The organism is Lacipirellulaceae bacterium, from assembly GCA_040218535.1.
GTDB lineage: Bacteria > Planctomycetota > Planctomycetia > Pirellulales > Lacipirellulaceae > Adhaeretor.
On sequence record JAVJRG010000005.1, the window covers coordinates 1,672,470 to 1,903,155 of the forward strand.

The 230,686-nt window shown below is 55.0% G+C and carries 173 protein-coding genes, 1 tRNA gene and 2 pseudogenes (2 of these 176 only partly in view); 82 read left to right on the forward strand and 94 right to left on the reverse strand.

Annotated elements, in window-relative coordinates; all coding sequences use genetic code 11:
• Nucleotides 1-994, forward strand: the 3' portion of a protein-coding gene (locus tag RIB44_06910) for an alanine/glycine:cation symporter family protein (protein ID MEQ8616308.1). It extends 752 nt beyond the left edge of the window; the window shows 994 of its 1,746 coding nt (coding positions 753-1,746); its start codon lies off the left edge, out of view; its stop codon occupies nt 992-994.
• A 72-nt stretch (nt 995-1,066) separates the two neighbouring features.
• The gene (locus tag RIB44_06915; protein ID MEQ8616309.1) at nt 1,067-2,347 is read left to right on the forward strand and encodes an MFS transporter; all 1,281 of its coding nucleotides are present in this window, start codon (nt 1,067-1,069) and stop codon (nt 2,345-2,347) included.
• A gap of 812 nt (nt 2,348-3,159) precedes the next feature.
• Here RIB44_06915 and dusB read toward each other — a convergent pair.
• From dusB to RIB44_06935, 4 genes are all read right to left on the reverse strand, one after another.
• Nucleotides 3,160-4,269 carry a tRNA dihydrouridine synthase DusB gene (gene dusB, locus RIB44_06920; GenBank protein MEQ8616310.1) on the reverse strand — a complete coding sequence of 370 codons (1,110 nt, stop codon included), beginning with the start codon at nt 4,267-4,269 and terminating at the stop codon, nt 3,160-3,162.
• Nucleotides 4,266-5,618 (reverse strand): hypothetical protein, encoded by a 1,353-nt coding sequence (locus RIB44_06925; protein MEQ8616311.1) that lies wholly within the window; start codon nt 5,616-5,618, stop codon nt 4,266-4,268. The genes dusB and RIB44_06925 overlap by 4 nt, the downstream gene beginning before the upstream one ends.
• 154 nt (nt 5,619-5,772) lie before the next feature.
• The gene (locus RIB44_06930; protein MEQ8616312.1) at nt 5,773-6,879 is read right to left on the reverse strand and encodes a serine/threonine-protein kinase; all 1,107 of its coding nucleotides are present in this window, start codon (nt 6,877-6,879) and stop codon (nt 5,773-5,775) included.
• 268 nt (nt 6,880-7,147) lie between these two features.
• Nucleotides 7,148-8,125 carry a D-2-hydroxyacid dehydrogenase gene (locus RIB44_06935; GenBank protein MEQ8616313.1) on the reverse strand — a complete coding sequence of 326 codons (978 nt, stop codon included), beginning with the start codon at nt 8,123-8,125 and terminating at the stop codon, nt 7,148-7,150.
• A 202-nt stretch (nt 8,126-8,327) separates the two neighbouring features.
• On the opposite strand from RIB44_06935, the gene RIB44_06940 reads away from it, so the two are divergent.
• Both RIB44_06940 and RIB44_06945 read left to right on the forward strand, forming a co-directional pair.
• Nucleotides 8,328-9,455, forward strand: coding sequence for a DoxX family membrane protein (locus tag RIB44_06940; protein MEQ8616314.1), 1,128 nt, complete (start codon nt 8,328-8,330; stop codon nt 9,453-9,455).
• A 137-nt stretch (nt 9,456-9,592) separates the two neighbouring features.
• On the forward strand, nt 9,593-11,413 hold the full coding sequence (locus tag RIB44_06945) for a Gfo/Idh/MocA family oxidoreductase (protein ID MEQ8616315.1): 1,821 nt from the start codon (nt 9,593-9,595) through the stop codon (nt 11,411-11,413).
• 165 nt (nt 11,414-11,578) lie between these two features.
• On the opposite strand, the gene RIB44_06950 is transcribed toward RIB44_06945, so the two are convergent.
• The 14 genes from RIB44_06950 to RIB44_07015 form a co-directional block, all read right to left on the reverse strand.
• Nucleotides 11,579-13,141 carry a cryptochrome/photolyase family protein gene (locus RIB44_06950; protein ID MEQ8616316.1) on the reverse strand — a complete coding sequence of 521 codons (1,563 nt, stop codon included), beginning with the start codon at nt 13,139-13,141 and terminating at the stop codon, nt 11,579-11,581.
• A 164-nt stretch (nt 13,142-13,305) separates the two neighbouring features.
• Nucleotides 13,306-15,354 carry a PDZ domain-containing protein gene (locus RIB44_06955; protein MEQ8616317.1) on the reverse strand — a complete coding sequence of 683 codons (2,049 nt, stop codon included), beginning with the start codon at nt 15,352-15,354 and terminating at the stop codon, nt 13,306-13,308.
• The gene (locus tag RIB44_06960; protein MEQ8616318.1) at nt 15,351-16,481 is read right to left on the reverse strand and encodes a S1C family serine protease; all 1,131 of its coding nucleotides are present in this window, start codon (nt 16,479-16,481) and stop codon (nt 15,351-15,353) included. Before RIB44_06960 ends, RIB44_06955 begins: the two co-directional genes overlap by 4 nt.
• Entirely contained in the window at nt 16,481-18,313 is a 1,833-nt protein-coding gene (locus RIB44_06965) for a trypsin-like peptidase domain-containing protein (GenBank protein MEQ8616319.1), read from the reverse strand. The genes RIB44_06960 and RIB44_06965 overlap by 1 nt, the downstream gene beginning before the upstream one ends.
• The gene (locus tag RIB44_06970) at nt 18,310-19,569 is read right to left on the reverse strand and encodes an NPCBM/NEW2 domain-containing protein (protein ID MEQ8616320.1); all 1,260 of its coding nucleotides are present in this window, start codon (nt 19,567-19,569) and stop codon (nt 18,310-18,312) included. The genes RIB44_06965 and RIB44_06970 overlap by 4 nt, the downstream gene beginning before the upstream one ends.
• Before the next feature lie 31 nt (nt 19,570-19,600).
• Nucleotides 19,601-20,668, reverse strand: coding sequence for a hypothetical protein (locus tag RIB44_06975; GenBank protein MEQ8616321.1), 1,068 nt, complete (start codon nt 20,666-20,668; stop codon nt 19,601-19,603).
• Entirely contained in the window at nt 20,665-22,410 is a 1,746-nt protein-coding gene (locus RIB44_06980) for a hypothetical protein (GenBank protein MEQ8616322.1), read from the reverse strand. The genes RIB44_06975 and RIB44_06980 overlap by 4 nt, the downstream gene beginning before the upstream one ends.
• 93 nt (nt 22,411-22,503) lie before the next feature.
• The gene (locus RIB44_06985) at nt 22,504-24,744 is read right to left on the reverse strand and encodes a hypothetical protein (protein MEQ8616323.1); all 2,241 of its coding nucleotides are present in this window, start codon (nt 24,742-24,744) and stop codon (nt 22,504-22,506) included.
• A 41-nt stretch (nt 24,745-24,785) separates the two neighbouring features.
• Nucleotides 24,786-27,266: a vWA domain-containing protein gene (locus RIB44_06990; GenBank protein ID MEQ8616324.1), complete on the reverse strand. Its 2,481-nt coding sequence runs from the start codon at nt 27,264-27,266 to the stop codon at nt 24,786-24,788.
• Nucleotides 27,263-29,530: a BatA domain-containing protein gene (locus RIB44_06995; GenBank protein MEQ8616325.1), complete on the reverse strand. Its 2,268-nt coding sequence runs from the start codon at nt 29,528-29,530 to the stop codon at nt 27,263-27,265. Before RIB44_06995 ends, RIB44_06990 begins: the two co-directional genes overlap by 4 nt.
• Before the next feature lies 1 nt (nt 29,531).
• Nucleotides 29,532-30,431 (reverse strand): DUF58 domain-containing protein, encoded by a 900-nt coding sequence (locus RIB44_07000; GenBank protein MEQ8616326.1) that lies wholly within the window; start codon nt 30,429-30,431, stop codon nt 29,532-29,534.
• Nucleotides 30,397-31,449, reverse strand: coding sequence for a MoxR family ATPase (locus RIB44_07005; protein ID MEQ8616327.1), 1,053 nt, complete (start codon nt 31,447-31,449; stop codon nt 30,397-30,399). The genes RIB44_07000 and RIB44_07005 overlap by 35 nt, the downstream gene beginning before the upstream one ends.
• A 13-nt stretch (nt 31,450-31,462) precedes the next feature.
• Nucleotides 31,463-32,503, reverse strand: a complete 1,041-nt coding sequence (locus tag RIB44_07010; GenBank protein ID MEQ8616328.1) for a terpene cyclase/mutase family protein — start codon at nt 32,501-32,503, stop codon at nt 31,463-31,465.
• A gap of 85 nt (nt 32,504-32,588) precedes the next feature.
• Entirely contained in the window at nt 32,589-37,172 is a 4,584-nt protein-coding gene (locus RIB44_07015; GenBank protein MEQ8616329.1) for a PQQ-binding-like beta-propeller repeat protein, read from the reverse strand.
• 537 nt (nt 37,173-37,709) lie between these two features.
• Between RIB44_07015 and RIB44_07020 the strand changes: the two genes are divergently transcribed.
• Nucleotides 37,710-38,030: an HU family DNA-binding protein gene (locus RIB44_07020; protein MEQ8616330.1), complete on the forward strand. Its 321-nt coding sequence runs from the start codon at nt 37,710-37,712 to the stop codon at nt 38,028-38,030.
• 98 nt (nt 38,031-38,128) lie between these two features.
• Here RIB44_07020 and RIB44_07025 read toward each other — a convergent pair.
• A tRNA-Phe gene (locus RIB44_07025) sits at nt 38,129-38,201 on the reverse strand.
• 450 nt (nt 38,202-38,651) lie between these two features.
• On the opposite strand from RIB44_07025, the gene RIB44_07030 reads away from it, so the two are divergent.
• From RIB44_07030 to RIB44_07065, 8 genes are all read left to right on the forward strand, one after another.
• A complete protein-coding gene (locus RIB44_07030) occupies nt 38,652-40,304 on the forward strand; it encodes a prenyltransferase/squalene oxidase repeat-containing protein (GenBank protein ID MEQ8616331.1) in 1,653 nt (550 codons plus the stop codon).
• Between the two features lie 118 nt (nt 40,305-40,422).
• Nucleotides 40,423-41,286 carry a hypothetical protein gene (locus tag RIB44_07035; protein MEQ8616332.1) on the forward strand — a complete coding sequence of 288 codons (864 nt, stop codon included), beginning with the start codon at nt 40,423-40,425 and terminating at the stop codon, nt 41,284-41,286.
• Between the two features lie 37 nt (nt 41,287-41,323).
• On the forward strand, nt 41,324-41,956 hold the full coding sequence (locus RIB44_07040; protein MEQ8616333.1) for a MotA/TolQ/ExbB proton channel family protein: 633 nt from the start codon (nt 41,324-41,326) through the stop codon (nt 41,954-41,956).
• Nucleotides 41,957-42,012: 56 nt separating this feature from the next.
• Nucleotides 42,013-42,501 (forward strand): biopolymer transporter ExbD, encoded by a 489-nt coding sequence (locus RIB44_07045; GenBank protein ID MEQ8616334.1) that lies wholly within the window; start codon nt 42,013-42,015, stop codon nt 42,499-42,501.
• Between the two features lie 10 nt (nt 42,502-42,511).
• Nucleotides 42,512-43,006, forward strand: coding sequence for a biopolymer transporter ExbD (locus RIB44_07050; protein MEQ8616335.1), 495 nt, complete (start codon nt 42,512-42,514; stop codon nt 43,004-43,006).
• Nucleotides 43,007-43,074: 68 nt separating this feature from the next.
• On the forward strand, nt 43,075-46,500 hold the full coding sequence (locus RIB44_07055) for a PQQ-binding-like beta-propeller repeat protein (GenBank protein ID MEQ8616336.1): 3,426 nt from the start codon (nt 43,075-43,077) through the stop codon (nt 46,498-46,500).
• A 9-nt stretch (nt 46,501-46,509) separates the two neighbouring features.
• Complete coding sequence (locus tag RIB44_07060) at nt 46,510-48,885, forward strand: ABC transporter substrate-binding protein (GenBank protein MEQ8616337.1); 2,376 nt, start codon at nt 46,510-46,512, stop codon at nt 48,883-48,885.
• Between the two features lie 31 nt (nt 48,886-48,916).
• On the forward strand, nt 48,917-50,389 hold the full coding sequence (locus tag RIB44_07065) for a hypothetical protein (GenBank protein MEQ8616338.1): 1,473 nt from the start codon (nt 48,917-48,919) through the stop codon (nt 50,387-50,389).
• Between the two features lie 8 nt (nt 50,390-50,397).
• Here the strand turns inward: RIB44_07065 and RIB44_07070 are convergent, their stop codons facing one another.
• Both RIB44_07070 and RIB44_07075 read right to left on the reverse strand, forming a co-directional pair.
• Complete coding sequence (locus RIB44_07070; GenBank protein MEQ8616339.1) at nt 50,398-51,765, reverse strand: serine/threonine-protein kinase; 1,368 nt, start codon at nt 51,763-51,765, stop codon at nt 50,398-50,400.
• 108 nt (nt 51,766-51,873) lie between these two features.
• Nucleotides 51,874-52,587: an RluA family pseudouridine synthase gene (locus RIB44_07075; GenBank protein MEQ8616340.1), complete on the reverse strand. Its 714-nt coding sequence runs from the start codon at nt 52,585-52,587 to the stop codon at nt 51,874-51,876.
• 81 nt (nt 52,588-52,668) lie between these two features.
• On the opposite strand from RIB44_07075, the gene RIB44_07080 reads away from it, so the two are divergent.
• The 6 genes from RIB44_07080 to RIB44_07105 all read left to right on the forward strand — a co-directional run bounded on the left by RIB44_07080 (nt 52,669) and on the right by RIB44_07105 (nt 60,754).
• On the forward strand, nt 52,669-53,289 hold the full coding sequence (locus RIB44_07080) for a nucleoside triphosphate pyrophosphatase (protein ID MEQ8616341.1): 621 nt from the start codon (nt 52,669-52,671) through the stop codon (nt 53,287-53,289).
• 210 nt (nt 53,290-53,499) lie between these two features.
• A complete protein-coding gene (locus tag RIB44_07085) occupies nt 53,500-54,531 on the forward strand; it encodes a Gfo/Idh/MocA family oxidoreductase (GenBank protein MEQ8616342.1) in 1,032 nt (343 codons plus the stop codon).
• Between the two features lie 99 nt (nt 54,532-54,630).
• Nucleotides 54,631-55,419 carry a hypothetical protein gene (locus tag RIB44_07090; GenBank protein ID MEQ8616343.1) on the forward strand — a complete coding sequence of 263 codons (789 nt, stop codon included), beginning with the start codon at nt 54,631-54,633 and terminating at the stop codon, nt 55,417-55,419.
• A 528-nt stretch (nt 55,420-55,947) separates the two neighbouring features.
• Nucleotides 55,948-57,999, forward strand: a complete 2,052-nt coding sequence (gene tkt / locus RIB44_07095) for a transketolase (GenBank protein MEQ8616344.1) — start codon at nt 55,948-55,950, stop codon at nt 57,997-57,999.
• Nucleotides 58,000-58,063: 64 nt separating this feature from the next.
• The gene (locus RIB44_07100; protein ID MEQ8616345.1) at nt 58,064-58,777 is read left to right on the forward strand and encodes a hemolysin III family protein; all 714 of its coding nucleotides are present in this window, start codon (nt 58,064-58,066) and stop codon (nt 58,775-58,777) included.
• 210 nt (nt 58,778-58,987) lie between these two features.
• On the forward strand, nt 58,988-60,754 hold the full coding sequence (locus RIB44_07105) for a hypothetical protein (GenBank protein MEQ8616346.1): 1,767 nt from the start codon (nt 58,988-58,990) through the stop codon (nt 60,752-60,754).
• 75 nt (nt 60,755-60,829) lie between these two features.
• Here RIB44_07105 and RIB44_07110 read toward each other — a convergent pair whose 3' ends face one another.
• The 9 genes from RIB44_07110 to RIB44_07150 all read right to left on the reverse strand — a co-directional run bounded on the left by RIB44_07110 (nt 60,830) and on the right by RIB44_07150 (nt 71,763).
• The gene (locus tag RIB44_07110; protein ID MEQ8616347.1) at nt 60,830-62,056 is read right to left on the reverse strand and encodes an amidohydrolase family protein; all 1,227 of its coding nucleotides are present in this window, start codon (nt 62,054-62,056) and stop codon (nt 60,830-60,832) included.
• A gap of 23 nt (nt 62,057-62,079) precedes the next feature.
• A complete protein-coding gene (locus RIB44_07115; protein MEQ8616348.1) occupies nt 62,080-64,380 on the reverse strand; it encodes an ABC transporter permease subunit/CPBP intramembrane protease in 2,301 nt (766 codons plus the stop codon).
• Nucleotides 64,381-64,404: 24 nt separating this feature from the next.
• Nucleotides 64,405-65,157, reverse strand: a complete 753-nt coding sequence (locus RIB44_07120; GenBank protein ID MEQ8616349.1) for an ATP-binding cassette domain-containing protein — start codon at nt 65,155-65,157, stop codon at nt 64,405-64,407.
• Nucleotides 65,158-65,256: 99 nt separating this feature from the next.
• A complete protein-coding gene (mqnC, locus tag RIB44_07125) occupies nt 65,257-66,396 on the reverse strand; it encodes a cyclic dehypoxanthinyl futalosine synthase (GenBank protein MEQ8616350.1) in 1,140 nt (379 codons plus the stop codon).
• A complete protein-coding gene (locus tag RIB44_07130; GenBank protein ID MEQ8616351.1) occupies nt 66,377-67,216 on the reverse strand; it encodes a menaquinone biosynthesis protein in 840 nt (279 codons plus the stop codon). Before RIB44_07130 ends, mqnC begins: the two co-directional genes overlap by 20 nt.
• Before the next feature lie 120 nt (nt 67,217-67,336).
• Nucleotides 67,337-69,160 carry a hypothetical protein gene (locus RIB44_07135; protein ID MEQ8616352.1) on the reverse strand — a complete coding sequence of 608 codons (1,824 nt, stop codon included), beginning with the start codon at nt 69,158-69,160 and terminating at the stop codon, nt 67,337-67,339.
• A 3-nt stretch (nt 69,161-69,163) separates the two neighbouring features.
• Nucleotides 69,164-69,958, reverse strand: coding sequence for an ABC transporter ATP-binding protein (locus tag RIB44_07140; protein MEQ8616353.1), 795 nt, complete (start codon nt 69,956-69,958; stop codon nt 69,164-69,166).
• A gap of 123 nt (nt 69,959-70,081) precedes the next feature.
• A complete protein-coding gene (locus RIB44_07145; protein ID MEQ8616354.1) occupies nt 70,082-71,011 on the reverse strand; it encodes a hypothetical protein in 930 nt (309 codons plus the stop codon).
• 188 nt (nt 71,012-71,199) lie between these two features.
• On the reverse strand, nt 71,200-71,763 hold the full coding sequence (locus tag RIB44_07150) for a hypothetical protein (GenBank protein MEQ8616355.1): 564 nt from the start codon (nt 71,761-71,763) through the stop codon (nt 71,200-71,202).
• Nucleotides 71,764-72,086: 323 nt separating this feature from the next.
• Here RIB44_07150 and RIB44_07155 point away from each other — a divergent pair, with 323 nt between their 5' ends.
• The gene (locus tag RIB44_07155; GenBank protein MEQ8616356.1) at nt 72,087-72,332 is read left to right on the forward strand and encodes a response regulator; all 246 of its coding nucleotides are present in this window, start codon (nt 72,087-72,089) and stop codon (nt 72,330-72,332) included.
• A gap of 21 nt (nt 72,333-72,353) precedes the next feature.
• Here the strand turns inward: RIB44_07155 and aroA are convergent, their stop codons facing one another.
• Genes aroA through RIB44_07170 form a run of 3 tightly spaced genes read right to left on the reverse strand, consistent with a single transcriptional unit; the run spans nt 72,354 to nt 76,216 of the window.
• The gene (gene aroA, locus RIB44_07160; GenBank protein ID MEQ8616357.1) at nt 72,354-73,637 is read right to left on the reverse strand and encodes a 3-phosphoshikimate 1-carboxyvinyltransferase; all 1,284 of its coding nucleotides are present in this window, start codon (nt 73,635-73,637) and stop codon (nt 72,354-72,356) included.
• A 50-nt stretch (nt 73,638-73,687) separates the two neighbouring features.
• Nucleotides 73,688-74,983, reverse strand: a complete 1,296-nt coding sequence (locus RIB44_07165; protein ID MEQ8616358.1) for a PQQ-binding-like beta-propeller repeat protein — start codon at nt 74,981-74,983, stop codon at nt 73,688-73,690.
• 57 nt (nt 74,984-75,040) lie between these two features.
• Nucleotides 75,041-76,216: a hypothetical protein gene (locus RIB44_07170; protein ID MEQ8616359.1), complete on the reverse strand. Its 1,176-nt coding sequence runs from the start codon at nt 76,214-76,216 to the stop codon at nt 75,041-75,043.
• Nucleotides 76,217-76,415: 199 nt separating this feature from the next.
• On the opposite strand from RIB44_07170, the gene RIB44_07175 reads away from it, so the two are divergent.
• From RIB44_07175 to RIB44_07185, 3 genes are all read left to right on the forward strand, one after another.
• Nucleotides 76,416-78,620, forward strand: coding sequence for an FdhF/YdeP family oxidoreductase (locus RIB44_07175; GenBank protein ID MEQ8616360.1), 2,205 nt, complete (start codon nt 76,416-76,418; stop codon nt 78,618-78,620).
• 104 nt (nt 78,621-78,724) lie between these two features.
• Nucleotides 78,725-78,955 carry a hypothetical protein gene (locus tag RIB44_07180; protein ID MEQ8616361.1) on the forward strand — a complete coding sequence of 77 codons (231 nt, stop codon included), beginning with the start codon at nt 78,725-78,727 and terminating at the stop codon, nt 78,953-78,955.
• Nucleotides 78,952-79,392, forward strand: coding sequence for a PIN domain-containing protein (locus tag RIB44_07185; protein MEQ8616362.1), 441 nt, complete (start codon nt 78,952-78,954; stop codon nt 79,390-79,392). The genes RIB44_07180 and RIB44_07185 overlap by 4 nt, the downstream gene beginning before the upstream one ends.
• Nucleotides 79,393-79,399: 7 nt before the next feature.
• Here the strand turns inward: RIB44_07185 and RIB44_07190 are convergent, their stop codons facing one another.
• The 3 genes from RIB44_07190 to RIB44_07200 form a co-directional block, all read right to left on the reverse strand.
• Complete coding sequence (locus RIB44_07190) at nt 79,400-81,340, reverse strand: preprotein translocase subunit SecA (GenBank protein MEQ8616363.1); 1,941 nt, start codon at nt 81,338-81,340, stop codon at nt 79,400-79,402.
• A 62-nt stretch (nt 81,341-81,402) separates the two neighbouring features.
• Nucleotides 81,403-82,536 (reverse strand): hypothetical protein, encoded by a 1,134-nt coding sequence (locus RIB44_07195; GenBank protein ID MEQ8616364.1) that lies wholly within the window; start codon nt 82,534-82,536, stop codon nt 81,403-81,405.
• Nucleotides 82,537-82,712: 176 nt separating this feature from the next.
• Nucleotides 82,713-83,183, reverse strand: coding sequence for a hypothetical protein (locus tag RIB44_07200; GenBank protein ID MEQ8616365.1), 471 nt, complete (start codon nt 83,181-83,183; stop codon nt 82,713-82,715).
• 158 nt (nt 83,184-83,341) lie between these two features.
• Between RIB44_07200 and queG the strand changes: the two genes are divergently transcribed.
• Together queG and RIB44_07210 are read left to right on the forward strand one after the other, a co-directional pair.
• Nucleotides 83,342-84,415 carry a tRNA epoxyqueuosine(34) reductase QueG gene (gene queG / locus RIB44_07205; protein MEQ8616366.1) on the forward strand — a complete coding sequence of 358 codons (1,074 nt, stop codon included), beginning with the start codon at nt 83,342-83,344 and terminating at the stop codon, nt 84,413-84,415.
• A gap of 153 nt (nt 84,416-84,568) precedes the next feature.
• Nucleotides 84,569-85,636: a tRNA-dihydrouridine synthase gene (locus RIB44_07210; protein ID MEQ8616367.1), complete on the forward strand. Its 1,068-nt coding sequence runs from the start codon at nt 84,569-84,571 to the stop codon at nt 85,634-85,636.
• A 3-nt stretch (nt 85,637-85,639) separates the two neighbouring features.
• Here RIB44_07210 and RIB44_07215 read toward each other — a convergent pair whose 3' ends face one another.
• Together RIB44_07215 and RIB44_07220 are read right to left on the reverse strand one after the other, a co-directional pair.
• The gene (locus RIB44_07215) at nt 85,640-89,392 is read right to left on the reverse strand and encodes a hypothetical protein (GenBank protein MEQ8616368.1); all 3,753 of its coding nucleotides are present in this window, start codon (nt 89,390-89,392) and stop codon (nt 85,640-85,642) included.
• A 373-nt stretch (nt 89,393-89,765) separates the two neighbouring features.
• Nucleotides 89,766-90,983 (reverse strand): sulfatase-like hydrolase/transferase, encoded by a 1,218-nt coding sequence (locus RIB44_07220; protein ID MEQ8616369.1) that lies wholly within the window; start codon nt 90,981-90,983, stop codon nt 89,766-89,768.
• A gap of 245 nt (nt 90,984-91,228) precedes the next feature.
• Here RIB44_07220 and RIB44_07225 point away from each other — a divergent pair, with 245 nt between their 5' ends.
• The 3 genes from RIB44_07225 (at nt 91,229) to RIB44_07235 (ending at nt 93,882) form a co-directional block, all read left to right on the forward strand.
• Complete coding sequence (locus RIB44_07225; protein ID MEQ8616370.1) at nt 91,229-92,002, forward strand: hypothetical protein; 774 nt, start codon at nt 91,229-91,231, stop codon at nt 92,000-92,002.
• A 131-nt stretch (nt 92,003-92,133) separates the two neighbouring features.
• Nucleotides 92,134-93,216, forward strand: a complete 1,083-nt coding sequence (locus RIB44_07230; protein ID MEQ8616371.1) for a DUF1559 domain-containing protein — start codon at nt 92,134-92,136, stop codon at nt 93,214-93,216.
• Nucleotides 93,217-93,270: 54 nt separating this feature from the next.
• Nucleotides 93,271-93,882: a hypothetical protein gene (locus RIB44_07235; protein MEQ8616372.1), complete on the forward strand. Its 612-nt coding sequence runs from the start codon at nt 93,271-93,273 to the stop codon at nt 93,880-93,882.
• Between the two features lie 35 nt (nt 93,883-93,917).
• On the opposite strand, the gene RIB44_07240 is transcribed toward RIB44_07235, so the two are convergent.
• Both RIB44_07240 and RIB44_07245 read right to left on the reverse strand, forming a co-directional pair.
• The gene (locus RIB44_07240) at nt 93,918-96,194 is read right to left on the reverse strand and encodes a WecB/TagA/CpsF family glycosyltransferase (GenBank protein MEQ8616373.1); all 2,277 of its coding nucleotides are present in this window, start codon (nt 96,192-96,194) and stop codon (nt 93,918-93,920) included.
• A gap of 31 nt (nt 96,195-96,225) precedes the next feature.
• Nucleotides 96,226-98,388 (reverse strand): hypothetical protein, encoded by a 2,163-nt coding sequence (locus RIB44_07245; GenBank protein ID MEQ8616374.1) that lies wholly within the window; start codon nt 98,386-98,388, stop codon nt 96,226-96,228.
• Between the two features lie 280 nt (nt 98,389-98,668).
• Between RIB44_07245 and RIB44_07250 the strand changes: the two genes are divergently transcribed.
• The 6 genes from RIB44_07250 (at nt 98,669) to RIB44_07275 (ending at nt 105,169) form a co-directional block, all read left to right on the forward strand.
• A complete protein-coding gene (locus RIB44_07250) occupies nt 98,669-99,814 on the forward strand; it encodes a GNAT family N-acetyltransferase (protein ID MEQ8616375.1) in 1,146 nt (381 codons plus the stop codon).
• Between the two features lie 71 nt (nt 99,815-99,885).
• Nucleotides 99,886-100,704, forward strand: coding sequence for a polysaccharide deacetylase family protein (locus RIB44_07255; GenBank protein MEQ8616376.1), 819 nt, complete (start codon nt 99,886-99,888; stop codon nt 100,702-100,704).
• Between the two features lie 126 nt (nt 100,705-100,830).
• A complete protein-coding gene (locus RIB44_07260; protein MEQ8616377.1) occupies nt 100,831-102,288 on the forward strand; it encodes a lipopolysaccharide biosynthesis protein in 1,458 nt (485 codons plus the stop codon).
• A gap of 4 nt (nt 102,289-102,292) precedes the next feature.
• The gene (locus tag RIB44_07265; protein MEQ8616378.1) at nt 102,293-103,465 is read left to right on the forward strand and encodes a glycosyltransferase; all 1,173 of its coding nucleotides are present in this window, start codon (nt 102,293-102,295) and stop codon (nt 103,463-103,465) included.
• 90 nt (nt 103,466-103,555) lie between these two features.
• Nucleotides 103,556-104,158: a lysophospholipid acyltransferase family protein gene (locus RIB44_07270; GenBank protein ID MEQ8616379.1), complete on the forward strand. Its 603-nt coding sequence runs from the start codon at nt 103,556-103,558 to the stop codon at nt 104,156-104,158.
• Between the two features lie 51 nt (nt 104,159-104,209).
• The gene (locus RIB44_07275; GenBank protein ID MEQ8616380.1) at nt 104,210-105,169 is read left to right on the forward strand and encodes a phosphatidate cytidylyltransferase; all 960 of its coding nucleotides are present in this window, start codon (nt 104,210-104,212) and stop codon (nt 105,167-105,169) included.
• Between the two features lie 11 nt (nt 105,170-105,180).
• Here the strand turns inward: RIB44_07275 and RIB44_07280 are convergent, their stop codons facing one another.
• Together RIB44_07280 and RIB44_07285 are read right to left on the reverse strand one after the other, a co-directional pair.
• Entirely contained in the window at nt 105,181-106,173 is a 993-nt protein-coding gene (locus RIB44_07280; protein MEQ8616381.1) for a hypothetical protein, read from the reverse strand.
• Nucleotides 106,174-106,481: 308 nt separating this feature from the next.
• A complete protein-coding gene (locus tag RIB44_07285; protein ID MEQ8616382.1) occupies nt 106,482-107,312 on the reverse strand; it encodes an enoyl-ACP reductase in 831 nt (276 codons plus the stop codon).
• A gap of 289 nt (nt 107,313-107,601) precedes the next feature.
• On the opposite strand from RIB44_07285, the gene RIB44_07290 reads away from it, so the two are divergent.
• The gene (locus RIB44_07290; protein ID MEQ8616383.1) at nt 107,602-109,482 is read left to right on the forward strand and encodes a sigma-54-dependent Fis family transcriptional regulator; all 1,881 of its coding nucleotides are present in this window, start codon (nt 107,602-107,604) and stop codon (nt 109,480-109,482) included.
• 421 nt (nt 109,483-109,903) lie between these two features.
• On the opposite strand, the gene RIB44_07295 is transcribed toward RIB44_07290, so the two are convergent.
• Nucleotides 109,904-110,551 (reverse strand): hypothetical protein, encoded by a 648-nt coding sequence (locus RIB44_07295; GenBank protein ID MEQ8616384.1) that lies wholly within the window; start codon nt 110,549-110,551, stop codon nt 109,904-109,906.
• A gap of 860 nt (nt 110,552-111,411) precedes the next feature.
• On the opposite strand from RIB44_07295, the gene RIB44_07300 reads away from it, so the two are divergent.
• The 4 genes from RIB44_07300 (at nt 111,412) to RIB44_07315 (ending at nt 115,409) form a co-directional block, all read left to right on the forward strand.
• Nucleotides 111,412-112,989, forward strand: coding sequence for a PEP-CTERM sorting domain-containing protein (locus tag RIB44_07300; protein MEQ8616385.1), 1,578 nt, complete (start codon nt 111,412-111,414; stop codon nt 112,987-112,989).
• A 137-nt stretch (nt 112,990-113,126) separates the two neighbouring features.
• Complete coding sequence (locus tag RIB44_07305; protein ID MEQ8616386.1) at nt 113,127-114,269, forward strand: terpene cyclase/mutase family protein; 1,143 nt, start codon at nt 113,127-113,129, stop codon at nt 114,267-114,269.
• A 166-nt stretch (nt 114,270-114,435) separates the two neighbouring features.
• Nucleotides 114,436-114,606: a hypothetical protein gene (locus tag RIB44_07310; GenBank protein ID MEQ8616387.1), complete on the forward strand. Its 171-nt coding sequence runs from the start codon at nt 114,436-114,438 to the stop codon at nt 114,604-114,606.
• Between the two features lie 44 nt (nt 114,607-114,650).
• Nucleotides 114,651-115,409, forward strand: a complete 759-nt coding sequence (locus tag RIB44_07315) for a hypothetical protein (GenBank protein ID MEQ8616388.1) — start codon at nt 114,651-114,653, stop codon at nt 115,407-115,409.
• A gap of 24 nt (nt 115,410-115,433) precedes the next feature.
• On the opposite strand, the gene RIB44_07320 is transcribed toward RIB44_07315, so the two are convergent.
• The 3 genes from RIB44_07320 to RIB44_07330 all read right to left on the reverse strand — a co-directional run bounded on the left by RIB44_07320 (nt 115,434) and on the right by RIB44_07330 (nt 119,240).
• Nucleotides 115,434-116,816, reverse strand: coding sequence for a DnaA/Hda family protein (locus RIB44_07320; GenBank protein ID MEQ8616389.1), 1,383 nt, complete (start codon nt 116,814-116,816; stop codon nt 115,434-115,436).
• 508 nt (nt 116,817-117,324) lie between these two features.
• Nucleotides 117,325-118,260 (reverse strand): GNAT family N-acetyltransferase, encoded by a 936-nt coding sequence (locus RIB44_07325; protein ID MEQ8616390.1) that lies wholly within the window; start codon nt 118,258-118,260, stop codon nt 117,325-117,327.
• 59 nt (nt 118,261-118,319) lie between these two features.
• On the reverse strand, nt 118,320-119,240 hold the full coding sequence (locus RIB44_07330; protein MEQ8616391.1) for a hypothetical protein: 921 nt from the start codon (nt 119,238-119,240) through the stop codon (nt 118,320-118,322).
• A 140-nt stretch (nt 119,241-119,380) separates the two neighbouring features.
• Here RIB44_07330 and RIB44_07335 point away from each other — a divergent pair, with 140 nt between their 5' ends.
• The 5 genes from RIB44_07335 (at nt 119,381) to RIB44_07355 (ending at nt 124,897) form a co-directional block, all read left to right on the forward strand.
• Nucleotides 119,381-120,649, forward strand: a complete 1,269-nt coding sequence (locus RIB44_07335; GenBank protein MEQ8616392.1) for a hypothetical protein — start codon at nt 119,381-119,383, stop codon at nt 120,647-120,649.
• A gap of 125 nt (nt 120,650-120,774) precedes the next feature.
• Nucleotides 120,775-121,644, forward strand: coding sequence for a sugar phosphate isomerase/epimerase family protein (locus RIB44_07340; GenBank protein ID MEQ8616393.1), 870 nt, complete (start codon nt 120,775-120,777; stop codon nt 121,642-121,644).
• Nucleotides 121,641-122,579, forward strand: a complete 939-nt coding sequence (locus RIB44_07345; protein MEQ8616394.1) for a UbiA family prenyltransferase — start codon at nt 121,641-121,643, stop codon at nt 122,577-122,579. Before RIB44_07340 ends, RIB44_07345 begins: the two co-directional genes overlap by 4 nt.
• Before the next feature lie 48 nt (nt 122,580-122,627).
• Nucleotides 122,628-123,473 (forward strand): sugar phosphate isomerase/epimerase family protein, encoded by an 846-nt coding sequence (locus tag RIB44_07350; protein MEQ8616395.1) that lies wholly within the window; start codon nt 122,628-122,630, stop codon nt 123,471-123,473.
• 104 nt (nt 123,474-123,577) lie between these two features.
• The gene (locus RIB44_07355; GenBank protein MEQ8616396.1) at nt 123,578-124,897 is read left to right on the forward strand and encodes an alkaline phosphatase family protein; all 1,320 of its coding nucleotides are present in this window, start codon (nt 123,578-123,580) and stop codon (nt 124,895-124,897) included.
• Between the two features lie 7 nt (nt 124,898-124,904).
• On the opposite strand, the gene RIB44_07360 is transcribed toward RIB44_07355, so the two are convergent.
• The 3 genes from RIB44_07360 to RIB44_07370 all read right to left on the reverse strand — a co-directional run bounded on the left by RIB44_07360 (nt 124,905) and on the right by RIB44_07370 (nt 126,726).
• Complete coding sequence (locus RIB44_07360; protein ID MEQ8616397.1) at nt 124,905-125,504, reverse strand: hypothetical protein; 600 nt, start codon at nt 125,502-125,504, stop codon at nt 124,905-124,907.
• Between the two features lie 129 nt (nt 125,505-125,633).
• Complete coding sequence (locus RIB44_07365; GenBank protein ID MEQ8616398.1) at nt 125,634-126,446, reverse strand: TatD family hydrolase; 813 nt, start codon at nt 126,444-126,446, stop codon at nt 125,634-125,636.
• A gap of 37 nt (nt 126,447-126,483) precedes the next feature.
• Complete coding sequence (locus tag RIB44_07370) at nt 126,484-126,726, reverse strand: hypothetical protein (protein MEQ8616399.1); 243 nt, start codon at nt 126,724-126,726, stop codon at nt 126,484-126,486.
• 307 nt (nt 126,727-127,033) lie between these two features.
• Here RIB44_07370 and RIB44_07375 point away from each other — a divergent pair, with 307 nt between their 5' ends.
• Together RIB44_07375 and RIB44_07380 are read left to right on the forward strand one after the other, a co-directional pair.
• A complete protein-coding gene (locus RIB44_07375; GenBank protein ID MEQ8616400.1) occupies nt 127,034-128,629 on the forward strand; it encodes a HEAT repeat domain-containing protein in 1,596 nt (531 codons plus the stop codon).
• Nucleotides 128,626-129,033 (forward strand): hypothetical protein, encoded by a 408-nt coding sequence (locus RIB44_07380; protein MEQ8616401.1) that lies wholly within the window; start codon nt 128,626-128,628, stop codon nt 129,031-129,033. The genes RIB44_07375 and RIB44_07380 overlap by 4 nt, the downstream gene beginning before the upstream one ends.
• Nucleotides 129,034-129,115: 82 nt before the next feature.
• Here RIB44_07380 and ccsA read toward each other — a convergent pair whose 3' ends face one another.
• From ccsA to RIB44_07400, 4 genes are all read right to left on the reverse strand, one after another.
• The gene (gene ccsA, locus RIB44_07385) at nt 129,116-132,829 is read right to left on the reverse strand and encodes a cytochrome c biogenesis protein CcsA (GenBank protein MEQ8616402.1); all 3,714 of its coding nucleotides are present in this window, start codon (nt 132,827-132,829) and stop codon (nt 129,116-129,118) included.
• Nucleotides 132,830-132,922: 93 nt separating this feature from the next.
• The gene (locus tag RIB44_07390; protein ID MEQ8616403.1) at nt 132,923-133,873 is read right to left on the reverse strand and encodes a hypothetical protein; all 951 of its coding nucleotides are present in this window, start codon (nt 133,871-133,873) and stop codon (nt 132,923-132,925) included.
• A gap of 440 nt (nt 133,874-134,313) precedes the next feature.
• Nucleotides 134,314-136,080 carry a helix-turn-helix domain-containing protein gene (locus RIB44_07395; GenBank protein ID MEQ8616404.1) on the reverse strand — a complete coding sequence of 589 codons (1,767 nt, stop codon included), beginning with the start codon at nt 136,078-136,080 and terminating at the stop codon, nt 134,314-134,316.
• Between the two features lie 115 nt (nt 136,081-136,195).
• On the reverse strand, nt 136,196-136,546 hold the full coding sequence (locus tag RIB44_07400) for a hypothetical protein (GenBank protein ID MEQ8616405.1): 351 nt from the start codon (nt 136,544-136,546) through the stop codon (nt 136,196-136,198).
• Nucleotides 136,547-136,935: 389 nt separating this feature from the next.
• Here RIB44_07400 and hisN point away from each other — a divergent pair, with 389 nt between their 5' ends.
• The 7 genes from hisN to bioA all read left to right on the forward strand — a co-directional run bounded on the left by hisN (nt 136,936) and on the right by bioA (nt 143,288).
• On the forward strand, nt 136,936-137,739 hold the full coding sequence (gene hisN, locus RIB44_07405; protein MEQ8616406.1) for a histidinol-phosphatase: 804 nt from the start codon (nt 136,936-136,938) through the stop codon (nt 137,737-137,739).
• A 117-nt stretch (nt 137,740-137,856) separates the two neighbouring features.
• Nucleotides 137,857-138,132 (forward strand): 50S ribosomal protein L28, encoded by a 276-nt coding sequence (rpmB, locus tag RIB44_07410; GenBank protein MEQ8616407.1) that lies wholly within the window; start codon nt 137,857-137,859, stop codon nt 138,130-138,132.
• 36 nt (nt 138,133-138,168) lie between these two features.
• Nucleotides 138,169-138,459: an Asp-tRNA(Asn)/Glu-tRNA(Gln) amidotransferase subunit GatC gene (gatC, locus tag RIB44_07415; GenBank protein ID MEQ8616408.1), complete on the forward strand. Its 291-nt coding sequence runs from the start codon at nt 138,169-138,171 to the stop codon at nt 138,457-138,459.
• Nucleotides 138,460-138,514: 55 nt separating this feature from the next.
• Entirely contained in the window at nt 138,515-140,056 is a 1,542-nt protein-coding gene (locus RIB44_07420; protein MEQ8616409.1) for an Asp-tRNA(Asn)/Glu-tRNA(Gln) amidotransferase subunit GatA, read from the forward strand.
• Between the two features lie 6 nt (nt 140,057-140,062).
• The gene (gatB, locus tag RIB44_07425) at nt 140,063-141,535 is read left to right on the forward strand and encodes an Asp-tRNA(Asn)/Glu-tRNA(Gln) amidotransferase subunit GatB (protein ID MEQ8616410.1); all 1,473 of its coding nucleotides are present in this window, start codon (nt 140,063-140,065) and stop codon (nt 141,533-141,535) included.
• Nucleotides 141,536-141,614: 79 nt separating this feature from the next.
• The gene (locus RIB44_07430) at nt 141,615-141,902 is read left to right on the forward strand and encodes an adenosylmethionine-8-amino-7-oxononanoate aminotransferase (protein ID MEQ8616411.1); all 288 of its coding nucleotides are present in this window, start codon (nt 141,615-141,617) and stop codon (nt 141,900-141,902) included.
• Between the two features lie 6 nt (nt 141,903-141,908).
• Nucleotides 141,909-143,288, forward strand: a complete 1,380-nt coding sequence (gene bioA / locus RIB44_07435; GenBank protein MEQ8616412.1) for an adenosylmethionine--8-amino-7-oxononanoate transaminase — start codon at nt 141,909-141,911, stop codon at nt 143,286-143,288.
• Here bioA and RIB44_07440 read toward each other — a convergent pair.
• Nucleotides 143,285-144,718, reverse strand: coding sequence for a hypothetical protein (locus tag RIB44_07440; protein ID MEQ8616413.1), 1,434 nt, complete (start codon nt 144,716-144,718; stop codon nt 143,285-143,287). The two genes, bioA and RIB44_07440, sit on opposite strands and share 4 nt — an antisense overlap.
• Before the next feature lie 380 nt (nt 144,719-145,098).
• Between RIB44_07440 and polA the strand changes: the two genes are divergently transcribed.
• The 10 genes from polA to RIB44_07490 all read left to right on the forward strand — a co-directional run bounded on the left by polA (nt 145,099) and on the right by RIB44_07490 (nt 158,121).
• Nucleotides 145,099-148,017 carry a DNA polymerase I gene (gene polA / locus RIB44_07445; protein MEQ8616414.1) on the forward strand — a complete coding sequence of 973 codons (2,919 nt, stop codon included), beginning with the start codon at nt 145,099-145,101 and terminating at the stop codon, nt 148,015-148,017.
• A 4-nt stretch (nt 148,018-148,021) separates the two neighbouring features.
• Nucleotides 148,022-148,633, forward strand: coding sequence for a dephospho-CoA kinase (gene coaE / locus RIB44_07450; GenBank protein MEQ8616415.1), 612 nt, complete (start codon nt 148,022-148,024; stop codon nt 148,631-148,633).
• A 588-nt stretch (nt 148,634-149,221) separates the two neighbouring features.
• Nucleotides 149,222-150,481, forward strand: coding sequence for a transcription termination factor Rho (gene rho / locus RIB44_07455; protein ID MEQ8616416.1), 1,260 nt, complete (start codon nt 149,222-149,224; stop codon nt 150,479-150,481).
• 142 nt (nt 150,482-150,623) lie between these two features.
• Nucleotides 150,624-151,097 carry a 6,7-dimethyl-8-ribityllumazine synthase gene (gene ribH, locus RIB44_07460; GenBank protein MEQ8616417.1) on the forward strand — a complete coding sequence of 158 codons (474 nt, stop codon included), beginning with the start codon at nt 150,624-150,626 and terminating at the stop codon, nt 151,095-151,097.
• A 157-nt stretch (nt 151,098-151,254) separates the two neighbouring features.
• Complete coding sequence (nusB, locus tag RIB44_07465; protein ID MEQ8616418.1) at nt 151,255-151,674, forward strand: transcription antitermination factor NusB; 420 nt, start codon at nt 151,255-151,257, stop codon at nt 151,672-151,674.
• Nucleotides 151,675-151,738: 64 nt separating this feature from the next.
• A complete protein-coding gene (gene ftsY, locus RIB44_07470; protein MEQ8616419.1) occupies nt 151,739-152,677 on the forward strand; it encodes a signal recognition particle-docking protein FtsY in 939 nt (312 codons plus the stop codon).
• Nucleotides 152,678-153,200: 523 nt separating this feature from the next.
• Nucleotides 153,201-154,685, forward strand: a complete 1,485-nt coding sequence (gene amt / locus RIB44_07475) for an ammonium transporter (GenBank protein MEQ8616420.1) — start codon at nt 153,201-153,203, stop codon at nt 154,683-154,685.
• Nucleotides 154,686-155,278: 593 nt separating this feature from the next.
• Entirely contained in the window at nt 155,279-155,626 is a 348-nt protein-coding gene (locus RIB44_07480) for a P-II family nitrogen regulator (GenBank protein ID MEQ8616421.1), read from the forward strand.
• 94 nt (nt 155,627-155,720) lie between these two features.
• Entirely contained in the window at nt 155,721-156,422 is a 702-nt protein-coding gene (locus RIB44_07485; protein MEQ8616422.1) for a hypothetical protein, read from the forward strand.
• Nucleotides 156,423-156,498: 76 nt separating this feature from the next.
• Entirely contained in the window at nt 156,499-158,121 is a 1,623-nt protein-coding gene (locus RIB44_07490) for a trypsin-like peptidase domain-containing protein (GenBank protein MEQ8616423.1), read from the forward strand.
• Between the two features lie 23 nt (nt 158,122-158,144).
• Here RIB44_07490 and atpC read toward each other — a convergent pair whose 3' ends face one another.
• The 10 genes from atpC to RIB44_07540 form a co-directional block, all read right to left on the reverse strand.
• The gene (gene atpC, locus RIB44_07495) at nt 158,145-158,543 is read right to left on the reverse strand and encodes an ATP synthase F1 subunit epsilon (protein ID MEQ8616424.1); all 399 of its coding nucleotides are present in this window, start codon (nt 158,541-158,543) and stop codon (nt 158,145-158,147) included.
• 118 nt (nt 158,544-158,661) lie between these two features.
• Entirely contained in the window at nt 158,662-160,104 is a 1,443-nt protein-coding gene (atpD, locus tag RIB44_07500; GenBank protein MEQ8616425.1) for a F0F1 ATP synthase subunit beta, read from the reverse strand.
• 55 nt (nt 160,105-160,159) lie between these two features.
• Nucleotides 160,160-161,041: an ATP synthase F1 subunit gamma gene (gene atpG, locus RIB44_07505; GenBank protein ID MEQ8616426.1), complete on the reverse strand. Its 882-nt coding sequence runs from the start codon at nt 161,039-161,041 to the stop codon at nt 160,160-160,162.
• A 159-nt stretch (nt 161,042-161,200) separates the two neighbouring features.
• Nucleotides 161,201-162,742 (reverse strand): F0F1 ATP synthase subunit alpha, encoded by a 1,542-nt coding sequence (gene atpA / locus RIB44_07510; protein ID MEQ8616427.1) that lies wholly within the window; start codon nt 162,740-162,742, stop codon nt 161,201-161,203.
• Between the two features lie 58 nt (nt 162,743-162,800).
• The gene (gene atpH, locus RIB44_07515) at nt 162,801-163,457 is read right to left on the reverse strand and encodes an ATP synthase F1 subunit delta (protein ID MEQ8616428.1); all 657 of its coding nucleotides are present in this window, start codon (nt 163,455-163,457) and stop codon (nt 162,801-162,803) included.
• Nucleotides 163,458-163,513: 56 nt separating this feature from the next.
• Nucleotides 163,514-164,206, reverse strand: coding sequence for a F0F1 ATP synthase subunit B (atpF, locus tag RIB44_07520; GenBank protein ID MEQ8616429.1), 693 nt, complete (start codon nt 164,204-164,206; stop codon nt 163,514-163,516).
• A 54-nt stretch (nt 164,207-164,260) separates the two neighbouring features.
• Complete coding sequence (gene atpE / locus RIB44_07525; protein ID MEQ8616430.1) at nt 164,261-164,566, reverse strand: ATP synthase F0 subunit C; 306 nt, start codon at nt 164,564-164,566, stop codon at nt 164,261-164,263.
• 55 nt (nt 164,567-164,621) lie between these two features.
• On the reverse strand, nt 164,622-165,905 hold the full coding sequence (atpB, locus tag RIB44_07530; protein ID MEQ8616431.1) for a F0F1 ATP synthase subunit A: 1,284 nt from the start codon (nt 165,903-165,905) through the stop codon (nt 164,622-164,624).
• A 2-nt stretch (nt 165,906-165,907) separates the two neighbouring features.
• The gene (locus tag RIB44_07535; GenBank protein ID MEQ8616432.1) at nt 165,908-166,345 is read right to left on the reverse strand and encodes a hypothetical protein; all 438 of its coding nucleotides are present in this window, start codon (nt 166,343-166,345) and stop codon (nt 165,908-165,910) included.
• A gap of 87 nt (nt 166,346-166,432) precedes the next feature.
• Nucleotides 166,433-166,702: an AtpZ/AtpI family protein gene (locus RIB44_07540; GenBank protein MEQ8616433.1), complete on the reverse strand. Its 270-nt coding sequence runs from the start codon at nt 166,700-166,702 to the stop codon at nt 166,433-166,435.
• A gap of 663 nt (nt 166,703-167,365) precedes the next feature.
• Between RIB44_07540 and RIB44_07545 the strand changes: the two genes are divergently transcribed.
• Together RIB44_07545 and larE are read left to right on the forward strand one after the other, a co-directional pair.
• Entirely contained in the window at nt 167,366-168,421 is a 1,056-nt protein-coding gene (locus tag RIB44_07545; GenBank protein ID MEQ8616434.1) for a DUF4912 domain-containing protein, read from the forward strand.
• A 49-nt stretch (nt 168,422-168,470) separates the two neighbouring features.
• Nucleotides 168,471-169,322, forward strand: coding sequence for an ATP-dependent sacrificial sulfur transferase LarE (larE, locus tag RIB44_07550; GenBank protein MEQ8616435.1), 852 nt, complete (start codon nt 168,471-168,473; stop codon nt 169,320-169,322).
• A 41-nt stretch (nt 169,323-169,363) separates the two neighbouring features.
• Here larE and RIB44_07555 read toward each other — a convergent pair whose 3' ends face one another.
• The 4 genes and pseudogenes from RIB44_07555 to RIB44_07570 form a co-directional block, all read right to left on the reverse strand.
• Nucleotides 169,364-169,951: a hypothetical protein gene (locus RIB44_07555; GenBank protein ID MEQ8616436.1), complete on the reverse strand. Its 588-nt coding sequence runs from the start codon at nt 169,949-169,951 to the stop codon at nt 169,364-169,366.
• Nucleotides 169,952-170,519: 568 nt separating this feature from the next.
• Nucleotides 170,520-170,693, reverse strand: a pseudogene (locus RIB44_07560) (DUF1559 domain-containing protein).
• Nucleotides 170,694-171,167: 474 nt separating this feature from the next.
• On the reverse strand, nt 171,168-173,087 hold the full coding sequence (locus RIB44_07565) for a sodium/solute symporter (GenBank protein MEQ8616437.1): 1,920 nt from the start codon (nt 173,085-173,087) through the stop codon (nt 171,168-171,170).
• Between the two features lie 268 nt (nt 173,088-173,355).
• A complete protein-coding gene (locus RIB44_07570) occupies nt 173,356-174,072 on the reverse strand; it encodes a hypothetical protein (GenBank protein ID MEQ8616438.1) in 717 nt (238 codons plus the stop codon).
• A 290-nt stretch (nt 174,073-174,362) separates the two neighbouring features.
• Between RIB44_07570 and RIB44_07575 the strand changes: the two genes are divergently transcribed.
• Genes RIB44_07575 through thiO form a run of 3 tightly spaced genes read left to right on the forward strand, consistent with a single transcriptional unit; the run spans nt 174,363 to nt 176,439 of the window.
• Nucleotides 174,363-174,596, forward strand: a complete 234-nt coding sequence (locus RIB44_07575) for a glutaredoxin family protein (protein ID MEQ8616439.1) — start codon at nt 174,363-174,365, stop codon at nt 174,594-174,596.
• Nucleotides 174,593-175,249, forward strand: coding sequence for a TIGR04282 family arsenosugar biosynthesis glycosyltransferase (locus RIB44_07580; GenBank protein MEQ8616440.1), 657 nt, complete (start codon nt 174,593-174,595; stop codon nt 175,247-175,249). The genes RIB44_07575 and RIB44_07580 overlap by 4 nt, the downstream gene beginning before the upstream one ends.
• Nucleotides 175,250-175,305: 56 nt before the next feature.
• Nucleotides 175,306-176,439: a glycine oxidase ThiO gene (gene thiO / locus RIB44_07585; protein ID MEQ8616441.1), complete on the forward strand. Its 1,134-nt coding sequence runs from the start codon at nt 175,306-175,308 to the stop codon at nt 176,437-176,439.
• Here the strand turns inward: thiO and RIB44_07590 are convergent.
• Nucleotides 176,412-176,978 (reverse strand): hypothetical protein, encoded by a 567-nt coding sequence (locus RIB44_07590; protein MEQ8616442.1) that lies wholly within the window; start codon nt 176,976-176,978, stop codon nt 176,412-176,414. The genes thiO and RIB44_07590 overlap by 28 nt on opposite strands.
• A 172-nt stretch (nt 176,979-177,150) precedes the next feature.
• On the opposite strand from RIB44_07590, the gene RIB44_07595 reads away from it, so the two are divergent.
• Nucleotides 177,151-178,425 carry a lactate racemase domain-containing protein gene (locus RIB44_07595; GenBank protein ID MEQ8616443.1) on the forward strand — a complete coding sequence of 425 codons (1,275 nt, stop codon included), beginning with the start codon at nt 177,151-177,153 and terminating at the stop codon, nt 178,423-178,425.
• Between the two features lie 2 nt (nt 178,426-178,427).
• Here RIB44_07595 and RIB44_07600 read toward each other — a convergent pair whose 3' ends face one another.
• The 3 genes from RIB44_07600 to RIB44_07610 form a co-directional block, all read right to left on the reverse strand.
• Nucleotides 178,428-178,949, reverse strand: a complete 522-nt coding sequence (locus RIB44_07600) for a PEP-CTERM sorting domain-containing protein (GenBank protein ID MEQ8616444.1) — start codon at nt 178,947-178,949, stop codon at nt 178,428-178,430.
• 117 nt (nt 178,950-179,066) lie between these two features.
• Nucleotides 179,067-180,047 carry a phosphatidylglycerol lysyltransferase domain-containing protein gene (locus RIB44_07605; protein ID MEQ8616445.1) on the reverse strand — a complete coding sequence of 327 codons (981 nt, stop codon included), beginning with the start codon at nt 180,045-180,047 and terminating at the stop codon, nt 179,067-179,069.
• A 41-nt stretch (nt 180,048-180,088) separates the two neighbouring features.
• Nucleotides 180,089-180,997, reverse strand: a complete 909-nt coding sequence (locus RIB44_07610; GenBank protein ID MEQ8616446.1) for a DoxX family membrane protein — start codon at nt 180,995-180,997, stop codon at nt 180,089-180,091.
• Between the two features lie 189 nt (nt 180,998-181,186).
• Here RIB44_07610 and RIB44_07615 point away from each other — a divergent pair, with 189 nt between their 5' ends.
• The 4 genes from RIB44_07615 (at nt 181,187) to RIB44_07630 (ending at nt 186,936) form a co-directional block, all read left to right on the forward strand.
• The gene (locus tag RIB44_07615) at nt 181,187-181,570 is read left to right on the forward strand and encodes a hypothetical protein (protein ID MEQ8616447.1); all 384 of its coding nucleotides are present in this window, start codon (nt 181,187-181,189) and stop codon (nt 181,568-181,570) included.
• Nucleotides 181,571-181,591: 21 nt separating this feature from the next.
• Nucleotides 181,592-181,897 carry a hypothetical protein gene (locus RIB44_07620; GenBank protein MEQ8616448.1) on the forward strand — a complete coding sequence of 102 codons (306 nt, stop codon included), beginning with the start codon at nt 181,592-181,594 and terminating at the stop codon, nt 181,895-181,897.
• 440 nt (nt 181,898-182,337) lie between these two features.
• Nucleotides 182,338-185,451, forward strand: coding sequence for a PSD1 and planctomycete cytochrome C domain-containing protein (locus RIB44_07625; protein ID MEQ8616449.1), 3,114 nt, complete (start codon nt 182,338-182,340; stop codon nt 185,449-185,451).
• A 9-nt stretch (nt 185,452-185,460) separates the two neighbouring features.
• Nucleotides 185,461-186,936 (forward strand): DUF1501 domain-containing protein, encoded by a 1,476-nt coding sequence (locus tag RIB44_07630; protein MEQ8616450.1) that lies wholly within the window; start codon nt 185,461-185,463, stop codon nt 186,934-186,936.
• Here the strand turns inward: RIB44_07630 and RIB44_07635 are convergent.
• From RIB44_07635 to RIB44_07685, 11 genes are all read right to left on the reverse strand, one after another.
• Nucleotides 186,933-187,727 carry a hypothetical protein gene (locus RIB44_07635; GenBank protein ID MEQ8616451.1) on the reverse strand — a complete coding sequence of 265 codons (795 nt, stop codon included), beginning with the start codon at nt 187,725-187,727 and terminating at the stop codon, nt 186,933-186,935. The genes RIB44_07630 and RIB44_07635 overlap by 4 nt on opposite strands.
• 315 nt (nt 187,728-188,042) lie before the next feature.
• A complete protein-coding gene (locus RIB44_07640) occupies nt 188,043-188,681 on the reverse strand; it encodes a hypothetical protein (GenBank protein MEQ8616452.1) in 639 nt (212 codons plus the stop codon).
• Between the two features lie 570 nt (nt 188,682-189,251).
• Nucleotides 189,252-190,154, reverse strand: a complete 903-nt coding sequence (locus RIB44_07645) for an aminotransferase class IV (GenBank protein ID MEQ8616453.1) — start codon at nt 190,152-190,154, stop codon at nt 189,252-189,254.
• Nucleotides 190,155-190,234: 80 nt separating this feature from the next.
• The gene (locus tag RIB44_07650) at nt 190,235-190,975 is read right to left on the reverse strand and encodes a hypothetical protein (protein MEQ8616454.1); all 741 of its coding nucleotides are present in this window, start codon (nt 190,973-190,975) and stop codon (nt 190,235-190,237) included.
• 142 nt (nt 190,976-191,117) lie between these two features.
• On the reverse strand, nt 191,118-192,557 hold the full coding sequence (locus RIB44_07655) for a DUF1501 domain-containing protein (GenBank protein MEQ8616455.1): 1,440 nt from the start codon (nt 192,555-192,557) through the stop codon (nt 191,118-191,120).
• 37 nt (nt 192,558-192,594) lie between these two features.
• Nucleotides 192,595-195,000, reverse strand: a complete 2,406-nt coding sequence (locus RIB44_07660; GenBank protein ID MEQ8616456.1) for a PSD1 and planctomycete cytochrome C domain-containing protein — start codon at nt 194,998-195,000, stop codon at nt 192,595-192,597.
• A gap of 21 nt (nt 195,001-195,021) precedes the next feature.
• Complete coding sequence (locus tag RIB44_07665; protein MEQ8616457.1) at nt 195,022-195,858, reverse strand: GDSL-type esterase/lipase family protein; 837 nt, start codon at nt 195,856-195,858, stop codon at nt 195,022-195,024.
• On the reverse strand, nt 195,855-199,139 hold the full coding sequence (locus tag RIB44_07670; GenBank protein MEQ8616458.1) for a glycoside hydrolase: 3,285 nt from the start codon (nt 199,137-199,139) through the stop codon (nt 195,855-195,857). Before RIB44_07670 ends, RIB44_07665 begins: the two co-directional genes overlap by 4 nt.
• Nucleotides 199,140-199,197: 58 nt before the next feature.
• The gene (locus RIB44_07675; protein ID MEQ8616459.1) at nt 199,198-201,663 is read right to left on the reverse strand and encodes a sulfatase-like hydrolase/transferase; all 2,466 of its coding nucleotides are present in this window, start codon (nt 201,661-201,663) and stop codon (nt 199,198-199,200) included.
• Nucleotides 201,664-201,691: 28 nt separating this feature from the next.
• Nucleotides 201,692-203,380, reverse strand: a complete 1,689-nt coding sequence (locus RIB44_07680) for a FecR domain-containing protein (protein ID MEQ8616460.1) — start codon at nt 203,378-203,380, stop codon at nt 201,692-201,694.
• 51 nt (nt 203,381-203,431) lie between these two features.
• A complete protein-coding gene (locus RIB44_07685) occupies nt 203,432-203,965 on the reverse strand; it encodes a sigma-70 family RNA polymerase sigma factor (GenBank protein MEQ8616461.1) in 534 nt (177 codons plus the stop codon).
• Between the two features lie 368 nt (nt 203,966-204,333).
• Between RIB44_07685 and RIB44_07690 the strand changes: the two genes are divergently transcribed.
• The 7 genes from RIB44_07690 (at nt 204,334) to RIB44_07720 (ending at nt 214,471) form a co-directional block, all read left to right on the forward strand.
• On the forward strand, nt 204,334-205,026 hold the full coding sequence (locus tag RIB44_07690; protein ID MEQ8616462.1) for a PEP-CTERM sorting domain-containing protein: 693 nt from the start codon (nt 204,334-204,336) through the stop codon (nt 205,024-205,026).
• Between the two features lie 227 nt (nt 205,027-205,253).
• Nucleotides 205,254-206,180, forward strand: coding sequence for a PEP-CTERM sorting domain-containing protein (locus RIB44_07695; protein MEQ8616463.1), 927 nt, complete (start codon nt 205,254-205,256; stop codon nt 206,178-206,180).
• A 146-nt stretch (nt 206,181-206,326) separates the two neighbouring features.
• Nucleotides 206,327-208,174 (forward strand): hypothetical protein, encoded by a 1,848-nt coding sequence (locus RIB44_07700; GenBank protein MEQ8616464.1) that lies wholly within the window; start codon nt 206,327-206,329, stop codon nt 208,172-208,174.
• A gap of 322 nt (nt 208,175-208,496) precedes the next feature.
• On the forward strand, nt 208,497-210,611 hold the full coding sequence (locus tag RIB44_07705) for a pre-peptidase C-terminal domain-containing protein (GenBank protein ID MEQ8616465.1): 2,115 nt from the start codon (nt 208,497-208,499) through the stop codon (nt 210,609-210,611).
• 24 nt (nt 210,612-210,635) lie between these two features.
• Nucleotides 210,636-211,694, forward strand: coding sequence for a DUF1559 domain-containing protein (locus RIB44_07710; protein ID MEQ8616466.1), 1,059 nt, complete (start codon nt 210,636-210,638; stop codon nt 211,692-211,694).
• On the forward strand, nt 211,695-212,192 hold the full coding sequence (locus RIB44_07715; GenBank protein ID MEQ8616467.1) for a hypothetical protein: 498 nt from the start codon (nt 211,695-211,697) through the stop codon (nt 212,190-212,192).
• 23 nt (nt 212,193-212,215) lie between these two features.
• The gene (locus tag RIB44_07720; protein ID MEQ8616468.1) at nt 212,216-214,471 is read left to right on the forward strand and encodes a glycosyl hydrolase; all 2,256 of its coding nucleotides are present in this window, start codon (nt 212,216-212,218) and stop codon (nt 214,469-214,471) included.
• Nucleotides 214,472-214,527: 56 nt separating this feature from the next.
• Here the strand turns inward: RIB44_07720 and RIB44_07725 are convergent, their stop codons facing one another.
• The 5 genes and pseudogenes from RIB44_07725 to RIB44_07745 form a co-directional block, all read right to left on the reverse strand.
• Nucleotides 214,528-215,514 (reverse strand): sugar phosphate isomerase/epimerase family protein, encoded by a 987-nt coding sequence (locus tag RIB44_07725; protein MEQ8616469.1) that lies wholly within the window; start codon nt 215,512-215,514, stop codon nt 214,528-214,530.
• A 53-nt stretch (nt 215,515-215,567) separates the two neighbouring features.
• Nucleotides 215,568-216,608, reverse strand: coding sequence for a Gfo/Idh/MocA family oxidoreductase (locus tag RIB44_07730; GenBank protein ID MEQ8616470.1), 1,041 nt, complete (start codon nt 216,606-216,608; stop codon nt 215,568-215,570).
• Nucleotides 216,609-216,711: 103 nt separating this feature from the next.
• Nucleotides 216,712-217,824, reverse strand: coding sequence for a formylglycine-generating enzyme family protein (locus tag RIB44_07735; protein ID MEQ8616471.1), 1,113 nt, complete (start codon nt 217,822-217,824; stop codon nt 216,712-216,714).
• Between the two features lie 65 nt (nt 217,825-217,889).
• Nucleotides 217,890-219,179: a Gfo/Idh/MocA family oxidoreductase gene (locus tag RIB44_07740; protein ID MEQ8616472.1), complete on the reverse strand. Its 1,290-nt coding sequence runs from the start codon at nt 219,177-219,179 to the stop codon at nt 217,890-217,892.
• A gap of 294 nt (nt 219,180-219,473) precedes the next feature.
• Nucleotides 219,474-219,695: pseudogene (locus tag RIB44_07745) on the reverse strand (transposase).
• Between the two features lie 306 nt (nt 219,696-220,001).
• Here RIB44_07745 and RIB44_07750 point away from each other — a divergent pair.
• Nucleotides 220,002-221,414 (forward strand): sodium:solute symporter family protein, encoded by a 1,413-nt coding sequence (locus RIB44_07750; GenBank protein MEQ8616473.1) that lies wholly within the window; start codon nt 220,002-220,004, stop codon nt 221,412-221,414.
• Nucleotides 221,415-221,471: 57 nt separating this feature from the next.
• Here the strand turns inward: RIB44_07750 and RIB44_07755 are convergent, their stop codons facing one another.
• The 3 genes from RIB44_07755 to RIB44_07765 are packed head-to-tail and all read right to left on the reverse strand — an operon-like array spanning nt 221,472 to nt 225,106.
• Nucleotides 221,472-222,872 (reverse strand): aminotransferase, encoded by a 1,401-nt coding sequence (locus RIB44_07755; protein MEQ8616474.1) that lies wholly within the window; start codon nt 222,870-222,872, stop codon nt 221,472-221,474.
• 47 nt (nt 222,873-222,919) lie between these two features.
• Nucleotides 222,920-223,852, reverse strand: a complete 933-nt coding sequence (locus RIB44_07760) for an arginine deiminase family protein (GenBank protein ID MEQ8616475.1) — start codon at nt 223,850-223,852, stop codon at nt 222,920-222,922.
• A gap of 15 nt (nt 223,853-223,867) precedes the next feature.
• Complete coding sequence (locus RIB44_07765) at nt 223,868-225,106, reverse strand: Zn-dependent hydrolase (GenBank protein MEQ8616476.1); 1,239 nt, start codon at nt 225,104-225,106, stop codon at nt 223,868-223,870.
• Between the two features lie 280 nt (nt 225,107-225,386).
• Between RIB44_07765 and RIB44_07770 the strand changes: the two genes are divergently transcribed.
• The gene (locus RIB44_07770; GenBank protein ID MEQ8616477.1) at nt 225,387-226,847 is read left to right on the forward strand and encodes an aldehyde dehydrogenase family protein; all 1,461 of its coding nucleotides are present in this window, start codon (nt 225,387-225,389) and stop codon (nt 226,845-226,847) included.
• A 546-nt stretch (nt 226,848-227,393) separates the two neighbouring features.
• Here RIB44_07770 and RIB44_07775 read toward each other — a convergent pair.
• The 3 genes in view from RIB44_07775 to RIB44_07785 are tightly spaced (each overlapping or abutting the next) and all read right to left on the reverse strand, a layout consistent with a single transcriptional unit that may run on beyond the window.
• Nucleotides 227,394-228,821 (reverse strand): sulfatase, encoded by a 1,428-nt coding sequence (locus RIB44_07775; protein ID MEQ8616478.1) that lies wholly within the window; start codon nt 228,819-228,821, stop codon nt 227,394-227,396.
• Nucleotides 228,811-230,304 carry a hypothetical protein gene (locus RIB44_07780; protein MEQ8616479.1) on the reverse strand — a complete coding sequence of 498 codons (1,494 nt, stop codon included), beginning with the start codon at nt 230,302-230,304 and terminating at the stop codon, nt 228,811-228,813. The genes RIB44_07775 and RIB44_07780 overlap by 11 nt, the downstream gene beginning before the upstream one ends.
• On the reverse strand, nt 230,301-230,686 hold the 3' portion of the coding sequence (locus RIB44_07785) for a sigma-70 family RNA polymerase sigma factor (GenBank protein MEQ8616480.1). Its footprint extends 178 nt past the window's final position; only the last 386 of its 564 coding nucleotides appear in the window; the start codon falls outside the window, past its right edge; it ends in the stop codon at nt 230,301-230,303. The genes RIB44_07780 and RIB44_07785 overlap by 4 nt, the downstream gene beginning before the upstream one ends.

A 230,686-nucleotide genomic window follows, 5' to 3' on the forward strand; every position in this document is an offset into this window, starting at 1 on the left:
CGAGGATGGCTTTCGTGATCGCCTGCCGGCGCTTGCCCCGCTGGGGCGCCTTCTGGCAATTGTCTACGCGGCACTGACTGTGATGGCTGCCTTTGGCGGTGGCAATATGTTCCAGGGCAATCAGACCTACAATCTGATGGAGGAGCAATTCCCGAACGTGGCGACCGAGGAGCGTGCTTGGGTCTTTGGTGTACTCCTGGCCATTCTCGTCGGCGTCGTCATCATCGGCGGCATCCGCCGCATCGGAGAGGTCACCAGCAAACTCATCCCACTCATGTGTGTTGGATACTGTCTGGCTTGCCTAGCAATCATCCTTAAGAATTATCAAGAAGTTCCAGCGATGTTCTCGAGCATCTTCTCGGGAGCCTTTGCAAAAGAATCCATCTATGGTGGCTTCTTCGGAGTCCTGTTGCAGGGTGCCAAGCGAGCTGCCTTTTCGAACGAAGCCGGACTCGGCTCTGCGGCCATTGCCCACTCAGCGGCAAAGACTGACGAACCGATTCGCGAGGGGATTGTCGCGATGATCGGCCCCTTTATTGATACGATTGTCGTTTGCACGATGACCGCGTTGGCGATCTTAATCTCCGCGGCACACCTGACTCCAGACGGTGTAGTACGTCAAGAAACTGAGGGTGTTCTGGTGACTGCACGAGCACTGGCCAGCCTGGGCCCTGCGGTCCCGTACGTGCTTTGTATCGCGGTGTTCTTTTTCGCCTACTCTACACTTATTTCCTGGAGCTACTACGGCGAAAGAGCGGTTGAGTACCTGTTTGGTCCACGCGGCATCACACCCTACCGTGTCGTTTATTTACTGTTCGTGGTTTTCGGACCGATTCTTTCCTTGGATGCCGTGATCAATTTCTCCGACATGATGCTCTTTAGCATGTCGTTCCCGAACATAATCGGCATGGTTTTGCTCTCGGGATTGATCAGCAAGAAGGGCAGTGACTACATCCGCCGCTTGAAGTCCGGCGAGATGAAGCCCGTGAATTAGCGAACCTTGCTCAAGTTCTGGCCGTCTATTCGCAGTTAGACTTTCTTACTCCTCACTGCCTGCGGATGCACGATGCTGCCAGCCATTTATCGCCGCTACCGAGAAGCCTACTCCGGCTTGCCGCGGGAGGTTTGGTGGATGGCGCTGGCGTTGTTCATCAATCGCTGCGGCACAATGGTGATGCCGTTTTTGACACTCTATCTGCGGCAAGAACGGGGGATGAGTGAATCGTCGGCAGGGATGATGCTCTCCGCGTTTGGACTGGGAGCAATCGTTGGTGCTTACTCTGGTGGACGGCTGGTGCCGCTCGTTGGAGCAGTACGGGTGCAGATTAGCGCTTTGCTGTTAGTGTCGCCTTGCTTTCTATTGATCCCGTTTGCAGAGAGCTGGTTAGAAATCGCCGCTGCCATGTTCGCGCTCGGCGTCACCGGCGAAGCAGTTTTCCCGGCGAATAACTCAGCCATTGCATTGTTAACGACTCGCGAGAATCGCGTGCGCGCCTATGCGTTGCAACGGTTGGCGGCAAACCTTGGGTTCTCGTTTGGCCCAGCCATCGGTGGTGTCCTTGCGGAGATTGATTTCCACTTGCTGTTCGGCGTGGATGCCGCGACGACTGCGATTGGTGGGTTGCTACTCTTGTACTTCTTTGGCTTCAAACGACTGGCGAACACGAATGAGACTGCGGAAGAGAAGCCGAAGGTCACTGCTTCGCCGTTGAAGGATCGCACCTTCGTTGCGTTTCTCTTGCTGATCTTTGTCGCTGCGCTGCCATTCTTTCAGTTTTGGTCGACCTACCCGCTATTTCTGAAAGACAACTACGGTTTCAGCAAGCCGATGATCGGTGCGATGTTCGCCTTCAATACGACGATCATTGTGTTGACGGAAATGATCCTCGTCGACGCTGCCAAGAAGTGGTCACAACTACGGACCATCGGCTGGGGCTGCTTCCTGGCGTGCTTCGGCTTTGGCATTTTGCCCTACGGCGCGTCGATCGGCTTTGCTGTGCTATCGATGTTTATCATCACGGTGGGCGAAATGCTCTCCCACCCGTTGGCATCAGGCTTCGTGGCGGATCGCAGTCCCGAAGGCGGCGAGGGTCCCTACATGGGTTGGTTCTCGATGGTATTTTCCGTTTGCTTCGTCATCGGGCCAGCATCGGGGGCGACACTCTACGAGCAAGATCCGCGGCTGGTGTGGGCTTGTAGTTTAGTGATTGCGTTCGTGGTGCTACTGGGGTTTCTTGTCCTGGCACGTGTGGCGAAGCCGGAGGTGGCCACGGATGGCGCGGATTTCACGGATGGGGAGGCCCTTATTGGTGGAGGCCTAGCCAGTACGGGTGCTTCTCGCAACTAGGAAGGAGCATACGCGATGGAGGAGAGAAGGATTGGGAGCTGCGAACTGTACTCTATACAATATCCATGGGTTGCAGAACGCTTCACGGTGCACAGTCTGGATAGCTAGACGGATACTTAATGTGATGAATCACCCAGACGAATGGCTAGAAGACCGAATTAGATTCAAAGCTAAGCAATACAATTTGCCGACCCGCCAAACTCGTTTTTTCCACGATTGGCCTGTAAAGGTTCAAGGCTTTATAACTGAGACGATTGCGTCACGCAAAATCGGAACACCTGTATTGTTGGCTTACCAATCCAGGGAACTTTGGTCGCTAGTAGGTACACGGATGTTAATTGGTGCTGATCAGGGGCAACTCCAGTGCGTTGGCTACCCCTCGATTGAATCAATTGCTTCGCGAGACTACCCGCCTAAGAACTGGATGGAGTTGGGGTTGGCCGAGGCGGGCCGATTAAAAACTTCTTGGAAACACTTACTTGTCACTGCAAAGTCAGGGAATGAGTTAGTCTTTTGGGTGCCCCCTGGCCCAGAGGCTTTTTCGCTTTGGAACATCTTACTCATGTTGGCCCGAATGGCTGACTAGACGACTTCGCTTCGCGGCTAGCGAAGGGGACCGACAGTCTACCGATAGAAACTTGGGTACGCTGCAAAATACTGTTCGGTCGATCGCCGGTGTACGCTACGCATGGATAGACCGCCCTGATCTCTTGGCTTCGCTCACCGACAATCAGCCGAATGGGACGATAGAGAAAGCAGAGTCAACTGCGGCTGACTGTCGGTGCTTCCCATTCTTGAATTACAACAGCAGCCTAACGAGAATCCAAACCAGATTTCTCGGTTGCTGTCGCTCGGTCGAAATGACATGTTTGTGGAAAATACCGCTCCACAACCTCATGAAATTCCTCCACCGAATCAATCACCGCCACGTGCTTGCGGAACTCTCGCGCTCCAGGCCGTCCCTGTGCGTAGCAACAGGCGTATTTGCGCATGAGGACGGCGGCTTTCTCGGTGCCGAAGCGGTCACACACGAGCCGGAAGTGGTAGAGGAGTAGCTCTTTCTCTTCTTCGAGTGTCGGGTCGAGAGGGACGGGTAAGCCGCGGACGGCGGCGGCGGCTTGGGCGAAGAGCCACGGTTTGTTTAGCGAAGCACGGGCGATCATCACCCCGTCGACCGGGTAACGGCGGAAGGCGTCGAGCACCTTCTCCGCGGAGTCGAGATCGCCGTTGCCGATCAGCGGGATACTCTTGAGGTACGGCTTGATCTCAGCAATGCGGTCCCAATCCGCGCTGCCACGGAACATGTCAGCAGCGGTTCGGCCATGCACGGTCAACGCGGCAGCTCCGGCACCTTCGACGACTTGGGCGATGTCGTTCGCGTTGATCCTGTCGCGCGTGCAGCCGAGGCGTATTTTGGCGGTCACCGGAGTCGGGGCACACGCAGCGACCACTTGCTCGATGATCGCACCCATACGCTCGGGCTGGCTCAGCAGATAACTGCCGCTGTGCGCTTTTTGAGTCACTTGCCGTACCGGGCAGCCGAAGTTGATGTCGACGACACTCACGCCGTACTCTTCGACCAGCCGGCGTCCGACTTTGGCGAGTGTTGGCGGGTCGTTATCCCAGATTTGCACGGCGAGCGGACGGGGTTCGTCGGCCACGCCCCACAACCGGTCGGGATGCTCAGCTTGTTGTTCATCAAGCCACACAAAGCCGCGGGCGTTGACCATCTCCGTGGCGAGAAGCCCTGCGCCGCCGAACTCGCGAACGATTTGGCGGAACGCATAGTTGGTGAAGCCCGCCATCGGCGCTTGCAGGATCGGCGGATCGACCTTCAGCGAGCCGATGTAGATCGGATCGACAAGCGGCTGCGGTTGGCTCTCCGATTCGCGTTCTGGTTTGGCAAGCGTGGCGGGGGTCATTCTGGACCAAATAGCTCTTCGGCGGTGATCTTCTTGTCTTGCTCCTCCGAGTCGTTAGCGTCAGCTTCCTCGGTCGGGGAATCTTCGACTTCAGCCTCGTCTGCTTCAGTACTCTTTGCCACGTCGTTTGCGTCTTCGATATCGGACGCACTTTCTGACTCGGCTGGAGTTGCTTCCTCCGCGGTCGCTTCAGTTGAAGCCTCTTCTTGCTCTGGTAATTCTTCCTCAGCGGTCTCTTCGGCTTCTTCGACATCCTCTTGTTCTGGTGCCTCTTCTGCCTCTTCGACAATCGGACGACGTGATTCACGACGACCTGGCTGGATGGGTTCGATTGCGGTGGCGGGGAGCACGTTAGAGTCCGCTCCAGAGAAGACTTCTTCGGCAGTGCCGATGTGCATCGCGACTAATCGGCTCGCGGTGAGTCGCTGAGGGCGAGCGAGTTGCGAGTACTCAGCGATGTCGTGGTTGTAATCGTAAACGGTCTTCAGGAAAGCCCTGCGAGCGAGCGAGAAAGTTCTGTGAGCGGATAACGGGGCGTCAACACTAACGGCTTGGTTTCCAGCGGCGGCAAGTTCTTGATAGCCACGTTCGACCGTCGCCGCGTCAGAGAGGACTTGCTGGTAGCGTAGCGGGATTAGTTGATCGAGTGACCTGGCCGTATCGAAAGAAGGCGCAGCTTCAGAGACTGACTCGGCGAAAATCCGATCGTAGTTCGTTTCGTACGAATCGCATAACGGTAGGTCGGCGGGGATGGGACTTTCGTAGGAACCCAGCAGCCGCTTCAATCGAGCCTGGGCGAGAACGACGGCTTGCTGAGTCGCAGCGAGGCGGGTCTTCAGGGCCAGCTCTTCGGCCTCGAACGACGCCATCGTTATTCCGGCTTGGCGAACGATACTGTCGATCTCGGTCGCTTCACGGGCCGCTAAGTAAAAATCGGCGACGGCGTAGGAGAGATCCCAGTAGGCAGAGATTCGATCCGTCTGGGCTCGCCGTGTTGAAGCGTCACGAACGACGTCGGCCAAACTGACCGGCTCGCCCGGCAAGGTTACCCCATCAGGAACGGAACTGAGTTGCTTAAGGAGTATCTCCGCCATCTCTGGCGTTGTGGTCCGGGATCGCGTGGAAGATCGCGGCGGCAGTGGGGCCGGCTGGCTGGCCTTCGGAGGTTGCTCGAACGCGCGGCGTGCCTGTTCGTCCTGGTCAAGCGTTGGAGGTGGCGTCTGGGGCTCTAAGGAGAGTTGCGTCCCAAGGTCGGTTTCGGCTCCGGTGCCACCGTACCGATCAGCTTTCGCCATCTGGGAGGATGCGACGAGCAGAAAAACGCACAGCGAGAAGAAAACAGATCGCATGACTGTTGCACTCGAATCGGGATGCAGGTTGGGTTCAACACGTTGCTGAACTGATCCCTTATCATAGCCATAGAAGCAGGCACTTGCGAAGCGAGCCAGCCAAAGGGATGAAAGATACGAGTGTTTTGATAGGCTGGGCGAGCTAGACCGACCTTTAGTCGAGTTCTTCCAGCCAGACACGCAGTTCGTTGTCGTACTCGCTGGCCAAGTCGCCGATGACGAGCGTGCGCTGGAATTCCGCGAGCCCATCTGGGCCGGTGTTGGCCTCCTCAGCACTTTGGTACCGCAGCAAAGGATCGGGCGCGGTAAGACGTCGGCAGATAGACATCAGCAAATCGCTGTCAGCAACTTCGTCTGGCAAGATGTCATCGAGCCTTTGAGGCAGCGTCCATTTCGCTTCAAGCAGTTCGCCCAAACTCTTCAGCCCAGCAAACAACGGTTGCCCGGCGAGCGCCTCTATCAGTACGTACCCAAGGCTAGCCAAGTCAGACTGCTTGGTGAACTCATTCCGCTCCAGCATCTCCGGTGCTGCGTACTGCGGTGTGCAGGTGCGGTGCTCGGGCATGTTATCGAGGTGCAACGCAGAACCGATATCGACGATCTTGGCCGCACCGGTTCGTTTGACCATCACGTTGGCAGGTTTCACGTCGCCGTGGATGATGTTCTCGCGATGCAAGGCAGCGAGCGCTCCAAGGCATTGGCGGATGATCGCCACCGCGATGCCTGGCTTCAAGCGAGGGCGGATGGTTCCTGACGTGACAACGACGTTGTTGATGTATTTCCAGCGACGTTTGCTTACCCGTTGCTCAACACGGGAGAGCATTGCTGGGGTGAGCAACCGTTCGAGGTCGTACCCATCGACCCACTCCATTTCCATCATGCGGATGCCGGAGCGTTCGATAAAGTTTTGAACGTCGAGAAGGTTGTCGTGCTGGATTTGGGCAACGCGACACGAAACTTCGCCGATGCGGCCCATGGCATCGTCGTAGTTCTGCTGGCTTACGAAGCGTTCAGGGGAGAACAGTTTCAGAGCAACGGGCAAAGTAAACCCATCGCAGCCGCGACGGTCGCTCAAGTAAACAACGCCTTGCCCACCAGTACCGAGCAAGCGGCGGAAGCGCAGGTGCTCCGTCCAGCTCATATTCTGGTGGTCGAGCAGTTTCTCATACCGCTCAAGCAGATCAGACGGGCAACGGTTGGACTCGTCGCCGTCGAAGGTGATGGTCCGCGTTCCTTGCAGAATTGTCGTCGAGGGGTTCATCAGGGTTCCGTTGGGTGGTCTCGCCTCAGCTATCCCATAATCATTCAATTGACTTTTGTGGCATTCAATTGGCTTGTGGGAAAACCGCCGGCTTTCGGTCCGTCTAACCATCCTGTCTGGCACCGTGGCACCCCAAACGTGTGGGAACTCACCGGAACTGTGCGATAAACAGGTTGATTACCACTACTTCCATAGTAGGCACAAAGTTGCGAAAAGGTCTAGCTTGACTTTCCGCAATCAAGTTCCGATTCCCGCCTTTAGAGACAAGTTAACGCGGATCGAAGCTCGCACCGGGTGCTGGAAAGCCGAGCTTTTTATCGACCAAGTTGATGAGTGGCTCACCGCTACGGAATCTGGCGATATTCTCACAAAAAAGCCGTGTCATGTCGTCAATCCGACTCGCCCGCTGGCCGCCCACATGGGGGGTGATAATCAGATTGTCGACAGTCCAGAGCGAACTGTCCTCTGGCAACGGTTCGACTTCGGTCACATCGATACCGGCTCCCCAAAGGTGACCGGACACTAGGGCTTCGACAAGGTCGTCCTCGACGACTAAAGGCCCGCGAGCCACGTTGATGAGCGTCGACTGCTCAGGCATCAGGCTGAGACGTCTCGCATCGATCATCCCGCGTGTTACCTCCGTCAAAGGCGCGGCCAGAATGAGGATGTCGGATCGCGAGATCATCTCGTCGACCTGATCAGCAGGCAAGATCTCGTCGGCGAACCGGCAGGGTGTCTCCGGGAACCAATCGGTTGCGAGAATCGTCGTGTCGAAGGCCTTTAACACCTGGGCGAGCAACCGACCGTTCCCCCCCAGCCCAACGATTCCCACGGTGGCACCGAACAGGTCGCGAGTCGGGCGACGGATGAATTCCTTCTTCTGTTTCGCACGGAAAAACGTCGGCAAATCACGTAACATGCCCGTTAGCAGAGCCATCGTGTGGTCGGCAACCTGCTTCGCAAGTACGCCCGAAGCACTGGTAACGGGAATTTCCGTCGGCACAACTTCAGGAACCAAGCAATGGTCGAGCCCCGCTGCAGAGGACTGAATCCACTGCAATCGCCCAGCAGCAATCGTCTCCTCCCAAGGAACCGGAACTTTGGCATGACCACAATAAATGTCGGCAGTCGGCAATTCCTCCGCGATTCGCTCCTGACCGGCATCGACAAGTTCTGCTTCAGGCCAAGCTTTTTGGATTTGCTCGAGATGGTGAGATTCGACGGGGTAACAGAGAACGATTCGCATGAAGTTGGAGTTTTGTTACGGAGAATCAGAATTTTTGGTGAAAAATGATGCCTGCGTCGGTGGATAGCTAGAGCAGGACGGCACTGGAGTCTCTAAAGACAACAGCTTAGAATAACTAAATTACAGGCGGCGTGTCAGTCTGAGTTGTTGGCTTCCGTAATGCCTGTTCCGGTTGATCCCCTCTACGCTGCGGAGCGAATTCTTGAGCAAACCGACCGATACGAATCCCGAAACGAAAAGCTCGGCACTCTGCGGACCTGCTGGCTGGTCGACCTGCGCCATCATTTCGTTGGTGCTGCTGCGACTAGCCATTGGCTGGCACTTCTTTTGCGAGGGGAAAAAGAAGATCAGTTACAACGCCGTCACCGGCGAGCGCGAGATTAATATCCCCTCGGAGATGCTCTTCGGTCGAGCTGTCGGACCATTTGCCGATTTTTTCAAGAGTCGCCTCCCGGATTTTCATCAATGGGAAGAGCTTTTAGCACAGCCAAGGCAGATTATACCGCAGTCAGAAGAAGATGTCGCCAAGGCAGTGCGCTGGCAGGCCGTGTACGAACGCGATCGCAAGAAAGCAAACGAGGAAAGGAAGATTTATGAAGCACAGTTCCCGCCGACAGCTCCCTACAAAGAGTGGGCAGAACAGATTGTCGAGGACTGGCGTGAGATTCAAGCTGAGGTGGTCGCCATCAAAGGTCTGTCCGACGAACAGAAGGCTGCTGCCGCAGACGCTCTTCAAAGGCGCCATTTGCAGCTCGCCGACTTCCTTCAGACCGAGTCGCAAGACATCACCGAATGGCAACATGAACTCTGGCGGCTTGACCAATGGGAAGAAAAACCCGGGGCGGAAGACATCCCCTTTCGCGAAGAACGAATTGCCCAGAAGCGTGCTGAGACAACTTCCGCCGGCCGCCGTTGGGTTAATGAAGTCGAGGGAATCCAGCGAGGTCTGTTCCAGGACTGGCGTGTCTTAGTCCCCGCGGCTGAAGACGGGTCTGAGCCCGCTTTGGTCACGAAGATCAACGCGGAGCTTGAGGATAGCAAGTCACGCAACCTTCGCCGCATGAACTTGCTGGTGACGTGTGTCATCCTGGGAGCCGGCATCCTGTTGTTGCTCGGGCTGTTTACGCGATTTGCAGCGGCAGCGCTGATCGTGTTCTTGCTGATGGTGATGGCGACGCAACCTCCGTGGGTGGAAGGTGCCAGCCTGCAATTCTTCTATTACCAACTAGTCGAAGTGGCTGCTTTGGGCGTGCTGATTGCAACTGCCGCGGGACGTTTCGCGGGACTGGATTTCTTCATCAGCAAATGTTGCGGCGGGAAGAAAAAATAGCTGTCAGCTCTCAGCCGTCAGCTTTCAGCATCGACAGTTCAAGCTGATAGCTGACCGCTGAGAGCTATGAGAAGAAATGAAATGATCGATAAGGCTCACACGGCCATTAACCTAACTAAATCATAGCGGATACGAAAATGCATCTCACTCCCGAACAACGCGAAACGGGCAAGCAGAACTTCAACGAGGCGACCGGAGCAACCCGGCGCGAATTCCTCCAAGGAACTATTGCCGCGGGGGCGGTCACGAGCGGTGCACTTGGGGCGATGTACTTTGGCTATGGCGAGTCCGTTGACAAGCCGCTGCGAGTTGGGGTGATTGGCACCGGGGACGAAGGGAGCGTGCTGATTGGGGCACTCAATCCTGACTACGTCCAGGTGACCGCGATTGCGGACATTCGCCCTTACAACATTCACCGAGCGTTTCACGGGGATCAGGGCAATCTCAACGCTCGTCCCGGTTTGATGAGCGTTTACGATTGGAAGACCGAAGACGCAGCCAAGAAAATCGTTGATATCTACGATGGCACCAACGAGAGCAAAGGCACCTATAACGAGATGCTCGAAGATGACGACATTGAGGCGGTCATCATCGCCTTGCCTCTGTGGCTGCATCACCCCGTGGCGATTGAAGCAATGCGTGCCGGCAAGCACGTACTGACCGAGAAGCTCATGGGCCAAACCATCGCCCAGTGCAAGGAAATGGCTCGCGTGTCCGAGGCTGAGAAGAAGATCCTCGCCACCGGACATCAGCGTCACTACAGCATTCTGTATGCGAACGCTGTCGATCAGATCAAGCAAGGCTTGCTGGGCGACTTGCACCATATTCGCGCCCAGTGGCACCGCAGCAATCTGCCCGGCGGTGATAGTTGGACACCGCCGATGCCGACGAAGGTCTTAAGCGTTGATGAATATGTCGCTCTCCGCCGCAAAACGCGTGTTGATGGCGATCCTGGCCCTGAGGCAAATCTTCGTCAGGAGTACAAGATCCTTGAGAAGTTGCATTCCTTAGAAAAGGACTTGGCAAGAAAGAAAGCCGCCCCAAGGCCAGACACGAAGGCGATCGAGAAGCGTGAAGCTCAGATTGCGGAGACGAAAGCAAGGCTAGCCGACTTCACCGTTGATGCGGCTAAATATGGCTACGAGTCAAAAACTTTGCCGGGCGGTTATACCTACTCGCCACTTGAAGAACTCATTCGCTGGCGGCTATGGAATCGCACCGGAGCGGGCCTGATGGCAGAGTTGGGAAGCCACCAGCTTGATGCGGCAAGCATTTTTGTCAGCTCGCAGCGTGACGATGGCGAGAAGGTGTACCCGCTGAGCGTGCAAGGCTACGGCATGCGTTCGCTGTTCCCTGCGAATCGCGAAGTGGACGACCATGTTCACTGCAACTTCGAGTTTCCAATGGCAGGCTACTTCGAAGATATCACAGCGGATGATAAGAAGGTTGCCGATGAGACCCGTCGCTTGGCAGTGACTTACTCTTCGATCAACGGCAACGGCTTTGGCGACTACGGCGAAGTCGTCTTCGGTACGAAGGGGACGCTTATTCTTGATAAGGAGAAGGAAGCGCTGCTGTTCAAGCGTGGCGACGCCAACAGTAAGATCGAAGTGAAAGACGGCAAGGACGGCCCGGCGCTCGACAGCTACGAAACGGGTGGCGGAGCCGCGATCGCCGAAGTCGCCACCCCCAAAGACATCAGCCGTGGCTACCGCGAGGAGATCGAGCACTTCGCCTGGTGCATCCGCAATCCTGATTCGGGCGACAAACCCAAGTGCCATCCGAAGGTCGCGATGGCCGATGCGATTATCGCGCTGACTTCCAACATTGCGATGAGCAAAGGGCAGCGAATCGAATTCAAAGACGACTGGTTCAAAATCGAATCCGATGAAACACCTGAGGCGGATTTCATTGATGGACCCAAGCCTAAGCAGGCGAAGGATGTGAAGACGAGCTAGCTCAGTGCAAGGCGCACTATCGTGTCATTCCGACGGGAGGCTCGCCGACCGAGGAATCCGGATTGGACTCTCATTCTTTGTGGCAACTCGAATAGAGTACAAGCCGGATTCCTCCGCCGCTGAGACGGCTGTCGGAATGACACGTTGGTGGGCGTCTGACTGCACTCAAATACGTTCTCCATTCCTGACTGCCTCTTTCAGCTTCTTGGCCTTGGTGCGGATTGCGGCGAGCGTTTCATCTGATTTCTTCTCCAGATTCTTCACCTGAAACGTCATTCGGCGATTGTCTTTGAACGCTTCGTGATGCCGGTCGAGGAAATCCCAGTAGAGCGCGGTGACGGGACACGCATCGTCTCCGGTCGCTTCCTTGTAGTTGTACTGGCAGCCTTTACAGTAGTTGCTCATCTTGTTGATGTAGTTTCCGCTGGCACAGTAAGGCTTGGTGCCGACAATGCCACCGTCGCCGTATTGGCTCATGCCGAGGGTATTGGGGAGGCTCACCCAATCAATCGCATCGACGTACATGGCCATGTGCCAATCGTGGAACTTTCGCGGGTGAACTCCGGCAAGTAGTGAGAAAAGCCCAAGCACCATCAGCCGCTGAATGTGATGAGCATAGCCGTGCTTGAGGACGCTTTTCATGCACTCGCGAACGCAATTCATGCTGGTGTCACCATCCCAGAAGAATTGCGGAACATCGACTTCACCGGTGCGAAGAGCGTTTCGCTCGATGTACTTCGGCATTTCTCGCCAGTAGATGCCGCGGATGAACTCTCGCCAACCGACAATCTGACGGACAAAACCTTCGACGCTGTTGATCGGAGCATCGCCTGACTGGTAAGCGTCGATGGCTGCCTTCACGCAATCTCGCGGGTCGAGCAAGTGGATATTGAGGATCGCCGAGAGTCGGGAGTGGTAGAGGAACGCTCGCTCTGTCCACATCGCGTCTTCAAACTCGCCGAAATCGTGTAATCGGTATTTCACAAAGTCACGCAGTGCTGCGAGAGCTTGCTTACGAGTCACCGGATAATCGAAGTGCTCCGTTGTGCCTGGGTGATCGGCATAACGGTGTTCAACCAGATCGATCACCTCTTCGGTAATCTTGTCAGGTCGAAAGGAACGAGGCGACTTGATGTCCCCTGGGCCCTCTTTGCCGAAGGTTTCGCGATTGTCCTTGTCATAGTTCCAGTCGCCGCCGACCGGTTTCCCGTCGTCCATGAGTAAGTCATGAGACTTGCGAATCTGGCGATAGAAGTCTTCCATCACCAATCGCTTGCGACCTGCAGCCCAATCGTTGAACTCCTCGATGCCGCAGTAGAAATGACGGTCTTCGCGGATTTCGAGCTCAACACCAAGTGACTCGGCTGTTTCTTGGAGAGCCTCCTGCACCCGATAATCACCTGGCTGAACGACGATCAACTTCTCAGGATGAAAACGGTTGACGCTGTTAGTGAGCAGCTCGGAAAAACTGTTGCCGCGGTCCTTGCTAGGCTGCTTGCTCAGTTCGTGATACTCAACCTGATAACCTGCGTCGGTCAGTTCGTTGCGGAAGTGTCGCATTGCCGAGAAGAAGAAAACCAACCGCAGCTTGTGACACCAAACATGCGTGGCCTCTTCCTCGTTCTCGGCCATCCAGACCCGGTCTTGCGAGGTATCGAAATCATCAAATGCGGCAGAGTTCGTATCGAGCTGATCGCCGAGGACAAGGATGAGATTGCGAGTTGGCATAACAGCTTGCGAAGAAAGAATGGGACGCGGATGAAGGCGGATTCGGCGGATGTCGTGGATTTTTGACTGGAGCGTTTACCCAAATCGTATCGCGAAGCGTAAGCGAGGGAGAATCCGTGTTGGCTTAGCCCCCTCGCTTACGCTTCGGGTTACGATTGCTCGGCTCAGAAGCGATCGAGCGTATCAATCCAGCGGGCTAGCTTCTCGCGTCCTTCGGCGTCGAGCGTTTGCTTCTGACCGCCAGTGGCCTCGAAGATTAACTCCGAGGCAGGGTAACCGGCTTCTGTGAGTTGTTCGAGGTTTTGACGCGTGAGAGCTGCCAAAGGAGAGTTCTGTTGTTGAACAACAAGAATAGCGAGACGCTCGGAGGGCTGGTTTGCGGGAATTTTGATCGTGCGGGGTAGGGGAGCGGTAACTGGTGCAACACCTGCTACCATTCCGCGGTTGGCTAAGGCGACCCGGTAGGCTAGCTGGCCCGACTTACCGGCGCCCGCGACGACCACCCGCCTCATGTCTGGGCGAATGACACGCCGCAGTTCCCCCAGCAAGCGTTTCAGATAGGCGAGATCGCTTCGGCTCCAACCTTTGGAGTCGGCAGGACGGGCTATTACAAGAGTGAGATTGTCTCGCAGGCAGATTGCCTTCCAACGCTGGGCGAGTGATTCGTTGGACGCCTCCGAACTCTCAAGCCACAGCAATAAGCTCCCTCGCGGCAGTGCGTTCTCAGCGCGATAGTAGGTTGCTTCCTGCGGAAACTCGGCGACTTTGATCGCCTTCTCGACGAGCTTCTGTTGCTCCACGGCCTTCACGCGAGTCGGCAAATCGACACTGCCGTGCAAATCGTTAGGAAGCTTGGAGAGCGTTGTCTCCTGCTGCTCTAGCTTCTCGTCGCGGCGGAATTCGACAACCAACTTATCGCCCGGATGGTGCGAGTCGAGCTCCCTTACGGCATCAGCAATTGAGCGAATCTTCCTCTCGCCTAGCTTCACGATCCGATCTTCAGCTACAATCCCAGCGGCTTGAGCTGGGCTGTCAGGCCATACGGCCCGCACCTTCACTCCCTCGAGGCTCGCTTTTGATTGTTCTTTCTCATCCTGAACTGGAGGAGTCGTTTGACGCTCTGGCAAGACTCCTAGGAAAGCGTGCCGGAGCGGCTCAAGTTCGTCGGTGAGCGTCACCTCGGTGTCGAGCTTCTCTGCCCCACGTTGGATTTTCACGCTCAGAATGTCACCTGCGTAACGTGGAGTGACTTGAAAGCGAAGCTGGGTCTGCGTTTGCACAGACTTGCCGTTTACTTCGACGATCGTATCCCCGACTTGCCAGCCAGCTTTTTTCGCTGGCGAGTTTGGCCACACATTGGTGATCGCGGGGGCTTGCGCATGGGGGCTGCCGCTTCTCATGCCAATGCCTAGCAAGCCGCGTTTTAAGTCGCCCTCGGCGATCCAGCGAGGCAAGTTCGTGAGTACGTCACTCAGCGGTATCGCGAAACCAATTCCCGAATCGTAGAACTCAACCCCTGCTAGCTCATCGACTTCGCTACTAGCGGGTTGAGGGGCCATGGGGACGAGGATCCCATACACGCGTCCTCGGATGTCGAGGAGCGGACCACCATAATTCGCCGAAGAAACGTTTGCGTCGGTTTGGATGGCCCGCCCATGCATGCGACCAACAGCGCTAATAACCCCGACCGCAAGGTTTGGCTTTTCCGCGTCGTAGACTCTCCCCAATGCGATCGCCCACTGCCCCGGCAGGACTTCCTCGACAGGCACCGTCTCAAGTTTCTGCGGACCATGCTTCAGGTCCACCTTGAGTAGGACCAGCATGCGGTTTTCGTCGCGCCCGATCAGTTCTGCTGGCAGTTGGTCGCCAGTAGCTGTTCGCACGATAATTGAAGTCGGCTTGCCGGCAAGATTTGCCGCACTGGATACGATGTATCCCTCATCAGAGACGATCAGCCCAGTGGTTGGCCCTTGGTTAAGCAGCTTTCCAGCGATCTCACTCGATCCGCCAATCGTGCGAATCTGCACCACCGCTTCGCTAACGCGATCAGCCGCTTGGCGAATCGCTTTTTGCTCAAGATCGGCCAATTCGGCTGGTGCCTGTGCTTGAGTCTCGTTAAGAGGAATTGCTACACAGAAACAGCAAAGCAAAGCGAGAGCTTGAACTCTACTCAATGGGAACACACGGTATGGAAAGCGGATTATTCGCTTCATTGCTCTCCGCCTTCAGTTGGTGCCTCTGCTGAGTCGTTCTCCTCCGAATCGCTGTCTATTGGCGGCTCAGCGTCGAGGATTTTGAGTGTCGAACGCTGCGACTCGGCTTCGGATGTGTCGTCTTCAACTGACAGTTCAAAGTCTAAGAGTTCTCCTTCACGAAGGACCGACAACCTCACAGGCTCGATTGCTTCAAGCCGCTTGAAGGATTCATAGATCGCATTGCAGGAAACGGCTGGTTCCGCGTTCAAGAACACAATTAGGTCATCCATCTTCAGACCTGCCCTTGCTGCGGGAGAATCACGCAGAACGGCGTCAATGTAGGGCGGCGTTCTGGGCAAGACTTCGGGAACCAAGATGACGCCCAATTGCGAGAGAGCAATCGGTTCTTCGGGTTCTGCAAGTTCCAGACGAGCGCTGCTTCTCTTCCGTCCGGCACGCATGTCAGCGACCGCGGGAGCGAAGTCTTTAACGGGGATTGCGTAGTGCAGCCAACCGCCGGTGACTTCGCTGCGAAGTTCCTTGCCGAGGATCCCCAACAATCTTCCTCGCCAATCGACGAGCGCTCCGCCAGCCGCTCCAGGATTGTTTGAGTTTGCGTCCACAAGATAGACGTTGCCCGAATAATTGGTTTGGAATCTTCCCCGACGGGCATTGAGCGGCGCGATGGCGGTCACTACGCCATGCAAAATACTCACGGGTTCGTCCCCCGAAGCGATTCCATAGAGGTTGCTGACGGCAAGAACGCGTGTCCCAACATCTCTCACCTTGGTTGAAGTCAAGTCGAACGCCGGCAATGGTTCTTCCGCCGGCAGTTTCAGCAAGGCCAGTTCTAGCACCGGGTCACTGGCAACGAACTCGGCCTGAAATTTCTGACCACTGTCCAGAACCACTGCCAGGTCGTCGGTATCGAGAACATAACTAAGCGTCGTCAGTACGTGACCTTCCGGCGAGATAACGATTCCCGTCTGATAAGCCTCAAGTTGCCGCAGCCCGCCTGCACCGTAGATCTTCACAACCTTCTGCTGCGTCGCACGAATTGCCGATCGCAAGGGACGAGAGGCTGAAGCGTCTGATCCGAGCGTGAGGAAAAGAGCAAGGCAAGCAAATAGAAAGCGGCGAGGCATCAAGGCTCCTCGTCTGTGTTGGAAGGCTTGCTGTCGGTCTCGGTACTCCAACTCGTGATGCTGAGTTCTGCGAAGGTCTGATCGCCATGGACGACTTTCCAACGTGCGGGAAGACGGCGATCTGAGAACGTCGCGTAGTCGTAGAATTCAACCACACAAGGGTCCGTATCCTCGGTAGGCCAAAACTCCACAGCAACAAGGTCGCCTGAATCAACGTCAAAGAAGAAGCGAGTTTCGGCTCCTTTAGCGAGCCCGACCAGACAATCCGCAGGTTTGAGTTCGACGCCGACCGGTAGCCTACCGAGGTAGTAAACCTCACCAAACTGACGAAGGCCTTTGTCAGCGAAACGTTGAAGAAGATGAATTGTCGCTAGTAGGCCGCCGCTCTTCGGGGGACTGAGCAAACTTGCTCCTTCGCTCGCAAAGTCCGAAGTGTTGAAGTCAGCCCGGAAATCACCCCACGGTAACGTCAATCGAGCTTGTCGCTGAGTCGTTTCCAATTCAAATTGGTCGCCGGAGGGCAGTTCTCCGGAAAGCTTCCAGCGATAACCCATTCCTGAAAATTGGGCCTGCTCTCGAAATAGGTTCCAGAGCCGTTGCTGCTCGTTAAGGTTATACCAGTAGTTTGCGTAGCCATGACGCTGTTGGTAGCGTTTCGCAACGGCTGGTGGGAGCTTGGGTTCCTTGCCTATGACTTGCCCGAAGTCTGGCAGCTTTGGCAAGGGACCCTCTTTGTCTGGACTTGGCCCATCAGGCTCCGGCTTGCGATCAGGCAATGGCTGCCTACTCTCGGGCTGTTGAAGCATATCGACCAGTTCCGACTCGCCATGCACGCCCATCAAGCGGATCGGCTTGGTGATGGTTGCTCCTTCATGCCGGAAGGTAATCGGTACGGTCCAGCCACGCGGAAAAGTTCCTAGAACATTTTGCAATGCATTGGCTGAGGTGATCTCGCGTTCCGCGAAACGAACGATCGTATCGTCGTAGCGTAACCCACGGCGATAAGCATCCGACGACTCGAGAATGTCATCCACCCGCACTTCCCCTCCAACACCAGTATTATCGCCGCTGGTCATGACTGTGGCTCCAAGGGAAGCATGATCAAGAATGCGACCGCTCTTGAGATGCCCAAGGAAACGCATCGTTTGATTCACCGAGATTGCATAGCCGACGCCGACGTTCACGCGGCCACGTTTCTCGAAGGACCCCCGACCGTTAATGCCAATCAGTTCGCCACGAGCGTTAAACAACGGTCCCCCCGAGTTGCCCGGGTTGATGGCCGCATCGGTTTGGATGCAATCGGTGTACTCCAGTAAAGTGCCAGCTGGGTATTGGTAGCGGCGAACGCCGGAGATCATGCCGTAGGTGATCGTTGGCGTGAAGTCGTCGGCCAGCAGGAACGGATTACCCGCGGCGAATGCCCAATCGCCTACCTCGACCTGGTCGCTGTCGGCAATCTCCGCGACGGGGAAGTCGTCGCGGCCGAGCAATTGGATCAGCGCTACGTCGCCAACTGGATCGATGCTCACTAGAACCGCATCGTACAGTACCCCATCGGAGAGGCCGCATTTCATGGCCACGCCGCAAGGCTGGACGACATGGAAGTTCGTTAGGGCAAAACCGTCTGGCGAAATGATTACGCCTGAACCACCACCTTTCCCGGAACCATCAAACACCGCGACCGTGGTCTTCGATGCCTTTGCGATTGCCGCGATTCGTTGGGACTCGGCTTGGAGTACTCGTTCGTCAGGCGCAGCATTCGATGGTATCGCGACGGCCAGGACGGCAAGTGAATAAAGACAAAACATTTGTGTGAGTTTGCGGTTGCTCATTGACTTACCCGTGGGTTGACTAGGTGGAGTTGGTCGCCGAAATCCAGATTCTCACCGTAATCAACGAAAATGCGAAGCCGCTTCGCGTTCTTCAAACTAAACTCGATTAACTCCGGTGCGTCCTCACCACGGATTTGTCCTCGCCACAACGGCTCGCCCTTTGAAGTGAATTCCAACTCAACATTCCCTTGGTTAGCGGTTGCCGGGTTGATGCCTGCCAGAGTTTGGAATCTTTGCATCCCAGTGGGGATCTCGAAGACGATCTCCGTACGACTTCGCATAGCGATTCCTCTTGCATAACTGACGGGCTCTTGCGAAGGATCCACGTTTTTGAGCTGCAAAGTCGATCCTGTAAAAGACTGATTGAAACGAGGCTGGCCGGCTCGTCGAAGGAATTGGTTGTCCTCTGCGATGCCGACGAGCGGCGTCCACTTTTCAGCAAGCGGCTGAAAGTCACTCAAGAAGAGCAACTTGCCGTTGGAGAAGTCGAGTTTTTCGATCTGCGATTCGGCAAACCTTAGAACCAGTCCGCTCAGGGACTCAGCTTCGATCGAAGATGACGTGGAGAAGGATTCCAGCCGCCGACAGGGAATGAAAGAACCATCACGTGTGTGCAGGATGCAGAAAGTTTTGGGTGAAGCCGTCTGTTTTCCGCGGTAGTAAACGATCGCGGCCACTTTAGTACGTTTCACGGGGAAAGGCTCTCCATCCCAGATGAAGTCGATCGTTTCTTCGCCTACACGCTCAACGATGCCGCTCAATGAGTCGAAAGTATACTCACCGGTCTCCTTGCTTTTCCTTGCTAGGATCAGCAGATCGCCTGCATCTTGCTGATCGAACAAGGTTCTCCAATCCGCATCTGACTGTGCTCCCACATTGAAAAGACGAATCTGATCGACTTGATTCCTTGATAGAGCATAGGGCTCTTGCGAAAAAGCAGTCCTGAAACGGACCTCCGCCTTCGAAGCGGTAAACTCGCGAAGAGAGAATTCTTCACCATTAGTTGTGGTAATGCGAAGCCCTTGCTCTTCGTTTTCCACGCTTGGTCGTTTCGCATTTTCGCCGAAATCGACTTCAAGTAACTCTGCAGCAGGAATCTCCAGCGTTTTCCCGTCGAGCGTCGCGGACAAACCGCGAGCGTCGATTTGAAAGCTGTCGAGCTCGAGACTTCTACCATCGAGCGTCTCGACGGTGACGCCCCATGCGGTGCCAGACGCAACAAGAAGCAGCAAAGAAAGGTATATGCTATATCTCATTGAGGCAAGTCAATCGGAGGGAAAGTTCTTACTATCGAGAGGTCGGGTTGCTTTCACTGGATTCGGTCGCCAATTCGCGGAAGTACTCTTCGATCACTTCGCGATAGTGGGCTGGGAAATCTCGGCCAATCTGCTGAAGGGCTTGCTCGCGCTCTTTTGGCGGGAGATCACCCCAACCTGCTTTCTTGCCAATGTCCTTGGCGTCGACTCGCCCTGGAGCCTTGAGCTCAGTCGGGCGGCTGTCTTCCATCGGCTTATCACTCTGGCTGGGAGGGCTAGCCGATGATTGTTGCTGCTTCTGCTGTTCTTCCGCTTGCTTGATGAGCTTGTCGAGCGCATCAAGGACATCGTCCTCGATCACTTGAACCTGCCTGCCAGCACGCCCCAAGCTCAGCCGACGACCCACGTCGTCCATCTGCTTCGCGACTTTGCCAAGCGATTCATCATCCAGGTTTGCCAAATCCCTTTCGAGCAGTCGCGCAACCTGTTGAAACCGACGCGGGATTTCCTCTTCACGTTCGAGTAGCCGAACGATTTCGGCCCGGGCGAGGTCTGGCTTCACTACCTGTTGATAGGCGACAGCGCGGTAAAAGAACAAGGCTGCCGGGTCGATCACCTCTGCTGGCTTTATGGATTCCAGCAACACAATCGTCTCATCGTAGAGCCGATGTTGGGCCAGCCAGCGTGCGTAATAGAGGCTCACGTTCGCACGAAGAAATTTGCTGAGACCCTGCTCATCAAGAGGCTCGTCATTGAGCCAGGCCGTGTCGGGAAGCGGTGGCTCAGTGTAGGGCTCGCGGCAGAGCTTGAGTAGTTCAGCAACCCGCGGCTCGGTGAGGGCGAAGCTCTCGACTACTTTCTCTAGCAAGATTGACGGGGTGTTTTCTGACTGGCTCCAATTCGACAGAAGCTGGTCGAGTTGCTGCTTTTCGAGATCAGCCATCGCAGCCCAGCGAGTAACCTCTTGCTTGACTTTATCTGCAGTCGGAATATCCCAAGTCGGATCGAACGAAAGCTCAGCCTGGGCGATCTGCGGACAGGCCATCGCGACGAACACGAGACCTACTGCGATCGTTTCTGCGATACGGTGACTCTTCATCGATTACGTCCCGTGTGCAAGTCGTGGGTGGCTTCGAAGATTCGCTCTTGCCGCTCGGCCAAGACTTGTAAGGCATCTAATAATTCTGCTTCGAGCGCTTGCTCTCCTGCGATCATTTCATCATATCGCTTTGTGCGTTTATTGACGCGATTTTGTAAGGCACGGATCATTCGCAATTCTGCGAGTTGGTCAACCAAAGGCTGTTCACCTGGCCCTCCACCACCTTGTTGCTGTTGCTGGCCGGACTGCTGCTCGCGTAGCTCTTCAAGTGCTCGTTGCAACGCTGCGAGAGTTTCCTCGAGAGCCGCGATCACATCTTCCTCAAGAGCTTGCGTAATGATGCTGGTCTTGAACTCCGAGAGACGCAGCGAGGCGGCACGCATGTCGTCGCGGGCCTGCTGAAGTGCTTCGGGGAAGGCTACTGAAGTTCCGTCCTCACGGAGCAACGTCAAAGCTCGGTCCGCCTCACGAATGACCTGATCTTGCTTGCGACTCAAGCGACCGGCAGCAATTTCCACTTCGTGCCGTGGTGCCTTGGCGGAGGACTTATCGAGGCGAACCGTTTCGTCGTAAATTTCTACTTCGGCTTCGAGCATCTTGCGGAACCGTGCTTCCAACATGACGAGCATGCGCTGCATCTCTTCTTCCCGAAGCTGACGAAGGATTTTCTCGAGCTCGGCCTTAGCAGTCTCCAGATCACGAAGCGCTTGCTCCTGCTGTTTTAGCGCACCTTCTCGCTTTGACTTCTCGAGATCCTCTTGGGCTTTCTGCATGCGGCGTTGTGCTTGCCTGAGCCGCTCCGTTGCTCGCTCGGCAGGGGACTGATTCGGCTGCTGCTTGGATTCGGACTGGCTTTGCGATGAGCCCTGCTGCGGCTGGCCTTGTTGAGATTGGCCATTACTTTGCTGGCCCTCGCTGGGCTGTGCCTTTGACTGAGCGTCCTGAGACTCTTTCGAACCCTGAGCCTCACCCGAAGACTTCTCAGCTTCCGACGGCGATTGCTCAGAGGGTTCGCCACTTTGCTCACCATTCTTACCATCGGAATTTTGCTTGCTTTCTGTGGGCTTTCCGCCCTCTGACGGTTTCGCCTCTGAACTTTCTGACTGCTCGCTACCTTCTTCAGACTTTTGACTTGGTGCGTCACCAATTTCAGCCTGCTGGATTTGCTCGCCAAGCTCTCCGGTTTGCTCACTTAGCTTGCCTTGCTCCTCGGAAAGTTCTTTCGTGGAATCCTTTCCTTCGTTGCGAGCTTTGATCCCGCGCTGCTGTCGGATGAGCTTGTTGAGATTCTTCAGATAACGGGCAACACGTTTTCTCTCGGACTCGATCTCTCGATCTCGGTCCTCCTGTAGCATTAATTCCAGAAGCTGCTTCAGGTCCGCATGGAGCGTTTTCTGATCGGAAAGAGCGCCCGAGAACCGCTCCTTCTCTAATGATTGGACAACCTTCTCGAAACGTCCTGGTAAATCCTGCTGGCGACTGCGGGCGATGACTTCCCGTAGCAACTTTGCCCGTTGTGGCTGAGTACCTCGCGACAATTCCGCCAAACGGCCTGCGAGGAGCTCTAATCGCTGATAGCGTTCTGCGAGGTTTGCTTGTTTCTTTGGAAGATCGACATTTGAGTCTGGTGAGCTCTGAGCCGAAGCATGAGAAGCTGTCGCGCACCACAATACCGTGCAGATGATCGCCAACGGCACGTATGCAGTTGCTTTGCTCGGGTTTTCGATCACCTTTGGTTTCATGGCGTTTTACTTGGGGACCGAGCGAGGCGTAGCTCGCTGGCTAGGGGAAGGTTCGAATCGGTTTCTTGAGGGCGTTTCTCGTCGGTTACAGTCTCAATCCTCTAAGAGTCGTCGCAGTTTATTCTTTCTCTGTTCTTGTGTCTCTTTACGTAAGTCGTCTTGCTCTTTCACGATCGCCCTGAGCAAATCGACTAATTCATTATAACTTTCCAGTTCCAGCATGCGGTCCAGCACGGCTTTCATCGCTTCAACCACCTCGTTGGCACGAGCTTGGGCAGTGGCCAATTGCGGCTTAACTCTGCTGCTTTCTTCTTTGTATGCTTTGCGTAGGGATTCAAGTGCTACCTCAAGCTCCGGCATCTGGCGGCTGGCGATTTCCTCCAAGGGCTGTGAAATGCCATTTTCAAGTCTTTCTTTGAGATCCTCAGTATCGATTCGATTGTTAATTAACTCGATGACGATTCCCTGGAAACCTTCGGCAACGCCCAAAGTCTCGTAGGCAAGCTGCGTCGTGTTTTGACGAGCACCGATAATCCGCAAACGGCTACGCTCGCGAGTTCGCTCAGTTGATGTTCCGTTTTCGACGTCCTCCTCGGATGATGTTGATTCTTCGGCAGCAAGATCTTCCTCAACTCGCTTTAGTAAATCACGAGTCCCCATCATCTTCTCATAAATCGACTCGAACCGTTGCCTCAGTCCCAGTTCACGGCGCTCCAAGAGCCCGCGGAGTTCGGAAGCACTAACCACGTCAAGCCGGAACCTTGGGCAAACGGCAACTCGAGGCTGGTCGTCTAAATTGTACGCATCTTTCGCATAGACGGTCACCGTGAGTTTCTCCCCAGGCTTAGCAATGAGTAACCGCTCACTCGTCTCTGGATCAGAGGCTGCAAGGTCCAGGGGTTCAAGGCTTGTGAGTTTCCTTGCTCCTTCGCGGAGATCCGCAATCTGCCTTCGCTGCGGAGTCTGCTCCTCTAGGGCTACTTCAGCCCAAACACGACTCAAGCCGTAATCGTCGCTAATGACGCCTGCAAGCGGAATCCTTGCTTGCGGCGTGACTGCCGTGCTCACGCCTTGAAGCTGCACAGAAACCTCCGGCAGCTCATCAGCAATAGCGGCGAGATCAAGACGATACGGCTCCCGATTCTCAACGCCGTCAGTATCGGTAAGTGTGAGCTTGATCTGCTGATCTTCGCTGAGTTTCGCTAGATCAAAGGCAAACTCCTGGGCGTTCTCTGAGCTTATTGTCGCGGGAATTTCCTGCTGTTCGTTTACATCGAAAGCACGAACCGAGAGCAGAGGCTTTGTTGCCGACACTTTGCAAAGCAGCTTAGTTCCCACGGGAATCTCTTGCCGGCTACTGACGCGAATCGACTGCGAGGAACGTCCCAGATATTCCGGATACGTGCACTCCAAAGACAGTTTGTCCACCGCAGGTCGAGCAACGGCACGCAACTTGAGATCTTCCAATCTGGCGTCGCCGCCGATGACATCAAACTCCATGTCATCAGCAACTTCTGGGAACTCATAACGGAAAGTTTGAAATTTATCGCGCCCCGGCAACGCGCGACCGACTTGCACCATGCGATCGCGTTGAATCCGACCATCCGGACGCCGGTAGCGAATTTCCACATACGACGGCGCTTCATGAGGCGCTTTGATTGAGGCGTGGACCTGGAACTCAAACGAATCACTCCTAGCCACGTTTCTGGTTTTCTCATCGGCGAACTCTGGTGACGAGAGCATGACTTTCCGCGGCCAAGGTGTTGAGGAAAGCTGCATGCGTTCGATCCAGAAATCGAAGCTCTCCCCCGCAAGCAGGGCGAACGCCGCGATGGACGCGACCAACAGAATTGAAGCCACTCCTTTGGAAACAAGTGGTCGCAGCCGGAAGATACTCCCTAAGGAGGCCTGCTTCACGGTCTCGCTGGCTCGGTTACCGGTTTCTTCCAGGAATTGCTTCTCTAAGGCATCAACATGACGCTGGTTCTTGGCTTGGACCGTGGTGACCAGGCTATCAGCGAGATGAGGATGCTTTCGTTCGATCAGTAGAGCGAGACTCTCCGCGGGCAGGCTCCGCGAAAGACGCTCGAACAGATACTTGCGAACAACCCAGAGACCAACACCGACCACGATCACCCACATCCCAATCCGTACTGCGGGACTAGGTTCAAATGTCCAATCAATGGCGAATCCAAGCCAGAAGGCGCCCCCAGCAACGAGGATCATAGCGGCCAGGCTCTCCAGCAAAACGTAAAGCCGTACCATGAGCCGCAAGCGATTCACTTTGCGAGCAACTGGCCGCGGTACACGATATTGGCTTGTGGCAACTGACATTGTTGTTCTGGGTAAGTTTCGTCTTCAAATCGATACGCCAACTACGCGAGCCGCATTAACCGGCGTAATAACCACTCAAGGCTCAATGCGCTACATATCACGCCCAATAGGGTCATGTGAATCTTCTCAGCAAACTCTTCATTTTCTCGACCTCGCTGGATTTTCGTCACAGCCCGGCTCTCAATCGCCTGCCCCAGGGGACGAACTTCGTCGACACCTTCAACAACCGATTGAAGTGTGCGGTAATATCTGCCGCTAGTGGTTTCAGCGAGCCCCGCCAGCAGCGCCTCATTGCGTCTCGTCTGTTTGAACTCCAGATCCGGCAGTGAAACCTGTAGTCGGCGTTCAATAACCTCGTCAACAGCGTCAGGAGCCGAAAGCTCTAGCCGGTAGTCCCCTTCCGCTTTGACGATGAATTGACCGAGAAAAGTTCCCGGGCGGTTCTCGTCCGCCTTCAGGACGACCTCCGACGATTCTCCCTTTGGGTCGTTGATTCGAATTGAAACTTGATTCGCGACATAAGGTTCTTGGGAAGCAGTACGAAGTTGCGCCCGAAGCGGAACTTCTTCGCCAACTGTGTAGCTATCACGGGCCAGTAGGAGCGTACCGCGGGAGGAACCGCGCTCAAGCCGGCCTTGGGTTACGTGACGGACGAGCTGGGTATAGAACTTCTCCATCAACCCAGGATCCACGGCTCGCAATCGCCACATCTCCCCGCTACCCATGTAGAACACACGCCCCGAACCGAAAAACTGTTCAGCCATGTAGACGGGTCGCTTCGTGCTAATGCCGGCATCGGGGTCGCTATATCTTGCGTAAACCTGTGCACCCGGCTTCGCACCCTTGACTGCATAGCAGCCGTAAACGCCTGGAAAACTGTTCCACACGGCTAGGCTTTCACTGGCAGTATCGGCCAGCGAAAGAAAATCCGCCTCTTGACCAGCGCGTTCGAAGGCAATCGGCCAGGGGACTGCTGAGCCGTAAATTCCATCATCAAGCAAAGAGAGACGCCGCTGGAATTCCACAGGATAGAGTGCACGAACCTTCGCATGCTCGGGGCTCTGAACGAGCGCCGCAGTATGAACCGGACCGGCGACAACAATGAGTCCCCCTGCTTGCTCAGAGACCCACTTCGCGAGTAGTTCTACTTCCGTCGCATCGAGCTGTGTCCAGTCTGGGTCAAAGGCAACAAGGCAATCATATTCGTAGAGAGTCGACTTCTCAGCAGGAAATGCGGTCAGCACTTGGTCGGCATCTTGAGAAATCCCCGGAGGTGATAACTGCAACAGCACATCAACCGACGTATGTTTATCCCGGCGGAGTTGGTTACGGAGGAAACGATACTCGCGCGTCGCACCGCTGGCGAGCAGGAGAACCTTGGTTGAGGTCTCGATGACTTCCATCTCCGCCGTACGCGTGTTATCCGCATCGTACTGATCGTCGGTTGGCGCGTTGATTCGAGCCTCTAACTGAATCCTACCGATTTCGCTGGGTGTTAATTCAAACTCGACGGATTCTGATTGCTCATCGGAGACGATATTGACCTGTTGCGAACCGATCCGCGTCTCGGGCGCGTCCTTGCCAAACCTCGCGTAGAGTTCGACTGCGAAACTGCGATTCCGAAACCCCTCTGCACGAAGCGCGACACGTACTTTCGTCTTGTCTTCAGGATAGACCCTCGAAGGTGCGGAGAGTTCTTGCACGCGTAGATTGGTGCGCGGCTTTGTCGTTCCTAGTCCAACCGTATAGACGGGTATCTCAGCCTCTGCGGCAAGTTGGCCGATCGTCGTTGGTTCGACGCCCGAATTGTTATTTCCATCGGTAACGACAACGACCCCCGCCAAGGGCGACTTGCTCGACTCATTTTGACTTTGCAGCACTTTCGCCAAAGCATCTCCCAGGGCTGTGCGGGATTCCTGTGGATCGAGCTCTTCGAGCCAATCGATTCGCTTAGCGGACGCTTCATCGGGTTGTGCTGTTGGATTTTCTCCAGCCTCGGGGCGATCTATTGAATCGAGTTCAAACTCTCCGCGATCCCATTGCCCAAGTCGTTTCGGTACTCCCCCAAAAGTACGAACGGTCAGGTGATGTTGATCCGCCAAGTCGGCGAGTAGGGAGGATTGCGTCAGCAGATTGGTAACCGCCTGATGCCGGGTTAGCAAAGCCTTCCCAGCGAAGGACTCATCGGTCACGGCCATACTTTGGCTGACGTCCAAAAGGACTGTTACTTGAGAATCTTCTACCGTCTGCTGATCCGTACGCTTGGTAGGTTTCAGGAAAAATACTAACGCCCCCGCCAACGCTATTAGTCGAAGCGTTCCCAGCAAAACGGCTGCCCCGCGGGGCAGGTTGGCGGCCTCGCGACCGTATTGCCAGATGACATACAACAGGGCGACCACACTGCCGGCAATGATCAGTCCCAAAAGCACCCGCGGATCATCGGCGTCCGCCAGTCGCTCGAACTGATAGATCGTCAGGTCACTTGCTGTGGCAAGTAGGTATTGAGTTGGGAGGCAAGTCATGCGAGCGACCTCCGCACTGTCGATGCGTTTCCTGCTCGATGATAGCTCGCGGCAACAGCAGTTAGTTGCTCGATGGCTAGAACGACCAGAAGACTCCAGAAGAGGACCTCGCGCAACGGGTAACCGGCGGCTCCTTCCTCACCTTTCGCGGCTCGCGAAGCCAAAAGAAACTCGTAATCGATGCCCTTGAGAACCTCTGACAACTCAACTCGACCTAACGACTTCAAGTCTCCTTCGCCGATAGGCACATTGACGGCAATCGCTGGAGAAGCGTCGTGACGCAACGATTCCTTTTGCTCGCTTGGCGACAATTGAAAACGCCATACGCCACTGGTGGCAGGCTCGGGCGCAGCGAACTTCAAGCCTCTGTCGTCTGGTACTCCTAATAGAGCAACCGACTCCTTCCCCGCACTGGGTGGGACAAGCCTTGCTTCGGCCTGAAAAGCGTTCTCGTCGACATGGATCGCTAGTTTTTCTCCAGAGGTTGCAAGGCGAAACTGGCGTCTGGCCGCCGTCAGGTAGCCTGCCAGTTCATTCGCATAGACGGGAAACATCGGGTTCACCCCCCAGTTGCTCCACACACCGAGTTGCGTCTCTCTTGGAGAGAGCTTGCAGAGTTGGGCCACAACCCTTCCAGCCCCAAGTTGCTTTTCGACCACGAAGGGGGAGTCGTTGCGGAGTCGGGCTATTACTTTGGTATCCTCATCGGTCCCAGCCTGCGATTGGGGATCCACAGAGAAGTAGAAGTTCGTCCTGACTAACTCAAGGAAACCGTTCCGTTGTCCGGTAAACATGCGGAAGATTGGATGCCTGGTCACGCGGACTTCAGGGAGCTGACTTTCTCGATCCACCAGTAGTTGGGTCGGTCTGTCGATGGGCACAGGCATCAGCCCCTTGCCGTCGCGGTAAAGCTGGGAGTTGTAAAAGGATCGCTCCGTCTGAGGCCCTAAGAAGATCGCCAAACCTCCTCCGCCATCGACATAGTTTTCCAAGGCTTCAATCTCAGGGCGATCAAGCTGGGGAACGTCAAGCAAGAAGATAGCGGCGAATCGCTCTAGCTCAGCGTGTCTGCGCAAGAAATCGATTCGTTCCACCTGTGGATTCCAACCCGCCAGACTCTTACCACCGGGGCTGAGGGCCGTTTTGAGAAAGTAACCGTCATCCCCGAGTTTTGAGCCATCGATGATCAATAGCGGCATGGTTTTGGGGAAGGAAGCTGCGAAGTAGCGGGTGTTGTCAAGCCGAATCGGATCTCGCGATACCGAACTAGGATCGATTCGTGCAGTTAGGGCATGAGTTCCTGCCGTTTGAAAATTGACGCGAATTCGCTGGGTCGCAGACTCTCCGGGGGAAATGCTCTCGTAACGGATTGCCGGAAGGCGGTTCTTGTCCGCTTCGACGAGAACCGTCACTTCACTTGCGTCCTTTTCAGAGTAATTGGTCACTTCAACGGAGTACCAAGTCTCAACATTGGCAGCCCGGAGGCCGTCTTCAGGCTCTAGTTTTGTGATCGCCAGATTCGCTCGTGACTGCGTCACACATTGTACTAATCTCAGATGGTCAACTTGCTCGCGGAATCGTTTAACGAGTTGAGCTAGTTGGGTTTCTTCTCTCCATTGTTCTTGGCGGTAATCGGAAACAACGTACGCGGTACGTGACTCATCAGCCGTGGAATCTGGAAGTCTTAAAGCTGCTTGGAGCGCATCAACGGGTCCGGCCATACTTTCCGAGGGCCGCAGCGAGCCAAACTGCTCCGACAGCTCCTCCAGGAGCTTGCCGTTCAAGTCACGCTCAGAAAACTCAGAGGTCGCTCCTACGCTAAGCGATTCCGCTTCTGAAAACCGAATAATCGTGACGGTCTGTTTGCCTTCAGCATTGTTGGCCTGAGTCAGTAACCTCTGAATCGCTGCTTTCGCTTCAGCAAATGCCGTCGTATCGTCCCATTCGTCGGACATCGAGTAACTATCATCGAGTAGAAAGATATGATGCGTGACTCCTGCCCCGAAAAACTTGGCCCAGGCAGGCTGGATCACAGGCTTCGCAAGCATGCCAAGAATTACGGCAACTGCCAGCGTCCTCAATAACCAAAGTAGCAACTGCCGGAGAACGATCCATTTCCGGTTGCGTTTCTGACTCTCGAGCAAGAAATCCATTGCAGCCCACTCGACCACGCGACGGCGGCGCAGATTGATCAGGTGGATCAAGAGTGGGACCAACACCAATGGCCAGCCGTACTTCAAGATGGTGGGAAGGAGATACGTCAAACTACTTCCTGGCTGCCATTCGTCGAGTTAAGTACTTTGCCAAGGCCGCATCAAGCGGGTCGCTCGTACGGATCAACATGTAATCGATCGCATCACGAGCACAGCCGTGCCTCAGAGCCGCCAGATAGCGATCGAGCGCTTCCAAATAGCCTTCACGCAACGCCCGAGGGTTGCAGTTGAAGTGTCTCGTCAGCTCCAATCCCTCAAAACGAGTCGGCCCTTCAAAGGGAAAATCGACTTCGTCGTCATCGAGAATATGCAGCACAAGCACATCGTGTCCCCTTTGGCGTAGCAGCCGCAATCCGCGTAGAGTCGACTCAACCTCACCTAGGAGGTCGGACACGACAATCATCATCCCTCTCTGGGGACTCTGTTCGGCGATCTCTCTAAGGATGCCGCCGGGATCGGTCTTGTTTTGTGGTTTCGAGGCGTCGAGTGCTTGGATAATGGCGCTCAGATGGACATCGCTGCTTCGCAACGGCGTCCGTGTGCGAATGGTTTCATCGAACGCCAAGCAAGCCACTGCATCGTGTTGCTTGAGCAACAGGTAGGCAAGACTCGTGGCAACGGTCGCCGCGTAGTCATACTTGTTAAGCGGTCCCGATCCGTATTGCATACTTTTCGAGACATCGACCAACAGCGTGGTCCGCATATTGGCATCTTCTTCAAACTGCTTGACGTACAGCTTGTCTTGCTTCGCCCAGACCTTCCAATCGACATGACGAAGATCGTCGCCAGGTGTGTATTGACGGTGCTGAAGGAACTCGATCGATTGGCCGAAGTAGGGACTGCGGTGCATACCGCTCATGAACCCTTCGACAATATGTCGTGCGCGAATCTCGAGACGACCAATCCGACGGATTGCCTCAGGATGCAAAAATCGCTTTGAATCGGGCGTCATTTGCCAATTCATCCTCTCTGGCCGGCGTCGATTCGAGAAGCTGATCGATCACCTGATCGGAATTCACGCCATCGCTTTCCGCTGCAAAGTTGACGACCACTCGGTGACGTAGCACCGGTTTCGCAAGGGCCTGCACGTCTTCAACTGAGACGTGCGTGCGGCGATGCATCAGTGCTCTGGCTTTCGCCCCCAGAATCATGAACTGAACAGCACGCGGCCCGGCCCCCCATGCCAGCTGGTCAGCAGCAAACTCAGGGATATGTTTTTCACCCACTCGTGTTTGACGGACTAGCGAGAGTGCGTAGCGAATTACATGATCGCCTACCGGCACCAGGCGGACCATGTTTTGCAGCGAGAGAATCTCCTCAGGCGAGACCACCGGCTGGACGACATCGGCTGGGGTTCCCGTCGTTCGACGAACGACCTCAAACTCCTCGTCGAAACTGGGATAGGTGACGAGCACCTTGAACATGAAGCGGTCTTGCTGTGCTTCGGGGAGTGGATAGGTACCCTCTTGTTCGATTGGATTCTGCGTCGCCAATACGAAAAAGGGGTCAGCCAGTTGGTGACGCACGCGTCCGACGGTTACTTGACGTTCCTGCATCGCTTCGAGCAGCGCGGCTTGTGTCTTGGGCGGAGTGCGATTGATCTCGTCAGCCAGGATGATATTGGAGAAGAGTGGGCCTTCAAGGAATCGCATCTCCCGGTGACCGGTTGATCGGTTTTCCTCGATGATATCGGTCCCCGTGATATCCGCTGGCATCAAGTCGGGCGTAAATTGAATCCGATTGAATGAGAGGTTGAGCGTTCGTGCGAGCGTGCTAATCAGCAATGTTTTCGCCAGCCCCGGAACGCCCTCCAACATGCAGTGGCCGCGACTGAAAAGACTGATGAGCAATTGATCAATCACTGCGTCTTGACCGACGATCACTTGAGAGAGCTGCTCGCGGATGCGATCAACGGCTGAAGCGAGTTGCTCGACAAGCTGGCTATCTGCTAAATCTTCCGAGTTGTTCATTCCGGTGAGTTTTCTATCTCTGGTAGATGGGCAGTGCAGCCTTCTCCAACTGCAGCATGATTAGATTCAACGAGGTTGTATAAACGGGGCCAATGTAACCCTGCTGCCATGAAGTGGCGGTATTCTCGCCTATCGTGACTTGGGCGGCTTCACGCAGCAGACGTTTCTCAATAGCCGTGCGGTATTGCTCCCATGACTTGTCTCCCTCGCGATACCGTACTTGAGAGTAGTAAAAATGTGCGTAATGCCAATGGCCAAACGAATCGCGTGTATCTGGCCGCAGGTGATCGCGACAATACTTTACCATGCGGGGCACGTAATCGTCATCATACTCTCCCGCGTTATAGAGGCAGGCCACTGCAGCAGCCGTGATGGCAGGGCGTCCGCCACCACCTTTGGAACTATATTGGACGGCACCATCTTTGAGCGTACAACGATGGATGTACTTCACGGCTTTATCGATTATCTCTTTCGGCACTGGGATGCCCGCATTGCGGCACCCGCGAAGTCCTTGCACTTGCGTGATGGTCGTCGAGCCTTCGTCGAACCCGCTGCCATCCTTAGCACTCACGTACCCCCATCCCCCGGCTTTGGTTTGGGCACGACCGGTAAACTCGACGGCTTTAGTGAGTACTTGGATTAGTTCCGCCCGGCGCTCCAAGTCCTCTTCTTCCCCAAGCACTTGCGAGAGGAACAGCATTGCGAACCCGTGACCATAGGTGTAGCGGTCGTCATCCGAGTCGCCGATCAGCCCATTGCGACGTGAACGTCTTACTAAATAGTCGACCGCTCGCCTGAGATTAGGTGCGTACTTACCCTGGGTCGTCGTCGAGCCCTCGCAAAGCAGCGCGAGACCAGCCAAGGCAGTCATCGCGGTGGGATAACGCTGCTGTGCTTTCCATCCCCCCGAGGCCTGTTGTTGGAATGCCAACCAATCTAATCCCTGGGAGATCGTCTTCTTGACCTTGGGATTCTCGATTGCCGCGACGCAATCTCCACAGAGCAGCCAGCAAGACACCATGGCTAGCAACAGCGCTCGGCAACCTCCCTGCATCGTTACGGCTCCTAAAGGATTCTCTAGTTAAAGTCTGATTCCTACAGCCTTAATTATACCCAAAGAGCTCCAGCGAGCAGCAGGGCTAATTACCTCTTCGAAGTTTATCAATGATTCCACTTAGTCCCCGATTGGCTGGAAGATTATCGCTTTCGACTTCTGACATGGCCGGTGGGAGCGGAGGTCGCGGATCGTCTGTGAAGTTCAATTGGACGACTTTGTTTGACATTTCAGCCCTCAACTTCGGCTGGCCTGCTTCTGCGACGCGGGTTCGAAAATGTCCGCCACCGGAGGTTGGCAATCCATCAGAGCGATAAAGAGTTGCTCCTGTACGACGATCTAACGCAAGCATCGAGATCCTCTGTCGACTTGAACTCGAGTTGTCGTGCCGATAGTGGTTCGACACGAATACGAGCGCTGGCAAATCGCGTGGCTGGGTCACAGGCCAACCCTGTTGAGTCAGCTCGGCAGGTCTCGCCCAAAGTGCTTCCCCCGTCCGGCGGTCGAAGGCGGCAACTTTGCCGTTGATGATCGCGTAATCGCTCGGATTGATGGGGCGAACGTGAGTCCTTCCAGGACGATTGTTTGTCGAATTGGTGAGAAGTAGCAAGCTTTCCGTGCCAACGGACAAATGCACTTCCTTCAGACTTTGCGTCTCACCTAATTCGGATGCGACGAGGACATTTCCTTCCTCGGCATCGAACACTTTCGCGTCCCCTTGTTGCGTAACACAGGCCAAGTACCGTCCTCGATCGACGTCGACTCTTGTTCCCTCGGGAAAGCGCTCGCTCCAAAGCACTTCCCCTGTTAGAGCGTCAAGAGAGGACAATTCCCAACGCGCTGACTTTGGCTCGCTTGCGTCTTGTTGCCAGCAGATAACCTTGCGCCCCAGGGTCGTCAGGTGTTCTCGCCAAAGCGGAACCTCGACCTTGGTGATCTCGCGGCCATCAATGACGCTGAACACTCTCGCTTCGCTTGCCCCTTGCGGAGTCGCAAATACGTACTCTTCATCGCCAAACAGATCGCAGCCCAAAGCAATGTCGTTACGTGCCCACTTGAGTGTGCCGTCCAATGGGTCAACACAGACAAGCCGTTGCTGGTCTTGGTAAAGACAGCCTTGCGAGCTCACCGGGCCCAAGACCCCAATCCACTTCCCGTCCCACGTCGCTCGACTAGAGCGATAAGATCCCGGGCGTTGTCCGGGCGGACTCCCTGGCTCCCCGTGGAAGGGGTTGCCGTCAAGTTCACTCGCTAGACTCGTCTGCCACAGAAGCTCAGGTTGGGCGTTGTCGCCCGACGCCATGGTGTTAAAGGCTGCCAACTGGCGACCGAATGAAACAACAAGAATATTCCCAAAGGCAACAGCATGCATGCTTCCTGCTTGTCGATAGTGCACACGCCTACGTTGTTGAGTTTCTACTGAAGCACGAAAGAAATCTCTGCCCAGACTATCGCGAACCGTCAACTCACCAACGCGTGAAAGAAAAACGCGGCAACCGCCCAGTACTTCATCAGCACGTTCCAGGCGAATCCCGTATTTGGGACTCCGACTTGAAGCACGAGACTGTGAACTCTCTGCGGTAGTTGCCTCGACTCTTCCCACAGGCCAGGAAGCCTCTGGTAGTGGATCGAGTAAAAGTGATCCAAACTCCCTACCGGTGCTTTCTTCATAAAAGGGGAATTGAGCAGCGGCTCCAGAGATTTGCTGCTCATACTCGCGAGCCAATCCGCCGAGCCCTTCGCGATGTAACAGTGAGGCAAGCCTGGCACTTGCTTCCATCCGGACTTTGGAATCTTGCGAATGGACGAACGCTTTCCATTTGACTTGAGCCGAAAGCGAATCGGCCTGCTCGTAAGCGAGTTGTGCAATTGAGACGCGTGACGACTCATTAAGCAAGCTACCGAAATAGGCATCTACCCTGTCGGCTAGCGTGAAATCGTCTTGTGGCGTTGACTTGTACCGTTCCGAGATTCGCGCGGAGATCATCGAACGAGTTTCAGGATCGGCTTCAGCGTTAATGGATTGTAGCTGAGCGCTAACCCAATTGGGAATCGCAACTTCCCTACCTTGGTTTAGCTGAAAGGTCTCGGAACTTGGTAATGCGAGGTCATAGATGGCAAGGCAGGCATCGACAGCGGCCAAGTACTCGCCCATCTGTGTGAGTCCATTCGCTTTGATTCTCAGAAGCTTCGCACGCAGCAAGGGGCTGCCATCCTGAAGCTTTTCCAAGAAGGTGAGCCGAGTCTTGTAGGCAGCAAAGTCTTCGTCCAGCGCCGTGAGGAGAGCTTCTGCTAGTATTTCTTGTGTCGATTCCGCATTTTGATCCTCGCGGTAAGCTCTCTCCAACAACGAAACGGCTTCACTCAAGCGGCCCTGTTTGTAGGCGATTTCGCCTAGCGTGCGCAGCGCCTCGACATTTTTGGGCGACTCAGCCAAGAGCCGATCTGCCTGTTTTCGCAGGATCTCGATCTGATCAAATTTTTGAAGCGACTTTCCGTCGTTCGCCAGAATGGCGTCACCGTGGCAAGTCAGATTGCCAAGAACTTGTCCGTCGCGAGCTTTCACACTGGCGACAATCTTCCCCAGAGAAAGATCAATCGCCACAACTTCCGCGGAACTGAGAGGCAAATAATATCGTCCCTCACTAAGGAAACCGCTGCCACTTGGCGAAGTGCCTTTTGCCAACTTAATATCGGACCAGGCCGCCTTGCCGTCATCCAATCTCAAACCTCGAATTCCCTTTGGTCCAATCAACAACACGGCTTGTGATCCAACACAAGCGAGTTTCATCATTTCTTTCTGCGGTTGTTTCCAAAGTAACTCGCCTGTGTGTAGGTCAAGGCAATGCAGCTCGTTCGATTCAGGTGGAGTCAGGAAAACCCGACCATCGACGATAACAGCAGCCGCATCGGTCCATGTGCCTGTGAATTTGTTCTTCGACGGCTGCGGCTGGTTGACATACCTTTGGGGAGAATCGTCGCGGACTTCATACCGATAGGCCCAGGCGAGGGACTGCTTGATAAGATCGACACTGATGACCATGCCATTGCCAATGGGACAAACGAGCATGCCATCACGGTAAGACGGAGAGGCATTTTGTAAGCGGCGCTGCGAATCCAGCAAGACACCTCGATCGAGATTAACGAGCTGCTGCTTCCAAGTGAGCTGCCCGTTGCTTGCGTTTGCCGCGTAGAGCCAAATCGCATTTTTGATCTCAACCAGTCCGTAAATCACGTCTCCGATTGCAAGGGGAGTTCCCACGAAGAAACCGCCGGAGAACTCGCCGCGTGGGCTCGCCCCATCCAGCTCCCAAAGCAATTTGCCTTGTGTCGCCAGATCGTACGCGCAGAGGCGATTCGTGATCACACTCCCCGCAGTTCCCCGAGGTCGTAAGCCGGCCCCGAAAATATCTTCCTCGACCTCTTCGTACGAGTTGAGGTCTCGGATGACAAAGGCGCGACGCCCGTCGCTGCTGAGCGAGGAGTAAAGCTGATCTCGCCATAGTCGCTGACTAAAGAAAACGGCTGATTCAGGGTTAAGAACGCCATCCCCAGAAGTAGGTCCCTCCTTCAATAATGCTTCAATCTGGTCAGCAGGCTGCGGCTCCGCTCGCCAGATTCGCTTTCCCGTCTTGAAATCCACGGCGAGAAGCGAGTGGGCTGTGCGAATCAACACCGTATTGCCAATCGCTAGCGGACTGCTCGCAACCGGCGTAAGCTCTTTTCTGCGAAGTTTCTCGCTCGCAAAGTCCTCGTAAATCCGCTCCAGCCGAGGCTGATCTAGGAGTCGCACATTCCAGCGTACCCGCATGTGAGGGAAGCCCCCCTCGGAGGTCGCATCTCGGGAGGGATTTCCTCGGGCAGTTAGCCAATCGGTTTGTTCTTGTCTTTTCGCAATATTGGGAAGACCAACCTGCTGTTTTATCCAGGAAACCTTTGTCCGCCGGTCAGTTAGCTTCGTGTTGTTACCGCCCAACTCGAAAGAATGCATGGCATGTTGGCTCAGCGGCATAAGCACTTCGCCAGCACGCTGCTCGTCACCTGCAGCCATGAATGTCAGGGCAGCGTTTACGGGAAGCGAAACTCCCAAGTGTTTCATCGCAGCAGGCGCGCGGAGAAGGGTTTCATAGGTCATCGCAGCTAGTCTGACTTGACCCGCGTCGGCATCTCGCTGGGCGAGTAGCATGGACGCTTCGTACCCAGCAGGTGTGTGGAAATACCTTTGAACGACGCGAACTAAGTCCTCCCGCTGCCCCGAATCGAGCGCCTCAGCAAGCCGACGCTGAGCTGCCGGTGCATAAGCGGAAAGATAGGCTGCTCTTCCTTCGGCAGACAGGTCCCTTAGGAGCTGTCGAGCCTTCTCCTTAAGCCCGACGATTCGTTCCGGTTTCTCTCCTAGAGAGGTTTGCCTCGGAACAACAAAGTAGTCTTCCTCTCCAGCGAGCACTTCATCAAGAAAACGCAGCGCTTGGGTGTACTCCCCACGAGCAATTCTTTCCTCTGCCTTGCGAATGCCGCGGGTGAGGTTTCGATCCTGAGGTAGCTCTGCTGCTGAATATCGCAGCTCGTTCCCCGGTATGAAGCGCTGCCCTCTGGTGACCTGCTGCGAAGCGAATAAGACGAGAAAGCCTACGCCGATATGTCCGAGCAGTCTGCAGGAAAGCTTCAAAACTCGTTTAGCTTTGTTCGGGGCGTTTATGGACTTCGCAGCCAGCAGCTTAACAACGGAAGTTTCACCATTCGAGCTTGAGACAGCTTGATGCGGTCGAAAATGGAGGTTTTTACCCAAAAAGTGGATCTCCATGATGATTTCACAGGGCGTTTTCTTGTTGCACAATCATTCTAGGCGATAGAACCGAAAAAGTCGGCGGAAACGGCCCCCAGTTTGGTGCCGATTTGGCTCTCAAAAGGCTGTAAGTCGCTTGTATAGCTAAGTTTATGGCCTAGCGTTGGAGGGTTCAATCACTCTTGTTCAATTGATTTCAACTGGAGATCGTCGAGCTGAGCCGGACACCGGCGAGGGAAAGATAGGTAAAAGTGCCTGTTTTTCCAGCGTTTTTTGTTAGCTCGCGCCTTGTAATTTGGTGCCAGCAGAACTTAAATCAAGCACGTCGCGAAACATTGGAGCTGAGCAGCAAGCATTGCCCCGCCAGCTAAACCGAACCACAAGTTCACCTACCCCGATTCATTTAGGAGGTTTCCCACAATGGCTAAGGCCGCAGCAAAAAAACCGCCCACCAAGACCGAGATTTTCAACAACATTGCCGAATCCACAGGCGTTTCAAAGAAAGAAGTTGCCGCAGTATTCGACGCACTGACCGACGAGATCGCTAAGTCGCTCGGCAAAAAAGGTCCTGAAACCTTTACTCTGCCCGGGCTCTGCAAAATCGTTGTGCAAAAGAAGCCTGCCGTTCCAGCTCGTGAAGGTATTAACCCTTTCACCAAGGAAAAGCAGATGTTCAAGGCCAAGCCTGCCCGCAACGTGATCAAGATTCGTCCGCTCAAGAAGCTCAAAGACATGGTTTGAGTGATTGAGCTCTGAAGACTCGAAATGCTAAAAGCCCGTTGCATCTTCCGATGCAACGGGCTTTTTACTTTCAATGCAAAATAGGGACACTTCAAAAGTGGACAGAGGCGGGCTCGAACCGCCGACACCGGCCTTTTCAGGGCCGTGCTCTACCAACTGAGCTATCTGTCCTTGGTAGCAAATCGCTAAGCCAACCTTGGCGAAACGATTTACGTCCATTGATCAAAGTTAAGTCGGCACAACCGGAGTGTCAATTGGCTCAAACGCCGCTCCCGCTATATCAAAGCCTGCTGGGTCGTTGCAACCGGTCCAATCCTGCCTGCCCTCCAGTTGGGCAGCGAACGCCGAACTAACCCCAGGGGTAAATGCTGTCGTGCATCTGACGCCGGAGCGTGGGCTGGTTGACATTGCCAAATTCTCCAAGTTACTATGTCAACACGGCTTGCAGAGCAAAAGTTTTCGGTAACAGTCCAATTACCGAGCCTTTCAGCAATTTTTGAACCCTATCAACAGACGTCCGCTGCCTGCCCTTGGTTCAGGTTGTCAAAGTTGCCTAGTGGGTTGAAGTCTCTGCTGTGCCCTACGGAACAACTTGAATCCCACCTAAACAGCGAGCCGCACATGCACGGTGTCTCCAAGCGACCGCAGCATCAGGCCTCCCTCTCAAACTCTTGTTCTACGTTCGTACTAGGCTTCGCACTTTTGGGTGTTGGTGGTTCGCTTGCGCACGCAGTGACTCCTGAGAGCCCAGAGGTCATTGAGCTTTACGAGAAGGGACTCAAGTTCCTAGAAAAGGAAGCCGAGGAGCGTCTGGGCGGGAAATGCATCATTGGGCTGGCCTTCTATAAGGCTGGCAGACCCAAGACGCATTCGCGGATTGTCGATGCGATTGAGGCATGCGAGGCGGAAGTAGCTGCTCAACAGAAGTTTAGCTACATCTACAGCAAAGCTCTCGCGGTTATCTTTTTGTCTGAAGTCGACTCCAGCAAGCATCGCGGGCTTATCGGCAAGTATGCCTCGATGATGGCCCAGCATCAAAAGCAACATGGCGGCTATTCATATCTCTCCACGAAAAAGGGAGATACCTCCCAGACCCAGTACGCCGCACTTGCCTATTGGGAGCTGCTGCGTCATGGTACTCGGCCTTCCGTCGGTGCCGTTGAGAAGTGCGCTAATTGGCTTTTGAGAACGCAAGACCCATCTGGAGTTTGGGGTTATCAGGGAATCGATCCGAAGAGTTTTGACCGTACCCAACAAAGCCGAACCAGTCCCTGTATGTTGGCGGCTGGACTGAGCAGTGTGCTCATTTGCGGGAACATGTTGGGCGAACTCAAAGCGGGACAAGCAGGGACTGAAAAACCACCAGAAGAAGAGCTCCCCCCCGAGCTGAGACCTGTCAAAGGCGAAAAAGAGAAAGAAATTCCCACGCTGCAAGGAACCGGTGCGGTTGACCGATCTCGATTACTAAAGTCAATGGCGGATGGGCGACAGTGGATGGACAAGAACTTCAGCATCGACAACGGCGGCACCTACAGTCTTTACTACCTCTATTCGCTGGAACGCTATAAGAGCTTCGAAGAGTACCTCACTGGCGACGTGAACCCTGAACCAGATTGGTACAACAAGGGGTACGAATACCTAAAGAAGACCCAAAACGAAGATGGTAGCTGGGATTCGGATGGCGAATCAGAGCCGAGCTGTGCGACGGCTTTTGCAGTTCTCTTCTTGCTGAGGTCCACTCGTCAAAGCCTCCATCAACTCGGTGAAGGAACGCTGGTCGGTGGACGCGGCCTACCCTCGGACCTTTCCAAAGCCAAGTTCACGAAATCGGGCAAGTTGATCGTTGAGCAGAAGCCTACTGCCGTTGACGAAATGCTCGGCATGCTTAACGGTGACGACGCCGAGTCGCTTGATGCCTTGATCGACAATCCCGCTGCGCTTGTCGTCAACGACATCAGCCCGAAAGAGACTCGCCGTTTGGAACAAGTCATCCGCAGCGGTCCACCTCCGGCTCGCTTACTATCAGTCCGAGCCCTCTCTCGCCTGCGATCGATCGATTACGCTCCAACCCTGATCTTCGCCCTGACCGACCCTGACCCCCGGGTCGTCCGTGAAGCGCGCGATGGACTCAGGCTTGTTAGCCGCAAGTTTGAAGGGTTCGGGATGCCAGACAACTTTAATTCTGAAGAAGCCGAAGCTAGAAAATTCGAGGCGATCGATAAATGGAAGACTTGGTACTCGACCGTCCGCCCCAATGCTCCACCGTTGCCCTAGCGTGTCACCACTCTGGCCGCGTTGTTCACGGGGAAATTGACAACTGAAGACTGAAAACTAGCGTTTGTCTTGCTAAACTAGACGATCTAGAGCTTCCGTAGACTCCAACCTGCCAGCCATGTCCGCCACCACTCCCGAACAACGCGCTGAGTATCGCCTCCAGGTGAACTCCTACGATCGGACAGCGACGCTGTTGATCGCGCTGTTGGTCATGGTGGGGCTCTCTGTGCTGGGATTGGCTGTGGTTTTCTTTGCCAACAAGTTCAACTCGTCAGCTCGTCCCATAATGGTCGTGCCGCGGGAAGCCAGTAGCGCAAACGCCAACATGGGCATTTCCGACGAGCCCGATCCGCCAGGCGTGGAGGATGCCCCTGAATTGGCGGAGCCTCAACTGCAAGACACGCTCGACGCACTAACGGCGACCGTTTCCAGCAACATGGCCATCCTCAGCGATCAAGCGATCGACGCGGCCAACGAGGCGGGGAAGGGAAGTGGACTGGGAGACTCCAGGCAACTAGGTCCAGGAGGCGACGGCGTGGTTGAAAGAGTGCCTCGCTGGGAACGCTGGAAGATACGCTTTGAGCCGGAATCCCCGAAAGCCTTTCAAGAGTGGCTTGATCAATACGGCATTCGCGTTGGTGTCTTAGGCCGCGACAACCAAGTACATGTTGCCTATGACTTTTTGAAAGGAAGAAAAGTCGAATCCAAACCTTCAAAGGAATACTCCCCGTGGGGAAGAACACTTCCTACTGATGGCCCTATGCCGGCATTGATCAACGATCTTGCTCGCAAGGCAGGTATCGCCAACCGTGGGAACTTCAAGGTGCTCTTTTTTCCGTTTAGTGTTGAGGAGATCCTCTACACGATTGAGTTTGAACACAGCGGCGGACGCGACGCCAACGACATCCGCGAAACAATTTTCACCGTCGTAAGCAAAGGGAGTGGTTACGACTTTCAAGTCATCGATCAGAAATACTTCTGATCGGTACCTTCTGGAAACTGACTACTAAAGAGATTCAATGACACTACTGCTGCAATACATTGGCTACTTTGTTTACGTCGTCCTAGCGATCATCGCCCTGTGGGGTGGTTACTGCGTGATCATGGTCTGGCGACGTGTCTCTCAGACTCGCTTCACCGACGAAGAGGAACAAGACGAATTTCTGGGTGAGGTTGAGCAGGCTCTTTCCTCTCGCAACTACGATGCGGCCGTTGAGGTCTGCGACGGAGATCGACGCGCACTACCCCAGTTGTCGCTGTTTGCCGTTGAGAATCGTGAGCTCGGTTTCACCAAGCTTCGCCGGCGGGTCGCAGAGCGGTTCCAGCAAGACGTGATGGCCGACATTGAGCATCGCCTAAGCTGGGTTGGCACGGTAATCAAGAGTGCCCCGATGATCGGGCTGCTTGGCACGGTCATGGGCATGATGGGAGCGTTCGCGAAGCTCGGCGGCAGCGAGCAAGTCGACGCTACGGAGATGGCTAAAGACATTCAATTCGCGCTAATTACCACGGCCTGCGGATTGGCCATTGCCGTTCCGTTGGTCCTTGCCACCGCGAGCATTAATGTTCGCATTCGCAAAATGGAGGACCTCGTTGGCATCGGCCTCGGTCGCTTGTTCGAAACCATCAAGTCGATCGCCCCAGGCAATTAAGAGAGTCGAGATTCGCTCCAGCGAATCTCGACGATACCAACCACACAGAAATTTCCATGTCCACCACCGCCGCAGATTGGGAAGACGAACTCGACGAGGCTCCCGATCTGCGCAGCGGCAAGGAGCCTCTTGAAGATCCAGACATGGACATCACGCCGATGATCGACGTGACTTTCCTGTTGCTGATTTTCTTTATCGTTTGCTCCAACATCGACTCGCAGAGTGAGTTGGAACTGGCGAAGGCTCGCAACGGACAGGGAGTCGGAGAGCGTGAATCGATTGTGTTTGAGATCCGTGCCGGCGGCGTCGATTCGGCCCCTGTTTTTCTCGAGGACGGTACGCAGCTTTCCGAAGACCCCGACGAGTTGAAAGAAGATATCCGCATCGCGATTGAGACCGAACAGGAAAAGGACCCGGCCAAAGTTCACGCGATGATCAAAGCCGATCGCAACGTGGCCTGCCGCGACGTTGAACGTGTTGTGAAAGGGGCCTCCAAAGTCGAAAACATCAACATTCACATTGCCGTCAGAGAGTCGGATCAGTAATCCAGCAGCCATGCCCGCAGACGATTATCTCAGCACTGACGTTTTCGAAGACGCCCCGCAAGGTGGCGTTGACGAGGACGGAATGGACCTGACGCCCATGGTGGATGTCACGTTCCTGCTGCTAATTTTCTTCATGATCACCGCGGCATTCGCGGTTCAGAAGGCAATCAGCGTGCCCCCCGTGGATGACGACGACGCGGCCCCCACTGAAGTTGTCGAAGAGCCTGAGGATGATTCGATCATCATTCGCGTTGACGAAGACAACGTCTATTGGATCGGTGCTCCCAAATGGGAGGACGAGCAGCGGGCCCTTTCTCCAGCTGAGATGCGCACGAAGGTTCGCGAAGCCAAGGGGACGGGAAAGGACGGCCCGACGAAGCTGCTCGTCCAGGCCCACGGTGATGCGCGTCACGAAACGATGGTTTACGCGCTCGACTCAGGTCCGACCGTCGGAATCGAAGAGATCAGCCTGATGTTCTACGAGGATGGCGACCTCGATTACTAGCTCACCCAACCAACTCATTAACCGTCCCGGCACGCCGGGATCGTCCCACGGCTACCCCGCTCACAATCATGAAGACTGAAGACTTTCTAAACATTCTTGAGGATCGACAACTCGTTTCGAAGAGCATCGTCGACAAGATTCGCGCGAAAGTCTCGCAAGGGGATAGTCGTGTTACCGCGAAGTCGGTGCTCAAGTATTTGGTCAAGAAGGAGCTAATCACCCGACGTCAGGCGAAGGACCTACTCACGACGACTCTCACGGTCAGCAATAAGGCCGAATCAAGCATCCTGGGATTCGTTCCAATGGCTGAGCAGCCGGACGAACAGGCAGCGGCTGAGCCAAAGCCGATGATCCCCAACGAGCCTGCTCCGCCTAAGCCACAGCCCGTCGAGCCAGAAACGCCAGTAGCTCCCGTCAAGGCTGTTGAACCTGCCGAAGTCACGCCAGTTGTCAGCGAAGAAGTCAGCGCGATCGACGACTTGCCCTCCAGCAGCGGCCTGCTCGTTGATCCCACTTTGACGGCTGAGGACACCGGACACGACCCTTTGCTGGACAGCGTTGAAGCTGCTGAGGGAGCATCTGGCAAGAAAAAAGGTCGGAAGAAGAAGGATCGCAAACGGGCCAAACAAAACGAATGGGACTCGCCGTTATTGCTCCTTGGTGGTGGCGGGCTGATTGTCCTGCTGATCGCGGGTGGGCTCATTTACTGGTTGCTAACGCGGGAAAACGCCGATGCCATCCTCGCCGAAGCGACTAGTTCCTTTGAGAGCCAGTCCTACGGCCAGTCGATCGAGGCCTATGAAAAGTTCGTCGAGAGCTTTGAGGGCCATCCCGAATACAGCCAATCCAAGGTGCGTCTGGGCATGACGCGAATTTGGAAAGCAACGCAGAATACCAAGAAGTTCGACAACGCCCTTGAAGTAGCAAAAACGGAGCTCGACGCAATCGAAGAAGAGGAAAGCTTCGCCGAGGATACCGTTTCCAAGAGCGAACTCTCTTCTCTACTTGCCGAGATCGCCGAGGGGCTTTCCTCGCAGGCAGAGAATGCTGAGGACCCGGAGACGGTGGCGAAACGCATCGAACAAACCGAGCAGGCGTTGGCGCTGAGTGCCAACACCAAGTTCGTGCCCACTTCGTACCGTCAGGACGATCGACTTTCCGTGGTTGAGGAAACGCTCAACCGGGTGCGTCGCCGCCAGGAACGCGATACAGATTTGGCCAACACTTTGGGAGATATTGACAAAGCGATCAGTTCCAAAGAACCCGCTTTGGCCTTCACTGCCTACAAAGAGCTTGTCCGGAAGTATCCAAGCCTGCGTGATGAAGAGCAACTTGCCAACAAGGTGCTAGAGATCGCTTCCGCCGAACAGGCTTCCGTGTCGTTTGAGAAAGTATCCCAAGCGGCCATCACGGAAGAACGGGAGAGTCCAATTCGCGCCGAGGTTGCTCTTGCCCAGCGTAGCGGCAAAACCAAAGCAGGTATCTCTGGTGTTGCAGTGATCGCGATCGACAGCGGACTGTTTGGTCTGAACGCGAGCGATGGCTCGCTGATGTGGAGACGTTCCATCGGGAGGACCATCAACAGCGAGCCAGTGCAGCACGACGGGCAGGTCATAAGCTGGGAAGCAACCACGGGCGATCTGATCTGCCTGGATGCTTCCTCGGGCAGACTCCGCTGGCGACAGCCGCTGGCTGATCAGCTCTCGACACCTGTAATTTCAGGAAAAGATATCCTGGTAACGGGACAGTCAGGCAAATTGTACGTGCTTTCTGCTACTGACGGGATGCTTACTGGAACGGTTCAATTCAGCCAACCAATGCCAACCCCACCGGCGGTGAACGCAGGTAAGCAGCACATTTATCTGGCCGGCGACCACTCAAACATCTACACCCTGTCGAACACCGATTTTTCTTGTGTGGGAGTTCATTATATGGCGCACGCCGACGGGAGCATTAAGGTCGCACCGTTACCAGTTCTCAACAAGCTGCTTGTCGCAGAAAACACCGGCACAGAAACCTCCACACTGCATGTCCTTTCGCTCGATAAGAACGCGGCCGCCGATACCATCACGGCTCAGAAAAAGCTCAAGGGTTTGATTACGACGCCGTTGTTGGCGGATGGCCGTCGCGTTGCAGCGGTCACTTCTCTGGGTCAAGCAACGGTCTATGAGGTTGGTTCCGGAGAGGGTGATGACGCGATCGTTCAGCTTGCCAGCCGTGACGCGGATCGTGGGGCTCAAATTGCCCGGCGAGGGTTGATGCTCAACAAACATCTTTGGCTAGCCGGCAACGAGTTACTGAAACTCGCAGTCTTGCCAACGGGGAATCGCTTGCCAGTCCGCAGCGTGGATCGTGATTACATCGGCGATGTCTTCGATGGCCCGCTGCGGGCAGTTGGCGATCTCGTCATTCACGTCCGCCGCCCTAAAGATGCCGCAGGGGCAATTGTCGCGGCAATGGATTCAGGACCAGGGGAAAGCCTCTGGGAGACCACGCTCGCCATGCCACTTTCCGGTCCAGCATTGGCAGATGGAAAAACTCTTCTCGCGATGGATTCCTCGGGCACCCTGTATCGTGCTGATCAGGGTTCGGTGAAACGCGGGGCCGTAACGCAGGCATTCAGTCCGGCTGATCGGCCCAGCGCCCCACTGACGGCTCTGGTCAGTTCGCAGCAGAACCAACTGCTTGCTAGCGGGATCGAACTGAAAGAAATGGTTCACAGCGTTTCCGGTTCGAAACCGAGGACTCTGTCAATTCCTGGACCGCTCGCCAGTCCACCAATTGCCTGGAACAAAGGATTCATCGTTCCCACAACCCTCGGTCAGGTTTTCTACCTTGATGCAATTCGGGGGTCTGAGGCAGCGACCGCCTTCCAACCTGAACTTCGCCCAGGAGAAACGGTTGATTGGCTAAGACCGGCTGCTGTTGAAGCGGGAAGCGAATCGTATGTGGCAATCAGCGATGGTGTCGAGAAGATTTATCTCTTGAAGCTAGAGCCCAAACCGCAGCCTCACCTCCAGGCCGTAGCTGCGACTGATGTGGGGGCGTCGCCGTTGACTTCACCACTTGCCACAGTCGGTGGCCGTATCTTTGCTGGCAACGCCGCGGGTCGGCTGACCTCATTTAATTTGCCCGATCTAGAGCCAGGGGATGGAATCGCCCTCGGAGGTCAAATCACTTGGGGACCGTTCGCTTCCAATCAGGGCTTGCTTCTCGCGCTTGATACCGAGGAATTGCTCTTGGTCGGTAAGGACGACGTACTCTGGCGGCAACCGCTCAAGGGGGACATCCCAACTGAGCAACCCCTGATCACGAGCGATTCGATTGTCATTGGACTCCGCGACGGCCAGGTTCTTAAGTTAAGCCCAACCGACGGAAGCAAACTTGCCTCGGTAGAAACCAACCGCCCCTTCGTGAGTGGCCCCACGGCTTTCGGTTCGCTGATCACGTTCGTCACCTCTGATGGCGTCTTGGTACTCGTTGACCAACCCTAATCACTTTGTATGCCGACTACACTGCTACAAACGCTCATCACTCGATCGCGACCAGCTTGGTTCGCTGTTGCTTGTGCGTGTCTGCTTGTCGGCATGAGGAGCCAAGTGGTAAAGGCGGCGGAGGCACCCGTTGAGCGGCTCATCGATCGGCCCGCGTTCGATCTGGTGACGCTCAAGAGCGGAAAGCCGATCGAAACGGTACTGCTTGATTTCCCTAACCGGAAAGTGCCGAGTCCCCTGCCTGATTCAGGCACAATGAAGCTGAGCATGATCAGCCAGCCCTCCAAGCAACTCTCCGTGGATTGGAAGTCGGTTGCCAGGGTGGAACTTTACGAAGAACTTGTCCTCAAAGAAGCGATTCGTCTGACGAAGAAGAAAGACTTTATTCAGGCTTTTGCCTTTTTCACTTTCCTGCACAAGAACTACGCGGACCTTCCGGGTCTTGAAGCGGCCTCACAGGACTACCTCATCCAAGATGCCTCGGCCACCTTCGCTAGCGGCAACTCGGATGAATCGCTCACAATCCTTGCAGCACTCTATCAACGCAATCCGCAACACCGCGGACTGATCAAAGCCACGCCGATCGTCAGCGATAAGCTCATCCAAAAACATCTGAGCGAAGGCAACTATGCCGCGGCGAGGGCGACGCTCGAATCGATTCGCAAAACCTTCCCAAAACTCAATCTGAGAAACTTAGCTGATTGGCAACGCAAGTTTGAGCGAGCCGCACGCGAGAAATTAAAGATTGGCGAAGCAGCTTTCGCTGCGAAAAACTATGACGAAGCACGTGCTGGAGTTCAAGCGGCTTACGACATCCTGCCCGACCTGAAAGCGGCTGCTGATCTCCTTGCGAGAATCCAGAAAGCAGCTCCTGAAGTCCGTGTTGGTGTCTCAGCCTGGGAGAGCTTCGAGTCACTCGGACGGGAGCTCACCTTTGAAGCGGTGCGAACCGCTGGCCTCACGGATCCCAAACTTGTGCAGATGACCGGTTTCGGTGCGGAAGGAGGAGACTATCAGTGCCGCTGGGGTAAACTCAGCACAAATGACGCTGGGGTGGTGACGACGCTCCGCCTCGATGAAGTTCCCCAAGGCAGCAGCGTAACCGCCGATGCCATCGCTAGAGTTGTGCTCGCGATGACTGACTCAACCAAGGCCGCTTATTCGCAAGTGATCGCCGACCTGCTGAAGAGTGTCTCGATTAGTGAAGGTCGCACCGTGAGTATTCACTGGACTCGTCCTCACATAAGGCCCGAAGCGCTACTGCAAACGTCACTACGTACCGTCACGGAACAACCTGCCGCGCGAGGCACTTGGTTCTCTCCCAGCGTCAACCAAAGTCCTGACGACAAGCGTCTCGTCCGTTTCCAAAGAGACCCTAGTGGAAATCCAGGGCCAAGCAACATCGTCGAAATTCAATACCCAAATGACGAGAGTGCCATTGCCGCCTTGGTCAGCGGCGAGGTCGACGCGATTGATCGGGTGCCGGTGTGGCAGTTGGAACGCTTAGAAACCGTCCGGGGAATTGTGGTTGAGCCTTACCGTTTGCCGACGGTGCATGTGTTGCGGCTCAATTATGAAAATCCGCTTTTGGCGACGCGAGAGTTTCGACGCGCTCTCTGTTACGCCCTCGATCGCGAAGACATCGTTGAGAAAATTCTACTCGCCGGCGCCCAGCGATCGGGCTACCGCGTTCTTAGCGGCCCGTTCCCCGCGGGCAGCTCGCTCAACGATCCGGTTTCCTACGCCTACAAAAAAGAGCTGCTTCCGCGGCCTTACGAGCCCAGGCTGGCCTCGGTTCTTTCGAGCGTGGCAAGAACCAACATCGCGAAGCAAAAGGCCGCTATGCAGAAGGAGAAGGCCAAGGAAAAACCGGCCGACGAAGAGGGGGAGGGTAAGCCGAAGCTCCCTCCGGCCAAACCTTTGATACTCGCCTATCACAATAGCCCTGTCGCCCAGCTCACCTGCCAAACGATGAAGCTGCAGCTCGATGGTGTGGGAATACCCGTTGAGTTGAAAGAGCTTCCCGCGCTCTCTGTCAGCGATCCTGAGGATTCCAAGTCCACAGAGTACGACCTGCTTTACACCGAGTTGGCCATCAACGAGCCGGTCACTCAAGCACGTCGACTGCTCGGGCCGGGCGGCTTGGCCGGTCACTCGACGGCCTATATGAATCTCGCGCTCGACCGGCTTGATGAGGCGAGCAATTGGAAAGAGGCTAGCTCCCAACTCAAAGAGATTCACGAAATCGCTCACTACGATCTGCCGGTCATTCCGCTCTGGCAAACGGTCAATCACTTCGCCTACCGAATAGGCCTAAGAGGTGTCGGCAAGAAGCCTGTCACGCTCTACCAAAATGTCAACCAGTGGCAGAAAGCCATCCAGTGAGTTGCTTGAGACGCCCACGCAGAATTTCTACATGATCGCATCACACCTCTATCACCGTGAGTTGAGCCGTGTTTGGCAATGTCGCCCGGCCTGCGTGTTGCGATGCTTGATGTCGCTAGTGCTCTTAACGTTAGTTTCAGTCCCTTCGAGCCGTGCCGCCGACGACAAGTTCTGGGCATTGTCGCCTTACAGAGTTCACTTGAAAATAGCTCTGCACGGCGAAACCCAACCAGAGGGCCGACTTGCGGAGACGATCGCCACGAAGATCTCTCGACGGACTGAGGCGACGCTCATGCCGCTTTGGGATCTCAAGGTGGAACTCGCCTCGCCGACAGAAAGGCGAGCGCTGGCCAACGAGCTTCCTGACTTTACTTGGGAAGAGATTCCTGAAGAACTCAAACGCTTCGATAAACTGCAAACCTTGATCGTCGTGGCCCAGCCCGGCGGCTATTTGCTGCGATGCCGTGAATACGACGTTTACGCACGTCGTTGGGGAAAGCCGGTGACAAGACAGGTGCGACAACGCAGCATGCTACCCGAACAGGCATTTCAAATGCTCACCGAAGCCTTTTCGCCTTTGGCAACGATCGAGACGATCCCTAAAGATGACACCAAGGTAAGGCTCATTTTTCGCGGCAGTGAATTGCCATATCGTTCGGACACGGAGTCCGTTCCGCTGGTGAAGCCAGATCAAGTTTTTCTACCGGTCCTGCGACGCACGGATCGCACGGGTGAGCTCGTCCCCAATGGCATCCTGCCAATTCCGTGGACGTATCTTTCCACAACCGAACCGGACGCGACCGAGTGGCGTGCCAAAGTCTTTACCGGAGCACGAAGGCCGTTCGGCACACGCCGCCGGGGAACCGTTCAGAAGCTGGCGATTGGCCTCCGGCAGCCAGCCGAAGCAACCGAGGTGCGGTTCTACGCTCGCCGATCGAAAGATCAGCCATTACCAGGGTATGAGGTGTTCCTGCGAGATGACGAGAAGGAAACCTCAGACTCTCTCGGTGTTACCGACGCTAATGGCATCGTCTCTGTGCCTCCCGGCGAAAAACCAGTCACGATGTTGTTCCTGCGAAGCGACAGCCAGTTGCTTGCGAAAATCCCGGTCGCCCCGGGCGTGACTCCGCTCCTTGAAGCCCCTATTGCTGACGATCCGGTTCGGCTCCGTGCTCAGGCGGAACTCACGGAAATTCGTGAGCAGCTGATCGACCTCGTTGCTCGGAGAGCCATCTACATGGCGAGAATTCGAGCCAAGCTGAAGGCAGGAGAAGTAAAGCAAGCACAGGATATCATGGCGGACTTGAACGATTTGCCGGGTCGTTCCTTCTTCGATCGCATTATCAAGGCGGCTCAGCGAGGAAGCTCCTCGGAGGACCCGGCTATTCAAAAGCGGATCGATAAGCTCTTCTCAGATACGCAGACACTGCTGGTGAAGTTTCTCGACTCGCGTCCGATTACCGAACTGCAGAGCGAAGTTACCGCGGCAAGCAAGGGCGGCTGAGCCGGTCTTCAGAGACTGTTCGTAATGACCGAAGCGATCGCCACCAACGCGGCCATCGTCGCGAGCGCAATCAAGGCAGCAAGTGGTCGGCCAAGCCCAAAGAATTCTTCGCCTGACTCCTCGGCTGGTTGAATCGAGTCGATCTTCACGGCTTCAGGAGCGTTCTCTTCACTTGACGCCGAGCCTTCTGCAAAAAGTTGCGCTGTCCCTTCGCGAGCATCCCGCACCGCGGTGATTTCGCTTGACTCAACAGGCGTTGTTTCATGCAAGGGACCATCGTCCTCTTCGCTGCTCGCAATTGTGACGTACTCACCTAGTTCTTCCCAGGTCGAGGTGTCGATGTGGCTCGACCACTGTTCCAACCTTTCAACCACTTCTGCCGCACTGCTGATTCTCAACTCTGGCTGCTTACGCATCATGTCTGCAATCAAATCGACAATTCCAGGCTCAAGTTCACCAACCAAACGCTGCGGCGTGATCGGAAGTTCTTCCAACTGCCTACGGAGCTTGTCGCGAGTCGCACCTCCGGGAAAGGGAACCTTTCCCGTGACCGCATAGTAGAAGGTGCAGCCGAGAGCATAGATGTCGCTTGCAGGTAGGATCTCTTCGGGACGGAGAATCGCTTCGGGAGCCAGAAAGTCTGGTGTCCCGACGATCGTCTTTTTCGCAGCCTTTCCTTCAGGGCCTTCCTCTGAGGAGAAGACCGCAAGCCCCAGATCGGCCAATTTGGCGACCCCGGTCGGCGTAACCAGAATATTCCCTGGCTTGACATCGCGATGAACCAAGCCGTTCTGGTGGGCATGGTCGAGGGCTAAAGCGGCCTGAGAGATCACCAATGCAGCTTGCAGAAAGGAAAGTGGGCCGTGGTTGTGGATCAGCTTCCGCAAGTCGGAACCCGGGACGTACTCCGTCACAAGGTAGTAGATGTCGCCGTCTTGATCAGCGAAGGAAAGCCGCACAAGGTTCGGATGATCAAGTTGTGCCTGAGCGCGAATCTCGCGGCAGAAACTAGCAACCGACTCAGGAGCCATGTGCGTCTTCGGCAAAACCTTAATTGCCTCGATGCGACCCAACAGTTGGTGCTCGCACTTGAAGACGTACCCCATACCGCCTCGACCGATCGTATCGAGTACTCGATAGGGGCCGAGCGTAAACTTCGTACGACCTTCCAGCAGTTGAACTGCCTGCCAACGATTAAGCACGCCTTGCTCAACCAGACAGTCCGCCAACTCTTGGTCCGTTCCCTCGTCCAGCGAACGATCAGCATCGGCGGCAGTGTGGGCGATCCTGCTCCACGCCTCGTCGATCTGACTCTGCGTCAGCAACCCACTAGCAAGACCAGCTTGTTCGAGAATTGAGAACGGCTTGTCAGACAATTCAAAGCCTCAGGAGCAGAACATCAACAGAGCAAGAGCAGTTGCCACAGTTTAACGCACCGGTGGTGCCAGGGCCAATCGCGAAATGGTCCTCTAAATGCTTCCTGTTTAGCTATCCGTCATCAATTCTGCTGCGAATCTTAAACGCGAAGAGGATTTCCAAGCTTTGGGTAATGATGCGAATAACTTCAACGGCTCTTTTCGAACCGGATGTTCCAATTCCAAGCGATAGGCATGCAGTGCTATCCCTTCTTGGAAAGTCTCTTCGCTCCCGTATTTACCATCCCCAAAGATGGGATGCCCGATCTTGGAGAGTTGAACGCGAATCTGGTGTTTTCTGCCGGTCTCAAGCTTTACCTCAAGAAGCGAATAGTCCCCCTCATGGCTCAAAGTTTGGTATGAGAGCTTAGCAAGTTTCGCGTCTGTCATTTCTCCATGCGTCGTGTGCATTTTCTGCTGCCGTTCATCCTTGCGGACGTAATGCTCAAGCGCTGCTTCAGGCTCATCAGGCACGCCTGCTACGACTGCAAGATAAGTTTTCTTGACAGACCGAGATCGAAAGGCTTCGGTGAGGCGAGACGCTGCTTTCGAAGTTCTTGCGAAAAGCACAACGCCACTAACGACTGCATCCAGACGGCTTACAACGCCAAGGTAAACGTTGCCGGGCTTGTCGTACTTTTCAGCGAGGTAGAGCTTCGCTTCCTTGACGAGACTCGCTTCCTGCTCAGCAACGCCCATGGTGGCCAACCCTGCAGGCTTATTGATTGCCAGCAAATGGTTGTCCTCGAATAGAACTTCCCAATGTTTAGCACGGTCGGCCATAATTCTTATACTTGTGAGCTGCCCCAAGCAGATGCAATCCAGGATACTCACGACCACTAACACGTCATAGACTGATAAAGCATGAGTTCGCACCCAATCGTCCTCGCCAGTTCCTCTCCCCAGCGACAGCGATTGCTGACAGATGCTGGCTTTGCGTTTCAGATTATTCCACCAAGAGACGGCGCGGAGTCAGGCATCTGCACGCAATGTGGTCCCGCGGAACTGGTCACGGAGCTTGCCCAAAGCAAAGCCTCTGACGTGGCGGCTCAGATAAGGGAAGCAACCGCGCAACTCTCAGACGATGCGTTGCTCATTGCTTGCGACACGGTGGCGGAGTGCCAAGGCCAGATTCTCGGCAAGCCGACCAGCGAAGACCACGCCGCGGACATGCTTCGACGGCTGCGCGGTACCGTGCATCGCGTCTACAGTGGATTGACGCTTGCCAATTGTTCTAGTCGCGGGGAACTCTCTGAGGTCGACACGCGACTTGCGGTTTCCGAGCTTCGCATGGACGATCTTTCCGACGAGTCGCTGGACGAGTACATGGAGAGTGGCCTCTGGCGAGCCAAGGCGGGGGCTATCGGCTATCAGGATCGCGTCGGTTGGCTACATCTTTTGAAGGGCAGCGAGTCGAACGTCATCGGTTTACCAATGGAGTTGCTCTCCGAGATGCTAGCGAGCCGTCGTCCTAACAAACCGTAGCCCTGTCGCTCCGCGACAGGAACCGCCGAAGCTGAGAAGGCGAATAAACTTTTCATGTGCTCAGCCCTCTTCAAGGAGGTTGCTATCCTATCGCGGAGCGATAGGGCTACATATTGGCAAGAGTGACAACGAGCACGAGTGGGGATAGAATACTGTGAAGAAATTTCTCTTCCATTTCTTTCACAAGCCTCTTCTCGGAAACCCACAGCCATGAAGCTTCGCGTCGGCGTGATCGGAATTGGAGCGGCTTGGCAATCGAGGCATCTCCCTGCGTTGAGGGCTCTGGGAGATCGCTACCAAGTCGTGGCGGTTTGCGATCCTGTGCAACATCGAGCTGCCGCCGTCGCACGCGAGCTGAACGCCCAAGTCTCTGACGGCTTCCGGGCATTGACATGCCGTAACGACGTGGACGCGGTTCTGCTGCTCTCGGCCAAGTGGTTCGGCGAACTTCCGATTCATGCCGCCTGTGACTATGGAAAAGCCGTCTATTGCAGCGCAGCTTTAGAACTTGAAGACACCCAAGCGGCCCAACTCCGAGAACGCTTAGAAAAAGCCGGGGTCGCTTTCATGGCAGAGTTTCCCTGCCGGCTGTCGCCTGCCACCCTGCGATTGAAAGAACTGATCGCCACGCGGCTTGGTCCCCCGCGGTTGCTCTTTTGCAATCGTCGTCGGATCACCTCGAACAAAAACGAGGGCCAGAAACTGGAAAAAACTTCGCGTTGTGGTCGCGATCTTGTCGAACTGATCGACTGGTGTCGTTACCTCGTCGAAGGCGAACCCACAGCACTGACTTCGACGCGTTTTAACTCTTCGGCCAGCAGATCATCAATCGCCCAGAGCGACCTTCCCACGACCGACTACTTCTCGGTGAATCTCGACTTCTCATCGGAAAAGAATCCCGGATCAGGCCCAATCGCAACCATCAGTTGCGGCCAGTATATCCCACGCTCCTGGGGAGAGTCCCTCTCTTATCGCCGCCCCGCTGACTTGAAGGTTGTCTGCGAGCGGGGCATTGCCTTTGTCGACCTGCCAAACACCGTCTCCTGGTTCGACGATGCGGGACACCATCTTGAGTCGCTCGAACATGAGCGCCCGGTTGGCGAGCAACTCCTGCTGCACTTTCATCGCGCGGTCGAGAGCTTGGTGCTGAAAAGTTCCAGCCTAGAGGATGCTCACCGGGCAATCTGCATTGCGAATCGTGCGATTGAGTTTGCCAACCAAGGGCATCGGGTTCTGTGCTGATGCAGGGTAAATGACATTGACAGGTGCTAGGCAGATAAAGAGACTTCGTCCGACCATTTCTGGGAGTGTATTACCTACGACAATGCCAGGGAAACCGGAATGAAGCCACAAGCTAAGAAAGAAGCCAATTCACAACTTCCAACGTCCCTGGCTCGGTTCGCCTCTATAAATACTTTGCTGATTGTTCCAGTTATCCCACTACCAATATTTCTCCTTGCCATTGTTGCTCTTTTCGCTTCTGGCAGTGGGCGTACGCAAGCTAAAGAACTCAGTGTTAGAGCGGTTGCTACAGTAACTGACATCGAACAATCTGGCACCGTTGATTTTCAGTTTCCGCTAAATTTGTCAGTTGGCGATGTCGGCTCCTTTCAAGCTGACTTTAATGACCTTGCCTTTCCGCGAGGGGCCAGATTTAGTGGGGGATTCGGCGCACCTGGGATTACGACCAGAGTACGAAACATCCATTCTGAAGTCCGATTCGGAAGTGCTATTGTCCTTTCGGATAGCGCTACTCTCTTAGCGATTAGGCATGATCCTCATACTAGCGGCACTCCTGAGAACCCCGGTGTAATAGCAATCGGTGAACACGTAAGTATTTACGGCTCGGGTGATGCTTCGGAAGGCGGCTATGCTTGGCGCACCACAGGCTATTTTTCTACTGCTGGGGATTCACTAAGTGGCGGTGAGCTAGTTAGCGATATTCTCGATGGAGCGCTGATAACGACTCGCCAACTATTTATGAGAGTGACTCAACCTGGATCTACTGGAGCTTACGAGGTCTCCGCAATGTTGTCAGAAGTGACTGTCGTACCCGAGCCGAACTCTTCACTTACAGCTTTGCTCGCATCCATCTACTGCCTGTGTCCTCGTTGTCGACGAACTGCCTAGAGAAGTCGTTGAGTCTACGTAGGCTTGCCAGTCTCTGGGCAAGCTAACTATCTGTCTTATGGAAAGAGAGCCGGCCAAGCTTTCCTGCTGCGGCGCACGAGCACCCAAGGTAAAATGACGCCACGGCAAGGACTCCAGCCGAACGCCAGCACGGCACTATCCAAGCTTTCGTGATTCTGCACTTTCTGCACAAGAGAGCCGAGAATTTTGCGAGCGCAAATTCACCCCTCAGCCGACGAGCCATTCATCATTCTGGGCTAGAAAGGTAGGGCTTTCGATCTACGGCACACACTGAGACAGAGTCGATTTTGCACCTGCTTTTTCATTTAGAGCAAGAAAGCAGAATTGCAGAATCATCTTGGTGGCGTTCCAACACGAGGGAACCGTGAGCCCCGTGGGTAGCAGGCACCCCGTTTGACACCTCGGGAAAACAAACCCTATATTAGCGGCAAAACGATCGTAAATCTTTGCCTGCTTGGGACATGATATCACTGACCCCAAGCCCCACCCGAAGGCCCGAAATTGCCCATGTCGACCGTCGCCAGCGATACTACGCAGCTCACCATCAACACCATCCGCACGCTTGCGATGGACGGCGTGCAAGCCGCCAATAGCGGGCACCCGGGCACACCGATGGCCCTTGCCCCCGTGGCCTACGAGCTGTGGGCGAACAAACTGCGTTACGATCCGGCCGCTCCGCATTGGGCCAATCGCGATCGCTATATTCTCTCCTGCGGACACGCTTCGATGCTGATTTACTCACTTCTTCATTTGGCAGAAGTGAAGAAGGTGGGGGAAGGCGGTAATGTCACCGACGAAGTCTCCGTGTCGCTGGACGCGTTGAAGGACTTCCGCCAGTGGGGCAGCGTCACCCCGGGCCATCCGGAGTACCATCATACGACTGGCGTCGAGACAACCACCGGCCCCTTAGGTCAGGGTTGTGGCAACAGCGTCGGGATGGCCATTGCCGGAAAATGGCTGGCTGCGAATTACAATAAACCAGGCTACGAACTGTTTGACTACAACGTCTACGCTCAGTGCAGTGATGGCGATCTGATGGAAGGTGTCGCCTGCGAGGCTGCCTCTCTCGGCGGGCACCTGAAGCTTTCCAACTTGTGTTGGATATACGACGACAACAATATCACGATCGAAGGGGACACCGACCTCGCCTTTAGCGAGGACGTCGGCAAGCGTTTCGCTGGTTTAGGCTGGAACGTCGTCACCGTTGATGATGCTAACGATCTCGACGCGCTCGGCAAGGCTTACGACGCATTCGAGCAGTGTGATGACGCCCCCACGCTGATCATCGTCAAAAGTATCATCGCCTGGGGTTCACCCAACATGGCGAATACTCATGGTGCCCACGGCGCACCGCTCGGTGAGGAAGAGATTCGCCTCACCAAAGAAGCCTACGGCTGGCCCGCTGACGAGAAGTTCCACGTTCCCGAAGAAGCCTACGAGAACTTCCGCAGCACGCTCGGTGAACGCGGCAAGCAAACACGTGAAGAGTGGGATACGCTCTTTGAAAAGTACGCGGGTGAATTCCCTGAAGAGGCCGCGGAAGTCAAAGCGATTCTCGCTGGCGAACTCCCCTCGGGTTGGGACAGCGATCTCCCTGAATTCCAAGCGGACGAAAAGGGAATGGCGTCGCGAGCCTCAGGCGGAAAAGTCCTCAACGCATTCGCTGCCAAGATTCCTTGGTTGATTGGCGGTTCAGCCGATCTGGCTCCATCAACCAAGACATTGATCGATGGGGCAGACGGGTTCGGAGCTGAGAGCTATGGCGGGCGGAATCTCCACTTCGGCATCCGCGAACATGGTATGGCGGCAGCGGTCAACGGCATGACGCTCAGCGGGCTACGTGCCTACGGAGCAACGTTCTTCGTCTTTAGCGACTACCTGCGTCCTTCGATGCGTCTGAGTGCTCTGATGGGTGTGCCAGCCGTGCAGGTGTTTACGCACGATTCCATTGGCGTCGGCGAGGATGGACCAACCCACCAGCCCATCGAACAACTTGCTGCCGCGCGGGCAATTCCAGGCCTTGTCGTCATTCGCCCCGGCGATGCCAATGAAGTCGTTTACGCTTGGCACGCTGCTCTCAGCCAAAAGCATCGTCCCACGGCTTTGGTGCTCACGCGTCAGAACCTGCCAACGCTTGATCGCACGAAGTACGCATCGGCAGAGGGAGCGAAACAAGGCGGTTACATCGTTGCAGATGCCGAGGGCGACAGCCCTGAAGTGATTCTGTTGGCTAGCGGCAGCGAACTTTCGCTAGCTGTTGAGGCATACGAGCAGCTCACTGCCGAGGGAATCAAGGCCCGCGTCGTCAGCTTGCCCTCGTTCGAACTGTTCGAAGACCAAACGGCCGAATACCGCGATCAAGTCCTGCCGGCATCGGTCACGGCCCGCGTCGGCGTTGAAGCGGGTGTCCGTCAAGGTTGGGATCGGTATCTCGGAGTGTGCGGAGCTTTCGTTGGCATGAGCAGCTTCGGTGCGTCGGCACCAGCGGAACGTGTCTACCAGGAAATGGGCATCACGGCTGAAAACGTCGTTGCCGAGGCCAAGAAGCAACTGGGCTAGTCGTGGCTTCGTGTCGGTGAGTTCTCCCGTATCAATCTCGTGAAGAGCAAGGCGAACCGTCTCAGTGACTGCCGCATTCTTGGCGAAGTTGATACCGATCCCCGGTTTCTCCGAACCCTTTAGCAGCCTATCGCACTTGGCCGGTGCTGTTCTTTTTGCAGCGCTTACTGTGCCACTACTGCGTCGCGCTCATAAGGGTCTCTCCGATTATCGCAGCCGTAGGATCGGCCTGTTGATCTTTTCGTTTGGGGCTGTTTTTCTTCTTTCGATGAGTGGTGTCTACCACTTACTCAGCCCTAGTGGAGCAGGGCGGCAGGTTCTACAAAGGCTCGATCACGCGGCTATTTTCGTTCTCATTGCCAGTTCATTCACTCCCATCCATCTCATTCTCTTTCGTGGCTGGGGCAAATGGGGCGTGCTGGTGTTGATCTGGAGCTTAGCGATCACGGCAATTGTCCTGAAAACCGTCTACTTCAACGAGATGCCGGTGATGCTGGGGCTGCTCATGTACTTGGGGCTCGGCTGGGTCGGCTTAGGAACGGGAATCGCCATCTGGCGAAGACGCGGATTTGCGTTCGTAGCCCCGATCCTCTGGGGCGGACTCGCGTATTCAATCGGCGCCGTGCTGGAGTTCGTCAAAAGCCCCATCATCATTCCTGGTGTCATTCAATGGCACGAAGTTTTTCATATCGCCGTGCTGATGGGGTTAGCCTTTCACTGGTCGTTCATCTACAGCATCGCTGATGCGGAGCCAAGAACAGACCGGATAACTGGATAGTGCCGGATTGACGAGATGAAGTTGCTGTCTGTTCATCGCAAAACACTTGCGAAACTTGAAGAAGTAGCCTTCGACTTTGCCAGCCATCACGTCGATCTTGTTCAACCTGTTATCCTGTCTAACTCGATTGTTGCGTTCTTGCCCCGAGTGAGTCGGTCGTTGATAATGCAGATTCACTAGGAAGACTCACCCTCCCAATTGGCAGTAACTATGATCGCTCGCTCTTTTCGATACGCGCTCTCATCGCTTAGCTTGTGCGTCGCCCTTTCCGTGAATTGCTTTGCCGCGGACGTTCTTAACCACCTGCCCGAGAATGCACTCGGGTTTGCTTTAGCTCAAGACTTGGAGCAGGTCGACGCGAAAGTCCAGCAGTTTACCAAGCTATTCTCAATCGATGGTGTTCCCGCGCCGCTCATGTTCTTGAACTTGGCAACCGGGCTGAATGAGGGGCTGGATCGAAACGGAGATCTCATGCTTGCCATGCTGCCGGGGGAAGAGGTTAGCTCTGACCCCATCCCCATGCTGTTACTTCCCGTCACAGATTACGCAAAGTTCGTTGCTCCCATTGAAGGCGATGGTACTGGAGAAATAAGCCGAGTGACCATCGCGGGCGAGGAGGTGCTGATTGCCGGGCAAGGGAAGTTCGCTTTGCTCATGAATTTAGAGAATCGCGAACTGATGGAAAGCCTCGTGGCTCTGGAACCTCACGCCCACAGCGACGTGAAACTTTTGGAGAACTGGATTGCCGAGAACGATGTTGTGATCTCCGTCATGCCCGCGGGAGTGAAGACGATTAGTAAGCTGGGCCGCGATTCGCTGGAAGAAGAAATCGAAAGTACCGAAGCGAGACTCGAAAACGTCGATGATCCTGAACAACTGAAGATGATGGAACCGGCAATGCGGGCCTTGAAGTTCTACGATCGTATCCTCGTCGCAGGTCCCGAAGAAATTGAATCCGCGAGCGTTGGCCTCGCGATGGACGAGCAGCAGAATCTTAAAGTCAGCGATCGCATTGTGCTAACCGAGAACGGACAGCTCGCTGCCGCTCCGCTGGCGAAGCCGCTGCCGAGCTCGCCGTTGTCCGACTACGCCGATCAACCGATTGTCGGTGCAGGCGGCGGCCCAATGCCGGCAGAATGGACGCAGAAGCTGTCTCTTCTTGCTCATACGTTTGTTAAGAACAATCCTGAGATCTACGGTCTTGAAGAGATTGATGAGGCTGAGTGGGCCAAGGCGGAGAAGAGCTGGGAGCAGTCGATTCGCGACCTCCGAGGGATGTCTCTGGTGGTGCTACCGGGCAAAGACGAAGAACCCATCTACAGTAATCTGTTCAGCGTGCTGACGGTCGTGAATTCAGACAGCTACTTGGAAAGTTATCGCGAGGGCATTGAAGCTTGGAATTCGGTCATGTCGCAGTCCACTAACGACATGAGCTTCCATTACGAAATCGAGGACGTCACCATTGCAGGTAAGTCTGGCATGGTCATGATGCTTGACGTCATGGAAATGATGGGTGAGCAAGAAATGGCGCCGATTCGACAGATGATGAAGGCCATGTTTGGGGCCGATGGCAAGTTGCGGATCTATCTGGTCAAGATCGACGAGACCCGTCTCTTCAGCGGCGTTGCTACCGAAGAGCAGATTGAAACCCTTATCGAAGCTTCCGTCAGCGACAATCCCACACTCGATAAGAACGAAAACATTCTGACGACGCTCAAGCAACTCGACAGCGGAGCCCAGTGGATGGGAGTCGTGAGTCCCCAGGGCGTCATGCAATGGTTTGAGCGAATGATGACGATGGTCATGCGGCAGTTCGGCGGAGGCATGATGCCCCAGTTTGCCGACTACCCGCCAGCTCCTCCGGTAGGTCTGGCACTGCGAATTGAAGGTCGCCTCATCGCCAGCGAAATGGTCTGGCCATCTGAGACTTTGAGCGGGCTTGCTGATTACATTCAAGCGATGGAAGAAGCAAACTAGGTTCAGCGCGTAGCCACGTTCGCCAGAACGTGGAAGTGCGAATGAAAGGTTTGATCCACCGTCTGGCGACGGTGGCTACAACTTTTGCCCAAGAAGCCAGACACCCACTGGAGACGTATCGCTTTCCAAAATTGCTGTCAATGGATTCTCGTCAATCTCGCACGGCAGAGCCACCAAATCCGCGAGTTTCCCCGGCGTAATCGTGCCAACCTTTGCTTCCCAGCCGATCGCTTCCGCAGCTTGAGAAGTTCCCATCGCCAACACCTCTTCTGGCGGAATTGTGGGGAACTGCCTCGCGATGGTTCGTAGTTCGGCAAGGACAGAAAGATCAGGATTCGACGCGCGGCTATCCGTTCCCGCTACGACGCGGACCCCTGCGGCTCTCATTTTTTCCAAAGGGTAGGCTTTGTGATCAAAATAATTGTGCGTTCGCGGGCAATAGACAACTGATAACCGTTCTCGCCTTTGGCCAAGGAAATCGATTTCGGCATCGTCCAGATAATTGCCATGAATCACTAAAGCCTTCTCGGCATGTGAAAGTCTCTTCAGATAATCCAGGGGGCGCGTTCCGAGCGGAATCACCTCGGGATCCCACATACTGCGTTCGTCCAGAAGCTCCTGAAACGGCCCGTCGTTTGCGCGCAGTAGTTGTAGTTCTTCTTCCGATTCAGCCAGGTGCATGGCCACGGGATAGCGGTTAGCAACAGCAAGCTCAATCAGCGTATCGAGCAGTTTGAGGCTTACCGTGTAGGGTGCATGGGGGCTAACCCCAACGCCAGCGACGCCAGAGTCGATATTACACTTTTCGAGATAGCCTGCTATCTGATGCTCAAGTCCCTGAAAGACCGAATCTGCTCGGGCGTGTGAGAACCCAATGGCCTCGGCTAGCAGGAGCAAGTTGGGGCTATCTGAGTCAGCGTAGTAGTAGGATGCGGGGGAAGTGGCAATCTCTGCCACGGTAGTGACGCCGAATTCTAGGGATTCAGCCAACCCCTTCTGGATGGCCGCTTTGGCGTCGCGGTTTCCGCGTTGACGATCTGCGATGACGCTGCGAATCCAAGCTGGAAGCCCTTCATCCGCCGGACCAAGCGGAGCTTGCTGGTCGCTAAACTCCAAATGCGTGTGTGCGTTAACCAACCCTGGGATCAGTGCAACGTCGCCAAGGTCTTCACAGGGGCCTGAGAATTCCGCGGCGCGACCCACTTCAACAATCTTACCGCCAGAGATCGTTACCATGCCGTCCTCAATGGCGGGCGTATCCATTGGCAAGACCCAGCGAGCACGTAACGAGAGAGGCTTCATAAAAGAGAGAGCTCCTCCGCCCACTAGCTATTCGCCAAGGAGACGTTGCCGCGGTCTCGTGCTTCCTGCAGGCGTTCTTCTTTTGATCGATGGTACGTCGCCTTCTGCAAGATCGCGAGTATTAGTGCCAAGGCGATTCCACAGAGGACCATCACGGCAGGTTGGTAGAGTGCCGGATCGTCGCCACCAAGCAGTTGATAGGCAAAGGAATCGGGATGCGACGCGGCATACTCCGCACCGTGATAGACAACAAATTGCAAGCTGTTGTGGATGAAATGGAAGACGATGCAAGGCAACAGGCTACCACTTTGCACCGCCAAGTAACCAATTAGTATGCCCAGCGTTGCAGCACTGAGCTTCTGCTGCATCACTGTGTGAACCGCTCCAAAGGCAACTGCAGAAATCCCAATCGCCCACCACTTGTGCCCCAGATGCCGCAGCCCAGAAAGGATGAATCCCCGGAAAGCAACTTCCTCGCAGATCGCTGGCAGCAGTGCCATCAGCAGGAACGGGAGCCACCAGTAACCTGAACTGAAGAGCACCTCCTGGAATTGTTGCATCGAGTTCTGCATCTCAGGAGCGATCGGATACACCTTGCCAATCAAGACTTGCAGTCCGATCGAAAGTGGGTGGACAACCAGGGCGAGCAGGAATGCCAAAGCCACGTATTTGCCGCGAGGAACTCGATCGAGCAATAACGTTTTCAGTGGCTTAGCCGTTAGCACAAAGGTCATCAGGGCCGCTGGTGCGAGGACGCAAACGAGCTGCATGATGAGCGTTGAAACGACAATGAATTGCAAGCTCGAACTGTCGGCACCACGCGCAGAGAACGCTACCGAGGCGAAGAACTGCGCGATCATAATCAGCACGATGCAAAGCACGGCTTGAGCAAGCGTCGACGTAGGTCGGCGATCTCGCACGAGACTCTTGAGCCAACGCCCGAGTTCCAAACGCTCGCTTTCGCGGAACAGGACCGATTCGCTGGCGAACTGCTCTTCAGCCCAGCGTATGGCTAGGAGGCAACACATGAACGTAACGCCGAGCACCGGAACGGCGAAACGCAAGACCTCGAAATACTGGCCCTCGATGATACTTCGAAGCAAGAGAATCAGGCCTGTCAGTGGCACGAGGCTGGTCCCCAGTTCGAGTTCCACGCCCGGTGACATCGGCAGCAACATGAGTGGCATCGTCACAAGCATGAGCGGCATCAAGTAGTACTGACCTTCTTTGGTACTCTTAGCAAAGGCAGCACAGGCCAAGCACAGGGCTCCAAAGAGCGCGGAAATCGGAACCAAAGCCAGCACCAAGAACAGACTGGCGCTCAGCGAGGGCATCGTGAACGAACCCATCGAACCAAAGGCCGGATTCGCAGCCAATTGAGAGGTGACGAACTTGCTCGTCAATCCGAGTGTTGCCAAGTTAAGCAAAGCGGTTGCCGAGCTGAAAAGCATGACAGTGAGCAATTTGCCCCAAACAATTTCGCGTCGCATCGCTGGGCTGGTGAGCAAGGTCTCAAGGGTGCCACGTTCTTTCTCGCCGGCACAAAGATCGACGGCCGGATAGAAAGCACCTGTCAACGCCCAGATGATGAGAACGAAGGGGAGAATCTTTGACAGAATCGCCACTTGTTTCTGCTCAACGGGAGCGGTGTCCTGTGGCTGAAACTCAAACGGCTGCGTCGCCTGCAACGGGACGTTGCTATCGGAGAGATTGTTCGTGGTGATGCGCTGACGCCAGAGCCGAAGCACCCGCTCTAACCGAAACTGTGCGGACTGTGATTTGTCGTCTGCCGCGTTGTACGTTGGCTTCAGTTCGAGAGCTTGGCTTTGCCCTTTCGAATCGCGATCAAGAACCGACTGCCGGACAGCCAACAGCCCCTCTCCGAAACCCTCAGGAAATTCAAGGATCGCCTGAACTTGACCCGCTTCTAGCAATCGGCGAGCGTGATCCGAGGGTGATTCACCCTGCTTGCGAGCAAGGTAGTTTGCAGCCTGCTCCTCTTCGGCCAACTTCTCTGCTCTGACGACTTGCAGGCTTTCTTGTTGCGACTTGTGCTTCATTAGGTCGAGATGAAAGTAATCACCGTCTAGCAACGGAGGCAACCAATTCGACTCTTCGAGCTCGGCTATTTCCAGCTCTTCAGCACCGATAACCAGCACCTTCGCGGCATGGCTCTGCATAAACTGCATCATCTGCATGAAGCTCATACCCAAAAGCGGATAGAGCAAGAGCGGCAAGATGGCGATCAAGAACAGAGTCCGCCGGTCGCGCAGCTGATCTCGCATTTCGCGAGAGAAGATCAGTTTGACATTCTTCCACTGCATGGATTTTTACTTTACCGGGTTCGATTAGACAACAACGGTTGCTTCTTGCTCGCGAATGAGTTCGAAGAACAATTCCTCGAGATCCTCTTGGCCGTGATCCTCACGCAACGAGTCGAGCGTTCCCTCTGCTAGAAGTCGCCCACGGTGCATGATGGCGACCCGATCACAGAGTCGTTCTGCCTCACGCATGATATGTGTTGAGAAGACGATGCATTTCCCTTGATCGCGCAGCTCAGCCACCGCGTCAAGCAACGCTCGTGCAACTAGGACATCCAAACCGCTCGTCGCTTCATCGAAGATCAGGATCGGCGGATCGTGCACGATCGCACGGGCGATCGAGACTTTCTGCTTCATGCCGGTCGACATCTTCGCTCCGAGGAGATCACGGATCTCTTGCATCTTGAGTCGTTCAAACAGATCCTCCATACGTTCGCGGAGCGGCTCGTCTTCGATTCCGTAGAGACGCCCGAAGTACTCGACCATTTCCCACGCCGTCATCCGGTCGTAGACGGCAGTATTCGCGGACATGAAGCCGATCTGCTGACGCACCTGAGAGGGTTGGGTGACGACATCGCAACCGTTAACCGTGGCGGTTCCGCTCGTTGGCTGCAGCACGGTACTCAGAATACGCAGGGCGGTCGTTTTACCGGCCCCATTGGGGCCGAGAAGGCCGTAGACTTCGCCCTCGACGGCGTTGAAAGTCAAGCGATCCAACGCCATGAATTCACCGCGATGCAAGTCGGTATAGGCTTTCGTAAGAGCTTGAACCTGGATCATAGCGGATTCTGGCTGGAAGTAGGGCGAGGCGAAAAGAAGATGCCTTGCTCAAGAATACCAGCAGCCCCCGTGCCAATGGAAGCAACATCACAGCTGAGTTCAGCTGACGATGGGCAGCGGAGACAGGTTCTGCCGACTTTGCGGAACAATCGACGTCACTTCCTCGTCGATTAGCTGGTAATGGACATTTCTTTGCCGCGGCGTGTAGCCTAAATCCGATATCGCGTTGCGAATTTGCTGCAAAGTGAGGTGATGCACGGTGCCCGCCTCAGCGACCACATTCTCCTCAATCATGAGGCTCCCCATGTCGTTGGCTCCGTAGAGCAACGCCATCTGGCCGATCTTCAAGCCTTGGGTGACCCAACTTGATTGCAGGTTGGCGAAATTGTCGAGATACAGCCTTGCGACGGCATTGGTCTTCAAATACTCGAAGGCCCCAGCCGCCGGCACGTCTGCCATGTCGGTGTTCTCGGGCTGAAAACTCCAGCAGATGAAAGCCGTGAAGCCGCCCGTTTCGCCCTGCAATTGGCGTAACCGCTCGAGGTGTTCGATCCGTTCCGCGAGCGTCTCCACGTGACCGTACATCATGGTTGCCGTACTTCGGCCGCCAAGCTGATGCCAGACGCGATGAACGTCCAACCAATCGTCGGTCATCACTTTGCCGCGTGTGATTTCGTTTCGCACGCGATCGACAAGAATCTCGGCACCCCCACCGGGTAGGCTGCCCAGCCCAGCAGCTTGCAATCGCTCAAGGACAGTCTTGAGAGGCAACTTCGAGAGTTTCGTAAAGTGATAGATTTCTGGAGGGCTAAAGCCATGGATATTGAGACTTGGGAACTCCTGCTTGATTTCTTGGAGCATCTCTTCGTACCACTCCAAGGGGTAATCGGGGTGCAAACCGCCCTGAAGCAGAATCTGATCGCCGCCTAGCTCTACGGTCTCTTCAATTTTCTTGAGGATCACACCACGGTCGAGAACGTAACCTTCAGGGGACTTTGGCTTGCGATAAAAAGCACAGAAGTCGCAGACCGCAGTGCAGACATTCGTATAGTTGATGTTGCGATCAATGTTGTAGGTGCGATAGTCCTCAGGATGCAGACGGCGAGTGATCTCGTCGGCGGCACGACCGAGAGAAGCCAAGTCGTAAGATTCTAGGAGCTGTAGTCCCTCTTCGGGCGTCAGCCTCTCACCGGCGACGGATTTCTCAAGCAAGTCGGTGTTAGTTAGCAGTGCAGTCATCGAAACGGAAGTCTGGTACTTGGTCAATCAGTTCTAGGGCCTTGGCTCGGCGGAAAAACTCCGCCAACCCAAGCCTTTGAGGCCGACCGAGATAAAAATTTAAATTGTCGCGGAGATAGCTGAGGATACGCTCTTCAGACAGCCCCATGACAGGGGATTGCTCACGTGCAATTTCGTGAAGGGCATCCTCACCGCGATCTCGCGCTGCGTCCAGGGCCTGTTCAACTCGCCCTAAACCAGGATACGCGGCCTGTGCCCCTGGCCGAGCCATCCACATGGCAAAGACAAAAGGCAAACCGGTCAGGTCACGCCACCGCTCACCCAAGTCCCACCGCTCAACAAAATCGTCCGAATCGAGATCAATGGCACGATCTCCGATCACCAGCAGGGCATCGGCTTCAACTTGCAAGGGATCGTCTTGGATGGGCAGCGGGATCAAATGAGGCCGAACCCCACATGCTTCGTGAAGTAGAATCTGGGAAAGGATGACGCTGGTTCGAGAGCCCTCATCCAAGGCAAGTGTGTTCACTTCAGCAGGAGGTCGTCGAAAGAGAAGCTGCACGCTCAAGACGGGGCCCAGGCATCCAATACAAGCGGTTGAAATAATCGACCATTCCGGATGCTTCGCTAGCTCGACGCATGGAGCCAAAGCGACATCTAACTCACCCGCTGAGAGTCTTTCGGCTAATTGGCTTGGCAACTCGAAGCTCAGTGCACACTCAGGCAAGTCTTCCGCCAACCCATGCACAAGTGGCTTGGTGTTGAGGTAGTTGACCGCACCAATTCGCAGGGGTTCGTTCGTCTCGTTGAGGGCGGACATGTCAGCTTGTGTCTTCTCAAGTGAATGTTGTTTCTGGAGCTAAATTATAGATCAGCCCAGACTGCTCTACGAGGCCAACCGGGGGCGTGATTCTTCGTTTAACTAGTGAAAAAGGCCCGCTTAGACCTCCAGCTCTCGAAATGCCTTGAGGCCTTTGCGAAGCGGTATAATCGTTACAGCAGCCGCTAGAGCGGAGGAGGCCGCTATGCCGATTAGCAGCAGGACTCGCGCGTCGAGGTTGGGTGCAAACCGCGGCGTAATATCCGACTGGCCAGCCAGGAGATAGAGATGACAGGGCAGGGCAGTCAGCAAGACAACAACTAAAATATAGAGGGCGCTGAGTACCAAATTGAGGGTTCCTCCAAAGCCGGCCGCTATTTTGGAAGGTGACTGTTCTCGAAAGTTCGGCATCATCGCGCCCAAGCCAACCGCCATACCGGAGAGCCCAAAGCAGAGCAACATGCAGATAAACTGATGAACCGCGATCACCAACCAACTGACCTCAAGCGTAACATCGCTTAACAGAATCAAGAACGCACAAGGAATCCAAGACCCTCCTGCGGCAAACCAGAACTTTCCCCAGAGAATCGTTTCCCGCTGCACTGGGAGCAGACTAAGGATCCAAAACCGTCGACCTTCCAAACTCAGAAGAGGATAGATGAAACGCGTAGTAAAGGTGGAAAGAATCAGGCCCACAACCGCCAAATTGAGAAAGCTGACGACGTTGACCCAAGTCAACACACTTAAGTCTGCCTTATGCTGCCGAAAGCGGTCGACGTTGGCAAAGTAAAGAGAAAGCAAACCAAAGAAGATCAGAAACTGCGACCACTGAACCGGATCTCGACGAAAGAGGCGTAGGTCTTTCACGATCAGCAGCCTAGTTTGCTTAGGAAACGAGAACATGAGTTTCTCAGCGAGTCGATCAATCCAGGAAAGATCGATTTTGATCTTCTTCGCTGACCGCGAGGCGAGTCCCCAGTAGCTTTCGCGAAAGAATCGTCTTCCCATCCATTTCACTAGCAAATGCAGCATCAATGCATTCGAAGTGATCAGGATGAGATACTGCCCGCTTTCCTTCCAGGGCAAATCCTTCGGGTTGAGGTCCCAGCGTCTGGCGGCATCGATGAGGGCGTGGCTCAGCCAAGTACTCGGAAGCCATTCGCCGCGGGTGAAGCTAAACCGCTGGTATGTCCGCTTGAACCAAGCCGCTCCCAGTAGTTCAGCATCGGCAATGGCGAGAGTCTTCCAAATTGATTGGTACGCAACAACAATCACCACGATAGCAGCAATACCTATCGCCAAGCGACGCATCTTAGGCAGGTGCTTGATCAACAAGAGGCAGCATACAGCTCCTATGGCTGACGGAATATAAGCGAAAGCGATCAGCAGGAAGGGCAAATACGCGTAGTAATACCACGGAGAGTGAACGACCCATCCGTAGGCAACCAACATCGGACTTGCAAGCAGGATGAAGCCCCAACTGCTGAACAAGAGTGCTTCTTGAAATCGATAGAACACGAGCCGCTCGTCTCGGACTGGCAATGTCATCAAGAACGCCGTCTCGCGAGTGGAATAGAGCCCGCCGTAAAGAATAATGCCGGACGAAAAGACCAGCATCACCTGCAAAGACGAGAAAAACAACGTGAAGACAAAGAGAATCGTCTTAGCATGGAGCGACGCTCCCGAGGCTCCTACATGCGACACAACGAAGGTAAATCCACCGTAGAAGAGTGCGTAGAGCCCAATCCAAAACAGAAGGCTCAGGACAACGACCAGCGAAGTACGCAGTTTGGCCCTTTCCAGAAGTCGGCTGAGATGAGCAATGCCGATCGAGCTGCGTAGCCGTAAAAATATTTGGCCTTCGCGCTCATGCGAGGGGAGCGACTGAGTTAGAGACTCATACTCAGCGTTCGAATCCGCTGCAGCATCGGACGGGGCTGTCATGAATCACCTTACCTGCTCTGATTCAGATGACTCATGAGTCTGCGTCGGCTTTGCCGCGTCGTCTCCGAGCAATCGGCCTTGGTCCATCAATGCCAAATAGAGGTTCTCCAAAGAATCGCTTGAGTCAGGCATCAGACTGCGAAGCTCTTGAACACTCCCTTCAAACAGCTTGTGCCCCGCCTTCATCACGCCGATCCGATCGGCTATCTCTTCTGCAACGTTCAAGGTATGTGTCGACATGAATACGGTCTTGCCCGTTTCAACGTACCCACGGAGAAGATCTTTAACGAGGCGAATACTGTGGGGATCGAGCCCTACCATGGGCTCGTCAACAACCAGCACCTTGGGGTCGTGAATCATTGCGGCGGCAAAAACCGTTCGCTGACGCATGCCGTGCGAGTAGCTTTCAGTGAGTCGGTCAAGAAAATCGGTCAACTGAAACCGCTCAGCCTCTCGCTGCAATGCACTCTTAGCTGCGGCATCGTTCATGCCATACATACTTGCAACGAATTTAAGGAATTCTCGCCCGGACAGCTTATCATAGAGAAAGGGCTGGTCAGGAACGTAGCCGATCAGCCGACTCGATTCTCGGGGCTGCTGGACGACGTCGTATGGCCCAACGGTTATGGTGCCGGAGGTGGGTTTGAGCAGCCCGACCAGCGTTTTAATCGTGGTGGTTTTTCCTGCCCCGTTATGACCGAGCAAGGCGAAGAGCTCACCACCTTCCAGTCTCAAGTCCAGGCCATCGACCGCAACGCGATCACCGTAGGTTCGCGTTACCTTATCAAACTGGAGCATTTCAAAGGGAGCAGAAAGGAGCTATCGTCATAAGAGAATCGTGGCGTTATAGAACTCGCACCACGAAACCGACCCCAAGTAGGGCGCCGAGTACCTCTCCGATCATTATGGTCAGATGGCAGGCTAGGGCAAAGCGGGCTTTTCCTTACCGGCAATCTCTTTTCTGAGTTTTGCTTCGCTCATTAGGAGAGGAAAGAATTTGTTTGCCAATTCGGTCACTTTTTCGCCCTCAAGCCGCCGGAAGCTGAGTTTCGCGTTGGCCAAGTAAACAACTTGTTTAAGGACGACGCCATTTGGCAACACCCAGGTCTGTGCCCTCAACCGGGCTTTGTCTGAGACACCAACTGCAGAACTACTGTGGTAATCGACCCGGAGCACACGTTTGCGTTCCACTCCGTGCTCAATGAGTTCCGCTTCAACCACATTCGCGTCCACCCGATCAATCGGTTCACTCGGATTGGCAAACGGATTGTAAACCTGCTCCTGCCAATGTCGTCCTACGTACATGTATGGCAACTTGGCATCCGGGAACAAGGCTTCGTTTAATGCCGCTTGGTCGGGGATCGTAATCGTATGGCTAACATTCAATGTGCCAGATTGAATTTTCAGATGGAGATCTGATTCCTTGACGCGACCAGACATCTTCACGATGCCTGCGACATCGTTAATCGAAATTCCGCTTTCGAAAGCAGAAAAATTATCGAGTGAATCGAACTCGATACGCGTCTTGGCAACGAACCTCAGATTGCCCATTCCCTCAACCGTGCTGCGCATCCATGCGGGTGCTAGTTCCAGCATTGGCACTTCGTCGAGCGCGAGCTGATTGTGGACTTCGGTAGTCCCCTGAATCCCCTCGCGCAACAGGCTCACGGCAAAGCCTACATGTTTGCCGGACCATTCGACTTCCCAGGCAACCGGCTCGTTGGCGTTAAGCCCCGAGGCAACCGGCAGATCGCCATCGTAGAACGAGGGCATGATCTTATCGACCACCAACCACGCCATACTGCCAAGCCAAAGAACAACAGTGGCCAGAATGAAAGCTCGATTTAGCATCTCGCTAAGCTCGCAGATCGGTCCTGAAAGTGCCCGTGAGGATTCCCCAATCCACTCCAGAAGATGAAACACCCAACTTATCCGTCAGGGTCTCCAATACTTCCGGTATTCTAGCCGGAATTCGTCGCTCTGGCGATTCTTTTTCCAGGAAGACGCATTTTGCTAAAAAACCGGGCAATCTGGGCCATTCAGTGAGCCTGCTTATGGCTCAGTTCGATGATTGCAAGGTCAGTTCCTAAGTACCGACTGACGAGATCGCGTGTTGTATAGACCATCGAACTCTGGTTTCTAGTACCTTGCTCATCACCAAGTGCTTCAATCGTACGCAAGAGTTCGACGACTGATCCCGAGTCAATGGCGTCGCGCAAAACTTTTCGTCCGTCGCCTTTCCGGGCCAACTGATTCAGCGGCTCATAGGAACCTAGAGCCTCAGCAGCGGTTCTTAACGCATCGCCCCCCCTGCGGTGATATAGCCTCGAAAGGGCTGAGCGGTCCTCCAAGACGTGATGAAGGACACGAGGGGATGTTAGTGGACCCTCACGATGTGTCCGAACTAGGTACTCCTGGAGTTCCAGAACATCAGAGTGCACGATCAGATCATCAGGGTGAAGATCCGAATTCGACGCCATGAACCGCCCAACTGCTTCAGCCAACTGTTTGCGGGGATTCAGATCAGCCCTTGTAGCCATCTCCTCGCTCTGGAGTTGAAGGCCGAGCGACAAAACCAGACAGCTCGTGCATAGGGTATTCATCAGTGATTCTTCTCTCTGTCTTGTCGGGTCAACAAGGCGAAAAACATAGCTTGGGACCGAGCTGTGAGCGACTTTCTATCCCTAGCAAACCTAGCATTTTCCAGGTGGCATGGGAGCAATCCATACTGAGCTGCATAAGAGGCCAGAGCGATTCGCAAGTCGTTTCTCAGAAAGCACTTACAGCGATACCCAGCATGCCGTTAAGCGATATTTGCCGAGCTTTTTCAGTTTCTGTTTGAATTCCTGGCCCAGAAAATGTAACATGTTTTCTCAGCAACGATGCTGATGAAAAAGCTTTCAATTTCTTCGCAGGAGGTCAATCCATGGCTGGTACGCCTTACTTCGTTCAAGAGTGCCCGACTTGTGGGAGAAACCTACAAGTACGTGTCTCCTACCTGGGAAAGAACGTCGCCTGTCGCCACTGCGGAGTGAAATTTGAAGCTCGCGACCCCGATTCGAGCGAACCTCTTCCCGCCGAATCTGGTATTGCACTTTTAGCTCGTGCAGACGAGCTACTCCTGCAGGCTTCTTCAATGCAAGGCAAGCTGGACGCGAGTTCGCGTTGCTAGGCAATGCCCTAGTCGCAACCTCTAGCTTTGGCTGCAAAGATCCTGCAAGTCTTGAAAGAACTTCGGATAGGTCTTGCTCACGCATTGCGGTTCGAGAATCTCGATTCCAGGCTGGACAAGACCGGCAAGTGAGAAGCTCATCGCCATCCGGTGGTCGTTATAGGTTGCAATCTGAGCCGGTTGCAGATCACCCGGTTGAATCACCAGTCCGTCCTCCGACTCTTCAACCTCTGCGTTCAGCTTTCGCAATTCGTTCGCCACCGCCTCAATACGGTCCGTTTCCTTATGACGGACGTGGGCTACGTTTCGAATGCGAGTTGGTCCTTCAGCGAACAGAGCAACCACAGCCAAAGTTTGCATCGTGTCGCTGATGGCATTCATGTCCACATCGACTCCCTTGAGCTCACCTCCTCGCACGCGAATTGAATTCTCACCGTAATCGACTCGGCAGCCAATCTGTTCTAAGCAGTCACAGAAGGCCACATCACCTTGCAGACTCTCGCGGTGTAATCCTTCGACAGTAATATCGCCTTTGGTAATAGCCGCGGCTGCAAAGAAGTAGCTGGCCGCTGAGGCATCGGGTTCAATGTCGTACTTGGTACCTACGTAGCGTGAGTCGCAACGCACAGTCACATTTTGGCTGCGATCATCGGAGCTCAGCTTGGCACCGAACGATTCCATGACGGCTCTCGTCATTTCTACGTAAGGAACCGAGACGAGCGTCCCCAGTACTTCGATTGAAACATCAGTTGCCGCATAAGGGGCAGCCATCATCAGGGCACTCAAGAACTGACTCGAGATGTCACCCCGGATTCGTACCTTTCCGCCCGTAAGCCCACGTGCGTGAACTTCGACAGGGGGACAACCGGTTTCGCTTAAGCCTATGTTTGCCCCGAGTTGCTTGAGTGCCTCGCTGAGATCTGCGAGTGGACGCTCCCGCATCCTGGCGATCCCGTCTAGGCGGTATTCTCCGTGTCCGAGCGTTGTGAGTGCGGTCAAGAACCGCATCGAGGTGCCGCTGTTCTCGATGAAAAGACTCGCTTCCCCTGCGGGTAGCTTTCCTCCACACCCGCTAACCCTAAGCGTGCGCCCCTCGTCAGACGCCTCAACAGCGATACCAAGCTCGCGCAGGCTGGCTATCATGACCTGAGTGTCTTCGCTATCGAGCGCCCCGGTGAGGATCGACTCACCCTGAGCAAGCGCAGCACAGATCAAAGCCCTATTTGTTAAGCTTTTCGAGCCTGGGGGGCGAACGCGTGCAGTAATAGGCTGCGTAACGGGGGTGATTGCAATCTTATCGGTCATTCAAGAACGGTCAGCCTCGGTCGAACGCAATTTCTAATTCGCAGCATCTTCTAGTTCTCCGTGGAAACCTCAGTTTGCTCGCTGGCTGAGCTTTTTGCAATCTTCCACAAATGCTGATGACTTCTCACGAACATCGCGTTACCTGCGATTGCAGGCGAGCCGAGAACTTCCTCGCGAAAGTCAGGCTTGGCGGCTATCTTCCCTTTTTTTCCTTTATTGGCTTCTGTCAGGTCCACGACGAACGCCAGACCGTCAGCATTGATGCAATACAGTGTCTCCCCGGCTAGCACCGGTGTCGCCCAGAAGCGACCGCTTAGCCGCAACTCCCAGGGCCTGCCAGCTTCGGCTTGATCGGTAAGTCCGCACTTCAATACGCCAGAGCGATTGATAATATAAGCTCGCGAACTGTCGATCAACGGACTGGGTGAACCCATTTGCAAGCGACTTTCGCTCCACTCAGGCGTGTTTGTATCTTCCGATCCCGGCTGAATACGAAAGGCCTTGATTCCCTTTGAAGGTACATAAAGTCGATCACTAAAGACGGGTGACGCGATGGACTCGCAACGCATTTCGTGGTTCCAGAGAAGCTCACCCGTCGCGGATTCGTACACGTCCAGTTGCTCACGAGACTGTACCGCAACTGCCTCAACCATAGCCCCGTTCTTTTCGACCCGCATGGCAACTGGTGACGCCCAAGCCGACTCTAGCGGTCGCTCAACGTCCCACAGCATTTCCCCTGTTTGTGGATCGAAAGCTGCAACGAAAGAAGCGCCTTGTGCTTCGCTTTGCACAATCACTCTGCCTCCCGACACCACGGGAGAGCTGGACATCCCTAGGTCGTTGCCTGCTTGTGGAAAATTCAGTTGCAAACCGCGTATCCAAAGAACGTTGCCCTCAAGATCAAGTGCCACCAGATCGTTCGAGGAGAAGAACGCAAAGATGCGTTCTCCATCCGAAACCGGGGTATTAGCGGCGACTGCGGAGGTACCGTGACAAAGCGTTCGTCCTGTCGCCCAGAAGTTTCGTTGCCAGAGGAGTTCTCCTGATTGTTCGTCGAAGGCGAGAACATGCAGGCGATCCTCCTTCGGCCCGCTTGAGCATGTCACGACGACCCGGCCACTGACGACAATAGGCGACGAAACGCCTCGTCCGACAAGCTCCGCCTCCCAGGCAATATTTTCGCCCGTCTCGACCGACCACGTCTTGGGCAAGCTTGCTTCTCGGGCGATGCTGGTGCTATCTCCCCGAAAGCCCAACCAGTCTTCGGCAACGACCGAACCAACAAGCAATCCCCAAGCGAGACTGCTCGCGATTACACCTCTTAATAGTCTGTTAAACTCAGACACACTCGATCTCCCTGATCCAACTTCCGTCTTTGGCTGGCTTCCGTAAATGTTCAATGGCTACTGTTTCAGATCTGCAGCGCCGCCAAGTTGGTCCGTGATTCGGAGCCTAAACTCCCATTCCTTTTCCCAACCCATCTTCTTGGCGTTCTGACATACCTTGACGAGAACCACATTATCCCCCTGCGCGAATTCAACAGGGACAACATATTGGTCGATGGCGAACCCTGAATGGTAAATCTCAAACTCACCGACTTGCTTCCCGTTGAGCCAGACCTTAAGGGCATTCTTACTCGCGAGACGCAGCTCGACATTCTGGGCCTTTTCGCTGGTGATCGACGTCTGCGCGTAGGCGATTACTTCTTTGTCGTTTTCGAGGGCTTCGTTCAGGTCGATTATCCCGTACTCACTCTTCGAGCTGTGAGGCTGCCAAGTAACTTTCCCGTTCTTCCCCTTGTAATAAGAACCCTTCAATGATGCTGCTGAGCTGCCAGCATCTGCTTCCGGTCCGTACTCAATTGCGAAACCATCGAGGTCCGTATTGTCGAAAGGCCCCACGATCTGCCAATCGACCACGTAACCCATTTGCTTGATCAAGTCCGCTTCAGAGCCGAGCTCCGTGAGCTTCTCCGCAAGCGACTCGATTTGCTGAACATCTCGTGCGGCAGCAAAGGCCTTCTTCAGCATCGTGATCTGCTGGTCCGGCTCTGAGGACGCCTCTGCCTTCTGAATCAGTTGGGCTACCGCTTCGAATCGCAAGTCAAGGCTCGTATCTTCGAGCATCTGCGGAAGAAGGCGCTCTTGAGCTGTAGGATCGACTCTCTCAAGCCATTCGAAAGCCACACGCCTACCCAGCGGCGGCTGGGATCGATCGGTGACAAAGGTCTCGAGCATCGCTTTGGGCAATTCGCCCGTTTCTTGATAGTGACGTTGGGCAATGGTATCAGCAGCGGTGCGGAGCCAATTTCGCCCTAACGGAGTGGCGCCCTCCAGTGATCCAAGGATCGCGGGAATGCTCTCCACTCCCCCAGCGGATACCTCACCCCAAGCCTGCTGTTGAGCAAGTTGAGCCTCGGGGCCGTACCCGGCACTTGCAAGGACGCTTCGCGGCTCGTTGGCGACATTCTCTTGAGCTACGGCATACGAGGACTGTGCGAGAATGAATACGGCCCAGCAGGCGACGTATGCTTGTAGGGGAATGCAGGGTAAGTGCTTGGAAGAAAGCTTGAAATGCACGATTGGCTCCTCTTGATTCCATTCCGTGGTCGCTGGCTCCAGCATCATTGGAAAAGCGGTTCTCGGCTCGTTTGCGATCCGATAGCCACCAGCTATGCTAGTCCAGTTGATTGAGTATAGGCCACTATTTGAAAACCTATCGCGATTAGCCGCCCACGGCTAGCCATCGCTTGAAATACTGAGACAGAAAGCACCCAGCATGAAAAAGGTGAAGACAGGTGGCGGTTGGCCAGCAGTGGCCTACACATTCCGCAAAGCCCAAGAAGCCGGGGGTCTGTGGAAGCTATGGAAAGCGATGCGTTCCAAAAACGCCTGCAAAACCTGCGCTCTGGGGATGGGTGGCCAGCGTGGCGGGATGGTCAACGAAAGTGGCCATTTTCCAGAAGTATGCAAGAAATCTCTACAGGCGATGGTGGCGGACATGCAAGGCGCCATCACTACCGAGTTTTGGCAGAAGTACACCCCCGAGATGCTCAAAGGCTTCACGCCCAAAGAACTCGAAGATTGCGGGCGGCTCACGCAGCCGGTCCTCTACACGCCCGAGTTGAAACGCTACCAGCCGATCTCCTGGGACGAAGCCTACGAGCGGATTTCTAGAAAACTGAAAGAGCTAACCTCAGAGGAAACCTTTTGGTACTTCAGTGGACGGAGCAGCAATGAAGCTGGCTTTCTGCTGCAAATGTTTGCGCGCCTGTACGGCACGAATAACGTCAACAATTGCAGCTACTACTGTCATCAAGCCAGCGGCGTTGGCCTCACGAGTGTGACCGGCAGTGGTACCGCTACGATTCAACTCGAGGATCTCGACGAAGCGGACATGGTGTTCGTGATCGGCGGGAATCCTGCCAGCAATCATCCCCGTCTACAGCGCACACTAATGCAGGTGCGACGTCGCGGTGGCGAAGTAATCGTCATCAATCCGATCGTCGAGACCGGGATGGTCAATTTCAGCGTCCCCAGCGACGTGCGTAGCTTGCTGTTCGGTTCGAAGATTGCCAGCCTCTACGTTCAGCCCCACATCGGCGGAGATCTTGCACTGTTGGCCGGCGTCGCGAAACGCATTGTTGAACTCGACAAGCATGACAAGACTTTCTTGGATAATCATTGCAACGGCTGGCAAGAATTAGCTACTTCACTGAGCCTCACCAGTTGGGACGAGATCGTCACCAAGAGTGGGGTTTCGCAAGAAGAGATCTACGAAATCGCTGACCGCTACTCGAAGGCCAAGAATGTTGTCTTTAGCTGGACGATGGGCATTACCCACCACGAACATGGCGTGGAGAACGTGCAAGCGATTGCCAACCTAGCTCTCCTCCGAGGCATGGTCGGTCGGCCCGGTGCCGGACTGATGCCCATTCGCGGCCATTCCAACGTGCAAGGGATCGGCTCGGTAGGAGTCACGCCGCAACTCAAGACGGCCATCTTTGATTCGTTGGAAAGTCACTTTGATGTGAAACTACCAACGATCGAAGGCCGTGACACAATGGCCTGTATGGAAGGGGCAGAGCAGGGTGAGTTGAAACTCGGCTTCTGCTTGGGCGGCAACCTTTACGGTTCGAATCCCGATTCCACGTACGCAGAGAAGTCGCTGAGCAACCTCGACACGTTGGTTTATCTGAATACCACGCTCAACACGGGCCACGCCTTCGGACTCGCTCGCGAGACGATCATCCTGCCGGTACTCGCTCGCGATGAAGAGCCACAGGCGACAACTCAGGAGTCGATGTTTAACTATGTACGCCTCAGCGATGGCGGTCCCGCGCGACACGAGGGTCCCAAGAGCGAGATCGAAGTGATCGCCACGCTAGCTGAAAGAGTGCTCGGCCAAAAAACTTCTGGCGTTGATTGGCCTCTGATGCGCGACACGGGAAGGATCCGCGAAGCCATTGCCGCAATCGTCCCCGGCTTCGAAAAAATCGCCGGCATCGGTGCCAACAAGCAAGAGTTCCAGATCAGCGGACGCACTTTCCGCGAACCCAGTTTTGCGACCAGCAATCGCAAAGCGAATCTCCATACGCATCGTCTTCCCAAGCTCAAAGGCGAAGGCGAGCAACTGCGATTGATGACCATCCGCAGCGAGGGGCAATTCAACACGGTGGTCTACGAAGACTACGACCTCTATCGCGGGGTGCCTCGCCGTGACGTCGTGCTCATTCACCCCGAGGACATCCAGCGGCTCGGCCTTGATACTTCGATGACCGTCAGCATTCACGGCCCAGCAGGAAGCATGCACGGCCAGCACTTACACCCCTTTGAAGAGATACGTCCTGGCAACATCGCGATGTACTACCCCGAAGCAAACGTGCTGGTGAGCCGGGATCTCGACTCGAAGAGTAAAACGCCTGCATTCAAGTGTGTGTTGGTGACCTTGGAAAAAGAGTCGTTGGCGGTGGTGTCTGCTTAAAGTTGCTGCTGCCGGTAATTGGGCAAGTGAGTCTTCGCTGTTCGCTACGCCTCCAACGAACTATACTTAATTGCAGGAAGTTCGTTACTCTCGCGAGGAAGATCATGACTTATCAAGGCACCGTTTCCAACGGCGTTGTTGTTTTTGAACCCGGGGTTGTTCTACCTGAGGGGGCGAAGGTCTCGATTGAAGTCGAGACTGCCGAAACAACTCAGCATGAGACATCAAGATCGCAGGTCGAAATACGAGACGGCATTCCCGTTTTTCTGGACAATGGCTCTGGATTCCAGGCTGACATGGACCTCGTTAATCGACTACGTGATGAGGAACGATGATTTACTTGCTCGACGTCAATGTTCTCATCGCGTTACTCGACGAAACTCATATCAATTACGAGGCCGCACATGATTGGTTCCTCTCAAAGCGGGTTACGAATTGGGCCACTTGCCCACTAACCGAGAACGGCACAATCCGCATTCTTGGTAATCCGAATTACGTCGCTGTGAATGCTGATTCAGCGATGATCGCCGATCAACTCGGGACACTGCTACAGGTGAAGAATCACAGTTTCTGGCCGGATGAACTCTCCATCCTCGACCGTTCGATCTTCGAACTCACGAAACTCACCGGACACAAGCAGGTTACTGATCTCTACTTGGCGGGCTTAGCACAACACAACGGCGGCAAGCTCGCAACTTTTGACCAATCGATTCCGGTAACCGCGTTGGTCAAGCCGTGGAGCGGCGTTCTTGAAGTAATCCAGGCAAATTGATCGAAGCTTACCCAGGCGTATCCAAATAAGGATCCTGCCCCATTTGCTTCTGCACCTTTTGCCGCTCTTTTTGGTGATAGAGCAGCACCTTCCGATCGCGGAACTGCTTCCGTTCGACCTTTCGCTGGGCTTTGCGAAAGAGTGGCTCAAAGTTACCAAGTTCCTTGGTCTTCTTCTCGCCGTGGGCCTCCAGCTTGCGAGCCTTCTTGGGACCAAAGCCTGATAGCAGAATCTCATCGTCGAGAGCGAGGAACTGCCGATAGGTCCCAGGGTCGCCCTGACGACCGCAGCGACCGATCAACTGACGATCGACACGTTGCGATTCGTGCAGCTCGGTACAAATCACGTGCAGTCCGCCAAGTTCGTGAACACCCTCGCCGAGCTTGATATCCGTACCGCGGCCAGCCATGTTCGTGGCCACGGTTACTTTCCCTTGCTCGCCAGCTGCGGCGACGATTTCCGCTTCTTGGGCTACGTGACGTGCGTTGAGCACAGTGAACTCGATTCCTCGCTCTTCGAGCAATTTCGCTAGGTGCTCACTTTTATCGATGGTCCGCGTGCCAATGAGAACAGGGCGACGCTTCTCGTGCTCAGCGATGGCGTCTTCGACAACCGCGGCCCACTTTTGGTCGGCGGTGCCAAAGACTCTTGTGGGAAGCTGCTTGCGAATCGGCGGCTTATTCGTCGGGATGGGCTCAACGCGCACCTTGTAGATCTTCTGAAGTTCACGACGGCTGGTAGATGCCGTTCCGGTCATGCCGCAAAGGCGTTCGTAGCGGAGAAAAAGGTCTTGAATCGTAATCGTCGCTGCTTGATTCGTAGCGAAGGTAATCTCGACTCCTTCTTGTGCTTCGACCGCCTGATGAATCCCCGCACGCCACTTTCGGCCTTCTCCTAGCCGACCTGTGAACTCGTCGACGATGACAATCTCTCCATCGCGGACCACATAGTGCTGATCGAGGAACATTTCCCGCTTCACCTTCACAGCACGCTGGATGTACTCATAAATCGAGGAGAGCGGCAGGCGATCCATCGCCTCTGGTTTTTGCAGTCCGCGAACTAATTGCCGACCTTCGAGGGTGAGCTCGACGGTCCGCTCATCGTGATCGTATTCGTAGTGTTCGTATTCCACAAAGTCAGGTGCTGTCTTTGCGGCCCAATTGTAAGCTTCGGAAGCAATTTTCTCATCTTCGCCCGGAAGCGCGCTGATGATGAGCGGCGTGCGTGCTTCGTCGATGAGAATGCTGTCCGCCTCGTCAACTAGCATGAAGTGCAATCCGTGTTGCACAGGCTGGTCTTGCTTTCCAGACTTCACGCCAAGCATCTGGCCGAAGATGTCTTGTTGTCCTTCTCCTTGACTGCGAAGCAACAGGCGATCACGAAGGAAGTCGAACCCCATCTCGTTGGCCGTTCCGTACGTGACATCGCACTTGTAGGCCTTGCGACGATCGTCCTGCGGCTGCTGTGCTTGAATGATGCCGACCGTCATACCTAGCGCCTTGTAGATGGGCTCCATCCACTCCGCATCACGCTTGGCAAGGTAATCGTTGACCGTAGCGAGATGGGCACCTTTGCCTTCGAGTGCCGCCAGGTACATCGGCAGCGTCGCGGTGAGCGTTTTGCCTTCTCCAGTTTGCATCTCGACGATCGAGCGATGATGCATGGCGGCCCCACCGACGAGCTGCACCTCGAAGTGACGCATCCCCAGCGTTCTTCGCCCTGCTTCCCGAACCAGCGCAAACGCTTCGACAAGCAGTTTATCGAGCGGTTCACCGCTACGGGCCCTATAGCGGAGCCCCAAGCTCGCCTTGCGGAGTTGCGGGTCAGCAAGAGCCTTCATTTCTGGCTCAAGAGCTTCAATCTGAGGCAAATAGGCAGCGTAACGGGCGATCCGATCGCCGGTCGCGGCCCGCATACTTCGATTGATACCAGTGGGAACGCGCGACACTTGTTGTGGGGCGAGAGATTAGAGGCGAGGGGCTAGTTTCAAGTCATTATACTAGCACGAAACTACTGTCGCTGCCGCTGTACGCCGGAAAGTTGGTAGACCGGGGCGAAAGCGTTTTGATCGTTTTGCAAATTGTAGAGCTGCCCACGCACCATGACAAAGTCGCCCGAGTTGAGTTGCCCAAGCAACTGAGGATTCGCCACGGCGACACTGCCGCCGAGTTGATCGGGTGTTGAGCCCGTAGGCATGTAGACAACTCGCCACTGCCCCGTTTCCTGCGAGTAGACAAGTTGGCCTCGCAACCATTCGTAGGTTGGCCCCATGCCGTAGCGAGTTGCTGCTTCCTGGGCAGCACGTTCGGCCGCATCGTGAGCGGCAAAGAGGCTGCTGCCTGAACTAGCCTGCGTGCTATGAACAGCGACGCCACGATTCTGCGAGCTGCCCCGCGGCTGGAAGCCATCGCGTGCGGCTAATGAACTTGTACTGTTGTTGAAACTAGGGGCAGAGAATGCTTGAGTACTCGCTGGCGTTACAGCACGGAGTCGAGCGGGCCCCAGATTCTGATTGAGATCGCCTGGACTGAGTTGATCCGAGCTCTGCGGAGTGTAGGCGACGGCATTGGACGCTTGGTTAAAAGCGACTGGTGGATCAGCGGGCGTCGGTAAGATCGAGTCGTCCGTTTGCTGCACCGTGGCGAGGGCTGGCGTCGGTTGTACTTGCTCAAACCGCAAGCGTGACTGATCTTCCGGCACGCGAATTGTGTCGATTCCAGATGCAATGGCTTGGCCGCCATATTGCTGTTGCGTTAGCTGGTCGGCAGGCCCGAGAGGAATCTCGGCACTGGTGGGTCGAACCCCGTATCCCGGTGCAGGCGTATAGGGCGTTTGCTGCGGGGCGGTGTTCCACCCACCCGGCGGCGTCGAACCGGGAGTCCCGTAGGCCGGGGCGCCACCGTTGTAGTTTGGAGTTGGCGTAAAGGCAGGCGGTTGACTAGCTCCAGGAACGCCAGGAACAGGATCACCGGCGTAGTAAGGTTGCGCCGTACCTGGAGTCAACACACGTGTTGAAGGAGGCGGTACCCGGTCGGGACTCATGAAAGGGTTGGTCAGGGCGGCCTGCTGATTCTGGCAGCCCACTAAGCAGAGCGTGACCAGGAGCCCGGCTACTATTCCATGAGCACATCGTGTGCAACGCATCGGCGACATCCTATCTTTCAGCCATCGGTCCCCCCACGATCGTTCGGGCGGATGATAGCGGATTGCTGCATCCAGTCCAGACCGATCACTAGCAGATGTTGACGTGTACAAAAAAGCAGCACGGCGTGGATTGCTAGCAGTCCACGCCGTGCTTTGAGTTCTTCTACTATTTGCTCTTAGCGAACCATATATGTCGCCTGCAAGATGGGGCCTTCAACAGCATCAGCCTGTGGCATCGCGTAAGGATTCACGATCGCTAGCGGTTCGACACGTTGCTGAGTGCTCGTCGTTTGGTCAAGTGACGGCTTTTCAACCTGCGAATCAGCAGCGGCGGTTTGCGATTCCTTCATATAAGGATTGTCGATCGCCAAAGGCGCTGGGGCGGCGTACTCAGGCGTGACATGCGTTGGAAGGTAAGCAAACGGGCTGTGTCCGTAAGTGCGGGGCACGGGGTAGCTGTAGTAGACGGGTGGGAAGGCGGAATAGTAGGGGACGTTCTGAGAGAGTACCCGGTACAAATTCCCAACATCAGCGTAGGCACCGAGCCCGAAAGCTCCGAAACCGCCACATTGGGCTTGGGCCTTTTCGGTTGCGGCTAGCGGACACGCAACTAGCGCGGCAATGAGCAATACTTTACGAAGATTCATGGTTGTCACCTCTGGTTCTGTTAGCGAATTGCCTATCTGTCCGGGGAGTCGATGGCAATAGAATTGCCTATCTCCACACTAATTGGGGCACGAAGAATTCGCAAGAAAACTCTGCTGTTGTGCGGAAAACAAAGGCCTTTGCAAGCTAGAATCTCAGCATGACGCCGTTGGAAATCTCTACGCGAATCAAAGAAGCGAGCACCGAACTTGGCTTCGCACTCTGCGGCATATGCCCAGCAGTTGAGCCGACCGGGGTCAGCCGGCTGGCTGAGTGGCTCTCTCGCGGCTACGCGGGAGAGATGCACTATCTTGAGCAGCGGCAGGAAGCGTATTCGAGTCCGAGACATGTGCTCGAAGGGGTAAAGAGCATCATCATGCTGGGGATGCTTTACCAAACCGTCCAGCCAAACATGCCGCAACCGGGGCAGGGCAGAGTGGCTCGCTACGCTTGGGGAGAACGTGATTACCATGATTTAATCAGACCCAAACTTCATTCACTGGCCGACAGAATACGCGAATGGTCGCCCGCAGGGAATACTCGTGGTGTTGTGGACACGGCACCTTTGCTGGAACGCGAATTCGCTCAACTTGCGGGACTTGGTTGGGTCGGTAAAAACACCTTGCTGCTGAACCGAAAAGAAGGCAGCTACTTTTTCTTGGCAGCGGTGCTAACCGACCAGCTACTAGAATACGACGAACAGTTCACCGCTGACCATTGCGGTAGCTGCACGGCTTGCCTCGACGCTTGCCCAACCGACGCCTTCCCGCAGAGCTACGTGTTGGATGCCTCGCGCTGCATTAGCTATCTGACGATCGAGCACCGCTCGGAAATCCCGCTCGACCTCCGAGATGGAATCGGTGATTGGCTCTTCGGTTGTGATGTGTGCCAAGAAGTCTGCCCCTGGAACAACCGCGCCCCAGAAACTGAGGAGCCGTCGTATCAGCCGCTCGCTGGGATGAATCCTGTAGAGCTCGCTGAGTTGTTTGACCTGGACGAACCTGCCTTTCGCCAGCGATTCCGTAAGACACCGCTCTGGCGTCCGCATCGACGGGGGCTGTTGCGCAATGCGGCGATTGTACTGGGCAATCAACGCTGCGAATCGGCAGTACCGGCACTGAAGCGAGGGCTCAATGATGCTGAGCCGATTGTCCGTGAGGCCTGCGCTTGGGCGCTCGAGTGTATCGCTGTAACAGATAATTTGGACGCTGATAAACGCAGATCGGGCGGATAATACGGATTTCTTTCTGCAGTTACACTTAGTGCCAACTTAAAGAACCTTGTTACGGCTAAGCACTCGCAGGATCAGCGAAGATCCGCTCAATCCGCGTTCTTCCGCGTCCCATTCATTGTTGACGGTTGGGCCTTTCCAGCGAAAATAGCTTCCATGCTCAAGCCACTTCAGATCGGTGACATTCAGCTCGATTTTCCTGTCGTCCAGGCAGCGTTGTCGGGCTATAGCGACACGGCAATGCGGGTGATCGCCCGTCGGTTGGGTGCGCCCTACACGCTTTGCGAAGTGATGCTCGACTATTTCGTTCTTCAGGTGAAAGAACGCCGCAAGACAAGCCACTTGATGCACGTGGCCGACGAAGAGCATCCCGTTGCGGGCCAGTTGATGGGTGCAGAGCCGGAGCAGTTCGGACCGGCAGCGTTGAAGCTCGTGGAGAAGGGCTTCGACGTCATCGACATCAACTTCGGGTGCCCTGTTAAGAGAGTCTTAGGACGCTGCCGGGGTGGTTTCCATCTGAGCCAGCCTGATATTGCTCTCGAAATCATCGGAAGGGTTCGCGATGCCGTGCCAGATCGCATTCCTGTCACCGTTAAAATGCGTCGCGGCATGGACGATGAGCAGGAAAGCACTGACCAGTTCTACAAGATCTTCGACGGGGCCTTCGACCTTGGTGCTGTGGCCATCACGGTCCACGGCAGGACAGTCAAACAACGTTACAATGGCCCTTCGCGTTGGGACTTTCTGCGGGACCTTAAGCAACATGCGGGAGAGCGTGTGTTGTTGGGAAGCGGCGACTTATTCACAGCGCAAGCGTGTCTCGACATGATTGAATACACCGGCGTCGACGGCGTGACGGTGGCTCGGGGTGCGATTGGCAATCCTTGGATCTTCCAACAGGCGAGGGCTCTTGCCGCCGGCTTACCGATGCCGGAACCTCCCACGCTACACGAGCAACGGGAGATTATCGCCGAGCACTATACGATTGCCGAAGAGCTCTACGGAGCCGATCGCTGCGTGCCAACGATGCGAAAGTTTGGCATCAAGTATTCGCAGCTTCACCCGGAGCATAAGGAAGTCCGCACAGACTTCTGTTCCGTGAAAAGGGCTGGCGCGTGGCGTGAGGTACTCGACAAGTGGTACGCGACTGACGGCCCTGGAGTCCATCCTGTTGTGGATGAGCCTGAGCCCATCCGTGCCGGCGATGTGGCTGTTCAAGCCTAACCTCTAACGCCAAAGACGAGGCGTCCATTGGCGAAAACGATCCGTCAGCCGTGGCGTTTTCTCAGGCGTCTGCTGGTTTCCCGACTGGGTTTCGGCTGTCTGTACGGCTGGTGCACCAGGAACGTTAGCGAGCAAGTAACGCGGCAGGTAACCGTCCACCAGTCGTAAGCAGTCGACATATTGCTCTTTCTCAAGAGCCGTTTTCGCAGCGAACACACGTTTCGCCAGATCAATGCGTGTTTGTGTATCGAACTGCAAATCGAACAATTCCAGGTCGTCCACGGCGGCCTCTCCTTGGCCTGTTAGGTGAAGTTGAACTCGCAGTTGCGTATCCTCGGTGGCCGCCAGCTCATCCAGGACGAGCTCGCACTCCGTCCATTCTCCCTGAGTGGGTGGCAGTGCCTGATGTAACCTTCTCGCGCCGCCTGGCACGCTGTATTCCACCGAAAGGTACAGGCGGGACTGGGGTTGTTGAGCCGCCAAACGATACCAGCCGCTCACAGCGACACGTCCTGTATTGGGGATCGCGAATGAGTTACTCTCAGCCGCGACTCCGATGGCATCCGCACTGACCAGCCTTAGTGCCCGTTTGCCCGATCGCGGTTCTGCTTTGAAGTCAACACTTCCATGACGACCCAAACGCACTTGCCATGCTTTTTCCAAAGGTGCGTCCTGTTGGATCTCAAAGCCGGGACTCTTGAGCCCCGGATAAGTTCGCCTGACATCAAGACGCCCCAGCCGATCTTCTAGCTCCGCGATTCGTTCGCTCAACTGCCGGCTCGCCTCCGGCGACAATTGAACCTTAGGCGAATCAAATCGCATTCCTTTCGAGTCGAATCGCCAAGCCGCAATATCGTAGGCGGCCAAATCGACGGACCATCGTGCCCTTCCGACTGGGAGAATCCCTTCGGCAAGCGGCTTCTCTGCAGCGCTTGCCGATGCATTGCCGAGACTTTGCGAACCGAGTCGCTTGAAGGAAGTTGGCTGCTCGCCTTGCAGAGAGAACTCCACCTTACAAGGCCACGGGGAGACGTTGGTGAAGCAAATAGTGGTCGCTGTCGGCTCGCGATAGATTCGCGTGGTTAGCGGTTGCTGCTTCTCGGTACTGACTTCATATCGCGGCAGCGGAAGTTCGCTAATGGCACCAATCAACGGCCGGAAAGTTTGGGCATCTCCTAAAGAGGCCAACGGTAAGTCGGTCACCAAGAGGGAAGGATCGTCCTCGGCCAACGCATCGGTCAGTGGTTTGCGTACCGAATCGTCTGAAGGCAGTGAAGGACTTGCCAACTCAACCCTTGCATAACCAGAGAAGGGATTCGCTCGATCGAAGCTAGGCAAGCGAAGCGGGAGCTGCTCATGAAAGACTTGGGTGCCGACACTTTGTTGATTCGAAACATCGATATCCAAATCGCGGACTTCGTTGAGATAACCTGCAACCGATTGTTGCTGTCTCGACTGCCCCGCGTTGAAGCGTCGCGGCCTGAGTATCAAGATGCCCTCCGTGCGAGACAACTGAGGCAGATTGATGCCCACTTCTGCCAATTCTCGCCGCAGCGAGGTTTTACCGATTGCCGACTGCTGGACACCTTCAACAAGCTTCGGGCCAGTGAGTAAGCGATCGGTGCATAGCAATAAGTTCCAGTCACTACGTCGCTGACGCAAGGAGTTCGCTAGCCGTACGTAGTAGTCCGAGAGCATCGTCTGCCGCCAAGCTAACCACTCAGGTCGATTCTCCCCACCAAGCTGCTCCGCACGACGAGCGAATCTTTGAGGTCCCTCTGCCGGGACTGCGATACCCGTATCCTGTGCGAAACGGGCCACCGTTCGATCATCCAAACACCAGAGGACGCCAGGGAGCGTTCCATAGCCATCCCCTGCAACCTGCAACGCTAAGCCACCTAATGCGGGATGGTCGCGATATCGATCAACAAGCTTATGTAGCGACTGGTCAAGCTGCTGCTGGACGAAAGGGCTCAGCAAGTTGTATCTTGGCCCAGCATCTGGTGAGGATGAAGAATCCTCATGCCAAGCCCGCCCTTCTGGACCGAGGCAGTAAAGATCGCCTCGTGATAAATTGGTTGATTTCAAGCTTTCCAAGGCCGGTAAAGCGTGACTCAACTGCACAGCAGGAATCAGCTTGAGGCCTTCTCGATCGAAAACTCTCAAAAGAACTTCCAGAACATCACGCGGCATCACATCGACTTCGGTCATCTTTGCCGATTGGTATCGAGGTGAATCGCCGAGGCTAGCGATGGGTGCTAGCGTGCTGCCCTCAGCAGAAATGGTCACGACCGCAGCGTTGTAACCACCGGCATGGAGCTGTTGGGCAAGCCGATTGGCGGCCAGTAGATGCGATTGCCAAGTATCAACGCTCACCCCCGTCGAAGCATCGTATCGCTGAGGAGCGCCAAAGTATTCGACAAGCTTTGGCAATGCCAGATACGCTGCAACCATGCGATTGCCAGTGGCCTGGGCAGGTGTTTGGACATCTGACTTCTCCTGTGAAACAAGCGAAAGATCAACGCGACCAAACTCGGCTGCCTCAGCCTTCGATCGGTTGACGACTAAGAGCACAGGCGAAGAGGTCCGAGGCCAGAAAGTCAGCCGTTTTGTCGTTGAGCCTGTCGAGCTACCTAAGTTCGATCCTTTCGAGAGTACTGCACCCGTATCTCGACCAAACTCTTGAACATTCCCACTGGCGTCCGGTTCCAGAATGCTAATGGCCAGGTGCTGCTGCCGATCTGAGGGCAGAGCAATTTCTACCACATGGGGCTGGCCTGGCTGTCGGACCGGAAGAGTAAACGCCTGCCAGTTCGGATCTTTGTTTTCGTCGCTTGCAGGAAGGGACACGAAGCCCTCTTGAGAACCCTTACGAAGCTGCGTGTTGCCCAACGGCGAAGTCTTCGAAACCCCAGGCAGTGGTGAACGACGCGCCCACTTCGGCAAGCGCTGCCACCACCCAGGTTTCGCTGGATCGATCGTAAGTACCGGAGTTGTCTCTTGACTCAGCCGAGGCAGACGTGCCTCGGGATCGACCACGACCAACTCGATCGTTCGACGAAGTTTTGCTACTGAATTACTACCGGCTATCCAACGCTTTGCGAAACCACTTTTCTCATTGACACTGAACTCAATCGAATAAGCGCCCTCGCTTGCGGGCGCTGTAAATTCAAACGGTATCGTCCGGGTTTCTTCCAAGTTCCAAACAATCGACTCTTGTGATATCGCTTCGCCTGAAGCCAGGTTGCGAACCGTGGCAGTTACTTCTAACTGCTGCTTCGGTAGATCTTCATCAGCGCCGGGGCTAAGGACTGCCTGCCACTTTTCACCTGGAGAGAAAACCATCGAAGAGCGATCAACCGCCACACGAAGTCGATCACCCGGAGCGCGATCAACAATCAGAAACCCGAGTCCGTCATTCAATCGATGGCGAGCTGCATGATCGAACACTTCCGAGAGAGGAATGCTGAAGTTGTTCGCCTCACCCGCAGTCCCTTTCGAGTTCGGTTCCAGTGAGATGATGAGGTTGCTAGCCAATGTTCCTTCGACTTCGAGATCACAACCATCAAAGGATCGACTCAATCGAGGTTGTATAACGACTTCATCTCCGGCAAGTCTTAGGGCTTCTGCCTCGTCGGTATGGCTACCCAGCGGGTGCATCTTGAGAATCGAGCCGGACTCAACACGAATCCTCCCAGCCCAGTAATCAGTCCTCTTTGCCTGAGCCTGAGTGGCCCGTCCCCAGATCAATCGCAACTTGACCGTTCGTTCCGATTCTTCTGCCGCTTTTCCTTGCTTGCAAACCAGAAGTATAAGAAGGCTCGCCGCAAATATGAGAAAGCGCGGGTAACCAAGCCCTTGATCGGACCTGTAGCTCCGGATTGTTCGACGAATGCTTCCGTGCATTGCTAATCGATCATCGAAGATTGAATAGGCTTTAGATATCGAACTCTGCGCCTGCCAAGTCTAGTTGGCAATCGGCCTATCACTGGCCTCTAAAACGCGGGCGGAGTGTACGCTGCAAGCACGAAGGTTGCCAGAGCAATCGGTCGTAAAGAATGGCCTAAGTCGACGTCAGATTTCAGCTTACGCCGAATCAAGGCATGGAGATGAAATAAAGGAAGTGGTGCTAGCTATTTGGCCCGATCAACAACATTTCCCGTTCTTCCTCAGTTAGCTCGATCCCTGCTTCCTCTCCCTTCGATAACTGTGTCTGTAGAGCCTGCATAGCCGCTAGCACTTCTGGGCAGCGATTGGCCACTTCATTCGACTCCCAACGGTCGTCAGGTTTCACGAAAAGTTCTGAGGTGCCCTCGCTTGTACGCATCAACCAAGCCGGGGTCCTCAGTGCGGATTCACTGCCACTACCACTGCCAGAAAGTATCCACTGCCGCCAGTTGTCTGCATCGTTAGCAATCATTGGCAGTAAGCTCCTTCCGTCTTTGCTAGCAGAATCTACGTCAAGTTGCATCGAATCACAAATTGTCGCACCCAAATCCATTGGCTGCGTCAGGCCTGAGAACCTGGGAATAGGCTGATCAATGTTCGGGGCTAGCAATAAACAAGGCACATGAAGAAGTTCTCCGTAGAGCGGACGAGCGTCAGTACCAAGTGTCCCGTGTTCCCCGAGTGCGAACCCGCGACTGCCCGCTAAAACCATGAGGGTAGATTCTGCAATTGTGGAGTAGGCAGCCGCAAAGAAATCGCCTAGGCATTCGTCCAAGACAGCCATCTGAGCTTCGTAGGCAGTCCGATATTGGAACAGCTCATCCGGATCGTCACTCTCGATGAACTGCGGGGGGGTGACAAAGTCTAGCGGTGGCGGATCGCCCTCGACAAGACGCTGTTGGCGATACTCCATCGGCGCATCCCAAGGACCGTGGAATCCACGCGCGTGAATCCATGCGATTCTTGGATCATTACCTCTCGATTTCGCTAGTTGCTCTCCAGCAATGGCAAATAGCTCTCCGCAAGAAGTCTCAGCGACCGAACTCGCAGCCTTTGTTCTTTCCAGATCAAGGAAAGACAATTGCTCGAGCGGCAAATTAGTTGCCGCTTCTGCAAGCCAAGGTTCGTCCGTGTAGAGCGATGTGCGGTAGCCTTTGTCAGCAAGTCTGTTCAAGATCGAGTATTCGTCTGAGTGATTTTGCAGGCTGTGTTTCGCGTTCCAAAGCGAATCGTAGAAATCAGGCAATTCCACGGAATCACACAGCAGGTGATCGATGAGCAATGATTCACTGGCCAGCTTGTCACAATTCGGAGTTGGCAATCCGCTGTTGCCGTAGGCACCCAATGAAGAAGCTCGCCAGCCATCAATGACAATTAGAAGCAAATTGGGAACAGACACCGGGGCACCTTATCTTTGCAACTCTCTAAGGCGGGAATCGCCCGAATGAAGCCATTTTCGCATTGGGTTTTAAGTCGACCGCAAATTGCGTACAATCTGCAACGGCGGAGAGTTAGACGCTTTCTAGTCTGCCATTTCTCCGGCAAAGCTCATCTTATCCACTACTCATCGATTTCGCGACGCTTCTCACGTAGCACTTCATGGACTCCGTGAAGTCCGAAACAGTGTCGCCAGAAGATCCATCAATGGAAGAATCAACAGTCGAAACCCCAGAAAGCACTGCGAATTCTCGCAGCCGCTCAAGCACGGTCTATCTCGTCCTCTTATTGGTTGGGATAGGAGCAGTAGCAGCTTTCCTTTGGTCTCGCCAACAGAAACGACTCGAAGCAGCTGAGGCCGCCGCGAAGCCAAAGATCCAACAACTCGGAGGGTTAGTTCTCTCGGGAGATTCTGGCAATCATGTTGGCAGTGTCAATCTTGCCTTGGTACGAAGTCAGGAGAACTTCGACCAAGCAATAAAGCTGGTCTCCGATTTGCCTTGGCTGAAGGTACTTGACCTCACGGGCAATTCCATCAGCGGTGAGCAGCTTAAGCAAGTAGGCCAGCTCAAGGAGCTGACTTCGCTGCACATGGCCAATACGACCATTGACGATGCGAAGGCTGAAAACCTTACGGGGCTAAGTTCCTTAACCGCACTCCATGCGCCTGGAACTCCTCTCACTGGCAAGTCACTCGAATCCATTGGGAACCTAAGCGCGCTTGAAGTTCTTGATCTCTCCGATACGCAGATTACGGGCGACCTCAAACCGCTAACGCAACTAGGAAAGTTAGAATGGCTCGTTCTGAAGAATGTGCCACTTCAAGACGAGTCTCTGGAAAATCTTTCGAAGATCGCTTCGCTGAAAAGACTATCGCTTACGAGCGGGCAGATTACTGCCCAGCAGTATAAAACCCTTAAGGAACAACGCCCCGGCCTGAGCATTGACGGAATGGATCCCGAAGAGGATGAACCACATTAACAGATTGCAACACAAAGATAGGCTTCTGATCGTCTTCTTAGACATGGAATAGAAAAGTCTACTTCTCTTTACTCCTTGTCGTTATCACTTTTCGATGCATTATCCTTCTCGGATGCATCTGGAGAAATCAAATGCGAACTTCCAAAGCTAATCAGGGCTTTACCCTAGTCGAGCTCCTTGTGGTGATCGCCATTATCGGTGTCCTCGTAGGATTACTCTTACCCGCTGTCCAAGCAGCACGTGAGGCGGCTCGAAGAACGCAATGCCTCAATAACTTGAAGAACATTAGCCTTGCGGCCATTAACCATGAGGCTCAGTTCGGCTACTTCCCAACAGGCGGGTGGGGATTCAGATGGTCAGGCGAGCCGGATATGGGTTTCGGTAAAAAGCAACCCGGTGGCTGGGCCTTTAGCACTTTGCCCTTCATGGAAAATCAAAACATCTTTGACATGGCTAAGGGCCTGTCCGGTACGGATAAAGTAACTGCGATCGTTGCTCTGCGGTCGACGGTCGCTCCGATGTTCAATTGCCCCAGCCGTCGAGCTGCCGTTGGTTACCCAATCGTGAAGACGGACGAGACGCTCTATTCACAGAATCCAGAGGTTGCCGGAAGAACTGACTACGCTGGCAACGGTGGTACTGTTCGATACGGTTGGCAAGGGGATGTCGCAGTTCCGATCGCAGGTCCAGCGATAACTTGCCTCGACAGTTATCCAAGCTGTCCTGGGTTTGCAACGATCGAAACTCCCGCACAAAATGCAGCCAGCATCGGTATCGAGCCCAATGGGGCCATTGGGTACAGAAGCGAGGTCACGATTGGCCAAATCTCGGACGGAACCTCAAACACGTTCCTCTTGGCTGAGAAGTATCACAATCCACTTTCCTACGACACTGGCGATCACTGCGGAGACAACAACTCCCTTTTTCATGGCTACGACTGGGATAATCTGCGCTGGGGACCGAGACGCGACGTCAACGACCCCACCATGTTGGTGGCCGCCACAGTCACCGGTCGAACTCCACGTCAAGATAGATCCGGCTTTGATGGAAGCGGCCCAGGCAGCTGCAGCCAGCAGTTTGGAGGCCCTCATGCCGCCGGGTTCAACAATGCCCGCTGTGATGGCTCAGTTGATACTACTTCGTTCGATGTCGATCTGTTTGTATTGAGCTCGCTTTGCTCTCGCAACGATGGTCAGTTCGTAAGCGAAGACTAGAGATTCCAGTGCGTAAAAGTACCGTTACCTGAAGGATCAAGTGTGAAGCCACGAATGAACCATTGCAGAAGTGTTCTAGTTTCGATCTCAGCATGCCTCTTGTTGCTTGGCTGCGAAGCGAAACTCGACCGACCCGATTTCGATCCGCAATGGTCCTCCTCAAAAGCGCTTGAGCAGTGCGACGCAAATAGCGATGGACAGATCGATCCCTCGGAGGCGGCAGCCGCTCCGGGATTGCTGATGGCCTTCGACCAATGGGACACGAACGGCGACAAACTAATCTCAGGTGACGAATTCGGTGAGCGAATCGCGAAGTACAAGGCATCCGCGGGCTCAGTAGCTTCTGCCGGTTTCACCGTGACTTACAAGAAGAAGCCGCTTCCGGGTGCAGAAGTCATACTTGACCCTGAACCCTTCATGGGTGAAGGTTTTGCCCCTGCAAAGGGCACAACCGACCGTCGCGGATACGTTTCCCTCAACCGCCCAGACATGGGAGATGGCGGTTACCCGGGAGTCTATCTCGGGCTGTATCGCGTGAGAATTTCGAAGCAGGAAGGTGGCAAGGAACTTCTGGCTGAAAAGTACAACACCGCTTCTGAGCTAGGGTTTGACTCTGGCGGCCAAACCCGTGAAGCACGAACAAGCCCACGCTTCGACCTTGAGTGATCACAGACATCGTGACGTTCACTGGCTCACAGTCTTCAACTCTCCAACCGCAACCACTCGCGCCAGACAAGCCGCGGAAAAACGAGACCGTCTCTCAGGTAGCGCTTCGCAAGCCGTCTCGGCTCAGTCGCCAAGCGATGGAGCCATTCCAAGCCGGTCTTTCGCATCCACAGTGGTGCCCGCTGCTTTTCACCGGCTAGAAAGTCGATCGTGGCCCCGATGCAAAGTGCCGCTTTCGCTTCAAGCCGGTCGGCATGCTTGTGAATCCAAAGTTCTTGCTTCGGAGCCCCCAAGCCGAGTAGCACGAGATCAGGCTGAGCGGCAGCCACGGCTGCGTAGATTTTTTCGTTCTCGATTTCGCTATGTTCGAAACCGAGCGGAGGCGAGTAGACACCGACGACATCAACGCCGGCCCAGCGAGACAGAATGTTCGCCCTGGCACGTTCTGCAACACCTGGAGCGGCTCCAAGCAGAAAAACCCTCAGTAGCCGACGAGGACGTTGAGTCCCTGCAGGAGTTTGCGAAGCTCTCTTGAAGAGAGCCGGGGCCAGATCGCTTCCGGCAACTCGTTCGGGTAGCGCCTTTTGCAACATTCGCGAAGCCAACACGACCGGCGCACCGTCAGCCAAGACTAATGAGGCATCTTCGTACGCGGCACGCAATCCGGCGTTCTCTTGGAACATGACTGCATGATCGACGTTCGGCGTCACAACGTAACGACACCGCTCACCGCGTGGAGCGGCGCACCACTGGAGGACTCGATCAACCGTCTGTTGCATGTTGAGTGAGTCGATCTCCATTCCGAGAAGGCTAACTTTTTTCGGCGTGGGGTTCTTAGTCTCTACCTTTTGGCACATGGATTCTTGCTTCTCGTATTGAGTTAGGAGCGCGGTGTTCAAAGCAAATCGGGGCGAATTCAATGCAGTTGTAGTGGGTTGAGCTATCGGAAGCGTATCACCAGACGGAACGAAAACTCGTTGGCGTTGCGCTACTAGGCTGACTGAGACGCCGCTGACGAGAAACAGCATCCACTGCTCGGGTGGCGAGAGCGTCAGGTCGTGAAACAGCGCGGTAGCTAGATAAGCAACCATCGTGGCGATACCAAACAGCCCCTGTGAACGCTGCCATGCGGGCACTTCCGCGTCCCGCCACAGCCGCCACGCGGCTTGGGTCCAGCTTGTCAGCACAGTCAGGAATAATGCGAATCCGATGATTCCCGTCTCCACCAGAATACTGAGAAGCGTATTGTGGTGGTCCAAATTGCGAATCGAATCGAGTTCAATCTGCTGTCGCCGATCCGCTAAGTAAGGCATCTTCAAATCAAAGAAGCGGCTAACCCCGTGGCCGAACACAGGAGCGTCCTTGAACATCTCCCAGGAGACGTAAGCAAACGATGCTCGTTGGTAAACCGAGTGCTCCGCCGACGCATCAGAGTCCTTGCGTCCCAGTTTCTTAAGGTCCGTTCCGAACAGAGCCAGGCCCGTGATCGCTAGGCAGAGGCCCGTTACTCCGACAGCAAACTTGGCCCTTCGAGGCATCTGCAACAGCGGCACAATCGCCAGCCCGCCAGCCAGTCCCAACCATGTGCTACGTGTGTAGGTGTAGTAGACTCCCAACGCCATCGCGAATAGGAGACCGGTTAGTACGACTCGCTGAAGGGGCTTTGCCCGACTCCACAACAGCCAAGCCGCCCAAAAACAAATCGTCAGAAACACACCAAGGCTAGCCGACATGAGGGCAGGGCCACGTGCCCGACCGAAATGCGTTCCCAACGTTGGGTCGGAAATGTAGCTTGGGAACACCGCCCACCATTGGTGCTTCACTTCAGCAACAGCCGTGAAAGCCAGGTATCCACCTAAACAGACGAATATTGCGAGCAGCCCTCTCCAGTTCCTGCGATTGACCACACCGACGCGAGCGCAGAAGTAAAGAATCGCCGGCATCCAAAAGCTGGCGATCAGTCGCCACCAAGGGCCGACGTTGGATCGTACCACCCCCGCGGGAGGTGTCAGGAAACAACGGAGCGTCAGGTAACCGAGCAGTGCCGCAACAAGCCAATCAGCCGTGTGCAATCCGCTCAGTTCCAGCTTCCCTTGCCGCCAAGCCAGACCAACAAGTGCCAACAGCCCGGCAAGCAGCAGACGGTCAACAGTGAAGGTGACGGGACCAACCGAGGCGTGCCAGAAAGGATGTTGAAGGACATACCCGACGGCAACGAAAGTTCCGGCTCCCATCAGAAGCGTACTATCCTGCGTACGCCTGACTCTCCAGAAAAGAGCACTGATGACAACGATGGCAATGAAGAAGCCCATAATGAACTCAGCCGCGAAGGTGACTCAACTACTAGCGAGATTCCACAGCGGCATTCATCGCCTCCTCGAGCGACATTCCTGCGAACTCTTGTTCGGCTTCTTCGAGCGTTCCTCCAGTCGAAGGGAGGACACCGGGATTGAGCATTAGGGTCTTCTCAGGCGATGAAACCGTTGGCACCTCAGGGCGAGCTGCTTGTTGGGGAACCGCTCTCTCTTCAGTCTCCTCAGGTTGCTTTTCGGCCACGGGCATCACGTAGTTGGCCCAAGGGTTCGGTTCTTCAGTTTCCTTTTCAGTTTCTACTGGAGTCTCCGGTTTCACCGTGCTATCTGACGAATCAACCAGCGACGGAGCGGCTAATTCTTCGCTTTCTTCTGACTCTGCATTCTGCTCAACCGGGTTATCTAGAAATTGGGTCGCTTGAATCGGTTCTGGTACTTCAGACTCTTCTGGCTGTTCCTCAGTGGCCACATGAGTTTGCTCAGCAACTGAGTCCTCTGAGACTTCCGTAGAGCCTAGATCATCAACTGAGGAAATCGGCTTAGGAGGTTCGTCGAATTCGGCATCTTCAGCCGCCGACGGCTTAGCAGAGTTGATGACGACGCCTTCGCGAGCGTTGAGCTCCGCGATGCGCGCTTTGCGCTGAGCATTCTCTCTTTCGGCCTCTTCCCTGGCCGCTTTTTCGGCTGCTTCCGCTTCGGCGACTCTCCGCGCTGCCTCCGCCTTCTCAGTAGAGGACTCATCGTTTGTTGAGACGCTGGTATTCTCTGCAGATTCCCACCACTCTCGCGTTGGAGGTGTCGGGGCGGCCTGCGATTCTTGAGTCCGCTCCGGGCTGGCCGCAACGGGAGCAACGACAGAAGGTCCGCCCGTCAGAAGGACCAAACCGACACCCAGCGACAATCCGCCGAGCAATCCTGCCATCGACATGGTTGCCATGCCGATTCCCTCGCGACTGGAGCCGGTCTCTGGCTCGTCCAGCGGAGTGAGAACATGAGCCTTCTCACTTGCTGAGCGGCTCGCTTGCGCGGTGTTGAGCTGTTGTTTGACGCGATCAAGCGTTTGACGACTTGTTTCCAAGGCTGCAACGCGGTTGGAATACTCAGCACGTTTCTCAGCGAGCGAAGCCAAACGCGATTCGAGCTCAGTCAGTTGTTTTCTCGCCGCGGCATGTCGGGCGGTATTCAGTTCCAGCTCTGCTTCAGCCGCCCCGATAGCCGACTGCAGTTCCTCAAAAAGGTCGCGTCGAATGCCTTGCTCAGCTTCGTGTGCAGCCAAAACTCGTGGGTGTTCGGCAGATCGAGTTCCTTGCAGCTTGGCCGTCACCAATTGGGCGTCGACTAGCCCATCCTTCAAGCGACGCAAAGCCGGTTGGCTGGCTAGTAATGAGTTAGGCGTGGCGACGATCTGGGACGGGTCGCTCTGAGCAGACCGCAGCAGTTCGAGCAACTCCTTGGAGTCGCGCATCTGGGTCTGAAAACTGCGTGCTTGGGTTTCCAAGTTCACGTACTGTTGCCGCAGGTCGCTCTGACCGCTGAACGAGGAATGCAGCATCCGCAATTCGCCAAGATCCGATCCGATCGCGGCTTCGTACGCGGCCAATCGTTGCGTTTCTTCCTGATTGAGCTGCTCAGCAAGTTTGACCTGTTGCTTCAGCTCTTCGACTAAGCCTTGTGCTTGCTCGTTACGCAGCTCTTGCAGTCGGGAGTCCAGTTGTCGCGTCATTTCAGCGACCAGATGCAAGGCCTTTGCCCGATTCGTATCTTTGATCCTCAAATAGAAAACTTCAGTCTTACCAAACTCCGCCCCACCCGGGGGAAGCATTGTGAATTGATCACGGAATTCGTCGATTTCGCTTGCCGAAGGTTCACCGACGGGAGACCCGCTGGCAGCCGAGTCAACCGCCTTAAGCGTCGCGGCGATTACTTGGCGACTTTTTGCGAGTTCGAGAATCGTTTCCTGAAGCGTCCGCATCGCATAAAGATCGGAAAACTTACCCGGATTGTCAGCCGAAGCAGTCGCTTCTTGGCGAACCACCACGGCTTGAGATGCTTCCCAGGGTCGTGAGCTGACGAGCGAGAACAGTAGTGCAAGCACTCCGCATCCCGCTGCAGTAAGTAGCCAGACAAAACGGTAGTCCAACAGTCGACGAACTGCATAACGGACGCTGTGAGACAAAGATTGCGTTTGATTCATGGGGAAATATCCTGTTGCTGCCGGCGACACCTATATCACCGCGCGCCTATTTGGGGCGTATTTTGCTGCACAAACGTAGCTCAATTTTCCCACCCCGTGCGGATCATTGCGGGAAAAGCCAATCGTTCGGGAAGTAACGATCCTGCGGTGTCCGTTGTTCGCCGAGACGAGAAGTATCCACGCGAAACAGAGAGGGACCGTCCTATGTTTGAGAACACCCTGGGGAACAACGTTTCCCAGCTTGCGATCGCGCCCTCGGAACGCCCTGACAGAATCACTCATGAACGTCGAATGTCTCGAAACGCTGGATGCTCTCGAGCCATACTGGGCCCGCTGGGACGAGCTTGCCGGCGACTGTGTTTTCCGTAGCGCACTCTGGCAGCGCACCTGGATTGAGCATTACTGCTTTTGCGCCCAGAGTTCCGAACAACAAGCAGATTCCAACTTGCGGGTGATTGTCGTTCGCGACGATTCTGACCAAATAGTCGCGATCTTGCCCTGCTATGAGAAGCAATCCTTCGCTTTAGGAAGGGTCTGGCGGCTGGTAGGCGACGGCGAAGTCTGCAGTGATCACTTAGGTTTCTTGTTTGAGCAGGAACGTGCCGACCAGGCTGTTGAGGCCATTGCTGAATACTTAGCGAGGCGGGACGACTGGGATTGCTTTGACTTCACCTACTTTGACGCTAACGACGACGCTTCGTGTCTACTAGCCGAGGTGTTGAAGACGCACAATTGCTTCGTTGAGTCATCACCTGGGCCAAACTGCTGGTCAATCGATCTTCCGGAGACCTGGGACGGCTACTTGATGATGCTCTCGAAATCGCATCGCAAACATATTCGTCGCCTCCAGAGAAGTGCCGCAGCAGCCGGACCGATTGAGTGGCATCTTGTCGAAGACGAGCAAGACTTTGAGGCTGCTTGGGCCAACTTGGTCGACCTCCATCAACGGCGCAGGCACAGCCTTGGCGAGCCGGGCTGCTTCGCTTCCACAAGCTGGGCGGAGTTTCACAAAGACATTGCCCAGAAGTTGCTCTCTGCTGGAATACTACGCCTTTCCTCTTTGGAGCTTGGCGGCCGTTTCGCTGCGGCTGAGTATCAGTTCGCCACGCCCACAACCATATCAGCCTACCAGGGTGGCCTCGACCCCGATCGGCTTGACGAGCAGCCCGGGCGGCTCTCGCTGATCCACACGATTCAACATGCGATCAGCCAGGGCTGTACTCGGTACGACCTGATGCGAGGTGACGAGCCCTACAAGGCTAGTTGGCGAGCAGAACCCAATCGCACGCTTCGCGTGCAAGTCACCCCTGCGAGGCTTTCGGCACGCTTGCGATTCACCGCTTTGCAAAGCGTACGCAAGGCGGGGCGTTTCGCTAAGCAGATGGCTGGAAACACGCGCAAGCAAACTGAGCTAATCAACGAATAAATCCTTCAACCCTATCAAAAGTTAGTCGTAGCCCCATGTTACCCAACGCTTGTAAAGAACCGATTCTCGGAATGTACTACCTTGCCACCTTGCCCGGACGCCGGCAGGCAGCCTCGCGGCGTGCCGCGGAAAAGCGTGCCCCCATTACGACGTTGTTCTACCATCGCGTAGCGGACGACCATCCCAACGACTGGACGATTGGCTTCGAGCGATTTCAGGCGCATATCGAATGGATTCGTGAACGCTTCGAAATCATCACGCTCACCGAGGCTCAGCACCGCATTGGTTCCGAGGAAAATCGGACGCCGGCCGTTTGCATTACTTTCGACGACGGATACGCAGACAACAGTCGCGAAGCCTTACCGTGGCTACTGGATGAGAAAGTGCCGTTCACGTACTTCGTCTCGACCGATCACATCGCTGAAGGGAAGCCTTTCGCCCATGACGAGGAGGCCGGAGTTCCGCTCGCACCTAATAGCATCGAGGAACTCCGAGTTCTCGCCGATGCTGGCGTGGAAATCGGGGCGCACACACGCAGCCATGCTGACTGTGGGAAGATCGACGATGAGGAGCAACTCTACGAGGAGATCGTGGGCTCGAAACGTGACTTGGAAGCGATGATCAATCGCCCCGTGCGTTACTTTGCTTTCCCTTACGGTTTGCACGAGAACCTCTCCAAAGCGGCGTTCCGGATAGCCTTTCAAGCCGGTTTCTGGGGCATTTGCTCAGCCTACGGCGGATACAACTTCCCTGGTGACGATTCCTTTCACCTCCAACGCATCCACGGCGACCCAAGCTGGGCTCGCTTTTGCAACTGGTTGACCGTCGATCCGCGCAAGTTGAAGCGGGTCGAACGGTTCGACGCTGGTGATTATCGCCTCTGCTTCTGACATAAGTTTCTGACGGATAAGATCATCAACAGGACCGAACAGACCAACGACAGACAAAGCTCGCCCGATGCGAAAGCAAAGGGCAAGGGACGGCTACGTACCGATACATTCGCGGCAAGCGTCGTCATTCTGTTGATCGTTACCTTGGTGCAGCGCACTGTCGGGTTTGGCAGGGGGATTCTATTTGGTCGCTGGCTTTCTCCCGAAGAACTAGGCCAGTGGGATCTGACTTACAGCTTTCTGCTACTGGCGGCCCCATTGGCAGTCCTCGGTGTCCCCGGCTCTTTCGGACGCTACGCGGAACACTATCGCCAGAAGACTCAGCTTCGGACTTTCCTCAAGCGGTCCGTCCTGTGGACAGGAATCTGCTGCGTCATTGCGACCCTGCTGATCGCCTGGGGAGCTCGCTTTTTTTCCGAGATCATCTTTAACACCTCAGAGCACGTCGAGCTGACGGTCGGCATCGCCTACTGCCTGGCGGCCATCATCTTGCACCACACGCTCACGGCACTTCTGACAGCAATGCGTCTCTACCGTGTCGTCTCAGCGATGACCTTCGCTCAGAGCCTGCTGTTTGCGATCGTCGCATTAGGGCTCGTTTGGTATTGGCCGACCAATGCAAGCGTGCTGATCGGTTACGGCTTGGCCTGCCTAGTTTCATCACTCGGAGCCCTGGCCTGGGCCTGGCCCGGGCTGAAGCAGATCGAGCAACCTCATGAGTCGCTGCCGCACAATCACTTCTGGCCGAAGCTCTTGCGATTCGCGTTTTTCGTCTGGATCGCCAATTTGCTGTCTCATTTGTTTACCATCATCGACCGTTCGATGCTGCTCCATTATTCCGGCATGTCACCAGAAGACGCCTGGGACACCATCGGGCAGTACCACAGCAGTCGGATTGTTCCACTTCTATTGGTTTCTTTTGCTGACCTGCTGGGTGGACTGCTCCTTCCACACCTCAGTGCCGACTGGGAAGCCGGTCGCAAGCAGGCTGTCTCACAACGCCTGAACCTGACTCTCAAGCTCACCTCGCTCGGCATGCTTTGCTTTGGAGTTGCCGTTTTGATCTTCGAACCTTTCCTTTTCGGCGTCTTGCTTGAAGGAAAGTACGAAGAGGGTTCCGCAGTCCTACCTTGGACTCTCGTCGGCTGCATCTGGTTTAGCTTGTACACCATTGCCCAAAACTACCTGTGGTGTGCCGAGAAAACCAAGCTTGCAATCGTCCCGCTACTTTGGGGCGTTGCGGCAAATGTCCTGCTGAATCTGTTACTTCTACCACCACTGGGGCTCTACGGAGCCGTGCTCGCCACAGCAGCGGCAACGGTGGTTTGCTTTATCGCGACGCTGTTGCTCAACAGCCGTAACGAAATGCACGTTGATTCAGGAACCTGGCTCGCGTTTGCCTTGCCCACCGTCTTAGGGCTTGGTCTCTCGCCAGCTCTCATTACGTTGCTGGGAGTTGTCATCGTCATGTTCGCGACGAATTGGATCATCGGACAAGACGAGCGGCGGGAACTAACAGCCTTCTTACAAACCTCGCTTGCGAAACTTCAACGGCCCAAAAGAACCGCACCAATAGCCCATTAAAAACATGGCAACCAAATCCAAAAACTTGCTACGAGTTCAGTTCATTGCCACGAGCCTTCCGGTAGGCGGAGCGGAAACGCTACTGGTGAATCTGGTGCGCCGCCTCGACCCGAATCGATTTGCTCCGGAAATCGTCTGCCTCAAAGAGCCCGGTCCCTTGGGTGAGCTGCTTTCGCAAGAAATGCCAGTGCATAGCAATTTGATCGGCAACAAATACGACATCCGAGTGTTGTGGAAACTCTGGCGGCTGATGCGTCAGCGCGACGTCGGGGCGGTCGTTACCGTCGCCGCAGGAGACAACATGTTCTGGGGGCGTCTAGCTGCGAAACTTGCCGGCGTTCCTGTGGTTGCTTCGGCGCTACACAGTACCGGCTGGCCCGACGGGGTAGGGAAATTGAATCGGCTGCTGACACCTCTGACGGACGCATTCATCGCAGTCGCGGACGGGCACGCACAGTTTCTCTCGGAGTTTGAACGATTCCCCGCGGAGAAAGTCCACACGATTTACAACGGGGTCGATACACAGCGATTCGCTCCGCATGAAGAAGCAGCACTCAAAGAAACGCTTGGCATCGATCCAACGTCGACCGTCGTCGGGATCCTGGCGGCCTTGCGTCCGGAAAAGAATCACGAGCTCTTCCTGCATGGAGCTGCAGTTTTGCTTAGAGATTTCCCCGAGACACAGTTCCTTGTAATGGGTGATGGCCCGCGACGTCATGACTTGGAACAACTGGCCTTCGATCTTGGCATTTCAAAGTCGATACATTTCCTCGGTTCGCGAGATGATGTTCCTCAGTTGCTCAATGTCTGTGATGTTGTTTCTTTGACGTCTCACAATGAGGCGAGTCCGGTCTCCGTTCTGGAAGCACTGGCCAGCGGCGTGCCTGTCGTCGCCTCAGAAGTGGGGTCCGTCAGAGAAACAGTCGTCGACGGTGAAACGGGGCTTCTCTTTCAAGCGGGCGACCAGCCGGCCTATGTCTCGGCGATGACCAAGCTACTGCAGAATGAGGCTCTACGAGTCTATCTGGGTGAGAACGGGCGAAAGCGTGTGATGGAGAAGTGGTCTCTCGATGGCATGACACGCGGATACGAGCAGCTCATTGAACGCATCTATTCCTCAAAGAGAAACCCTCGCATCGAAGCTGCAACCAGTAAAAGCCCGGCGGCAGCAACCTAAGAGCACTATTGGAAGTGATTGGCCGAGCATTCCGCTCAGCCTTGCTGCTAGCTAAAATAAAGGATTCCACCTACTTCGCGCTAGCAGACCATGATTACTGAAACACTGCTCACCTGGATCGCTCGCTTCATCAGCGGCGTCAGCGTGCGCTGGGTGGAATCGCAGCCTGATACCTGTCAGCGGGTTTACTTCGCAAATCATACCAGCCATTTGGATGGCATCCTCGTCTGGTCCGCATTGCCGCCGAACATGCGGAAACTTACGCGCCCGATCGCGGCAAAGGATTATTGGAGCGGGGGCTGGGTCCGTCGCAAGCTGGCGAAGACTTTCAACGTGATGCTGATCGACCGCACAAAGATCAAAGTCCACCAGAGCCCAATCGACCTGATCCTGAGGGAGATCGGCAAAACTCAGTCGCTGATCCTCTTTCCCGAGGGGGGACGCACCCCCGGTGGCGAGATCGGGGAGTTCAAAAGTGGACTCTATTACTTGGCAAAGAAACGCCCCGAGTTAGAGTTGATACCGGTACACATCAATAACATGAACCGGATTCTCCCACGCGGAGAAGTGCTTCCTGTGCCGCTGCTTTCAGCCGTCACTTTTGGCCCCCCGATGTGGCTGGAAGCGGGTGAAGGGAAAATGGATTTCCTTGGTCGAGCGCGCAACGCAGTGCTTAGCTTGAAAGACGCATAACAGAAATACCCTACAGCTAATAGCTCACTACTAACGACTCACGATTAATCCATGCTCGAACATTGGGCTCTGATCGCAATCGCAGTTGCTCTGCTCGCTCTCGCGACGTGGATTGGTCGCTGGCTGCGCGAGCAGGAGTCGCTCAGCTTAGACCTTCGCACCGTCGAAGCGTACAACGCGCGAGTCCAAGCCTGGTGGTTTTTCGGCGGACTGCTGCTTGTTTCCTTCTTCTTCCCGAGAATCACAGTCGCCCTGTTCTGCGGAATTTCCTTCTGGGCACTGCGTGAGTTCGTCACCATCACGCCGACCAGCACCGGCGATCATCGAGCGTTATTCTGGGTGTTTTTCTTCTTTACACCGATGCAATTCATCCTGGTCGCTTACAACAACTATGGTTTGTACAGCGTGCTGATTCCCGTCTACGCGTTTCTGTTTATTGCCGCCCGAGTTGCCTTTAGCGGCGATTTCACAAGGTTCCTTGAGCGTGTCGCGAAAGTGCAAAGCGGGCTGATGCTCTGCGTCTATTGCCTCAGCTTCGCTCCGGCGCTGCTGTACCTCAAGTTCCCATCGGCTCCGGGCAGTGCACCGCAGGGCGAACGTGCCAACGCTGAGCTGCTGTTCTTCTTCATCACGATTGCACTGATCGCCGACCTCATGCAATTCCTGTGGAATCGCCTCTACGGCAAGCACGTCATTGCTGAGAAAGTTGATCCCATTCGTACCTGGGAAGGCCTCATCGGCGGAGCGATCACCACCTCGGCGATCAGCCTTGGACTGGCTTGGGCGGCTCCGTTCCCCAATTGGTACCATGCCCCGGCAATGGCTTTGGTGATCGCACTGATGGCTTCCGCCGGTACGATGACGATGAGCGCGATTAAACGCGATCGCGGCGAGTTAGCCTCGGGCACTTTTGTTGAAGGGCACGGAGGGGTACTCAATCGGATCGATGCCCTCTGCTTTGCTGCTCCGGTCTTTTATCACCTGACGCGTTACTTCTTTGCGGCACGCTAACGCCCCAGCCGCTAACGCCGCAGTGTCCCGCCAAGCGAAGCGTCTCTCGCTCGCAGATAGGGCGAAATCGCTTTGCTCGCTTGTCCCGGGGTTGGAGTCACAGGCCAATCTTGAGCGGCGCGCGGCACTTTGCTGGCCGCCAAATCGCTGTCAGAGTCTCTTGCTGAAGCCGGATCTTGCCCACGCATAACGGCTTGTTCTGCCGCAGCTAAGACGACATCACCCTGGGGAGCGATCTCGGGTTGGCCATTACGCACCCAATCGAGCCAAGAATTCTGCAAAGCCAACAGGTGTGGATAGGAATAATTCTCCTCGATCGCCCGCGGCCAGTTCTCATCAGTCAAACCATCTTCAATGAACCGCATGAAGGCTCGCTTCCCTTTCTGGGCAATCAAATACTTCGCCAGCGAGTGCCCTTGAGCATACAAAGGCAAAACGTCACGGGGATATTCCTTCATGGCGAACATGTCGTTGAAGGGAATGCCGCGCCGGGTCTTAAGGAACTCAATCAGCATGCGCTCCTGTTTGCCGATTTCGCTCTCGTGCTCGACAGTCGTGCAGGCACCCTCATCCGCCCAGCGGGGTAGGGGACGGCGAAAGTGGCTGGCGAAGATCGTGTGAGTTACTTCGTGCGGAACCACGGAATCGAGAACCCGTTCCGCCGACCCTTGGATATCCATACGCCAACCAAACACGCGTCCGCGATCGAACACAAAACTCGTCGCGCCGCCGGCCCCAAGATTCGGCGATACCTTTGCCTTGATTGGGCAAGGCTTCGGCCAATTCTCCAGCGGCTCGCCTAGCCACTCGATCGCAAGTTCCCGGCGACATCGCTCAGCAGTATCACCAATGGCTTTCGCCAATTGTCGCGTGGGGGCATCGACCGTGAAATTAGCAGTGCGGTAAGCGGCTGCATTGGCACGGCCAGAGAGAAAGAATGCAGCAATCGAAAATGCTGCTAATACCAGGCGCACTTTGCGTGCGCACTTTGCTTGAGCTTCCATGCTCAGTACCTCGTAGGGTCAAAGGACGGTCCATGTCCATAATCCGGTGCGAGCGAACTCTGCTTTCCAAGCGCTCGCCACGGGGATCGAAATCGTAGGCTGCAAAAGGTGGTCCAATCTTTGGACCACCGTGCATAACGCTTACGATCATTGCCAAACTAAGGTTCGCGGGAGAACCAAATTATTGGCAACTCCCCTGAGGACAACTCGCAGTTTTGCCCTCAAGGTTTGCAGAATTTACCAAGAGTGACCCGATTTCACCTAGAGCAGTTCCGCTAGCATTGAATCGTTAGCTCGCTGCACCAGCCTCAGCCACCGCGTGCGGCCTTGATCTGATCAAGCATTCGCCCTGGTGAGCCCATCGCGTTGTAGCCGCCATCGAGATGGAGAATTTCACCACTGATGCCACTCGACATTTCTGAGAGTAAGAAAGCACCGCTCTTGCCGGCTTCCTCGTGGGTGATGTTGCGGCCTAGGGGAGCCATCGCCTCGTAGAGCCCCAGCATTTCATCGACGCCGGCTCCACGGCCAGAAATCGTCTGCAACGGGCCAGCGCTCAAGGCATTCACGCGAATCCCGCGTGGTCCAAGATCGAATGCCAGGTACTTCACAATGGAGTCCAGTGCCGCCTTGCAAACCCCCATGACGTTATAGCCCGGCACGCACTTCTCACCGCCGTAGTAGGTGAGCGTGAGGATGCTGGCATTGTCGGCAAGTGCTTCTCTGGCGTGGTTTGCCAAAGCCATGAGGCTGTAGGCGCTGATTTCCATGGCCAGCTTGAAGCCTTCCCGACTGGTGGCGACCGTGTCTTTCTTCAAATCTTCAGGCGGAGCGAACGCGATTGAGTGCAGCAAGAAGTCGATCTGGCCAAATTCGCTCTTCGCCTTCTCAACGACGGCTGCAATTTGGGTGTCGTCTGTCACGTCCATGGGATGAACGAACTTCGCCTGGCTGTTCCCATCGGTCAGCTTCGTAATGCGGCCCAGATTCTTCTTCCGCTCGTCATCCGGCTTGTCCGGCATGTAGGAGAACCCACACTCGGCCCCCTCGTTCATGGCCCGCTCCGCGATCGCCCAGGCGATCGATTGCTTATTGAAGACTCCGGTAATCAGGCCCTTTTTGCCATCAAACATACCCATGAATCGCTCCATCTCATCCGCTGTGAACTGATTGCGAGGTCGAGAACTCTCGCAGGATCAAAGCAAGATAGCAACTGTCCTACCGCCTGAGAACAGTCCATTTTCGTGCGGATCGACTCAAAACATAGCTATTTCACGCGATTTCTGATCCAGTCCAGCCATATAGTGAATCTTATTGATATCACTCGAATTGACCTAAGGCAGCCCTTATCGTATACTTTTGAGTACATTTGGAACGAAATAACGATTCGATTTCGCACAAACAACTCACTATTGCACCTAATGCGTTATGAAAAAGAGTCAAGAAGACACGCAACTGATTCACTTCTTGCTCGATAAAGCGAGCAAATCGAATCAGATTGACGAATTCCTCGCCCAGGCGATCTCGGAAGCTCGTACCGCCTTGCCTGCAGACGCTTTGGCGGTCGTGCGCGCTAATCCCCCTCAATGGCAGATCCTGGCGGCCAATGGAATCCCCGAGCATGAGATCCCCACCGATGTCGCTGCCGACGCGATCGACCAGGACGCAGTTGCCACTTGGAATGAATGGCAAGCGGCGCCATTAGGAAACAGCTATGCGCTGGTTGCCCGTAAGGTGCCTTCGGCTGAAGTGCTTAGCAGTTTTGCCGAAGCCCTCGCCGCCAGCATGTTGTCAGTGCGTCAAACGCAAACGCGCGAGCGACGCATTCGCCGGCTGGAACGCATTCTCGAAGTCACCCATAACTGGGGCCAAACCAACAGCATGGAGTCACTGCTCCATGCGATGGCTGAGGCGGCCACCGATCTGTTAGACGCGGACCGTGCAAGTATCTTCCTCTGGGACCGTGCAAACAAACAGCTTGTCGGGCGTCCTGCACTTGGCGTTGAAGACGGCGAGCTACGCATACCCGACGATGCGGGCATCGTCGGTCAGGTAATTCACTCGGGCGAAAGCCGTCGCGTTGGGGGTGGGCTTGGCGATGAGGACATTGATCGTAATGTCGATGAGCAGACCGGCTACAAAACAAGCACGCTGTTGTGTGTGCCGTTGACTTCGCCCGAGGGCAAACTGCTGGGTGCGTTCGAAGTCCTCAACAAGCATAACGGTCACTTTTCGAGCGAGGACGAACACGGACTCACCGAACTTGCCGCTCACGCCGCGGTCGCTTTGGAGAACACGCAACAGCTAGAAGAGTTGCTGACCAAACATCAGCAGCTCGTTGATCAGGCTGCCGAAGGCGTGCAGCTTATTGGCGATAGCCCGGCGATTGAAGCGGTTCGCTCCACGGCGAAGCGGATTGCCGATACCGATTTGGCGATCCTCATCTTGGGTGAGAACGGTACGGGGAAGGAAGTCGTCGCTCAGTCGATCCACTACTTGAGCAGTCGGCGCGAGCAACCTTTCATCGCCGTCAACTGTGCCGCTTTGACTGAAACCCTATTGGAGAGCGAACTTTTTGGTCACGAAAAAGGGGCGTTCACCGATGCCCACGAAGCGCGGGCCGGTAAGTTCGAGCTCGCCAGTGGCGGCACGCTGTTCCTTGATGAAATCGGCGACATGAGCCTTTCCGGCCAGGCGAAACTCCTGCGCGTGCTAGAAGAGAAAACGGTCGTACGCGTCGGCGGCTCCACGCCGATTCATACTGAAGTGCGCATCCTCGCCGCCACGAATCAAGATCTGGCCGTGATGGTAAGGGAAAAGAAGTTCCGCGAAGACCTGTTCTTCCGCTTGAATGTGGTCAGCCTCGAACTCCCCCCGCTGCGCAACCGCGGCGACGATGTGATGCTGCTGGCCGAACATTTCCTCCGCAACTTCTGCCGCACAATGGGTCGCCCGGCGCCGAAGTTCTCCGCCCCTGCCGCCAAACGCTTGCTCGCCCACCGCTGGCCCGGCAACGTGCGTGAATTGCGTAACCTGATGGAACGAATCGCATACCTCTCCACCGGCGAAACCGTGGAAGTCGACGATCTGGCGTTCATCGAAGCTGTCTCCGGCGAACTCACCGACACGGTCGACATGAACGCTACACTGAGCGACGCCACCCGCCAGTTCCAACAGCAATACATCCGCCACACGATCGACCTCACCAAAGGCAATATGAGCAAAGCCGCCAAACGCCTGGGGCTGCATCGCTCGAATCTTTATCGCAAAATGCGGCAGCTTGATATGGGCGGGGATGAGGAGGAGTAGTGGCAGGCTAGTTTCACGTTGGCGGTATGCCATTTTCAGCACTGGGTTGCGACTCGCTCCTGCAGCGGCGGTAAGTCTCACCGCTCATGGTAACTGCGTGAATCCCAATCTACTGTGAGAGCAATTTCGAAGCTAATTCAGAGTCCTCAGAAAGTACCTCGGCGTTTCACGCTTGGGCAGGTTAGCAACTCGCAGTCTCCACACGAGGTGGTTCACTCCTCATCGCTCAACTTTCACTAGCAAATTGTTGAATTAGTGTACATCTCCAGCAGTGTATAGGCCCAAACTAGAGCTGCTTAGGGAGGTGAATTCAATGCAGACTAACAATCAGGGGCGTGCGGCTTAGACGGTGCTCTACTGATAGCCAATGGGCGGCGATTTTTGAAATCGATGCTTACACTTGGCGTACAAGAATATGCAATCACCTCCCCTGATATTTCTGCTTCAGCCGGTAGCGTCGGCGCATGGTTATGGAAGCGATTGACGCTGTTGCTATAGACAGGGTTGAAGTTTCCGGGATCTCAACGAGATGTAACTCGAAAAAATCAAATCCCCCGAAATTTCCGCTATTAGCTCGGGCTCCTCCAAATCCAAGACGCAAGTGCACTCTCCCCGTAGAAAGCTCCTCAAGAGTGAGATCAGGAAGATCAACCGAATAAATATTGTATTCGAGCTGCCCACCACCGTGAGCATCAAGCTGACGATTGAGCTGGTCGCTATAGTCGTGATCATTAATGTAGAAGAAACTAATTTGATGGCCTGGAGCCGAAGAATCATGTTCCCAAAGTCCCATGCGGATGCTTGCTGATCGGTAGTTTCCGTCGAAGTCGAGATACCACCAGCCGCTTGCTCGCTGGTTACTAAGAGATTGATTACTTAGGTCATTTCCAAGGGGCGTATTTATCTTCCTAGGCTCTATGCCCTGCGAGGCGGAGAACTCTGCCTTAGTTAAAATGTCCCCATCTTCGAACTCCTGGATACCGATTCGAACGATGGTAGCTGCATGGCAGATTGTGCTGAGCGAGATTAGCACGGCAAATGGAACAGTTGTCTTCGACAGTGTATTCATAAAGCGACTCACCGGAAAGCGACCATTATATGTACATGCCTTGAACAAAACGTAGTAAGAGATGATCCGCAAGCCAAGATCAGTCTGTATCGCGGCTGTAAGAACTGTGTCTATATGCCGATTTCTCGATTGGTTTTCAGTCCGCAGTGTACGAAGAGCGATATCGCAATTCACTATGTTCATGCAGTGCACTAGTACGTTCCACTTAGTCGCACGAAACCTGAGATTGAACTGCGATGCGCGTATCGGTGGGACTCACCGAGCTTGGAATCTGCTGGTTGCCAAACTTCGTTCAGCTTCATCGACCTGTATCGGTAAGCGACGGTGCCGAAAACTGGCCCGCTGGTAGATCGTTCGGCAAATTCTCACGCTTCAGATTCCAACGGCACAGTATCCTTTCAATCGGCTTTAGCTTCTCACACGCTTTTGGCCACGAACTCGGTTAAAATAGAGGGCTCTACGCTCTTTCTCAACTCAGTGAATACCGCTTCCTGCGGATCGACTTACGTCAATGCGTTCCCCTAAGCGAAACGCGCTTTCGAGAGCAAAAGTCTCATCCACTTTTTCCTCGCACAGTATTTAAACGATTTAGCAGATAGCATTTGCGTTCAGCCAGGGCTTGTTGCCTCTCGGACTTTTGCTCGCTCCCGTCGTAGTTTCGTGCAAAAGTGCAAAAGGTTGCGAACGACGTAAGTGGGGGGAGCTCCTGCATGCTATGCCGGAACTGCCGCAAGAAAACTCGAAGAATTTCTGAGTCCCCCTGTCACCTCTCGTGACCGTTTCTTGATTGAAGCAATAGAACGGCAAGGTTTTGCCGCGTTCTTCCGCACACTAGGGCTTCAAAACAGGGGAAACGTATCATGAGGATCAAGAAACGAGTCAGTTCGTTCGTGGCCGGTTACGGCACGCTGGCGATGTTAGCCGGCACGGTTTTGGCCACGCCGCCGACCTATTCGGTCGATTTTCAGGGACCCACGGCCGTGCCGCCGGGGGGATCGGGGCCGTATTCAGCGGCTGACATTTTGACGCCGGGGGCTGGGCCAGCACCCGGGTTGGCGATTCCAGCCGGTTTTCCGGGAGCTTTCGGTACGCTGGCGATCGGTGGCTTTGGTGTCAATTCACAAGATGAAGTGCGTGAACTCGACGCACTTTCCTACGGCCTGGATGGCATGTTCTTTCCTGAGAACCTGATCGCGCGTCCGTTGGCTCCAGAACGCGATCGTTTCCGCCACTCGTGGACGTTCTCAGTTGATGAATTTGCCGTGGGCAACGGGTTGGGCAGCGGCCCCTCCGTTTCAACGGAAGGTGCTTTCGGCTCGCTTGAGGCTTCCGCGGATGTTTTCCGTTCCAATACTCTTCCGGGCGGCTTCGGGCCGTATGCACCTGGGACCAACTTGGGAGTTTTCGACGGTAATGGTATGGCACCGTTCGCAGGTCCAACGCTCAACTTGGTTGAGAAGAATCCTCCAACGGTTGGTGTCCTACCAGACGAAGGCGACAATCTTGACGCCTGGGACATGGACACGCCCGTTTCTCAAAACGAGTTTCCTGGCAACGTCTACTTCTCGCTCGATTCGTTCTACCCTGAGCCCTTCGAGCCAGGTCCACCCGTCAATACGGGCACCGCAATCGCCAACGGTTTCGTTGGAGGTGATGTGCTGGTCAGTGACCTGAGCGGTGCACCTCCCAGCCTGTTTGCTGATTCCCGTTTTCTCGGACTCAACGGAGGAATGCCGGGCCAGGGCCAAAATGATCTCGACGTTGACGATCTCGACGCGCTCGTCCTTTGGAACAATGACAACCCTGAATACGATCCCGTCACTGGCCCCTACAGTTGGCTCGACCCAAGCGGCGAAGGGGAGGGTACGGATATGCTGCTGTTCTCGCTGCGTCGCGACTCAGCACTACTGACCACGCCGACGCTCGACGCACTCGGTTCTGGTCTGGAGATCACCGAAGGTGATATCCTGGTCCCCGTGCTTGTGGGTCCCGGCACTTGGGCACCCGGTATCTTCATCAACGCTGAGGCGCTCGGCATCGATACCGTTCGCTCCGGTGGCGGCACGTCTTGGGGAGTGCCGAATCCTCGTTATGAAGGCGAAGATATCTGGGATGACGAACTCGACGCGCTCGACGTGACAATGGTTGAGGCGGCAACCCCCGATGCCAACTTCGACAATGACCTTGATGTCGACGGCACCGACTTCCTCACCTGGCAGGAAAATTACCCGACGATGTTCGGGGCCACCAACGGCACCGGCGATGCTGACGGCGACGGTGATGTCGATCTGGCAGATCTTGGAATCTGGCAATCCCAGTACGGCATCCTCCCAGCCCCCGCCGTCGCTGTGGCCTCAGCCGTCCCCGAGCCGACAAGCGTGCTCCTCCTGTTTGGTGGAATCACCGCCCTGGCCGTCAGCCGCCGCGGCCGCTGTTAGACCTCAACCATCCTTGATCCCCTTCACAAGGATAGCCTCGTACGCCTCGTGCGTACGAGGTTTTTTCCATTAGTGGCGGAGCGTGGTGCGATGCGATAAGTTGGAAGACGCTGTCATGCTCTCAAGGAGGACTAATGGTGCTTTGTATTTCTCAACCGCGCCGGCTCGTGTTCGGTGCGATTGTCCTCGCACTCCTGTCTCAGTTCGCCTTTGCTCAGGAAGCAACCTTGAGCACTCCCGACGCAGATGTCTTAACCGAATCGGAATGGAGCGAGGTCGACGAGTCCGTCAACCGTGCGCTGAAGTGGTTAGCGTCTGAACGAAACGACGACGGTTCCTTTCCAACGCGAGTACAAGGCCAGCCCGCAGTGACAAGCTTGTGTGTGATGGCCTTTCTCTCCTCGGGTCATTCACTGAACGATGGAGAGTACTCCAGTGAACTTTCTGAGGCCGTCAACTTCACTCTGGATTGCCAGCAGGCGAACGGGTTGATCTCTCTCCCGAAGACCCAACCAAGAACCGTTCGTCATAACGGTTCGCATACCGCCTACTACAATCACGGCATCTCGGGATTGATGCTTGGTGAGGCTTACGGCAGCACGTCCGGTAGGCAATCGGAGAGAATTCGCAACGCGATCCCTCAAGCGATCCAGCTCCTCCAGAAAACACAGCGTGACAAACGTCGCAAAGAAGATCACGGCGGCTGGCAATACTATACGAATCATTTGGATGTCGACTCGGACGTCTCGTCGACGACGTGGCAGCTCATGTTTTTGAGATCGGCAAAGAATGCAGGGTTCGAAATGCCAGACGATCTGGTTCTCGAAGCAACAAACTACATTGAGCGCTGTTACGACAAACGACAACGCGTGTTTACGTATGGGACCTTCGGTCGAGAACGCTACGTGACCGTTGGATCCGTGGGGGGCGGAATTATCTCACTTGCCATGAGTGGCAAGCACGAGTCGCCGATGGCTCTCGCTTCGGGGAAGTGGCTGATGAATCGGCGATTCGAAAATTATAACGCCTTCATCAGCCCAGGCGGTTTCTACCACTACGGAGTGTACTACAGCAGCCATGCAAGTTATCAGCTCGGCGGAGAGTATTGGCAGAATATCTATCCGCGAATCGTCCGTGTGCTACTCACCAACCAAAGTGCTGACGGATCGTGGCCTCCGGAAACCGGGCTCGCCTCTGGTTATGGCAGTTGCTACTCGACGGCTCTTTCGGTCTTGGCTCTGACTCCACCCTACCAATTACTGCCCATCTATCAGCGATAGGCAGATCGCCCTTAGCTGACACAGCGACTTCTTGCGAAGTAAACTCTGCTTCACTCGCAATAGACGGCTGGTATAATGAGGTAGCCTGCAATAACTCTATCTCGGAGTTGAAAAAATGATGCGAAAACTGATCTTCCCAATGGCATGCGTTTGCTTTTTTTTCTTGATGCCATCCGAACCAGCTCAAGCCGGTCGCTGGAGTCCAGGTAACCCGGGCATCTACGGCAACATCCATGGCATGACTTACCGTTCGATGCGGTACGAGCGGGAGCAAGGTACACGGAAGTCGTACGTCCGACGAAGCAACACAGCTCGCTTCCGGTTCTTTCGGCGGTAGTTTCGCCTGAGTCTCGATACGCTCTTAACATCAGGAAGATGATTATGCCTGACACATCGGCCCGTTCTGTACTACGAGCGACGCTAGTTCTAACGATGATGTTCTTATTCGTGTGTTTGCTTGTTTCTCGGTCCGATGCCGAGGAGTCGCCAAACGAAGCTGCGGAGGGCAGCGAGGACGTTCAAGCAGCGAGCCGAGAGCCCATGGATAACGGGCGTCTCGGCAAGCTGCTGGAAGCGCATTTCAAGGACTCAAAGATTGAAGGACAGCCCGGCTTGTGGCGGATCGATCTTTCGAAACTAGAGAAACAGCCGCCTGCCAAAGAGGAAAAGCAGCAAGGGCCTGCTCCTGAGGATGAGGAGACGGATTCCCCAGAAGCTGAGTCCCCAGAGACGCAATCCCCGGAAGCAGAGTCTCCAGAGCAGGTGGCTCCTGGGGCGGACAACCACCTTCCGCCGGTTGTCCTCGTCATGACCGACCAACGGGCTGATCGGATGCGTATCATGATGCCGATCCGTAACTTCGACCCACAAACTGTCGAAGATCTTCAGCTAGCGCTCATTGCGCTGCACGCAAACTACGATCGTGCTCTGGATGCGCGCTATGCCATCCAAGATGGTGTACTCTGGTCCGTGTTCATTCACCCGCTTGGTTCACTCACGCCGAAGGACTTGACCAACGCCCTAAATCAGGTCCAAGCTTTGCGGGAAAATACCGGCACTACTTATAGCAGTAGCGAGCTAATCTTCGGCCCAGGTCAGGAGGCTCCTGAGGATGAAGACATTCAGGACAGGCTGACATAATTCGAGGAGCTAACTCTTTTGAAACTATGCCCGACGCAGCGCTGCTTCGACTCTTCGTAGCGCTTCTTCCACATGGCAAGCTCCCTCGGCAACGACAACTTCGGCATCGTCACCGATCATTTTCTCGAGCCGTTTCTGGGCACTTAAGACAGCCGTGTGACTGCGACGGTTGTAGTAGCTGCTAATCTCAGAGAGCCCTGCTCGCGTAAAGCGACGACTGAGGCAAAGGCAGAGCATTCGTGGGTCGGTAATGTGCCGCGCTTTGCTGGCGGACTTTAGGGTTTTCGACTCGGTTCCAAACACCTCGCAAACCGCTTTCTCCACGTCAATCATGTTGACCTGCGGCGTGTTCTGTTGGCAGAACTCGCTGAGAACCATGTCAGCGTTGATCGGCGTGATCGGACGGCGTTCCGCCATACTGGTGACGACCAGACGGTTGAGAGCACCGGATAGCAGCCGAGCACTGCCGATCACTTGTTTGGCAATCATCTCAATGACCGGCTCGCTAAGCTTGGTCTTTGTCCTCGCAGCCATCACGCGGACGATCCCGATACGCGTCTCGTAGTCCGGCGGAGCGAGCGGTGCCGACATGCCTCCAGCAACACGAGACGACAGCCCAGGGTCGATCGACTGTAGCTCATTCGGCGATGCTTTGCTGGTGAGAATGACTTGGCCGCCACGCGTATTGATGGCGTCGATCGTGTAGAGGAACTCTTCGATCGTCGCTCGCTTGGTGCCCAGGAAATGAACATCGTCAACCAACAAGACGTCGACACCGCGAAACTTCTGCCGGAAGGAAGTGGTCGTCTTGGTGCGAAGCGCTTCCATAAACTCGGCGGTGAACTCTTCGCAAGTGAGCCTCAGCACCTGAGGTCGCGCCGGATTCCTTCGCAGTCCGGCAGCAGCAGCATCCAATAGATGGGTCTTGCCCGTTCCTAGAGGACCGTAAATCAACAGCGGACTGAAACGCCCTGGCGATTCGATCACCGCTTTGATCGTTTCCAAAGCGAGCTTGTTCGACTTGCCAGGAACAAAATTCTCCAGGTCGCGACGCACGCGTACGCCTTTGGTGGTGCGACGAACAGGCGCGGTCGCCGCCTCGGATGCAGAGGCTTTGCTCTCCGATGACTCGGATGACAAGCCAGGAAGCAACGGCTGAGTCGTTGCTACCTCGGAGGCCTCGTCGACTTGGTAGTCAACGGTGAATTCTTGCCCCAGCACCGCGGAACTTACGGATTTCACTTCCTTACCAAGTTTGCGACGCAGCCAATCGAGCTCGGCTTGCGAAGGGCAAACGACCTGGAGGCAATCCTCTCGCAGGGAGAAGGCGACATGCTGGCCGATCCACAACTGGTAGCGGTCTGCTCCCAGTCGGTCGTGCAATGCCTGCCTGATTTTGGACTCCATGCCCGTCGCTTCCATGATCTCATCCTGAAATATCGCTTCTCATCGTCGACGTACCGCTTACGTGATCGCGCAGCAGACCTCAGAAGGCTACTTCGATGCGAACGTTTTCAGCGTGCAAGTCGTTGAGAAAAGCAGATCGGTTGCCGCAATCGATGCGTCAGCCGTAGATACCCGTTGTTGTCACCTGAGGCGTTGATTTTAGCGTGCTAGCACTTTGCAAAAAGGGCTTGACGACGGGCAAGCTAACATTCGCATCTTCATCATTCCTAAACACGCGAAAAGATGCGTAATGTCAGGTTGAAGTTTGGAAAAATTTTTTTGCACACCGCGATTCGGTAAGTGGAAAAAACGTCGCTGAATTTTTATGCGTTAAGAATTCAAATTCGTGATCAACCAAACGTGAAAATCAAAACGACTTGTTTGACTCAAGAAACGGTTTTACCCAATAGTGAACGAACTACTGAACGCAAGTATCAAACGATTGCATTTGTGTGCGGTTGGAAGCGAATTACGACTTTCCGTGTAAACACGCGTACACATGACGCCGTTGCCACGATTGAAATCCGAGACTTCGATAAACATTCAGGGCAGGTTCATTGGTTGCATCCACTGCTAACACGAGTCGTGAGACCTTAGCCTTAGCTGCTTCCTCGATCGCGTGCCCCACGATCAAACGCGAGAGGCCTTTGCCGCGATAATCGGGGGCGATTCCCATATAGACAAGCTCCCAATTCGCCTCTTCTCCGCTTCCGTGACTCGCCAAAATCAACACACCTGCGTCCTGGCCCTCGCGACTCAGCAGATACCAATGCTCGGGCATCATCATCCCTTGCTTCTTGTACCCTTCGATGACCTCACTTAAGTCACGGACGCCATTGAGAGCAGGGCAGTCTTGCGTATCTTGATAAGTCTTTTCAAGAATTCCCTCGAGCCGCTCTGGGTATCTGTCCGCGTTGGGCAAAAACACTACGTCAGCGAGAGCATCGTCTGCAGCTTTATCCTCCCGCTCAGCGGGAGCTGCGGGGTCGAGCCACAAGTATTCGAGCGTTGCGAGACGCTCGAAATCTTTTTCTTTGAGCAGCGACTCGTCGACGCTCTCCCCCTCTGCTAACAGCATTTGCACGAGTTGCAGTTTCTCGCTGCGGGCGTGCTCCTTTGCCTTATCGAGAAGCTCAGCAGCTTGGGGGTGAGCAAAACTCGGCGGCCAGAGCACTCCCGTTCTCCCTGGTAGCTCTTGCAACCAAACGGCTGCTGGAGACGAGCCCTTTGCATCAAGGTAATAGAGCCCACGAAACGCATTCTCACCGAGTGCTTGCTCTTGCTTCAATGCACTAACTAACACGGATTGCAGCGAAGGAGGGAGCCCTTCGTTGAGTGTCAGTAAAGCGTCGCGACGTTGTTCTGGCGGGCAACGCTCAGGCCGTGGCTGGTGGAGATTTGCCATGCAGATCAGCTTAGCTGATTCCCAGTCCCCAACAACAGAGACGCGGCACCAGAGAGACTTCACCACAGGTTGCGGCGGGTGTCGAGACTGTCAATCTGCTCTTTTGGCACGCGACTGCGCGGGAAAAAGGCTTTCCAGCCTTCCTCTTTCCGTTTCGCTTTCTCCTGAGGAGAGAGATTCTCTGCCGCATACTGCTTCGCCTCAGCCGCTTGGCGCTCTGCCGCGGCTTTGGCTTCCGCTGCCCGAATGGCAGCTTCGTCCACCTTTGGCAACGGTGGAAGTGCCCTCACGAGCGGGTGAGCCGTATCCGGACGCTGGAGTGTCAGCTCGACATCGAAACTCTGATGCGGCGAGCTTTCCCAAAGCACCGGGGCAGGGCGGGTGCGTAGTTCGCTAATGACATCGTTGCCACGCCTTAGTTGATAGAGCTGCTGGCCAGCGATCGGCGTTGGCTGACGTTGCAGTCCGTAGCGTTGCGTGACGAGGTTCACCAGTTGTGTTGTATCCCCCGTCGATCCGCGGAATGTCAGCCGATGAACATGTCCATTCGCCCCAAACAAGTAAGTCAGAGACCCAGCAACGTCATGAAGTTGTGTCCCTGTGACCAAAGGAACGCGAACGCCGAAGAGATTTAGCTCCGAGGTGGTCGTCGACTTCCGCGCCCACCGTTGGTAAACCCACTCTTTGGTGATATCCATCCGGAGGACTTCTTCGACGGCTAGAGCCGGGATGCCTTCCAACGGTGTTTCCGTCGGGTAAAGTAGAGCCCCAGGACCTTGAGGAGAGCTCGCCAACTGCCGGCGGCGTGCCTCCTCGGGAAGTTCTCCTGGCAGAGCTGGCAACTCAGCGGCACCGACGCTGGCGGGCTTGCTTTCGCCACCCCAAGGTTTGGGAATCCCATCAGTCCCTTGTGTAGCAACATAGGGCACGGCTACCGAGGCAGCCAACAGAGCGGGCATGGCTAGAGTGCGAGTAATCATCGGAGTCGTCAGGAATCGGGTTCAGGGTCGGGAGGATGGAGAGAGTTCCCCCCTTCTCAAACCATCGACCCACGAAACCGAGTGACTTCGCGATGTGATTTTTGGTCGCTTGCCCTTATGTGATACGTAAGATGGGATTGTTGCGTAGCGCTGTTTCAGCCACTTCAATCGGAATTCACTCCGCCAATACGATCCGCAAAGCCCGACCAGCCGTGGACGACTTGAACGACCTTGACGATTACGCCTGGCTGATTGGGGACGAGGCCAAGAAGTACCTGCGCGAGCTGGCCCAAGACACCCGCCCGACTCTAGAACGTCTTACCAGCCTGCGGAAAAAGTTGTCATCTGCACGGGCGCGATTGGTTGTGCAGCAGAGCGAACTTCGCCGTAAGGCAGTCGCAAAGTTTGGCGAGCTTGCAGACCAACTATTTTTCACGCCGACGCAACTTCAACAGGCGACGGATCACTGGATCGCACGCTACAAAGCTGCGCGTTTTGGCAGTGACGACGTCGTCGATTTCTGCTGTGGTATCGGCGGCGATCTGTTGTCCCTGGCTGAGCGAGGATCGGCTACCGGCTGGGAACATGACCCACGGATCGCATTAATTGCCGAGACCAACCTGGCTTGCGTCCGAGCGAAGCACGCCTCGTGCGTGAAGGTCGCCGACGTTGCAGAAGCGCGTGTCGAGCCAGGACAAAGCTGGCACGCTGATCCCGACCGACGCATCGGCAACCGACGGTCCATTCAGATCGAGCTGCACTCACCCAGCAAGGAAACGATTCAAAAGTGGCTGCAATCCGCGTCTGAAGGGGCGGTGAAACTTGCCCCAGCGTCGACGCCACCCTCCCAGTGGCAGAAGAGCAGCGAGCAGGAATGGATCTCCCGTGGGCGTGAGTGCAAACAGTTGATGCTTTGGTTTGGCTCCTTGAGTAACAACCACGGCAAGCGGAGAGCAACAAGTTTGCATCTGAACGAGGAAGACGAGCCAACATCCATTAGCTATTTAGGAGAGCACGCAGACGCGATCTCAATTGCAGAAATGCCAGGCAAGTACGTTTATGACCCCGACCCCGCATTGATCGCGGCGAAGCTTACCGGGTCGCTCGCCAACGAGCACGGTCTTTCGTCGCTCGGCCCAGGGGCAATCTATCTGACCAGCGACAAGCTTACCGCTGCGCCTCTGCTCTCGGCCTTTGAGGTGCTCGACACCTTGCCCCTTCGTGCGAAGCAAGTGTCCGAATATCTTCGTACCCGTAATGTGGGTCGCGTCGAGATCAAAGTCCGCGGGGTCGATATTCGACCGGAGCAATTTCGCAAGAAGCTCGCACTACGAGGGGACGAGGAGTGTTCGCTAATCCTCACGCGAATTGGTCGGCGAGAAGTCGCAATCGTAGCAACAAGAGTATAAGCTACCGCCCCTAGCCCGCGAGCTACGTCTCGCAAGGTGCACTTGCACAGATTCTCCGCGCGAGGCGTAGCTCGCGGGCTAGGGAGGGGTAACTTCGTGAGCTGATCTTCATTACAATAGCGAACATGAAACTCGCCTTCAGTTCCAACGCTTACATGAACTTCTCGATTGAGGAGACGATCCGTCGTATCTCCGCGATCGGTTATCGCGGGATCGAGTTACTCGCCGATGTGCCGCATGCGTGGCCGGCAGGTTTGCTTCCAGAGCGTAAGGAATCGATTCGGCGCGCCCTGGACGACGCGGGCCTGACGATTTCCAACATTAACGCGTTCATGATGAACGCGGTAGCTGACCCGCGACAGCCCTATTGGCACCCAGGCTGGACCGACCCTGATCCCCATTATCGGGCGATTCGCCGCGAGCACACTAAGCGTTCCCTGCACCTCGCAGCAGAACTAGGTGCACCGCACATCACGACTGAGCCCGGTGGAGAGTTGCAACCAGGACAGACCCGCCAGCAGGGCTACGATCTGTTCTACGAGGAGTTAATGCCGTGCCTCGAAGTCGCTGAAGAAACCGAGATTGGCTTGCTGATTGAGCCGGAGCCTGATTTGTTGATCGAACGGTTCGATGAGTACTTGGAGTTTGTGGATCGACTTGATTCCCCACGTGTTGGACTCAACTTCGACATTGGTCATGCCTTTTGTGTGAATGAAGATCCGCAGGACTGGGTCGCCAAGATGGCGGACCACACCGTCCACTATCACCTGGAAGACATCGCCGAGACGCGGGTACATGCTCACTTGATTCCCGGGCGGGGTGCTATCGACTTCGCCGCGACCTTGGCTGAGATTCAAGCCACCGATTACGAGGGGTGGCTCACGGTAGAACTTTACCCGTACGTTGATTCGCCCGACGAAGCCGCTGCTGAAGCGCGCGAGTTCTTACAGCAGGAGCTTGCAAAAATCGGTCCGGCGGAAGTTGCAGGCGAATGAGCAGGCGAGATTCCTCAGAAGCGCCCGACAATCAGGGGCTAAGCAAAGTGGCGGCTTGGCGACAGTTACTACGACTCGCCAATGTCTTTACCGCACTGTCCAACGTACTTGCGGGAGCCTTGATTGCTCAAGAAACCTGGCAACCGACCACTCCGCTCGCGTTGCTCTTGGCAAGTTCGGCATTGTTGTATTGTGCCGGGATGGTTCTCAACGACGTTTTCGACGCGGAACTCGACGCGAAAGAACGACCGGAACGCCCAATTCCTTCGGGGCGAATCAGCCGAGAAGAAGCCGCTTTGGTCGGTTGGTCATTACTCGCAACAGGTGTCGGCGCCGCAGCCTGGGCCAGTTATCTACTGGCCAGTATCGCGCCGATCATCCTCGGCGCGAGTCTTGCCGTGACGATCGTCATGTACGATGGCGGCCTGAAAAGTATGTGGGCAGGCCCCTTGGCAATGGGTTGGTGCCGTACGCTGAATGTCCTGTTGGGAGCGAGCCTCGCAGGAACTGCCGTCGACGGTCCGGCTTGGTTGTACGCGGGAGTCGTCGGGCTCTACACGATCGGGCTCACCTATCTAGCCAGGGATGAAGCAACGACGAGCAGCGCTGGTGGGATTCGCACCGCAGGCCTCTTGCTGCTGGCAGCCTTTGGTCTGTTCTTCGCGTTTTCTTTCTCTGTCACACTCGCTGTCCCAGACCTTGTCTGGTTCGTGGCTTGGGGATCGGCGATCGAACTTGCCGGATTAGCCTTCTTCACGGCTGCACGGCAGCCTTCTCCGAAAAGAGTGCAACTTGGTGTGAAAAGGCTTATCCTATTGTTCATCGTGATCGACGCAGTGGCGTGCCTCGCCGTGGGAGGGTGGAAACCGGCAGGGCTAGTGCTGAGCTTGCTCGTGCCAACGCTCCAGCTATCGAGAAAAACGGCTATGACCTAGAGACTCTATAAGCTGAAAGCTGACGGCTGACAGCTAAGAGCTTTTAAGATGCGACTTGGCTACAACACCAATGGACTTGTTCATCACAGCCTACCTGCTGCGATCGAATTGCTTGCTTCGTTAGGGTACGAGAGTGTCGCGATTACTCTGGATCATGCCTGCCTCAATCCTTTCTCGCCCGATCATGAACGCGAGCTTGAGGAAGCTGCCGCGCTGCTGAAGCAGCACGGCCTGAGGAGCGTGATTGAGACCGGGGCTCGGTATTTGTTGGACCCGCGTGAGAAACATCAACCGACTTTGGTTTCTCCCCGCTCAGCAGGACGACCGCGGCGGATTGAGTTTTTGCGTCACGCTATCGATACGGCTGCCGCTTTGGGAAGCGACTGCGTTTCGCTCTGGTCAGGCGTACTGCCTTCTGAGGATTCTCGCGAAATTGGGATGGAGCGGCTCGTCAAATCGCTGAGTGCTGTGCTGGACTACGCAGAACGACGCGACGTGATTCTAGGCTTCGAGCCCGAGCCGGGGATGCTAATCGACACGATGGATTCCTTTTCGGAGCTTCTTGAGGCGATGTTTCTCAAGAAAAGCGACTCCGACCACTTACAACTAACCCTCGATCTTGGTCATCTGCACTGCTTAGGCGAGGGGCCCATTGAACAAGTGATCAAACGGTGGAGTGAACGGCTGGTAAACATCCACATTGAAGATATGCGAGCCGGAGTGCATGAACACTTGATGTTTGGCGAAGGCGAGATCGACTTCCCTCCGATTCTTTCCGCTTTGCAGGATGTTAACTACCAGGGTGGCTTACATGTCGAACTAAGTCGCCACAGCCATATTGGGCCAGGAGTTGCTGCGCGTTCAATAAAGTTTTTGAAATCACTGGCAGGGTAAAACACATTTAATTTGAACAGGAGGGAATAGAGGAAACGGAGAAGAGCTTTACCTGAACTCCTCCGTTTCCTCTGTTCCCTCCTGTTCACTACAAGGAATCTTCCGTGTCAGAGTACGTCGTTCTGCTTTCAGTTCCAGGCTTGCGGGGGAAAGACCTCGCCCACATGCCGCTCCTCCGCAATCTTGTCCAAGAAGGTGATCAAGCAGAGCTCGTGGCCAGCTTCCCAGCAGTGACGTGCCCGGTTCAAGCGAACATGACAACCGGAGCGCCACCCTCAGAGCACGGCGTGGTCTCCAATGGTTTCTACTGGCGTGACAAGCAAGAAGTGGAAATGTGGACCGCCGGGAACGAGTGCATCGAGAGAATGCAACTTTGGGACATCCTCCACGAGAACAATCAGAAACTCACCTCCGCTGTTTGGTTCCCGCTGCATAGCAAGTACTGCGGAGCCGATTACGTCTGCACGCCCGCCCCAATTCACAATCCTGACGGGAGCGAGTCACTCTGGTGCTATACCAAACCCGAATCGATTTACGGAGAGCTCCGCGACGAACTTGGGCACTTCCCGTTACAGCACTTTTGGGGACCGGCCGCTAACATCAAGTCTTCCGCATGGATCGTTTCTTCAGCAATTACTTGCGCTGAGCAGTATCGCCCAAATCTCTTCTACATCTATTTACCGCACCTTGACTATGCCGCGCAAAAACATGGCCCCAACAGCGAGGAAGCGATCGCTGCCTTGAGTGAACTCGACCAAGAATTGGGGCGGCTCGTCGATGGCTTCACCTCAGCTTACGAAGACAACCAACCTTTATGGCTTGTCGCCAGCGAGTACGTGATTACTCCGGTTGAAAACGTTTGCTACCCCAACCGTGCTCTGCGTGAGGCGGGGCTGCTTCGGGTTCGAGATTCTGAACAGGGCGGGGTCATCGACTACGAAAACAGCACGGCTTGGGCACTATGCGATCATCAGATGTCGCACATTTTCCTGAGTGATGAGGCTGATCGCGAGAAAGTAGCTGGCCTGTTGCGACAACTGCCAGGGATCGCCGACGTCTTCGCGCCGGACGAACGACCTGAGTTTGACTTGAGTCACCCTCGAAGTGGCAACCTCATCGCCGTGAGTCACGACGACAGTTGGCAAGCCTACTACTGGTGGCACGATGATGCCGCTGCCCCCAAGTTTGCGCGAACTGTCGACATCCACCGAAAACCGGGTTACGACCCCGTGGAAATGTTTTTCGATGCGGAGAACAAGTGCATCCCGCTGGATGCGACTCTCGTAAAAGGCTCGCACGGGGCTCCCCCGCGTGAAAGTTGGCAACGTGGCGTTCTGCTTAGCAGTCAGAAAGGTGTCTTCGTCGAGCGACCCTTAGGGGACATCGACGTGGCCGACATCGTGCTGCGGCAGTTTGGAATCTAGCGGCAAATTAAGCTGCTTGCGAAAGACTCGTCCGTTCAAGTTCGTCAGCAGGCAATAGCATGTCTTGGAGGAATGTTTTTCCTTGGAGAGCCGTTAGCTCCAGCCGCACTCGGTGTTCCTGAGCCAGCGCATTGCCTGCTGTCTCACGACGGCCTTGAAAGCCGCCATCGTAATTTCCGATGATTGGAATCGTCAGCGTGAGTTGCAAGCCTGCCGTATTAAGGGCAGACAGATTCATCGGCAGCTTGCCTGGTGTCTCTGAATCTTCCCAGATTCTCACATACGCTTCCCGCCAAGAATCATCAGCCAGTTGCAACCAGCCTTTGACTCCAAGAAGAGCGTTCGGCAACGAACTATTATTCACGACCGCAAAGTCGATCCCGTAGGTGGCTGGGATTTGACCTTCTTCCAATGTTAGCCGCTGGTAAGCTTCCGGATCTTCCTGAGGCATCGGGACATTGCCCCAAGTTTGGCCGACGGGTTGCACCTGAACTTGGGCGCGTTCTCGGTTAGCACGCACGAGCCAAAAGTAAGCCGTCGACGCAAGAGCCATGAACGATGCGCCCAGGCTGATGGCCTCTTTGGTTGATTCGATGTCGAGGGGCACGGGTCGTCTCCTGGAGCCGGAAATTTCCGACGGATCGTAGGAGAGCAAAGAAGCAGAGTCAACGCTGCTGGCGCACTGAATTGCTAGCGTGCCGGGTTGTTAGCGCCGGGTTCTGAGCATAGTGGGTCATCAATCTCGGGGCTGGTAATCAAACCCCCGGCTCTGCCCAAAGAACGCGCGCGGGTTGTCGTAGACTACCTTGCGAATTAACGACTCCGCATGTCCGCGGCTTCGCATTTCGACGATAAAGTCGGGCACTGCCGTTGGCTTTGACGGGCCCCAATCCCCAGCGGAATTCACCAGTACGCGGTCAGGGCCATACATTTCAACCATGTCTGCGGCTCGTTGGGGCGTGCATTTGCTCACGGGGTACAGTGTCATGCCAGCCCAGAATCCAGCTTCCAGCACGGGACGGATCGTATGTTCCTCAACGTGATCCACGAGCACTCGACTGCGGTCTATTCGCGAGTCCCCGGTGAGCATGTCCAGGATCATCCGCGTCCCCTGATGCTTATCCTCTAAGTGCGGTGTGTGAATTAGGATCTGCTCATTGGTCTTCATCGCAAGGTCAAGATGCTCAAGAAAGACGGTCGCTTCATTCTTCGTGTTCTTGTTCAGCCCAATCTCACCAATCCCTAACACGCCGGGGCGGTCGAGGAACTCCGGGATCATGGCGATGACTTCTCGCGAAAGAGCAACATCCTCAGCTTCTTTCGCATTGATGCAAAGCCAAGTGTAGTGCTGAATGCCGAAGCCGGCGGCACGGCGACGCTCGAAGCTCGTCAGTTGTTCGAAGTAGTCGCGGAAGCCATCAACGCTGCCCCGGTCGTAACCGGCCCAGAAGGCAGGCTCGCTCAAGGCGACACACCCCATCCGAGCGAGCGTCTCGTAGTCGTCGGTCGTGCGCGAGACCATGTGGATGTGGGGATCGAAGTAATACATAGATCTGTCGCCGACCACTCAGTTGAGCAGCAAGGAATTAAACCTGAAATTCTTCCCGCCAATTGGGCTGGTACTCTCGACTGAACAGCAGTTGAATCGCTTCGGCACGATCAGCAGAATCTGCCAGAAGCTTCTCGATTCCCTGCCTCAGAAGACGCTTTTGGTCAGTTTGCGGTAACTCGCCTTCGCCACGATCGATACGGTCAAGAGCTGCGGCAATCTCGAGAATCTTTGCGCGAACCAGCAGGAACTCTCGCTCCAAGACTTGCTCTTTGTTCATTGCTGCTCTCATAAACAAGTAAAAACTAGGTAGTCCCACCAAAGGGCAGATGTGCCCACAGCATGAAACAGGTTTACACCGCAGGTGCCACCACTAGCCGGAAACGCATGCCCAGCGAGGTTCCTCCCTGTTTAGCCCTATTTTGACGGATATTCCGGCAGTTGCCAATGAGTCGCACACGGAGACCTGCTCGTGTGGCGGTTTTGCAACCTACATTTCAATGCCCTTGAAATACAGACCTTGGAAGCGCCTTGTAGGCGTTTTGCGTTCCAAGGTCGAGCACTGCAACAAGAAGAAGCCCTGCGACGTGTCCGAAGCACTCAACCTGACTATCGAAACGCTCGCCAAGAGCCGCAACCAAGCGGCTACCGATGCGCTGCTGGCTGCGTTTGATAGCGGAGACGTCGACTCTTTCGATGCGGTCATTGGCGGACTAGCCAAGCGGCGCAGCAAGGCAGGACACAAGGCGCTGCTGGAAATCTGGCACACGCTTTCCAGCAAACAGCAAGACGCGGTTGAGCAAGGCCGTGGTCGCATGGGCGGGGCTTTGCGTGACGCTCTCTTGGGCGAAAATCAGCTATTCCAAAACGCCTGTTCTGTTGCTGAACGCTATAGTGAGTTCGATCTGATCCCCACACTCATTACCATCGGCGAGCATCCCACCAATCCCCGTGCGATTGAGTCCGTCAAAGTCGCGTCACGGCTGATCGCGCAGCTAAATAACTTGCTGCACAGCCCTCCTAGCGAAACCGAACATCGCGATCCTGAAGCAGTGCGGCGGTACGTGCTTGAGAGCTTAGAACGCAGCCTGGGCAGATTCCGAAAGCACCAGAGAACGGCTTTCGTTGAAGCTTTCGTGACACTTTCGGGGGCAACGAGTAACACCCTCCACTCGATTCTTGACGATCCACGACACGGTTGCTTTCAGACCGTCGTCAACACGCTTTCTAGCAGCAACAGCCCTGGGGTGATCCATCTGATCTTCGAATTCTTAAAGTCGGATGACGCCCACGTCGTTGTGAGGAACGTTGTCAGCAAGCGGTCGGACATGGCTTTCATTGTCGCGCTGGCCTCGTTTGCCTCGACAACGACTAACGAGCAAGTGCTAAAGAATCTGCACCGGGTGCACAACTACGAGTGGTTGGAACCACTAGATACTTTAACGCAGCGGTTCGATCAAAGTCAGCTCTTAAGCGTTACCAAGCTGGCAAGCAAGACGGGGCTCAAAGAGCCCGTTGCCCTTGCGTTCATCGAAGCTATCCTGGCGACTGAGAATTTGGAAGCGAAAGTGATCGCTTGCGAAATGTTGGCGGCTTTCAAGAGCCAAACAGCGAACCAGATGGTCGTTCAGGCGTTGGACGCTGAGCAACCTGAGGTACAGGCCGCAGCCATTGGGCAGTTGGCGGATCGCAGCATCCCCGACATGCTGGATAAACTGATGAGCCTAATCGAGCACCCGAGCGAAATCGTTCAAAAAGCGGCAAGAGCAGCGCTCACGGAATTCAGCTTCGAGAGCTTTCTTTCTCGCTACGATATGCTCGATGAATCGGCACGCCGCAATACAGGCGGGCTGGTGCGACGAGTGGACAACGAGGTGCTCTCCAAGCTTCGCGAAGAGATGGACGGCCCCTCGCGGAAGCAGCGTTCAAGAGCAATCGAAATGGCTGACAGTCTGGGACTGACCGCCCAGATCTCCGATATGCTCGTCGAACGTCTCGACGACGAGGACCATTTGATTCGTGCAGCGGCTGCGGAAGCTTTGCAGTACTGCACGGGTACCGACGTTCGTGACGCCCTGATGACAGCCCTCAAAGACCGCAGCACGACCGTGCAGGCGGCGGCACGGGCGAGCCTCGTCTATCAGGGCATTCCTGTCGCACCTAGCAGCGGAGGTGCTTCATGAATCTCTCGCTGATCACTTACACACTGCTGGCTCAGGGCAACCGCCTAGAGCAAATGGGCCGCGGCATGCGGGCCTCGCGCGAGCGCGTCCAGTTGGTGGATCTCTGGCCGTTAGCTCTTGGGCTGTTCCTCCTGATTGGCGGAACACTCGCCTACAACGCTTGGAAGCGGCGGAACGACTTCAAAGAAAAATGCCACGATCCTCAGAAGCTTTTCCGCGAACTCTGCTCGATCCATAAACTGAACAGCAGCCAATGCCGACTGCTAAAATCGCTGGCCGACGCCTGCGAGTACGAGCAACCGGCACAGGTCTTCTTGATGCCTTCAGCCTTTGAGCAGCAACTGCCAGGGAAGCTTTCGAGCAAGGCAGAGCAGTACAAGCAACTGCGTGGGTTGTTGTTTTAGCACGAACGTAGCCACGCTCGCCAGAGCGTGGCAGCAGCCCCGTGACACTCCACCGTCTGGCGACGGTAGCTACTGTGCTACGTCAAGCGTGCTTTCTCGCACCTATCTTCTCACGTCCAGGCAACCAGGCGAGTTGCATCAGCAAGAGTTGGCTAACCGCGAACAGCCCAAAGTAGAAAGCTCCACTCTCGGTGAATCCATAGGAGTGGAGGCCAACGCTGAGGAGATTCACTCCGAACCACGACCAGGCGACCACCACGTTGCCGAAAATGACTAACGCTGCCAGTCCACGGGGCCCAACCATCTTGCCCCATTTCGCGTGCAGGACGATGGCATTCCAGATGACGATCATCATCGCCCCGTTTTCTTTCGGATCCCAACCCCAGAAACGCCCCCAGGAATCGTCTCCCCACAGCCCACCTAAGACGGTACCGATAAAGCTGAAAAGGATCGAGAAACAGACCGTCCCGTAGGTCATGCGAGTAATCTGCTTCTGCTCTTCGAGCGAGAACTTTCCTGTGGCATTGCCCAGCAAATAGATGACTCCCAGGGCTCCCGCTAGGAATGTTGTCGAGTAGCCGAGCGTAATCGTGACAACATGAGTGGCCAGCCAGAATTGGGTATCGAGCACGGCTTGCAGTACTTCGAAGGTGTCGTCGCCATCGGCTGCCAGGAAGTAGGCGATGATCAGCGTCGGATAACCGATGACGCTAGCAAGGAGGTTGCCGACACCAAGCCGGTAGACCTTTTCGAACACTAGAGCAAATAGCACAGCTCCCCAGCCGATAAAGACGGCCGAAGAATAAAGATTGGTCACGGGCGGGCGACCTGAGATGTAAATGCGGCAGAGCAGGGCGATCGTATGCAGACCGAAAGTCATCCAGAGCAACCAGTTTGCCGTGCGATTGAAACCTTCAGACCATCCCAAGAGACCGAAGGCAGCAAAGACAAAGGCGAGCACGTAAAGCGCACTGCACAGCGAGAAGGGACTCATATAGTTAAAGTAGGCTTCAAACTTCAGGCGGTCTAGTGAAAGCCTCTCAGCCGGCTTTCTTCCGATCTGGCCTTGCTTGGCAACTTTCGCTTCGAATTCTGCCTCTGCCGCTGCTCGATCCTGAATCAATGCCTGATAGTCTTCCAAGGCGGTGTTGAAACGCCCCGGATCCTCTTCTTGATAGGCGTCGAGAATCTCTTGGAACTTCAGGAAGGCTTCGTTGGTGTCACCCCCATCCCGACGAATCTCGCTGTACGCAAAATCTCGCGCCGCCTCGGGTAGTAATTGCCAACTCTCTTCGGGAGTCTTTGGGGGAATCAGTTGGGGCGGAGCGACCGGAAGTCCTTTCAACAAGCGGATACGTTCAGTGACTCCAAGCGTCTCCAGAGTTCGTTCCACCAGTTCTTGGGGGCTGCTGATTCCGCGTAGAATCTGCATCGACCTTTTCAGAATGTCTTCATCGACTGTTGGCGCGGAAAAGGTGTGTTTCAGGATCAACAACTGATCATAGCGTTGGCCCAGCTCAAGGACCTTCTTGTGGATCGGGTCCAGCTCGGTTCCGTTCTCATTTGCACTAACTGCCGCCTCCTTCGCTTCGCTGCGTAACTTGGCCAGTTCCTTTCCTCCATCCTCACCTTGCACTTCAGCAAAGCTGTAACGGAAACCTTTCCGTGGTTCCAAATCGAGAGCGCTGAGTAGGTCGAGACTGTCGATGCGAAAGATTCGATAGTCGTCCGCATCATTCGAATCGGTAACGGTATCAAGCAACCATTTGACTGCTGGAGCCTTTTTCTGCGAGCCGAAGAGGGTACCCATCAGGTTGTTCTTATAGCCAAGTTGTAAGTCCTCGCTCATCGAGATCGACCGCAAAGTATTGCGGGCAAGCGAGTCAATCGGTTGCACTCTGCCACCCTGAACGACCGGCAGTTCACCAAACTCGGCGATCTGCATCTTAAGGGTAGAGATCCTTGGCACCTGCACCTTCCTGGCAACGTAAAAAGCAGAAAGAATCACCACCAGAGCCGGTACCCAAAAACGAGGTGACTTCCAATTTTTCAGCAGGCCATCCCCCGCATCGGGTGTCTCGTGCGATGGCGATCTTCGCAGCTCTTCCTCGTCCCGCCGTCGAACGAAACGCAACAGCAGTGCTCCAAAATGCGCGAGCATCCCAGTGCCAACGATCATGCAGGCGACATAGGGGATCATCCAGCCGGAGTTCTTCACCGCTTGCAAATCGGTGTAGGCCAGGTTGCCCGGATCGAAGCTTGACTGATAGATCGTATCACCGCGGTAACGCAGCGGATTGTTCATCCAGATCTCAACCCTGCGATCCACTCCCAACTCGGGATCCTTCAACTGGACGATCGACTTGAAGCTCTTCGTCTTGTCGCTGCCAACGTAAGTCTTCCGCTCGAAATCAAGGAGCGTCAGTGTGTAGGGCTTGTCGTAAGGTTTGGGGCGAATTCGCACTTCGTAGGCGTTCTTCTTAGCTTCGACGACGGCTCCGGGAAGAGTCGGATAAAGGCTGAGTACGCCCGCGGAGTCGCCCGACTCTTTATCAAGCAATTCAATGACGGCCCCTGGTGAGTCAAAGGCCTGGTTCATGTCCACGCCGGTCGAAGTATCCTTCTCAACAAATCGGTAGGCTTGTCCGACTCCCAAGTTCGCTGGGGACACTTGACCCGGCTGAAGCTCGCGAAGCTCCGCGTTGGGGTAGAGCTCCTTGATCTTGACATCAAAGGGCAACGCCTCGTCTGAGAGAATCGCATCGGAAGTATCCTCAGCACTTTTCGCTTTTTCGTAGGCTTGGCGGAGAATCTCAATGGGAACGACCACTTCATGATCCGTCGCTTTGGCCGACTTATCAATGAAGGCAAGCTCGAAATAGCGAAGGTCTTCGGCGTAGGAGGCCGTCTCGCCTTCAACCATACGAATATGGGTTTCGACCGAATTCACTGCCGTGTGGACTTCGCTATAGAGCATCAATCCGATACCAGCGTGCAACAGAACCACTCCCGCTCGTTTAGCAAACAACAGCCAACAGCCAAACCAGAGGATGAGGCTCGCTCCAGTCCCTTGGATGAGTTGCCAAAGGATTCGCAAACCAGAGGGGTTAAGAGCGACCTCTGGATTGATGAACAACCAGCCAGAGAGCGCAGCAATCAAGGCCGTAACAACGGCTCCCAACCACCAAAGAGCACGGGAAGCAGTTGCGCTCGTCTGATTGAAAGTGATTGCAAGCAGGTAGATCGAAACCAAAGTCGTGCCTAGCAGCGTCGCTTTCAGCCCCGCCCACAACTTAGCGCAGAATTCGGGCTGGAGTTGGCTTCGTACCGTGTCGTCGAGGCCGTTCTTAATGACGAGAAAGGTAACTAGAGTTCCAATTGCGATCGTAGCAAGACCAAGTAGTCGCTTATTACCCTTCGCCTGGATCCGGAATCGCAAGCTATGGGCTGCCAACAGATTCACGGCCAATGCAGTCCCCAGAGTCCAACCACCGGGGTAGTAGATTCGCATGATGGGGTCGCGCGTTCCTGGCAGGAAGTCGCGCACGTCGAGATGAGCAACCCAGGTGCGAAAATACCAAACGAGGACTTCCTGAACATCGTAGTATCGCTGGGCGGTCGTTCCAGCGAGAACGAGTACCAAAGAAACTGCAAACAGCGCCACCGTGATCTTCAGCGACGCCAGTGGCATTAGCAGTGCACGCACGGCATCAAGGCTCGAGACTTGTTGCCCCGCGCCTTTCGACTTTGCAAATGAACTCTGAGACGGAAAATTGCCTAGGTCTGTCGTTGCCATCTTCTAATCTGGCCCTTGGAGATCTAATTCACCCAACGCTTCACTGATTTACAAACCGACTTCGGACTCATTCGGGTAACGTCGCGGAAAATGTCATTCTGACTCGCGAAATTCGAAGGAATTGAGGAAATCCTCGAATTCAGCTTCGCTATCAATGACTGCCTGCCGTGGTCCGTTGAGCTTGAAGAACCACATCTGGCCACGCCGCTGGACCATGGCCGCTATCACCGCATTTTGATTCTTGCTTTGTTCAGTCTCGCCTTCCGCCTCCGATGCTTCTTCGTCGGGCTGTTCCGCAACAAGTCGGACGTATTGACCATCAAGCCCACCGATTGTGCGGTCTGTTGCAAGCTTCAAAAGCTGTTCATCGTCTTCGCGAATGCCAGCCTCACCGGCCCAGCGTTTCACATTAGCAAGGGTATCACCCATCATGCCACTGGCTGGAAACGCGGTAACGACGATCGCCGTTGGGAGTGCGTCCTCTTCATCGGCGGACTTCTTGACGAGTGACAACTTTCGCATCGCATTCATACGACCCGCTTCCCACCCATCCGGCATATCGAAGCGAATCTCTTTGGACTGCATCGTCCGACTTCGGCTGGCAGCCACTCGCCATGCTGGCGGCTTTTGAAGCCGGCCAGATAACTCAAAATACTTGGCTGTCCCTACCTTAAGTGAACGCTTCTGTTGCAACTCTTCGACCTGCCTATCTTCAAACGGCCGAAGCCCTAGTTGCCTTAACCAGCGATTCACGTTCATTGTGACGTAACGAGATTCCTTGGTCGTCACAGGCAAGCGCATGACCGACAGACTCAGCGGTGCGGGGTCACTGGGGATGCGGACAACTGCATACTGCCCTCCTTCGCCACGCGTATTGAACCAGCCCTGGGGATTCTCCCAGTCGGGGACTTCTGCCTCTTGCTGCTCATCTCGCTCGAACTCGACAGTCGCTAGCCAAGCATCAAACTGCTCCCGAACTTTCTCGATCCCCTCTGCCGGTGCCGTCAGCTTGAAGAACCAAGCAAACTCTCCACGAACGGCCATCGCTACCATAATATGATCGCGACTGTTTCGCCAACTTACGACGTCGAAGGGCTCGTTGGCAGGTTCTGTCCGTGGTCGCTCTTGGACAATAATTTGAGGCGGATCCTGGCAACCGCTGAGCGGCGCCAAGCTGAGCAACAGTGCAAAAGAGCAGCGTAGCAACGTCGACCTGTTTCTCAGATTGCCGGAACTATGACACATAAACAACTGGGGCTCGGGTGAGGAGTGAAGCTTTCGCTCCTCAAAGTAGCCAAGGCATGGCTCAGGGAGGGAAACATACGCTCGGCAAGAATCACTGTAGCGCAATGCCTAATTATAGAGTAGCCGCAATCGAAGCCTACCCCAACCGCTTGCGGCTTAGCCGCGAAAGGCTTCGCTCAGGGGTTTCCGTGCGAGGCGTAGCTCGCGGGCTAGCGAGATAGTTAGCTTTCTCGCGTGTACTATTTCAACCCGAAGATACCCAGTAGTGCATCCAGCAGTGAGCTGTTGAGCGATGTGGTCTGATCCCAGCTCCAGATGTTCCGAATCATATCGGTCAGCATCACGATTGAGAGCATCGAAAGTAAACCGCACCCACCCAGAGCTAGTACGTTCCAAACGCTGTAGTCACTCTCGGATCGTACCGCAGGTGCTCCGGCACCGGCGTAGGCAGCCGCTCCGAAGTCTTCCATCGGAGCTTCGTCGTCCTCGGTGAGTAAAACGGCGCCGTCAGGATCGTCGGCGAAGGCATCGCTCCCTAGGATACCAGCGTCACTCGCACCAAGCCCTTCTTCGGCCTCGGCGTCGAGGGCAATCACTTGTGAGCTACTATCAGGGTCTTCGTCGACGGCTCCTTCAGACAGCGGTGTTAGCTGGAAGTCTTCGTCTTCCTGCACTTGGACTTGCTGACCGCCGGCGGGTTCGTCATCGCCAATCAGCGAGATATCAGGATCGGACTCGCCACCAAGTGAAAGGGAGCTCAAGATTGCCGAGCCGCCCATTTCCAGCGGGATGTCATCCAGCGCGAGTCCACTGTCAGAAGGCGAAACCAAGTTGATGCCGCTATCGCCACTATTGAGCGTGACATCGCTACCGCTGCCATCGGCAAGAACGAAATCACTACCGTCACCGCCGAGGTCTATGTCGGAGTCTCCGACAGCGGAGTCGCTTGCGGCCAGTTCAAGCTCAAGCTCTTCCTCGGGTGCCGGGTCGGTGCCTTCATCGGCTACTTCGAGTTCCAGATCCGAAGGAACCGGATCGGTCCCTTCATCGTCGAGCGTCAGATCATCATCCAGCGTGAGATCGCTGTCGGGCTCTGACTTGGCTGCAGGAGCCGCCTCTTTGGCTTCCGCAACATCTTCAGGTGAAAGGATACGACTCGATTCGGCTTCCAAGTCGAGTTCGAGTTCTTCTAAGTCTTCAAAAGCACTTGTGCCGCCAGATTCCGCAGTCAACTCATCGAGAACGCCTGAGCCAGCAATACCCGAGGAAAGCACGTCGGAAGCACCCGAATCAGAAGAGAGCTCGAGTTCCGATCCCTCTTTGGCATCGTCATCTGTGGCTAGTTCGAGGTCGGCGTCCTCCAGACCCAACTCATCTTTGCCGATGATTGTGCTTGCCGGGGCGGGAACTGACTCGCCGAGCTCTTCTTCGCTCAAGAGAATCGAATCGGCCGGGTCGGTCGCGTCAGGATCATCTTCGTCGAGCATGACGTCGCTCATCTCGGCCGCGTCGACATCTTCCAGCTCTGCTAGTTCTAACGCACTCTCTTCCGCGGGTGGTTTCTCAGCTTTCGTCTCTTTCTTTGGTTCGCCCAGGTCACCTGTGTCGAGGTCGAGACCGCTGTCGGCAAGGCTCAGGTCATCATCATCCGCCAGCGAGAGTTCGAGCTCGCTTTCAGCGGGCTCGGACTTTGGAGTTGAGGGCTCGACGAGCGAATCTGCTTCGTCGGCAAGTTTCAGATCGTCGTCATCTTCGTCGATCGAAGGGAAATCGTCGTCAAGCGTTTCCAAAGCTGCCGAGGGATTCAAGCCGATGTCGCTCGGTGGCGGCATTTCAGGAACACCGTCGGAGACCATCTTCTCGATCTCATCGCCGCGGAACTTCCAGCTACCACCGTCACGGTAGGCGCGAAGAACACCTGACTCACGGAGTTCATTTAGCTTATCCGCGGAAACGCCTAGCTTTTCGACCGCGTCTTCAAATTTTACGAACCGTTGTTCAGCCATCGATACCTCGGGCCTTTTCGTTGACCACTCAAGTGGTTGATTAGGCTCGCGGTGCCGACTTCCATGCAAGGGCTGACGGCGAGCAGATCAGTTCATTTCTGTTCCGCCCAAGGACTTACTGACTTCGCTCAGCAGCGTTTCGTAAGTCTTCGGGTAAAGGTTTGCCCGTTTGATAGCTGTTCAACTCCATATCCCAGCGTAGCGGACGAACACTCTTCAGTTGAATCTTACCTTTTTCTTCTCCAAGAGCACCGATGTGATAGACGCTCATGACCTTTGTTTGCGGATCGACCAGAATCGCCTGCGTCGTTCCACCCTCTAAAACTTGAAAATGCGTGATGAGATCACCGCCAGTCGACTGATATCCCAACTGGCCGCGATTTGTCGGTTGTGCGGAGGCCAACCACGCCATCGCGGCGAAGGCGAAAACGCAGATTCCAACCCCTAAAACAGTTGTTCCTCGCATCATGAGATCCTTCTCAGGCTCACATAATTCATCGCGATAAACGAGAATATGATCAGCCCGGCTGGGGGAAGCCAGCCTTTCGTCCACTTCTATTCTAAAAGCGGCTACCCCGGGTTCAAGAAAAAATCACCCCATCCTCTTACAGTTACTCAACTTACCGCCACCTCACAACCGCTACCAGCGGCGTTGGCTGAGCTAAGAATGTGGCAAAAAGTCAACATGAGTCTAACCCTGGGTCTTGAATCTGGGCAATGTCAGCTCCTAAGGGCGAATTTTGAGATAGCCCGCGAGCACCAGAACTCTCGGTTTGGCTCGCGCGGCACAAGCGGCTAGGCTGCAAGCGGAACACAACCATTCTCCTCAAACAAAAACGCTGTTAGCCTGAACCCATGGAAGAAGAAACGCAAAATCGGCTCGATTTCGCCATTGAAATCGCGAAACTGGCCGGCGAAAAGACACTCGACTGGTTCCGCAAGCCGACTCTCGCCGTTGACCGCAAAGGCGATGGCTCACCCGTCACAGCGGCCGATCAGGCGGCTGAAACGCTCTTGAGAGAGAAAATAGCGGCCAAATTCTCCGACGACGGAATCATCGGAGAAGAATATGGTGAAACCGCCGGAACTTCGCCGTTCAAATGGATCCTCGACCCGATCGACGGGACGAAGTCGTTCATCACGGGTGTCCCGCTCTACACCACGCTTGTAGCCGTGATGCGAGACAATGAGCCTGAGATTGGCGTCATCTACGCCCCAGCCACCCGTGAAATCATCTATGCCCAGCGCGGCGGAAAAGCCTTTTACGCTGTTGGAGATGAAGCTGCCAGCGCTGTTCAAGTGTCTGATGTGGCAAGCCTGACCGAATCGACCTTCCTGACGACGAGCGTTGCATCGTTTGAGAAGGATCGTGATCCCAGCGGGCGATCTCAGTACGAAGCGTTGGAGTCGGCCTGTCGACTGAGCCGCACCTGGGGCGACGCCTATGGGTATTTACTCGTCGCCACGGGCAGGGCGGAAATCATGGTCGATCCGGCCTTAAATCTCTGGGATGCGGCCTGTTTGCAGCCGATTATTGAGGCCGCTGGGGGCGTTTACACGGACTGGCAGGGACGGCCCAGCGTGCACTCAGGGGATGCAATCGCCACCAACGCCGCGATTGCCAATGAGGCCAGAGCCCTACTGGCGAGCGAAAAATAACCGCCGCCGTTGCGTAAACCGCCTACAGGCGTATACTTAGCGGTTTGTCCAAAGCGAACTACCGCAGGCAGACTGCGACCCGATCCCAATCACAGAGACCAGAAGCGAGTAAGAACGATGGCACGTCAATGCGAAGTCTGCGGAAAAGGCGCCCAGCTAGGCAATCAAGTCACGACCCGCGGTAAGAAAAAGTACCTCGGCGGCGTTGGTACGAAAATCACTGGCATCACGCGACGCAAGTTCAAGCCGAACCTGCAGCGCGTCCACGTGAGCCTGCCCAACGGCACTCGCAAGGCGATGCAGGTCTGCACACAGTGCATTCGTTCAGGTGCCGTGAAAAAGGTCGTCCGCAAGGCCCCATTCAAGGTGCCTCAAGACGCCTCGAAGAAGTAGTCGCTTCCTTCTGATCTAGCGTCCGCTGATCTCGTTATGGCCATCACGCGCGAAACGGTCGAAAAAGTCGCTCTCCTCGCACGCTTGCGGCTGTCTGAGCAGGAACTCGAAACCATGACTGATCAACTCGGTCATATTGTTGGCTACGTGGATCAGTTGAGTGAGGTCGACACCGAAGGCGTCGAACCAATGGCGCACGCCGTTGAGGTGACGAACGTCTTCGCGGAAGACGTAGTTCAGCCGAGCCTGTCGCGTGAGCAAGCTCTTGCCAACGCCCCACGCAGCAACGACCGTGGTTATCTGGTTCCCGCGGTGCTAGGTGATTGATAAGCTGAGCGTTCGTAACGTCTTGTAAATTACCTCTCTGCTGCCAACTTCACCCATGTCCCTCCTGGATCGCTCCGCAACCGACCTGCTTTCCGACCTTCAATCAGGCGAGCTTTCCTCGGTCGAGCTGACCCAAGCCGCTCTGGGACGCATTGAGCAGACCGATAAACAAGTCGGCGCTTTCCTCTACCAAGATGCCGAATCGGCATTAGGTACCGCCAAGAGTATTGACCAGCGAAGGCAAGCGGGTGAACAGCTCGGCCTACTCGCAGGACTACCCGTCGCGGTGAAGGATGTTCTCTGCGATCAAAACACGCTTGCGACTTGCGCCTCGCAAATGCTGAAGAACTTCCGCCCCCCCTACGACTCTACGGTGGTCGCCAAGCTCAAAGCGGCTGATGCCGTATTGATTGGTCGCACGAACATGGACGAGTTCGCCATGGGCGGCTCAACCGAAAATTCATCCGTGCAACTCACACGCAATCCCTGGGACCTCGAATGCGCCCCCGGGGGATCGAGCGGTGGGGCAGCCGCTTGCGTTGCCGCTGGCATGGCCCCGCTATCCATCGGCACCGACACCGGCGGATCGATCCGCCAGCCGGCGGGGCTCTGCGGTGTTGTCGGGATGAAGCCTACCTATGGGCGGGTCAGTCGTTATGGCCTGATCGCCTTCGCCAGCAGCTTAGATCAAGTCGGACCGCTCGCGCGCACTACCAGCGATGCGGCTCTGCTGCTCGAAGCGATCTCCGGTCACGATCCGCGCGACTCAACATCCCTCAACCAGCCTGTGCCGGCTTATTCACAGACCATCGACAAGCCGCTTGAGAATCTTAAAGTCGGCATCGTCCGCGAACACTTTGCGGAAGGCCTCGACAGCGAAGTTGAAAGGGCAGTTCGAGACGCGATCGCAGTTTACGAGTCTCTCGGAACAGAGGTGAAGGAAGTCTCACTCCCTCACAGTAAGTACGGCGTAGCCGCTTACTATGTGATCGCTCCTAGTGAAGCGTCTAGTAATCTTGCTCGGTATGACGGGGCTCACTACGGCCATCGCACCGATCAGGCGGAGATGATGGCGGAGTTGGCAGCCGAACGCAAAGAGCTAGAAGAAGCTGGTGACACCCGCGGCTTGGACAACCTCGATACGCCGCTTATCCGCATGTACCGCCGCAGCCGTGCCGAGGGTTTTGGCCCCGAAGTGAAGCGACGCATCATGCTGGGGACCTACGCATTAAGTGCCGGATACTACGATGCCTATTATCTGAAGGCTTTGAAAGTTCGCCGGCTGATTCGGCAGGACTACGACAAGGCTTTCGAAGAAGTCGACGTCATCGCCGGCCCTGTGACGGCGGCCCCGGCGTTCAAGCTGGGCGAGATGGTGGACGACCCGCTGGCGATGTACTTGGTTGATCTCTACACCGTGAGCGCCAACCTCGCGGGGCTACCTGGAATTAGCCTCCCCTGTGGACAGAGCGAATCCGGCCTCCCGATCGGCCTCCAACTTCAAGGCCCACCGCTGCAAGAAGAAAGACTTCTCAGGGCTGCTCACATGTACGAGCAAGAAACGGACTGGCATACACGGCGACCCACGAGTATCTAGACGGCTATGGCTGAGCAACCCTACACCACCGTTATTGGCCTAGAAGTCCACGTTCAACTTGCCACCAAGAGCAAGCTGTTTTGCCGCTGCTCGACGCAGTTCGGGGCTGAGCCCAACACCCAGACTTGCTCGGTTTGCATGGGATTGCCCGGGACCCTGCCGGTGATGAATGCTCACGCGTTTGAGCTAGCCATGCAGACGGCTATCGCATTGAACTGCGACATCCCCGAGTTCACCAAATGGGATCGTAAGCAGTATTACTATCCCGACTTGCCCAAAGGCTATCAGATCAGCCAGTTCGACCTGCCGATGTCGAGCGACGGTTATTTGGAGATCAGCGATCCCAAAGAACGCTTCGAGCCCAAGAAAGTACGCATTCTGCGAGCCCATCTCGAAGAGGACGCTGGCAAGAGCATTCACGATGAAGCCGCAGGCAAGGCTGACACCGAGATCGACCTCAATCGCACAGGAACGCCACTACTAGAGATTGTCTCCGAGCCCGACATGCGTAGCTCGTTGGAATCGCGTGCCTATCTTCAGGAACTCAAATTGTTGCTCACTTACATCGGTGTTTCTGATTGCAACATGCAAGAAGGCAGCCTCCGCGTGGATGCCAACGTGAACTTGCACCTCGAAGAAGGCGGAGAAAAAATTGCAACGCCGATTGTCGAAATCAAAAATATGAACAGCTTCCGCGCTGTCGAACGAGCCATCGACTACGAAGCGGAACGACAATGGCGCGAGTGGCAAGAGACTGGCCGCAAGCTTGGCGAATCGCCGAAGCAAACTCGTGGCTGGGACGATGCTGCTGGGGTCACTCGCGGGCAGCGCTCGAAAGAGGAATCGAGCGATTACCGCTACTTCCCAGACCCTGACCTGATGCCGGTAGTAACCAAAGCGGAGCAAGTTGAAGAAGTGCGTGCCACCTTGCCGGAGCTACCCGCGGGCTTGCGCCAGCGGCTCGGGGAGGAATACTCGCTCAATGCGTATGACTCCGATGTGCTTGTGAACCAGGGGCGCGGCGTCGTGGATTACTATCTTTCTGCTGCTGATGCATCCGGGAACCCCAAACTCACGTGCAACTGGGTCACGCAAGAAGTTCTCCGCGAGCTGAAAGAGCAAGAAATCGCGATCGATGACTTTGGCGTCACCGCCGAGCGACTTTCTGGCCTGGTCAAAGCCATCGACGATAGTCTCGTCCCAGGGCCTCGTGGCAAGGAAGTCTTCGCCACGATGCTCGCGAAGAACTGCGACGTCGAAACTGCGACCAAAGAGTTGGGCATTGAGCAGGTCGATGAGTCGGAGCTCGTCGCGCTCTGCCAAGAACTCGTCGATGCGAACCCAAAAATTGTTGCCGATGTGAAGGCAGGCAAGATGCAAGCCATCGGGGCACTCATCGGGCAAGCGAAGGCGCGTAACCCCAATGTGGATCCGGGAAGAGTTCGCGAAATCTGCCTGGAACTAGCTCAGAAAGCCTGACGCTACGCTGTTGGAGAAACAGAAATCTGCCACTAAAATCAGGAATGCAATCACTGATGCAGCGCAGGGAGCAACAATCGTGGCCAACAAAATCGAGGGAAAAATCGAGAGCGTCGACTCTCAGGGAAACCTCGTCACGAGCATTTCTGGTGATCAGCTTACGGTAGCGCCTACGGACGACACGGTCAGCGTTTTCTGTGAAGGCCATGAAACCCAGGGCATCTTTGGTGCTGATCACGATCAGCCAGCCATGACGCTCATCGCACTCGTTGGCGAGAGTGGCAACCTGGAGCTTTCCATCGTCGAAGATAGCGCCAAGATCATGCTAGGTGTTTCTGTTGGGGCCGATGTGCTTGTGAAATGGTAAAGTAGTATGCCAACTTCAGAGAACCCCAGCCCCAAAGAACTTCACGATTGGGACCGCCACTACCTTTGGCACGCTTTCACCCAGATGGCGGAGTACGAGCCTCTGATCGCCGAGCGTGGCGAGGGGTGCTACCTGTTTGACGTCAATGGAAAGCGATATCTCGATGGCGTGAGTAGCCTCTGGTGCAATCTCCATGGACACAATCATCCAAGGCTGAACGCCGCGATCACCCAGCAAGTTGATTGTCTCTCCCATGCGACCACCCTGGGAATGAGCAATCCTCCGGCAATTGAGTTGGCCAAACGGCTTGCTGACATCAGTCCCGGTGAGCTGGAGCACGTCTTCTACTCATGCGACGGTGCTTCCGCCGTGGAGGTTGCACTTAAGGTGAGCTACCAATACTGGCAGCAATGCGACGAGCCCCAGCCCCAAAAAAGAAAGTACCTCGCATTTGGCAATGCCTACCACGGTGACACTCTCGGCAGCACTGCCGTCGGCGGAATCGAACACTTCCACGAAATCTTCGGCCCGTTACTGTGCGAAGTCGTCCGTGTTCCTTCTCCAGACCGACGCTACGGTTCAGCAAGTGAGCACCTCTCGAAACTAGAAGCCGTACTCATTGAGCAGCATGAAACGATCGCTGCTCTGGTGATTGAACCCCTCATGCAAGGCGCCGCTGGCCTACTGATGCAGCAGCCGGGTTATCTGCGTGGGGTTCGAGAGCTATGCACCAAGTACGGCGTGTTGATGATCGCCGACGAAATCGTCACGGGGTTCGGACGCAGTGGCAAGATGTTCGCCTGCGAGCACGAAGACGTCGTCCCCGACCTGATGTGCCTAGGAAAAAGCCTCACCGCGGGCTACTTACCGATGGCTGCAACACTGGTCACACCGGAAGTCTATCAAGCGTTTCTCGGAGAATTCAGCGAGCAACGAACCTTCTATCACGGGCACACCTTCGGCGGAAATCCCCTGGCTGCATCGGTCGCGCTTGCGTCTCTCGATTTGATCGAAGAGACAAAGATGCTCGCAGAAGTCTTGCCGCCACGTGTTGAGCAGCTTCAGCAGCGACTCGAAAGGCTCAGCAAGCACTCAGAAATCGGTCCGCATATTGGCGACATCCGCCAACTAGGGCTGATGGCAGCAATCGAGCTTGTGTCTGATCGAGAAACGATGACAAGCTACGAGCCCAACGAACGCATCGGCTACCATGTCTGTCGAGTAACCACGCAGAAAGGTGTCTGGCTTCGCCCTCTAGGGGACGTCGTCGTGCTCATGCCACCGCCGGTGATCAGCGAAGAAGAACTTGATCTCTTGTTCGATGTGCTGACGGAGAGCCTGCTCGAAACCTGTGTCACAAGAAACGTTGCCCGAGCAGGATCCTAGTACGGCGTCGGAGGTAACCGCTTGCGGAAGGTTCCGGTGGGCTGCGTTCGCTTGCGTGGCAACTCTTGAGTTGCCGGTTGAGCTGGAAACGCATCAGGACGTGCTGAAGGGCCAAGGGTCACCGCCCGATTGTCAGGACGCCATCCCATGAGAGTAATAAACTCATCGAGGGCGATCGTCTCAATTCCAAGCGAGTCAGCGTCTTCGCTCATGCGATCGTAGGCTTGACCAAGGTGTCGCATCTCTTCGGGATTGCCGTCGGTTTCTCTCGGTCGCTCACCTAGTACGAGAAACCGTGTGGCGACATCCATCTCGCCCACAACCAGCTTACCCTCTTCATTTTTATAGTCCGCAGGGTAAGCATCGACGTCGCCGCCGCTGGTGTTGATGATCCGCCGCATGAGAGCCTGATCGCTCTGGTCGTCACCATCTACGTCAATAAAGCCGGTAAACGCAAACCCAACCTTGCGACCACGGTCCCAGACTTGGCTGTAGATCTTGTCCTCAGGCATGACGGGATTCGTCGATTTATCACCCGTAATACGGACCTCAGCAAGATGCGGTTCCATCACGCGGACCACTTCGATGGTTCCCTTTTTCACGGCGAGCGCCGCGTCGGCTTCATCAGGCGAGTACACACTGAAGGTCACTTGCGGACGTAATCCATCAGCAGAGCCGAGGTTGATCCAAGCCTTGCCGTAACGTTGGTTGACCCAGGTGATCTTCCCATCCGCAGGCTCAGCGAAAGGATCAGGACTTTGACGCTCAGACAAAAGCAGGTCGTTGGCACGGTCAAGCTTAGCGATTTTGTCATTCAGGTTGGTAATCGAAGACCTCAGCTTGGCAATCTGTTCATCATGCTCAGCACGCTGAGTGGCTAGCTGCTCCGAAATCTTGTCTTTCTCGGCATTGATATCTTTGTACTGCTTATCGAACTTCACACGTTCACTTGCAGCGTCTGCTTTGACATCCTGGAGCTCCTGCTCGTAGGCTTTCACCTGCGCGTCTTTCGCTGCCTCAACCGCCAACAAACGTTGCTTGAGATCCTTCACCTGCTCTTTGGCGTTGGCTTCATCTTGAGACATCTTGTTGTAATCGTTTTCGATCTGCTCCAAGATGCGACGGTAGCTACGTTCTTCTTCGGCAAAGTTCTTCCCATAGCGTTCCATGTCCGCCTGAAACGGCTCTCGCAAAGTCGTGATCGGGTCTTCCGTTGAGAAGCCGATCCAACTCTTGTAGTTGTTGGCTTCTTCTTGGAGCGTGCTCTGCGCGGTCTGAGCTTCCGTGTAGCTCGACTGCAGTTGATCAGCGCGAGCGACCGCGGTCTTCTTGGCGTTGTTCACCAGGAAGACTGCCACTAGTAGGCCCAGGACCAAAAGTGTGAGGACGATGATGATTGCCTGCAGGCCTTGGTTTTCTTTCGCGGCCATGGATTACCTCTGCGTTTTTCTGAGAGATACTGTCTCTGATTAGATGCTGTTCCGCACGTCTGTTTTCAAGACGCTCTGCTGGTCCAGAGCCCATGCATGATAAGCGGGCCCAGGTAGGAAAATGCTGTAAGTCGAGCTTAGTTGGGGGATTAGGTAGTGTCAACGAAATGCGAATCCCGCACCAAACGGCCCCTCACGCCAGCGCGACCATCAACGTCTCTGACGTTCATGAGGGTCCCACAACTTCCCAGAGTTGGGATAATCCGATTATATCGAATGCCACCCGCCGTGACCAATTCACGAAGACTCGTCGCTCGCGGTAAGCTAAAGGCTCGAGCTACCTGCCGTGTTGCGATTCCACCACCTCTTCGAGCTAAATCGTGCCGAAAAGCCCCAGACAAGCCAAACTATTCGGCACCGACCCAGATGAGATTACGGAGAAGACTTCGGCAGATGCGCCCCCCCAGCCAGCCACAGCGGTAGCTCCTTCAGGCGAGGAAGCATCACCATATCCCGAAGTGGCGTCCGCCGCAGCGGTCGCGGCAGCGCCTACGAAACTCGGCCCTGACTGGACGGTCTATGCGGTCGACGCTCACTCGCTGATTTTCCAGGTATTTCACGCGATGAACGCCTCGGACATGACCAGCCCCCAGGGCGAGCCGGTCGGGGCCGTCTACGGCTTCGCACGAGATATGCTCCAAATCATCGAACGCAAACAGCCGACGGCCCTCGTCTGTGCGTTCGATCTCTCTGGCCCGACATTCCGCCACGAGATGTACGACAAGTACAAGGAAGATCGGGGCGAGATGCCCGCCGAGTTGCGGTCGCAACTTCCGAAAATACGTGATCTCGTGACGGCTATGGGCATTCCGATTTTGGATTACGAGGGTTTCGAAGCCGACGATATTCTGGCGACTTTATCTCGGCTGTGTGACGAGGCGGGAGCGAAGTGCTCGGTGGTCACCGGAGATAAAGATTGCCGCCAACTGATTACCGAGAATGTCGACATCTACAACATCCGCAAAGATCAGCACTACAACGCAGTCGATCTGTTTGGCGACTGGGGAATCCGGCCTGACCAAGTTGTTGATTTTCAGGCATTAGTTGGCGACAAGGTCGATAACGTCCCAGGCGTGCCGCTCATTGGGCCGAAGATCGCCAGCGAGCTGCTCGATCGCTTCGGCACGGTCGAGGAGGTTCTCGACAATGCCGAAGAAGTTTCCGGCAAGAAACGCAAACAGAACTTGATCGACTTTCGCGAAGATGCACTCATTTCTCGCAAGCTGGTCGAGCTCGACCAGCACGTGCCCATCGAGCCTGACTGGCAAGCCATGCAAGTTGGATCAATGGATGTCCCGCGACTCGAAGAATTATTCCGCGACTATGGTTTCCGAGCGCTTGGCGATCGTATTAAGGAGTTGGCCACTGCTTCGTCGCTGTCGGGAAGCATCAAGAAGACCGCAACTTGGGAAGCGGATTACCATCTTGTCGATACCCTGGAGGGGCTCGAAGAACTCGCGGCAAAGCTCGCGCAGCAAGAGCTGATCTCCATCGACACCGAAACCACAGACGTCTCTCCGCGACATGCCGACTTGGTCGGCTACTCATTCTGCTGGCAACCAGGCGAGGCTTACTACGTGGCAGTGCGTGGTCCTGAAGGCTCCACAGTGGTCGATCCCGATCAAGCAGCGGCTCTATTGAAACCGATTTTCGAAGACCCGGCGATCGGCAAAATTGGCCAGAACATCAAGTACGACATGGTTGTCCTTCGAAACATCGGCATCGAGATGGCCGGCGTGGAGTTCGACACGATGGTGGCGAGCTATCTGCTGGAAGCGGGCGAGCGCAGCTACAACCTTGACTTGCTCTCAGAGCGCTACCTCGGCCACACGATGAGCAAGATCGAGGATCTCATTGGCAAGGGCAAAAACCAACGCCGAATGGACGAGGCCCCCGTCCCTGAGGTGAGCGATTACGCCGCTGAGGATGCTGACGTTCCGCTCCGGCTACTTCCGATTCTCCAAGAACGGCTTGAAAAGGAGGGGCTCGTTGAGCTCAACGAAACGCTCGAAACCCCACTGATCGAAGTTCTCGCTGAAATCGAACACCAAGGCGTATGCGTCGATACCGAACGTCTCGCTGAGTTAAGCGAAGCTTACACAGAGAAGCTGGCGATGCTGGAAGCCGAGATCGAAGGGATGGCAGGACATCCGCTGAACATAGGTTCGCCCAAACAGTTGGCCGAAGTCTTATTCACAGAACTGGGGCTGCCCGTCATCAAACGCACCAAGACTGGCGCAAGTACCGATGCGAGTGTGCTTGAGGAGTTGGCTTCCCAACATCCACTGCCAGCGAAGATCGTTGAGTACCGGCAATACTCCAAGCTCCTCAGCACCTACATTGATGCACTGCCTAAGCTGGTACATCCAACGACATGTCGGGTGCATGGCTCGCTCAACCAGGTGGTCGCCTCTACGGGACGGCTCAGCAGCAGCAATCCGAACTTGCAAAACATCCCCGTCCGCACTGCCGAAGGCCGCGAGATTCGCTCGGCGTTTCGCCCAGAGAAACCTGATTGGTTATTGCTAGCCGCTGACTATTCGCAAATCGAGTTGAGAGTGTTGGCCCACTACTGCGGCGACCTCTCGCTTTGTGATACCTTTGCCGCCGACGAAGACATTCACCGTCTAGTCGCCAGCCAGGTCAACGATGTCGCACTTGAAGACGTGACTCCCGACATGCGACGCGCCGCCAAGGCCGTCAACTTTGGAATCATCTACGGTCAGAGCCCGTTCGGCTTGGCGAAGGCATTGGATATCACCAAAGAAGACGCCGCGGACTTTATTGAAACCTACTTCGCCAGTTATCCCGGCGTGTTGGACTTCTTTGTGGAAACGCTCGAATCCTGCCGCAATCGTGGTTATGTGACGACTCTTCTAGGTCGTCGCCGAGCGGTCTCGGGCGTTCGACCGGTCCCGGAAGGCCTTCGCGAACCGAAGAACGGTCAGCTTCGCCAATTGAACTTGCCTGAACGGACCGCGGTAAACTCCGTCATCCAAGGCTCGGCAGCCGACCTCATCAAACTGGCAATGCTGGCAGTGCATCGCCGCCTCAAGGAAGAACCGCTCGAGGCCAAGATGATCCTTCAGATTCACGACGAGTTGCTCTTCGAAGCTTCCCCGGAAGCAATCGACCCACTTGCAAAACTGGTCGAGGAGGAGATGACCAACGTGATGACGCTCGACGTGCCTCTCAAGGTCGACGTGAAAACAGGCCCCAATTGGGCGGAGTGCGACTAAAGCCATGAAGATCATCGGACTCGTCGGAGGTGTCGCCAGCGGAAAGTCCACCGTTGCCGCGGCGTTTGCCGAACTCGGTGCTGTGGTCTTGGACGCAGACAAGATGGCTCATGCCGCCTTGGAAGATCCCTCGGTTCGAGAACAACTCGTCGAGCGCTGGGGCGACGTCATACTTTCCCCAGACGGTAACGTCGATCGACAAGCGATCGCCAAGCGAGTCTTCGGCGAAGACGTAAAAGCTCGCGAGGAGCGGGACTTCCTCGAAGGGTTGTTGCACCCAAAAATTCGTGCGAAAGCAGAGGTGAAGATTGCGGAATTGGCTGATTCCCAAGTGTCAACAACACCGAAAGCTGTCGTGATCGACGCTCCTCTGCTGTTGGAAGCAGGTTGGGAAAAAATCTGCGAGTTTCTCGTTTTTATCGATACTCCAGAGGCCAACCGCAAAACAAGAGCGGGAGATCGCGGCTGGAGCCAGGAGGATTTTTCTCGACGAGAGTCCGCTCAATTGCCGATAGCGAAGAAAAGAGAGACGGCTACCCACATTATCGACAACAGTGGCTCAACTGAGGATCTCCGGCGCGAGGTCGAACAGGTTTGGTTGCAGATCGTCGGGTGAGTGCAGCAAGTCTTTCATGCGGCAACAGTTTCGCTCAGCAAATTCCGGCATTTTCCGTGAATAGGCTTTGCCATCGAGCGGTTGCCTGCAATACTGAGATAACGATGCGGACCCGCCTTCTAGCCGCGTCAATTTTTGAAGTCATGCTCGGGTAACTCAGCTCGCAGCTTTAGAATCCTACCTATTTTTCTCATTTGCTACTGTAGCGGCCAGACCGGGTCCTCGTATTTTGCATGCTCATTCAGCATGTCGAATGGTCGATCAGTCTTGCCTCAAAACTTCCCACCCCATCAAAGTCTTCCTCCCTCCGACGCCTTCCGTGCGTCGCCCCCTGCTTTTCGATTTCCGGAGCCTACCATGAGTGAAAATCACGGCCGCTCACAGCGGCCCAGTCCACAGCGATCCAACCGAGGCCGGTCTTACGACCGCGGCCGGCGCGACAACGTCCCCAGCAACATCGATACAAAACTTCTCGCTGATCTTGAACGCGAGGAACCGCTTTCGATTGCGGAAGAACTCGATAAAGCGGCCGAACGCGTCCGTCGTGTCGGCAAGAAGATCGAGCAGGCCGATAAGCCGGACAACAATGTGCATATCGCTGCGCTGCAGAAGATGAGCATGCCTGAGCTCATGCAGGTGGCCGAGGAAGAGCAGATTGAAGAAGCGAGCGGCCTGCGGAAGCAGGAACTCATCTTCCGCATCCTCAAGGCCAGGGTGAAGCTCGAAGGGATGATGTTTGGCGAGGGAACCTTGGAGATCCTCCCTGACGGATTCGGATTCCTCCGCTCTCCCGACTATCACTACCTCTCCTGCCCGGACGACATCTACGTTTCGCCTAGCCAAATCCGCCGTTTTGGGCTGCAAACCGGTGCTACCGTCGCGGGAACGATTCGACCCCCGAAAGAGAACGAGCGTTACTTCGCGCTATTGCGTGTTGAAGCGATCAATGGCCAAGACCCCGACCTCGTCAATAAGAAGGTCTTGTTCGACAATCTCACGCCCAACCATCCCGACGAGCGCATCCGCATGGAAACCACTGCGGACGAGATTGCGATGCGGGTGGTCGACATGATTGTGCCTATTGGGTTCGGCCAACGCGGCCTCATCGTCAGCCCGCCGCGTGCTGGTAAGACGATCTTGATGCAAAAAATGGCCCAAAGTGTCCTCGCCAACTACCCAGATGCCCATGTTGTCATGCTGCTGATTGACGAGCGGCCCGAAGAAGTGACCGACATGGAGCGCGAGGTGAAGGGCCCCAACTGCGAGGTCATCAGCAGCACGTTCGACGAAACCTCAGCCCGGCACGTCCAAGTGGCCGATATGGTGATCGAAAAGGCAAAGCGGATGGTCGAGTACGGCCGCGACGTCGTCATTTTCCTCGATTCCATCACACGGCTCGCCCGAGCTTGGAACAGCGAATGCCCCAGCAGCGGCAAGGTGCTCTCGGGCGGTATCGACGCCAACGCCATGCAACGCCCCAAACGCTTCTTCGGCTCCGCTCGTAAAGTCGAGGAGGGCGGCTCGCTGACGATTATCGCCACGGCACTGATCGATACTGGTAGCCGCATGGATGAGGTGATTTTTGAAGAGTTCAAAGGCACGGGCAACCAGGAAATCGTCCTCGACCGGGCCTTAGTCGACCGCCGCGTCTGGCCCGCTATCGACATTAACCGCAGTGGCACCCGTCGCGAAGAAATGCTGATGGACCCCGAGGAATACCGTCGTGTGTGCCTCCTGCGACGGGTCCTCAGCGAGATGAACGGCCCCGACGCGATGGAATTGCTGACCACGCGACTCTCCAAGACGAAGTCGAATGCTGAATTTCTGCTGAGCATGAAAGAGGATTGAGGTTGCCTTTTCAGAGGCTTCGAACCCCTAGCTTGCGCTAGGGGCTAGGGGTTTGCCAGTTTTTTCGTTCACGACTGATACAACCCTAGCCCCTAGCGCAAGCTAGGGGTTGTTACACTTTTCCGCGACTCCAACCTTCAAAATGCCTGAAGAATTCAAACCACAAGAAACCGATCCCAAAGATCGCTACGCGATCGTCGTGGCCCAGTGGAATCAGCTTGTTACCGATAAATTGCTCGATGGGGCTGTCGAAACGCTGCTTGCTGCGGGTGTCGCTGACCATGCGATTCACGTGGCTCGCGTGCCTGGCTCTTGGGAACTGCCACTTGCTGCTCAACAATTAGCACGAAGCGGCGACTACGCAGCGGTGATTTGTCTGGGCGTCGTCATCCAGGGTGAAACCACGCACGATCAGCACATCAATCGCGGAGTGAGCCTGGCGCTCAGTCAGATTTCTCTGGAGTGCGAACTGCCGCTTCCGCTTGGTCTGCTGACCGTCCAATCACTGGAGCAAGCCCTCGCCCGTGCAGGGGGGGAAGTCGGCAACAAGGGCAACGAATGTGCTGAAGCGGCCCTGCACATGGTCGGATTGCTCAGGACCATGCCCGAAGCGTAGAATACTGCAAGCAGCAATGTCCAAGCCCCAATGACCAGTATTATCTTTCAAGACTGGTCATTGGGACTTGGACATTGGTCATTACTAGGATGCACCAATCTTGGAGCGTTATCGCCCCGCAAGCAGTCAACAAGACAAGCAAGCTAGCAACCCAATCATGTCCCGCCGTACCCGTGCACGCGAAGTCGCGTTGCAGGTCCTTTTCCAAGACGACCTGAATCCCGACCCCATCAACGAAGAGGCTTCGCTTAACAAGCTGGGCGCCTTTCTCGGTGCGCGGCTTCGAGAGGAAGATCTGCGTGACTTCGCGAAAGGGCTTGTCTTGGGTGTCAAAAGAAATCAGCAGGAACTCGACGAACTACTCGAAAAACATGCTGAGAATTGGACCCTGCGACGGATGGCGGCCACGGACCGCAACCTCATGCGATTGGCAGCCTATGAAATCCGCTTCACTGAAACCCCACCCAACGTCGCCATCGACGAGGCCGTCGAGCTAGCCAAACGCTTCGGCGCCAAGCAAAGCTCCCAATTCGTCAATGGCATCCTTGATAAACTAATTGAAAGGAACGATGAATGATAAGTGATGAATGATGAATATAAAGAAACTTCATCCTTCATCCCTCTGCCTTCATCCTTGATTCATGGGCTTATTCGATAAATTCAAACGCGGTCTCAAGAAAACCAAAGACGTACTCAAGACCGACGTCCGCGACCTTTTCAAGAGTGAAGGACGCCTCATCGACGAGGAATTCCTCGATGAGATGCGTGCTCTCCTATTCAAAACTGACATGGGCTACGACTCCGTGGAAGAGATCGTCGCTGAGGTCGCTAAGAACTTCCGAGGCAGGGTCGTCCAGCTCGAAGATGTCGTGGCCACCTGGAAAGAGAAGCTCTCGGAGCTGATGGCACAAGACGCGTCACCGATTGGGTTTGCTGCCAGCGGCCCAACGGTCATTATGGTCGCCGGCGTCAACGGAGCGGGCAAGACGACTTCGATTGCGAAACTCTCCAAGATGTTCGTCGATGAGGGTCGCAAGGTGGTCCTAGGGGCTGGCGACACGTTTCGCGCGGCAGCCGTTGAGCAACTGACCATCTGGTCAGAGCGACTCGGCGTGGACATTGTCAAAGAAGAGCAGGGCACCCATCCGGCCACCGTCGCTTACAAGGCCGTGGAACGAGCCATCGAGACGGGAGCGGATGTCTGCATCGTAGATACGGCAGGCCGGCTGCAGACGCAGAAGAATCTCATGGCCGAGCTGACCAAAATTCAGCAATCGCTTAAGAAGCTCATCCCCGAGTCGCCCCACGAGGTTCTGCTCGTTCTTGACGCTACCACCGGCCAGAACGGTATCAGTCAAGCAGGCAAGTTCACCGAAGCCGTTGATTGCACGGGGATCGTCCTGGCAAAGCTCGACGGCACCGCCAAGGGAGGCGTGGTCGTGGCGATCCGCCAGCAAGTCGGCCTGCCCGTGAAATACGTCGGCGTCGGCGAGCAGCCAGAGGATTTGGCACTCTTCAAGCCCGACGAGTTCGTTGACGCTCTGTTTGCCGAGGTGGGCGTCGAGCCCGCGACGAAGTAACTAAGTCCAGTCTCAGTATCTCTATCTCTCCACAAGGCAGCCGCAGCCCCAGTAATAGTTGTTGTGGGGGCTGCCGGTAACTGGCTCGCAAGGTTTGACCCTGCGAGAATTCACCGGCGAGCTGTTAGCTCGCGGCTACATACGTCTTTTCGCCTGCCTACCCGCGCGACAATCTCTGATGCATCCTCAGGCATCGCTAGCTTTCGAGCGAACAACCGGCCAGAAAAGCAACTTCTTTTTCCGTCGTAAATCATAGTATACAAACGGCTTGCGGCTTCTATAGAAAACGGTGCGTCAAGTCTGGCACAGACCTTGCTCTCCTGCCCGCTAGCAATTGCCGGTGGGGCGTTTCGCAGGGAAAGCGAGTCGCTCTCGCCAGATTTGAGTGCAATGTCAGGCGGTCGGCACGGTGCCATGCCCGCAGATTGCAGAGGCGGTTTCTTCAACCAACGGTTTGTTCAAACCACTGCAATCACCATTTACGTCCTTCTGAAATCTCGAACACAAAGGGTAACTACAGATGATGTCTACTCTCACGGAGCGCCGCTGGCTGACGCTCCTGCTCGCGGCAATCATGTCGCTCACAGTCATAAGCGTTGGGCCGACGGCCTACGCGCAAGGTGAAGAAGAAGGGGAAACGGCTACGGAATCCGAGTCCGAAGCACCCGAGGAAGAAGCTGAAGAAGAGGGTCCGAAGAAAGAAATCGATTACGACGGTGCCGATTTCAAGTTCGGCTACACCATCAACACGTTGATCATGTTTGTCTGTGCCGTGTTGGTCATCTTCATGCAAGCTGGCTTCGCTATGCTTGAGGTCGGCCTCAACTCAGCCAAGAACACGGTGAACATTCTCTTCAAGAATGTTATGGATTTATCGGTGGGCGTATTGCTCTACCTGTTCATCGGCTGGGGGATCATGTACAGCGGTACCGATAGCCCGTACTTCGGTTACGATGGGCCATGGGTTTCTCGCGACGCTGTTGCTGCAGAAGACGGCTCATGGGAAACGCCACCAAACGACAACGACGATGCAACCGAAGAGACTGCAGCGACCGCCTACGCAAGTAGCGGAGCTGACTTCCTATTCCAGGTTGCCTTTGCTGCTACCGCAGCAACGATCGTTTCTGGAGCTGTAGCAGGACGTATGCAATTCAAGGCGTACCTCATCTATTCAGCGATTCTCACAGGTATCATCTACCCAATTAGCGGTTTTTGGAAATGGGGCGGGGGATTCCTCGACCAAGAAGGCTTCCAAGACTTTGCGGGATCAGTGGTGGTGCATGCGGTGGGCGGTTTCGCCGGTCTCGCTGGTGCCATGATTCTAGGTCCACGTCTTGGTCGATACGTGAATGGAAAATCAGTACCTATGCCAGGCCACAATGTTGCCTTCGCTGCCCTGGGTGTATTCATCCTATGGGTAGGGTGGTACGGATTTAACCCTGGTAGCCAGTTGACCTACGATGGCTACGCGAACGCTGAAGCAACGACTTACATTGCCTTGACCACCACCATCGCTGCCGCTGCCGGTGCTGTAGCAGCTATGATTTTCGCTTGGGCGATGTTCGGGAAGCCAGATGTCACCATGGCATTGAACGGCACTCTCGCAGGCCTTGTTGCGATCACTGCTAACTGTGATCGCGTAAGTCAACCAGAAGCTCTGATTATTGGAGCCGTTGGTGGTCTGCTAGTCGTTCTCGGAATTGTGCTTCTGGACAAACTCAAGATCGACGACCCTGTCGGTGCTTGGCCAGTTCACGGGCTCTGCGGAGTCTGGGGCGGACTCGCAACGGGTATCTTCGGCGATCTGCCAGACGGTATCGACACCCAAGGTGCTTTCTTCTTCGTTCAGTTGAAGGCGACAGTGATTATCTGTGTCTGGGCATTCGTGACGATGTTCATCCTGTTCTCCATCCTCAAAGCCATGGGCATCCTCCGTGTGAGCGAAGCCGAAGAGCAGCAAGGTTTGGATATCAGCGAGCACGGCATGCAAGCCTATACGACTGGTTGAGAGACAGCTTGACGACTCTCACCGCTGGCGGATTTGCTACCTCCAAGAACCGCCAGCGGTGAGTTTAGAAACTATGAAGCGTTCGACTCTTGCCTGGGTCGAGCTTTGAAGTCCCAATGGCTTGGCCGCCGATCGCCGCCTACTGGCGGCCAGGCCGGGACTTTTTCGTTGCCTTTCGAGTAGGTTTAGGTTCAACGGCGGTTTGGAACGAACATCGATAGTCGCCGGGAACGAAGGCAGGCTATCAGTTTTCAGCCCTCAATTCTCAGCCTCTTCCAAAGCTGAAAGCTGACGGCTGATAGCTGACAGCTAGTCCTCTGAGCAGATGCTCAATCTTCAGAACATGTCAGTGGCACACTCCGCGTGCCACTCTCTAAGAAACCGCTTCCTCCAGAAGGACGCCCCAAGTGGCTTGGGCGTGCTTTACCGCCTAAGTGCGCTCAAGCCGGGGTGTCTTGCGAGGCTTGTCCTTCTGTGGGTCAGGGGATTAGGTTATTAGGTGGTTAGGGTCGAGACGAATTACGGCTAGAATCAGTCAACGCATTCCTGTTCAACCCTACTTACCTAACCACTTAATCCCTAGTCCCCTACCGATGAAGCTCATCATTGCCGTGATCCAGCCAAGCAAGCTGGAAGATGTGAAACAGGCCCTCTCAGAGGTCGAAGTCGTGCGTCTCACCATCATGGATGTGCAAGGCTTCGGTCGTCAGAAGGGCCAGACGGAGATCTATCGAGGTCGCGAGATTACCGTCAACCTTCTCCGCAAGGTCCAGTTGCAGATTGCCGTGAATGACGACTTTGTCGAGCCGACGGTCAACGCCATTCTGCAGGGCGGTCGCACCGGCGAGACAGGCCAGATTGGCGACGGCAAGATCTTTGTGCTGCCGCTTGAAGACTGCATTCGCATCCGTACGGGCGAGCGTGGAGAAGAAGCGATTTGAGCGATGCATCCGGCTCAGCTAAGGTGTAACGCAGCCCCAGCCGGGAGTTTCTCACACCTCTTCAGCACTTATCTTTCAATCCAGGGGAGTAGCGATGCACCTCAAGCGACACTTAGCTTCTTATTTCTTACTATCCGCTTTGATCGCCTTGCTCGCGAACTCAAGTAGCCGTGCCCAGCCAGTGGCGGAGGCCCCGCCTTCTTCCGCTCAGCCTGCGAAAGATTCCCGGCTCATGAAATTGGTTGCCGAAGGCAAGCTCACATCACAGATTCTCTATCCGATGCGCAAGGGGTCTAACTGGACCTACGATATGGATGTGCAGGGTAAAACGCTGGAGATGAAATGCCGCATTGCTTCAAAAGAAAAGATCAACGACCAGGAATTGTACAAGCTCGAGGCCGCATTTAACGGGCAAGTTTCAGCCACCGAGCACATGAGCAACAACAAACGAGGCTTAGCCCGACATCGCAACAATGGAATCGAGCTGACGCCCGCGCTTCAACTACTACGTAATCCCGTGAAGCCCGGCGACCGGTGGCAACAAGAGGTCGAGCATGGCGGAACCAAACTAAAAACCACCTGCAAGACTTCGGCTGAGGTGATCACGACGCCGTTAGGCAAGTTCGATGTCATCCGGGTGACGCTCAACACAGCCGTTGAAGGAATCAATATCGATGCTGACTATTGGTTCGCTGCGGATGTTGGCTGTGTTCGCCAGGTCTTGAATCTCGGTCAAACGAAAGCGAACGTGGTCCTAAGGAAATACGAGCTCGCGAAAGAAGAGAAACCTGAGTGACCACAGGCCATTCTTTCGAACTTCCCATAGATGTCGAATCTCCGTGAACTTCCTCTAGGAAACTTGGATAACCTTGATGAAATCCTTCTCGCTTGTCGTTGTAGTGCTCTCAAGTTGCCTTCTCGGCAAAGCAAGTCTTTGTCTGTCAGGAGAAGAGCTATCAACAGCGGTCATTGAACCTTCGACTGAGTCCGAGTCCTCCGTCAGTGATCTTGAGAAACCCGCGTTGCCGGCTAAGAAAGAGTCGGCAGCCGAACCGAAAATTGAAGCTCACGTTGTCAAAATAAAGATGACGCAACGCCGGCCTGATTTCTTTCGCCCCTGGACGAAGGCCAGCCCAGCAAAGAGCTCTGGATCGGGCGTCGTGATCTCGGGGAATCGCATCCTCACGAACGCTCATGTCGTCATGTACGCCAGCCAGGTTTTGGTGCAACTTCAACAGGGTGGCGATCAGCTCTCGGCTAAAGTGGTCGCGATCGCCCCGGGGATCGATTTGGCAATCGTCGAATTGCTCGATCCGTCGGCACTGGAGGATCTTCCCGGCTTAGAGATCGGCGACGACCTCGCTGAAGTCAAATCCCGCATCACGGCCTACGGATACCCCACCGGGGGCGACGACCTTTCCGTGACTGACGGGATCGTCTCGCGGATTGAGTTCACCGGCTTTTACCATGGCGCAATGGGGGCTCGAATCCAAGTCGATGCGGCCCTTAACCCGGGCAATAGCGGGGGTCCAGCCATCCAAGAAGGAAAGATCGCCGGGCTCGTGTTCAGCAAGATTCAGGAAGCGGACAACATTGGCTACCTGATTCCTCCCGAGGAGATTCGCACGTTCCTCGCCGATGTCGAGGACGGTAAGTATCACGGTAAGCCGATGCTGCTCGATCAGTTGCAAACGGCCGAGAATCCGGCGTTCCGATCCTTTCTCAAACTGGAGAAGAACGAGACCGGCATCGCCGTAAAGACGCCCTACCACCACTTAGATGACTCGGTGCTTCAGCCGTGGGACGTCATTACCCACGTCGGTGAACACGAAATCGACAATCAGGGTTACGTAGAAGTCCGAGACGGACTGCGGCTCCGGTTTCTCTACTACGTGCCCAAGCTCGCCAAGCCGGACCCCGAGCATCCCGACGACCCGAGTCGCGGTCTTGTGCCACTAAAGCTGTTGCGTGATGGAGAGCCGGTTGAGGTGGAGGTTCCCGTGCAAGCGGACCGCGACCTTGTCGTTCCGCTGCTCAAAGAGAACTATCCGGATTACTTCATTTACGGTCCGATGGTGTTCACGGCAGCGACGCAAGAGTACGTTCGCGCGATTGGCGGTCGCGGAATGAGCGCGCTGATCTCGCTAGAGAATCCGCTAATCAATCGCATGACCGATCGTCCTAGCGAACCGGGCGAGCAGATCGTCATCATGGCGACACGAATGTTCCCTCATCGGATCACGAAGGGGTACGACAACCGCCCGCTGGGAGTGATCACCTCGCTCAACGACACGAAGATCAAGAACCTGCGACATTTGGCTGAGCTGATCAAGAACAGCACCGACGAGTTTCTCAATTTCGAGGTTGCTGGACGCAGCGAATCGCTTGTATTCCGCCGCGAAGAAATCGAAGCGACGACCGAAGAGATCCTGGTCGACGAAGGTATCCGCTATCAAGCGTCCAAGAGCTTGCGTGACGTTTGGGAAGACGATTAGCCGCTCATCGGCTTAGCCGCCTGCTAATTCCGCTTCGCCACACGAAGCTGCGCTCGCAGTTGAGCCAGCGACTTCTCACGAAGCGCCAGTTGCTCGTCTCCCGCGGTCCGAGTGCTCACGGCCGTTGAGATCTCTTGCTGGAGCTCGCCAGCATCAAGCTTGGCAGGCAGCTTCGCCTGGTTGGTAAGAACGGAAACAAGGTTGTCCGCGATCTGAACAAAGCCGCCGTCGACGTAAAAACGCTTCTCGCCTTCGGTAGTGCGGATACGCAGCTCGCCGTAACCGAGCCGTCCAATCATGGGGGCATGATGACGTGCGACGCCCATCTCCCCGTCGAAAAGTGGCAGCGAAACGAAGTCGGCCTCGGTTTCGAGAACCGTTTCTTCGGGGGTAACGACAACGCAGCGGAGATTGTTGGCCATGTCTGTTCTGTTTCTCGTTATGCAACCCGTGGGCTGACGCCTCACGGCTCTTAAGCTGACAATTCCAACCCTAATGACCTAAAACCTAATCCCCTAACAACCTAACAACCTAAGCTCGCTACTTCTGGCTCTTCTTCCACTGTTCTTCGGCTTGCTCAATCGGGCCGACGTACATGAAGGCATCCTCAGAGAGGTGATCCCACTTGCCGTCGCAAATTTCTTCGAAGCTGCGAATCGTGTCGTCGAGCGAGGTGATTTCACCTGGTTTGCCGGTGAATACTTCCGCCACGAGGAACGGTTGCGAGAGGAATCGTTCGATACGACGGGCACGGTGGACGATCATCTTGTCGTCTTCGCTTAGCTCGTCGACACCAAGAATCGCGATGATGTCCTGCAGTTCGCGGTAACGCTGCAAGGTCGTCTGTACCCTACGAGCACAGTTGTAATGGCGTTCACCCACATACTGCGGATCGAGAATACGGCTCGATGAAGCGAGCGGATCGACCGCAGGATAAATACCCTTTTCAGAAATTGAACGTTCCAAGTAAAGGAACGCGTCCAACTGACCAAACGCTGTCGCCGGGGCGGGGTCGGTCGGATCGTCCGCAGGCACATAGACAGCCTGTACCGAGGTGATCGCACCGTTCTTCGTCGAAGCGATTCGTTCTTGGAGGGCACCCATCTCGCTCGCTAACGTCGGCTGATAACCCACGGCAGATGGCATACGACCCAAGAGAGCTGACACCTCCGAGCCCGCTTGGGAGAAGCGGAAAATGTTATCGACGAACAACAATGTGTCCGCACCCGTCTTATCACGGAAGTATTCGGCCATCGTCAAAGCGGACAGAGCCACGCGGAGACGCGACCCAGGTGGTTCGTTCATCTGGCCAAACACCATGCAGGTTTGGTCAATAACGCTTTTGCCCGTGTCACCGATCTTGGCTTCCTGCATTTCCAACCAGAGGTCCGTTCCCTCGCGCGTCCTCTCACCGACGCCAGCAAACACGGAATAACCACCGTGGGCACTCGCAATACGAGCGATCAGCTCGGTGAGAATAACGGTCTTCCCCAGACCCGCACCACCAAACAGACCGGCCTTACCACCACGCACAAACGGCGTGAGCAAGTCGACCACTTTGATGCCGGTTTCGAAGAGCTCAGTCTTGGTTGAAAGATCTTCCAACGGCGGAGCTTCACGGTGAATTGGCCAATGCTCTTCCGCGGCCACTTCGCCACGGCCATCGACTGCGTCACCGATCACGTTGAACACACGGCCGAGCGTCGCTTCACCAACGGGTACTGTCACAGGCTTACCGGTGTCGATGCACTCCTGCCCGCGGATTAGACCATCAGTCGAACCCAAAGCAACGCAGCGAACGCGACCGCCACCCAATTGTTGCTGCACCTCACCGGTAAGGCTGATCTTCACACCCTTGGTTTCCGAATCGACTTTCACCGCGTTATAGATCGCGGGAAGGCTATCTTCGGCGAATTCGACATCGAAAGTCGAGCCGATAACCTGCGTGATGTGTCCGACGTTGTTTGCTGTTGCAGTTGACATAAGAATTTCAGTAACAGGGTTCGTGGTCTTGTTTCAATTGGTGTCAGAACTAGGATCAATTGAGCGCTTCGACGCCACCAATCAAATCCATCAGTTCCGAGGTAATTTGCCCCTGACGGGCACGGTTGTATTGCATACTGAGCGACTTGATCAGCTCGCCAGCGTTTTCGGTAGCACTCTTCATTGCGACCATCCGAGCGATCTGTTCGCTCACGGCCGAGTCGAGGAAGCACTTAAACAGCTTGACTTTGAAGCTGGTCGGGACGACTTCCTCGAGGATACTCTCAGGCGAGGGTAGGAATTCGTACTGCGACTGCCCGCCTGCCTCTTCTCCCTCACTGTCGTCATCACCGATTGATCCGAGGGGAAGTAAGGTTTCAACCGCGACTTCCTGACGGGCGATCGAATTGAACTTCATGTAGACGACATCCAGCCGATCCAACTCCCCAAGCGTGTAGGCTTCGAGGTACCGATTTGCAATGACGTCAACCTCGGCAAAGGTCGGCTTGTCTTCAAAATGCGTGAACGACTCGTCGGGTTGATGGCCGCGGAACTCAAATCCACTGATGCCTCGTTTACCGGCAACTTCCAGGGTGCAATTCGGGACCTCAGCCTGAATCTCTTTCCACCGATTCAATCCGGCACGAGTCAGATTGCCGTTAAAACCACCGCACAAACCACGATTGGCCGTCAACACCAAGAGCTTGCCGTTGGTCACCTCTTCACGCTTCTCAAGTAGCGGGTGACTTACTTCTAGTCCCGTCTTGGTGAGGTCACGGACAAGCTGTGTGATTTGGTTCGTGTAAGCCGTCGCTGCGGCAGCGCGGTCCATCGCTTTCTTGAATCGCGCTGTGGCGATCAACTCCATCGTCCGCGTGATCTTGCGGATGTTCCGGATCGACTTGCGTCGTTTATCAAGTGCTCTGGAATTTGCCATTGCTGAGTAAAACTGTTCTTTCGAGCAGCCGCGAGCTAACAGCTCGCCGGAATGTGCTCTAGTAACTCAATTGGTTCTTCGTAATCGACAGTGGTAATTTAATCTCTCGTTGTTCACCGGCGACCTGTTAGGTCGCGGCTGCCTATTTCCAAGAAATCATTACGCGGTGGCGGCGACTTCCTCTTCGTCGGGGACAAAGTCGTGTTGTGCTTCAAACTCTTTCAACGCTGTTTCGAGTTGTTCAGCAACATCATCTTTCAAGTCGCCTGACTCCTCGATTGCTTTGCCAATCTCAGGCTTCTGATCCTTCATGAAAGTCAGGAACTTGTCTTCCCATTCAGCAATCCGATCAACAGGCACCTTATCAAGATGTCCCTTGGTACCCGCATAGATCACAAACACCTGATCGATCACGTCGAGCGGCGCGTACTGGCCTTGCTTCAGCAGCTCAACCATGCGGTAGCCGCGATCCAGGCGTGCCTGCGTGGCCGGATCGAGATCGGTACCAAGCTGAGCAAACGCTTCAAGTTCACGGAACGAAGCCAAGTCGAGACGCAAACCACCGGCGACCTTCTTCATCGCCTTAATTTGAGCAGCACCACCGACACGCGAAACCGAAATACCAGCGTTCATCGCCGGCTTAATACCCGCGAAGAACAAGTCCGGTTGCAGATAAATCTGTCCGTCGGTAATCGAAATCACGTTGGTCGGAATGTAGGCGGAAACCTCACCCTCAAGCGTTTCGATGATTGGCAGTGAAGTAATCGAACCGCCGCCAAGCTCGTCACTTAGCTTCGCGGAACGTTCCAACAAACGACTGTGACAGTAGAACACGTCACCGGGGAATGCTTCACGTCCCGGCGGACGACGCATCAACAACGAGAGTTGTCGATAGGCGACCGCCTGCTTGGAGAGATCATCGTAAACCACCAAAGCGTGGCCGCCATTGAACATGTACTCTTCAGCCATAGCCGTACCGGCATAAGGAGCGACGTACTGCAGAGGAGCAGGGTCACTCGCCCCGGCGACAATCACCGTGGTGTAGTCCATGGCACCCGCTTCGCGAAGCTGCTCAACGACGCCAGCCACAGTCGATTCCTTCTGACCGACGGCCACGTAGAAGCACTTCACGCCCGAATCGCGCTGGTTGATGATCGCGTCGATAGCAATGGCCGTCTTGCCGGTCTTGCGGTCACCAATGATCAGTTCACGTTGGCCGCGACCAATCGGGGTCATCGCATCGACGGCTTTGATCCCAGTTTGCAATGGCTCGCCCACGGGCTGCCGCTCGGCAACACCTGTGGCGATCACTTCCACGTCGCGACGGTTGTTGGTGACGATCGGTCCTTTGCCATCGAGAGGATTGCCCAGCGGATCGACCACACGGCCAAGCAGTTCATCACCCACGGGCACTGAAAGCAGTTTGCCGGTCGAGCGGACTTCGTCGCCCTCGTTGATCTCGAGGTAGTCACCAAGAATGATGATACCGACCGAGTTTTCTTCCAGGTTAAACGCCAAGCCGATCGTTCCGTTGGCGAACTCGACCATTTCACCGGCCATCACACCGGAAAGGCCGTACACCTGGGCGATACCGTCACCCACTTCCAAAACGCGACCGACTTCGCGGACGTCGATTTGAGCGGAGTAGTTTTCGATCTCTTTTTGAATGACCGAGGCGATTTCGTCGCTATTGAATTTCATTTTCGTTCGTGACTAGTAACTGGTTGCTTGTGACTAGTGAATTTACGTTTTCGTTGATCTAGCCTTCTGTCGGCGGAGCCGCGGCACGATCAATAAATTGTTCAGGGTGTTGCTGGATCGCCTCGATGGCATGTTCGACCATGCCTTGCCGTGAGTTCTCCAGCCGCGTACGGGCAGAAGCGTCGTAGACTTTGTCGCCGACGCGAACAACGAATCCTGCCAGTAGTTCGGGGTTGATTCGTGTCTCCACATGGGGGTCCGCGCCGAGCACTTTGCCTAAGGAAGCGAGGATCTCTCCCTGTAAAGCATCATCAATCGGCTGGGGAATTTCTAACTCGACTCGCACTCGACCTGAACGCTCTTCCCACATCTCATAGGCACTACGAGCGACTTCGCGAATCATGCCGAGCCGACCATGCTTCGTCATCACCTTCAGCAGGTTTAACAAAGCATTGGAAGCTCGCCCTCCAAAGACGCGATCTAGCAACTCCAACTTTTCGTCCTGCGAAATCAATTCCGAGCGGAAGACCTCTTCCATCTCCGAGTGTTTCTCAAGGATATCGGTGACGATGCTTGATAATTCCTCGGCCAGCGAGCCTTGCGACGACAGATCACCAGCGGCATCCAAACCCGCCTGGGCGTAGACCTTGCCAAGGCGTTCGGCATCAACGTCGAACACATTGTCATGCTTAGGTTGGTCAGACAGGTCTGCCATAGGTGACTATCAATCAGTAAGAGGACAATCCTTTAAGGACGAACGGCTATCGCTTCCTAGTTGTTGCTGGGAAGCTGAGCCAACGATTCGCGAACCAACGTGGCCTGCGTGTCGGGCGAGATATTCTGACGAATTACCTTCCCCGCCATTTGAATCGCCAAGTTCGCACTGTGCTCCGCCATATTTTTCATCGCGTGATCCGCGGCAATCTCGATTTCGCGAATTCCGCGTTGCTGCTCTTGCTCTGCAGCTGCGCGAGCTTCCGAGACGATCTGCTCCTTGGTTGCTTCCGCATCGCGGCGAGCTTCCTCAAGCATGCCACGGACTTCGTCGGCCGCACTCGCCAGCTTCGCTTCGTGCTCAGCAAGCAAACGTTTCGCTTCCTCGTGCTTGCCTTCGGCAGCCGCAATCTGACCCTCAATATGCTTCTCACGTTCCACGAGGGCCGAACTAATCTTCGGCCACGCGGCTTTCGCGAGAATCGCTAACAAGAGCCAGAAAACGATGAAGGTGTAAACAGCAAGCTGGGTACTCCATTCCGCTGGGCTATCCATTCCGGCGGCGGCGTTGGCATGGCCTGGGTCGTGATGACCACCACCGTGGCCTCCACCATGCGCTTTCTCATCGCCGCCAGCCTCCGACAATGCCGGACCATCGCCGGCATCCTCAGCATGAACAACCGAGGTGGTCAGCGAAGCCAACAACACCAGCGAAAACAGCGGGCTTAAACCCAAAATGAACTTGCTCATCTTTCACCTCAAGGAACCTTCGAAATCGACGCTGCAATCAGTGCGAGTGACGAATTAACCTGCTGCCCATGGGTTTTGCTGAGAGCAGATAAACAGAGCGTAGAAGGTGAAACCTTCGATAAGAGCTGCCGCAATAATCATGGCTGTCTGAATGCTACCTGCAACCTCAGGCTGGCGAGCCATGCTCTCAAGCGCTGAGCTAGCAAGCTTGCCAATGCCCATTGCCGCACCAAGCGTTACAACGCCTGCGCCGATGGCACCTGAAAAACTGATCGAAGAACCGTCAGCCGCGGCGGCTGGCGAGGCCAGGATCACTACCGCGAACAGACTCCAGACAAAAATCTTAGCTACCTTAGTCACGAAACGAACTCCTTATAAAACTTGAGCTACTCCCACTCTCGCCTGCGAACGTGCGTCAGTGATGATGCACGGCTGAGCCGATGAAGAGGGCGGACAAAAATGTAAAAACGTAGGCCTGCAAAAAGGCTACGAACAATTCGAGCAAACTAAATAACGCGGATCCCACAATGGAGATGACCGCGGTGATCGTAAAGTTATCTGAGCCCGCCCTAGCGGCAGCCACGGCCAATCCCATGATCGCCAAGAGCACCAAGTGGCCCGCAACCATGTTGGCAACCAACCGGATACCCAGCACCAAGTGCTTAATCAGCAAGCCCAGCACCTCAATGGCAAACAGCATCGGCTTGATGAGGTATCCGAGCGGGAACGGTAGGTCCATCGATGGCACTTGATTCTTCCAAAAGCCGACAACACCGAACCTCAGTGAACCAGCGACCAGAACGGTAGCGAACGTGACAAGGGCCATGCCAACAGTCACGCTAAAGCTACCAGTTGGTGCTCCCAACCAGGGCAGCATCCCGAGCAAATTACACCCAAGAACGAACAAGAAAATCGTCCACAGCAGCGGCACGAAACGATCGGCATCGTGCTTTCCGATCGCAGGACGCGCGACCTCATCACGAATGAATAGCAAGAAGGTTTCAAACAGATTCCACAACTTGCCGTGAGCAGGCCGACCATTCTCAACCTTCTTTGCCAGCTTGTTGAATGCCCACAGGATCCCTGCAGCAACCAACAGCATCAGAATCATGAACTTCGAGATTCCGAAGCCTGACTCAACCTGATAATTGTTCTGCAGTTTGGCGAACGGCTGAGGAATGAGGATCTTGCCATGCAGGCTGTCGTTGTACTCGCGAATCTTCTCGGCTGACCAAGCGGGCGTTTCCTCATAATACGCTTCAAGGTCTTCAGCCTGGGCCTTCGCAACTCGCCAATCCTCTCGCATGACGTTAGCTGAAGTCTCTCGCTCACGCCACTGCTCAGCCGACTCCTCTTCCTTGGTCAGTTGCTGAGCATATTTGCCAAGTGCCATTTGTTTCTGGAACCAGCCTTGGCTCTCGGCTTCTTCGAGAAAGCGGTCGAACGGCTTGCCGAAGTTGCTGTTTTCGTGACGCCAATGGTCGAAGTCTGACTTGAGCGAGTCAAAGGCCGGAAGGTCTTCGAGCCCCTTCAACTCCTTCAGCGACTCATACTGCCGTTCGGCTTCCCAATCTTGGTAGTCTTCATCGTTGCGGACGAAGTGGCTCGGCAGCTCTTCGCGCTTCGAACGTTCCGATCGCCACAGTCCGTTGGGCACCTCGAAGTAGAAGCTGTCTTTGATGTGCAACAGGTCGGACATGACTAGGTGGCAGCTCCGTTCGCTACATTATCTGATGATCGCTTGTCTTCGCCCGTCCCGGATTGTTCTCCCGACTGAGCTCGCCTGATGATCCCAACCAGCAATGGCGTTTCGATAAGCAAACCGGCCAAGAAGAACACCAGGAGCAGATTGGCGAAACCCGCCTCAGCCAAACGACCCGAGGAGCCAGGCACAATGAAGAGGGACGCGAGCGGCAGCCCCATTCGGACGAGCATGCCGCCCATGAGAGCATTCAATCGTGCGTGATGATTAGGCGCCAGGGCAGCGACTAAGAGGCCGAAGCCACAAGCGACCCAAACAATCAAGGCCGCTAAGCCGCAAGACAGATAAGCGTCGTTGCCATATTTTGGCACAGCGAACCAAGCCGCTATTGCGGCGACGACCGCTAACGAAGCACTTAGAATCAAAAGTGGTTTCAAGAAACCTGACACTGAACTCGCTAAAGCGCCCGGAAGGGCCTTTGCCTTATGGTGGGGACTCTCTGGTCTTGTCTGCTGACCTATTAACTAAGCCTTATCTTCACGAGAATCGGTCGGGTTCTCGCGATTGTGTTTTTGCCTTCTCAGTTCCGCCTGCTTCGTCTGAGCGATCAGGTAGGCCATGCCAGCAATCAAGCCTCCAGCGAAGCCAATCAGAACCAGAAAGCTGGTCCCTAACTTGCCGTCCAACCACTGCCCAGCAAGGCCCGGCAAAACCATGAGCATGGCTGCCGCAAAGATTCGACTCACCCACTGCATGGCCGCGGCCATGGGCTGCTCGGGATCGGGAGAAGCCATACCGCCTTCCTCAGCAAGTCTGATCGAGCCTCAATTCCTGCAGAGCTCTGACTCACAAACTCTTTCGCTGCAGAGACTTAGGAAACCGGCCGAGCATCAACAAGCCTCGAACAGTCGTTGGCCGGTGTGAGGCGATTTCCTCGTAAATCTCTACGTGACAGCAATTTATTTCGATCTTAATTTAGTGTCAACGGCCCGAACCCCGAATTTGTGATTTTTTTCACAAAGTCTGTCTTTTCACCCTAAGTATTTACTTAATATTGACTTACGTCATATCAGCATGCCTCCGGGTGAATAGCCTCGACAGCGACACGTTAGCTCATGACAGACTATCGTAAATCGAACACAGGGATACCAACGTAAACTGCTTGAATTAAACGACTTACGTCTACTCACTTTGATGCAACCGTTGATATTTCGAGGCATATCGATTACGCTAGTGTTACTACTGGGGCAACTTCTGATAGGCGGCCATTAAGAATAGGCACTTTCTATTCGCACAGCCGGCTCTCCTAAGAGCTGATCAGGAGCCGTCCACGCTACTCAAAACGCCCACCTGCCTGGAACAATTCCAAGCAGCCAAGGTGTTCTCTGGCCACGGCTGGCCGCAACAAAGACTGTTTGCCAGACCTCTTAGCTTTACTCCATTCGCCGGCCACCGCTATGACAGCCTCCAAACTTCGTTCGTACACTGCCAAAGACCTTGCGCAAATGGCGCGGGAAAAAGGGGTATCCGGTTGGCATTCGATGCGTAAGGAACAACTTGTTAAAGCACTGATCCAGCAGAGCAAGAAACGTTCTCGTAACGGGGCAGCCAAGTCTAATATCAATGGCAAGGCCAGCCCAACCAGCGCGAAGACCCTTCGCAAAATCAACCAACTGCAGCAAAAGCTCGCCTCGATCAAGAATCTTGCCGCCTCCAGCGAGTCGAAGACGGTTGAACGAGATCGACTCGTTGTGATGGTCCGCGATCCCTACTGGCTTCACGCCTATTGGGAGCTCGGGCAGAAAAGCATTGATCGCGCCCAAGCCGCCATGGGGCAGCACTGGCACAGCGCTACTCCCGTGCTTCGCTTGCTCACGATCGACAGGGAAGGGCACGCCCAGCTTGAACGCGACATCGAGATCCACGGAGGCGTCCAGAACTGGTACCTCGACGTTCAAGACCCGCCCAATAGCTATCGCCTTGAAATCGGCTACCTGGCAGCGGATGAAAGCTTTCATTGCCTTGCCCGCAGCAACGAGGTTTCCACCCCACCTGCGGGGACAAGCGACGCGGTCGATAACAACTGGGCCGATGTCGCTGAGAAGGCAGATCGCATCTTCGCCATGAGCGGCGGTTACACGCCTGAAGGGGCCAGTCGAGAACTTCAAGAGATCCTCGAAGAACGCCTGCAGCGGCCACTCGGCACACCGATGAAGACGAAGTTCGGTAGCGGAGCTGCCGGAAGAGAACAGAGCAATTTGCAGTTTGCCGTCGATGCTGAAGCAATCGTCTACGGAGCGGCAGATCGCAACTCTCATGTGACGCTCAAAGGCGAGCCCGTCCCGCTTCGGGAAGACGGCACTTTCACCGTCCGCATTAGCATGCCCGATCGCCGTCAGGTGATTCCCGTGGTGGCTAGTTCCGCCGACGGGGCCGAACAGCAAACAATCATTCTGGCCATCGAGCGCAATACGAAGGTCATGGAAAAGATCGTTCGAGACGTGACGGGCTAAATAGCTAGCCGCGATAGACCATCTTCCCCATTTGGATTCCAATGGAAGGATGAGCGGTACTCCTTTCTCAATTCCTGAAGTTGACAGCCGACTAGTCGCCTCGCTCGCAAAGCTAGAAAGCTGCGTCGTAGCTTTCTCCGGTGGTGTCGACAGTGCGGTTGTTGCGAAGGCAGCTAAACTGGCCCTTGGCGACCGCGCACTTGCCGTGACTGGCACCAGTGTCAGCCTTGCCGAGGGGGAGCTCGACATAGCCCGGCGGGTTGCTTCGTCTATTGGCATTCGCCACGAGGTCATCCGCACCGACGAGCTGGCCGACGATTCTTATTTGGCGAACAATCCTGACCGCTGCTTCCATTGCAAGACGGAACTGTACGGTATCTTAAGTCGTTATGCTTCCGATCATGGCTACATTCATGTCGTCGCTGGAGCTAACTTCGACGATCTGGGTGACTTCCGTCCCGGCTTGCAAGCGGCCTCCAACCACGGCGTGATGAATCCACTAGCCGAGTGCCAAATCACCAAGCCGCAGGTCCGCGAATTAGCAAAAGCTTGGGACCTTGAGGTTTGGGACAAACCGGCGACCCCCTGTCTTTCCAGCCGTGTGGTCTATGGGCTGGAGATTACCCCCGAACGGCTTTCCCGCATTGATGCCGCAGAGCGAATCCTGCGTGAGTTGGGGCTCACAACCGTGCGAGTCCGCTGCCATCAGGACGAACTCGCTCGCCTGGAAGTTCCACTCGCTGAACTGCCACATCTTTGTGAGGAAAACGTACGCACGAAGCTGGTCGCGGGGTTCCGCGCGTTAGGCTTCGGTTACGTGACGGTCGACTTAGAGGGGTTTCGCTCGGGGAGCTTTCAGCAGTTGGTACCTTTGGAAGAGCTGCAAGCTTCGCGGGCGTAGTGATCATTTGGCACCCGAGAGCTTATGCTTCTCGGCTCTGATTATCTTCCACCGCGAGGGCCTCGGCCGAAGAAACCGCGTGGGCCAACGGGGTCGAGTCCTCGCTCTTCGCGACGTTGGTTGAACATCGTGATGACCGTTTCGAACTTGGCACGTTGATCTGGGGTCGTTCGTTCGAGCATCCCCTTCATGCGAGCTTCCATCTGCTCGGGCGTGCGCGGTGCACGCTCGCCGCCCGGGCCTCCAGGGCCACCGCCATTGGCTCCTCTTTCGCTACGGCGTGCCTCTTGCTCGTCAATACGCTTGTCCATTTCGGTCCTCTGCTCCTCGGGCGAGAGCGCGAGGAACGTGTCCATGCGTGCTTCCATCATCTTCATCATCATGGGCATCATGCGTTCGCGAAATTGTTGACGTTGCTCATCATTGAGGTTCGCATCTCGCATCCGCTCGAAGAACGCACGGCCTGCATCGCGTTGCTTTTCCTCAGGAGCTTCAACAATCTTCTTCGCTTCTTGCTCGAGTTCCGCCACCTTCGGGTCAACACTCTCGCCACCGAAGAGGCCGAAGGCCCAACTTGCGAAGAGTACGCAGACGATCATGGCGGTTAAGCCAACGACATTCTTGTTCATGGTTTGTTTCCCAAAAGTAGGATCGTAGCCACGCTCGCCAGAGCGTGGTTGCACGGGGAGTATAAGGGTCCATCGCGAAAACCTCCACCGTCTGGCGACGGTGGCTACTCTGCTCGTTGAGCGCGATGCAAGCACCCGCGGCGAAACGGGAGGGTTAGCTTCCTTCAGGTAATACTACCGCATCAACGTGGCCATCGAGGTAGACGTAGTTTCTTGAGCCGTCCTGACCGCTAGGGCCGTGGAAGGAATTTAAGTCGTAAACAATCCAAACTCGACCAGAGCCAAGTTGCCCGATGCGGGAGTCGAGCACCTCAGGCCGCGACTTGCCGGCGAGCATCAGCGACGGGTACTCGTAACTCAGGCCTTCGCGCTCGTGATAGGTGAAATACGAATCGTCGTCGGTGGTCTCGGTCGTGTCCGGGTCGAAATAGTCGCTCGGACAAATGAAGATCTCGCGGTTATTTTCGCAGTAGGGTCCCAGCACTTCGTAGAGGGCGGGAAGGTTCAGGGGGTTGAGGGTCTTGGGGAGCTTGGCCGCTTCGGGGAACTTGCCGCGTTCGCCCTTGGCATCAAGGTACTGCGTCATTGCCAAGCCGATTTGCTGGAGGTGCGCTTTGCACTGCGTCCGGCGAGCCGCCTCACGAGCCGACTGAACGGCGGGCAGAAGTAGGCCGATGAGCACGCCGACGATGGCGATCACCACCAACAGTTCGACCAGCGTGAAGGCACGATTGCGCTTCATAGTAGGCTCTTCTCCAAGACATTTCAGGGAAAGTACGATCTAGTAACAACCCCTCGCGAAACGCGAAGTTTCGGCGAAGTTGAAAATATTCTGAGGCGTGCCTTACGAGGCGCGCCAGGGCTATGTCCTCAATACTGGCTATTCGTACTTTTGCTTTTGCACGAAAACACGCTTCGACAGTGCAAAAGCCCAGCCCGTCACATCGCCGCTTGTGCTACAAAATCAAGCCCTCTCTGCACTTACGTTATGTGCTCGACAACAGGGTATCCGACTTTTGCTTTGCAGAAGTCGGAGGTCGTGGCAGCAGCCGTCAGCGAGGAACAAAGACAACACGGCCATGCGAAAAACATTTTACCTGATTTCGAGGCCCAAAATCCAATGGAAAACCTGCGTCGGGGCTCCGAGCGAGCCCAACACAGCAATATCGTACTCGCGGGCTAGAGCGAGGAATTAACTTGCGGGAGTAGAGTGTGGCTACCAGAAGATTCCGTAGAGAATCAGCGTCAGGATCACCACGACGATGCCGCAGGTTTTGGCTCCCGAGGACGGCTCTAGCGAGATGGCCGTGTTAACGGGCATTTCCTTGGGCTCGTTCAAAGGGTTCATCATAGTCATCAAGCCCATCACTCCCAAGTTGCAGAAGAAGGCGACCGCCATGCGATCGAGAAACGCCATGTCAGGGAAGGCGAACGCCAAAGCACCGTAGAGGAAGGGGTTGATCAGCAGGCCGACGACGCCGGCCATGGCTGGGGCTCGCTTCACGAGGATTCCGAAGACGAACACTGCCAAGATGCCCGGGGAGATGTAACCCTGAAACTCTTGGATGTAGTTGAAAATTCCGCGGAAACGAGGGTCACCCAGTACGGGGGAAATCAAGCAGCCAATCACTGTGAATAGCACGACGCACATCCGGCCTACGCCTACCAGCGACGATTGCGAAGCGTCGCGGTTGATGAACTTGCTGAAGATGTCCATCGTGAAAATGGTCGAAGCTGAATTGAGCATTGAGGCCAGCGAGCTCATCACTGCGCCGAGAATCGCAGCGAGCATAAAGCCGCGGAGGCCTTCAGGGGTCAGCTTCTTGATCAGCAGGCCGAACGCGGAATCGTACTTGTAACCGATGAGCTTGCTCTCGGCTTTGATTTTGACCTCAGCAGCGGCAAGAGCTTTCAAGTTGGCGTCATTCAACTCCGCTAGTTCCGTCACTTCGGCATCCGCATCGATCTGCTTGACTCCTTCGGTGTCCGAGTACTTATCTGCGACGAACGCAGCCAAATTGCGGGCGACTTCGGGGCTTTGCTCGGCAAAATCAGCGTCGAAGGGGAATACTTTCCCATCAGCAGGGCTGCCGTCGTTGAAAGCTTCGAGAATCTTTGCATTGTCTTTCTCTGCCTCAGCCACCATATCTTGGCTGTAAACGTTGAAGGCAATCAGACCCGGAACCACAATGATGAAAGGGATAATCAGCTTCAAAGCCGCAGCGAAAACAACACCCTTTTGACCCTCACCCAGCGAGTGAGCTCCCAGGGTTCGCTGCGTGATATATTGATTTAGACCCCAGTAATAGAAGTTGGGTATCCACAGCCCCAGGACCAAAGCTGTCCACGGAATGTCTTGATTCTCCCGAGGCAGCACCATGTGCAGCTTATTACTGTTGAGCGCGAAGAACTTCGTCAGTCCTGTCGACTCGTCTGTCAGATTCTCAGAAGCAATCGCTTCCTCTCCTAGCGTGGTGGAAAGCTGATCAACCGGCGTTTCGCCTAGAGTCCGCAGAGCGAGGACAACGACGATGAAGCCGCCGAGAATGAGCGCTGACCCTTGCAGCAGATCGGCCCACGCACAGGCTTTCAAACCGCCGAAAGCCACATACATGGCAGCCAGCACACCGATGATCCAAGAAGCACTGACAACGTTGATTTCGACGCCAAGTAGTTTTTGACCTGCAAAGAGTGTGTCGCAGACCAAGGCTCCCGAGTAGATCACCGCGGGAATGGTCACGGCCACATAAATGACCATCGTGAAGCCGGCCATCAGTGTGCGTGAGAGCTTGTTGTAACGGTACTCAAGAAACTCAGGGATTGTGTAGATGCCCGAGCGCAAGAACATCGGCAAGAACACAAACGCAACGACCACGAGCGTTACCGCCGCCATCCATTCATAACTGGCAATCGCGAGGCCCAGCGAGCCTGCTGCCTGGCCGGACATGCCGACGAATTGTTCGGTTGAAATGTTCGCGGCAATCAACGAGAAACCGATGACCCACCACTTCAATCCGCGACCGGCCAGGAAGTAATCCTCGCTGGACTTCTCACCCCGTCCCATGAAGAAGCCAACACCCAGCACGGCGGCAATAAAAGCGAAGAAGACAGTCAAGTCGAGCGGCGAAAGCACCATAGAAAGCGATCCTCAAACCTAAAATTGATTTGGCCTTAGTTCGGTTGGCAAGCCGCTGAGATGAGCCCATCCGCCTGGTTGACTCTTGAAGGAGATCGGAGTCGAGCGACTTTTGAAGCTGCATGATAATCACAGCGGCGACCGAACGCTAGCAGTGGAAAGCTGTTAGGGAAACGCGGAGTTTGCCGGAGTGCAAAGAAGAACCCCTACCTTGCGCTAGGGGCTAGAGGTTTGAAGCTTCCCAAGGCTTACTTTGGGATCTCAACTCCTAAACCTTGTGATGCCGTTTGCGGATCGGCTTTTGGCGACGGGCGGCGGCTCCGCCGGTGGCTCGGTAGCCGTGTTCGATGGCGAACCACTCAGCGAATTGCTCTCGCTCGAGGTACGATGTGTTGCGATCGTCTACCAAGTGGCCCAGTTCGTGGATCAGGATGTTGTTGAGGTAGAAATCCCGAACCGTGTCCTCGGTCCAAGTTAGTCGCCACACCCCCGTTTCGGGGCAATCCCAGCGACCGCCGTACATCTTGGCTTCATTGATCACCTGAGGAGCGGGTGGGCTGTAGAAATGCTCTTCGAGCGATTCCTCCAGTGGGTAGAGGTAAATTGTTGTGCCCCACTGTAGCCCGTAGCAGGGGAAACTCTGCTTCTTGCGAGTCATGCCGCTGATTTGCACGACATCGAGTTCCTTAACGAAGTGCTGCGGCACCTGCGACAGGCGATCACGGATTTCTTCGGGAGTCACCACATGTCGATAGCCCCAGCCAGGGTCTTGAACGACCGTTTTGTAAGTGCCATCGCGTTTCGATTCTTCGCGCGGTTCGTACCAATTCTCTGGCGGGCTGAATGGTTCGGCAAAGTCTCGGTTGAGTGTGCTTGAGTGTGTGCGACGTGCTTGACGCGGACGACGATCAGCGCGATCGAAGGTCCGACCCTTTGCTTGTCGTATCGCGTACTTCTGCGCGTTGTTTTTTGCGTTTCTTGTCATCGTCGCACTCCTCTTAAGTTGTTATTAAGGAAGAACTTGCTACGTTTATAGTGAGGCGACCAGCCTTTCGATCGAGGTCGTCCCCAAGGCGGTATATCCATCGTAGGCAGGTGGCCAGCGGGGCTCCAAACAGAACTCCTAAGTCCCGTCGGGAGCCCAACTTAACGCCCCAGGAGAAACCCCACCAAAGAGGGGTTCGGCGGGTATTGAGGGCGGTTCTGCAGCAGGCCGCGACAGGTGCTTTGAGAGCGAAATCAGGAGTCAGCAGACAAGGCGAGAACCATACCTTGATGAACCAGATCAATTTCTATACACGCAAGGGCTGCCACCTTTGCGACGAAGCGCTGTCGACGCTCCTAGATCACGGCGTCGAGCCGGAGACGATTGATATCGACGAGCAACCAGAGCTTTTCGAAAAGTTCAACACGTGCGTGCCCGTTGTCGAAATCGACGGCAAGGTGCGTTTTCGTGGTCGTGTTGATGAAGTGCTGCTTCGTCGTCTGCTGCATGCGGAGAGAAAATGAGAAAGGACTACGCGAATTGCTGTCTGGGATTGTTTGCCAAGCATTGGACTCCAGGAAAGGTCAAAACCCGACTAGGGGCTTTGGTTGGAATGGAGCGTGCTGCTCATCAGTATCGCTGCTTCGTAGAGACAACAATTGCTCGATTAAATGGGCTTCCCATCGACAAGACTCTGGTTTACACCCCGGGACACGAGAGGCTTGTTTTTGAAGAGATTTCGTCCGGATGGCAGCTCCTTTATCAAGGAGAAGGTGACCTCGGAGTTCGCATGCGTCGGTTCTTCCACGAGCATCTAACGGCCAACTATCACCGGATCATTTTGTTGGGAACCGATAGTCCCAACGTACCGCTCGATTACATTGAGCAGGCTTTCGAGTTGCTCAAGGAGCACGATGCCGTGTTTGGTCCTACTGAAGATGGCGGTTACTACCTCATTGGACTAAGCCGGCCTGCGGATCGGTTATTTGAAAGTATCCCTTGGAGCACTGGAGAAGTTTGGTCAGTCACGCAGTCGCGACTGAAGGAAGAGGGCATTCCCTTCGCAACCGTGCCTAGTTGGTATGATGTGGATACCGAGTCAGACTTTAACCGCTTGCGTGATGATCTTAGGCACAGTGAAGAATCGGAATTGAGAGAACTATCGAGCAAACTTTAGGGAACGCCCTGCGTGGCGTTCTCTAAAGCGGCAGATTCTCAACTGAATCGAATTTCATGTTAGCAGTCAATCAATACGACGTGGCCATCGTAGGCGGAGGGGTGATCGGGCTTTCGATTGCTTGGGAGCTGTCGCGTCGTGGGCAGAAGGTCTGCGTCATCGAACGCGACCAGCCTGGCAGGGCCGCGTCTTGGGCGGGGGCGGGGATGATTCCTGCGGGACCGGTCGAAGAGTTCTGGCGGGTGGCGACACCGCTGGAACGCCTAGCCGGCCTCAGTCAGCGTCTGCATCGCGAGTGGCATGAGAGGTTGCTCGACGAAACAGGCATCGACAACGGTTACCTGGCAAGCGGAAGCATCTATCTGCCCTGCAATTCGGCTAGCCTTGCCGACAAACATCGCCGCTTGCTGGAGTTAGGAGTAAAAGTCGAAGCACTTGAGTGGCCCGATGCTCACGATGTGGAACCGGCATTGGCACCTGCTGATTCTGCTTTTCTGCTGCCTGGGGAATCACAGATTCGTAATCCTCGGCATCTTCGTGCTCTAGTCGCTGCCTGTGATCGGAATGGTGTGCGTATTTTTGCTGGCCAAGCGGTGACCGCCTGCGGTGAAAACGACAAGCGGATGGTCAGCGTAGAGACAAAGAACGGTCCTATTTCTGCTGAGCAATTCTGCATCACGGCGGGGAGTTGGTCGGGGGTACTTGCTGCTCAACTTGGGTTTGAGCTCCCAGTATTTCCAGTCAGGGGGCAGATCGCTTTATTGCATGGCGAGCGGGGAATTCTCAAGCGAATCATTAACGTTGGGCCTCGGTACTTGGTTCCTAGAAGCGATGGGCGAATCCTCGTCGGTTCGACGATGGAAGAGGTTGGGTTTGATACGCAGACGGATGACGAGGCGATTGCCGATCTGCTAGAATTCGCCGCCCAAGTTGCCCCGCCACTTGCTCACCTTACCGTGGAAAAAACTTGGGCAGGCCTCCGCCCGGCCACGCCCGATCGACTACCTCTACTGGGAAGATTGAGCGAGTTCTCCAATGTCTGGATCGCTACCGGGCACTTTCGAGCGGGACTACAGCTAAGCACCGGGACTGCTGTCTTGATGGCTGACGCGATTTCAGGTGTGGAGCCGAAGCTTTCGCTTGAACCGTTCGCTCCAGATCGTCAGAGCTTACGCTGCGAAGCTTTGTGACCTTCATTCGCATGCCGCCAAGCGTGGCGGGTGATCGAGCCAAAGCTGTAAGCCATAAAAGCAAGCCATGCCCCAAATACGCCGCACGAGACAGCGCCCAAGGCTAGCCCAGGCCACGTGACCTCGTCCCCCAAAGCGGTCGCCAGCCCCCATGCTCCAAGGAGCGTACCGACCGCCCCGCCGATACCCGTGACGATGTACTTCCACCGGACAACATGGTCGCGGTAGGCGAGCGGGGTGGTTTCGACTTCCGAACTGACGATCTGACCTTGCGAGTCGCGAAAAGAGGGTCGCTGGCTGTCCTCAACGCTGGGCGTGCGGGAAGTGCTACTTAGCCGATTGCCGACAACCGTTCCAAAAACGTGTGCAAAGATGAGCAGAGCCCCCATTCCAATGACGCCCGGCCAATATCCGTCGGTCTTTACCAGAAGTGCCAGCAACACGGACAGGATGGCCATCACCGTCAGCATCTGTCTAAGACCGAAGCGCAACAGCGGCTCGGGAGACGACTCATCGGGTTGCGATTGGCTGACTTTCATGGACTGTGACACTACTAAATAAGCCGACACAGGTAATGGCTACTCGCTCAGGCATTATCAAACGACTGTTCGCGTTGGACAAGCACTGAGAACTCCTGCCACAACCACAGTCCGTGGAGTAGAATAAAGCGTCAGTCATTCTATTCCCAAGGTGCCAACTGATTTCCTCTCTATGGCTTTGCTGCTAGCTACCGGATCTCCGACAACGGAATTAACTGACGATCAGCTTCGTGCTGCACTTGAAGAGGTCTACGAGAAGCTTGGCCCAAAGGAACGTGTGTTTGCCGTTCCCCCCGACTATTCTCGCTACGCCAGCAGGGCAGGGCGGTTGACGGAGATGACCTGGGAGCATTACGGCGAGAAACTCATCGACGTGATGCCAGCGGTTGGCACGCATAAAGAAATGAGCGAGAAGCAGCGGCTGAAGATGTTCGGCGAGACTCCCAAGTCGCTCTTTCGTTATCACAATTGGCGTACCGACATTGACACCGTGGGGACCGTCCCTTCGGAGTACGTGTCCGAAGTGACGGAAGGGATCTACACGTATCCCTGGCCGGCTCAGCTCAATAAGCGGATCAACTCGGGGGAGCATGACCTCATTCTCTCCATCGGCCAAGTAGTGCCGCATGAAGTGATCGGGATGGCCAATTACAACAAGAATATTTTTGTTGGAACTGGCGGAGTTCGCGGGATCAACGAGAGTCACTACATCGGCGCGGCCTACGGTATGGAACGGATCATGGGCCGCGGCGATACGCCACTGCGTCGCATTCTGAATTTCGCCCAGGACAACTTTTGTCAGCATCTTCCACTCGTCTATGTGCTGACGGTGATCGGGCCGAACGATCAGGGTGAATCCGTTGTGCGTGGACTCTTCGTGGGAGACGATGTCGAGTGTTTTGAACGCGCGTGCGAGCTTTCGCGCGAAGTAAACCTCGAGCAACTCGACAAGCCGTTTGAAAAAGTCGTCGTAAATTTGAACGCGGAGAAGTTCGAGAGCACCTGGTTAGGCAACAAAGCGATCTATCGGACGCGGATGGCGATTGCCGATGGTGGAGAGCTCATCATTCTCGCCCCCGGTGTGAGCATGTTCGGCGAAGATGACGATATTGATCGCTTGATTCGAAAATACGGCTATCGGACAACACCCGAGATTTTGGACTTTGTTGCCAAGAATGAAGTACTGCGGGAGAACCTTTCAGCCGCGGCTCACTTGATTCACGGCTCGACTGAGAACCGCTTCAAAGTGACCTACTGCACCGGAGAATTGTCTCAGGCGGAGGTCGAGAGTGTTGGCTACGAGTACGGCGAGCTGCGAGAGTACCAAGATCGATACCAGCCGACAGGCATCAGCAACGGCTATCACAAGACAGACGATGGCGAGCAGTATTATTACATCGACGACCCGGCAATGGGGCTTTGGTCGTACGAGGGAGACAAGTCTTGAACCTAGCGGCGACGGGACGACACCAGCGAAAGACTTCCCAGTCCGAGCAGCCACAGCGTCGAGGGTTCTGGAATGCTTGTCGTGTATTCCAAAGTAACGTCAAACGTTCCGCCAGCGATAAATCCAGGGCGTACGACCGAAACTTGCACTTCACCATCCGCGACATACGCGTCTAGTGAGGCCAGCGGAATCGTCACTGGCGATACTGGTTGATTAGCACCGTCAAGAAAATTGACTGGACGAATCCAACCGGCGGGATCACCCGCAGTTTGGTAGCCGTCTCCGTCAACCATTAACTGTTCGAGTCGCTTATTGTTGTTCGCCAGCTCGCCTCCGGTTGCGAACAACGAGAGCGTGGCATCTCCTGCCGCGGGAAGAGCACCAGTGAAGGTCAGCACCACTGGCGTTGAATCAGGAAAGGCAACGCTCCCTGATTGCGTTTGGCTGTAGAGCGTCATCGCCGAAACTTGCGAGGTGGCAGCCGAGAACAGAATGAGCAGAAATAATTGCCGAGAGAATTTCATGAGTCGTGCCTTGCTAGAAGTGAAAAGCCAGTTGCCAGCTACGTCATTCGCATTTGGCACAATTTAAGTGGGTAAAAAGCGAGAGTCAAATAGAATGCCTCTGGAATCCCGATTTTCTCAAAAAACGCCTGAGAGTCTCAGCATCGCGATGATTCTTGAATCGTTGAAAAGCACTTGCGATGCGTAATGCGTTGGCTCTTCGCTACCGCGGAATCGCTGCTTGTACTTTGCGTGATTTGCCAAGGGGTAAATCCAACGGTTGATCCAGCGTGCGTGAAGTCCCGCTCGGAACGACCAATGCAAGAACGGGTTGTGCTGGAATCGTTTGTTCTCAACCCCCGCCAAAGGCGAAAGGCCCAGCGTAAGCGTCTTTCGCCCTTCGATCTGAAACTTCTCGATTGCGTGCTTCATTATCGCAGCCTCGGCATAAGTCGGCGCGTTAGGGCGGCGGCGTTTGATGCAGGTGCAGTAGCCTACAATCTCTCCGTTTCGATAAAGAGGGTCGAAAAAGAGAAACGCCTCGATTCGTCCTGACGCATCAATCAAGTAGAACTTCCGCACATCTGGTTCGTCCGCATAGACAACCGGGCGATTGAGAAAACCGACTTCGCGTTTCTTGACCGTTTTGCCTTCTTTCCACTGAGCCGAGACCTCTTCAACCTGCTCGCGAGAAATCTCGTCAAAGCTCAACTCTGCGATGCGGTAATCATGCGACTCAATCCAATTCGCCGCGTAACGCAGCCACTCCTTCTGCTTGCCGTCGAAGTAGTATTCCGTGAGATCAAGGCTCGTATCCACGCCCATTTCATTGACGTAGAAACCCTCTCCTTCAAGCAGAGCACCGAGCTTCTCCGAAGCTTGGACAAACACGCACTTGCGATGTGCCTTGAGGAACTCGCTCACAAGGCTTGGCCACTTATCTTTCGCTGCGATGGGGTCGCCCAAAGCGAAGGTGTAACCCCACTTCCGACCGTAGGCGAGATAGCCCTCGTGATCGCCGAAGTGTTCGAGGCCCTCTTGAACTGCCGTGGAATAAGCCAGAGTAAAGTCACCATATTGGCGGCACAGACGCAAGCGATCTTCTAACGTTAACGGCAACGTGGCTCACTTAATTGTTGGAATTAGCAGGGTCTTTGTCGCTAATCCTTGGGAGCGACTGGCTCCAGCGAATAAGTATACGACTCCGTATCCACCTGCAAACGATACTTGCCGGCTTTGGGAATGTAAGCCTTAATGTTGTCGGCTCCTTTTTCGACCTTCCCCTCCACGGGCATGCCTTCGCCCTGCTGATCCGACTCTCCAAAGTTGAGATTCCACGACCCGTTCGCAGCGAACTTAAACTCAATGGGGCCAGCCTCGGGGATGTCTAATACGGTACTCCAAATAGTTTCACCTGTTTTAGCAAGAACATTCCTCGACAGTTCCCAATCGTTGAACGAACCCGGCACACTGATCGATTCGATCTTCGTTTCCTGCTCGGCCATGTCAGCCGCAGGTTCTGGTGGCGAGAGCTGGTGATAGATTCCACTGCCCACAATAGCGAGAGCGATCCCGACAGAGGCAAACCAGGCCTTAGAATTCCACCTACTCTCGGACGTTGTCAGTCGGTGGAGTAAACCATCACACGAAATCCGGCCAGCTCCGAACGCTATGAGGACAACGTACAACCAAAAGAAACCCTGGGTGAGATGCATTCCAGTGATTGGAGCCACCTCATGAAAACCGAATGCTGCGACGCCGAGGGTAAACGCAAGTAAGATCGCGTTAATGCGAGTGAAGAGCCCCAAAGCCAACATCGCCCCGCTGACAAACTCAGTCACACAAGCGACTGTGGCAAAGAATTCTGGAACTGGGAACCAGCCGATCTTAACGACTTGGTCCACCATCCAATCGGGACGGGGGAGTTTGTCGAGTCCCGCGTAGGCAATTGTGACCCCTCCGTAAAGTCTTGCCCCTAAGAGTGCAAGGTCGGCGGCATAAGAATGACGCGCCTCTGGCAACAAATAGTCGCGAAGGGAAAGTCCCCTTTTCTCTGGATTCATCTTCATGAACTAAGCAACGGAGTGATTGTTTTGGAGAACGAAAAGTTGCAATGAACGCACGCTAGAACATGTCTTCGTTTCTATCATGACTACGGATTCACAGATAGTTACAATTCTTGAAGGGTTAGCCGGAGACTGCTACTGCGACTGATCGCTACGCATGCAGTAACTATTGCCGGACGTTGAGGGAGAAGTATGAAAGTCAGTGGCTTATCTGCACAAGTCGATGAAGCTGAGGCAGTTTCTGGTATGTTACAAATTTGTGGTCTTTCTCGGCCTTTTCGATTCACGTCGATGACGATAAATGCAATGGAACCAACACCAATCATTCGATTGAAATGCAACTCAGTTCCATATCGACAAGGTTTCATCGAAGTAACTCCTTCAATCCACGATGGACACATCAATATCGAGACCTGGAATATCAAGCCAGAAGCTAGCCTGGACAATGTTTCATGGGTAGATGACAGATCAGTGCCTGATGCAGATGTATTGGCAAACATTGAGCTTGAATTGACTGCGGGCGAAGCTGAGCGGCTTGCCGGAGCAATACTGGCAGCTATCAAAGCCTTGGACTAATACCCAAACCCAGATTATCAAATGCCACTTGTAGTCAAACACAAGTATCGCGGCTTCAATGAGTCCGAGATAGAAGAACTCGGCCTTGAGGCCTTCACAATGCGTCCAGCTAGGCGGTTAATGCCATTGGAAAAAGACGAGCTGGCTAAGCTAACAAAGAGCCGTCTCTTGGAGTACCGGAAGAAGGCACTCTCACTTGAAAATAGCTTGGCGGAGTCTGACTACCATGAGCAGAATATCAAAGATTGGGACCCAGCATATATCTACTTCAAGGAAGACCCTCGTTGGCAACTGACTTACGACCTCGTCCTTCACTACCTGGCATAGGAGTAATAATTCAATCCTAAGCTGCCCAAGCGTGATACGCTGAGGCAACACCGGCGGTTTACAAAATTCGCTAGTTGCCGTCTGAAAGTCGTGGACTGCGCTACACGATTCTTGACGCGTACTTTTTCGTCGTTAACACGGAAGTGTTTCTCAACGAGCTGCCCTCAGGCCTTCCACGATTATTGTGCACCAGACCCTGCCCTTCGCTAGGGAAGGTGGGTGGTCGGACGCTACTGCTCTCTTTTGATCGTTGATGAAGCAATTCTCGCAAGTTTCTTGCCCACGACCGGTAATGTATAATAGCCCCTTTAATCGATTGCTCATTCCCTTGTTGCTCGACTGCCTGGAATGAAAAAGCGATAAGTCTCGCATTAGCGAAAGTCGCGATATTTGTTACGAGTGCGTTTGCCGCCAAGCAAATGAGTATTGGGAGTTCATGAATGAGGCCAATGATTTACCGTTGCCGAGCGATCTTGAGTGGCTTGACTACGTTGGTGGGGCTGCTTTGTTTGGTTTCTGCTCCAGAAGTTGTGCGTGCCGAAGAGATTACTGATCAGCCGACGGCGTCTCCCGTTAGTTTCAGCAGGGACGTGCGGCAGCTTCTCTCAGACCGTTGCTATCTCTGTCACGGACCTGATGAGAATAGTCGCCAGGCGGATTTGCGTCTCGACAACTTTGCTGCGGCAACCGAGTGGGCGATTGTTCCAGGTGATCCTGAGGCGAGCGAGGTGCTCACGCGGATCACTTCCGATGATCCTGACCTACGGATGCCTCCGCCGGAAAGCAATAAGCCGCCTTTGACTGCTGAGCAGGTACAGTTGCTCAAACGCTGGATCGCCGAAGGGGCAGAGTACGAGCGGCATTGGGCGTTCGATTCCCCCGAGCGCCCCGAAACCCCGCAGGTCAATCGCCCAGACTGGAACAAGCATCCGATCGATCGGTTCGTATTAGCAAAGTTACAAGAACGTGGTTGGGAGCCTTCGCCACAAGCTGATCGGCGGACGCTGTTGCGGCGGGCGTCGTTTGACCTGACCGGCTTGCCGCCGACGCCTGAGCAGATTCAAGAGTTCCTCGACGACGAATCGCCCGATGCTTGGTCACATGCGCTGGATCGGTTGCTCGCATCAACGAGTTACGGAGAACATCAAGCTCGACATTGGCTCGACGCGGCTCGCTATGCGGACACCAACGGCTACCAGTACGACTTTCAGCGCGACCAGTGGGTGTGGCGAGATTGGGTGATCGCGGCTTTCAACGAGAACAAACCTTTCGACGAGTTCACCATCGAGCAACTCGCCGGTGACTTGCTGCCCGGTGCGACTGCGCAGCAGCGTTTGGCGACCGGTTTCAATCGGAACCATCCGATCACGATTGAGGGGGGCATTATTGATGAGGAGTACCGCGTTGAGTACGTGCTCGACCGGACGACGACCGTCGGGACGGTTTGGATGGGCATGACCCTTGGTTGCGCCCGTTGCCACGATCATAAGTACGACCCTCTCACGCAGAAGGAGTTCTATCAGCTTTCAGCGTTCTTCAATCAAGTGCCAGAACGTGGGATGCGCGGGTTCAATCCGTCGGAGAAAATTACCTCGCCATTGCAGGAAACAAAATTCCGCGAAGCGCGAAGACAACTCGTTGAAGCTGAAGACGCGGTGCTGGCAGCCTACGCTGCTTGGAAGAATCCGCCCCAGGAAAAGCTGTTTGACGATCTCCGCTCGGAAAAGGATTCCCCATGGCCGGTTCGACGACCGGAAACGGTCGAATCACTGAAAGGCTCGACACTCGATATTCTCGAAGATCAGAGTGTCGCTGCTAGCGGAGATAACCCAGCGCAGGATGTTTACGAAGTCGTCTTGCCGGTGGAAGAGGAACCTGTGCGTGCAATCCGATTGATTGCCATGCCTTCAGAATCCGGGGAAAAGAAATGGCTTGGACGTTCTTCCAACGGCAACTTCGTTCTCTCGGAGATCGAAGTCGAGGCAACCCGCCCCAAGGATCAAGAGAAATACGAGCCGGTCGAAATTACGAAGGCGAGCGCCACTTATTCGCAATTCCGATTTAACGTGGCGGATGCCATTGACGGAAGTCTTGACGACAAGGGTTGGGCCATCCGTGGCGAACCGGGCAGTGCCGAGAAGGAACAGACAGCGACCTTCACGCTTGCCCAGCCCGTGATTGCCGGTGAGAACATCAAACTCAAGGTTCGCTTACGCTTTGAGAGTAGCTTCGGGCAGCATCAGATGGGGCGTTTTCGCCTGGCGACGAATCGTTCCTATGGCAATGTGTTGGCGCCAATCGTTCTGGCTGCGTCTGAAAAGGAGCCGAGCGAGCGAACGCGAGACGAGCAACTCGCGATCGCCCAATTGCTATCAGAAAGCGGTGGTACGCAGGCCCTCCAGGAAGCGCTAAGTCGACTGGCGGAAGCTCGCAAGGCGAACCAACGGCTGCTCGAGGAGACGCCGGAAACGATGGTCATGCGCGATATTGAGAAGCCACGCGGCGCTTACGTGCTCGACCGAGGTGAGTACGACAAACGAGGCGAACGCGTTGAGCCCGACACGCCAAGTTGGTTGCCTTCGCTGGGCGAGGACCTTCCCCGCAATCGTTTGGGCCTGGCAAAGTGGCTAACCAAACCGGGGCACCCGCTGACGGCGCGGGTAGCGGTCAACCGATTCTGGCTGGAGTTGTTCGGACTTGGCTTGCTGGACTCGCCTGAGGACTTTGGTCTCCAGAGTCAGCCGCCCAGCCATCCCGAGCTGCTTGACTGGCTAGCCGTTGAGTTCGTCGAGTCCGGTTGGGATGTCAAACAGTTGTTGAAGACCATCATGACCTCGCAGACCTACCAGCAGGCTTCAACGATCACCGCCGAGATGGCTGAACGCGATGCTGAGAATCGTTTTCTCTCTCATGGACCACGGCTGCGGCTTGATGCCGAAACGATTCGCGACGCCGCGCTCGCCGTCAGTGGCTTGCTGCATCGTGAGATTGGCGGACCAAGCGTGTTCCCTTACCATCCGCAGGGCCTTTGGATGGAAATCAACAACCGCCCCGGCTATTCCAGAGCCTACCGGCGGGACTCGGGCGACAAACTCTATCGGCGCAGTATTTACACGTTTTGGAAGCGGACCGTAACACCACCGTCGATGGCGGTTTTCGATGCCCCTTCGCGCGAATACTGCCTGGTACGCCGTTCGCGCACGAATACGCCTTTGCAGGCTTTCGTCATGTTGCACGATCCCCAGTTCGTTGAAGCGGCTCGTTGCCTAGCCGCACGCATGTTGAAGGAAGGTGGGCAATCCTTTGAGGAGCAGATTGACTTCGGCTTCACGCTCGCCTTAGGAAGACCACCCACCGAGCAAGAAAGGCGTGTGCTTGCTTCCACCTATCAACAAAAGCATGAGCAATACCAATCCGCACCCGCACAAGCCGAGCGACTGTTGAGCATTGGTGAATCGCCAAATGACGATCAGTTGCCGCTGGCAGAACACGCGGCCATGACCACCGTTGCCCGCTTGCTGATCAATCTCAGCGAGTTCATCACAAAAGGTTGAAAGACGACAATGCATCCCCTTCTCGAACATCATCTGCAATTGAATCGACGGCACTTCTTTGGACGCGGTCTGTCAGCGGTTGGCTTGGCGGCACTCGGCACGTTGATGCCCGAGGGGCGTAGCGGCCAGGCAGTGGCTGGCACCCTGGCGGAGAACAACGGTCCAGGCTACGGCCCCGGGCGGGTTGGCCCGACGCATTTTCCTGCCAAGGCGAAGAGTGTGATCTATCTCTGCCAGTCAGGCGCACCGAGCCAAATGGATACCTTTGATTACAAGCCTGAACTGGAGAGCTTTGACGGCCAAGAGTTGCCAGACTCAGTGCGTGGGGGACAACGACTCACGGGGATGACCGCGGGGCAGAAGTCGTTCCCTGCGGCCAAGTCCATCGCAAAGTTTCGTCAGCATGGCGAGTCAGGGCAGTGGATCAGCGACCTGCTACCGCACCACGGAAAGATCGCCGACGACATCTGCGTGATTCGCTCGATGTATACCGAGGCGATTAACCACGATCCGGCCATCACCTTTTTTCAAACCGGACATCAACAGCCAGGCCGCCCGTGCATCGGCGCTTGGGCCAGCTATGGGCTAGGCAGCGAGTCGAATGATCTGCCGAGCTTTGTCGTGCTGCTCGACAAGAACACGGATCGCGAAGCTCAGCCGATTTACTCTCGATTGTGGGGCAGTGCGTTCCTTCCTTCCAACCACCAGGGCGTGAAACTACGTACGGTTGGCGACCCCGTTCTTTATCTCCAAGACCCAACCGGCGATTCCCTGGCCGACAAACGCCAGCTGCTTGACCAATTGGCGGAACTGAACGAGCTGCGACATCGCCAAGTCGGCGACCCTGAAATTAACACACGTATTGCTGCCTACGAAATGTCGTACCGCATGCAGACCTCAGTACCTAACCTGATTGATTTCAGCGACGAGCCAGCCTCGACACTCGAGTTGTATGGCCCAGAGGTGCGCAATCCGGGCACCCACGCGGCCAACTGTTTGCTCGCGCGGCGGCTCGTCCAGCGTGGCGTTCGGTTTATTCAGCTTTACCACCGTGGCTGGGATCACCACAGCAACCTGCCGAATCGCCACCCAAGTATCGCCAAGGAGGTCGATCAAGGTTCCGCTGCTTTGGTGCAAGATCTCAAGCGACTAGGCATGCTCGAAGACACCCTCGTCGTCTGGGGTGGTGAGTTCGGTCGCACGGTTTACAAACAGGGAGATCCCAACCGCTTCGGGCGTGACCACCATCCGAAATGTTTCAGCATGTGGATGGCCGGCGGCGGCATCCGGCCTGGCATCAGCCACGGCAAAACAGACGAATGGTGTTACAACATCGTCGAGAATGGTGTCCACGTTCACGATCTCAACGCGACGATTCTTCACCTACTAGGGTTCAATCACGAGCGTCTTACATATCGGTTCCAAGGTCGCGATTACCGCTTGACGGATGTCCATGGCAAAGTCGTGAGCGAGATTCTGGCCTAGTGCGTGTCGACCAGCGTCTCGTTCTGCGAATGCCTAATCGGTGACGAGCAAATGCTCTTGAAAAGAAACAGGCCGGCAACTAGCAGGACAGAGCTCGAAGGCTCGGGGACGTCGTTGGGCGTCGTGTCTTCGCTGCTAGCTCTCGTGATGATTCTCAATTGATCCAATTGTGAGGTAGTCATGAAGTGAAAGGTAATCGTCCGCAGATCTTGGGCCAGTCCTACACTGTCGTTGATTTGTAGTCCTTGCGTGCGAAAACCGGGCCCCTCAAAACCTCGATAGTAGCTAGGGGGAATGTAGCGGGTTACCTCCGAGCCAAGCGCGGAATCGCTGGCGTCTAGTTTTGCTCCTGTGACCATGAGGCCGAGGATTTCTTCCTCAAACGTAATCGAACCGGCATAGTCTCGCGCGGGAAAACCGTGACGAACGGGATCTGCGTGAAGCAAGTAGCTGTTGACCTCGACATCAATCAAAGTCGCTGGGCTGAGATCGCCGGCTGAGCTAACCACACCTGGCGTGGAGACATCGAGCAGTAGTTCTTCTTCGAGCAGCACTGATTGCTTTTCAAGAAATAACTTGGCAAGAAAGTCGTCCTCAAGGCTACTAAGCGTGACCGCCGTTGGTGGATCGATCACGACCAAATCTCCCGAGAAGCTGGAGATGGCCGCCGGGGCATCCGTCGCGAAGAGCAGACCAAGTAAGAGTCCTGCCGTCGAAGCAATAGCTCTGTTAAGACTTATGCGGAGCCGCATCAGTACGATAAGATCGCCTCGAATTGAATGTGTGAACACTAGCACCTCCTCAAGCTGAGAGTGTTAGCAGCTTGCCCCGAAAACACTCTTGCCAAAAGGCCCATTCTCTGAGGACGTACAACCTAGTGGAAAACCGCAGTGCCGTAAAATTTCTATAGGTCTCTCGGGTTCCACTGAGACCAAAGGTCGAGTTTATTTCAATCCAGTGGAGAGAACTGGCTTGGGCGGAGACGGGATATTTGGATAACTGCACAGGACGATGAAGCCGAGGCAGCTTGTCATCGCAATCGGTGTACCCAACCTCAGCAGATTGGAGCCTGAGGTATCTGTCGGCGGAGTTAACGTTTCGTGCAGTTAGCGACGGCGACAGCCCAGCAGGCAGAGTGCAGCCAGAGCGAGTGTGCAGGTCGTGGGTTCGGGGATGCCGAGGTAGTAGTTATCCGCTTCACCGTTGCCGTAGAAACCAATTCCAGCACCAGTTCCCGTGTAAGTCGAGTTTAGCGTGCCACTGAAGAATTCACCGGTGGCTTCCACGTACGCGGTCGCAGTGCCATCCCCGTTGTCGGTGGCTTGGAAGTAAGTCGCGCCCACTTGGCTAGAAAGGTCGAAAAAACTTGATCCGATAAAAGCAGCTACTCCGTTATTGCCTGTATAGAAGAAAACGCGATCAAATAGACCGTTGGCGTCATTATCTTGAATCTTGATAAACAAGTTGTCGCTTAGCGAGTTGTAATTTAGCACCAGGGCCACGTAGTCAGTTCCAGGATTAGCGATTGCGTCGACACCGAGGCTTGAACTGGATACGCCATCGAGCGTGGCCAAAGATTCATCAGTGCCATAGAATACCCCGCCCGACTCGGTGATTGTGCCGTTTTGAATCGTCCAGCCTGAAGTGCTGCCATCGTTGAAGTCGTCCACCAGAAGTTGTCCCTGCGCCGAAGATGAAGCTAGAACCAGGGCGTAGGTCAGGAATCCATAAAATGTCGTTCTCATTAATTCTTCCCTCAGTTGTGTTTGCAAATGCTGTTGCGGAGTTCAAAAATCAATGACAGAAGGCTGGGCGGTTGACCCGCGTCGAACCGATTCCGTTAATATGAAATGGGGGAGCGGTCGAAAAACTCTCACGACAAGTTCGGCACGGATAAGATCCACTTTCACCCTGCTCAGTGCGCACAAACCGGCAGTAGCTCTTCTGATCAGTCTAAATCGTTGCTGACCGAGTTAGTGCCCCCTTCAGGATTCTATGCTACCCTGGGCCAATTCGACCGCAAGGCTCTTTCAAGGAAAACTGGTTGTACGCAAATTGATGTGGGTTGCCAGTCTCCGAGTCCCCTTTCGCAAATGGTTTAGAACGACCTCCGTAACGCCAACGAACATGCTGCAACAAAAGGCAGCGGTGAATCTGACGACGCTCGATTCGGCTACTGGCAAACCGACAGAGGTCGCATGAACCGACTTTCATTTCGACTTCGCGAAACATGCACAAGCGTGAAACACTGAACGCAAGAAATCAAATCGGATCCACAGCCGCAGGACTCTAAATCTTCAGCTCTCCTAGACCGATCAATCAACCACTTCGACACCCGAGCGTGAGGTCAACTCTCGAAAGGCTGTGGTCAATCGTTTCAAGATCGGTCCTGCGTCGCCGTCGCCAATTTGATTGCCGTCGATCAGGCTAACGGGAACCAACTCGCCCATGGTTCCCGTGCAGAATACTTCGCTGCTTCGGTAGAGTTCGGCAAGTGAAACGTCGCGTTGCTCGTGAGGGATTGAGAGCTGTTGACAGATTTGCAGGACGATGGCTCGTGTGATTCCTTCAGGACAGGCGACCGTCCGGGAGGTGATCACTTTGCCTTCGGCGACCATGAAGACGTGCGTTGCGTTGGTTTCCGCAACGAATCCACGGCTATCCAGCATCAGGGCGTCGTCCGCCCCGGCAGCGTTGGCCTGGATTTTAGCAAGAATGGAATTGAGTAGGTTGTTGTGATGAATCTTCGAATCCAACACGTCAGGCGAGGGACGACGGTATGTTGAGGTAATGAGGCTGATCCCCTCCGCCCCATAAACAGGCTTCTTGAATTCCGCCAAGACAATGAGCGTCGGGCCGGATTGGTTGAGTCGTGGGTCCATGCCGCTGGTGATCTTCACCCCGCGGGTCAAGGTGAGACGGATGTGGACTTCGTCCCGCATTTTGTTCGCTTTGAGAGTTTGGCGAATCTCCTCCACGAGTTGTTCGCGCGTGGGAATCTCCTGAAAAGCCAGCGACTTGGCGGAATGTCGCAGTCGGTCCAGATGCTCGTGCAGTTGGAAGATCCGCCTATCGTAGAGCCTGAGACCTTCCCAAACGGCATCGCCACCCTGTACGACCGAATCGAACGGGCTGACTCCCGCCTCGTCGCGATGCAGCATCTTGCCGTTGATGTTGATTAGCAGGTCGCGATTTCTTTCGTCAAACTTTTGTAGCACTGGTGTTGTCTTTGCTTTTGCTGGAAGGGAATTGAACGCAGACAAACGCGGATTTTGCGGATGAGCACGGATTGAGCTACTCAGGTTATTGAGAGCTTGTGATTACTTAACGAGTTGTACAGAGCTTGGCATTGTTGGAGTAGTCGTTTGTGCTTGCTGGGAATTTCTCCGGTACGTGGCGAATAGGGCGAAAAGGTTGTGGATTCCGCTACGTTCGCATACCAAAACTTGGCCCAGACGCCGTCGGTCTCGTGAATCCCCGGCTTCCAGCGCAGCATTTCTTCGCGGAAAGGAACGGCAATCGACGCGCACAGTTTTTTGAGCATGCCAGGAGGATCCAGCAGCACATCCTTCGCATCAATCACCGCCGGGATGATGCCTTTCTGATTTCGAATTCGCTCGAAGAGGGCGACTTGTTGTGGCAGTCCGGTTTCTTCGATGGTTGGTTCGGGAATCTTTTGAATCAATGAGAGGAGCATCTCGCGGGGGTCGCGTATGAGAAACATGTTGATCATTTCATCTGCCCAGGAGAGAGAATAATCACCCACCAAATGGTGCGCCATCTGTTTTTGGTAGAGAATTTGATTGTTGTCAGGTAGTGAGCCAGTCAGCTGATCGACAACTTGTTGCCAATCCGATTCCTGCGTTGACAGCACTTCCTGGTAACCGGGGTGATGTGTGTAGCCGGTCGTCTTTAGATAGTAGGCGTAGAACGGCTCGTCGCACACAATCGTGTCGGGTCGACTACCCCACGAGCGCATGAGTGCTGTGGAAATATTGCGAGGGCCTGACCACATAGCAATGCGATGGACTTGGCTCATTGCCTGCCTTGGATCAGAGGATGGCGACGATACGTTGAGGCCGTTCAAAATATCAGCCGCAGGGCGTTAGCGTCCGGTTCTCTAGGCAACCGGGGGCTAACGCCCTGCGGCTGATGGATTATCGAAACTGCTTCTAGCACTTTTAACTGAGAATGTCTTTGACGACATGAGCCGGCTCGACACCCGTCAGCTTTTGGTCGAGTCCCAAGAAGGGGAAGGTCAGACGATTGTGGTCGATGCCAAGCTGATGCAAGATCGTTGCATTAAAGTCGCGGACATGCACGGGATTCTCGACGATGTTGTAGCTGAAGTCATCCGTCTGCCCGTAGGTCATGCCGCCACGAATGCCGCCACCCGCCATCCATGCCGTGAAGCAGCGCGGGTGATGGTCACGACCGTAGTCAGTCCGGGTGAGTTTGCCTTGGCAATAGGTGGTACGACCAAACTCGCCACTGAAAACCACGAGCGTATCTTCCAACATGCCCCGCTGTTTCAGGTCGGTCAGCAATGCTGCCGCGGGTTGGTCGACATCGTAGGCTTGGCCGCGCAGTTTGGGCGGCAAGCCTTTGTGGTGGTCCCAGCCGCGGTGGAACAATTGAATGAAGCGAACATCACGTTCAGCCATTCTCCGCGCGAGCAAACAGTTTCGCGCAAACGAGCCGCTCTTTTGAACTTCGGGACCATACAGTTCAAAGATGTGATCCGCCTCTTGCGAAAGGTCCGTCAATTCCGGAACGGAAGCCTGCATCCGGAACGCCATCTCTTGCTGCGATATCGTCGTTTGAATCTCTGGATCGCCTACCTCCTCGAGATGTTGGCGGTTCAGGTCCGTCACCAAGTCAAGCATCTTGTGGCGACTCTCTCGATTCACACCGGCGGGATTCGACAGGAAAAGGACCGGATCGCCAGAAGGTTGGAAGGAGACGCCTTGATGCTTCGAGGGCAGGAATCCCGACCCCCACAGGCGGCTGTAGAGTGCCTGCACATTGGCGCGGTCGCCGCTCCAGAATGCGGAACTGAGCACGACGAAATCGGGAAGATTCTCGTTGAGTCTTCCAAGTCCGTAGCTCAGCCACGACCCCATGCTTGCTTTGCCCGGGATTTCTGTCCCGGTGCAAATGAGCGTTTTCCCCGGGTCGTGATTGATCGCATCGGTGTGCATCGACTTGATGAAGCAAATGTCGTCAACCCGCTCGGACAGGTGCGGAAGCAGTTCGCTCATGCGGATGCCACTTTGGCCGGCAGGTGCGAACTTGAACATCGAGGGGGCAATGATCTGGTCCTGCCCGATTGTCATCGCAGTGACCCGTTGCCCCATGCTGACGCTTTTTGGCAGCGGCTGATTGAACTGCGACTGCAATTCGGGCTTCTCATCGAACATGTCGATTTGGCTGGGAGCGCCTGCCATGAAGAGGAAGATCACTCGCTTTGCTTTGGCGGGGAAGTGCAGACCGAGATTCGCTGCCTGTGCGTGACTGCCCGCAAACAGCGATCCCATTGCCGTTGCCCCTAACCCCATCGCTGAAGTCTTGAGGAACTGGCGTCGATGTTGGCGCTCGTTGAATTCTCGGATTGCGTTCATAACAAAGGAACCAAGGTTCGGCAGGAAAAGTTGTTGACTATTCCCGCGTTTTCGTTGTGTCGAGGTTCAAGATCGAATGGACGACCATCGTCCAAGCCGCCAGTTCACTGTGGTCCTCTGCGGACAAGGAAACTACCTGAAGGGCTTGCGAGTTTTTCTCAACAAGTTGTTTGGCTTCTTCCGCTTCTGATTGGTAAAAAGCGCGGAACCCATGCAGCCCGGCAATCAAACGCTCCCCTACTTCTGCATTGGGGGGATGAGCCGTGATGCTTTCATAAGCCAACGCGATGCGCTCCCGATCAGTGAGTTCCTGCTGGAGCAATCCCTGTGCATAGTGCGTAGCCGCAGCGAAAAACTGCTGCTCATTCATCAGCAGCAAAGCCTGCAACGGGGTATTCGTGCGTTCGCGACGCGCGATGCAGCTTTCTCGAGTTGGCGCATCGAAAATCGACATCTGAGGGGGAGGAATCGAGCGTTTCCAGAACGTGTAGACGCTACGGCGATAGATTTTCTCTCCGGAGTCAGGGTCGTACTTATTAGGATAGGAGCTCGGCATCGAAACAACTTCCCAGAGCCCCTCAGGCTGGGGCGGTTTAACGCTTCGTCCGTAGAGCTCGTCGTTGAGTAGCCCCGTCGTCGAGAAGATCTGGTCGCGAATCACTTCGGCGTCCAATCGGAATCGAGAGCCGCGGGAGAGTAGCCGATTCTCAGGGTCGTTGATGAATCGCTCGCGATCTGCGCGAGACGACTGTTGATAGGTCTTCGAGAGGACCATCTGCCGCATGAGCTTTTTGACGTCCCAACCCGACTCAACGAATTCAATCGTCAAATAATCAAGCAGCTTCGGGTGACTGGGGACTTGGCCTTGCGCGCCGAAATCCTCCGAAGTTTTCACGAGCCCCACGCCGAACAGTTGCTGCCAGAACCGATTGACGGCAACGCGAGCAGTGAGCGGGTGGTCCGGCTCAACTAGCCACTCCGCCAAGTCCATTCGCGTCTTCAAACCTTCCTGCTTTTTCATGGGTGGCAGGAAGCTGGGCGTATCTCGTTCGACCTGTTCACCAAGTTGGTCGTAGACCCCACGAAGCAGAATATGTGCGGGGCGAGGCTCCTCGCGTTCCTTCATCACAAGTGTTGCAGGAATCTGCTTGAGGAGTTCGTCACGGCTCGCCTTCAGACTTTCCAGTTTCTTCGCTAGTGCCCCGGCATCGCTCGTTGCGTTTTCCTGCTCATCAGTGAGGGAAGTCTGAAGCTGCTGCTTGTTCAGTTCGGCGATTTGCCGTTCGACTTTTTTGATCGCGGCCTCGAGCTCTTCCAACTGCTTCTCTTGCTCGGGAGAAGGAAGCTCAAGATAGGGCGGCTGCAAGCCGCGATAGAAATGAACCCCGTCTCTCCAGCCCGTCTCTGGTTCGCCATCAAAGTTGTTGAAGAAGGCGTAGAGCTGATAGAAATCTTTCTGGGTAATCGGATCGTACTTGTGGTCGTGGCAGACGGCACATTGCAGAGTGAGTCCCATGAAGGCGGTCCCCACCGCCGAGACGCGATCGACCACGTTGCGATTGAAGCTCTCCTCGGGTAGCGCAGTGCCTCGGTCAATGATAAGGTGCAGTCGATTGAAGCCTGAAGCAATCTGCTGATCAATCGTGGGCGACTCGAAGAGATCGCCGGCGACTTGATACTTGATGAATTCGTCCAACGGCAGGTTATCATTGAAGGCCCGGATGACCCAGTCGCGATAGGGCGTCATCTCGCGGTAGTGATCGTGATGCAGTCCGTTGGTGTCGGCGAAACGGACCAAATCAAGCCAATAACGCGCCATGTGCTCGCCGTAATGGGGCGAAGCGAGCAGTCGTTCCACAACCTGCTCGTAAGCATTCTCTGAATCATCGCTCAGGAATGCACGAAGCTCTGACAGCGTCGGGGGAAGCCCCGTCAAGTCGAAGGTGACACGCCGCAGGAGTGTCCTTTTGTCAGCACTCGCGGAAGGACGAAGCTCTTTTTTCTCTAACCGCTCAAGGACGAATTGATCGATCGGTTGTTCGCTCCAAGTCGAGGAAGCGACTTCGGGGACTTGTGGCGCGGCCGGCGGAACAAAAGCCCAATGCTCTTGATAGGGAGCACCTGCAGAAATCCAGCGTTTCAGCGTCTCAATCTGTTCGGGTTTGAGCGGTTTGTGGGCTTCAGGCGGGGGCATCACCTCGTATTCTTCCTTGGACGTGATGCGGGCGACAACCTCTTCGAGGTCGACATGCCCTGGCATATCGAGCCGAACACCTGCTTCCTGGTGATGTTCGTCCGGCCCGTGACATTGGAAGCAGTGATTCGAAAGAATCGGACGAACTTCTTGGTTAAAGTCGATCGTTTCCGCAGCCTGCGTCGTTACAGACAGAAGCAACGAAGTGGCGATAATAATCAGAAGTTGTAAAGCGTGACCGTTAGACATCGATTCTTTGTTGGTCTCGTTTCAGTGAGATACTTTGTTTGGGGAGGCCGTTCTGGCGGTAGCGGGCAAGACTTTTGCAGGCTCGAAGAACCACTTGGTGATCATGGGAACGACCATCTCGTGCCCTTTGCGATTGGGGTGGTTTCCCTGCGACATGACGGGGCCGAGTTGTTTTCCATCAGCGACATACCTCTGGAATACATCATAGCTGTCAGCCAGCGCAACACCATTCTTGGCGGCCAACGCCCGTACTTGTTCCGCATGTTGCGTGAGGGGATCGGATGGATCATTGAGCTTCGCTCGCTGGTCAGCCGTCGGTGTCAGCAGGATTACTTTCACCCCAGCCTCTTTCGCCTGAAGAATCATGCTCTCCCAAGCTTTTCGCGGCTGCTCCAAACCCAAGTGACGATCATTGAGCGAATAGTCGATGGCCACTACATCGGGGTTTTTGGCTAAGACGTCCTTTTCGAATCTTTGAGCACCTTTCACTGAGTTTTCACCACCGATTCCCGTGCGGATGATCTCGATGACGCTCGTTGGATATCGTTTCTGTAGAGCTACGTGTGATAAGTGGGGATAAGAATCGAACGGTCGCACCTGACCGGTGCGAAAATATCCGGTAGGGACACTATGGCCGTGAAAGACGATCGTAATTGTCCGATTCTTTGGCCATTTTTTCTGAAGTTCGCTAACGATCTCTTGCAGATAGGTTTGCGGATCGGCAACTCCTGTCACGTCTGACGGTGTTCCTTTGCAGGCACCCATTTCGGCTCCGCCGAACCAAGCGATGCTCAGAATCAGACCACATAGAAGTCGCTTTGCGTTGCGTCCTGCACTAGCCCGAGGTAACCAGATCATGACGCCCCTCCGCTTGTTCGGCGACGAGCGAAGAAACTGGCAATTGATCCCGCGACGAGTAACGCAAGTGTGCTAGGCTCGGGTACCGAAGCCAAGCTAGAGGGTACCGCCAGCTCAACGTAAACCACGCGACCAGTGACGGTGCCGAGAGCAGTCTCGCGGAACTGGAACTGTAAGTCCTGCGTGCCCCCAACGGTGTCGAAGAGGCCAGCCAATGACATCGTACTGCCGTCGGCCAACAGCAAGTCCCCAGTCGGATTTAACTCTGAGACCCGACCGGGGCTGGGAAAGGCCTCGATCCAATCAATGACACCTTGGTCATCAAGACTGTTCCAGCTAGTAAGCAAAGAGCCAGACTCTGAGCTGATCGAGTAAGAGTCAATCACGAAATCGAGGCCCGTCGTGTTTCGGATTTCAGCATCTCCGGTTGTTGGATCGACGACGAGTTCGAGTGTGTTGGATTGCGAGGTCGAATCCACTTTGCGTTGCCAAGTGAGAAAATCGCTCCCGGAGGCAACTCCATCCTGGTCCGCGTCGGAGCCGGTACCAAAACCGTAATCGGCGAGCCATTGATCACGGTCTTGGCCATCAATGCGGCTATCGCGCTTAAAGTCGACCAGATTCACCACTTCGACGATGACATCGCGTGAACTGGGATGAAACTCCCAAGCGAGTGTCTCTTCGCCCAGCTCCGGAAGATCGACACTGTTGAAGTCTTGCCCTGGGGACGTGAACCTCGCCACCGTATAAACGCTTCCCCAATGGGCCTGTTGACCCGCGGCAAGATTGACCTCGAGTGTGCCGTCCAAGGTAGCGTTTTCACCAATCGATACCGATGGCGTGAGGCTCGCCTCAACAGCCAAAGTGCCAGCTCCCATGTCGAAGCCGTCGGCAAGTTGAAGCTGCCCTGAACCAGTTTTCGTTAGGGTTGAACCGTTCAACGCAAGTGAACCATCAATCACTAACTTTGCTCCATCGACGGCCTGGAATTCTGTATCGCCGGCGAGCGATGTCGAAGCTGTGATCGTGTGAGTCCCGCTGCGAGTGTCCACCTTTGCCGGAGTCGACCCATCACCCAAGGTGAGTGTTCCGCTTCCCTCAAACTGATAGCCTGCTTCGCTATCAAGGGTTAATTCGTTGACGTTAACATTCGAGTCTACGGTGATGGTGCGCTTCACTGAATTCTCAGGCCCGAAGTAGGCGTTGCTGTTGTAGGTGGTTGCCGCGTCATCCTGCCAACGGGCCGATTGACTCCAAGCACCGTCGGAACCGCCTTGCCAAGCTCTTGCCCTGGGGACAAAACGCGTTTCTTGCAGGTAAGCGTTGTCGAGTTCGATTTGTCCGGTGCTGCCGGGGACGACTGTCCCAAAACGAACGACCGGACGGACGTAACGCGAGCCAGCAGGCGCTTGGACGGTAGCCGTGCGAAAGACTCGATAGTTGGCATCTTCCACATTGCTCTTGAGCGACTCCGCGAAATCGAGCACCGAGGAATGTGTAAGCGTTTGGCCATCAGCGCCATAGAATTCGAGCGCAATGTGCGCATCGGCACCGTACTGGCCAACTTCGTTTTCAAGTGCTGCATCAACGGAGAACTCGTACGCTTTCCCAGTGATGTCACGGAGAGCGTGACCGATTCCCTCCTGACGCAGCGAACCGGAATTGCCGGGGATGTGCGAGGCCAGCACCATTCCGCCACTCCCATCCTGGGTGTTGTCCACTGACGCATTGAAACTGACGTTACCGGAAGTCTGCCAACTACCGCTACCCGCGAAGGTGGCGTTCTGGATTAAGTTCGGGCGATGATGGGCCACAACCGTGGTGACCGCGTTGCCCGGCGAGTTGACCGTGATCTGGCTCCCGACCACGTTGCCCGGTCCGAGGCTCACGTAGTTGCCTGCTGCGTCGGTGCGAATGACACGAGTGAAGGTCGGCGTTTGATCAATCAAGTCATAGACATTCGTGTCGGCGGTGGTTTCGTCATTGGTAAACACCAACACGGTCGAATCCTGCCCGGGGTTGTAGGCAGCAACGGTCTCAATGTCGCTGTTGTTGAGGATTCTCGCTCCAGGTCGGATGTGCGATGAAAACTGCCGCATCACGTGATACTGCTTTCGCACAACGTAGGAACTGCCGTTGATGCCGTAGTCTGCCCACAGCAATCCCCAGCCGGCACCTGAAAGCGAGAGCGGCTCAACCGCCTGCCAGAACGTCCAACCGTTAACACCCATCGTGTTGATGTCGGCTGTAATCCGATTGGCAACGCCGATGCCACCCTGAAGGCCAGTCGTGGCGTTGTTACCGTACTCGCTGTTGTAGAGCGGAACGCCTTCTGTCGCGGCGATGTTTCTCAACTGTTGCAACGAACTTGTCGAATTGCCTCCGTAGGCGTGCGTGTTGATTTGCTTGATCAGGGACCGCGTCGTGCTGTTGTATTGATTGTAAGCCGAGACGGTGCTTGCAGCATTGAACTCATCGCCAACCGCGAGACCGGTACCTAGGCCTTTACTAGCGAGCATCTGTCCGACTTCCGTGTAGACCGCATTTTGGTTAGTGCCGGTCGAGACGTGCATGCCTTCCTGCTGGCCCCCCGCCTGCCACCAAGTCGCATCGGCTTCGTTGATGGGATTATGGGTGCCGAATTGAATGCCAAGATTATCGTTAAAGTGCTTCACGACCTCAGTTTGGTAGTGAGCCAGCGCATTGACGTTTGCGAGAGGCAGATTGTCGCCGCCCCCAACTGCGCCTGCGGAATCTAGACTGTTGGTCATCCAATAAGGAGCTGAGTACGAAACGGAATCCACCCGATGGACACCACGCGAGATCGCCGAGTTTAAGGTTTTTCGCTGACCAATATCTGCGTTCCAGTTCCAGTTCCAAGTATTGGAATCGGTCACGCTGGATGGGGCCGAAGGGACCCAGCCCGGCACAGCCGCACCAGGACGGAAGTTCCCAATCAGCGAGGGATTCTGCCCGCCACCAATGTTATAGCGAGCATAGTTGAAGCCCAAGCCGTTGGGGCCATCAAACAACAGGTCCATCACTTCGGTGTGAGCCGCGTCGTTGGACCAGATACCAAGGGAGTTGCCAAACCACGCCAGCGACGTTCCCCAAGACTCGAACTCCTGGTCTTGAAAAGCACTGCTGGTGCCGATATCGATTGCGGATGCTACGCGAGTGTTACCAAAGAACGTAACACAGCCAAGAAAGAGTAGGACCGCACTAGCCCGAAATCTTCTTTCAGGTGTCGGCCTCACTCGTTTTGATGTCGTTGATTGCATGACTTTCGCCTTCTCTCATCCTCGCCCCTGCAAAGCGCCGTTCCAAAGCGTGCAGGAGTTAGTTCCTCTTGTCGCCTCGCTGTCTCACAGACAACAACGACCATAAAAGGGCAACCCCAGAGGCCGCTGCTGTAGGCTCTGGCACAGCCGAGGTGTTACCAATCGCCGTGAAGCTACTTTGCCAGAGCAGGAAGTCTGAACTGTCGATTTCGTTGTCTAAGTTCGCGTCGCCGTCGGATTGCTCCGCACCCGTCGCGAGCCCGTAGTTGGTCTGCCATGTCGACAGGTCGGATTGGTTGACGGTTCCGTCAGCGTTGAAGTCCCCAGGCAATTCCAAGTCGATGGCAAAGCTGGCTACTTGAGCATTGGCTACATTCGCGGAAAAGCTACCCTGCGTGATCCCAAGCAGGATCTCATCGGGCAGATCCGAGCGTACGAACGTAGTATACTCGGACCAAACGGCTCCGTCGTTCGAAACAAACGCCAAAAAGGTATCTCCCTCGCGGGTTAGTCGGTAGTACCGATAGTCGCCCAGTTGATTGACTTCTTCGAGGCGCACCCCATCATCGATGTTGCGTGACTGGGCGAAGTCGTTCTCTCCCGTGCGATCTTGTTGTCCGATCCACAGAAAGTCTTGATCCAGCGAGTCAGGATCGGCTACCAGCATGGCCAGGACGTTGAAATTCTGACTATCCATGTCGGCTATCTCCATGACCGCTGAAAAATCGCCGCTAACTTTCTTGTAGAGGAAAGACGAATTGAAGTTGTTGGCGACAAAACGGCCATTACTGCTGATAGCGAGCGTCTCGCTACCAGAGGTACTGGCGAGGCTGGTTGATGCGTTGGGATTGAGTAGGCCGTCCCACTTCGTGTTGCCCACACCAGCCACTTGATAGTCGACCGTCTCATTGAAACGCTCGAGGAACATGGGGCCAGCCAAATTGAGATCGAGTGCCGGGGGAGCATCCACGGGGTTGTTCGTGTTGATGTCGATCGGCATCTGAGCATTGATGCCTACCAAGTGCTGCCGCAGTGCGGCACTCAGATCGTTTGCCACTTGGGGGTTGGCCAGTAAGACACTATCGCTTTCGCCTAGGTCGCTGGATAAATCGTAAAGTTCGTAGTGCGGATCATCGTAGAAGTAAATGAGCTTCCAATTGTCTTTGATCACCGAACTGACGAAGCTACCACCGCTGACGATGTCGCTTCCTGAGTCTTGTGGACTGGTGTGCGGATAGTGCCAAAACTGGTGTCCGCGATCAAAACTGCCACCTTCCAGGGCGGCTCGGAAGCTAGTTCCGTCCATATTCGCGTTTTGCGTCGCGTCTCCAGCAACCCCGGTGAGATCGAGCAGTGTGGGGTAAATGTCGTGAGAAGAACTGCGAGCAGTCGACGCCAGCCCTGAGTTGATCGCCGAGTTGCCGGTCCAACTAACAACCAAGGGGACCCGCGTACCGCCTTCGTAAAGACTTCCTTTTCCTGCCCTCAAGGGTGCATTGTCCGTGGCGAAGGTCTCAGAAGTGTCGAGCCCACCGTGATCGGAAGTGAACAAGATGATTGTGTTATCCCGAATGCTGTCCGAGGTGTTGCCATCGGCATTCGGGTCTTCCAAACGACTGACAAGCATCCCCAGCGACTCGTCCATCTTCTCAACCATCGCCGCGTAAGTTGCGTTGTTGTGGCCTTTGAGATCGACGTTTTGCTGTTCAAGCGTGTTGATCTTCGTCTGGTACTTGCTGACAAGTGAAGCCGGCGCCTGTAATGGCGTATGCACCAGATAATGTGACATCGTCAGAAAAAAGGGAGCAGGGGAGCCACCCTGCTGTGATTGGGTGATGTAGTCGCTGGCCTTCTCCGCAAGCGCGTCGGAGAGATACTTCGAAGAAGGGTATGTGCCCGGCGTGTCGAGGCCCGGCATCCCTGCCCACGCACCGTCGGAACCCGCGAAGAATCCACCGGCAAAACCGGGATTCCCAGAGGCGGTTCCGCCAACGTTTGAGTTAAATCCGTGGGCGAGCGGTGTCGTTCCAGGGTTGCCGGATTGACCGATGTGCCACTTGCCAAAGAACGCCGTATCGTAGCCGCCTGTTTTCAGAGCCTCGGCGAGTGTTACTTCCGAGGCCGCAAGATTCTGCGTCCAATTAGCGGGAGAGCGCACTCTTGTTCCTGTGGAAACGCCCGCTCCTATCCAATCGGTAATGCGTGTCTTGGCGGGGCTCTTACCCGTCATCAGTGAGGCACGGGTTGGCGAGCAAACTGGGGCCGAAGCGTAGGCGTTGGAAAATGTGACGCCGGCACTGGCCAAAGCGTTCAAGTTGGGCGTTTCGTAGACGGGGCTGCCGTTGGGATTCGTGGCCGACGCCTGCCAGTCCGTCCAGCCCATGTCGTCGACGAAGAAAAGAACAACATTAGGTTCCGTTTCCCCAAGCAACGTTGACGGCAAGCTAATAGCAAGCAGAAGCATCCAAGCGAGTGTTGAATACTTCAGCAAGATTCCGAGGCTATTAATCTCATGCTTCATCATACGTGACTTTGCCCAATGGTTCTGTTAACTAGAGCGATGCCTGGGCTTGCCCATCGGACTGATAGCGATCCTTCAAGTACTCAATGACCGCTTCGCGTTGTTCTTCCTCCAGCGCACTGTCATAAATCAGCACTTCGTAAATATCACCCCGATAGAAACGATAAACGTTCTCCTCCTTGCCGTGCCCGCCGATAGTGCGAGATGAGGTCGTCTTCGGTTTGAGCGGGGCGGGGACGAAGCCCGAGCTGTGTCCGTTCACCCATAGTTCTGCTTGATTATTGTCGAGGTCGTAACGGTAGCAGAAAACTTGCGGCTGTCCTGGAACGAACTGCTGGTCAAACAACACTCCAGTCGTAATTTCTTTACCGAACGCGTTTGCGGCCCAGAGGCCGGAATAGATGTAGTGATCGTGGCTCAAAGACATTTCAATCGTCGGAGCCTGACCACCGAAGTTAAGAAGCTGTCCCCCATGCACCTTATTGATCTGTCCCTTATCCGACGGGACGCAGGCCACGTAGATCGTCACTTGATTGCCAGTGGAAAATTCATCAGTCGTCAGACGCGTCGACTTCCCGTTGAAGCGGATCGCCGGACGACCGAACCCGGCGTCTGGCACCCAGAGCGGTTGAGCTTCTTCGTCAAATTGGCAGGCGTCGTTGCTCATTTGGTTGTCGCCAATGCATACGTCTCGCCACGCGCTGACATAACCCTGCCTGCGGCTCACCAAGAGGTCGGCAGCCACCCAAAACTTCAGCGAGTCAGTCACTGGCAGCGGAGGCAACTCTTCGGCGGTCAGCTTGGGAGTGATCTGACGGGCGAAACGACCGGGGTCGGCGGTTATCCGTTCTGCTTTGCCGACTTGTAGGTCAAATCGTAAGGCTTCAAGTTTGCTAGCTTGGATCGCCTCGCCATGCGGTTCGCCTCCGACGCTGCGTTGCCTAGCGACAACTTCGCCTTCGAGAACGTGAAGCTCGGTCGCACCATCATCTCTGACGTCCAGGGCAAACTCGGTTCCCAGGTCAACAACTTCGGCACTAGGAGTCATCACGGTGTAGCCGCGAGCTGATTCGGAAACCACGGCAGAGAGCTTGCCACGCTCTAGGCGAGCCTGCATGCTCGACATCGGAACGAAACGTGCCGGGCCCTGGACAATGACCTTGGCACCACTGTCGAAGGTTAGTTGCAAGAGGCCAGCAGCAAGCTCGACCTGCTCGCCAGGGGTCACCACACTTCCGAACTGAAAAGCTGTTTGGCCCTCTTCCCACTGGCAATCTACCAAGCCGGTTATACGAGCAACTCGATCAGCCTGCTCAGCCTCCGTCGGTTCTTCGTTAGCTTGCGATTTCGCAATCTGGCTGGAAGAAGCCGTGCTATCAAGCGCGGGCTTGTTCGCAAACGTCATCCAAACAAGTAGGATCGAAGCAGCTAATGCAAAGAGGCTGAACAAGTTGATGCCTTGTGCCACTCGACTCCATGGAGAAACGTGAATCATCCCAGCGACCGCCTTTTCTCGGTCGTCGGCTGTCACTTCGGCTTCGTCAGGGGCGGTAACCCACTGCAAGCTCGCGTGCATATCCTTGTAATCGACGTAAGTATTTACGGCTTCGGTGTCTTCTCGAAGCCAGTTGTCGAGCTGCTCGACCGCGGCATCATCGCTTTGCCCGTTGCACTGGGCATCGACCAGCTTAATCAAATTGTCGGGGGTTCTCGGTTTCATTTTCGTTTGAGACTCTGAATCAAGAGTGTGTTTCTTGTTATTCACTCACTCTCATTGTGCAAGTCTTTGCTCAATACATTTGTGAAGCGAGATACGAATTCGCTGAAGTAGTTTGTAAACGCTTGCTGTGGTCTGTTGGTTCTTTTTGGCAATGTGCTTCACGTCTTGTTTCTGCCAGTAATAGTCGTGAAGCAAATCGCGTTTCGCTGCTGGAAGCTTCTCCAAGCAGCGTCTTAAGGCGGTCTGTCGATCACCCAACTCGTACGATTCTTGTTTGTGCAGCCACGCTGAAGAGATAAGCTCGATCACTTCTTCGCTCAGCTGCTTCGATTTCGATGCCCGTTTTCGGCGATGATTTAGCACCTTATAAAACGCCACTTTGCATCCCCAGGCTACAAAGCGGTCGATGTTGGGCTCACCCTCTTGTGTTGCTAGGAATTCATCGAACTTCTCCCAGATCACGATGCTTGTCTCCTGCATCAGCTCCTCGGCATCCTCGACCGTAGGTAGGAGCGTGATGAGGTAGCCGAGAAACTTCCGCTCCGCGGCGACAAATAGCTTGATGAACTGGGTTTCCTTGCTCATTGCTCGCCGTCCTGAATGACTCGCCTCAACTCAACAGCACAATTGCTAGTAGGAGAGAGTGCATGAAATCCGCAAATCTCTACCATCAATGTGTTTGCGCTGGCCAACCGCATGGAACGCATACAATTTCGGTGGGCCAATTTACCTAGGAAAATTAGCTTTCTCGCATATTTAGTGTCCAATTGCGACCAACTTGGACACATTTCATATAGGAATCGTGTAGAACGAATCGCCCGCTGTGGCGACGTTCAAGGACTTTGATTTCCGATGACACGCCTTGGATGAGTTCAAGAGACCTATTTCTATTCTATTTCTTTTCAGCAAACTTAAGTTCACTTTTACTTTTCAGTTTTCGAGGGAGGGTTCTAATGAGAATTGGTATGAAGTTACTAGCTGTGTTCTGTGCCGTGTTCACGGCAACACATCTTGCCCAAGCGGCAACCGTCACACTTAGTCCGACAGACATTCATGGGAACGATACAAACACGGCATCATTCAGCAACGGTGATTTGACTTTGACGCCATTTATCGGCGCGACTCAGGACACGTTTAATGGCAATCCCACTCGTCTCGGCCTCGACAACGCCGGCACGAACAACAACGCCTTTAACGATCCTGACACAGACCCTAACAATGGCAATGAGGAGATCCTGGAATTCATCTTCTCTCCCCTTGCCGGTCTGTCACAGATTGTTTGGGACTTTTCTCGAGCCGATGGCCCAGGACCCGACGACGCGGTCACGATCTCTGGGTTTGTATCAGACCCTGGTGCCACGATCACTCCTGGCGTGAGTGTCACAAACCCCAACACCGTGTCCTTCAGCGGCGGGGTGCTAAGTCTCGACATCACTGGGCAGAATTTCGGTGGAGCGCTCGATTCGGTAACCCTGGCCAACCCAGGTGCTAGTGCTGGACAAACCTTGATTCTCAAGGTGACTGACACCACGCAAGGTGGCGCTCAACTGGCGATTCGCTCGATTAGTTATGAGACCATTCCAGAACCAACTTCGCTGGTTCTGTTTGGTTTGGCGGGAATCTGCATGATTTCTCGCCGTAGATAGTCATTTCGGATCTCCCTCACTCCAGTCGGATGCACGCCTCTGGAGTGGGGCCTTATTTAATTTTTCGTTCACACACAACTCAAACAATTGATTCGCTCGGTTCCTCAAAGCTACCGCGAATCAGCCGGCGGACGGGTCCTGGGGCAGGGACTCGTGCCGACCCGGCAGTTCGAGGGCTACTTCCCCCAGTCAATTTTGACGCATTCAAATTCGACGGAGAATCAGAGATGAAAGTTAAGTTTCACGCACTTCTAGTGGCAGCTACGTTCGGACTATTCGCTGCCTGTACAACACAAATTGCATCTGCCCTCACCTTTGGTCCTGCAGATATTTTCACGGGAGATACTGATTTCAGTTCCACGGGCATTCTCGTCGAGCCGGTCTCACCTGCCGCGACTCCAGAGTTTGGTTCCAACGGTGGGTGCTGCCTCGGCGTGGTGGGTGGTGGAAACGACAATTCCATCAACAACCCTGACGGGCTTGCTGGCGGCGGCGACGACGAGGGGCTGAAGTTCACTTTTAGTGGTGGCTACGCACTGACACAATTAGATGTCATTTTTACTCGCGGCGACATCCTACTCTCAGGCTTCACAGCGAATCCACTAGCTAGCTTTGCCGATGGAGCCACCGGCGATCCGGTCACAGGCGGCGGCTTCTTCACGGTTTGGGATGGGGCTAACAGTACACTGACGATCTCTCACGCATGGCGTGGTGGTAATACCACCGAAATCGCTTTCGCCAATGCCGGAGCCTCAACGGATCAAGTCATTGATCTCGCCTTCGTTGACCCCGACCAGACAGCCCCTGCGCTTTCACTGATTGGAGTTGAGTGGGACATTGCTTCCCCAATTGTCGCAGGTGACGTTGACGGCGACGGAGATGTCGACCTCGTTGAAACCGACGGCGACATGATCAGCGACTTCGACATCATCCGCGACAATTGGTTCAACGCGACATCGCTCCGCGAAGAAGGCGACCTGAACGCTGATGGCATCGTTGATTTCAGCGATTTTGGTGAGTGGAAGGATGCTTTCGGAATGCCAATCGTTGGGAGCATCACAGCAGGCTTCCGTGTTGTCCCAGAACCAAGCAGCGTCCTACTGATGGGACTAGCCATGGTTGGCCTGGGCATACGGAATCGCCGTCACGGCTAGTCAGCTTTCTGTAGCAATCAGGTCGCCGCTTCTAGTTACGGGAGCAGGCCTCACCTTCTTGCTGCAATGCTAAGGCTCGAAGTTATTCGTGAAGGCAATAGTACCTGATCACACCAAACAAATAGCTACCTTGAAAGGTATTACCTGTGAATATTCATCATCTTACTCGCTTGGCGATTGTGCTTGCATTGGGAGCAATACTCTCCCACATGCCAGCAGCCGTCGCCCAAGTTGATTCAGTCTGGATCGGCAGCTCTGGCGTTCCGCTCGATTGGAATGGCAGCACTTGGACCCCGACTGGCACTCCTCCAGATGTCGCCTCGGATCAAATCGGCGTTATCAACAATGGCGGCGTTGCCTTCCTCGACTCCGCAGCCTCTGCCACGGCTGGGGGGCTTATTCTAGGACGTTTCGACGACCCTTCTGGAGGCACCGGCGCTCTGGAAATTCGCAGCGGCGGCTCGCTGATCCTGCAAGACAACGGGACGACCAATGGAAATATTTCCGTCGGTACAAACGCTGGTGGCGGTATTGCCGGCACGCTCGACATCTTGCCCGGCGGCTCCTTGACGGCCGACACGCTCATCCATCAGCAGGCCGCGTCGAACGTCAACCTGGGGGGGACTACCGCAGGCACAGCAACTCTGAGCCTTAACTCAGCTCTGGTTGACGGAACGCTCTCTCTGACGGGTCCTAATGTCAACTTCACGACGAATTCTTACCAGATGTTCGGTGCCTCGACCTTGCGTGCCGTGATTACGGGAGCAACACACTCGGCGATTAACGTCAATGGGACAGCAATTCTGAATGGACGTGCCCAAGTTGATTTCTCGGGCTTTTCGCCGAGCGTCGGAGATTCTTGGACACTGATCGATGCAGGTGCCGTGGTAGGAAACTTCGCCAACCAGGCTATCGAAACCAATGCGTCACTAAATACTGGTGAGGCTTTCGTCGCGTCGCGTTCCAACGGTCAGTTGAATGTTTCTCTTGAACGAGTGCTCACCTTGCAGGTGGATCTCAGTAACGGCGGCATGACCTTCGTGAATGAAGGCTCCACTACACTCGGCTTCGATGCGTACAGCATTCGTTCCGCGTCGGGGGTCTTCAATGTGGCTAACTGGAATAGCATGGCCACGAACGGCTTCCCTGACTTCCAAGAAGCAAATCCTTCCGCGAACCAACTCGGTGAGATTAATCCCTCGAGCGCGGCATCGTTTGCCTCATCCGCTCAGCAGTCGCTGGGGACTCCTCTTGATGTCAATGCGATTGCTTTTCAAGCACCTGTCTACGATGGTTCCGACCTTGGTTTCAGTTACCGTCGAGACACTGACGGAGCAACGATTGCCGGCATCATCGAAGTCATTGGCACGCCTCGGCAGAATGATCTCATCCTGTCGATCGATCCGACGACTGGCAATGCTACGATTACGAATGACTCGTACCAGACCATTGCAATCGATTCTTACGCGATCGAATCAGCATCCAACTCATTGCTGACTAGTTGGGATAGTCTCGAGGACCAGGGTGGCAACGATTGGCAAGAAGCTTCGCCAACGGTCGGTCGACTCTCCGAGTTGCTTCCTGTCGGTCAGCTCACGCTAAATCCCGACGAGACGATCCAACTCGACGGGCTCTGGAACACGAGCGGATTGCAAGACGTTGATGACCTGACCTTCCAGTTCCGTGAGGTCGGCCAAGCTCTGGGAACGCTCACCGGCACCGTTGAATTCTTAGGTTCCGGCCTTACCGCCGACTTCGACAACGACGGCGACGTTGACGCTAACGACCTTGCCCAGTGGCAAGGTGACTATGGCGTGAACGGCGACTCCGACGCCAATGGAGATAGCAGCAGCGATGGATTTGATTTCCTCGCTTGGCAGCAGCAGTTCACGGGACCCTCCGCAGTTGCTTCTGCAGGAGCTGTCCCCGAGCCGATGTCCGCCACTCTTCTACTTGTAGGCATGTTTGCCTTTGTGGGTAGAAAGAAGCATTGATCTCAACAGAGTTGTTAAGCGAGTTCTCCTAAGCGGGGCTCTCCTCTTGGCGAATGTGCCAAGGGAGAGCCCTGTTGAGAAAAAGAAGAAGCGAAGAAGCATTGTTCGCTGGAGAAGAGGTAAACAGCCGGCGAACCTCGGAACAGTTATAGGCACCCTATTTCATTGACGTAGAATCAGTCTCTTGTTTGAAACCACAGCTAATCAACTGAGGAACAATGACGCCGTTTGCAATCGCGTCGGGCTCCATCGCGTAATCCGCCTAGCATTTTTTACTGTGTTGGTTGCATTCGGATTCGCAAACCTTGTAATCTCTCCGGCGATGGCCTTCGACATCGTAAACCGCTGGACGAATACACAGACCGATGGGGCAGGGATCAACCGAGGGGACGCAATTACCCTAACCTGGAGTTTCGTGCCCGACGGAGAAGACTACTCACGGGCACTCAACAGTGAACTGATCGATTACCTCGATGATGGCTGGAACGTGGCAGCAATCGACCGAGTCCCTGACCTCACAAATCGCCCCTGGTGGTCAGTTTTCGAGACGGCTTACGACCAATACAACCGCGTCTCAGGAATCACGCTGGCCTATGTTGCTGAGCAGGATTCCGGAGGCAACGACACGGGCCAGTTTGGCGACATTCGGATAGGCGGCGCGGTGATCCCCGAAACGAACAGCAACATCCTGGCAGATAACGCTTTTCCGAATAATGGCGACATGCGGATCGACACTCGACGGGTCAATGGCAACGCCGATTTCTTTCACGTGAATACGCCTCAGCTACGCAACTTAGTTTCACACGAAACGGGGCACGGCGTGGGACTCGGTCACTCCGACATCATCAGTGGTGCCAACGCGGTGATGGAAACGCCACTCGAGTCGAACTTCTTCGCTCTCCAATTCGACGATATCTACGCGTTGAACCGTTCTTATGGTGATCCGCTCGAAAAGAATGGCGGCAACGACTCGTTTGCAACAGCTTCTACCTTGGGATCCCTGAGTATTAATGACTCAGTAGTCATCGGAACCTCTGCTGACGATGCTGTTGTAGAACAAAACGATAGCGATTGGGTCGGACTCGACGGCGGAAACGACATTGATTGGTTCCGCTTCACACTTACCGAGCCCGCTGCGGTGAACATTAACCTACGGCCTCAAGGCCCCACCTATGAAACACAGCAGCAGGGCGTTTTCAACGCTCAAGCCCAGAGCAACCTGAGCTTCAGCTTGTACAGTTCCGGCGGCAACTTCCTGACGGCGGTGGATAGCCAGAGCATTGGAGAAGCGGAACAACTCATCGGTTTCACTCTGCCAGCCGCTGGCGATTACTTGGTGCGTGTCGATAGCCTTGAAGATCAGAACCAGTTCTACGAGCTCGACATCGCGACTACGCGGCAGGTTACCTTACAAGTCAATCAATCGACGGGAGACCTGACATTAACCTCACCGGTGGCCAGCGTTGAGATTGATGCCTACACGATCACTTCCACTGCGGGGCGACTCGACGCCGCCAACTGGCAGAGCCTTGAAGACCAACAGACCGCCGGCTGGTCGGAAGTTCCGGCCAGTAGCAATCTGTTGGGAGAACTCCAGGCCACGGGCACCACGGCAGTATCCCCTACTTCATCGTTTACCATCGAACAAGGCTATCAGACGAGCCTGGCTGGCTTGCCTTTCGGCACGAGCCCTGAGCGAGACGTAGTCTTTCAATATCGCAATGCGACGACAGGCGAAACCGAACAGGCGATCGTTGTGTACGTAGGTGATGCACGTGAAAATAATCTTGTGCTGCGAATCGATCCCACAACGGGTGACGCTCGCATTACCAATGAATCAGATACGATCATCAACATTGATTCCTATTCAGTCGCCTCCGACGGCGAGCATCTTCTGATCGACTGGGAAAGCCTCAGCGACCAGCAAGAAGCTGGCTGGAGCGAAGCGTCCCCCACCGCGGCGCGGTTGTCTGAGCTCAATCCCACCGGAGCAATGACGCTCAACCCGGACGATTTCTTTAGTTTGGCAGGGCTTTGGGACATAGCCGGACTCGAAGACATTTCCGACTTAAGTTTTCTCTTCCGCGACACGACCCTTGGCACTTTTGAGGGGGTCATCGAATTCGGCACTTTAACCGCCAGCTTTGCCGCTGACTTTGACAACGACGGCGATGTTGACCGAGACGATCTTGCCCAATGGCGTGGCGACTACGGATTGAACGAAAACTCAGACGCCAACGACGATGGGCTAAGCAATGGTCTTGATTTTCTATCATGGCAAAACGAATTTGGCAGCGGCAATTCGCAGGTGGCTGCCTCGACGAGTGTCCCCGAGCCAACAGCATCCAGCCTTTTTCTACTTCTAATCCTCATTGGTGCCGCAGGACGTCGTCCATCGCAGCGACCCAATGACATCCGGCAGTCCACGATCGTGTGACTCGATTTTTGAAGGAGATTCAAAATGAACTACTCCCATCCTTCTCAAAACTCCCATAAGCAATCCCGTCAGGGCTTCACGCTTGTCGAACTGCTTGTGGTGATTGCGATTATCGGCGTGCTTGTCGGTCTGCTTCTGCCAGCCGTCCAAGCAGCGCGTGAAGCGGCCCGTCGCTCACAGTGCCAGAATCAGATGAGACAGATCGGTCTCGCTTTGCAGAGCTACCACGATGCTAACGGGCAACTACCGGCTGGTGAGTTCTGGGTTCAGGATGCGAATCGTTTGCCTAATCCTGGTATTCCCGGCTGGGGTTGGTTGCCGAAGATCATGCCCTATATGGAGCAGGGACCTCTTATGGATACGGCTGACATGCGTTACGCGGCTACTCGGCGAAGCGTATCACTAGGAATCTATAACCGTGATGTGATCAAAACGGATGTTCCCGGGATGCTATGCCCGTCAAATCCGTTCCGTGGAGAAGTGACTGAGAACGAGGGCTTTGCCGCGTTGGCAAGTACGGCATCACAAATCGCCGAAGCAGATTACGCTGCTTGCATTGGCGATTACAAGAACGGCGGTGGGGCCGGTGATGGTCTAGACACAACCATTGACGAGGATGGCGATGGCTTGCCCGATTATCCAGCGTTTGGAAATGTCTTTGGCCCCGGATTCAATGGCCCGGACTACCCCAGTCGTCACCCGACTCGTGGCGTCATCAACCGGTTTGGTTGGGCCGCCGAATTCCGCCAGATTCCTGATGGACTCTCGAACACGTTTGCTGTTGGGGAGTGCATCGGTGCTTGGTGCTTGACGCAGAACTTTGGAACCCAGTCGATTTCTACCACAGCTCAACCGATCAACCATCTCAATAGTTTCTACGCCTCGAATTACGATAACTGGCCGACCAATGCGAATCCACAATGGGCCGACGCGATTGCTTTCCGCAGCTTGCATCCGGGCGGGGCACACTTCATTATGTGTGATGCGTCCGTGCATTTCGTATCCGAGAATATCGATCATGCCTCGTATCGCGCATTTGCTTCACGCGATGGGGGCGATATTTCCCAGGAAGGGCTTCAATAAATGGAATTCGCAAAGTCTTATCTGAAATACTTCTCTCTCTTCGTACTGGGGGCATCGTCGCTCGGCTGCAGCGGGTCCGACCAGCTGGAGAGAGGGGAAGTCACAGGGATGGTGACTCTCGATGGCAAACCGCTTGACAGTGGGCGGATCATCTTTCGCCCGGTGAAAGGTCGTGCTGGGAGAGGCGAGGTCCGAGACGGTAAGATTATTTCGACCGGCACTTACGACATGGACGATGGCATCGTGCTCGGCACTCACAAGATTGCAGTCCAGCCGATTGTCAAAGATGCCCCGATTACCATAGATCGCATGGCCGAGGAAGTTGATGATGAGAAACCCAAAAAACGTCGTAGTCGAGTCGAGAAACCGAGCTATGCGGCGTTACCTTCGACAAACGTGAAAATCCCTAGACGTTACCACAACCCAGATACCTCTGGCTTTACGAAGGAAATCGTTGCGGGTGAGAACACTCTCGAATTGAAGCTTACGAGCCAATGAGTTTTTGCAGGTTCTTTGCTATCGTGAGCCTTTTCGTAGGCACTTGCGTCCAAGTGTCGAGCCCGTGCACAGCCGGTTCCCCGAAACGGGGTTTTGCTGGCGGCGGCATCGACAACACGTTGGCAACCAACGCGGGGTGGTTCTACCATTGGGGCCTCGACAAACCAGTTGCGGAGTACGACGCGAACTTCGTCCCCATGTTCTGGGGCGACGGATCGGTGACGACCGCCAACATCAACAAGGTGCTTGGCTACGGCGATACGACGCACGTCCTGGGCTTCAACGAACCCGAAAGAAGCAATCAGGCCAATATGACCGTCGCCAATGCGATCAGCCGTTGGCAAACGCTTGAAGCGGGCTTTGCGGGGTCAGGAATCAAACTCGTCAGCCCAGCAGTTTCTGACAATGGGGCGGGGCAGCAGTGGCTCGCCAACTTCATGAATCAGGCTGACAACCTCGGCTTGCAGGTCGATGCCGTTGCGTTCCATTGGTACGGGGTGAACAACCCCAACAATCCGGTGGGAGCGGCCAATCAATTCTTGAATCGTGTGGATTCCTATCACAATACCTACAACAAACCCGTCTGGATCACCGAGTTCGCGATCCACGATTGGGGCGGTAACTACTCCGATCAGGCGATCAGGGAAGCGAATCAGATATTCCTCGAAAATGTCATCCCCGGCCTCGAAGCACGTAACTACGTCGAGGGGTACAGCTTCTACCAATGGTTTAGCGATGCCATGCTGGTCGAAGGCCCCGACAAGCTGCCAACGATTGTTGGCGACGCATACATCCCAAGTATCGGCGTTGGCGACACGTTCGATCTGGCCGGTCAAAGCCAAGGGGATGATCGGCTTTACCTCAAGGGCGGCACGGTTGTGAATTCCGGCAGCGTCGTAAACAACGCGGTCCGCTACTTGGATGCCATTTCAGGCACCAGCAGTTTGAGCGGTACAAGCAACTGGGGAATCACGGGTGAGGGAACCGTTCAGGTGCGTAGCGGAGCAACCCTACGAAAAACGGGAACGAACGAATTGCTGATTCGTGGCAAACAGGTTATCAACAATGGCATACTCGAAGTGGCTGATGGTTCCCTCTGGCTCAACCGCGAAACTACGATCACCGGGACCGGATCGATGAGCCTCAAGCCAAACGGGATTCTCACTCTTGGCACGACATTTGACCAAGGTGGTATCGCACTCGCGCAGCCGCTCGACTTGCGTGGTGGGACGATCCACAGCAACGCGGTGCAAGCCGGTACACATCGCATGGATAATGTAGGGTTTCTACATGCAACCACAACTTTTAAGGGCGACGGGCACTTTACCGCCAATGGACCTTTGTTTGCCGCTGCGGGTGCTGGTAGTAGCGGCATCGTAAAGCAAGGGTCCGGCGAACTGACGCTCAACGCGGCAAACACGTTTCAAGGAACAACGACTGTCGCTGACGGGAAGCTCACACTCGGTGCCAACGGATCGATCGCGAATTCGCCGACCATTGAAATCGAGTCTTCTGCAACTTTTGACGTAACCAGTCGCAGCAACGGTTACGAATTGCAAGGGCAGTCGCTGCTACTACAAGGTCAAGTCGAGGGTGCGCTACAAGCAGACGATGGCTCGATCATTACCGTGACAGACAGCGGCAGTCTTATCACGGGAGACCTCAGCATTGCGGATGCAACTTTGTCTATCGGTGGAGTTGGATTTAACGAAATGTCGCCGACCCCACAGTCGACCACGATGAACCTTCAGGGAAACTACACACAGAATACCGAAGGCTTGTTGCAGGTTGATTTGCTCGATCCCTCGCAACACGATCAACTCAGCGTGTCCGACAGTGCTGTTCTCGGGGGGACTCTTGAGGTCCAAGCGATTCAGGGTTTTGACGCTGATTTTGGCGACCTCTTCACGATCGTGACAGCCGACGCCGGCATTTCCGGCGAGTTTGACTCGCTTGTGCTGCCTGACTTGTCTCCAGAAAAAGTGTTTCTCATCGAGTACGGTGAAACGGAAGTGACGCTCGCGGTCGCCGGTTCGCCTGCCGACTTCGATCTTGACGGAGACGTTGACGGAGACGACCTCAGCCTGTGGCAGACTGAATTCGGCACCCAAGCCGGAGGAGGTTTTCTCGAATGGCAACGCGAGCTCGCGATGGGGCCAAATGCTACCTCCTATTTACAATCCGTGCCGGAGCCACATTCCTTGCTTTGCTCGTTGCTGTTTATGTCCTTCATACTTACCCAACGCCAATCGAGTAGCTTGCTTCACGAGGCTCGTTAAGGCGTTTTCAAAGTTGGGTACGTACTTCTTTTCGCGACACCGATTGCGAATGCTCTCTAGGAAAAAGCTTTTCGGAGTAAGGCGAGGCTTTTGGGTATGGCGGTTTCCCAATGCTCTCGACCTTCAAATTCGAGCGACACGTAGCCTCGGTAGCCGTGTTTTTGCAGGAGCTTCGCAATCCTTGGGTAGTCCAACTCAAGAGTGTACCACTTGCCCCCACCATAGTAGGTTTTCGCCTGCACTAAGACGGCATGAGGTGCCATCTTCTCCAATCGATCGTAGGGGTCTTCGAGAAAATTGCCCGTGTCGAGCGTGCATTTGAACCACGGCGAATCAAGTGCTTCGACAATGCGAAGTACTCCCTCGGGCGTTAAGCCTAATCCCCAGTGGTTTTCCAACCCAAGTGTGACGCCACACCTTTCAGCAGTAGGCAGACACTTCTCGAACGCTTCGACGACCCAACCAAACGCATCCTCGTCGGTATAGCCCTTGAGCTGAGGTTCGACTCCACGATTCTTCATCAGCTCATCGAAACTTCCCGATGTGCCCCAACGGCCTGTGTTAACCCGCATGGTTGGGATACCCAACTCGTAGGCGAGTTCGATCTGATGAATTGTCTTTTCGAGATTCGCTTGCCTCTTTTCGGCGTCTGGGGAGACAAACCCCTGATGAGTGCTGAAGCCGCACAGGTCGAGACCATTGACGAAGGCATGCTGCTTGATGCGTTGTAGGCAACCACGCCCCTGGTCATCAAGTTGTTCTTGAAGTTGGTAGAGGAGAATCTCTACGCCATCGAATCCCATGCGGGCCGCTTCATCAATACACTTGTCAACCGGCACCTTCGAATCGTCATTGAAACGCCAAAAGGAGTAGGTCGAAACGGCAATTCGATTGGGCACTCTCGGACCTTTGGTAACTCCATCGATCGATGCTGTCGATTCCCCAGTCTCGGCATGTGCCCGATCGCTTTCGAGTAGCATCGCTCCCGAGGCAGCAGCAAGAAGAAGCTTGCTAGTAAGAAAGTCGCGTCGGCTGGTGGTCATTGGTCTACCTTGTGGGGATCCGCGCTCAATTTAGGAGAGGTGAAGATATGAACTCAAGACGCCCGCAGGTTATCTGTCTCGGCGTGGCAAATCTGAATGGCATCGCGAGCTAAGTCGCAGGCTAGAGGACCAGCTTCGGCTTCGCCTGACATCGTTTTGACAGCGTGTTGCAGTTCTGCTTGAAAGGCGTTCATCGGATCGCCATCGCCAAGGTCTACATGATGGGCCCTACCCGAATCGTCAAACAACGTGGGTGGGCAGTTGTAGGCTGCCACATCTTCTCCCGCAGCATTTCTCGTGACTGAGAACTCAAATGCCAACGTCGCACGCTCCAGTTGGATCTCGAAACCTTGCAGGAAGGGCCGGCTCTGTTGATCAATGACCCCACCAACCGCATGAACGACTCTGCCACCTTCGAACTCGAAGAGCGAATGCCAACGCTTTGCCAAGTTGTTCTTAGTGGTTCCTCGCGTAGTTACTGTCTGGGGTTCGCCGAAGAGAAGGCGAATCAAATGCGCATCGTGAACATGAAGATCAAGCATCGGTCCGCCGACGGCTTTCGCATCCCAAAAATGAGTCAGCCAGGCCGGGTCGGAAATGACACGCTTGAAAGAGCCGCCCAGCAGTTGTCCGTGCTTGCCAGAGTGAATCTCTTGAAGTGCCCAGGCATATTCGGGAAAGAAGGGTAAGACGTGGCCGATCAACAGTTGTCGATCATGTGACTTGGCGGCTGCTGCCATGCGGTCGCAATCTTCGACCGACATCGCCATGGGCTTTTCGCAAAAGACATCTCTTCCCGCTTTCAGGGCTTTGATCGCGACATCGGCGTGCAACGCAGGAGGTAGCGTAATATCCACCAGATCAACTTGAGGATCACTAATCAGTTGCTCAGCCGACTCGTAGACATTAATCCCCGTCAAATCCATCTGCTGGCCAGGGGGACCGAAGTTGCCTTGAATACCCGTCCAATCTCCTGCCAAGCGATCGCGATTGCTGTCACACAAAGCAACCACTTGAGCATCACGGATCTTGGCATAGCTCAGATAGTGCACCATGCCCATGAAACCAAGACCGACAATTCCTACGCGCTTCATCCCATTGCCTCGTTTGGATTCACCAAAATGGATTCTATTATTTTCAAATAGCCGATCAACATGGGTAATTCCCCCTAACAAAAGTCAATCATCGCTTGAGAATCTACTGCAAAGCTTTGATCGCCTTCGGCAAATCAGGATCAATGATCCCACGTTTGCCTCGCCCTTCCTTGTCGATGCGGCGATCAGCATCGCGTTGAATCTCCTCAAGGTCAGCATCCCAAAAGTTCGACCACTGCGACTTCGGCGGGGGATGCACGGGCCGCACGATGCGAAAGCCCACGGTTTGGCCTTCATCGCTGGCAAACCACCAGGGGCTCTTGGGCGTGTTGGGATCGTAGGACCGCCATTGGTCGTCATCCGATGCCAGCCGCGCTGCGGATCGTAAGCGGGCCGGGTCTTCCGAATACCAGCTTCCGCCACGCAGAACTCTTGGGAACCGCTTCGTTGGCCAATTCACAGCGAGATCGCCCTGCTGCTGAGCAGCGGCCAGTTTAGCGTAGCCTTTCTCTTCGTACCCGTCGATCACCCATTCCCAAACGTTCCCGTGCATATCGAGCAAACCCCACGGGTTCGGCTTGAACTGCCCAACCTTGGCAGTTACATAGTCTTCCTCAGCATTTTCGTAGTACCAGGCGTACTGGGGAAGTTGGCTTGGGTCGTCTCCGAAGTAATAAGCCGTCTGGGTGCCTGCGCGGCAAGCGTACTCCCACTCTGCCTCTGTCGGCAGTCGATAAAAATCACCCGTCAAAAGGCTGAGCCATTTGGTGTACTGCTTGGCAGCAAATTGGCTCATTGAGACCGCAGGCTGGCGCGGATCGTCCCCGGTCTCGAACGTGAAGCCCGGATCATAGAGCTTTGACGGGGCGGTCACGGCGTCTACTTGGTTTTCTACGGTGACCTGCCTCAGTCCTTGGTCGTTGAACTTCTCGAAGACGTTGGTGAGTTTGGTGAACTCGAGATACTCGCCCCAGGTGACTTCATGCTTCCCCATCCAAAAGGGCTCGACATTGATCTCGACTTGTGGGCCCTCGTCTGCACTTCTTCCTGGTTCGCTAGCAGGGCTGCCGAGAGTAAACTTGCCCGCGGGAATCGGAAGCATCTCAAAGGAGACCTCTGTGCCTGGAATGGTTTCCAGATAAGGAACCATCGCCTTGCCTGCAGTACTCTTTGCTGTTTTTAGCGCGGTAACTTCGGCGGCCTCTCTAAACGGCAAGGAGGGCCAATGAGCTAACAAGCACAGGAAAGTCAACCAGAACACGATAGCGGTTCCCAAACGCATCAAACCGAGAATTCCTTTCCTGGAATGGCAACCTCTGGTTCGGGCAGATCTGACCATGCGTACTCAGTAGGACCAAGGCGCTCTTCGCTGTTGTAGCATTCGTCCCAACCCAGGGTCTTGCCGCTGTAGGCGGCCATACGACCCATTAATCCGATCATCGTGCTGTTACACATATAATGGCCGTCGTTGATCGGCTCGCCTGCGCGAATACTCCTGAAGAGGTGTTCATGTTCAACGCGATACATGCTCGGTTTCGGGCCACGGTAACGCCAAGTTTTCCCTTCGGCAGGCATTATCTTATTGCGCAATATTTGTGCTTTTCCCTTGGTGCCAAGAACAAGCTCATCAACATGCGTTGAAGTTCCATCTTGCTGGCGGCAGGTGAAATACACGTGTTGGCCAGTGGGGTACTTATAGAATACGGTGAAATGATCGTAGACGTGGCCATACTTGGGGTCGGTCCGTTGCTGACGACCACCCAATGCCATCGCCGATTCGGGTTGAATGTCGCCCAAGAGCCAAGCCGTCTTATCGAGAGAATGAACGGCCTGCTCTAAAATGTGATCGCCTGAGAGCCAGGTGTAGTAGAGCCAGTTTCGCAGTTGGTATTCCATCCGGCTCCACTCAGGTTTGTCACCCCGATGCCAAAGCGTATTCGCGTTGTAACTCGACTCAATGGCGACCAAATCGCCAATGACCTTCTCTTCCAAGACTTGCCGCATGGTTTCACGAACCCCCAGGTCGTACCGCCAGCAGAGTCCAGAAACGATCGAGAGGGAATTCTCTTTCGCCTTCTTGCAACTCTCGATGACACTCCGTACTCCGGGAGCATCCACGGCGACGGGTTTCTCGACGAGGACGTGCCTGCCCTTCTCGACGGCGTAGGCCAAGTGTCTTGGGCGAAAGTGGGGCGGGGTTGTTAGCAGCACTACGTCGCAGACATCAATAACCAGTTTGTAATTCTCGAAACCGCTGAAAACGTGTTCCTCATCAACGGTGACTCGATCTCCAAATTCCTTGCTCCTCTTGAGATCCTTGAGGCACTGCTCTGCTCGATCCAAAAAAACATCACCCACGGCCACAAGCTTGGCATGGGGATCAGCCGCCAAAGCATCAATCGCAGCTCCTGTCCCTCGCCCCCCGCACCCAACAAGTCCAATACGGAGCGTTTCATCAACGCCGGAATGCACCCCCGAAGTTTCAGCGAGTGCACTCGTCACACTAAGGGCAGCGACCCCTGCAGATGACTTCAAGAAATGGCGTCGCGAATCGACACTTGGAGTTGCCATGATTACAAACTCTGCTGTTGAAGAACCGAATCGAGATCAGAATTGCAATAACTGATTTGTAACTTTTTTTAGGTTATGGCATCTATTCTTCTCATTCCAGTCCCGTCACGCTAGCCTTTGACCGGCGACAGTCTTTTGTCCCTAGATCATTCGACTTGTGCCTCTTGCGCTGGAATCGATGCCGAGAAGCTCAAATTTGGTCGCTTGACCGTCAAACTCAAACCGCTCATTCGATGTCAAGAAGGAGCGAAGTACCTGCCTGTAACTCTGACGACAATGACTCATTGCTTTTTACTTGAGCCGCTTTTTTTCTTCTTCGAGCTTCTTGAGGCGAACGGTCTCTTCGCTCTTTAGCCCACCGTACTGCTTCCGCCAGCGAACGAACGTCGATTCGCTAATCTCAAGGGCTTGCAGCACGGCTGCTAGCTCCTTGCCAGCATGGGGCTTCGCATCCGCATCGCGCAGCTTCTGCACGATCTGCTTGGGACTGTCGCGTCGTCTTCGTTTCGTACTCACCTAAGGGGCTCCTCGCCCATCGTGCTCTAGAAACCTGCATAGCCGATGGATCAGATTTTCAATAGCAGACCAACAGCAAGAAGTTAGTCAAGGCGATATCATTTCAAGGTGTTATTTCCTACCGTGCTTGCAATCTGAATGAATGGCGGTAAGCTCCGATAAAGTTGACTCAAAGAAAGAAACGATTCGACCTGCCAAGATCATGCGGTATCTCAGCATAAGCCCTGAAACATCCTTGCGTTGTAGTTGTCGGCGTTCGAGGCTTGTTGTGTAAAGAGACAGAGGTGCGTTTTGCTTCATGGAACATTGTCGCTAGTTGCAGTTGGCGGCTTTATCGTCGTGATGATTGTGGTTGGCGTTCTGGCGGGGAGACGAGCCACTGGATCGGAAGAATTCCTCGTAGCTGGCCGGTCGCTGCCGCTTTGGCTCTGCACGGCTACATTAACGGCCACTTGGATGGGGGCTGGTACCGTGATCGGGGCCGCTGGAGCGGCTTACGAAGGCGGCATTTTGGGAGTCATTGCTGACCCGTTTGGGGCTGCTCTTTGTCTGACGATTGCCGGAACGTTCTATGTCCGTACGTTGCGCCGGATGCAGTTGCTCACCATTGCCGACTTTTTCCAGCTACGATTCAGTTCCAGCGTGGGAATCCTTTCCAGCGTTGCCCTGATTGTGCTGTACGTGGGATGGACTGCTGTCCAATTCAAAGCTTTCGGAACGGTCGCCGGTTCGCTGGTCGAGGTTGACCCCAGGCTAGCGATTTCTTTAGGTGCGGTGATCATATTGATCTACACCGCAACGGGTGGCATGTGGGCGGTTGCGTTTACCGACGCGATCCAGATTGTTCTGCTGCTGGTCGGACTGGTGATCATGCTGCCTTTGGTTGTTAGTAGTCTGGGAGGATTCGATGCCACGTTTGCGAAGCTCTCGACGGAGCAATTGCGCTTTACGCCAAGTGAGCCCACCGGTGCCGCGTGGCTCGAATACGTGCGTGCTTGGCTAATCATTGGACTTGGAAGCATCGCCACGCAAGACTTAATGCAGCGCAGCTTTTCTGCTCGTAGCGAGTCGGTCGCACAGGGATCTGCCTACATCGCTGCCGTGCTGTATCTTACTTTTGGGATGATTCCTGTGCTGCTCGGCTTGATCGGTGCTCACGCAATGCCAGGACTAGAAGACCCTGAAATGATTGTGCCTGAGTTGGCGTCGCAGCACCTTCACCCCGTCGGCGCGGTGATTCTCGTCGGAGCGTTGCTCGCCGCAGTGATGAGTAGTGCTGACAGTGCGTTACTCGCTCCCGCGAGTGTTTTGAGTGCGAACATTCTACCTTTGTTCCGCCCTAACGCCTCTGAAAAACTCTCATTTGCCGTGGCGCGTTGGTCCATTCCAGTGATTGGCATGGCTGCGTTGGTCGTTGCATTGACGGCCGATAAAATCTACGACCTGATGCTCAGCTCGTTCGAGCTGCCACTGGTGAGCTTGTTTGTGCCGTTCACAGCTGGCATTTGGTGGAAACGGGCCAACGCGACCGGCGCGCTCGCATCGATGCTCACCGGCGGAGTGGTGTGGGGACTTTGCCTAGCATTTGCTGGAGACTTGCCAGCCGAGCTCGTTGGGTTAGGGGCAAGCGCGTTGGCCTTGTTCGTCGTTTCGCTTGCCACCCAGCGGAGCGATCCGCCACGACCGCTGACTGATCGTGATGGAAAAGTCCTTGCTTAGCTAGACGAAGCTCAGTGTTTTTGGTGAGTCGCAGTCCTTCGACGATTTGGAAATCGATTAGCTGAGCAAACCTTCGGCGCGCAAGTCTTCTCCTACCTGAATCATGGCTTTGCGTAGAACTTCGATGCAGAAATCGATCTCTTCGCGTGTCAAGGTGAGGGGGGGCGATAAGACGTTCAGGTGGACGACTGGCCTGATGATCAGTCCCATCTCCTCGCAGCGATTCGAGATTTTCTTGCCGATGTTCATCGCGTCAGGGAAAGGTTGCTTCGTCTGTTTGTCGGCGACGCTCTCGACACAAACCATATAATGACTGCCTCGTACGTCGCCAACCGTGGGTAGGTCTCGCAGCTCCTCTAACTTTTCGCGTAGGTAGGGGCCGTCTTTTCGCACTTTTTCGAGCAGATTCTCACGCTCGATGATTTCGATGTTCTTGAGTGCTGCCGCACACGAGACGGGATGGCCCGAATAGGTGAAGCCATTGGCGAAGACACGGTCGGGATTCGGCGCAGCGATCGTTTCGTAGATCTCCTCGGAGAAGAGCACGGCACCCAACGGTACATAACCAGAGGTGATTCCTTTCGCGCAAGTGATGATGTCTGGCTGAATGCCGAAGACTGATTCTGAGGCAAACCATTCGCCAAGTCGGCCAAACGCCGTCACGACCTCATCGGAGACGTAGAGAATATCGTTCTCTTTGCAGAGCTCGTGGGTCCGACGATGGTATCCGGCTGGAGGAACCACCACGCCGCCGGCGCCCATCACTGGTTCGGCGAAGAAAGCGGCGACATTCTCAGCACCCAACTCATGTATTTTTGCCTTCATCTCGTCGAGAAGATGGTCGCAAAACTCCGACTCCGACATGCCCTCCGGTGCACGGTAGTAATTCGGGCACGAGAGGTGGTGGATGGTGTCGGTAATGTAAGCAAACTCCGGCACGCGGTCGGACTTCTTACCGCCAATCGACATCGAGAGATACGTCGAGCCGTGATAGGCCGCCTTGCGAGACAAGATGTGACGCTTCTCTGTCTTGCCGCGACAGCTTTGGTAAAACTGGATCAGGCGGTAAGCACTGTCGATGGCGGTTGAGCCACCCGTCGTGAAGAAAACGTGATTCAGCGAGCCAGGTGCCAGGTCAGCCAGGAGGCCAGCGAGCTGAGCGGCAGGTGCCGAGGTCATGTCGCAAAAGGTATTCGAGTAGGCAAGTTTCTTGGCCTGATCGGCGATGGCGTCAGCCATTTCCTGCCGGCCAAGTCCAATGTTCGTGCACCACAAACCGCCAACGGCATCGATATACTGTTTGCCGTCTGCGTCGTAAACGGTCGCCCCCTCGCCGCTTGTGATCGTCAGTGATCCCTCCTCGCGAAAGGAATCAAAGTGCGTAAAGGGATGAAGAAGATGCTTACGATCAGTCTCCCAAATGTCCTGATTCGGGATGGTTTCGACGTCAAAATTCATAACTGCTCCGGATTGCAAAGAATCTTCTCTAGTCCATGTGGCAATCTCTATCTCGAACCGTTGTCTCCACCGACTCGGTCACGGCGTAGGGCCTGGCACATGCAGTGCACTCCTCCACCACCGGCGGTGAACATGCTGACTTCGGGATCGATAATCTTTAGGCCGTGTGCCCTGCAGCGGTCTTTCAGCACTTTGCTCGACCGCGGGAGAAGAACCCTACCGTCCCCCAATGCGACGACGTTCACCTCGAGCTGCATAAGCGCGCTAAAAGGGATATCTATGATTTCGATGTTGAGTGATTGCAAAAAGTCGACGAGGTGGTCTTCCACAGCTTCGGTACACAGAACGGCAAGCTTTTCATCAAGCATTGCGAACATGACATCCAGATGCAGGAAAAACGGATCAAACTGATAGCTGACAAACTTCCAGCCTTCCGCTTCGATCCAGCCGCGAACTTGCGCGATGCCTGATTCGCTGGTCCGATCACCGCTCGTTCCGCACAGCACAACGCCAGGTTCGACGACCATGAAGTCGCCCCCTTCGAAGCTGCCGGCTGTCACTACATCGTAGACGGGGATTTCATTCCGTCCGAAGAAGTCGACGACGGCTCGCCACTCTCCGCGACGCCAGGGGCTCTGCAACTGCGTAATGATTGGCCCCCAAGGCGTCATCACCGAGGAGTCACGCGCGTAGACCTGATAGGGCAGCGAACCATCGGCTTCGAGAAAGTGGCAGGTGACGCCAGCTTCTTCATACGCCTGAACCATCTCACCGTACTGAGCCGCCGCTTCCGTTGGTTCGAATCCAAGGCCCATCCGCAACGAGCGGCGTGCCATCGCGTTGCCCGTTTGCCAGGTGTAGTGATCCCTCGGGCCAATGAGTACATCACGGAGTGTACCAAATTCGCTATCCACCCCCCACGGAGACAGCGCACTGGTGCCACCATTAGCCTCTCGACGACGAAGTGGAACAAAACTCATCTTTGACCTGGTTCCTCAATCTGCATTCGCACGCTCTAGCATGGCATGCAGCAAGACATTACAACCGGCCTCGATGTCGGCGGGGCTCGCGTCCTCAGCCTCGTTGTGCGAGATACCATCAGCACAAGGGATGAAAATCATGCTTGTCGGAGCAACATGCGAAACATAAACCGCATCGTGCCCGGCACCTGAAACCATTTCGCGATGCGGATAGCCAAGCATCTCAACGGCACCACGTACGGCACTAATGCAATGGGCGTCGAAAGCCACCGCCGATGAATGCCATTCGTCATCCACTTGATAGCCGAGATTAGCGCGTTCAGCTTCTTCTTGGACGATCGTCCGCATGCCGGCATCCATCGCTTCGAGGCTGCTTTGCTCAGGGTGCCGCAGATCGACGGCGAGTTTCAGTTCTTCAGGCACGGTATTTCGGCTACCAGGGACGACGCTGATGTCTCCGAAGGTTACCCGTGCCTCGGGAGCATGTTGGGAACCAAGTTCATAGAGTCGAGCCAAAATGCGATGAAACGCCATGAACGGGTCGCGCCGGACTTCCATCGGGGTTGTGCCCGCGTGTACCGGCTGCCCAAATAGCTTGACGTCATACCATCGCATCCCCTGCACACCGGTGACAACGCCGATGGTCAGACCTTCGTTTTCCAAAACGGGCCCCTGTTCGATGTGCATTTCGAAAGCGGCCCGAATTGGGAAAGGTCGACAGGGCTCCGAGCCCGCGTAGCCCAGTCGGTTGAGTTCCTGACCAATGGTGATGCCCTCCTTATCTGCTCGGTTGTGTCCATACTCCAAGTCGAATTGCCCCGACCAGACGCCCGACCCGATCATTGCAGGAGAGAAGCGTGCACCTTCCTCATTGGTCCAGTTCAAGATTTCTAGCGGAGCAAGGGTCTCAACTCCCGCATCGTTGAGAGTTCTGATCACTTCCAGAGCGCCCAACACGCCCAAGATGCCGTCATACTTCCCACCGGTTGGTTGCGTGTCGAGGTGCGAGCCTGCGACGACCGGCGGCAGGTCGCTGTTGGTTCCAGGACGTCGGGCAAACATGTTGCCCATCTCGTCGACTCGCACCGTCAGACCGGCTTGCTCGCACCAGTCGCGAAATATCCTGCGGACTGTGCCGTCGCCATCGGTCAGTGCTTGTCGATTGCATCCACCTCGTTCGGTTGCACCAACACGGGCGACTTCCATGATGGCGTCCCAAAGTCGTTTTCCGTTGATGCGTAGAGAATCGGTCATCCGTTGGCCTTTGTACTGTTACAAATCGACTGGAATGAAAGGGATAGAAGCAGCTTTTTAGCTTGAAGCTATAAGCCTATTCTCTCTATTGTTGTCCCGAAAGCAATCGTGCGGAAATCAGTGAAGTGGGTGCGCATTCCAGAGTTTGCGGTTCAACGAACCGAATCGTCGTGGGAAGAGAAGGCTCGATTATCGACCACTCAGAAGGTGTCAACAACTGCCTGTAAACATGTAGAATCAACCTGTGATTACTCCAACGAAAAATGATCCAGAGAAGAGCATGACTGTCGTTCCCCAACCGGAAGTGCGCTACACAGATTGCTTCATCGGCGGCAAGTGGATTCCTTCAGCCAGTAGAAAGACCTTAGAAACGATTCATCCTGCCACCGAAGAGACTGTTGCCGAGGTTGCGGAGGGTGATAAAGAAGATATCGACCTTGCTGTCCGCGCTGCTCGATCACAATTCGACGGCGGGGAGTGGCACCGGATGGATGCCCGTGATCGCGGAACACTGATCCTCAGACTTGCCGAACTCGTTGAACAGAATGCGGAAGAGTTGTCCGCACTGGAAACGCTCGACAACGGCAAACCGATTCGCGACGCGCAGAGTGACGATCTCCCGGCCGTCGTCGATTGCCTACGGTACTATGCCGGCTGGTGCGACAAGATCCACGGCGACACGATTCCATTCAGAGGCGACTACCTCTGCTACACAAAACTCGAACCTATTGGCGTGGTCGGTCAAATCATCCCATGGAATTTTCCCGCCCTGATGGCTGCTTGGAAATGGGGTCCGGCACTTGCCGCCGGATGCACGATCGTCATGAAACCGGCCGAGCAAACACCACTAAGTTGCTTGCGTATGGCTAGCCTCGCCCAGGAGGTGGGTATTCCCGACGGAGTGATCAATGTGGTCCCCGGGTTCGGGCCAACCGCCGGGGCAGCACTTGTTTCGCATCCCGGTATCGACAAGATTGCGTTCACCGGTGAGGGGACCACAGCAAAGCTCATTCAACGTGAAGCCGCAGACTCGATGAAGCGGTTGACCTTCGAACTGGGAGGGAAGAACCCCAACATTGTTTTCGCTGATGCTGATCTCGACTCAACGATCCCGGGAGTTCACGCAGCACAGTTTTATAATCAAGGACAGTCATGCAGCGCAGGCAGTCGGCTCTTCGTGCAGGACGATGTTTACGACGAAGTCGTTGAGCGACTTGTTGCCATGAATACAGATCATCGGCTCGGAAACCCCTTCGATCTGGCAACTGAGCAAGGCCCACAAGTGGATGAAGCGCAATTATCCAAGACGCTCAAGTACATTGACATTGGCAAGGCCGAAGGTGCCAAGTGCGTGAGCGGAGGCAAGCGTTGGGGAGAGCGTGGCTATTTTGTGGAGCCTACGCTATTTGCCGACGTGAATGACGAGATGCGGATCGCGCGAGAGGAGATCTTTGGTCCCGTCCTTAGCGTGCTCCGGTTCAAGGACGAGGAAGAAGTTCTACGACGCGCCAACAACACTCGCTATGGTCTGGCCTCCGCAGTTTGGACTTCTGACCTTTCTAGGGCTCACCGAGTCGCTAGCTCATTACGCGCGGGGACCGTTTGGGTGAACTCCTACGACGTGTTCGACGCTGCCGCGCCGTTCGGAGGTTTCGGAGAAAGCGGCATCGGCCGCGAACTTGGGCCAATCGGGCTACTAGCTTACCTAGAAAACAAGACGGTAACCGTGTCTACCACATAGCTTGACTCGCGCTAAATCTGATAGCGTATCATTTATTTTTGCCCTCTCCTTCAAAGCATTGTCGACTGCGGTATGGACTAATCCCGTCCACGAACATCTTCTCCCAATTGTCGGGGCATCTCGGATAATGATGCAACCACCGAGAAGGCAAAGTCCATAGGAAACGTTTGTGGGGTAATTGGACGCGACTTGAACTGTTCCTTTGAGATGTAATCGCTAATCCGGTAGAACACATGCGTTCAGATTGCAAGGAGCTTTGAAGCAGTTGGTGTTGATGAAAGGCCCGCGACATGCAGGGCTTCTACTGAGATTCACATTTCAAGCTATTAGGGCCACCAACGATACGTCTACCATTATCGAGTCCTTCTAACCGGCTGCTGCACGCGAATAAACTTTGTGCACGGATTCCTAATGCCTAAATTAAGCAAGAGGCAAGGCGCCTTTGCGGCTCCCTGATGTAGAAGACCAAATCTTCCAGGCGTGCTGCAGAGCTCTACATCTGAATAATTAAATTACGAGAGAGTTTTGACCTACAGCGTACAGCTGTCACTGCACTGTCAATCGCATAACTTTATGAAGACGCCGAAAGTCTTGGAGCGTACTAGCACTCTCGGGTTGATCTGCCAAGTTCGTGGCCTCCAGTGGGTCTTTCGTAAGGTCGTAGAGTTCTTCGTAAGGCGGGGTGACATCCAGATAAGTGATGTATTTCCATTGGTGAGTTCTCACGGCTTCGCTTTTTGGAATGCCATTCCAATCAAGATAGTGCCCGTAGAAGAAGTTCGATGGCCAGCCAGGTCCACCGTCGGTGCCATCAAAACTGTTACCGTCAACAAGCGGCTTCAAAGAGCGACCCTGCATCGAAGGCGGGCTCGTAAGATTTGCGTAATCGAGGATTGTCGATGGCAGATCGATGTTCAGCGCCATTTCGGCTCGTCGTTGTCCTGCCTGTGACTCGGGGATTCGTGGGTCGTACACGATTAACGGCACCCGAATCGACTCCTCATGAGCGTACCACTTACCAGCTAATCCTCTTTCCCCCAGATAAAAACCATTGTCTGACGAAAAGATGATCACGGTATTATCCGCCAACCCACGCTCTTCCAGAGCTGCCCGAATCTGTCCAACGACAAGATCGACCCCCGCAACAAGCCGGTAGTAGCCTTTCAGAGACGCTTGAGCCAGGTGCTTAGTGGCGAAACGACTAGTCCAGCGTTTACGGTTTTCAGAGCTTTTCAAAAAATCGGGAAGCTGATCGTAATACTTTGGCTCGGTCAATGGCACCCGAGGAATCGTGACATCGCTGTAAAGCTCTTTCAGGTTCCGATCGTAATTAAAGACATTCTCTGGATGACCCTCTTCAACATGAGGCGCTTTAAAACTGATCGAAAGACAGAAGTTGCGATCCGTCTCGACTTGATTTAAGAACTCAAGAGCTTCGTTTCCCATGCGAGCAGTTAAGTGCTCAGCTTGGCCCTCTTCGTCGGAATAGTATTTTCCTTGACCAGGAAAGCCTCGATTGAAGTCGAAGAAATCTTCTGGCGGAGAGCCGACACCCCACTTCCCAATAAAACCCAACTGGTAGCCTGCGGATTTCAACTGTCCGAAGTAACTAGCTTGGAGCTGATCTTGAGTTAGCGAAACATTAAAGGCGTTGATACCATGCCGGAGCGCATGCTGACCGAGCATGATTGAGGCGCGACTCGTCATGCAGATGCTAGTCGTGACAAAGGCGTTTTCAAAAAGGGTGCCTTGACCGGCCAATTCATCGAGGTTTGGCGTCTTCGCATACTTGTTACCCGCGACTCCCAAGAGGTCAGCACGCTGATCATCGGTGAGTAGGAACACAATATTGGGTCGCTGCTGGTCCGCGGTAGCAAGGCTCGTCGCCAACAGAATCAACATCAGACTGGTCAGATAACTTCGCACACGCACCTCATCGTATTGTTCTTGCCACAACTTGCTCTCAGTTTGCACGGACTAAGATGCGAATTTGGTCGACCGCTCGCGTACTGAAAGTTGCGGCGAGTCGCTTTCGATCCTTCGAGATTGTTACCAAATCCGAATTATGTTCTGGAGAAGACTCGAGCCCGCGATGAATATCTTTGCACTGCAATGTCCACCCGGCACCGAGTGCTGAATTCGTCTCATTGAGTCGCTTATGGTCGGTGATGACGCCAAGGATTTCATGATCGAACTCGACTTGTCCCCCAACGGTATGCTCCTCATGCTCGGGATCACAGTGCAATAAGTAGCAATGCACACGCGTTCCAGCGGGGATGACCCCAGCCTGGCGACTGAACTTGCGAAAACGGCCCGAGCCCCGCAAGTTGACTTTTAAGTCTTCAGCGAGCACACGATTCGAACTCTCCAGAAACAGAAAGGCGGTGCCATTCTGGTCAAAGCCATTCCGGTCAAGATCAACAGGATGCTGGCTAATATACTTCCACGTTGACGACAGCTTTGGTTGCAGCATGCGTCCTTGATAGTGGGTTAACGTGGATGGTTCACCGCTTGAACTCACGTCTGCGATCAAATCACCCGCAGAACCAATCACGGACTGTTCGTGCTGTTGCGATTTCACACGTACCCGTCCTTCGGTGACGTGTACCCAGGTTGATTCCGCTTCAACGGTCACGCCGAAACTTGTGCTGAGGTCCGTTACTGTCGAGGTTGGAGTTTGCACCACCATCCCAATGGCATCGGGTCCGACGCGAGCAGTCAGGCCACCTTGAGAGAGTTCCGTGAGTTTTGGGCCGATTACCCGAAACTTGGCAGGCCCATGGAGTGCAACTTGAGCGTCAGGCAGTTTGACTCGTACCAGTCCCGATTCGATCTCGATCCAGCGATTGGCAATCTCTTCACCGATCTCCAACTTCTCGCCAGACCAGACGACGTTCTCCAAGGACGAGATCTCGCCTACGCGAGAGCTTTGCGTACCTCGAACGATGACGACGGCAATCAGCAGAGCCGCGGCCAGCGCCACAAACTTACCGAGCGACATGCGACGCGCTATCCAATCGGAGATCGGAGCATGGTCAATTACAAGTTCACGCCGAGAGGTTTGCGCCTTTCTGCGCTGCTTCTTTCCGCTCGCATGTTTTTCTTGTGGAACAGCAATGCTGCGTGCTTGGTGAGCGCTCGGATGGCTGCTAGATGAAGCAGACTTAGCATTAGCCTCGGCTTGAGAACTTGTTACTTTCTCGGGTGTTGTGGTGGCTTGAGAGACAGCATCCCCGAGCATCTGTTCTAAGAGAGGTTTTGCAAGTCGCTCTTCCAAAAGTGCCTCATTGGCAACCTTCGCGACGTATTCTTGCCTCAACTTCGCATTCGACTGAAGCAGTTCGGCCAATTGATCTTGCTGCTGATCAGGAAGGACACCATCAATGGCGGCGGAAAGGAGCCGGTGGAGCTCCTTCGATTGCGTTTGATGGGCATCAGTGTTTGACGAATCGCTCATGATTCTGCCGAGCCTCTAAGGCGGTGTGCAATACATTTGGCTAGTTTTGCCCGGATCCGGTGCAGCATTGCGGATACGGCTCCAGGCGTTTTATTTAAGACATCCGCCATTTCTTCGACACTTCCTCCAGGAGCGTAGCGAGCTGTCAGCAATTCTTTCTGTGGTTGGGTTAAACCCTTCAAGCAGGCTTCCAGTGCGACGCGTCGTTGATCAATGGAAAGGGCTTCCGCCTCGGCATCCACGGCAATGAGAGCCAGCAGTTCGTCATTAAACAAGTGACGGTCTCGCGTGCGAGAGCGTCGCTCACTTAAAACTTCGTAAAATGCCACGCTACAAGCCCAGGCACCGAAGTTGGTGCCCCACTGAAACTCGGACTCCTTCT

Excerpts from the sequence above, each read along its gene's own strand:
- RIB44_07705 (MEQ8616465.1), top strand. The coding sequence starts at position 208,497 with ATGGCCTTCGACATCGTAAACCGCTGGACGAATACACAGACCGATGGG.
- RIB44_07175 (MEQ8616360.1), top strand. The coding sequence starts at position 76,416 with ATGAAAAAGGTGAAGACAGGTGGCGGTTGGCCAGCAGTGGCCTACACA.
- larE (MEQ8616435.1), top strand. The coding sequence starts at position 168,471 with ATGAGCGGTACTCCTTTCTCAATTCCTGAAGTTGACAGCCGACTAGTC.
- thiO (MEQ8616441.1), top strand. The coding sequence starts at position 175,306 with ATGTTAGCAGTCAATCAATACGACGTGGCCATCGTAGGCGGAGGGGTG.
- RIB44_07715 (MEQ8616467.1), top strand. The coding sequence starts at position 211,695 with ATGGAATTCGCAAAGTCTTATCTGAAATACTTCTCTCTCTTCGTACTG.
- RIB44_07630 (MEQ8616450.1), top strand. The coding sequence starts at position 185,461 with ATGCATCCCCTTCTCGAACATCATCTGCAATTGAATCGACGGCACTTC.
- RIB44_07330 (MEQ8616391.1), bottom strand. The coding sequence starts at position 119,240 with ATGATTACTCGCACTCTAGCCATGCCCGCTCTGTTGGCTGCCTCGGTA.
- RIB44_07710 (MEQ8616466.1), top strand. The coding sequence starts at position 210,636 with ATGAACTACTCCCATCCTTCTCAAAACTCCCATAAGCAATCCCGTCAG.
- RIB44_07280 (MEQ8616381.1), bottom strand. The coding sequence starts at position 106,173 with ATGGAAGCTCAAGCAAAGTGCGCACGCAAAGTGCGCCTGGTATTAGCA.
- RIB44_07580 (MEQ8616440.1), top strand. The coding sequence starts at position 174,593 with ATGAGAAAGGACTACGCGAATTGCTGTCTGGGATTGTTTGCCAAGCAT.
- RIB44_07255 (MEQ8616376.1), top strand. The coding sequence starts at position 99,886 with ATGTACTACCTTGCCACCTTGCCCGGACGCCGGCAGGCAGCCTCGCGG.
- RIB44_07695 (MEQ8616463.1), top strand. The coding sequence starts at position 205,254 with ATGAAAGTTAAGTTTCACGCACTTCTAGTGGCAGCTACGTTCGGACTA.
- RIB44_07565 (MEQ8616437.1), bottom strand. The coding sequence starts at position 173,087 with ATGGTGCTTTCGCCGCTCGACTTGACTGTCTTCTTCGCTTTTATTGCC.
- RIB44_07540 (MEQ8616433.1), bottom strand. The coding sequence starts at position 166,702 with ATGGCTTCTCCCGATCCCGAGCAGCCCATGGCCGCGGCCATGCAGTGG.
- atpA (MEQ8616427.1), bottom strand. The coding sequence starts at position 162,742 with ATGAAATTCAATAGCGACGAAATCGCCTCGGTCATTCAAAAAGAGATC.
- atpB (MEQ8616431.1), bottom strand. The coding sequence starts at position 165,905 with ATGTCCGACCTGTTGCACATCAAAGACAGCTTCTACTTCGAGGTGCCC.
- RIB44_07610 (MEQ8616446.1), bottom strand. The coding sequence starts at position 180,997 with ATGAAGATGAATCCAGAGAAAAGGGGACTTTCCCTTCGCGACTATTTG.
- RIB44_07155 (MEQ8616356.1), top strand. The coding sequence starts at position 72,087 with ATGGCTGGTACGCCTTACTTCGTTCAAGAGTGCCCGACTTGTGGGAGA.
- RIB44_07270 (MEQ8616379.1), top strand. The coding sequence starts at position 103,556 with ATGATTACTGAAACACTGCTCACCTGGATCGCTCGCTTCATCAGCGGC.
- RIB44_07650 (MEQ8616454.1), bottom strand. The coding sequence starts at position 190,975 with ATGAGCCAAGTCCATCGCATTGCTATGTGGTCAGGCCCTCGCAATATT.
- gatC (MEQ8616408.1), top strand. The coding sequence starts at position 138,169 with ATGGCCATCACGCGCGAAACGGTCGAAAAAGTCGCTCTCCTCGCACGC.
- RIB44_07020 (MEQ8616330.1), top strand. The coding sequence starts at position 37,710 with ATGGCTAAGGCCGCAGCAAAAAAACCGCCCACCAAGACCGAGATTTTC.
- RIB44_06930 (MEQ8616312.1), bottom strand. The coding sequence starts at position 6,879 with ATGAACCCCTCGACGACAATTCTGCAAGGAACGCGGACCATCACCTTC.
- RIB44_07285 (MEQ8616382.1), bottom strand. The coding sequence starts at position 107,312 with ATGGGTATGTTTGATGGCAAAAAGGGCCTGATTACCGGAGTCTTCAAT.
- RIB44_07075 (MEQ8616340.1), bottom strand. The coding sequence starts at position 52,587 with ATGGCCGACCGTGCTAAACATTGGGAAGTTCTATTCGAGGACAACCAT.
- RIB44_07200 (MEQ8616365.1), bottom strand. The coding sequence starts at position 83,183 with ATGAATCTTCGTAAAGTATTGCTCATTGCCGCGCTAGTTGCGTGTCCG.
- RIB44_07570 (MEQ8616438.1), bottom strand. The coding sequence starts at position 174,072 with ATGACAAGAAACGCAAAAAACAACGCGCAGAAGTACGCGATACGACAA.
- RIB44_07110 (MEQ8616347.1), bottom strand. The coding sequence starts at position 62,056 with ATGAAGCCTCTCTCGTTACGTGCTCGCTGGGTCTTGCCAATGGATACG.
- RIB44_07050 (MEQ8616335.1), top strand. The coding sequence starts at position 42,512 with ATGCCCGCAGACGATTATCTCAGCACTGACGTTTTCGAAGACGCCCCG.
- queG (MEQ8616366.1), top strand. The coding sequence starts at position 83,342 with ATGACGCCGTTGGAAATCTCTACGCGAATCAAAGAAGCGAGCACCGAA.
- RIB44_07105 (MEQ8616346.1), top strand. The coding sequence starts at position 58,988 with ATGATCGCTCGCTCTTTTCGATACGCGCTCTCATCGCTTAGCTTGTGC.
- aroA (MEQ8616357.1), bottom strand. The coding sequence starts at position 73,637 with ATGACCGATAAGATTGCAATCACCCCCGTTACGCAGCCTATTACTGCA.
- RIB44_07230 (MEQ8616371.1), top strand. The coding sequence starts at position 92,134 with ATGCGAACTTCCAAAGCTAATCAGGGCTTTACCCTAGTCGAGCTCCTT.
- RIB44_07740 (MEQ8616472.1), bottom strand. The coding sequence starts at position 219,179 with ATGGCAACTCCAAGTGTCGATTCGCGACGCCATTTCTTGAAGTCATCT.
- RIB44_07600 (MEQ8616444.1), bottom strand. The coding sequence starts at position 178,949 with ATGAAATTCTCTCGGCAATTATTTCTGCTCATTCTGTTCTCGGCTGCC.
- bioA (MEQ8616412.1), top strand. The coding sequence starts at position 141,909 with ATGCCAACTTCAGAGAACCCCAGCCCCAAAGAACTTCACGATTGGGAC.
- RIB44_07310 (MEQ8616387.1), top strand. The coding sequence starts at position 114,436 with ATGCCATCCGAACCAGCTCAAGCCGGTCGCTGGAGTCCAGGTAACCCG.
- RIB44_06950 (MEQ8616316.1), bottom strand. The coding sequence starts at position 13,141 with ATGCCAACTCGCAATCTCATCCTTGTCCTCGGCGATCAGCTCGATACG.
- RIB44_06955 (MEQ8616317.1), bottom strand. The coding sequence starts at position 15,354 with ATGAAGCGAATAATCCGCTTTCCATACCGTGTGTTCCCATTGAGTAGA.
- RIB44_07000 (MEQ8616326.1), bottom strand. The coding sequence starts at position 30,431 with ATGACGCCCGATTCAAAGCGATTTTTGCATCCTGAGGCAATCCGTCGG.
- RIB44_07680 (MEQ8616460.1), bottom strand. The coding sequence starts at position 203,380 with ATGAAACCGAGAACCCCCGACAATTTGATTAAGCTGGTCGATGCCCAG.
- RIB44_07390 (MEQ8616403.1), bottom strand. The coding sequence starts at position 133,873 with ATGGCCGTTCGTGGAGAGTTTGCTTGGTTCTTCAAGCTGACGGCACCG.
- RIB44_06925 (MEQ8616311.1), bottom strand. The coding sequence starts at position 5,618 with ATGCGATCTGTTTTCTTCTCGCTGTGCGTTTTTCTGCTCGTCGCATCC.
- RIB44_07480 (MEQ8616421.1), top strand. The coding sequence starts at position 155,279 with ATGAAGCTCATCATTGCCGTGATCCAGCCAAGCAAGCTGGAAGATGTG.
- RIB44_07370 (MEQ8616399.1), bottom strand. The coding sequence starts at position 126,726 with ATGAACAAAGAGCAAGTCTTGGAGCGAGAGTTCCTGCTGGTTCGCGCA.
- nusB (MEQ8616418.1), top strand. The coding sequence starts at position 151,255 with ATGTCCCGCCGTACCCGTGCACGCGAAGTCGCGTTGCAGGTCCTTTTC.
- RIB44_07185 (MEQ8616362.1), top strand. The coding sequence starts at position 78,952 with ATGATTTACTTGCTCGACGTCAATGTTCTCATCGCGTTACTCGACGAA.
- RIB44_07135 (MEQ8616352.1), bottom strand. The coding sequence starts at position 69,160 with ATGACAGCCCCGTCCGATGCTGCAGCGGATTCGAACGCTGAGTATGAG.
- RIB44_07210 (MEQ8616367.1), top strand. The coding sequence starts at position 84,569 with ATGCTCAAGCCACTTCAGATCGGTGACATTCAGCTCGATTTTCCTGTC.
- rpmB (MEQ8616407.1), top strand. The coding sequence starts at position 137,857 with ATGGCACGTCAATGCGAAGTCTGCGGAAAAGGCGCCCAGCTAGGCAAT.
- RIB44_07240 (MEQ8616373.1), bottom strand. The coding sequence starts at position 96,194 with ATGGGCTTCTTCATTGCCATCGTTGTCATCAGTGCTCTTTTCTGGAGA.
- RIB44_07315 (MEQ8616388.1), top strand. The coding sequence starts at position 114,651 with ATGCCTGACACATCGGCCCGTTCTGTACTACGAGCGACGCTAGTTCTA.
- RIB44_07350 (MEQ8616395.1), top strand. The coding sequence starts at position 122,628 with ATGCGACTTGGCTACAACACCAATGGACTTGTTCATCACAGCCTACCT.
- tkt (MEQ8616344.1), top strand. The coding sequence starts at position 55,948 with ATGTCGACCGTCGCCAGCGATACTACGCAGCTCACCATCAACACCATC.
- RIB44_07340 (MEQ8616393.1), top strand. The coding sequence starts at position 120,775 with ATGAAACTCGCCTTCAGTTCCAACGCTTACATGAACTTCTCGATTGAG.
- gatB (MEQ8616410.1), top strand. The coding sequence starts at position 140,063 with ATGGCTGAGCAACCCTACACCACCGTTATTGGCCTAGAAGTCCACGTT.
- RIB44_07575 (MEQ8616439.1), top strand. The coding sequence starts at position 174,363 with ATGAACCAGATCAATTTCTATACACGCAAGGGCTGCCACCTTTGCGAC.
- RIB44_07420 (MEQ8616409.1), top strand. The coding sequence starts at position 138,515 with ATGTCCCTCCTGGATCGCTCCGCAACCGACCTGCTTTCCGACCTTCAA.
- RIB44_07195 (MEQ8616364.1), bottom strand. The coding sequence starts at position 82,536 with ATGCGTTGCACACGATGTGCTCATGGAATAGTAGCCGGGCTCCTGGTC.
- RIB44_07320 (MEQ8616389.1), bottom strand. The coding sequence starts at position 116,816 with ATGGAGTCCAAAATCAGGCAGGCATTGCACGACCGACTGGGAGCAGAC.
- RIB44_06990 (MEQ8616324.1), bottom strand. The coding sequence starts at position 27,266 with ATGACTTGCCTCCCAACTCAATACCTACTTGCCACAGCAAGTGACCTG.
- RIB44_07555 (MEQ8616436.1), bottom strand. The coding sequence starts at position 169,951 with ATGAACAAGAATGTCGTTGGCTTAACCGCCATGATCGTCTGCGTACTC.
- RIB44_07765 (MEQ8616476.1), bottom strand. The coding sequence starts at position 225,106 with ATGACCGATTCTCTACGCATCAACGGAAAACGACTTTGGGACGCCATC.
- RIB44_07060 (MEQ8616337.1), top strand. The coding sequence starts at position 46,510 with ATGCCGACTACACTGCTACAAACGCTCATCACTCGATCGCGACCAGCT.
- RIB44_06970 (MEQ8616320.1), bottom strand. The coding sequence starts at position 19,569 with ATGAGATATAGCATATACCTTTCTTTGCTGCTTCTTGTTGCGTCTGGC.
- RIB44_07595 (MEQ8616443.1), top strand. The coding sequence starts at position 177,151 with ATGGCTTTGCTGCTAGCTACCGGATCTCCGACAACGGAATTAACTGAC.
- RIB44_07300 (MEQ8616385.1), top strand. The coding sequence starts at position 111,412 with ATGAGGATCAAGAAACGAGTCAGTTCGTTCGTGGCCGGTTACGGCACG.
- RIB44_06945 (MEQ8616315.1), top strand. The coding sequence starts at position 9,593 with ATGCATCTCACTCCCGAACAACGCGAAACGGGCAAGCAGAACTTCAAC.
- RIB44_07490 (MEQ8616423.1), top strand. The coding sequence starts at position 156,499 with ATGAAATCCTTCTCGCTTGTCGTTGTAGTGCTCTCAAGTTGCCTTCTC.
- RIB44_07140 (MEQ8616353.1), bottom strand. The coding sequence starts at position 69,958 with ATGCTCCAGTTTGATAAGGTAACGCGAACCTACGGTGATCGCGTTGCG.
- RIB44_07245 (MEQ8616374.1), bottom strand. The coding sequence starts at position 98,388 with ATGAATCAAACGCAATCTTTGTCTCACAGCGTCCGTTATGCAGTTCGT.
- RIB44_07395 (MEQ8616404.1), bottom strand. The coding sequence starts at position 136,080 with ATGGCTGAACAACGGTTCGTAAAATTTGAAGACGCGGTCGAAAAGCTA.
- RIB44_07045 (MEQ8616334.1), top strand. The coding sequence starts at position 42,013 with ATGTCCACCACCGCCGCAGATTGGGAAGACGAACTCGACGAGGCTCCC.
- RIB44_07730 (MEQ8616470.1), bottom strand. The coding sequence starts at position 216,608 with ATGAAGCGCGTAGGAATTGTCGGTCTTGGTTTCATGGGCATGGTGCAC.
- RIB44_07760 (MEQ8616475.1), bottom strand. The coding sequence starts at position 223,852 with ATGAGTTTTGTTCCACTTCGTCGTCGAGAGGCTAATGGTGGCACCAGT.
- RIB44_07030 (MEQ8616331.1), top strand. The coding sequence starts at position 38,652 with ATGCACGGTGTCTCCAAGCGACCGCAGCATCAGGCCTCCCTCTCAAAC.
- RIB44_07120 (MEQ8616349.1), bottom strand. The coding sequence starts at position 65,157 with ATGATCCAGGTTCAAGCTCTTACGAAAGCCTATACCGACTTGCATCGC.
- amt (MEQ8616420.1), top strand. The coding sequence starts at position 153,201 with ATGTCTACTCTCACGGAGCGCCGCTGGCTGACGCTCCTGCTCGCGGCA.
- RIB44_07670 (MEQ8616458.1), bottom strand. The coding sequence starts at position 199,139 with ATGCAATCAACGACATCAAAACGAGTGAGGCCGACACCTGAAAGAAGA.
- RIB44_07440 (MEQ8616413.1), bottom strand. The coding sequence starts at position 144,718 with ATGGCCGCGAAAGAAAACCAAGGCCTGCAGGCAATCATCATCGTCCTC.
- RIB44_06985 (MEQ8616323.1), bottom strand. The coding sequence starts at position 24,744 with ATGTCAGTTGCCACAAGCCAATATCGTGTACCGCGGCCAGTTGCTCGC.
- RIB44_07035 (MEQ8616332.1), top strand. The coding sequence starts at position 40,423 with ATGTCCGCCACCACTCCCGAACAACGCGCTGAGTATCGCCTCCAGGTG.
- RIB44_07590 (MEQ8616442.1), bottom strand. The coding sequence starts at position 176,978 with ATGAAAGTCAGCCAATCGCAACCCGATGAGTCGTCTCCCGAGCCGCTG.
- RIB44_07640 (MEQ8616452.1), bottom strand. The coding sequence starts at position 188,681 with ATGAGAACGACATTTTATGGATTCCTGACCTACGCCCTGGTTCTAGCT.
- RIB44_07685 (MEQ8616461.1), bottom strand. The coding sequence starts at position 203,965 with ATGAGCAAGGAAACCCAGTTCATCAAGCTATTTGTCGCCGCGGAGCGG.
- RIB44_06960 (MEQ8616318.1), bottom strand. The coding sequence starts at position 16,481 with ATGCCTCGCCGCTTTCTATTTGCTTGCCTTGCTCTTTTCCTCACGCTC.
- mqnC (MEQ8616350.1), bottom strand. The coding sequence starts at position 66,396 with ATGACTGCACTGCTAACTAACACCGACTTGCTTGAGAAATCCGTCGCC.
- RIB44_07615 (MEQ8616447.1), top strand. The coding sequence starts at position 181,187 with ATGAAAGTCAGTGGCTTATCTGCACAAGTCGATGAAGCTGAGGCAGTT.
- RIB44_07145 (MEQ8616354.1), bottom strand. The coding sequence starts at position 71,011 with ATGCTAAATCGAGCTTTCATTCTGGCCACTGTTGTTCTTTGGCTTGGC.
- RIB44_07345 (MEQ8616394.1), top strand. The coding sequence starts at position 121,641 with ATGAGCAGGCGAGATTCCTCAGAAGCGCCCGACAATCAGGGGCTAAGC.
- RIB44_07085 (MEQ8616342.1), top strand. The coding sequence starts at position 53,500 with ATGAAGCTTCGCGTCGGCGTGATCGGAATTGGAGCGGCTTGGCAATCG.
- RIB44_07660 (MEQ8616456.1), bottom strand. The coding sequence starts at position 195,000 with ATGTCTAACGGTCACGCTTTACAACTTCTGATTATTATCGCCACTTCG.
- RIB44_07290 (MEQ8616383.1), top strand. The coding sequence starts at position 107,602 with ATGAAAAAGAGTCAAGAAGACACGCAACTGATTCACTTCTTGCTCGAT.
- RIB44_07620 (MEQ8616448.1), top strand. The coding sequence starts at position 181,592 with ATGCCACTTGTAGTCAAACACAAGTATCGCGGCTTCAATGAGTCCGAG.
- RIB44_07725 (MEQ8616469.1), bottom strand. The coding sequence starts at position 215,514 with ATGACCACCAGCCGACGCGACTTTCTTACTAGCAAGCTTCTTCTTGCT.
- ftsY (MEQ8616419.1), top strand. The coding sequence starts at position 151,739 with ATGGGCTTATTCGATAAATTCAAACGCGGTCTCAAGAAAACCAAAGAC.
- RIB44_07265 (MEQ8616378.1), top strand. The coding sequence starts at position 102,293 with ATGGCAACCAAATCCAAAAACTTGCTACGAGTTCAGTTCATTGCCACG.
- RIB44_06915 (MEQ8616309.1), top strand. The coding sequence starts at position 1,067 with ATGCTGCCAGCCATTTATCGCCGCTACCGAGAAGCCTACTCCGGCTTG.
- RIB44_07225 (MEQ8616370.1), top strand. The coding sequence starts at position 91,229 with ATGGAAGAATCAACAGTCGAAACCCCAGAAAGCACTGCGAATTCTCGC.
- hisN (MEQ8616406.1), top strand. The coding sequence starts at position 136,936 with ATGGAAGAAGAAACGCAAAATCGGCTCGATTTCGCCATTGAAATCGCG.
- atpD (MEQ8616425.1), bottom strand. The coding sequence starts at position 160,104 with ATGTCAACTGCAACAGCAAACAACGTCGGACACATCACGCAGGTTATC.
- RIB44_07485 (MEQ8616422.1), top strand. The coding sequence starts at position 155,721 with ATGCACCTCAAGCGACACTTAGCTTCTTATTTCTTACTATCCGCTTTG.
- dusB (MEQ8616310.1), bottom strand. The coding sequence starts at position 4,269 with ATGACCCCCGCCACGCTTGCCAAACCAGAACGCGAATCGGAGAGCCAA.
- RIB44_07065 (MEQ8616338.1), top strand. The coding sequence starts at position 48,917 with ATGATCGCATCACACCTCTATCACCGTGAGTTGAGCCGTGTTTGGCAA.
- RIB44_07235 (MEQ8616372.1), top strand. The coding sequence starts at position 93,271 with ATGAACCATTGCAGAAGTGTTCTAGTTTCGATCTCAGCATGCCTCTTG.
- atpC (MEQ8616424.1), bottom strand. The coding sequence starts at position 158,543 with ATGGCCAACAATCTCCGCTGCGTTGTCGTTACCCCCGAAGAAACGGTT.
- RIB44_06965 (MEQ8616319.1), bottom strand. The coding sequence starts at position 18,313 with ATGAGCAACCGCAAACTCACACAAATGTTTTGTCTTTATTCACTTGCC.
- RIB44_07400 (MEQ8616405.1), bottom strand. The coding sequence starts at position 136,546 with ATGCGAGGAACAACTGTTTTAGGGGTTGGAATCTGCGTTTTCGCCTTC.
- coaE (MEQ8616415.1), top strand. The coding sequence starts at position 148,022 with ATGAAGATCATCGGACTCGTCGGAGGTGTCGCCAGCGGAAAGTCCACC.
- RIB44_06980 (MEQ8616322.1), bottom strand. The coding sequence starts at position 22,410 with ATGAAACCAAAGGTGATCGAAAACCCGAGCAAAGCAACTGCATACGTG.
- RIB44_07770 (MEQ8616477.1), top strand. The coding sequence starts at position 225,387 with ATGACTGTCGTTCCCCAACCGGAAGTGCGCTACACAGATTGCTTCATC.
- RIB44_07180 (MEQ8616361.1), top strand. The coding sequence starts at position 78,725 with ATGACTTATCAAGGCACCGTTTCCAACGGCGTTGTTGTTTTTGAACCC.
- atpG (MEQ8616426.1), bottom strand. The coding sequence starts at position 161,041 with ATGGCAAATTCCAGAGCACTTGATAAACGACGCAAGTCGATCCGGAAC.
- RIB44_07250 (MEQ8616375.1), top strand. The coding sequence starts at position 98,669 with ATGAACGTCGAATGTCTCGAAACGCTGGATGCTCTCGAGCCATACTGG.
- RIB44_07380 (MEQ8616401.1), top strand. The coding sequence starts at position 128,626 with ATGAATCTCTCGCTGATCACTTACACACTGCTGGCTCAGGGCAACCGC.
- atpF (MEQ8616429.1), bottom strand. The coding sequence starts at position 164,206 with ATGAGCAAGTTCATTTTGGGTTTAAGCCCGCTGTTTTCGCTGGTGTTG.
- RIB44_07130 (MEQ8616351.1), bottom strand. The coding sequence starts at position 67,216 with ATGTCCGCCCTCAACGAGACGAACGAACCCCTGCGAATTGGTGCGGTC.
- RIB44_07755 (MEQ8616474.1), bottom strand. The coding sequence starts at position 222,872 with ATGAATTTTGACGTCGAAACCATCCCGAATCAGGACATTTGGGAGACT.
- RIB44_07090 (MEQ8616343.1), top strand. The coding sequence starts at position 54,631 with ATGAAGCCACAAGCTAAGAAAGAAGCCAATTCACAACTTCCAACGTCC.
- RIB44_07780 (MEQ8616479.1), bottom strand. The coding sequence starts at position 230,304 with ATGAGCGATTCGTCAAACACTGATGCCCATCAAACGCAATCGAAGGAG.
- RIB44_07295 (MEQ8616384.1), bottom strand. The coding sequence starts at position 110,551 with ATGAATACACTGTCGAAGACAACTGTTCCATTTGCCGTGCTAATCTCG.
- RIB44_07665 (MEQ8616457.1), bottom strand. The coding sequence starts at position 195,858 with ATGATCTGGTTACCTCGGGCTAGTGCAGGACGCAACGCAAAGCGACTT.
- RIB44_07365 (MEQ8616398.1), bottom strand. The coding sequence starts at position 126,446 with ATGTATTACTTCGATCCCCACATCCACATGGTCTCGCGCACGACCGAC.
- ribH (MEQ8616417.1), top strand. The coding sequence starts at position 150,624 with ATGCCTGAAGAATTCAAACCACAAGAAACCGATCCCAAAGATCGCTAC.
- RIB44_07655 (MEQ8616455.1), bottom strand. The coding sequence starts at position 192,557 with ATGAACGCAATCCGAGAATTCAACGAGCGCCAACATCGACGCCAGTTC.
- RIB44_07325 (MEQ8616390.1), bottom strand. The coding sequence starts at position 118,260 with ATGGCAAATCTCCACCAGCCACGGCCTGAGCGTTGCCCGCCAGAACAA.
- RIB44_06935 (MEQ8616313.1), bottom strand. The coding sequence starts at position 8,125 with ATGCGAATCGTTCTCTGTTACCCCGTCGAATCTCACCATCTCGAGCAA.
- RIB44_07040 (MEQ8616333.1), top strand. The coding sequence starts at position 41,324 with ATGACACTACTGCTGCAATACATTGGCTACTTTGTTTACGTCGTCCTA.
- RIB44_07150 (MEQ8616355.1), bottom strand. The coding sequence starts at position 71,763 with ATGAATACCCTATGCACGAGCTGTCTGGTTTTGTCGCTCGGCCTTCAA.
- RIB44_07545 (MEQ8616434.1), top strand. The coding sequence starts at position 167,366 with ATGACAGCCTCCAAACTTCGTTCGTACACTGCCAAAGACCTTGCGCAA.
- ccsA (MEQ8616402.1), bottom strand. The coding sequence starts at position 132,829 with ATGGCAACGACAGACCTAGGCAATTTTCCGTCTCAGAGTTCATTTGCA.
- RIB44_07005 (MEQ8616327.1), bottom strand. The coding sequence starts at position 31,449 with ATGAACAACTCGGAAGATTTAGCAGATAGCCAGCTTGTCGAGCAACTC.
- RIB44_07080 (MEQ8616341.1), top strand. The coding sequence starts at position 52,669 with ATGAGTTCGCACCCAATCGTCCTCGCCAGTTCCTCTCCCCAGCGACAG.
- RIB44_07675 (MEQ8616459.1), bottom strand. The coding sequence starts at position 201,663 with ATGATGAAGCATGAGATTAATAGCCTCGGAATCTTGCTGAAGTATTCA.
- RIB44_07625 (MEQ8616449.1), top strand. The coding sequence starts at position 182,338 with ATGAGGCCAATGATTTACCGTTGCCGAGCGATCTTGAGTGGCTTGACT.
- RIB44_07055 (MEQ8616336.1), top strand. The coding sequence starts at position 43,075 with ATGAAGACTGAAGACTTTCTAAACATTCTTGAGGATCGACAACTCGTT.
- RIB44_07115 (MEQ8616348.1), bottom strand. The coding sequence starts at position 64,380 with ATGCAGTGGAAGAATGTCAAACTGATCTTCTCTCGCGAAATGCGAGAT.
- RIB44_07275 (MEQ8616380.1), top strand. The coding sequence starts at position 104,210 with ATGCTCGAACATTGGGCTCTGATCGCAATCGCAGTTGCTCTGCTCGCT.
- RIB44_07010 (MEQ8616328.1), bottom strand. The coding sequence starts at position 32,503 with ATGCAGGGAGGTTGCCGAGCGCTGTTGCTAGCCATGGTGTCTTGCTGG.
- atpH (MEQ8616428.1), bottom strand. The coding sequence starts at position 163,457 with ATGGCAGACCTGTCTGACCAACCTAAGCATGACAATGTGTTCGACGTT.
- RIB44_06975 (MEQ8616321.1), bottom strand. The coding sequence starts at position 20,668 with ATGAAGAGTCACCGTATCGCAGAAACGATCGCAGTAGGTCTCGTGTTC.
- RIB44_07690 (MEQ8616462.1), top strand. The coding sequence starts at position 204,334 with ATGAGAATTGGTATGAAGTTACTAGCTGTGTTCTGTGCCGTGTTCACG.